Origin of the sequence: Sphingomonas sp. 3P27F8, from assembly GCF_005502745.1 — a bacterium.
In the GTDB taxonomy this organism is placed as follows: domain Bacteria; phylum Pseudomonadota; class Alphaproteobacteria; order Sphingomonadales; family Sphingomonadaceae; genus Sphingomonas.
This window is the reverse complement of record NZ_SCNL01000008.1, coordinates 1-180,794: the sequence shown is the minus strand read 5'-3', so window position 1 is coordinate 180,794 and position 180,794 is coordinate 1. Positions and strand designations below refer to the sequence as shown.

Annotated in this window: 170 protein-coding genes, 2 tRNA genes and 3 pseudogenes; 108 read left to right on the top strand and 67 right to left on the bottom strand. The window is 65.4% G+C overall.

Annotated features, from left to right (window positions below; translation table 11 throughout):
* The 5 genes from FFS35_RS11610 to FFS35_RS11590 form a co-directional block, all read left to right on the top strand.
* Nucleotides 1-538 (top strand): SufD family Fe-S cluster assembly protein (locus FFS35_RS11610; protein WP_171007604.1); only part of this gene is annotated, 538 nt, incomplete at its 5' end.
* A complete protein-coding gene (locus FFS35_RS11605; RefSeq protein ID WP_137787245.1) occupies nt 535-1,746 on the top strand; it encodes a cysteine desulfurase in 1,212 nt (403 codons plus the stop codon). The genes FFS35_RS11610 and FFS35_RS11605, both read left to right, overlap by 4 nt.
* Nucleotides 1,743-2,201: an SUF system Fe-S cluster assembly protein gene (locus FFS35_RS11600; protein WP_137787244.1), complete on the top strand. Its 459-nt coding sequence runs from the start codon at nt 1,743-1,745 to the stop codon at nt 2,199-2,201. The genes FFS35_RS11605 and FFS35_RS11600 overlap by 4 nt, the downstream gene beginning before the upstream one ends.
* Nucleotides 2,201-2,557 (top strand): iron-sulfur cluster assembly accessory protein, encoded by a 357-nt coding sequence (locus FFS35_RS11595; protein ID WP_137787243.1) that lies wholly within the window; start codon nt 2,201-2,203, stop codon nt 2,555-2,557. The genes FFS35_RS11600 and FFS35_RS11595 overlap by 1 nt, the downstream gene beginning before the upstream one ends.
* 46 nt (nt 2,558-2,603) lie before the next feature.
* Nucleotides 2,604-4,223 (top strand): alpha-D-glucose phosphate-specific phosphoglucomutase, encoded by a 1,620-nt coding sequence (locus FFS35_RS11590; RefSeq protein WP_137787242.1) that lies wholly within the window; start codon nt 2,604-2,606, stop codon nt 4,221-4,223.
* Here FFS35_RS11590 and glpK read toward each other — a convergent pair.
* Nucleotides 4,216-5,703, bottom strand: a complete 1,488-nt coding sequence (gene glpK, locus FFS35_RS11585; RefSeq protein ID WP_137787241.1) for a glycerol kinase GlpK — start codon at nt 5,701-5,703, stop codon at nt 4,216-4,218. The two genes, FFS35_RS11590 and glpK, sit on opposite strands and share 8 nt — an antisense overlap.
* Nucleotides 5,704-5,779: 76 nt before the next feature.
* Here glpK and FFS35_RS11580 point away from each other — a divergent pair, with 76 nt between their 5' ends.
* Entirely contained in the window at nt 5,780-7,279 is a 1,500-nt protein-coding gene (locus tag FFS35_RS11580; RefSeq protein ID WP_137787240.1) for a glycerol-3-phosphate dehydrogenase, read from the top strand.
* Between the two features lie 40 nt (nt 7,280-7,319).
* Nucleotides 7,320-8,462 carry an aminotransferase class I/II-fold pyridoxal phosphate-dependent enzyme gene (locus FFS35_RS11575; RefSeq protein ID WP_137787239.1) on the top strand — a complete coding sequence of 381 codons (1,143 nt, stop codon included), beginning with the start codon at nt 7,320-7,322 and terminating at the stop codon, nt 8,460-8,462.
* Nucleotides 8,463-8,482: 20 nt separating this feature from the next.
* Here the strand turns inward: FFS35_RS11575 and FFS35_RS11570 are convergent, their stop codons facing one another.
* From FFS35_RS11570 to FFS35_RS11545, 6 genes are all read right to left on the bottom strand, one after another.
* Entirely contained in the window at nt 8,483-9,283 is an 801-nt protein-coding gene (locus FFS35_RS11570) for a universal stress protein (RefSeq protein WP_137787238.1), read from the bottom strand.
* A gap of 356 nt (nt 9,284-9,639) precedes the next feature.
* Entirely contained in the window at nt 9,640-10,842 is a 1,203-nt protein-coding gene (locus FFS35_RS11565; protein ID WP_137787237.1) for a GIY-YIG nuclease family protein, read from the bottom strand.
* Nucleotides 10,835-12,919, bottom strand: a complete 2,085-nt coding sequence (locus FFS35_RS11560; protein WP_137787236.1) for a DEAD/DEAH box helicase — start codon at nt 12,917-12,919, stop codon at nt 10,835-10,837. The genes FFS35_RS11565 and FFS35_RS11560 overlap by 8 nt, the downstream gene beginning before the upstream one ends.
* A gap of 100 nt (nt 12,920-13,019) precedes the next feature.
* Nucleotides 13,020-13,622, bottom strand: coding sequence for a DUF3800 domain-containing protein (locus FFS35_RS11555; RefSeq protein WP_171007603.1), 603 nt, complete (start codon nt 13,620-13,622; stop codon nt 13,020-13,022).
* A complete protein-coding gene (locus tag FFS35_RS11550) occupies nt 13,576-13,773 on the bottom strand; it encodes a DUF3800 domain-containing protein (protein ID WP_137787234.1) in 198 nt (65 codons plus the stop codon). The genes FFS35_RS11555 and FFS35_RS11550 overlap by 47 nt, the downstream gene beginning before the upstream one ends.
* Complete coding sequence (locus FFS35_RS11545) at nt 13,773-16,601, bottom strand: DNA methyltransferase (protein WP_137787233.1); 2,829 nt, start codon at nt 16,599-16,601, stop codon at nt 13,773-13,775. Before FFS35_RS11545 ends, FFS35_RS11550 begins: the two co-directional genes overlap by 1 nt.
* Before the next feature lie 241 nt (nt 16,602-16,842).
* On the opposite strand from FFS35_RS11545, the gene FFS35_RS11540 reads away from it, so the two are divergent.
* From FFS35_RS11540 to FFS35_RS11490, 11 genes are all read left to right on the top strand, one after another.
* The gene (locus tag FFS35_RS11540) at nt 16,843-17,160 is read left to right on the top strand and encodes a hypothetical protein (protein ID WP_137787232.1); all 318 of its coding nucleotides are present in this window, start codon (nt 16,843-16,845) and stop codon (nt 17,158-17,160) included.
* Nucleotides 17,151-17,224, top strand: a tRNA-Gly gene (locus FFS35_RS11535). Before FFS35_RS11540 ends, FFS35_RS11535 begins: the two co-directional genes overlap by 10 nt.
* A 368-nt stretch (nt 17,225-17,592) precedes the next feature.
* Nucleotides 17,593-18,024 (top strand): DUF983 domain-containing protein, encoded by a 432-nt coding sequence (locus FFS35_RS11530; RefSeq protein WP_137787231.1) that lies wholly within the window; start codon nt 17,593-17,595, stop codon nt 18,022-18,024.
* 53 nt (nt 18,025-18,077) lie between these two features.
* The gene (locus tag FFS35_RS11525) at nt 18,078-19,463 is read left to right on the top strand and encodes a PLP-dependent aminotransferase family protein (protein ID WP_137787230.1); all 1,386 of its coding nucleotides are present in this window, start codon (nt 18,078-18,080) and stop codon (nt 19,461-19,463) included.
* On the top strand, nt 19,460-19,699 hold the full coding sequence (locus FFS35_RS11520) for a hypothetical protein (RefSeq protein ID WP_137787229.1): 240 nt from the start codon (nt 19,460-19,462) through the stop codon (nt 19,697-19,699). Before FFS35_RS11525 ends, FFS35_RS11520 begins: the two co-directional genes overlap by 4 nt.
* Nucleotides 19,700-19,708: 9 nt before the next feature.
* Entirely contained in the window at nt 19,709-21,109 is a 1,401-nt protein-coding gene (locus FFS35_RS11515; protein ID WP_137787228.1) for a cytochrome ubiquinol oxidase subunit I, read from the top strand.
* The gene (cydB, locus tag FFS35_RS11510; RefSeq protein ID WP_171007602.1) at nt 21,106-22,113 is read left to right on the top strand and encodes a cytochrome d ubiquinol oxidase subunit II; all 1,008 of its coding nucleotides are present in this window, start codon (nt 21,106-21,108) and stop codon (nt 22,111-22,113) included. Before FFS35_RS11515 ends, cydB begins: the two co-directional genes overlap by 4 nt.
* Nucleotides 22,113-22,235 (top strand): DUF2474 domain-containing protein, encoded by a 123-nt coding sequence (locus tag FFS35_RS11505; protein ID WP_137787227.1) that lies wholly within the window; start codon nt 22,113-22,115, stop codon nt 22,233-22,235. Before cydB ends, FFS35_RS11505 begins: the two co-directional genes overlap by 1 nt.
* Nucleotides 22,236-22,307: 72 nt before the next feature.
* A complete protein-coding gene (locus FFS35_RS11500; RefSeq protein ID WP_137787226.1) occupies nt 22,308-23,243 on the top strand; it encodes a carbon-nitrogen hydrolase family protein in 936 nt (311 codons plus the stop codon).
* A 478-nt stretch (nt 23,244-23,721) separates the two neighbouring features.
* Nucleotides 23,722-24,357, top strand: coding sequence for a methyltransferase domain-containing protein (locus FFS35_RS11495; RefSeq protein ID WP_249341588.1), 636 nt, complete (start codon nt 23,722-23,724; stop codon nt 24,355-24,357).
* Entirely contained in the window at nt 24,354-24,998 is a 645-nt protein-coding gene (locus tag FFS35_RS11490) for a hypothetical protein (protein ID WP_249341587.1), read from the top strand. Before FFS35_RS11495 ends, FFS35_RS11490 begins: the two co-directional genes overlap by 4 nt.
* Before the next feature lie 8 nt (nt 24,999-25,006).
* Here FFS35_RS11490 and FFS35_RS11485 read toward each other — a convergent pair whose 3' ends face one another.
* Entirely contained in the window at nt 25,007-26,665 is a 1,659-nt protein-coding gene (locus FFS35_RS11485) for an aminotransferase class III-fold pyridoxal phosphate-dependent enzyme (RefSeq protein ID WP_249341586.1), read from the bottom strand.
* Between the two features lie 35 nt (nt 26,666-26,700).
* Between FFS35_RS11485 and asd the strand changes: the two genes are divergently transcribed.
* The gene (gene asd, locus FFS35_RS11480) at nt 26,701-27,564 is read left to right on the top strand and encodes an archaetidylserine decarboxylase (protein WP_137787223.1); all 864 of its coding nucleotides are present in this window, start codon (nt 26,701-26,703) and stop codon (nt 27,562-27,564) included.
* Nucleotides 27,565-27,703: 139 nt separating this feature from the next.
* A complete protein-coding gene (locus tag FFS35_RS11475) occupies nt 27,704-30,028 on the top strand; it encodes a TonB-dependent receptor (protein ID WP_137787222.1) in 2,325 nt (774 codons plus the stop codon).
* A gap of 138 nt (nt 30,029-30,166) precedes the next feature.
* On the opposite strand, the gene FFS35_RS11470 is transcribed toward FFS35_RS11475, so the two are convergent.
* From FFS35_RS11470 to FFS35_RS11410, 13 genes are all read right to left on the bottom strand, one after another.
* Nucleotides 30,167-30,913, bottom strand: a complete 747-nt coding sequence (locus FFS35_RS11470; RefSeq protein ID WP_249341585.1) for a gamma-glutamyl-gamma-aminobutyrate hydrolase family protein — start codon at nt 30,911-30,913, stop codon at nt 30,167-30,169.
* A complete protein-coding gene (gene epsC, locus FFS35_RS11465) occupies nt 30,913-31,839 on the bottom strand; it encodes a serine O-acetyltransferase EpsC (RefSeq protein ID WP_249341584.1) in 927 nt (308 codons plus the stop codon). Before epsC ends, FFS35_RS11470 begins: the two co-directional genes overlap by 1 nt.
* 135 nt (nt 31,840-31,974) lie before the next feature.
* Nucleotides 31,975-33,000, bottom strand: coding sequence for a tRNA preQ1(34) S-adenosylmethionine ribosyltransferase-isomerase QueA (queA, locus tag FFS35_RS11460; protein ID WP_137787221.1), 1,026 nt, complete (start codon nt 32,998-33,000; stop codon nt 31,975-31,977).
* A 26-nt stretch (nt 33,001-33,026) separates the two neighbouring features.
* The gene (locus tag FFS35_RS11455; protein WP_137787220.1) at nt 33,027-33,740 is read right to left on the bottom strand and encodes a peptidylprolyl isomerase; all 714 of its coding nucleotides are present in this window, start codon (nt 33,738-33,740) and stop codon (nt 33,027-33,029) included.
* 87 nt (nt 33,741-33,827) lie between these two features.
* Entirely contained in the window at nt 33,828-34,334 is a 507-nt protein-coding gene (gene coaD, locus FFS35_RS11450) for a pantetheine-phosphate adenylyltransferase (RefSeq protein WP_137787219.1), read from the bottom strand.
* Between the two features lie 4 nt (nt 34,335-34,338).
* Entirely contained in the window at nt 34,339-35,235 is an 897-nt protein-coding gene (locus tag FFS35_RS11445) for a polyprenyl synthetase family protein (protein ID WP_137787218.1), read from the bottom strand.
* Nucleotides 35,232-35,483, bottom strand: coding sequence for an exodeoxyribonuclease VII small subunit (locus FFS35_RS11440; RefSeq protein ID WP_137787217.1), 252 nt, complete (start codon nt 35,481-35,483; stop codon nt 35,232-35,234). The genes FFS35_RS11445 and FFS35_RS11440 overlap by 4 nt, the downstream gene beginning before the upstream one ends.
* A gap of 85 nt (nt 35,484-35,568) precedes the next feature.
* Complete coding sequence (locus FFS35_RS11435) at nt 35,569-35,766, bottom strand: hypothetical protein (protein WP_137787216.1); 198 nt, start codon at nt 35,764-35,766, stop codon at nt 35,569-35,571.
* 39 nt (nt 35,767-35,805) lie between these two features.
* The gene (locus tag FFS35_RS11430) at nt 35,806-37,326 is read right to left on the bottom strand and encodes a diguanylate cyclase (protein WP_249341582.1); all 1,521 of its coding nucleotides are present in this window, start codon (nt 37,324-37,326) and stop codon (nt 35,806-35,808) included.
* Nucleotides 37,327-37,537: 211 nt separating this feature from the next.
* Nucleotides 37,538-38,536: a GGDEF domain-containing protein gene (locus tag FFS35_RS11425; protein ID WP_137787214.1), complete on the bottom strand. Its 999-nt coding sequence runs from the start codon at nt 38,534-38,536 to the stop codon at nt 37,538-37,540.
* Between the two features lie 82 nt (nt 38,537-38,618).
* Entirely contained in the window at nt 38,619-39,821 is a 1,203-nt protein-coding gene (locus FFS35_RS11420) for a hypothetical protein (protein WP_249341581.1), read from the bottom strand.
* A 164-nt stretch (nt 39,822-39,985) separates the two neighbouring features.
* Nucleotides 39,986-42,301, bottom strand: a complete 2,316-nt coding sequence (clpA, locus tag FFS35_RS11415) for an ATP-dependent Clp protease ATP-binding subunit ClpA (protein WP_137787213.1) — start codon at nt 42,299-42,301, stop codon at nt 39,986-39,988.
* Between the two features lie 127 nt (nt 42,302-42,428).
* Nucleotides 42,429-42,626: a DUF1192 domain-containing protein gene (locus tag FFS35_RS11410; RefSeq protein ID WP_137787212.1), complete on the bottom strand. Its 198-nt coding sequence runs from the start codon at nt 42,624-42,626 to the stop codon at nt 42,429-42,431.
* Between the two features lie 70 nt (nt 42,627-42,696).
* Here FFS35_RS11410 and FFS35_RS11405 point away from each other — a divergent pair, with 70 nt between their 5' ends.
* Nucleotides 42,697-43,698, top strand: coding sequence for an NAD(P)H-quinone oxidoreductase (locus FFS35_RS11405; RefSeq protein ID WP_171007600.1), 1,002 nt, complete (start codon nt 42,697-42,699; stop codon nt 43,696-43,698).
* Nucleotides 43,699-43,712: 14 nt separating this feature from the next.
* On the opposite strand, the gene FFS35_RS11400 is transcribed toward FFS35_RS11405, so the two are convergent.
* Nucleotides 43,713-45,317 carry a DUF6311 domain-containing protein gene (locus FFS35_RS11400; protein WP_137787211.1) on the bottom strand — a complete coding sequence of 535 codons (1,605 nt, stop codon included), beginning with the start codon at nt 45,315-45,317 and terminating at the stop codon, nt 43,713-43,715.
* Nucleotides 45,318-45,461: 144 nt separating this feature from the next.
* Between FFS35_RS11400 and FFS35_RS11395 the strand changes: the two genes are divergently transcribed.
* From FFS35_RS11395 to FFS35_RS11365, 7 genes are all read left to right on the top strand, one after another.
* Nucleotides 45,462-46,343, top strand: a complete 882-nt coding sequence (locus tag FFS35_RS11395) for a UDP-2,3-diacylglucosamine diphosphatase (protein WP_137787210.1) — start codon at nt 45,462-45,464, stop codon at nt 46,341-46,343.
* A gap of 1 nt (nt 46,344) precedes the next feature.
* Nucleotides 46,345-47,361 (top strand): glycosyltransferase family 1 protein, encoded by a 1,017-nt coding sequence (locus FFS35_RS11390; RefSeq protein WP_137787209.1) that lies wholly within the window; start codon nt 46,345-46,347, stop codon nt 47,359-47,361.
* Between the two features lie 96 nt (nt 47,362-47,457).
* Nucleotides 47,458-48,138: a DUF1013 domain-containing protein gene (locus FFS35_RS11385; RefSeq protein WP_137787208.1), complete on the top strand. Its 681-nt coding sequence runs from the start codon at nt 47,458-47,460 to the stop codon at nt 48,136-48,138.
* A 340-nt stretch (nt 48,139-48,478) separates the two neighbouring features.
* Nucleotides 48,479-49,588: an MBL fold metallo-hydrolase gene (locus FFS35_RS11380; RefSeq protein WP_349290324.1), complete on the top strand. Its 1,110-nt coding sequence runs from the start codon at nt 48,479-48,481 to the stop codon at nt 49,586-49,588.
* A 74-nt stretch (nt 49,589-49,662) separates the two neighbouring features.
* A complete protein-coding gene (locus FFS35_RS11375; protein ID WP_137787207.1) occupies nt 49,663-50,544 on the top strand; it encodes a dienelactone hydrolase family protein in 882 nt (293 codons plus the stop codon).
* Between the two features lie 135 nt (nt 50,545-50,679).
* Complete coding sequence (locus FFS35_RS11370) at nt 50,680-51,804, top strand: DUF47 family protein (protein ID WP_137787206.1); 1,125 nt, start codon at nt 50,680-50,682, stop codon at nt 51,802-51,804.
* Nucleotides 51,805-51,811: 7 nt separating this feature from the next.
* Entirely contained in the window at nt 51,812-52,825 is a 1,014-nt protein-coding gene (locus tag FFS35_RS11365) for an inorganic phosphate transporter (protein WP_137787205.1), read from the top strand.
* Between the two features lie 26 nt (nt 52,826-52,851).
* Here FFS35_RS11365 and FFS35_RS11360 read toward each other — a convergent pair whose 3' ends face one another.
* Both FFS35_RS11360 and FFS35_RS11355 read right to left on the bottom strand, forming a co-directional pair.
* Nucleotides 52,852-55,506 carry a TonB-dependent receptor gene (locus tag FFS35_RS11360; protein ID WP_137787204.1) on the bottom strand — a complete coding sequence of 885 codons (2,655 nt, stop codon included), beginning with the start codon at nt 55,504-55,506 and terminating at the stop codon, nt 52,852-52,854.
* A 50-nt stretch (nt 55,507-55,556) separates the two neighbouring features.
* The gene (locus FFS35_RS11355; RefSeq protein ID WP_171007599.1) at nt 55,557-56,366 is read right to left on the bottom strand and encodes an EF-hand domain-containing protein; all 810 of its coding nucleotides are present in this window, start codon (nt 56,364-56,366) and stop codon (nt 55,557-55,559) included.
* Nucleotides 56,367-56,524: 158 nt separating this feature from the next.
* Between FFS35_RS11355 and FFS35_RS11350 the strand changes: the two genes are divergently transcribed.
* On the top strand, nt 56,525-57,562 hold the full coding sequence (locus tag FFS35_RS11350) for a quinone-dependent dihydroorotate dehydrogenase (protein WP_137787202.1): 1,038 nt from the start codon (nt 56,525-56,527) through the stop codon (nt 57,560-57,562).
* A gap of 63 nt (nt 57,563-57,625) precedes the next feature.
* Entirely contained in the window at nt 57,626-58,150 is a 525-nt protein-coding gene (locus FFS35_RS11345) for a DUF1993 domain-containing protein (RefSeq protein WP_137787201.1), read from the top strand.
* A 59-nt stretch (nt 58,151-58,209) separates the two neighbouring features.
* Here FFS35_RS11345 and FFS35_RS11340 read toward each other — a convergent pair whose 3' ends face one another.
* A complete protein-coding gene (locus tag FFS35_RS11340; RefSeq protein ID WP_137787200.1) occupies nt 58,210-59,319 on the bottom strand; it encodes a CaiB/BaiF CoA-transferase family protein in 1,110 nt (369 codons plus the stop codon).
* Nucleotides 59,320-59,443: 124 nt separating this feature from the next.
* Here FFS35_RS11340 and FFS35_RS11335 point away from each other — a divergent pair, with 124 nt between their 5' ends.
* Nucleotides 59,444-60,157 (top strand): DUF4163 domain-containing protein, encoded by a 714-nt coding sequence (locus FFS35_RS11335; RefSeq protein WP_249341579.1) that lies wholly within the window; start codon nt 59,444-59,446, stop codon nt 60,155-60,157.
* A gap of 43 nt (nt 60,158-60,200) precedes the next feature.
* The gene (locus FFS35_RS11330) at nt 60,201-61,589 is read left to right on the top strand and encodes a hypothetical protein (RefSeq protein WP_249341578.1); all 1,389 of its coding nucleotides are present in this window, start codon (nt 60,201-60,203) and stop codon (nt 61,587-61,589) included.
* A gap of 88 nt (nt 61,590-61,677) precedes the next feature.
* On the opposite strand, the gene nusG is transcribed toward FFS35_RS11330, so the two are convergent.
* Together nusG and secE are read right to left on the bottom strand one after the other, a co-directional pair.
* Nucleotides 61,678-62,214 carry a transcription termination/antitermination protein NusG gene (gene nusG, locus FFS35_RS11325; protein ID WP_137787199.1) on the bottom strand — a complete coding sequence of 179 codons (537 nt, stop codon included), beginning with the start codon at nt 62,212-62,214 and terminating at the stop codon, nt 61,678-61,680.
* 20 nt (nt 62,215-62,234) lie between these two features.
* Nucleotides 62,235-62,432 carry a preprotein translocase subunit SecE gene (gene secE / locus FFS35_RS11320; RefSeq protein ID WP_137787198.1) on the bottom strand — a complete coding sequence of 66 codons (198 nt, stop codon included), beginning with the start codon at nt 62,430-62,432 and terminating at the stop codon, nt 62,235-62,237.
* 209 nt (nt 62,433-62,641) lie between these two features.
* Between secE and FFS35_RS11315 the strand changes: the two genes are divergently transcribed.
* From FFS35_RS11315 to FFS35_RS11275, 10 genes and pseudogenes are all read left to right on the top strand, one after another.
* The gene (locus tag FFS35_RS11315; RefSeq protein WP_137787197.1) at nt 62,642-64,231 is read left to right on the top strand and encodes a sulfotransferase; all 1,590 of its coding nucleotides are present in this window, start codon (nt 62,642-62,644) and stop codon (nt 64,229-64,231) included.
* Nucleotides 64,228-65,517: a divalent metal cation transporter gene (locus tag FFS35_RS11310; RefSeq protein WP_137787196.1), complete on the top strand. Its 1,290-nt coding sequence runs from the start codon at nt 64,228-64,230 to the stop codon at nt 65,515-65,517. The genes FFS35_RS11315 and FFS35_RS11310 overlap by 4 nt, the downstream gene beginning before the upstream one ends.
* Before the next feature lie 135 nt (nt 65,518-65,652).
* A complete protein-coding gene (locus FFS35_RS11305) occupies nt 65,653-68,247 on the top strand; it encodes a TonB-dependent receptor (RefSeq protein WP_349290323.1) in 2,595 nt (864 codons plus the stop codon).
* A gap of 182 nt (nt 68,248-68,429) precedes the next feature.
* Nucleotides 68,430-69,676 (top strand): annotated as a pseudogene (locus FFS35_RS11300) (putative DNA modification/repair radical SAM protein).
* 10 nt (nt 69,677-69,686) lie between these two features.
* The gene (locus FFS35_RS11295) at nt 69,687-71,087 is read left to right on the top strand and encodes a UdgX family uracil-DNA binding protein (RefSeq protein WP_137787195.1); all 1,401 of its coding nucleotides are present in this window, start codon (nt 69,687-69,689) and stop codon (nt 71,085-71,087) included.
* 163 nt (nt 71,088-71,250) lie between these two features.
* The gene (locus tag FFS35_RS11290; protein ID WP_137787194.1) at nt 71,251-72,381 is read left to right on the top strand and encodes a DUF2252 family protein; all 1,131 of its coding nucleotides are present in this window, start codon (nt 71,251-71,253) and stop codon (nt 72,379-72,381) included.
* An 87-nt stretch (nt 72,382-72,468) separates the two neighbouring features.
* Complete coding sequence (locus FFS35_RS11285; RefSeq protein ID WP_137787193.1) at nt 72,469-72,966, top strand: pyridoxamine 5'-phosphate oxidase family protein; 498 nt, start codon at nt 72,469-72,471, stop codon at nt 72,964-72,966.
* 211 nt (nt 72,967-73,177) lie between these two features.
* Entirely contained in the window at nt 73,178-73,312 is a 135-nt protein-coding gene (locus FFS35_RS20505) for a hypothetical protein (RefSeq protein WP_283214570.1), read from the top strand.
* Nucleotides 73,296-74,306 carry a ligase-associated DNA damage response exonuclease gene (locus FFS35_RS11280; protein ID WP_137787192.1) on the top strand — a complete coding sequence of 337 codons (1,011 nt, stop codon included), beginning with the start codon at nt 73,296-73,298 and terminating at the stop codon, nt 74,304-74,306. The genes FFS35_RS20505 and FFS35_RS11280 overlap by 17 nt, the downstream gene beginning before the upstream one ends.
* A gap of 1 nt (nt 74,307) precedes the next feature.
* Nucleotides 74,308-75,915 (top strand): cisplatin damage response ATP-dependent DNA ligase, encoded by a 1,608-nt coding sequence (locus FFS35_RS11275; protein ID WP_137787191.1) that lies wholly within the window; start codon nt 74,308-74,310, stop codon nt 75,913-75,915.
* 192 nt (nt 75,916-76,107) lie between these two features.
* Here FFS35_RS11275 and FFS35_RS11270 read toward each other — a convergent pair.
* From FFS35_RS11270 to FFS35_RS11260, 3 genes are all read right to left on the bottom strand, one after another.
* Nucleotides 76,108-76,184 (bottom strand) — tRNA-Trp (locus FFS35_RS11270).
* An 88-nt stretch (nt 76,185-76,272) separates the two neighbouring features.
* Entirely contained in the window at nt 76,273-78,633 is a 2,361-nt protein-coding gene (locus FFS35_RS11265; protein WP_249341577.1) for an EAL domain-containing protein, read from the bottom strand.
* 60 nt (nt 78,634-78,693) lie between these two features.
* Nucleotides 78,694-80,421 (bottom strand): fatty acyl-AMP ligase, encoded by a 1,728-nt coding sequence (locus tag FFS35_RS11260; RefSeq protein ID WP_171007598.1) that lies wholly within the window; start codon nt 80,419-80,421, stop codon nt 78,694-78,696.
* 104 nt (nt 80,422-80,525) lie between these two features.
* On the opposite strand from FFS35_RS11260, the gene FFS35_RS11255 reads away from it, so the two are divergent.
* The 5 genes and pseudogenes from FFS35_RS11255 to FFS35_RS20565 form a co-directional block, all read left to right on the top strand.
* The gene (locus FFS35_RS11255) at nt 80,526-81,056 is read left to right on the top strand and encodes a RecX family transcriptional regulator (protein ID WP_137787188.1); all 531 of its coding nucleotides are present in this window, start codon (nt 80,526-80,528) and stop codon (nt 81,054-81,056) included.
* A gap of 80 nt (nt 81,057-81,136) precedes the next feature.
* Complete coding sequence (locus FFS35_RS11250; protein ID WP_249341576.1) at nt 81,137-81,709, top strand: cold shock protein; 573 nt, start codon at nt 81,137-81,139, stop codon at nt 81,707-81,709.
* A gap of 1 nt (nt 81,710) precedes the next feature.
* Nucleotides 81,711-82,211 (top strand): DUF192 domain-containing protein, encoded by a 501-nt coding sequence (locus FFS35_RS11245; RefSeq protein ID WP_137787187.1) that lies wholly within the window; start codon nt 81,711-81,713, stop codon nt 82,209-82,211.
* A gap of 62 nt (nt 82,212-82,273) precedes the next feature.
* Nucleotides 82,274-82,666, top strand: a complete 393-nt coding sequence (locus tag FFS35_RS11240) for an NADH:ubiquinone oxidoreductase subunit NDUFA12 (RefSeq protein WP_137787186.1) — start codon at nt 82,274-82,276, stop codon at nt 82,664-82,666.
* Nucleotides 82,648-83,106: pseudogene (locus tag FFS35_RS20565) on the top strand (DUF2155 domain-containing protein); the annotation flags it as partial. The gene FFS35_RS11240 and the pseudogene FFS35_RS20565, both read left to right, overlap by 19 nt.
* 35 nt (nt 83,107-83,141) lie before the next feature.
* Here the strand turns inward: FFS35_RS20565 and aat are convergent.
* The 4 genes from aat to FFS35_RS11215 form a co-directional block, all read right to left on the bottom strand.
* A complete protein-coding gene (gene aat, locus FFS35_RS11230; protein ID WP_137787185.1) occupies nt 83,142-83,879 on the bottom strand; it encodes a leucyl/phenylalanyl-tRNA--protein transferase in 738 nt (245 codons plus the stop codon).
* Nucleotides 83,876-84,586: a ParA family protein gene (locus tag FFS35_RS11225; protein ID WP_137787253.1), complete on the bottom strand. Its 711-nt coding sequence runs from the start codon at nt 84,584-84,586 to the stop codon at nt 83,876-83,878. Before FFS35_RS11225 ends, aat begins: the two co-directional genes overlap by 4 nt.
* Before the next feature lie 105 nt (nt 84,587-84,691).
* Nucleotides 84,692-85,078, bottom strand: a complete 387-nt coding sequence (locus tag FFS35_RS11220; protein WP_137787184.1) for a hypothetical protein — start codon at nt 85,076-85,078, stop codon at nt 84,692-84,694.
* Nucleotides 85,079-85,165: 87 nt separating this feature from the next.
* Nucleotides 85,166-85,654, bottom strand: a complete 489-nt coding sequence (locus tag FFS35_RS11215) for a DNA-deoxyinosine glycosylase (RefSeq protein ID WP_137787183.1) — start codon at nt 85,652-85,654, stop codon at nt 85,166-85,168.
* A gap of 109 nt (nt 85,655-85,763) precedes the next feature.
* Here FFS35_RS11215 and FFS35_RS11210 point away from each other — a divergent pair, with 109 nt between their 5' ends.
* From FFS35_RS11210 to FFS35_RS11110, 22 genes are all read left to right on the top strand, one after another.
* Complete coding sequence (locus FFS35_RS11210) at nt 85,764-86,747, top strand: cysteine synthase A (RefSeq protein ID WP_137787182.1); 984 nt, start codon at nt 85,764-85,766, stop codon at nt 86,745-86,747.
* Between the two features lie 43 nt (nt 86,748-86,790).
* The gene (locus tag FFS35_RS11205) at nt 86,791-87,078 is read left to right on the top strand and encodes a hypothetical protein (protein WP_137787181.1); all 288 of its coding nucleotides are present in this window, start codon (nt 86,791-86,793) and stop codon (nt 87,076-87,078) included.
* 326 nt (nt 87,079-87,404) lie between these two features.
* Nucleotides 87,405-87,905, top strand: a complete 501-nt coding sequence (locus FFS35_RS11200) for a division/cell wall cluster transcriptional repressor MraZ (RefSeq protein ID WP_137787180.1) — start codon at nt 87,405-87,407, stop codon at nt 87,903-87,905.
* On the top strand, nt 87,902-88,861 hold the full coding sequence (gene rsmH, locus FFS35_RS11195) for a 16S rRNA (cytosine(1402)-N(4))-methyltransferase RsmH (RefSeq protein WP_249341575.1): 960 nt from the start codon (nt 87,902-87,904) through the stop codon (nt 88,859-88,861). Before FFS35_RS11200 ends, rsmH begins: the two co-directional genes overlap by 4 nt.
* Before the next feature lie 2 nt (nt 88,862-88,863).
* The gene (locus FFS35_RS11190) at nt 88,864-89,502 is read left to right on the top strand and encodes a hypothetical protein (RefSeq protein ID WP_137787179.1); all 639 of its coding nucleotides are present in this window, start codon (nt 88,864-88,866) and stop codon (nt 89,500-89,502) included.
* The gene (locus tag FFS35_RS11185; RefSeq protein WP_137787178.1) at nt 89,499-91,220 is read left to right on the top strand and encodes a penicillin-binding protein 2; all 1,722 of its coding nucleotides are present in this window, start codon (nt 89,499-89,501) and stop codon (nt 91,218-91,220) included. The genes FFS35_RS11190 and FFS35_RS11185 overlap by 4 nt, the downstream gene beginning before the upstream one ends.
* Nucleotides 91,217-92,629 (top strand): UDP-N-acetylmuramoyl-L-alanyl-D-glutamate--2,6-diaminopimelate ligase, encoded by a 1,413-nt coding sequence (locus tag FFS35_RS11180; RefSeq protein WP_137787177.1) that lies wholly within the window; start codon nt 91,217-91,219, stop codon nt 92,627-92,629. The genes FFS35_RS11185 and FFS35_RS11180 overlap by 4 nt, the downstream gene beginning before the upstream one ends.
* The gene (locus FFS35_RS20500) at nt 92,626-92,757 is read left to right on the top strand and encodes a hypothetical protein (RefSeq protein ID WP_283214569.1); all 132 of its coding nucleotides are present in this window, start codon (nt 92,626-92,628) and stop codon (nt 92,755-92,757) included. The genes FFS35_RS11180 and FFS35_RS20500 overlap by 4 nt, the downstream gene beginning before the upstream one ends.
* 27 nt (nt 92,758-92,784) lie before the next feature.
* On the top strand, nt 92,785-94,152 hold the full coding sequence (gene murF, locus FFS35_RS11175; protein ID WP_137787176.1) for a UDP-N-acetylmuramoyl-tripeptide--D-alanyl-D-alanine ligase: 1,368 nt from the start codon (nt 92,785-92,787) through the stop codon (nt 94,150-94,152).
* Nucleotides 94,152-95,222, top strand: a complete 1,071-nt coding sequence (mraY, locus tag FFS35_RS11170) for a phospho-N-acetylmuramoyl-pentapeptide-transferase (RefSeq protein ID WP_137787175.1) — start codon at nt 94,152-94,154, stop codon at nt 95,220-95,222. The genes murF and mraY overlap by 1 nt, the downstream gene beginning before the upstream one ends.
* Nucleotides 95,219-96,502 (top strand): UDP-N-acetylmuramoyl-L-alanine--D-glutamate ligase, encoded by a 1,284-nt coding sequence (gene murD, locus FFS35_RS11165; protein ID WP_137787174.1) that lies wholly within the window; start codon nt 95,219-95,221, stop codon nt 96,500-96,502. The genes mraY and murD overlap by 4 nt, the downstream gene beginning before the upstream one ends.
* On the top strand, nt 96,499-97,731 hold the full coding sequence (locus tag FFS35_RS11160; RefSeq protein ID WP_137787173.1) for a putative peptidoglycan glycosyltransferase FtsW: 1,233 nt from the start codon (nt 96,499-96,501) through the stop codon (nt 97,729-97,731). Before murD ends, FFS35_RS11160 begins: the two co-directional genes overlap by 4 nt.
* Nucleotides 97,728-98,873 carry an undecaprenyldiphospho-muramoylpentapeptide beta-N-acetylglucosaminyltransferase gene (gene murG, locus FFS35_RS11155; protein WP_137787172.1) on the top strand — a complete coding sequence of 382 codons (1,146 nt, stop codon included), beginning with the start codon at nt 97,728-97,730 and terminating at the stop codon, nt 98,871-98,873. The genes FFS35_RS11160 and murG overlap by 4 nt, the downstream gene beginning before the upstream one ends.
* A complete protein-coding gene (murC, locus tag FFS35_RS11150) occupies nt 98,870-100,285 on the top strand; it encodes a UDP-N-acetylmuramate--L-alanine ligase (protein WP_137787171.1) in 1,416 nt (471 codons plus the stop codon). The genes murG and murC overlap by 4 nt, the downstream gene beginning before the upstream one ends.
* Nucleotides 100,282-100,482, top strand: coding sequence for a hypothetical protein (locus FFS35_RS11145; protein WP_249341574.1), 201 nt, complete (start codon nt 100,282-100,284; stop codon nt 100,480-100,482). Before murC ends, FFS35_RS11145 begins: the two co-directional genes overlap by 4 nt.
* 47 nt (nt 100,483-100,529) lie before the next feature.
* Complete coding sequence (gene murB / locus FFS35_RS11140) at nt 100,530-101,432, top strand: UDP-N-acetylmuramate dehydrogenase (RefSeq protein ID WP_249341591.1); 903 nt, start codon at nt 100,530-100,532, stop codon at nt 101,430-101,432.
* 51 nt (nt 101,433-101,483) lie between these two features.
* On the top strand, nt 101,484-102,437 hold the full coding sequence (locus FFS35_RS11135; protein WP_283214566.1) for a D-alanine--D-alanine ligase: 954 nt from the start codon (nt 101,484-101,486) through the stop codon (nt 102,435-102,437).
* On the top strand, nt 102,434-103,372 hold the full coding sequence (locus FFS35_RS11130) for a cell division protein FtsQ/DivIB (protein WP_137787168.1): 939 nt from the start codon (nt 102,434-102,436) through the stop codon (nt 103,370-103,372). The genes FFS35_RS11135 and FFS35_RS11130 overlap by 4 nt, the downstream gene beginning before the upstream one ends.
* A 17-nt stretch (nt 103,373-103,389) precedes the next feature.
* Nucleotides 103,390-104,652 carry a cell division protein FtsA gene (ftsA, locus tag FFS35_RS11125; protein ID WP_137787167.1) on the top strand — a complete coding sequence of 421 codons (1,263 nt, stop codon included), beginning with the start codon at nt 103,390-103,392 and terminating at the stop codon, nt 104,650-104,652.
* Nucleotides 104,653-104,758: 106 nt separating this feature from the next.
* A complete protein-coding gene (gene ftsZ, locus FFS35_RS11120) occupies nt 104,759-106,240 on the top strand; it encodes a cell division protein FtsZ (protein ID WP_137787166.1) in 1,482 nt (493 codons plus the stop codon).
* A gap of 226 nt (nt 106,241-106,466) precedes the next feature.
* Entirely contained in the window at nt 106,467-108,398 is a 1,932-nt protein-coding gene (locus tag FFS35_RS11115) for an SPOR domain-containing protein (RefSeq protein WP_137787165.1), read from the top strand.
* On the top strand, nt 108,395-109,564 hold the full coding sequence (locus FFS35_RS11110; protein ID WP_137787164.1) for a deoxyguanosinetriphosphate triphosphohydrolase: 1,170 nt from the start codon (nt 108,395-108,397) through the stop codon (nt 109,562-109,564). The genes FFS35_RS11115 and FFS35_RS11110 overlap by 4 nt, the downstream gene beginning before the upstream one ends.
* Here FFS35_RS11110 and FFS35_RS11105 read toward each other — a convergent pair.
* Together FFS35_RS11105 and FFS35_RS11100 are read right to left on the bottom strand one after the other, a co-directional pair.
* Nucleotides 109,561-109,884, bottom strand: a complete 324-nt coding sequence (locus FFS35_RS11105) for a DUF3147 family protein (protein WP_137787163.1) — start codon at nt 109,882-109,884, stop codon at nt 109,561-109,563. The genes FFS35_RS11110 and FFS35_RS11105 overlap by 4 nt on opposite strands.
* Nucleotides 109,885-109,887: 3 nt before the next feature.
* Complete coding sequence (locus FFS35_RS11100; protein WP_137787162.1) at nt 109,888-110,742, bottom strand: ABC transporter permease; 855 nt, start codon at nt 110,740-110,742, stop codon at nt 109,888-109,890.
* A 62-nt stretch (nt 110,743-110,804) separates the two neighbouring features.
* Here FFS35_RS11100 and FFS35_RS11095 point away from each other — a divergent pair, with 62 nt between their 5' ends.
* The 10 genes from FFS35_RS11095 (at nt 110,805) to queE (ending at nt 120,970) form a co-directional block, all read left to right on the top strand.
* On the top strand, nt 110,805-111,506 hold the full coding sequence (locus FFS35_RS11095; RefSeq protein ID WP_137787161.1) for a GcrA family cell cycle regulator: 702 nt from the start codon (nt 110,805-110,807) through the stop codon (nt 111,504-111,506).
* Between the two features lie 132 nt (nt 111,507-111,638).
* On the top strand, nt 111,639-112,070 hold the full coding sequence (locus FFS35_RS11090) for a TadE/TadG family type IV pilus assembly protein (protein ID WP_137787160.1): 432 nt from the start codon (nt 111,639-111,641) through the stop codon (nt 112,068-112,070).
* Nucleotides 112,067-113,719, top strand: a complete 1,653-nt coding sequence (locus tag FFS35_RS11085; protein WP_137787159.1) for a pilus assembly protein TadG-related protein — start codon at nt 112,067-112,069, stop codon at nt 113,717-113,719. The genes FFS35_RS11090 and FFS35_RS11085 overlap by 4 nt, the downstream gene beginning before the upstream one ends.
* A 39-nt stretch (nt 113,720-113,758) precedes the next feature.
* Nucleotides 113,759-115,738 carry a DNA topoisomerase IV subunit B gene (gene parE / locus FFS35_RS11080; RefSeq protein ID WP_137787158.1) on the top strand — a complete coding sequence of 660 codons (1,980 nt, stop codon included), beginning with the start codon at nt 113,759-113,761 and terminating at the stop codon, nt 115,736-115,738.
* Nucleotides 115,739-115,823: 85 nt separating this feature from the next.
* Nucleotides 115,824-117,014, top strand: coding sequence for an aspartate aminotransferase family protein (locus tag FFS35_RS11075; protein WP_137787157.1), 1,191 nt, complete (start codon nt 115,824-115,826; stop codon nt 117,012-117,014).
* A 61-nt stretch (nt 117,015-117,075) separates the two neighbouring features.
* Nucleotides 117,076-117,999: an ornithine carbamoyltransferase gene (argF, locus tag FFS35_RS11070; RefSeq protein WP_137787156.1), complete on the top strand. Its 924-nt coding sequence runs from the start codon at nt 117,076-117,078 to the stop codon at nt 117,997-117,999.
* Between the two features lie 114 nt (nt 118,000-118,113).
* The gene (locus FFS35_RS11065; RefSeq protein WP_137787155.1) at nt 118,114-119,022 is read left to right on the top strand and encodes an Hsp33 family molecular chaperone HslO; all 909 of its coding nucleotides are present in this window, start codon (nt 118,114-118,116) and stop codon (nt 119,020-119,022) included.
* 48 nt (nt 119,023-119,070) lie between these two features.
* Nucleotides 119,071-119,469, top strand: coding sequence for a hypothetical protein (locus FFS35_RS11060; protein WP_137787154.1), 399 nt, complete (start codon nt 119,071-119,073; stop codon nt 119,467-119,469).
* A 170-nt stretch (nt 119,470-119,639) separates the two neighbouring features.
* The gene (gene queC, locus FFS35_RS11055) at nt 119,640-120,338 is read left to right on the top strand and encodes a 7-cyano-7-deazaguanine synthase QueC (protein WP_137787153.1); all 699 of its coding nucleotides are present in this window, start codon (nt 119,640-119,642) and stop codon (nt 120,336-120,338) included.
* Nucleotides 120,338-120,970 (top strand): 7-carboxy-7-deazaguanine synthase, encoded by a 633-nt coding sequence (gene queE / locus FFS35_RS11050; protein WP_137787152.1) that lies wholly within the window; start codon nt 120,338-120,340, stop codon nt 120,968-120,970. The genes queC and queE overlap by 1 nt, the downstream gene beginning before the upstream one ends.
* Before the next feature lie 6 nt (nt 120,971-120,976).
* On the opposite strand, the gene FFS35_RS11045 is transcribed toward queE, so the two are convergent.
* The 3 genes from FFS35_RS11045 to lipB form a co-directional block, all read right to left on the bottom strand.
* Nucleotides 120,977-121,666 (bottom strand): hypothetical protein, encoded by a 690-nt coding sequence (locus tag FFS35_RS11045; protein WP_137787151.1) that lies wholly within the window; start codon nt 121,664-121,666, stop codon nt 120,977-120,979.
* Nucleotides 121,667-121,871: 205 nt separating this feature from the next.
* Nucleotides 121,872-122,120, bottom strand: a complete 249-nt coding sequence (locus FFS35_RS11040) for a hypothetical protein (protein ID WP_137787150.1) — start codon at nt 122,118-122,120, stop codon at nt 121,872-121,874.
* An 88-nt stretch (nt 122,121-122,208) separates the two neighbouring features.
* The gene (gene lipB / locus FFS35_RS11035) at nt 122,209-122,910 is read right to left on the bottom strand and encodes a lipoyl(octanoyl) transferase LipB (RefSeq protein ID WP_249341573.1); all 702 of its coding nucleotides are present in this window, start codon (nt 122,908-122,910) and stop codon (nt 122,209-122,211) included.
* A 46-nt stretch (nt 122,911-122,956) separates the two neighbouring features.
* On the opposite strand from lipB, the gene FFS35_RS11030 reads away from it, so the two are divergent.
* Nucleotides 122,957-123,775, top strand: a complete 819-nt coding sequence (locus FFS35_RS11030) for a hypothetical protein (RefSeq protein ID WP_171007594.1) — start codon at nt 122,957-122,959, stop codon at nt 123,773-123,775.
* Entirely contained in the window at nt 123,772-124,518 is a 747-nt protein-coding gene (locus FFS35_RS11025) for a hypothetical protein (RefSeq protein ID WP_137787148.1), read from the top strand. The genes FFS35_RS11030 and FFS35_RS11025 overlap by 4 nt, the downstream gene beginning before the upstream one ends.
* On the opposite strand, the gene FFS35_RS11020 is transcribed toward FFS35_RS11025, so the two are convergent.
* Together FFS35_RS11020 and hemF are read right to left on the bottom strand one after the other, a co-directional pair.
* Nucleotides 124,488-125,081: a GNAT family N-acetyltransferase gene (locus tag FFS35_RS11020; RefSeq protein ID WP_137787147.1), complete on the bottom strand. Its 594-nt coding sequence runs from the start codon at nt 125,079-125,081 to the stop codon at nt 124,488-124,490. The genes FFS35_RS11025 and FFS35_RS11020 overlap by 31 nt on opposite strands.
* Before the next feature lie 5 nt (nt 125,082-125,086).
* The gene (hemF, locus tag FFS35_RS11015; RefSeq protein WP_137787249.1) at nt 125,087-125,929 is read right to left on the bottom strand and encodes an oxygen-dependent coproporphyrinogen oxidase; all 843 of its coding nucleotides are present in this window, start codon (nt 125,927-125,929) and stop codon (nt 125,087-125,089) included.
* 96 nt (nt 125,930-126,025) lie between these two features.
* Between hemF and FFS35_RS11010 the strand changes: the two genes are divergently transcribed.
* Entirely contained in the window at nt 126,026-126,364 is a 339-nt protein-coding gene (locus tag FFS35_RS11010) for a hypothetical protein (RefSeq protein ID WP_137787146.1), read from the top strand.
* An 89-nt stretch (nt 126,365-126,453) separates the two neighbouring features.
* Nucleotides 126,454-127,848, top strand: coding sequence for an amino acid permease (locus FFS35_RS11005; protein WP_137787145.1), 1,395 nt, complete (start codon nt 126,454-126,456; stop codon nt 127,846-127,848).
* 68 nt (nt 127,849-127,916) lie between these two features.
* Here the strand turns inward: FFS35_RS11005 and FFS35_RS11000 are convergent, their stop codons facing one another.
* The 3 genes from FFS35_RS11000 to FFS35_RS10990 all read right to left on the bottom strand — a co-directional run bounded on the left by FFS35_RS11000 (nt 127,917) and on the right by FFS35_RS10990 (nt 133,693).
* Nucleotides 127,917-129,215 carry an NF038122 family metalloprotease gene (locus tag FFS35_RS11000; protein WP_137787144.1) on the bottom strand — a complete coding sequence of 433 codons (1,299 nt, stop codon included), beginning with the start codon at nt 129,213-129,215 and terminating at the stop codon, nt 127,917-127,919.
* 236 nt (nt 129,216-129,451) lie between these two features.
* Complete coding sequence (acnA, locus tag FFS35_RS10995) at nt 129,452-132,139, bottom strand: aconitate hydratase AcnA (protein WP_137787143.1); 2,688 nt, start codon at nt 132,137-132,139, stop codon at nt 129,452-129,454.
* A 231-nt stretch (nt 132,140-132,370) separates the two neighbouring features.
* On the bottom strand, nt 132,371-133,693 hold the full coding sequence (locus FFS35_RS10990) for an MFS transporter (RefSeq protein WP_137787142.1): 1,323 nt from the start codon (nt 133,691-133,693) through the stop codon (nt 132,371-132,373).
* 196 nt (nt 133,694-133,889) lie between these two features.
* Here FFS35_RS10990 and cyoA point away from each other — a divergent pair, with 196 nt between their 5' ends.
* From cyoA to FFS35_RS10950, 8 genes are all read left to right on the top strand, one after another.
* On the top strand, nt 133,890-134,852 hold the full coding sequence (gene cyoA / locus FFS35_RS10985; RefSeq protein WP_249341590.1) for a ubiquinol oxidase subunit II: 963 nt from the start codon (nt 133,890-133,892) through the stop codon (nt 134,850-134,852).
* Nucleotides 134,853-134,856: 4 nt separating this feature from the next.
* A complete protein-coding gene (gene cyoB, locus FFS35_RS10980; protein ID WP_137787140.1) occupies nt 134,857-136,863 on the top strand; it encodes a cytochrome o ubiquinol oxidase subunit I in 2,007 nt (668 codons plus the stop codon).
* A gap of 3 nt (nt 136,864-136,866) precedes the next feature.
* The gene (cyoC, locus tag FFS35_RS10975; protein WP_137787139.1) at nt 136,867-137,499 is read left to right on the top strand and encodes a cytochrome o ubiquinol oxidase subunit III; all 633 of its coding nucleotides are present in this window, start codon (nt 136,867-136,869) and stop codon (nt 137,497-137,499) included.
* The gene (cyoD, locus tag FFS35_RS10970) at nt 137,496-137,897 is read left to right on the top strand and encodes a cytochrome o ubiquinol oxidase subunit IV (protein WP_137787138.1); all 402 of its coding nucleotides are present in this window, start codon (nt 137,496-137,498) and stop codon (nt 137,895-137,897) included. The genes cyoC and cyoD overlap by 4 nt, the downstream gene beginning before the upstream one ends.
* 64 nt (nt 137,898-137,961) lie before the next feature.
* Nucleotides 137,962-138,630, top strand: coding sequence for an SURF1 family protein (locus FFS35_RS10965; protein WP_137787137.1), 669 nt, complete (start codon nt 137,962-137,964; stop codon nt 138,628-138,630).
* Complete coding sequence (locus FFS35_RS10960) at nt 138,627-139,910, top strand: ATP-binding protein (protein ID WP_349290322.1); 1,284 nt, start codon at nt 138,627-138,629, stop codon at nt 139,908-139,910. Before FFS35_RS10965 ends, FFS35_RS10960 begins: the two co-directional genes overlap by 4 nt.
* Nucleotides 139,907-140,437 (top strand): response regulator transcription factor, encoded by a 531-nt coding sequence (locus FFS35_RS10955; protein ID WP_137787136.1) that lies wholly within the window; start codon nt 139,907-139,909, stop codon nt 140,435-140,437. The genes FFS35_RS10960 and FFS35_RS10955 overlap by 4 nt, the downstream gene beginning before the upstream one ends.
* Nucleotides 140,438-140,567: 130 nt before the next feature.
* Nucleotides 140,568-141,242, top strand: a complete 675-nt coding sequence (locus FFS35_RS10950) for an OmpW family outer membrane protein (protein WP_137787135.1) — start codon at nt 140,568-140,570, stop codon at nt 141,240-141,242.
* 42 nt (nt 141,243-141,284) lie between these two features.
* Here FFS35_RS10950 and FFS35_RS10945 read toward each other — a convergent pair whose 3' ends face one another.
* The 4 genes from FFS35_RS10945 to FFS35_RS10930 all read right to left on the bottom strand — a co-directional run bounded on the left by FFS35_RS10945 (nt 141,285) and on the right by FFS35_RS10930 (nt 144,552).
* A complete protein-coding gene (locus FFS35_RS10945) occupies nt 141,285-142,469 on the bottom strand; it encodes an acyl-CoA dehydrogenase (protein WP_137787134.1) in 1,185 nt (394 codons plus the stop codon).
* 122 nt (nt 142,470-142,591) lie between these two features.
* Nucleotides 142,592-143,110, bottom strand: coding sequence for an FxDxF family PEP-CTERM protein (locus FFS35_RS10940; RefSeq protein ID WP_137787133.1), 519 nt, complete (start codon nt 143,108-143,110; stop codon nt 142,592-142,594).
* A gap of 105 nt (nt 143,111-143,215) precedes the next feature.
* Nucleotides 143,216-143,563, bottom strand: coding sequence for a DUF6285 domain-containing protein (locus FFS35_RS10935; RefSeq protein ID WP_137787132.1), 348 nt, complete (start codon nt 143,561-143,563; stop codon nt 143,216-143,218).
* Nucleotides 143,560-144,552, bottom strand: a complete 993-nt coding sequence (locus FFS35_RS10930; protein ID WP_137787131.1) for a phosphotransferase family protein — start codon at nt 144,550-144,552, stop codon at nt 143,560-143,562. The genes FFS35_RS10935 and FFS35_RS10930 overlap by 4 nt, the downstream gene beginning before the upstream one ends.
* 66 nt (nt 144,553-144,618) lie before the next feature.
* Here FFS35_RS10930 and FFS35_RS10925 point away from each other — a divergent pair, with 66 nt between their 5' ends.
* Both FFS35_RS10925 and FFS35_RS10920 read left to right on the top strand, forming a co-directional pair.
* Complete coding sequence (locus FFS35_RS10925; RefSeq protein WP_137787130.1) at nt 144,619-145,992, top strand: acyl-CoA dehydrogenase family protein; 1,374 nt, start codon at nt 144,619-144,621, stop codon at nt 145,990-145,992.
* A gap of 114 nt (nt 145,993-146,106) precedes the next feature.
* The gene (locus FFS35_RS10920; protein ID WP_137787129.1) at nt 146,107-147,105 is read left to right on the top strand and encodes a nitronate monooxygenase family protein; all 999 of its coding nucleotides are present in this window, start codon (nt 146,107-146,109) and stop codon (nt 147,103-147,105) included.
* 35 nt (nt 147,106-147,140) lie between these two features.
* Here FFS35_RS10920 and FFS35_RS10915 read toward each other — a convergent pair whose 3' ends face one another.
* A complete protein-coding gene (locus tag FFS35_RS10915) occupies nt 147,141-147,590 on the bottom strand; it encodes a tRNA (cytidine(34)-2'-O)-methyltransferase (protein ID WP_137787128.1) in 450 nt (149 codons plus the stop codon).
* A 206-nt stretch (nt 147,591-147,796) separates the two neighbouring features.
* Here FFS35_RS10915 and petA point away from each other — a divergent pair, with 206 nt between their 5' ends.
* The 5 genes from petA to FFS35_RS10890 all read left to right on the top strand — a co-directional run bounded on the left by petA (nt 147,797) and on the right by FFS35_RS10890 (nt 151,806).
* On the top strand, nt 147,797-148,381 hold the full coding sequence (gene petA, locus FFS35_RS10910; RefSeq protein WP_137787127.1) for a ubiquinol-cytochrome c reductase iron-sulfur subunit: 585 nt from the start codon (nt 147,797-147,799) through the stop codon (nt 148,379-148,381).
* 11 nt (nt 148,382-148,392) lie between these two features.
* On the top strand, nt 148,393-149,682 hold the full coding sequence (locus FFS35_RS10905) for a cytochrome b N-terminal domain-containing protein (RefSeq protein WP_137787126.1): 1,290 nt from the start codon (nt 148,393-148,395) through the stop codon (nt 149,680-149,682).
* A gap of 24 nt (nt 149,683-149,706) precedes the next feature.
* Nucleotides 149,707-150,549 (top strand): cytochrome c1, encoded by an 843-nt coding sequence (locus FFS35_RS10900; RefSeq protein WP_137787125.1) that lies wholly within the window; start codon nt 149,707-149,709, stop codon nt 150,547-150,549.
* A gap of 126 nt (nt 150,550-150,675) precedes the next feature.
* Nucleotides 150,676-151,212, top strand: coding sequence for an adenine phosphoribosyltransferase (locus tag FFS35_RS10895; protein WP_171007597.1), 537 nt, complete (start codon nt 150,676-150,678; stop codon nt 151,210-151,212).
* A gap of 183 nt (nt 151,213-151,395) precedes the next feature.
* Nucleotides 151,396-151,806, top strand: coding sequence for a hypothetical protein (locus FFS35_RS10890; protein WP_137787123.1), 411 nt, complete (start codon nt 151,396-151,398; stop codon nt 151,804-151,806).
* Nucleotides 151,807-151,897: 91 nt separating this feature from the next.
* Here the strand turns inward: FFS35_RS10890 and FFS35_RS10885 are convergent, their stop codons facing one another.
* The 8 genes from FFS35_RS10885 to FFS35_RS10850 all read right to left on the bottom strand — a co-directional run bounded on the left by FFS35_RS10885 (nt 151,898) and on the right by FFS35_RS10850 (nt 159,585).
* Nucleotides 151,898-152,347, bottom strand: a complete 450-nt coding sequence (locus FFS35_RS10885; protein WP_137787122.1) for a MaoC family dehydratase — start codon at nt 152,345-152,347, stop codon at nt 151,898-151,900.
* A 14-nt stretch (nt 152,348-152,361) separates the two neighbouring features.
* On the bottom strand, nt 152,362-153,663 hold the full coding sequence (locus FFS35_RS10880; protein WP_137787121.1) for an ectonucleotide pyrophosphatase/phosphodiesterase: 1,302 nt from the start codon (nt 153,661-153,663) through the stop codon (nt 152,362-152,364).
* A 122-nt stretch (nt 153,664-153,785) separates the two neighbouring features.
* Nucleotides 153,786-154,886 (bottom strand): redox-regulated ATPase YchF, encoded by a 1,101-nt coding sequence (gene ychF, locus FFS35_RS10875; RefSeq protein WP_137787120.1) that lies wholly within the window; start codon nt 154,884-154,886, stop codon nt 153,786-153,788.
* 73 nt (nt 154,887-154,959) lie between these two features.
* Complete coding sequence (locus FFS35_RS10870) at nt 154,960-156,603, bottom strand: hypothetical protein (protein ID WP_137787119.1); 1,644 nt, start codon at nt 156,601-156,603, stop codon at nt 154,960-154,962.
* A 107-nt stretch (nt 156,604-156,710) separates the two neighbouring features.
* Nucleotides 156,711-157,292, bottom strand: a complete 582-nt coding sequence (locus tag FFS35_RS10865) for a TIGR02466 family protein (protein WP_137787118.1) — start codon at nt 157,290-157,292, stop codon at nt 156,711-156,713.
* Between the two features lie 3 nt (nt 157,293-157,295).
* The gene (gene pth, locus FFS35_RS10860; RefSeq protein ID WP_137787117.1) at nt 157,296-157,865 is read right to left on the bottom strand and encodes an aminoacyl-tRNA hydrolase; all 570 of its coding nucleotides are present in this window, start codon (nt 157,863-157,865) and stop codon (nt 157,296-157,298) included.
* A gap of 84 nt (nt 157,866-157,949) precedes the next feature.
* Entirely contained in the window at nt 157,950-158,576 is a 627-nt protein-coding gene (locus FFS35_RS10855) for a 50S ribosomal protein L25/general stress protein Ctc (protein WP_137787116.1), read from the bottom strand.
* 112 nt (nt 158,577-158,688) lie between these two features.
* On the bottom strand, nt 158,689-159,585 hold the full coding sequence (locus FFS35_RS10850; protein WP_249341572.1) for a TraB/GumN family protein: 897 nt from the start codon (nt 159,583-159,585) through the stop codon (nt 158,689-158,691).
* A 126-nt stretch (nt 159,586-159,711) separates the two neighbouring features.
* On the opposite strand from FFS35_RS10850, the gene FFS35_RS10845 reads away from it, so the two are divergent.
* The 5 genes from FFS35_RS10845 to FFS35_RS10825 all read left to right on the top strand — a co-directional run bounded on the left by FFS35_RS10845 (nt 159,712) and on the right by FFS35_RS10825 (nt 166,511).
* Nucleotides 159,712-160,581 (top strand): glycine--tRNA ligase subunit alpha, encoded by an 870-nt coding sequence (locus tag FFS35_RS10845; RefSeq protein WP_137787114.1) that lies wholly within the window; start codon nt 159,712-159,714, stop codon nt 160,579-160,581.
* Nucleotides 160,578-162,659, top strand: coding sequence for a glycine--tRNA ligase subunit beta (glyS, locus tag FFS35_RS10840; RefSeq protein ID WP_137787113.1), 2,082 nt, complete (start codon nt 160,578-160,580; stop codon nt 162,657-162,659). Before FFS35_RS10845 ends, glyS begins: the two co-directional genes overlap by 4 nt.
* 75 nt (nt 162,660-162,734) lie before the next feature.
* Complete coding sequence (gene ppdK / locus FFS35_RS10835) at nt 162,735-165,407, top strand: pyruvate, phosphate dikinase (RefSeq protein ID WP_137787112.1); 2,673 nt, start codon at nt 162,735-162,737, stop codon at nt 165,405-165,407.
* A 10-nt stretch (nt 165,408-165,417) separates the two neighbouring features.
* On the top strand, nt 165,418-165,987 hold the full coding sequence (locus FFS35_RS10830; protein ID WP_137787111.1) for a DUF1214 domain-containing protein: 570 nt from the start codon (nt 165,418-165,420) through the stop codon (nt 165,985-165,987).
* Entirely contained in the window at nt 165,984-166,511 is a 528-nt protein-coding gene (locus FFS35_RS10825; RefSeq protein ID WP_171007596.1) for a DUF1254 domain-containing protein, read from the top strand. The genes FFS35_RS10830 and FFS35_RS10825 overlap by 4 nt, the downstream gene beginning before the upstream one ends.
* A 1-nt stretch (nt 166,512) precedes the next feature.
* Here FFS35_RS10825 and FFS35_RS10820 read toward each other — a convergent pair whose 3' ends face one another.
* Nucleotides 166,513-167,403 carry a prephenate dehydratase gene (locus tag FFS35_RS10820; RefSeq protein WP_137787109.1) on the bottom strand — a complete coding sequence of 297 codons (891 nt, stop codon included), beginning with the start codon at nt 167,401-167,403 and terminating at the stop codon, nt 166,513-166,515.
* 110 nt (nt 167,404-167,513) lie between these two features.
* On the opposite strand from FFS35_RS10820, the gene FFS35_RS10815 reads away from it, so the two are divergent.
* Nucleotides 167,514-168,158, top strand: a complete 645-nt coding sequence (locus FFS35_RS10815; protein ID WP_137787247.1) for a cytochrome c family protein — start codon at nt 167,514-167,516, stop codon at nt 168,156-168,158.
* 111 nt (nt 168,159-168,269) lie between these two features.
* Here FFS35_RS10815 and FFS35_RS10810 read toward each other — a convergent pair whose 3' ends face one another.
* Both FFS35_RS10810 and FFS35_RS10805 read right to left on the bottom strand, forming a co-directional pair.
* Nucleotides 168,270-169,139: an LOG family protein gene (locus FFS35_RS10810; RefSeq protein WP_137787108.1), complete on the bottom strand. Its 870-nt coding sequence runs from the start codon at nt 169,137-169,139 to the stop codon at nt 168,270-168,272.
* Nucleotides 169,140-169,148: 9 nt separating this feature from the next.
* Nucleotides 169,149-169,790, bottom strand: a complete 642-nt coding sequence (locus FFS35_RS10805) for an extensin family protein (RefSeq protein ID WP_249341570.1) — start codon at nt 169,788-169,790, stop codon at nt 169,149-169,151.
* Between the two features lie 205 nt (nt 169,791-169,995).
* Between FFS35_RS10805 and FFS35_RS10800 the strand changes: the two genes are divergently transcribed.
* From FFS35_RS10800 to FFS35_RS10785, 4 genes are all read left to right on the top strand, one after another.
* Entirely contained in the window at nt 169,996-171,159 is a 1,164-nt protein-coding gene (locus FFS35_RS10800; protein ID WP_137787107.1) for a phosphoserine transaminase, read from the top strand.
* 97 nt (nt 171,160-171,256) lie between these two features.
* The gene (gene serA / locus FFS35_RS10795; RefSeq protein ID WP_137787106.1) at nt 171,257-172,834 is read left to right on the top strand and encodes a phosphoglycerate dehydrogenase; all 1,578 of its coding nucleotides are present in this window, start codon (nt 171,257-171,259) and stop codon (nt 172,832-172,834) included.
* A gap of 95 nt (nt 172,835-172,929) precedes the next feature.
* Complete coding sequence (locus FFS35_RS10790) at nt 172,930-174,024, top strand: ATP phosphoribosyltransferase regulatory subunit (RefSeq protein WP_137787105.1); 1,095 nt, start codon at nt 172,930-172,932, stop codon at nt 174,022-174,024.
* Between the two features lie 108 nt (nt 174,025-174,132).
* On the top strand, nt 174,133-175,422 hold the full coding sequence (locus FFS35_RS10785) for an adenylosuccinate synthase (protein WP_137787104.1): 1,290 nt from the start codon (nt 174,133-174,135) through the stop codon (nt 175,420-175,422).
* A gap of 66 nt (nt 175,423-175,488) precedes the next feature.
* Here FFS35_RS10785 and FFS35_RS20000 read toward each other — a convergent pair whose 3' ends face one another.
* The 7 genes and pseudogenes from FFS35_RS20000 to FFS35_RS10750 form a co-directional block, all read right to left on the bottom strand.
* Nucleotides 175,489-175,779: a hypothetical protein gene (locus FFS35_RS20000; protein WP_171007595.1), complete on the bottom strand. Its 291-nt coding sequence runs from the start codon at nt 175,777-175,779 to the stop codon at nt 175,489-175,491.
* A 216-nt stretch (nt 175,780-175,995) separates the two neighbouring features.
* Nucleotides 175,996-177,066, bottom strand: coding sequence for a chorismate synthase (aroC, locus tag FFS35_RS10775; protein WP_137787103.1), 1,071 nt, complete (start codon nt 177,064-177,066; stop codon nt 175,996-175,998).
* On the bottom strand, nt 177,063-177,587 hold the full coding sequence (locus FFS35_RS10770) for an N-acetyltransferase (RefSeq protein WP_137787102.1): 525 nt from the start codon (nt 177,585-177,587) through the stop codon (nt 177,063-177,065). The genes aroC and FFS35_RS10770 overlap by 4 nt, the downstream gene beginning before the upstream one ends.
* Before the next feature lie 3 nt (nt 177,588-177,590).
* Nucleotides 177,591-178,394: an enoyl-ACP reductase FabI gene (gene fabI / locus FFS35_RS10765; protein WP_137787101.1), complete on the bottom strand. Its 804-nt coding sequence runs from the start codon at nt 178,392-178,394 to the stop codon at nt 177,591-177,593.
* Nucleotides 178,395-178,431: 37 nt separating this feature from the next.
* Nucleotides 178,432-179,358 (bottom strand): YihY/virulence factor BrkB family protein, encoded by a 927-nt coding sequence (locus FFS35_RS10760; RefSeq protein ID WP_137787100.1) that lies wholly within the window; start codon nt 179,356-179,358, stop codon nt 178,432-178,434.
* 30 nt (nt 179,359-179,388) lie between these two features.
* Nucleotides 179,389-180,330 carry a DnaJ C-terminal domain-containing protein gene (locus FFS35_RS10755; protein ID WP_137787099.1) on the bottom strand — a complete coding sequence of 314 codons (942 nt, stop codon included), beginning with the start codon at nt 180,328-180,330 and terminating at the stop codon, nt 179,389-179,391.
* A gap of 64 nt (nt 180,331-180,394) precedes the next feature.
* Nucleotides 180,395-180,794 (bottom strand): annotated as a pseudogene (locus tag FFS35_RS10750) (hypothetical protein); the annotation flags it as partial.

The following is a 180,794-nucleotide window of genomic DNA, read 5'->3' as shown; positions in this document are numbered from 1 at the left end:
ATCGACATGCGCGCCCTCACCAGCGAGCCGCATCGACGCCGAGTTGCGGCTCGCTGGTGAGGGCGCGCATGTCGATTATGGCGGCGCACTGCTGACGCGGAACGAGCAGAAGCAGGAATGCGCCGTCGCGGTGCATCATGCCGCCCCGGACGGCACCAGCAATCAGACATGGCGCGCAGTAGCCGCCGATCGCTCGCAGGCCAGCCTTGCCGCCCGCGTCGAAGTGGCGCGTCACGCGCAGAAGACCGACGGGGAGCAGAGCCTGCGCGGCCTTTTGCTCGATCGCACCGCCACGGTGAACCTCAAGCCGGAGCTGGAGATTTTCGCTGACGACGTGAAATGCGCGCATGGCGCGACGGTGGGTGAGCTGGATCGTCGCGCGCTGTTCTACCTCGAAAGCCGGGGCATTCCGCCGGCGCGGGCGGAAGCGCTGATGACGCGCGCCTTCGTCGCCGATGCGATCGCCCGGATCGGTCATGAGGGGATTCGCGAGGCGTTCGAGGCGGATGCCGATGCGTGGCTGGAGGCGGCGCTGTGAGCATCGCCACCGCCGAACGTGCGCTCGATGTGCTTGCGGATTTCCCCGCGATCCCGGCCGGGTGGGCATATCTGGATACGGCCGCCACCGCGCAGAAGCCGCGCCCGGTGATCGATGCGATCGCGCGTGCCTATGGCGAAACCTATGCCACGGTGCATCGCGGTGTCTATCAGCGCTCTGCCGACATGACGCTTGCATATGAGGCGGCGCGGCGGCGCGTGGCGCAGTTCATCGGCGGCAAGCCCGACGAATGCGTGTTCGTGCGCGGCGCGACGGAGGGGATCAATCTTGTCGCGCAATGCTGGGCCGGAACGCAGCTCAAGGCCGGTGACCGCATCCTGCTGAGCCAGCTTGAGCATCATTCGAACATCGTGCCGTGGCAGATGGTAGCCGAGCGCGTCGGCGCGGCGATCGACGTGATCCCGCTTACCGCCGATCATTGCATCGATCTGGACGCGATGGCGGCGATGCTGCGGCCGGAGCACAAGCTGGTCGCGCTGGCGCATGTTTCGAACGTGCTGGGCTCGGTGCTCGACGTGCGGCGCGCGGCTGACCTGGCGCACGGCGTCGGCGCGAAGCTGCTTGTCGACGGATGCCAGGCTGTGCCGCGCATGGCAGTGGATGTCTCCGCGCTCGGGTGCGACTTCTACGTGTTTTCCGGTCACAAGCTTTATGGCCCCACCGGGATCGGCGTGCTGTGGGCGCGCGCGGAGCTGCTGGATACGATGCCGCCCTACCAGGGCGGCGGATCGATGATCGATCGCGTGACGTTCGCGCGCACCACCTATGCCCCGCCGCCGACCCGGTTCGAGGCCGGGACGCCCCATATCGTCGGCGTGATCGGGCTTCACGCGGCGATCGACTACGCAGCGGGAATCGGCCTCGATCGCATCCACGCGCACGAAACCGCGCTGGTGGCGAATGCACGCGAACGGCTTTCCACGCTCAATTCGGTGCGGCTGTTCGGGCCGGATGATTCGGCCGGGATTGTCTCTTTCGAGGTCGTCGGGGTGCACCCGCACGATGTCGGCACCATATTGGACGAGGCGGGCGTGGCGATCCGCGCCGGCCACCATTGCGCGCAACCGCTGATGGATGTGCTTGGCGTCGAGGCGACCGCGCGCGCCAGCTTCGGCGTGTATAACAATTCGGCTGATATCGACGCGCTGGTGAACGGTATCGAGCGAGTGACGAGGATTTTCGGATGAGCGACCCGATCCGCATCGAAGAAGTAGAGGCTGTGCCTGCCCCGCCCAAGGCGCGGGTGGAGGATGCGCGCGACACGTTCGAGCGCAAGCGCGACTATCTCTCCGGTTTTCTAGCGCAGCAGCCGCAAACGGATGCCGCCGGCGCGCCGGGCGGGGCGCTGTACGAAGCGGTGATCGACGCGCTGAAGGAAATCTACGATCCCGAGATCCCGGTGAATATCTACGATCTCGGGCTGATCTATGGCGTCGAGGTTGGCGATGATGGCCACGCCGTCGTGACGATGACGCTGACCACGCCGCATTGCCCGGTCGCCGAATCGATGCCCGGAGAGGTTGAGATGCGGGTTTCGGCGGTGCCCGGCGTTGCGTTCACCGACGTGAATCTCGTCTGGGATCCGCCGTGGGATCCGGCCAAGATGTCCGACGAGGCGCGGCTCGAACTGGGGATGTTGTGATGACGGACGTAAAGGCCCGTGCCCGTCCAGCCGCGCTGATACTGACCGCCGGCGCGGAGGCGCGCATCGCCGATCTGATGGCGAAGGCGCCGGATGGGGCGATCGGCGTCAAGCTCTCCACCCCGCGCCGTGGCTGCTCGGGCCTTGCCTATTCGGTCGATTACGTCACCGAGGCGAAGCCGTTCGACGAGAAGATCGAGACGACGGGCGGAACGCTCTATGTCGATGGCGGGTCGATCCTCTATCTGATCGGCTCGACGATGGACTGGGTAGAGGATGATTTCACCGCCGGCTTCGTCTTCAATAACCCCAATGCCAAGGGCGCGTGCGGCTGCGGAGAGAGCTTTACCGTCTGACATCTGAGGCGCTTGCCCGGTGCAAGGGCGCGTGCTTGATGGCGCGATGATCGAGACCATCGCCACCACACCCTATCCGGATCAAAAGCCGGGCACCTCAGGCCTGCGCAAGAAAGTGCGCATTTTTCGGCAGCCGCATTATGCCGAGAATTTCATTCAGTCGGTCTTCGACGTTGTTCAGGACAAGCAGGGCGCCACGCTGGTGATCGGCGGGGACGGGCGGTTCCTCAATCGCGAGGTTATCGGCACAGCCATCCGCATGGCGGCGGCCAACGGCTTCGATCGCGTCGTGGTTGGGCAGGGCGGCATTCTCTCCACCCCGGCCGCGTCGCATCTGATCCGCAAGCGCGGGGCGATCGGCGGGCTGATCCTGTCGGCCAGCCACAATCCCGGCGGCCCGGACGCGGATTTCGGCATAAAGTACAATGTCGCCAATGGTGGCCCGGCGCCCGAGAAAATCACCGATGCGATCTTCGCGCGCACGAAGGCGATCGATGCGTTTCGTATCGTTCGCACTACCGCTGTCGACATTGATGCGCCGGGTGTCTCGAGCGTTGCGGGGATGGCGCTCGAGGTCGTCGATCCCGTCGCCGATTACGCCGATCTGATGGAGACATTGTTCGATTTCCCCGCGATTCGTGCCGCCGCGCTGACGATGAAGTTCGATGCGATGAGCGCGGTCACCGGGCCATATGCGATCGAGTTGCTCGAAAGGCGGCTAGGCTTCGCGCCGGGCACCGTGATGAACGGCACGCCGCTGGAGGATTTCGGCGGGCATCATCCGGATCCCAACCTCGTACACGCCCGCGCGCTTTACGACGCGATGATGGCTCCGGGTGCGGCTGATTTCGGCGCGGCCTCCGACGGTGACGGTGATCGCAACCTCATCATCGGCCGCGGCATGTTCATTACCCCGTCGGACAGCCTGGCGATGCTTGCGGCGAACGCGCATCTCGCGCCTGGCTATCGGGCTGGGCTCAGGGGCGTGGCGCGCTCTATGCCGACGAGCGCAGCGGCGGATCGCGTTGCCGAGACTTTGGGCATTCCCGCGTTCGAAACGCCGACCGGCTGGAAATTCTTCGGGAATTTGCTCGATGCCGGGATGGCGACGATCTGCGGGGAGGAAAGCGCGGGCACCGGGTCCGACCACGTCCGCGAGAAGGATGGGTTGTGGGCGGTTTTGTTGTGGCTCAATATAATAGCAGCCACTGGCAAATCGGTGGCGGAGATCGCGCGCGAGCACTGGGCGCGTTTCGGGCGCAATTATTACGCGCGGCACGATTATGAGGGCATCGAAACCGCGCAGGCCGACGCGCTGATGACAGCGCTGCGCAGTGCGCTCGGCGACCTGCCGGGCCGGGCGATCGGCGCCCTTCGCGTCGCGGCCGCGGACGATTTCGCCTACCACGATCCGGTAGATGGCTCGACGAGCGCGCAACAGGGCGTGCGGGTGTTGTTCGACGGCGGCAGCCGCGTGGTTTTTCGGCTGTCGGGCACTGGCACCAGCGGCGCCACCTTGCGCGTCTATCTGGAACGCTATGAGCCGGCGGATGGAACGCTCGACGCCGCGACGCAGGACATGCTCGCCGAACTCGTCGCGGCGGCGGAGGAGATCGCCGGCATCGCCCGCCATACGGGGCGGACCGCGCCGGATGTGATCACCTGAGCAGCGTCCGCCGCAGCGCATCATGCCAGCCGGCGATCAGCGGCGCCCGGGCCGCCGCCGTCATCAACGGCGCGAAGCTAGCCTCGCGCGACCAGAGCGCGGCGATCTCCTCCAGCCCCGACCATAGCCCCACGGCAAGCCCGGCGTGGAAAGCGGCGCCGCGCGCGGTTGTTTCCAGATCGTCGGGGCGCTCGACCGGCACTTCGAGCAGATCGGCGAGGAACTGGCACAGCCAGTCGTTCGCGGCCATCCCGCCATCGACGCGCAGCATCGCCGGCCGCGCGCTGCCGTCCTCCACCATCGTCGTCACCAGATCGAGCGTCTGATAGGCGACCGCCTCCAGCGCGGCACGCGCCAGATGCGCCTGCGTGGAGCCGAGCGTCAGCCCATGGATCGCGCCGCGCGCCGCCGGATCCCAATGCGGCGCGCCCAGCCCCACGAACGCGGGGACCATATAGACCCCGCCATTGTCCGCCAGCCGGGTCGCCATGTCATCGGTGTCGCTGGCGTGGGTGATGACGCCGATCCCGTCGCGCAGCCATTTGATCGCCGCACCCGCGACGAAGATCGATCCCTCCAGCGCATATGTGGTGCGGCCGTCGATGCGATAGGCGGGTGTGGTGAGCAGCCGATGCTCGGAGAGAATCGCTTCCTCCCCGGTATTGAGCAGCATGAAGCAGCCGGTGCCGTAGGTCGCCTTGGCGCTGCCGCGCGTGAAGCAGGTCTGGCCGAAGAGCGCGGCCTGCTGATCCCCCGCGATGCCGGCTACCGGAATTTCCGCGTCGAACAGGCCGGGCGCGGTTGTGCCATAGATATGGGCATTGTCGTGCACCTCGGGCAGCAGCGCGCGCGGCACATCGAACAGGCGGCACATCTCCTCGTCCCAGCGCCCTTCATGGATGTTCCACAGCGAGGTGCGCGATGCGTTGGTGACGTCCGTCGCGTGCACCTTCCCGCCGGTCAGCCGCCACAACAGGAAGCAGTCGATCGTGCCGAAGGCCAGCTCGCCGCGCTCGGCGCGGTCGCGCGCGCCCGCGACGTTATCGAGTATCCAGCCGATCTTGGTGGCGGAGAAATAGGGATCCACCAGCAGACCCGTGCGCGCACGCACGCCGCGCTCGGCGCCGTCGGCCTTCAACTGCTGGCAACGCTCCACCGTGCGGCGATCCTGCCACACGATCGCGTGGTGGATCGGCGTGCCGGTGGCGCGTTCCCACACCAGCGTGGTCTCGCGCTGATTGGTGATGCCGATCGCGGCGATGCCCGCCGCGCCGACGCCGCTTTTCGCCATCGCCTCCCGCGCGGTGGCGAGCGTGTCGCGCCAGATGTCCTCCGGATCATGCTCGACCCAGCCGGCCACGGGATAATGCTGCGCGAACTCGACCTGCGCGGTAGCTATTCGATGGGCGTTGCGATCGAAAACGACGCTGCGAGTGGAGGTGGTGCCCTGGTCGATCGCAAGGATATGCGTTTTCCCCACCCACTCTCTCCGCTTTGCCTGTTCGTGGACGCTCGAGCATTTCCCGATTCAGGTCAACGCATGCTAGCCTTTGCCGATGCGTGAGGATTTCGATCTGCTGATCGTGGGGGGCGGCGTGAATGGCGCGGGGATCGCGCGCGATGCCGCCGGGCGCGGACTTTCCGTGCTGCTGGTGGAGCAGGACGATCTGGCGAGCCACACCTCGTCCGCCTCGACCAAGCTGATCCACGGCGGCCTGCGATATCTGGAATATGGCGAGTTCCGGCTGGTGCGCGAGGCGCTGATCGAGCGCGAGCGGCTGTGGGGGATGGCGCCGCATATCATCTGGCCCGCGCGCTTCGTATTGCCGCAGACGCATTCGCCGCGCCCGGCATGGATGGTCCGGCTGGGGCTGTTCATCTACGATCACCTCGGCGGGCGGAAGAAGCTGGCGGGCACCGAAACTATCCGGCTGGATCGCAGCCCATATGGCGCGGGGCTCGCCGACCCGCGCGGGACGGCATTCGTCTATTCCGATTGCCGCGTCGATGACAGCCGGCTGGTGGTGCTCAACGTGCGCGATGCGGCGGATCGCGGGGCGGATATCCGCACCCGCACGCGGCTGATCGCCGCGCGGCGCGAGGGTGAATGCTGGCGCGCGACGATCGCCGACGCGCATGGCGAGACGAGCGTGCGCGCGCGGATCCTGGTCAACGCCGCCGGCCCGTGGGTGGCGGACGTGCTGGGGCGCGTGCCCGATGCGCGGGTCGATCGCGGCGTGCGGCTCATCAAGGGGAGCCACATCGTCGTCCCGCGGCTGTACGAGGGCGATCACGCCTTCATGCTTCAGAACGCCGATCGCCGGATCGTCTTCACCTTGCCCTATGAAGGTACGTTCACGCTGATCGGCACCACGGACGAGCCGTGGCAAGGCGCGCCCGGCCATGCCGAGATCAGCGCGGACGAAACGCGCTATCTGCTCGACACCGCCAACGCCTATTTCCCGCATCGGCTGACCGACCGCGATATCGTGTGGAGCTATGCCGGCATCCGCCCGCTCTATGACGACAAGGCGGGCAACGCCTCCGCCGTGACGCGTGATTATGTCCTCGATCTTGACGCCGGCGAGGGCAGGGCGCCGATGCTCAGCATCTTCGGCGGCAAGATCACCACCTATCGCAAGCTGGCCGAGCATGCGATGACGCAGCTCGCCCCGTACCTGCCACGCGGCGAACGGGCGTGGACAGCCGGAGCGCCGTTGCCGGGAGGCGACATGCCGGATCGCGATTTCGAGGGGTTTCTCGCCGGGGTGGAGCAAGCGCGGCCGGGCCTGCCCGCGGCGCTCCTGCGGCGGCTTGCCCGCGCCTATGGCACGCGGATCGATGCCGTGCTGGGCGATGCGGCGACGGCCCGCGATCTCGGCGAGGATTTCGGCGGCGGCCTCACCGCGCGCGAGGTGGATTATCTCGTGGCGCGGGAATGGGCGCGCACGGCGGATGACGTGCTCTGGCGGCGCAGCAAGATCGGGCTTCACGCGCCGCCCGGCGCCGCGACACGGCTGGACGCCTATCTGGAGCGCGCGCGCCCGTCCGCCTGACCCGTTTGTTTCCCGCGCCAACCCGGGTAAGCGATCCCATATGTCCGCGCATATCGATCCGTTTCACGCCATCGCCATCAGCCGCGCCGCCCATCGCCTGGCGGCCGAGGGGCGTTCGGTGATCCACATGGAGTTCGGCCAGCCATCCACCGGCGCGCCGAGGGCCGCGATCGCGGCGGCCCATCAGGTGCTCGATACCGATGGCATGGGTTACTGGGAGAGTGGCGCGCTGAAGGCGCGGATCGCGCGCCACTATGCCGAAAGCCATGGCGTGGCGATCGATCCCGAACAGGTGATCCTCACCTGTGGCGCATCGCCGGCGTTCGTGCTGGCGCTCTCCTGCCTGTTCGCGCCGGGGGACCGGGTGGCGTTCGCGCGCCCGGGCTATGTCGCGTATCGCAACACGGTGAAGGCGCTGCATCTCGATCCGGTCGAAATCGCGTGCGGCGAAGCGGAGCGGTTTCAGATCACCGCTGCCGCGATCGAGCGGCTCGATCCCGCGCCGCACGGGCTGATCCTCGCCAGCCCCGCCAACCCGACCGGCACGATCATCGCGCCCGGCGAGATGGCGGCGATCGTCGCGACCTGCCGCGCACGCGGCATCCGTATCGTGTCGGACGAAATCTACCACGGCCTGAGCTATGTCGGCCCCGCGCGATCGGTATTGCAGGACGAGCCCGACGCGCTGATCGTCAACAGCTTCTCAAAGTATTTCAGCATGGCCGGCTGGCGGCTCGGCTGGCTGGTGGTGCCGCCCGCGCTGATCGACGCGGCGCGGGCGCGGATGGGCAATCTGTTCCTGACCCCGCCGTCGCTGGCGCAGCACGCCGGGCTCGTCGCGTTCGACGAGCGCGAGGAGCTGGAGCGCCACGTCAGCGCCTATGCCCGCAACCGCGGCCTGCTGCTCGAAGCGCTGCCGGCGCTCGGGCTGCGCAGCATCGCGCCGCCGGATGGCGCTTTCTACATCTACGCCGATATCGGCCACCTGACCGACGACAGCATGGATTTCTGCATGCGCCTGTTGCTCGACACGGGCGTCGCCACCGCGCCGGGCGTCGATTTCGATCCGGTCGACGGCCACCGCTTCATGCGCATCAGCTTCGCGGTGTCGACCGATCGGGTGGAGGAGGCGCTGCGCCGCCTCGCGCCGTGGTTCGCCGCGCAGGGCGCGGTCGCCGCATAGCCGGCACCGGCGCCCGGCGCCTAGTGCCCCAGCACCATCGGCAGGCTGCACGCGGACAGCATCGCGCGGGTCACACCGCCGAACAGCGCCTCGCGGAGCGGATGATGGCTATAGGCGCCCATCACCAGATAGCGCGCGCCGAACTTTTCCGCCGCCAGCCGGATCGTCACCGCGATGCTGCCCTCGTCCGCCACCGTGGCCACGCCGGCGTGGATGCCATGCCGCGACAGATAGGTGGCAACGTCCTCCAGCGGGATCGCCTCCTCGCTGATCTGGCCGACCTGGATGATCCGAACCTCCCCGGCGAGCGCCAGCAGCGGCACCGCGCGCTGCACCGTCGCCATCGCGCGGGCCGAACCGTCCCATGCGATCAGCGCAGTTCCGGCCGCGTCGAAGCCGTCGGCACTGTCGCTCACCGCGACGACCAGCGCGCGGGTATGCGAGAGCACGTTGCTGGCGAAATAGCGCATGTCTGTGGGATCTGGCCGGTCCAGCCGCCGGTTGAGCACGATCACGTCCGCCGTTCGCGCCGCATCGATCAGGCAGGTCGGCAGATAGCCCAGCGCCTCCACCCAGTTCCAGCTCACCCCCTCCGCCTTCAGGCGCGGCTCGAGCCGGCTCCGGTTGGCCGCCTCCTGCGCCCGTTCGGCCTCCACCAGCACTGCCACGCCTTCGCCGCCCGCCGGGCCGACGACGACGGGCATCGGCATGGCGTCAAGACAATCAAGGTGTCCGTCGAGTGCGCGGGTCAGATCGAGCGCGGCCTGAAAGCGCGCCTCCTGCCCCGCGTCGTCATGGACCAGCAACAGAATGTTCTTCATCACGTGTCTCCCTAGCGAAGCAGGGCGGCGCGGCCTGCCTGGTCGCGCGCGCCGTGATGACCGTGATATCGGCGCGCCGGGCGCGAGGCGCATTGCGCGGTATCAAACCGCGGCTTGATGCGGATCAAAACGCGGGATGGGTTTGGGCAAATTGGCCCCGCGCTGTCGGTTATGACGAAAGCGACGCTCGATCAGCGCGTGGGGGGTGTAGCTCAATGGCTGAGCGGAAGCTTCCCAGGAAGGGGCGAAAAACTGCCGTTTCTGCTGTAAACCGGCTTAGATCTCACGCGGTGAAATCAAGAACCTGGCAAGGGGCCTGCAAGCCGATTTTGGCACCCCTAGATCGGCCAGCTGCATCATTTCGCCGGGATTAGAGCGACGGACTGGGGATCATAGATCATCCCCGCCAACGTCCCGTCCGCGATGCGCGCGACGATCTCGTCGATGATCGGCAGCGGCACAAGGAACCATTCGCGCGGGCGCACCGGCTTGCCGAACCGGTCGGGGATTTCGGCTTCGAACCGGACCTTGTTCAGCACGCGATGAATAAGCGCCTCAAGGCGGGTGCGGTGAACGTCATAGAGCTTGTACGTCGCCACGACATCGACCTCGGCGAGCAGATAGGTCGCGTCATCCGCAGCACCGGCGACCCGAGCCTCGACCGATCCGCCGGTGATGCCGATCTTGTGGATCAGATCACGATGTGCGGCGATCGTCGAGTGGGTCGAGCGGCTGCGCAGGACGTAGAGCGTGCCGGTTGGCAGCATTTCGGGCTCCGCCTCGGCCGGCGCTGCCGCGTCGAATAGCGGCCCGACGGTCGGTTCGGTGATGCGGCGGCCGCCCTCGTCCTTGTAGAGTGCGCGCTGAAGCGAGCGGAGCAGCAGGTCGCTCTCGGTGCCGTTGGAATAGACGACGCGCAGGCGAGCGTCTGTCTCTCCATTGGGCGCCTCGATCGGCTCGCCCATACTCGCGACATAGGCGACCTGCCCGCCGACGATGAAGAACTCGCCCTGCTTGATGTCGGCCTTCGACATGCCGAGGTCACGCACGAACGGCCGGGTCGTCCGGACGCCTGCCTCAAGATCCGCCTGCACGTGATCGAACAGCGGCTTGAAGGTCGCGAAGTTCTCGCAGCGCTTGGCGCTGGCGACCTCCTCGGCGGCCTTCCGGTCGGCGTTCGAACGGACGTTACGAAGTTGAGTTATGTCGTTCGTCGCTTGGTCGATACCTAACTCGGCCAGCAGCGCGGTGTCGTCCAGATCGTCGATTGCGTCGGTATCGGTCGCGCCGTCCAATAGCCCGTGCGCGTCCACGGCCGCCAGCAACTCGCGGCAGTCCGCCTGCGCGCGGAGCCGGTCGAGGCGCACGGCATAGAGCCGCTCGAAGATATCGCGGCCCTCGCCATGTTGTGGGATACGCCCGTGTTCGTCACGGAAGCGGACGATATCCTCGAACCCGGCGATGATCCGTTCCTCGCGCGGCGTGCGGGCACGGACCTTCTTGGGCGTGAGGTCGACGCCGAGTTCGGCAAGGATATCGTCGTCGGTCATGTCAGCCATTGGCCGCAGCCCCCGCGGCCTGGGCTTTCGCGCGGAAGCGGGCGAAGGCGGCGACGCCCTCCGCCAGCTGGCGCTCCCACGGATCCTGCGACGTGGCCTCGGGCGCGCGGCCGCGTTCGCGCTTCCACTGGACCGCGCGGATCGCGAAGGCACGAGCCTCGTCCTCGGTCAGCGTGGTCTTGCGTGCCGAGATCGCCGCCTGCACCTGGCGCAGCGTGCCCTCGTTCATCGCCTTGGCGAGGATCGCACAGGCGGCCTCGAACGGGTTGATCCGGTCGATCAGGTCGATGTCGAGCTCGCGCACGTTCATGAACTTGCGCACGCCATCGACGAACGAGGTGTTTGCCTTCAGCTCGCCTGTACCGTCGTCGGTCGCTGTCTCGGTGACGATCTTCGCCGCCTGCTGGGTGATGTTGAGCGCGGCGATCGCGTGCTGCCGGATCGCCTCCTGGTCGGTTTCGCTGAGGTCGGGATAGCGGTCGCGGACGATCTTGCCCATTCGGACCTGGGTCAGTTCCTCCGGGACCACCTCGGGGTCGAACAGGCCGCGTTCGATCGCCTGCTTGTCCTGGATGAAGCTGGTGATGACCTCGTTGATGTCCTCGGCGCAGATGCGCCTGCCCTCGGTCGAGCTGGGCAGCAGCAGGTCCTTCAACTCGAAGTGGAACTGGCCGCGCTCCTCGTTGAAGCCGACATTGGTGCGGCCTTCCTGATAACCATCGGGACCATAGTCGAAGCCCGGCTTCTCCCCGGCGTCCTTCGGCGTGAACTCGAAGCGCGGGGCCAGCACCTGCTCCATCAGCAGGCTGGCGGCGATCGCCTTCAGCGTGTCGTTGACCGCCTCGGCCACCACGTCATCGGCGGCGGCGGGTTCGGCGATCAGGTTGGTGAAGCGCGCGACCGTCTTGCCCGGCGCGTCGCGAGTGGCGCGGCCGATGATCTGGATGATCTCGGTCAGGCTGGAGCGGTAACCGACGGTCAGGGCGTGTTCGCACCAGATCCAGTCGAACCCTTCCTTCGCCATGCCCAGCGCGATGATGACGTCGACATGGTCGCGGTCGCTGCGCGCCTCCGGGCTTTTCAAGGCCGCCGCCACGCGGTCGCGCTTGGCGGGATCGTCGTCGACCAGATCGGCGACCCTGATCGTCGCGCCCGCCGCCGTTTCGATCAGGTGGAAGCCGGTTTGCGCATCGGTGCCCTTCCACGTGCCGAGATGATCCATGATCTCCTCGACCTCGCGATGCTTGTCCTTGGTGCTCTCGCGGCTGTTGACGCTGGGGATATGAACGATCGTCTTGACGGCCGGATCGAGCAACGTGTTGATCTTGTCGACATAGCGCCCGGTGTAGAAGCTGTACGCGATGTCGAGCGTCTTCAGGTAGCGATAGCCATTGAGCTGCTCGTAATAGGTATAGGTGACGGTGGTGAACTTGGCCTCGTCCTCCGCCGACAGCACCGCGACCGCATCGCCGCGGAAATAGCTGCCGGTCATCGCGACCAGATGGGCCTTGTCGCGCGCGATCAGCTGGCCCAGCTGCGCGCCCAGCCGGTTCTCCGGGTTGGCCGAGACGTGGTGGAACTCGTCCACCGCGATCAGCCGGCCGTCGAACGCCGCGATCCCCAGTTCGTCGATCGCGAAGCGGAAGGTGGCGTGGGTGCAGACCAGCACCGTGTCATCGCTGGCCAGGAATTCGCCGACCGCCTTCACTTTCGACCTGGCCACCTTCACGTCGTCGGCGCCGGGCGTGTTGCACAGGTTCCAGTGCGGCTTCACCGTCCAGTCGGCCCAGAAGCCGTGCGCCGACAGCGGCTCGTCGGCGAAGCTGCCGCCGATCGAGCGCTCCGGCACGACGATAATCGCCTGTTTCACGCCCTGGTTGTGCAGCTTGTCGAGCGCGACGAACATCAGCGCGCGGGACTTGCCGGAGGCGGGCGGCGACTTGATCAGCAGATACTGTTCGCCCCGATGCGCATAGGCGCGTGCCTGCATCGGCCGCATGCCGAGCTCGTTGGCGCTGGACGAGGCGCCGGTCTGGCCGGTGACGAGGCGGACGGCGGGGATGGTGTTGCTGGTCATGAGATGCGTCTACCGTTGAATTGCACGGCCGACACGCCTATATCGCACTCGCGCCGTGACTGCGTCGTTCTGCAGGATTGAGGGCAACCTCGACACGGCGTCACCCCCCTCTCTTCGGAAAATCGATCAGGCCATAGCCTTGGATCTGCCCAGCTTCGGATTTGCGGAGCGTGGTCTCTATCTGCGCGAGGAAACGGTTGTCGGCCGATTTCCGGCTACGCAATACCGCCCCCGCCACCATGTCCGCAAACTGCACGCCCACGCTGAGGTGTGAGGGGGCGATGAACAGGCCCTCCACCAGATTTTTGTAATTGGAGTGGGCGTCGTGATGCCCCTCGGGCAATCGGGCATGGAGTTCCTGGAGGCGACGATCATCGTCGGGGCCGCGGTGATCGCAGACGATGATCCCGTTGATTGGCTGGCCTGCAATCCGAGTGATGTCCTGCAGATAATATTGGAAACGCTCGGTCATCGACTTGTACGCATACCAGTAGAGGTCATCAGGCCCGGTGATGTAGGGGAGCCGGTACGCTGCCTCGCTATCCACGATCACCGCCATCGTCTTGATCGACTTGTACTTGCGGATGATGGCGAACAGCCGGCTGCGCAGGGTTTCCTTGTGCGCACCGTCGAGATGGCTAATCGAATGCGCCTTTTTATGATGTGGAGCGAAGAAGCGCCATTTGATCTCCCCCCCCCACACCAAAATCCCGCTTGGCTAGATCGAGATCCGCCTTCACCTGATGCCAAAACCGATCCGGGATGATAATGCCGCCAAGCACGAACAAGGGCGATCCCGCGACCTTATCGACCGGGGGCGGTGTGCCGGACTCATCGATGAACAGCATTTGCATCAGTTAGCGGCTTTCTTGCCCTTCTTCGGTTTCGGCTGGTTCGCCGTCATCTTCGTGTAGAGGTCGAACAGCTTTTCCAGCCGTTCGGTATCGTTGCGGAAGCGGCGGCCGATATAGATGCGCTCCAGCACCTCGTCATTTTCGTCATGCGCGCGACGCAGGTCGTCCGGCATCGCCTCGGGATCGTAGAGATCGGCGATGGTCGCGGGGAAATGCGCCTCGCGCGCGAGCAGGATGTTCTCGGCGGTGCGGGTGAGGTCGGCCTTGTCCTGTTCAGTGAGTTTCGGGACGGGGAAGGTGTTCCAGCCGAGGGTGTTGGAGTAGGAGAAATCGGTGCGCATGCGGACACAAACAGTGCCTATCCACACCCAATGTAAGCGAGAGGCGATTAGGGCCATGTTCCAAAGTGGTGCGTCAAACAGGCCGAAATTTTTATTTGATATGATCGCACCGTGGCCCAATAGGTCACACGGAAGGTATGGTCGATTTTCTGAAGAAACGCCAGGCACGGCAATAGTTCTGTATGTTGCAGCGCCTGCTCGCTGCACAAATCGATGAGGGGCCGAAGCGAATTTTCGTGTGGATTCGGCTTTACTTAACGCCCGCTCGCGCGACACGCTGTCCAACCGATCGCGTATAGCATCAATCGAAGCTGCCTCATCTGCTTCCCAGTCCTCAATCCACAAGCAATAACGCGCGGCACCGTCGATGAGTTCTTGCGATCCTATGTACGGCCGAACAAAGCGCTTGCCCGCTTTCGGGAGCCGCTCGACTTCGTCACGATCCAAGATGAGGTTGCCCCCATCTCGGGGCATGTTCCCAAAGACCATATTCTGAAGGCCGGAGATCGAGCTTGATTCACCAACGACTATGGCTGTCTGATTAGGAACGAGGAAGCAGCCAATCTTGGCAACATATCGAACCTGTGATCCGTCAAATAGGCGGCAATCGGCGGTCCAGTGTGAAGCCATGCCTATGACAACGACAGTAACCCCAGCGTTGTTAGCTGCAAGATTTTGCCACTTAAAGGACTGATGTGCGAAGGATATTGCAATTCCACTGGCGAACAGCGGTGCCCACATATCTCCCGCTTGCTGCCCTTGCACAACGCTATTCGTAGCCACGAACGCAGCCTGTGCGCGCCGATCTACCAGCAAATAAGCCTGCGCTTTTGCAAACCATCCTGTGACATAGTCAGTGGTTTTCGCGAGCTGCGGATAAGATGACCAGGCAGCGGCCAAATCACTCTTCTGCTGCTCATCCTGCCACTTGCTACCTTTATATGGCGGGTTTCCGCAGATGTACGTCTCCACCTCTGCTGCATCGACAAGCCCGTTACTGGCCAGCAACAACCGCCCTGTTGGCCCGCCGAGGTCATGCTCTTCCGCCAGCGTTGCCGCCACCGGCAAACAAACCTCCAGCCAATCCAACCGCAACGCATTCCCAACCGTAATCTGCCCCGTCTTGTGCAGCGGCAGCACCATCGCGCGCGCTTCCTGCTGACTAAGGTACAGGCAGTCCGCCTGGAACTCGGCGATCAGCAGCGCGAGGCGGGCGATCTCGGCGGCGAAGCCCTTGATCTCGATGCCGTAGAAGTTGCTCAGGGGGATGACGCTGCGCCGCTCGTCCAGCTTCAGGCTGGCCTCGCCGCCCAGCCGCTCGACGATCACCGCCTCGATCGCGCGCATCTCCTTGTACGCGATGACCAAGAAATTGCCCGATCCGCAGGCAGGGTCGAACACGCGGATGTTCGCCAGCCGCCGCCGCAGGTTGCGCAGCTTCTGGCGGCTGTCACCCGCCGCGTCCAGCTGCTCGCGCAAGCCGTCGAGGAACAGCGGGTTCAGCACCTTCAGGATGTTGGGCACGCTGGTATAGTGCATGCCCAGCTCGCCGCGCTCGCCATCGTCGGCGACCGCCTGGATCATCGATCCGAAGATGTCCGGGTTGATCTCCTTCCAGTCCAGCTCGCCGGCGCGCAACAGATAGGCGCGAGCGGTACGGCTGAAGCGCGGGCAGTCGGTCGCGCCGGTGAACAGGCCGCCGTTCACATAGGGAAAGACGTCGGCATAGGGCCGGATGCCCGCCGCGCGGCGATAGCGATCGTCGAGATTGCCCTCATGCGTGACCGGCGTGTCCATCGCGCGGAACAGCTCGGTCAGCACCTCGTGCGTGTTGCCCCATTGCTCGTCGCCGCTGCCGTGCCCGGCATGGCTCATCTGGGTGATGGTGGCGGTGAACTGGTTCTCGCGGAAGATGCCGGTATCCTCGGCGAAGAAGCAGAAGATCAGCCGCGCCATGAACTGGTTCAGCTCGTGGCGACGCTCCTCGGTCGCCCAGTCCGGATTGTCCTTCAGCAGCTCGACATACAGCTTGTTGAGCCGCCCGGTCGCCTTGACGTCGATGGGGTTGTTCTTGATCTCCTTGACCGTCGAGATGCCCGCCAGCGGCAGGAACGTCGCGAAGTGGCGCGGCAGATCGGCATAGGCACAGGCGATGACGTCGCCGCCGACCAGATCCTCGGCCTCCACCGTCTCGCCATCGGTGGCGAGGATGAACTTGGCCTTGGCGCTGGCGGTCTTGGGGCTGGCGCGCAAGGTGGCGAGCGTCGCGCCGACCTGCCCCGCGGGCGCGATGCCGATATGGATGTTGTTGCGCTGCAGGACGCCGCCGACATCGGACTGGTTGGTGCCGTTCTTCGTCGCGCGCAGGCGGTCGACGGTCGCCTTCCTGGCGCCGAACGCGGTGATGAACTGGAACGGGAATTCGGCGGCGTCAAACGGCTCTTGGACCAGGTCGGATACGGCTTCTTCGATTTCGACGGCGTTCATCAGGTGCGACGGGTCCGGTGCTGCATGACCCGTATCGGCGGGCCTTCGATCATCAGATCAAGGATAGGCAATCTGTGGCCCACTGTCATGGGCCTACCTCTCGCGGTTCGGAATAATGGCGCATTTTCAGGCCCTCGTTTGGCGCGGCGCCGGCCCGCGCCAAGCGTCCGTATGGCTTTCGGCGGCTTCATTCACCGGTCGGATTCGATCTACGGTGACACGCCGGCCGATCGCATCCGGCATGTTCCTCGCGCTCGTTGAGCCCGGCAGTTACCATGGGGGGCATGCTCCCCGCATCCGTAACAAGGACCGTCGCGATATTCGCGGCACCTTCACCACGCGACGGATGACCACGAGCGACCCGATCGACGAGGAGATCGCCGACATCATGGGCTGGTCGCCCGGCGAGGTCCGGCGGATCCGGACGATCTACGTTGACGACCAAGCCGGGAATGTGGCACTCGGCCGTCGGATCGCACGCGGGTCGGTAAACCGGGATTGTAGGCCGGAGCCCCGCGAGCGGTCAGATCAGCGCCAAGTCGTTGATATGCGGGTGTAGCTCAATGGTAGAGCAGAAGCTTCCCAAGCTTACGACGAGGGTTCGATTCCCTTCACCCGCTCCACCTTTGCGGTAAGTGCCTCCGGCGGCGCGCGCAGTGTTGCGCGTGCGACGATGCCGGCGGGACGGCGCTCGACTTTTCGACTCAGGCATCGACGCCGGCAGCGCGGTTCGCGGAGCGGACTTTGCGTCGTCGGCAATGGCTTGACCCGCGCGGATGGGGTTACCGCGCAATCGAACATCCGCATATCCGGCGTGACACCGGGGGGCGCCATCGCGGCGACCTGCGCGCAGCGGCGATGTCCTGGCGGTCTGGAAGATCCCTTCAGATGGAGCGGGGCCAGGAACGAAATTCTTGATCGTGCCGCAGAGACCTCTCGACATTCCATGCATATCATCCTATGTATGCCATACATAACCCGGACATAAACGATGGCATCGCAGCTCTTCTCGGAAACGTTCAGGCGGATCATCAGGCTCGGCTGGAATGGCCTGTGCCCCCGCTGTGAGCAGGGCCGAATGTTCCGGTCGTGGCTCAAGGTGGTCGATCGCTGCGAGCATTGCGGCCTGAATTACCGGTTTGCTGCCCCCGACGATGGCCCGGCATTCTTCTCGCTTTGCATCGTGGCGTTTCCGCTCGCGTTCCTCATCGTATGGATCGAGGTGCATTTCGAGCCGCCCTGGTGGGTGCACCTGTTCACGTCGGTGCCGGTCATGGTCGCGGGCTGTCTGCTCCCGCTCCGGCCGATCAAGGGCTGGCTCGTGGCGTCCCAATACATCAACCGTGCCCAGGAACATGGCACTCGCGGGCTGTGGAATCAGCTGCAGGGCCATGACAAGAATGCCGATACCTTCGATAGCTGATGTGGCATGCCGTGTCCGACAATCGGTTGCCGGTCGCTAGCCAAGGAGATCCGATGCAACAGTGGAAGCCCGACATCGCGGGGGCGGAAGGGCCCAAGTATCTCGCCATCGCCGCCGCGCTCACGCGCGACATCGACGCGGGCGTGCTGCAAGCGGGCGCGCGCCTCCCGACGCAACGTGTGCTGGCAAAGGCATTGGGCGTCGATCTGACCACCGTCACGCGGGCGTTCGGGGAGGCGCATCGGCTGGGACTGGTCGAGGGCGACGGGCGGCGCGGCAGCTTCGTGCGGGCTCCGCGATCCGACGCACCCGCGATCATCTATTCGGAACCGGCCGATGTCGGCATGAACGCACCGCCCGAGGCGCCCGGCGGCCAGCTCGCCGCCGCGTTCCGCCGCTCGGCCGAACGTCTGCTCGGCGGAGATCACGGCCCGGCTCCGTTCCAGTATCAGCCGAGCGGAGGGCTGACGCTCGCGCGCGAGGCGGGCGTAAAGGTGCTTTCCCGGCGCGGCATCCCATGTAGCGACGACACCGTCATTGTCGCGGCAGGGGGGCAGCATGCGCTGCACGCGGTCGTGAGCGCCGCTCTGCAACCCGGAGACGCCGTGGCACTCGGTAGCTATGCCTATCCGGGCATGCTGGCGCTGGCGCGACGCTACGGGTTGAAGCTCGTGCCCGTCGCGGCCGACGAGCATGGTCTTGATCCCGACGCGCTGAACGCCGCCTGCCATGTCAGCCCGATCAGGGCCGTCTATGTCGTGCCGACCAACGACAATCCCACGACCACGACGATGGACGTGGAACGGCGCCATGCCATCGCTCGTGTCGCCCGCGCGCACGACCTGGCCCTCATCGAGGACGATGCTTACGGCCTTCTGCGCGAGCAGCCGCTGGAGCCGCTGGCGGCGATCGCGCCCGAACTGACCTGGCACATCTCCAGCGTGTCCAAGATCCTGTCGCCCGGCTTGCGGGTCGCCTGGCTCGCCGCGCCGGACATCGGCAAGGCATGGCGCCTGGCAGCGGATTTATACGAGACGGCGGTCATGGCCCCTCCGCTCAATGCCGCAATTGTCGCCGATTGGGTCGCCAGCGACAGGTTCGCCGCCCTGACCGGCGCGGTCCGCGAGGAGGCGCTCGCGCGGCAGGGCATCGCCACGGAAGAGCTTCGCCCGGGCAGCTTCCGGGCCCAGCCGGAGGGTTATCACCTCTGGGTGCCGCTCGATCCAGGAATGTCTTCGGGCGACATTGCGGGTGCGCTGCGGTCGCGGGGGCTTTCCGTCGTGCCGTCAGACAGTTTCGCGGTGCAGCGTGGCGACGCGGCCCCCGCGCTGCGCGTGTCGATCGGCGGGATGATCTCTCGCGAAGACCTGCGGCGCGGGTTGGGGTTTCTCGCGGCGCTGATCGCGCCGGACGCGGTGCATAAGGTGACGCTCGTGTGAGCCGGATCGACGCCTTCATCGCCTGCCGGGCGGTCGTTGCGCCGGAAGCGGCGCCCCGGCGGCTCGCCGTGCCGGTCATGGATCCTGCGCCGAAGTCCCGTGCGATCCGGATGACCCCCGGCGCGATCGACCTGCACCCCGTCCGCCATGACGCGCTCCGCCGCGATATGCCCGCCCGCCGCTTCTGCGGCATCCCCCAAACGCTCGCCGCCCAGGCGGTTTTCCACGACCGATAGGACTATGCCATGGGAGATCAAGCGCTCCTCCTCGCCCGCATGCAGTTCGCGTTCACCGTTTCCTTCCACTTCATCTTTCCGGCCTTCTCGATCGGGCTGGCGAGCTTCCTGATGGTGCTGGAGGGCCTGTGGCTGCGGACCGGGCGCGGTGTCTACGCCAACCTCTACCGTTACTGGCTCAAGATTTTTGCGGTGGCGTTCGGGATGGGCGTCGTGTCCGGGATCGTCATGTCGTACCAGTTCGGCACCAACTGGTCGGTCTTCTCCGACAAGGCCGGGCCGGTGATCGGCCCGTTGATGGCGTACGAAGTGCTGACAGCCTTCTTCCTCGAGGCCGGCTTCCTCGGCGTAATGCTGTTCGGCATCAACAAGGTGGGGCGCGGGCTCCACTTCTTCTCGACGTGCATGGTCGCGCTCGGCACCTTCATCTCGGCCACCTGGATCGTCAGCACCAACAGCTGGATGCAGACGCCTGCCGGCTTCGCGATCAACGCGCAGGGACAGTTCGTGCCGGCAGGCTCGTGGCTGCCGATAATCTTCAACCCGAGCTTCCCGTACCGGCTGACCCATGTGGTGCTCGCGGCCTATCTCACCACCTCGCTGGTGGTAGGGGCGGTGGGCGCGTTCCACCTCCTGCGCGATCGAGCAAATCCGGGCGCGCGCAAGATGTTCTCGATGGCGATGTGGATGGTGACGATCGCAGCACCGCTGCAGATCCTCGCTGGCGACGCCCACGGGCTGAATACCCTGGAACACCAGACGCCAAAGGTGCTGGCGATGGAAGGCGATTTCGATCGCAGCCCGGCCGGTGCGCCGCTGATCCTGTTCGGTATCCCGAGCCAGGCCGAGGGCCGCATCAAATACAAGGTGGAGGTGCCGAAACTCGGCTCACTCATCCTCAAGCACGATCTGAACGCCCCGCTGCCGGGCCTGTCGGATTATCCGCGTAGCCTCTGGCCGCCGGTGCCGATCGTGTTCTGGTCCTTCCGGGTGATGGTCGCACTCGGCATGGCCATGCTCGGGCTGGGGTTGTTCAGCCTTACGGCGCGCGCGCGGGGGAGGCTCTACGATTGGCAGTGGCTGCATCGTGCCGCGATACTGCTCGGCCCGGCTGGCTTCGTTGCGGTGATCGCGGGCTGGGTGACAACGGAGGTCGGCCGGCAGCCCTTCACCGTCTATGGTCATCTTCTCACCGCTCAGTCGCATTCGCCGCTGCGGGCGGAAGCTGTGGCGACGTCGCTGCTGACCTTCGTCATCGTTTACTTCATCGTGTTCGGCGCCGGCACCTACTATCTCCTCCGCCTGATGGCGAATCCGCCCGAAGCGCATGAGAGCGAACCGGCTCCGATTCCTCAGCGCGCGAGCGGCATCACGCCCGCTCCCGCGCTCGCCACGAAGGACGCGCGATGATCTACAACGCCGATCTCACGACGGTCTGGGCGGTCATCATCGCCGCCGCCATTTTCGCCTACGTCGTCATGGACGGCTTCGATCTCGGCATCGGCATACTCTTCCCCACGCTTGCCGTCGGAGACGAGCGAGATCAGGCGATGAACTCGATCGCTCCGGTATGGGACGGAAACGAGACCTGGCTGGTGCTGGGCGGCGGGGGGCTGATGGCGGCATTTCCACTGGCCTATGCGGTGATCCTCCCGGCGACCTACCCGCTCGTTATCGCCATGCTGCTCGGCCTCGTGTTCCGCGGCGTTGCGTTCGAGTATCGCTGGCGCGATCCGCGGCACCGCGCCTTCTGGGACTTGGCTTTCTCCATCGGTTCGGTTGTGGCGACGTTGGCGCAGGGCATCATGCTCGGCGCTGTCCTGCAGGGCATCAAGGTTTCCGGGCGTGCCTATGCCGGCGGCCTTCTCGACTGGCTCTCGCCCTTCAGCCTGTTGACCGGGGCGGCGCTGCTGATCGGATACGCCCTGCTGGGCGCGACATGGCTGGTGGGCAAGTGCCACGGTTCGGCGCAGGAGCATGCGCGCCGCATGGCACTACGCTTCGCCATCGGCATGCTGACGGCGATGGCGGCGGTCAGCCTTGCCACGCCGTTCCTGTCGATCGACTATTACCAGCGATGGTTCGCGATGCCCGGGGTGCTGTTCACCGCACAGGTGCCGCTCGCAACGATCGTGTGTGGCTTTCTGCTGTTCTGGAGCCTTCGTCGCGGTCGCGAGCGCCTGCCCTTCATCGTCAGCCTGGGCTTGTTCGCGTTGGGCTTCATCGGCCTGGGGATCAGCATGTTCCCCTATATCGTCCCCCGCGCACTCACGATCTGGGACGCGGCCGCGCCCGAGAAGAGCCAGATCTTCATGCTGGTCGGCGTCGTATTCATTCTGCCGCTGATCGTCGCCTACACCGGCTGGGCCTATTACGTGTTCCGCGGCAAAAGCGGCAAGGACGGCTACCATTGATGGCGAACCCCGCCCCCGGCCCCCTGTGGCGTCGCCTAGGCTGGATGCTGGCCATCTGGCTGGCGAGCGTCCTCTCGTTGGGCGCGGTCGCCGGCGTCATCCGCTGGTGGCTGCATCACTGACCGGGCCCGCCCACGCATCCGCGCCAACCCCCGAGGCTTCTCCGGTCAGGGGCCGCCGAGTAGAAGGTTTTCATGAACAAGGTCACTGTCGCCGCCCTCCAGATCGGGTCCGATTACGCGGGCAAAGCCGCCACCCTCCGCAACATCCTCGCGTTCGAGGAGCGCATCGCCGCGGCGGGCGCGCAGCTGGTCGTGATGCCGGAAGCGTTGCTGGGCGGCTATCCCAAGGGCGAGCAGTTCGGCACGCGGCTCGGCTTCCGGATGCCGGAGGGGCGGGAGGCCTTCGCGCGCTATTACGATAATGCGGTCGACATCGATGGCCCGGAGCTGGCCGAACTGGCTGGTCTGAGCGCGCGAACCGGCGCCACGCTGGTCCTGGGCGTGATCGAGCGTGCGGGTTCATCGCTGTTCTGCACCGCCGTCTTCATCACGGCGGAGGGCGGCATCGTCGCAAAGCACCGCAAGCTGATGCCCACCGGCACCGAACGGCTGATCTGGTCTCAGGGCGACGGCTCGACCATGCCGGTGGTGGAAACCCCGGCGGGAAAGCTCGGGGCGGCGATCTGCTGGGAGAACCACATGCCGCTGTTCCGCACCGCAATGTATGCCAAGGGCGTCGAAATCTGGTGTGCGCCCACGGTGGACGAACGTGACATATGGCTCATCTCAATGCGTCACATCGCGCACGAGGGCCGCTGCTTTGTCATCAGCGCGTGCCAGGTCCAGCCATCGCCCGCCGATCTCGGCACGGCCGTCGAGCACTGGGACGCGGATCGGCCCCTGATCGGCGGCGGCAGCATGATCGTGGGTCCGCTGGGCGAGGTGCTGGCAGGCCCGTTCGAGCGCGAGACCGGGCTCGTCACCGCTGCGATCGATACCGCCGAGCTGATCCGCGCCCGCTATGATTTCGACGTCGTGGGCCACTACTCACGCCCGGATGTGTTCAGCCTCCACGTCGATGAACGAGCGCGCAGGGGAACAGTATTTGGCGGACCCTTGAGCGATTAAGCCTGCCCGGAAACGGCCCCCCCCCCGATCACGGAGAAACGGAAAAGCCGCAAGCGTCCATATTTGCTTCGGGCGGCATGGCATCTTGCCGGATCGCAACAGTCTCCGGGCGGGGAAGCTCATCCTGTCACATGGTCCATGCGCCCTCTGTCGCGATGGAAACCCGATTCCCGTCGAGATCGCGCCACCAGCTTCGGCGAGTTGCGGATCGAGGGTGATCGGGCCGATCGCGGGGCCACAGCGCGGCGACCCCGGCGATGGCGGCGTCGCGCCGGGCGCGTTGCCGGGCGGTCGTGGGCGCGCGATCGCTGGTCCCGCCCGCGACCTGCATCCGGTCGACGGTTCGCGGAACTGGGGAGTGCGCATGATGAAACCGTGCGCGCTGTCTTGGTGCTGCAATAGTTGCTTAGCATAAGCGTGGTGGAACCGGGGCCCGGGGCGGTCCCGACCAGGGGTATGCCGCAATATGACCGCTGTAATGACCACCGACGGCGTAGCGACCGCCTACGATCGCTGGGCGCCATTCTACGATCTCGTTTTCGGCGCCGTTTTTCGACAGGGGCGCCTCGCCGCGATCCGGGCGGCGGAGCATGTCGGCGCGCGCATCCTCGAGGTGGGCGTCGGCACCGGCATCTCGCTGCCGCACTATGGCGCCGGAAGCCGGATCACCGGCATCGACATTTCAGAGGACATGCTGGCGAAGGCGCGCGACCGCGTGGAGCGGTACGGCCTGCGCAATATCGAGGCGATCCGGGTCGGCGATGCCGAGGCGCTCGATATCGCCACCGCATCCTATGACGCGGTGGTGGCGCAATATGTCGTCAGCGCGGTGCCCAATCCGATGCACGCGCTGGACGAGTTCGCGCGGGTCTGCCGCCCGGGCGGCGAGATCATCATCACCACGCGGGTGAGCGCGGAGGATGGCATGCGGGGCGCGATCGAGAAGGGCCTGATGCCGATCACCAGCCGGCTCGGCTTCCGCACGCAATTCCCCTTCAGCCTCTACACGGACTGGATCGCGACGCGCCGCGATGTCGAACTGATCGAAAACCGGCCGATCCCGCCGTTCGGTCATTTTTCGCTGGTGCGGATCGCCAAACGGGAGGTTGCATGATGCCGAATATCCGCAAGCTGCGTTTCGAGGACGAACAGGGCAACGCCGGTTTCCGCGCGCAACTCGCCGAGCAGCGCTGGGACGATCATCGCTTCTATCACCACAGCCTGGTCAACCAGAGCCTGCACTTCGTTTCCGCCTGCACCTTCATGGTCGCCTATGCCATGCTGTTCGTTGATGCGGCGCTGGCCAGCCTGCTTGCCTGGGGCGTGGCGATGACGAGCCGGCAGGCGGGCCATTTCTTTTTCGAGCCGAAAGGCTTCGATCACGAGAACGGCGTGAGCCACGATTACAAGGAAGAGGTGAAGATCGGCTATAATCTCGCCCGCAAATGGGTGTTGATGACAAGCTGGCTGGCGATCCCGGTCGTGCTGTGGCTCCAGCCGTCACTGTTCGGCCTGCTGGCGACGCCGGAAAGCTTCATCGGCTTCCTGCGGCATGTCGGCTTTGGCTGGCTGTTCCTGGGCATCGGCGCGATCGTGCTGCGCGTTCTTCAGCTCTGGGTGCAGCGTGATCTGGAAACGGGCCTCGTATGGGCAACGAAGATCGTCACCGATCCTTTCAGTGACTTCCGGCTGTATCGCTCGGCACCGAAGCGTTTGCTGAAGGGCGAGCGCGGAGACCCGCACGCGGCCGCGTGAGCCATCGCTCAGCCGGCCGCGCGCCCGAGCCTCCTGGCGATCGTTTCCCGCAGCACCGCGCGCCGCAGCTCCCTGTCGGTCGCCTCGGGACCGTCCCACCAGCCATCGCCGCGCATCGCGAGCCCTGCGCGGACGACGCGCTGCACGATCTCTTCGAACAGCGCGTCGTCGATGTCGAAACTGAAGATGAGCCGCCCCGTGCCGACCCAGCTGAGCGCCAGCCCTTCGGCGCGGAGATAATATTGCAGCATCCAGTTGTAACGCGACGGCCGCGTGTAGAACATTGTCCAGATGCTGGAGAGATGAGCGACGCGCACCGGCAGGCCGGCGAAGGCGAGCGCCTCGTTCATCCTTGCCGCCCGGGCATCCCAGCGTTCGTCCAGCCCGTCGTAGAGCGCCACGATCTCCGGCGTTTCCATGCGCCGCAGAAAGGCGTTCATCGCGCTCATCACATAGGGATGCGCGTTGAACGTGCCGCGCGCGAAGCAGATGTCGACCGGGCGATCGTCGCGCCAGCGCTTCATCAGATCGGCGCGCCCGGTGAGCACCCCGACCGGCAGCCCCCCGCCGAGCGATTTGCCCCAGGTTATCATGTCCGGCTGGATCCCGAGGCGTCGCGCGAAGCTGCCGGGGGCAAGCCGGAAGCCGAGGAACACCTCGTCGAGGATCAGCACGATGCCGTTCTCGCGGCACACCGCCGCGAGCCGGCGCAGCCACGCGGCATAGGCATCGAGGTCGGTGCCCGCGCGGCGGCTGGAATCGATCAGTTGCCCGTCCGATGGCGCGGCGGCATTCGGGTGCAGCGCCTGCAACGGATTGACCAGCACACAGGCGATGTCGCGCCGCCGCGCCAGCACGCGCAGCGACTGTTCGGAGAGGTCGGCCAGCGTGAGCGTGCGATCGGCGGGGACGGGGTTGCCGATCCCCGGCTGAACCTCGCCCCACCAGCCGTGATAGGCGCCGGCGAACCGCACCAGGCGGGGCCGTCGCGTGTGATAGCGCGCCAGCCGCACCGCCTGCATCACCGCCTCGGTGCCGGACATGTGGAAGGATACCTCCTCCAGCCCCGACAGCGCGCGCAGCCGCGCGACATTGTCGGCGACCACCGGGTGATAGGAGCCGAGCACCGCGCCGAGGGGTTCGGCCAGCGCCAGCGCCTCGCGCATCATCGCCTTGTATGCATCGTTGCCGAGCAGGTTGACGCCATAGGAGCCGGTCAGATCGATCAGGCGGTTGCCATCCAGATCGATCAGCCACGGCCCCTCCGACCGCGCAAGGAATGCGCCGGATCCCAGGCTGCGCCGCACGCGCTCGCTGAACTGGAACGGTACGCGATAACGGCCGGTGAACTGGAGGTCGGAGAGGCCCTCGCGCGCCGTCGCGGTCAGCGCCAGCGTCTGGCGGAAGCGATCCGCATACAGGATCGCCAGGCGATCGAACGACGCGCGGCGCCGCGCGCCCACCTGTTCATCGGCGCCGTCCGCCGTGAAGAAACGCTGATCGCCATAGCTGTAGAACGGTATCTGCCCGGCGATGCGCTTCGCCATCCGCACATGGCCGCCGAGCGAGCGATGTTTGGCGCGCGACAGCGCCAGTCGCGCGCGCGCCTTCGGGGCGACAAATGCTCCGGCAGCGGTCGCGCCGAGCAACGCAGCGATGAACTTCACCATAAGGCCACACAGCGCAACGAGGTGACGCGGTAATGACAATGCGCGAAAAGCTGCTCGGGGTGCTGTTGCAGGAAGACCTCAATTTCCTGCTGACCAATCGCATTCCGCGCCGGTTCGCGACGCGGCTGGTGGCGCGGATCGCGCGGATCGAACATCCGGTCGTGGCACGACCGGCGCTGGCGGCGTGGCGCTTTTTCGCGAACGTCGATCTCAGCGATGCCGAGACGCAGCGCTTCCGTTCGCTGCGCGAGGGCTTCATCCGACGGCTGAAGGATGGCGCGCGCGCGCCCGATCCCGATCCGGCCGCGATCGTCAGCCCATGCGACGCGATCGTCGGCGCGCACGGGCGGATCGAGGACGACCGGCTGTTCCAGATCAAGGGCTATCCCTATCGCCTCGGCGAACTCGTCCCCGATCCAGCGCTCGTGGACAGCTATCGCGACGGATCGTTCGTCACGCTGCGGCTGACGGCCGGCATGTACCATCGCTTCCACGCGCCATGCGACATGACGGTGGAGGGCGTGACGCACCTTTCGGGCGATTGCTGGAACGTGAACCCGATCGCGCTCAAGCGGGTGGAGCGACTGTTCTGCCGGAACGAACGCGCGGTGATCGAGGGGCGGCTCCCGAATGGCGTGCCTATCCTGCTGGTGCCGGTGGCCGCCATTCTGGTCGCGAGCATCCGGCTGCCGTTTCTGGGCGATGGCGAGGCGCTCCGGGATCGGACGGGCGCCCGAATCCCCTGTACGAAGCGCTTCGCCAGGGGCGCGGAAATGGGCTGGTTCGAGCACGGCTCAACGATCGTGCTGTTCTTGCCACCCGGCATCCCGCTGGCGGCTATCGGAGAAGGCGATCCGATCCGCGCCGGGCAGCGACTGGCGCTGTTGCCAGGCTGAGTGTTGACCGATCGGCGCTGTCTCAGAACCGTCTCCGTTCTGACACCGTTATGAAAGCATATTGTCGCCGGATTGCAAGGATCGCCCGCTAGGCCGCCCGTCAAGACGGGGCCAGTTGTCCCCGCAAAAGGGGACATTCATGACGCGCAAGTCCGTGATCGCAACGCTGTTGCTCGCCTCCGTCGCATGGCCGTCGCTCGCCGCGGCCGAAGCGCCCGCCGATGCAACGGCCGCGGTTGCCGCCGCCGACACGTCGGCCAGCGACGATATCGTGGTGATCGGGCGCGGCGAGACGCGCCAGGTGCAGGAAATCAGCACGCGCGATTTCGATCTGATCGTGCCGGCGACCAGCCCGCTGAAGGCGATCAGCAAGCTGCCCGGCGTCAATTTCCAGTCGGCGGACGCGTTCGGCAACTACGAATGGTCGGAGCGTGTCTCGATCCGCGGCTTCAACCAGAACCAGCTCGGCTTCACGCTGGACGGCATCCCGCTGGGCGACGGCAGCTATGGCAACACCAACGGCCTGCACATCAGCCGCGCGATCAGCTCGGAAAACATCGCCACGGTCCGTGTCGCGCAGGGCTCCGGCGCGATCGGAACGCAGGCGACCAACAACCTCGGCGGCACGATCGAATTCATCTCCTCCGATCCGAAGCACGAATTCGGCGCCACGCTCAACGGCACCTATGGCAGCAACAACACCTGGCATGGTTTCTTCCGGCTCGACACCGGCGACCTGGGCGAGAACGGGCCGAGTGCGTATGTTTCCTACGGCCATTTCACCACCGACAAGTGGAAGGGATACGGCGTACAGCGGCAGAATCAGGTCAATGCAAAGGCGGTCGCGCCGCTCGGTGACAGCGGGCTTCGGCTGGTCGGCACCTTTGACTTCTCGGATCGGCGCGAGAACGACTATCAGGATATGTCGCTCGATATGATCCGGCGGCTGGGATATCGCTGGGACAATATCTCGAACAATTATCCGCTGGCGATCCTGGTATCGCAGGTAGGGGCGAACACCGGCTATACCGGGGTGACGCCGACCAATCCGGCGGCGGGCACGACCTATCCCGCGCCCTTCGCCAACCCCGACGACGCTTATTACGACGCCGCCGGTCTGCGGCAGGATTATCTCGCCTCGGTCGGGATCGAAACCGCCAAGGATGCGAAGATCCACGGCGAGCTGCGCGCTTATTATCATGACAATCACGGGCGCGGGATCTGGTTCACCCCCTATGTCGCCTCGCCCTCGGGCGTGCCGATGTCGGTGCGGACCACGGAATACGACATCCGCCGAAAGGGCATTTTCGGATCGCTCGGCACGTCGCTGGGCGGGTTCGGCGACATAACCGTCGGTGGCTGGTATGAACGGAACGATTTCCGGCAGGCGCGCCGCTTCTACGGGCTGGACAGCCTGACCGTGGCGACGCGCAACAGCCTCGATTTCCCGACGATGCCGTTCTTCACGCAATGGGATTATCGCTACCAGACGGATACGTTCCAATATTACGTCAGTGACAAGCTCACGTTCGGCGACCTTACCGTTGATCTGGGGTGGAAGGGCTATGACGTACGCGTCACGGCCACGCCGCTGACCGCCGGCTCGCTCGCCTCCGGCAAGATCAAGACGACCGACTGGTTCCAGCCGCGCGCGGGCCTCACCTATCGTCTCGGCGCCAACGCGGAACTGTTCGGTGGCTTCAGCCAGGTGACGCGCGCGTTCACCGGCTCCGCCACCAGCGGCCCGTTCGCGACGACACAGGCCGGTTTCAACGCGCTGGGCAATCTCAAGCCGGAACAGTCCGACACATATGAGGCGGGCGCGCGTTTCCGCAGCGGCATCTTTACCGGATCGATCGCGGGCTATTACGTCGATTTCCGCAACCGCCTGCTCGCCTATGCGGTCGGCTCGGGCATCCAGGGCAATCCGCCGGTGTTGCAGAACGTCGGCGGGGTGCGCTCCTACGGGATCGAGGCGACCGGCCAGATCAAGCTGCCCGACGGGTTCGGCGCGTTTGGCTCTTACGCGTACAACGACTCGCGTTATCGCGATAACGTCTATGTGATCGACGCGGTGACGCAGCAGAAGGTTTTGCTGGGCGGTGTCGCGATCAAGGACAAGACGGTGGTGGATGCGCCGCGCCATATCGCCTCGGGCGAAATCACCTATGACAGCGACATGTTCTTCGGCCGCATCGGCGCGAATTACATGAGCAAGCGCTATTTCACCTACAGCAACGACCAGTCCGTGCCGGGACGTGTCTTGTTCGACGCCTCCGTCGGGGTGCGCCTCGCCATCGCCGGCGATCGCAAGGTGGAACTGCAGCTTTCAGGCACCAACCTGCTCGACAAGCAGTATATCGCGACGATCGGCTCGAACGGCTTTGGCCAGAAGGGCGACAACCAGACGCTGCTGATCGGCGCGCCGCGGCAGGTGTTTGTCTCGCTCAAGACGGGCTTCTGACGCGACCGGACAGGTCAATCCGGCGCGTTACCGCTTTCGGTTCAAGGAAACGGTGACGCGCCACTTTCAACCCCGCTGGCGCGTCGCATCAGGCGAGCGTGCGCGATTTCAGCCTTCGACACCGTTGGCACGCGGCCGCTAGTGGCGAACGCTGACGGTGGCGCGTAGCGATTCGCCGAGCAGAGCGAAAAACGCCTGGCTGGCGGTGCAACGCGCGACATCCCACTCAGGATGCCATTGCACCGCGAGCAGATCCGCGCCGCAATCGGGCGCGCGGATCGCCTCGATCAGCCCGTCGTCGCACGACACCGCCTCGATCGCCAGCCCCCCGCCGAGGCGCGCGATTCCCTGCTGATGGACCGAATTGACGTTCAGCCTTTGGCACCCTGCCGCCTGAGCCAGAACGCCGCCATCGACAAGATCGACCGCATGGCGATGCTCGAACAGGCTGGCATATTCCTCGTCCCACGACCCGCGATGATGCCGGCCGGCATGGGCCGGCGGGGCGAGCGTGCCGCCGAACAGCACGTTGATTTCCTGCAGGCCCCGACAGATGCCATAGACCGGCTTGCGGCGATCGATCATGCGCCCCGCGAGCTCAAGCGCCACCGCATCGCGTTCCGCGTCGATCACCCCGGAGTCGCCGTTCTCTTCTCCGCCGTAGCGCGCCGGGGAGACATGCGAGCGGGCACCCGTCAGGAGAAGGCCGTCAAGGACTCCGGCCACCGCCTGCGCATCGACGGCGTTGCTTACAGCAGGCACCAGCAGAACCGTCGCGCCGCATAAATGCGTCACCGGCGCGATGAAGCGCGTCGCAACTGATTGAACGGGGCGTCCCGACACTTCGTTGCCGCACATGATGCCCAGCACAGGTCGCCGGCCCATCATGCCGACTCAAGCTCGTGCCGTAATGTTATGCCGGCGCTGGTGGGCAGCCGGCGGGCCTCGGGCTGCACGATCACGCTGTCTGCCGGCACATCGGTCAAGAGCCACACATTGCCGCCGATGACCGACCGCGCGCCGATCGAAATGCGTCCCAGGATCGTTGCCCCGGCATAGATCACCACGTCGTCCTCCACCACCGGATGGCGGGCGAGCGCGGTGCCCGTCCGCCGATCCGTCGCGCCGAGCGGGCTGCGCGCGCCCAGCGTGACATGCTGATAAAGCCGCACGCGATCACCGATGATCGCGGTCTCGCCGATGACGACGCCGGTGCCGTGATCGATGAAGAACTGGCGGCCGATCGTTGCGCCGGGGTGAATATCGATCCCGGTCCGTTCATTGGCCAGTTCTGAAATCAGTCGCGCGACGATCGGCGCGCCCAGTATGTGCAGTTGGTGGGCAAGCCGGTGGTGCAGGCCCGCGATCGCGCCGGGGTAGCATAACAGGATTTCGTCCACGCTCCGCGCGGCGGGATCGGCCAGAAACGCCGCTTCCACATCGCCATCCACCAATGCGCGAACCTCGCCTAACGCAGCGCCGAACAGCCGGACGATCGTGATTGCTTGATCCGCCGGGAAATCCGCACGCGCCTCTTTCTGCCAATAGCCCAGCTCGGCGGCGATCTCTCGCTCCAGCTCGGCGAAGGCCGCGATCAGTTTCGCGGCGACGAAGCCGTCCTCCTCGTCGCCCGCCACGCCCCGAAAACGGCCCAGCCGGCGCGGATACAGCGCGGCGGCCAGCATATCGACGATCGTCGCGATGGCATTGCGGGACGGGAAACTCGCGACGTCCAGCGCCTCGTCCTGCCGCGCGCGCCACGTATCGCGGGCGATGCGCAGCGCCGCTACCGTATCCGCCAACACGGTCACCGTGTTAGCGCTCCGCCGATTCCGAAAAGGTCGAATACCATGCGCGCCTCCAAGACGCACATCATATCCCACTGCATAGATCGGATATGGAATAAATGCTATCCGGGCGGCAAGCCGGGCTTGTCGAGCCCTTTGCTAGGGCAGCAGCAGCGAAGCGTCGCCATAGGAATAGAAACGATAGCCATTCGCGATCGCGTGCGCATATGCTGCCTGCATCCGATCCAGCCCCATCAGCGCCGATACCAGCATGAATAATGTCGATCGGGGCAGGTGGAAGTTGGTGACAAGCCCGTCGACCCCCCGGAAACGATAGCCCGGGGTGATAAAGATTGCGGTATCCCCCTCGAAGGGATGCACCAGGCCGGTTTCATCGGTGGCGCTTTCGATCAGCCGAAGTGGCGTCGTGCCAACGGAAATGATGCGCCCGCCCGCTGCGCGGGTGGCGTTCAGTCGATCGGCAGTGGGAGGGTCGATGCGCCCCCATTCGGCGTGCATCACATGATCCCTGGTATCCTCGGCCTTCACCGGCAGGAACGTGCCCGCGCCAACATGCAGCGTCAGTGTAGTATGGCCGATCCCGGCTGCCTCCAGCGCGGCGATAAGGGCGGGAGTGAAATGCAGCGCAGCGGTCGGCGCGGCGACGGCGCCCGCCTCGCGCGCAAACATCGTCTGGTAATCCTCGGCATCGCGCGCGTCGGTGGGCCGTTTGGCGGCGATATAGGGGGGCAGGGGCATCCGCCCGGCGCGCTCCAGCAACAGCTCGATCGGCTCTTCGCCCGCGAAATCGAGTGCGATGCTGCCGTCCGCCCCGCGCTCGGCGGCGATCGCGCTCACCCCGGCGCCGAAATCGATCGTATCGCCGTCGCGCACGCGCTTCGCGTTGCGCACGAAAGCGCGCCAGCGGCGCGGTCCCTCGCGTTTGTGCAGCGTCGCGCCGATCCGCGCGGCGCCGCGCGTACCCTCCAGTTGCGCGGGGATCACCCGCGTATCGTTGAATACGAGCAGATCGCCGGCGCGCAGTTCACCCGGAAGATCCGCAACCGTGCGATCGTGCAGCCCGTCGCTGCGCGCAACGAGCATCCGCGCCGCCTCACGCGGAACGGCGGGGCGGAGCGCGATGCGTTCCGGCGGCAGCGTGAAATCGAACAGATCGACATCCATCGGCGTGTGTCCCCGGTGCGCGGGGCTTACTGCTTCCTGGGCTTCGCAGTCGTCTGGGGAGCCTTGCTCGCGCCGGGCAGCGTGACTGGCCCGAGTATCGCGCCGGCGTTCACCTGTGTCGGCGCGGCGGCCTGATAGGCGGGCGGATTGTCGCTCGCGATATAGGCGTGAACGACGCGCGTCGGGTTCGCGGGCGGCTCGCCGCGCTCGATCGCGTCGACATATTGCATGCCGTCAATCACCCGGCCGAAAACCGTGTATTTCCGGTCGAGCGACAGCTTCGGCTGGAAGATGATATAGAATTGGCTGTTGGCGCTGTCTTCAGATTGCGACCGCGCCGCGGCGACTGCGCCGCGCACGTGCGGCAGGAAATTGAACTCCGCCTTCAGGTCCGGCAGCGAGGAGCCGCCGGTGCCGTCGCCTTTCGGATCGCCGCCCTGCGCCATGAAGCCGTCAATCACGCGGTGAAACGCGAGGCCATCATAGAAATGCTGGCGAGTCAGCGTCTTGATCCGCTCCACCGTCTGCGGTGCGGCATCCGGACGCAGCGCGATCGTCACGCGGCCGCCATCCGAAAGATCGAGAAGCCACTGATTGGTCTTGTCGTCCAGCGCCGGCGGCGTCGCGCGTACGGCGATCGTCTGGGCCTCAACGACCGTGTCCTTCTTTTCCTTCTTCTTGGCGAGGGCCGGCGTTGCCGTCAGCGCGCCAATGATCGCAACCACACAGAAGAAACGCATCAATCCGACTTTCCAGCTTTGCTTCCGCGCGCCCACGCGCAGGCATCGCGCCCTAAAGCATAGCGCGGCTTGCGCCAAACTGAACCTTCACACACCGCGCCGGCCAAGCACCTGCACCCGCCCCATCACTTCCTCGCGCACGTGCGGCGTCACGAACTTCCCGATCTCACCGCCGAAGATCGCGATTTCCTTCACCAGGCGCGACGCGATCGGTTGCAACGCGACATCGGCCATCAGGAAAACCGTCTCGATCCGATCATTGATCTGCTGGTTCATGCCGGCCATCTGATATTCGTACTCGAAATCAGCCACTGCGCGCAGCCCGCGTACGATCACGCCTGCGCCCTCGCGCTCGGCAAAATCCATGAGCAGCGAATCGAAGCTCACCACACGAATATCGGCCTCGATCGTCGCCACCTCGCGCTCGACGATCGCCATTCGCTCCGGCAGCGAGAACATCGGGGATTTGGACGGATTGGTCGTCACGCCGATTACCAGCCGGTCCACCAGCTTGGCGCCGCGACGGATGATGTCCATATGGCCGAGCGTGATCGGATCGAATGTGCCGGGATAAACGCCGATACGGGTGCTCATAGCTTCAATGATCCCTTTCCAGCACGTAGCGCGCGATGTCGCGCAGCAAATCCGCCTCGCGCCCATAATGCCTGAGATGGGCGAGCGCCTGGTCGATCAGCAGCCGGCATCGCTCACGCGCCGGCTCGATGCCGAGCAGCGACACGAAGGTCTCCTTGCCCGCCCCGGCATCCTTGCGCAGCTTCTTGCCGACGGTCGCCTCGTCGCCCTCGACGTCGATCAGGTCATCGACGATCTGAAAGGCAAGCCCGACATCGCGCGCATAGCCGCGCAACCCGATGCGACCTTCCGGCGCGACGCGACCGAGGATCGCCCCGGCCTCCACCGCGCAGGAAATGAGTGCGCCGGTCTTCATCGCCTGCAAGCGACCGACGGTAGCCAGATCGAAGCTGGAGCGTTCCGCCTCAAGGTCCATCGCCTGGCCGCCCGCCATACCGGCCGGTCCGGCCGCGCGGGCAAATTCCAGCATCAATTCGGCGCGGACGAACGGGTCGGGATGCGTGGCAGGCTCTGCCAGTATCTCGAAGGCGAGCGCGTGGAGCGAGTCGCCAGCCAGAATGGCCATTGCTTCGTCAAACGCCTTGTGGACGGTCGGCTTGCCACGCCGCATGTCGTCATCGTCCATCGCGGGCAGATCATCGTGGATCAGCGAATAGACGTGGATCGCCTCGATCGCAGTGCCGATGCGTGCGATCTGATCGCGGTCGCAACCGAATATCTGGCCGGTGGCGAGAACCAGCAAGGGCCGCAGCCGCTTGCCGCCACCGATCGCTGCGTGGCGCATCGCGCGATAAAGGTCTGCGCGGGCATCGTCGGGAACGGTCAGCAGCAGATCGAAGCGCGCGTCGATCTCGTGCGCGGTTTCGGTCAGTGCCGCCTGAAGCGCGGGGGAGGGGTTCATCCGGCGTCAAACGGCGTGGTGCTGACGCGCCCTTCCGCATCCAGACGGATAGCCTCGATCCTCGTCTGTGCCGCATCGAGCCGCTCGGCGCAGCGGGCGCGCAGTGCGCTACCGCGCTCGTAAAGATCGATCGCCTCCGCCAGCGGCGTTTCGCCGGATTCCAGCTTGTGAACGATCGCTTCAAGTTCGCGCAGCGCTGCCTCGAACGTCATGGTCGTTATTGCATTCTCGTCGGGTACGGAAGCCATGGGCGGGCTATGCGGCAGGCGTTGGCCGGGGGTCAAGGTTGCTGGTGATCGCGATGTATCCGGCACGCGGATACTGTGCGGTCTTTCAGCGGCCGCCCTGCAACCGCACGAGAACCGACAACCCGAACATGCCCAGTTCGACCGTCGCCTGAGCAGCCGAGGGCGCGGTAATCGCCGAATCACCCTGGGGGAAGCTCAACGCAAGAAGCGGCCGCCGCTCGCCTAGCGCGGCAATGAGCAGCGCGGCGGCGATGAACAAGGCGGCGCGACGACGGCGTTCCATACCCTTGTATTGCTCTATTTGCAGGCGCGTGAAAAGGGCTCAGGCGGCGAATGCAGACGGAGCGTGACGCACGCGATCGCGGCCAGCCGCCTTTGCAGCGAACAGCGCCTGATCGGCGCGCCGATAGAGCGCCTTCCATCCGGCCTCGTCGTTGATCGGGCCGGCGCTGGTGCCAAGCGAGATCGTCACGGCCATATCGAACGGCATCCGTTCCTCGCGAACGCGGGTGAGCACCTCGTTCGCCAGGTCGTGGCCGTAATCCGGCATCAGCATCGCGAACTCCTCGCCGCCAAGCCGGGCGATCAGCGTGTCGGGCGGCGCAGCGGCGCGCAGCGCCCGGGCGATTATCCGCAAAACCTCGTCGCCGCCGTCATGGCCAAGCGTTTCGTTCACTGCCTTGAAGTGATCGATGTCCGCCAGCACAAGCAGATGCGGCAGATCGCGGCCGATCGCCGCATGCAGGAAGCCGCGCCGATTGAGCAGGCCGGTCAGCGGATCGGCGTCAGCGAGCAGGCGCGCGGCAATGGCCCGTTCGCGCGCCTCATCCCGTTCCGCCGCGATCAGGCGAAAGCGATACGCGATCGCCACGCTGGAGATCAGCGCCTCCAGCGCCATCGCCATGATCGTCGAATTGTCGAGCAGGAAGTGCCACCCAAACAGATGGAAATTCTGCGCCACGCGCACCCCGGCAAATACCACCGGCGCCGCCCAGGAAATGGAAAACAGCCAAAGATAGTTGCTGCGCGTCCGCCACGCGTTCCACAGGATGAATGGCACCAGCGCGATGAGCAGCAGGAAAGTGCTGGCGTAGATTCCGTCGAACAGGCGAATGTGCCAGGGCGCGAGCAGAATGACGCCGAACGGCGCAGCTAGCAGCGCAGCGGTAACGATCGATGCGGCGCGAGCGAGCCAACCCTGAAAGACTTCGCGTTCGAAGAAGCTTCGCGCGAAGGCCAGCGCGCTGGCGGCGGATGCTGCCAGCAGAATATAGTTGATGCGAAGCCGGTCGTTGTTTTCGAACGCCGGAAATACCCATGCCACGGCGCCTGAAGATGTGAAGGTGTAGAGCAGCAGGCCCGCCACCATCGCGCAATAGGCGAGCTGGAACTGGTGCCGCAGCGCAGCCCACAGCGCGAGATTATAAACCAGCAGCGCGAGGCAAAGCCCGGCGAAAGCGCCGTAGAGGGTGCCCAGGATCAGGTCCGATCGTGCGCTGTCTTTCACCGTCGCGAGCGCCGGACTTACCACGATACCGCGCAGATTGGCCGAGCCACGAACGTGCCACAGCATGCGCGTGACAGGAGCAGCACGCGGCGGAATCGCCATTTCAAAGATCGCCCCCAGCCGAAGCGCCCGCGAGGCTGCGTGGCCATCCATGTGCCGGGTAAGGATCACGCCATCGGCGTATAAAATGTGCAGGGTCGCTTCGTCCTGCCAGACGCTTGACGTGCGGACATAGGCGGCACGGCTCGAAAGCGGGCCGGAGCGCACCCAATAGTTGCCGGAGCCGAACGATGTCTGCGCCTTCGTGCAGTCGTATCGGTCTGTTGCGCGTAGCATGGTGGCCGCCACGTCTCCGGGGCGCGCCGGCGCCACGCAAACGGCGATCGGCGTCCCGACAACGCCGCTCTGCGCCGCAGCGGGAATAGCCGCGCACAGCGTGAGCAAGGTGAGGAGCGACCCGAATATTGCCCTTAAAGCCGTGGAACCCGACATACGGCTTACCGTAGTGTGCGCATCCGAAGATATCGTAAATGCCGCTAAACTGTGTCTAAGCGCCGGCGCCCTCATCGGTGACGACGCAATCACGCCCGCGATTCTTCGCCTGATATAGGAGAGCATCGGCGCGCTCCATCGCACTGTCGATGTGCTGTTTGTCGGCCGGCAGCGCCGTCAGCCCGGCGGAGAAGGTGATTCGGCCCAGCGGCTCGTCCGTTTCGCGCAGACGGAAATGGCGCTCACCCAGCGCGCGCCGCGCATCGTCCACCGTTTCCTGCGCCGTCGCGATGTCGCTGCGAATGACGAGCAGGAACTCCTCGCCGCCCCAGCGCCCGACGAAATTTTCGCCAAGAGACTCCAGCAGGCTCGACGCGACCGTGCGAAGGACGCGATCGCCGACGGCATGGCCATAGCGATCGTTATAGGATTTGAAGCGGTCGATATCGCACATCGCGATCACATGCGGATCGTTATTGCCGCAGGTGCGCGCAAGGTGGGTCTCGATCCCGCGCCGGTTGGGCAGACCCGTGAGCGCATCACGCTCCGCGTCGCCGACCGCGATCTCCAGCTTGCTGCGCAGTTGCTCAACCTGTTCTGTCGTAGCGGCAAGCTCGCGCTCGGAGCGCTGCGACTGCGCGAGGGTTGCGATCAGTAACTCGCGCAGCGTCGGCAGATCGGCGACGGCAAAATCGCCCAGCGTGAAGGCAAGTTCACGGTTGAATTCACCCGTGGTGGCCTGCGCCGCTGCAGCGAGATCGGCGAGGCGCAGCGTCTGGTGGCGCAGCGCGTCAGGCCCCACCTCGGCGCCGCCCTCGGCCGAGACCTCCACCTGGCTCATCGCGCTTGTCACGAAACGTGAATACAGCTCGTCCGCCTGCTGCTGGGAAATGCGCACGCGTCCGTCGATGATTTCCCGAACGGCTGCATTCAGCGCCGGAAGCGTTCCTCCAAGAAAGAAGAAGCCCAGCGCATAGTTGCGCGGCGTGGGCGCAAGGAACTGCTCCTGTAGAAACGAAACAGCGCGCTCGCTAAGGGCCCTGGTAGCTTTCATGCCGGCTATTTAACGGATGATAGTTAACAGATCGGTGACGGTTCTGCCGAAATGGAGCGATCGTGGTATCGCGCCCGTAATTTCAGCAGGTCTTGCCGCCAAGCATCCCGCCAAGCATCGCGCCCAGCCCAGGCTTACAGCGCTTCTTGTTCGGCTGGCCGGGCTGGCTATCTTGCTCGCTTCTTCCTTCCATTGCGCCGCCCATGGCGGACATGCCGGGCATAAGCATCGTCATCGAACGGTATCGCACCTTCGCTGTCCAGTCCGGGTGCCATGGTGCCCGCGGATCGGCCGGGCGAGGCGGATAGGCGAAATTCTGTTCGGGGCCATACGCATAGAGGAAGCTCATCAGCATTCCGCCCGATGCTTCCTTCACCTGTTGCGGGATCGCGCAACTCGTCTGCGAGGGCGGCATCACGATCTTCTGACCGATCAGCCGGGAAACGGTAGCGGGGGAAAGCCAGTCCGAGAGGCCCCCGCCGAATTCCCTGGCGCCGGCGGAGGTCCACCACACCATGTCGGCATTGTCCTGCCCCATGGATTTTCCGCCCATCGCCCAGGCGTAATAGCCGGTCGCGCCGGCGATCGAGCCCCAGCTAACCGTGGTCGCACCGCCGGGCAGCGGGGTGGAGCGCGCCGCGAGCGCCGGCATGAAATCCTGCGTCAGCGCGAATTTGATCTCTGGCGCGTAATTGCCGGCGATACGGTGATCGCCGAGGATCGACCCAACGCGGTCGCCCGACTTGCGATCCTTCGCATTGGGCCAGTCACCATAGGTTCGGCTGTTGCCAGGCAGCGGGCCGCGTTCGTTCGGCACGGACGCGCTGAACAGGCCGGGCGGGAACTGCCCCGGCGCCACTTTGGCGAAATCGATCACCACTGGCTGGCCCGGCCCCGCCTGCGCCCCGCAGCCCCAGAAAATCAGCAGCCGTCCCTTCGGACGCCGGAATTCGCCCGGCGTTTCGTCGCCGGTTGTCCGCTCGGGTGAGACGAGCCTCACGGATGCGCCGAGATTGGCGGCCGGCGGCATGAAATGATCCACGACCGGCGCGCCGCCATCCGCCGCAAGCGTGGAACCGAGGCGCAAGCGGAGGCTATGCCGCGTGGAGCTGCCCCCGCGTCCCATCATCGCCGCCATCGGGTTGCCCATCATCCCGCCATCGGTGGAAACGTCCATCACGTAGCGCGCCTTGGGCGCGGTGGCGGACTGCGCCTCGCCGCCCTGATGAACCGCAAGCGCCGCGATACATGCAGCGCTCCCCGCAATGGCCAATATCCCCCGCATCGCACCGTTCCCCTGTCGCCGCGTTGTCCGGCATTTTCATCGCGGGGGGCGTGACGAGATAGGATAAAAGCGACATGGCGGGAAATGATGCGCAGCCGAAATAAGCAAACGGGGCGGAAAGCATCGCCTTCCGCCCCGCAGGATCCATTTCGTTACTAAGCGTATCAGGCCTTTACCTTCTCCTTTGGGCCACCCTTCTTGCGCGGCTTCTTAGGTGCGGCCGCGACGATCTCGAACGACAGCGCATTGTCCTTGAGCTTGACGGTCACCTCGCCGCCGTGGACGAGTTTGCCGAACAGCAATTCCTCTGCGAGTGGCTGCTTGATCTTCTCCTGGATCAGACGACTCATCGGCCGCGCGCCATAGAGCTTGTCGTAGCCCTTGTCGGTCAGCCACTGGCGCGCCTCATCGCTCAGCTTGATGTGCACGTCGCGATCGGCGAGCTGCAGTTCGAGCTGGAGAATGAACTTGTCCACCACCCGCGCGACCACGTCCGTCGGGAGATAGCTGAACGGCACGATCGCATCGAGCCGGTTGCGGAATTCCGGCGTGAACATGCGTTGCACTGCCTGCTCATCCTCGCCCTCGCGGGTGAGATTGCCGAAACCGACCGTCTCGCGCGCCATGTCGCTCGCGCCTGCATTCGTCGTCATGATGAGGATGATATTGCGGAAATCGACCGTCTTGCCGTGGTGATCGGTGAGCTTGCCGTTGTCCATCACCTGCAACAGGATGTTGTACAGATCCGGATGAGCCTTCTCGATCTCGTCGAGCAGCAGCACGCAATGCGGGTTTTGATCGACCGCGTCGGTCAGCAGGCCGCCCTGATCGTAACCGACATAGCCCGGGGGCGCGCCGATCAGACGGCTGACCGAGTGACGCTCCATATATTCGGACATGTCAAAACGCTGGAGCGGTATGCCCATGATCGAGGCGAGCTGCTTCGCCACCTCCGTCTTGCCGACGCCGGTGGGGCCGGTGAACAAATAGCAGCCGATCGGCTTTTCCGGATCGCGCAGGCCGGCGCGGGAAAGCTTGATCGCCGACGACAGGTTCTCGATCGCCCTGTTCTGGCCGAACACGACACGCTTCAGATCGGTGTCGAGCGTCTCCAGCACCTTCTTGTCGTCGCTGCTCACCGTTTTCGGCGGGATGCGCGCCATCGTGGCGATGACCGCCTCGATCTCCCTGGGAGTGATCGTCTTCTTGCGCTTCGACGGCGCCACCAGCATCTGCATGGCGCCGACCTCGTCGATCACGTCGATCGCCTTGTCGGGCAGCTTGCGATCATTGATGTAGCGCGCCGACAGCTCCACCGCCGACTTGATCGCGTCGGGCGTGTATTTGACGCTGTGATGGCTCTCGAACGCGGAGCGCAGCCCGGCGAGGATCTTGATCGTATCCTCGATCGTCGGCTCGTTGACGTCGATCTTCTGGAACCGGCGCAGCAGCGCGCGATCCTTTTCGAAATGGTTGCGGAATTCCTTGTAGGTCGTGGAGCCGATGCAGCGGATCGTGCCGCCGGACAGCGCCGGCTTGAGCAGATTGGACGCATCCATCGCCCCGCCGCTGGTCGCGCCGGCGCCGATGACGGTGTGGATCTCGTCGATGAAAAGCACCGCGTCGGGCAGCTTCTCCAGCTCGTTCACGACCTGCTTCAGCCGCTCCTCGAAATCGCCGCGATAGCGGGTGCCGGCGAGCAGCGCGCCCATGTCGAGCGAATAGATCACGGCCGGCTTCAGCACGTCGGGCACGTCGCCCTCCACGATCTTGCGCGCCAGCCCTTCCGCGATGGCCGTCTTGCCGACGCCGGGATCGCCCACGTAGAGCGGGTTGTTCTTGCTGCGGCGGCACAGGATCTGCACCGTGCGATCCACTTCCGGCCCGCGCCCGATCAGCGGATCGACCTTGCCGTTGCGCGCCTTTTCATTGAGATCGACGGTGAACTGCTTGAGTGCGCTTTCGCCCTTCTGCTTCGGGTCCGCCTTTTCCTTCTTCTCTTCCTCCACGCCCTTGGGCGGCGTGGCTTCGTTCGCGGCGGCGCCCTTGCCGACGCCGTGGCTGATGAAGCTTACCGCATCGAGCCGGCTCATATCCTGCTGCTGGAGGAAATAGACCGCGTAGCTCTCGCGCTCGGAGAACAGCGCCACCAGCACGTTCGCGCCGGTCACTTCGTCGCGGCCCGAGGACTGAACGTGCAGGATCGCGCGCTGGACGACGCGCTGGAAGCCGCTGGTGGGCGAGGGGTCGGTCGCGTTTTCCACCTTGAGCGCGCCCAGCTCGGTGTCGAGATAATGCGCCACGGTGGTCTTGAGTTCGCCAAGATCGACGCCGCACGCCGACATCACCTGGCTGGCGTGCTCGTCGTCGATCAGCGCGAGCAGCAGATGCTCGAGCGTCGCATATTCGTGGCGGCGGGAGGATGCGGCCTCAAGCGCCTTGTGCAGGGTGGTTTCCAGTGCGCTGGCAAAGGATGGCATTACGATACTCCTGACAGGCCGCGAGACATGCGCGGCCCCTTTTCCACTATGTCGGAAGTGAAGGGCCCCGCATCAAGCGCTGGGGCTTCCGCACCGGGAGCATTGAGCCGACCCAGTGCGCCAGCGTTCACTTTCTGAATAACGCGTCGGCGCTTGCGCGATGGTTAACGGCGTATTCGATTTTCCGCCGGCAGCGCGCGATCTCGCCATCCAGCGCGGCGACGCGCGCTTCCAGCTCGGCTACCGACAGGCGATCGAGATCCTCGCGCAGCAGCGCGTTCAACGGATCATCGGGCCGCGGGCCGAGGATGTCATCCAGATCCATGCACCAAGCGTTGACCGGCGCCGGAGCGAAGTCAATAAGCGGCGCGAGATTTGGGGTAAGGGCGCAATCGATGACCGCGATTCCGACGACGATGCTGGCGATCGATCCCGACGCGCCCGGCGGGCCGGAGGTGCTGGTGCCGGTCGGGCGGCCGGTGCCGAGCCCCGGCGCGGGCGAGGTGCTGATCCGAGTCGCCGCCGCAGGCGTGAACCGGCCGGACGTGGTGCAGCGGATGGGCGCCTATCCGCCACCGCCGGGCGCACCCTCGATCCTGGGGCTGGAGCTTTCCGGCACGGTGGTGGCCACCGGCGCGGGCGCGGACGAGGCGCTGCTGGGCCGGAAGGTCTGCGCGCTGATCGGGGGCGGGGCCTATGCCGAATATGCCGTCGCGCCGGCCGGCACCTGCCTGCCGGTGCCCGAGGTCGTGACGATGATCGAGGCGGCGGCGATCCCGGAAACCTTGTTCACCGTGTGGACCAACCTGTTCGAGCGCGCCTTCGCGGTGGAGGGCGATACCGTGCTGGTGCATGGCGGCACCAGCGGGATCGGTACGATGGCGATCGCACTCGCCAATATCTTCGGGCTGGAGATCATCGTGACTGCCGGCTCCGATGAAAAGGTGGCGGCGGCGCGGAAGCTCGGCGCGGATCACGCGATCAACTATCGCACCGAGGATTTCGTCGAGCGCGTGAGGGAAATCACCGACGGCAAGGGCGTCGCGGCGGTGCTCGACATGGTCGGCGGCGATTACGTGCCGCGCAACCTGAAGTGCCTGGGCGAGGATGGCCGCCACGTATCGATCGCGGTGCAGGGCGGGGCGAGCGCGACGATCCCGATCTTCGACATCATGCGCCGCCGCCTGACACTGACGGGATCGACGCTGCGCCCGCGCGATACCGGCTTCAAGTCGCTGGTGGCGGAAGAGCTGCAGCGCATCGTGTGGCCGCATGTCGAGGCGGGGCGGTTGCGCCCGGTGATCGATCGCACCTATCCGCTGGCCGAAGCGGCGGCGGCGCATCGCCGGATGGAGGCGGGCGACCATGTCGGGAAGATCGTGCTGACGATGGGGTGAGCGGCGATCGATGCTCAGCGCGTCATCCGCTGCGGCACGATCACCGTGACGCCGTCGAGGTGCAGGGTGCGCGCCCGCGCCTGCGCCGGGATGCGGGTCGGCCCGGTCAACACGTAAAGGCGGTCGGGCGCGAGGCGTCCTGCGTAAAAGTCCGCTGATTCCGCCGCCAGTCGTGCTTCGGTCGCGGGGGATTTGCGCGCGGCATAGACCAATCGCATCGGTCTGCCGTGATCGATCGCGCGCCACGCGACCTCCTGAAACAGCGCGAGATCCGCCTCGGCGCGCGCGGGCACGAACGTGATGTCCTGCGCCGCCGCGATCGCGCGGCCCCAGCGTGGATCGATCGTGCGCGCGTACGTCACCCGTCGCGCCGCCTCGGCGCTCGTCGATCGCGCCGCCGCGGCGATCCCGGCGGTGTCCGCCACCTGGATCGCGAGCGCCGCGCCCAGCACCAATGGCGCGCGGCCATGCGGAATACGGAAGGCGAGCAGCACCAGCGCGAATATCAGCGTATAGGTCGCCGGCCAGAACAACCTTCCCGACGCGCGAACGAGGTCGAGAGCGGGCGCGAAAACGGTCGGCAAGGCGAAACGCGCAACCGGCGACCCGGCGAAATCGGGGAAATTGCTGATCGCGACGAGCGTGAGCACCGCCAATGCCGGCAGCAGCCAGCCGAGGCGGCGCGGAACGCCGTCAACGCCGTATTTTATCGCAGCGACCGTCCCGACCGGGATGAGCAGCAATATCCCGAGGCCGAGATACTGGAATCCTTCCAGCCCGCGCCCCTCGCGTTGCGGGATTGCGGGTAGCAACGTCCCATATCCCGGGTTCGCCGGATTCCACAGCGCGTCGAGCGGCATCGCGAAATAGCCGTAGGTGCCGGTCGGAGCGAAGCGGCCCCCCGCGCCAAGCCAGAATTCGACCAGCGCCAGCATGGCCAGCGTGAGGACGGCGCCCGATGCAATCGCGAGCCGCTCGGTCGGCGCCCGCGCCTGCCAGCAGATCATCATCATCGCGCTGGCCCAGACGGCGGCGACCATCACCAGCAGGTAGCTATGGACCAGCGCGGCGACCGCTAGCAGAAGTGCCCAATGCGCCAGGGAGCGTGTGCGGCGGGGGTCTGTAAACAGCCACAGCGCCCACAGGATCAGCCAATGCGCGAAGAGATTGGCATGGATATACCGGTTCATCAGCGTGGGCGTCGCGGCAAGGAGCGCCACGCCGCACCACAGGCTGATCGCATCGGGCGCGTGCCGCCGCAGCAACAGCCATGCGAACAGGATCTGCAGGAACGCGCAAAGCAGCAGCCACGGCCCGACCAGTTGCGTATCGGCGGGCAGCAATGCCGCCAGCGGCTTTGCCGCAAGGGTGACGAGCGGGTTCGAATCCGTGAACAATATTGGCACCCCGTCGGGGGCGTTGAGTATGCCGGTGCGCCCGCTCCATCGCGCGGCGGGATCATGCAGATAGGCATGCGTGCCGAGTGCGTTTTCGCCATTGTCGCTTCCCCGGATCAGCCAGCCGACATTGCCGATCTCGAGCGTCGCGGGGTCGAACAACGCCAGGAACAGCGCGATCGGCAGCAGGAGCAGCGGCAATCGGGCGGCGAGCGCGGACATTGCCCGTCCCTAGGGCCGGATGGTTAATATCGGCCAAATCGCTGTCGGCCATCACGTGAAAGATCGAGTTTTCTTCAAACGGTAACGGCGGCGTGACGTGGGCGTAACACGCGGCGGGCATGGAAGCGGCAGGGAGGGCCGCCCATGCCGACGACCGTTCTACCGATCGCTGCGACAGCCGGCGATGTTGCCGATTTCACCGACTTCGCCAACAGCCATCCGCATCAGCCCGAGCGCGCCGAAACGGCGCGGCGGCGTTATCGCACGATCTGGATCAGCGATATCCACCTGGGCACCCGCGGCTGCAACGCCCAGATGCTGATCGATTTCCTGGATCATGTGGACAGCCAGACGATGTATCTGGTCGGTGACATCATCGACGGCTGGCAGCTTCGCAAGCGCTTCTTCTGGCCGGCCGCGCACAATGATGTGATCTGGCGGCTGATGAAACGCGCGCGGCGCGGCACGCGGATGATCTACATCCCCGGCAACCACGACGAGATGTTCCGTCAGTTCGCCGGCCTCGATTTCGGCGGCATCCAGATACGGCGCAAGGCGATCCACGAAACCGCCGACGGACGCCGCCTGCTGGTGCTGCATGGCGACGAGTTCGACGCGATCACGCTGTCGCACCGCTGGCTCGCTCATGTCGGTGACGCGGCATACAACGTGCTGATGACGCTCAACCGCTGGGTGAGCGCGGTCCGTCGCCGGTTCGGCATGCCGTATTGGTCGCTCAGCAAGCACGCCAAGGCGAAGGTGAAGAACGCGGTCGCGTTCATATCCCGCTTCGAGGAGATCGTGGCAGAGGCGGCGGGCAGCCGCGGCGTGGATGGCGTGGTGTGCGGCCATATCCACACCGCCGAGATGCGCGAGATCGCCGGGATCGCCTATTACAACGACGGCGACTGGGTGGAGGGCTGCACGGCGCTGGTCGAGCATTTCGACGGGCGGATGGAGGTGATCCACTGGGCCGACGAGATCGCCGCCCGCGCCTGCGACACCGTCGTCGCGCTGGCGGCCTGAGATGCGGATCGCGATCGTCACGGACGCCTGGGCGCCGCAGGTCAACGGCGTGGTCCGCTCGCTGGAGGCCGTGACCGGCGAACTGCGCGCGATGGGGCACCAGGTGCTGGTGATCGCGCCGGATACGTTCCGGTCGCTGCCATGCCCGACCTATCCCGAAATCCGCCTCGCGCTGGCGGGCGTGCGCGCGGTGGGCGACCGGATCGCGGCATTCGCGGCGGAAGCGGTGCATATCGCGACCGAAGGGCCGCTGGGCGTCGCCGCGCGGCGCTGGTGCGTGGCGCGCGGCCGCCCGTTCACCACCGCCTATCACACGCAATTCCCGGATTATGTGGCGGCGCGCACGGGCATGAATCCCGAATGGGTGTGGCGCTATATCCGCTGGTTCCACGCGCCGGCGCACGGCATCCTGGCCTCCACCCCGACGATCGAGGCGACGCTGGCGGCGCATGGGCTGCCGCATGCACGCCGGTGGGGGCGCGGTGTCGCCGCCGAGTTTCATGCGGACGGCGCGCTCGATGCGGCGATCGCCGCGCTGCCGCGCCCGATCATGCTGTATGTCGGGCGGGTCGCGGTGGAAAAGAACATCGCCGCGCTCCTCTCGCTCGATCGCCCGGGCAGCAAGATCGTCGTCGGCGACGGCCCGGCGCGCGCCGAGCTGGAGGCGCGGTTTCCGGAAGCGCATTTCCTCGGCGGCCGCTTCGGCGAGGCGCTGGGCGCGGCCTATCGCTCAGCGGACGTGCTGGTGTTTCCCAGCCGCACCGACACGTTTGGGCTGGTGATGATCGAGGCGCTGGCGTGCGGCACGCCTGTCGCCGCCTATCCGGTGACCGGGCCAATCGACGTGCTGACGCCGGAAAGCGGCGCGATGGACGAGGATCTGTCCGCCGCCGTCGATCGCGCGCTGCTGCTCGATCCGCGGCGCTGCGCGGAATTCGGCGCGCGGCACACGTGGCGGGCGAGCGCGGAACAGTTTCTGGCCGCGCTCGCGCCGGTCCCGGTCGCTTACGCCGCCTGACGGCTTGCCCTAATGAGCGGGGCGCACTAAGTCGTCTGGCGTGCACGGCCGCTCCGGTAAGGGGCGGCCCTATTTGTTTCCGACGGAGTTCTAGCCGTGGCCCAGCCGCTCATGCCTCATGCGACCGCCTCCTGGCTGGTCGACAATACCTCGCTCAGTTTCGAGCAGATCGCCGATTTCTGCGGTCTTCACATCCTGGAGGTCCAGGCGATCGCCGACGATACCGCCCAGACGAAGCTCACCGGCCGCGATCCGGTACGCGCGCACGAGCTGACGGTGGACGAGATCGAGAAGGGGCAGGCCAACCCCGATTATCGCCTTCAGATGATCAAGGGCCCCGAGCAGGTCCGCCGTACCAAGGGCCCGCGCTATACGCCGGTTTCCAAGCGTCAGGACAAGCCGGACGGCATCGCCTGGATCATCCGCAACCACCCGGAAATCAGCGACGGCACGATCTCCACGCTGATCGGCACGACCCGCACGACGATCGCCGCGATACGCGAGCGTAGCCATTGGAACATCGCCAATATCACCCCGAAGGATCCAGTGACGCTGGGCCTCACCTCGCAGCGCGAACTGGACGCCGCGGTGGCCAAGGCGGCCAAGGCGTCCGGTGTCGAGCAGGCGCCGACCGACCACCGGCTCGAGGGCGATCGCGAGGCGCTGATCGAGCAGCTTCGCGCCGAGCGCCTCCAGGCCGCGCGCGATGCCGCCTCGGCGGGTGAGGACGCGGCGACCCCCGGCGACGGCGGCTTCGTGGACCCGTTCCGCCGCTGAGCCGATAGGGTACGGCGGATGGATCGATCGCGCGGCGCCCTGCGTCGTCGCGGTCGGCGGGGATCGATCCGAAATGAACCGGGATTGATTGGCGCCACCCCCGTCGCTTCTGGCACTCCGCCGTCGCGGAGGGCTTATGGTCACATTGTTTCGGCGGCTCGGTGGCTGGCTGCGCAACAAGCGATCGTCGCGCACGGATTGCGAGGATTGCGGGGCAACATTGTCGCGCGACGAAGTGCAGGTATGCGGTCGCTGCCTATGGGATGCGCGGCAATGGTAGTCGCGATCCTTGCAGGCGTTGCGGGAAATTAAGCCGATCGCTTGAGAAAAGCGCCCGGTGGTGGCACCCTCGTTCGCGATGGCAACACATTTCCAGCGCACCCTAATCGGCGACGAGGGGCTGACTCCGACCAGCCACGCCGGCCTCACCTTCCCTTTTGGCGAGCGCGGGCCGCAGCCGGGCGAACTCCTGACGCTGGCAGACGGGATCCGCTGGTGGCGAGTGCCGATGAGCGGGCCGCTCAAACACGTCAACGGCCTGATCCTCGATGACGGCGCGGGCGAGGCGCTCGCGGTCGATACCGGCACCGCCTCGCCGCGCTCGACCGAGGCGTGGAACGCGATCCTTGGCGGCCCGCTGGAAGGCACGCGGATCAGCCGCGTGCTGGGCACGCATATGCATCCGGATCATATCGGGCTTGCCGGCTGGCTTTCGCGCCGCTTCGAGGATGCGCCGCTGGTGATGACGCGCACCGAGTGGCTCATGGCGCGGATGCTGGCTGCCGACGCGCGGCCCGAAGTGCCGCCCGAGCAGCTCGATTTCTGGCGGGGCGCGGGGTGGGACGAGGCGCAGATCGCGCGCGGCGCCGGCGTCGGCTGGTCCAATTTCGCGAAGATGATTTCGCGGCTGCCGATCACCTATACCCGCATCCGCGACGGCGAGGTGATGCGGATCGGCGGGGCGGACTGGCATGTCGTCACCGGGAGCGGTCACAGCCCGGAACATGCCTGTCTGATCGATTATGACCGCCGCATCCTGATCGCGGGCGATCAGGTGTTGCCCAAGATCAGCTCGAACGTCTCGATCCACGTCAGCCAGAGCAACGAGGATCCGCTCGGCGACTGGCTGGAGTCGATCGCCAGATTCCGCCAGTTGCCCGATGACCTCTTGGTGCTGCCCGGCCACGGCGACCCGTTCTACGGCCTTCACGCCCGCCTCGATGCGCTGGATCGCGAACATCGTGACCGGCTCGACGCGCTGGTCGAACTGATGACGAACGCGCCGATTTCCGCCGTCGATTGTTTTTCCACGCTGTTCCGCCGGCCGATCGGGCCGGATGTGATCGGCATGGCGACAGGCGAGGCGCTCGCCCATCTGCGGCGGCTTGAGGTCGAGGGGCGGGCCGTGCGCGAGGTGACGGACGGCGTCTGGCGGTTCCGCCGCACGTGACGCGACACCAGGCTTCCCCCGCGGCGATTGCGGGCTATGATCGCGGCACGCCGGGGGGCGAACACGAGGTTCACATGACCGATCCGTCGCTGCGCGACCGTGCCGTCCGCGTCTATGACGCTTTCACCCACGACCATCGCGACCGGCGGACGTTGCTGCGCGAGATGACCGCGCTCGCCGGATCGGTCGCGCTGGCCGAAGGGCTGATCGCGGCGATCGGCGCATCGCCCGCCCGCGCGTCGATCACCGCGCCGGGAGACGCGCGCCTGCTGACCCAGACAGTGAGCTCAACTGTCGCTGGCAAACCGGCGACCGTCTATCTCGCGCGGCCGAAGGCGGGCGGACGAAAGCTTGGCACGGTGATGGTCATCCACGAGAATCGCGGCCTCAACGACCATATCCGCGATGTGGCGCGGCGCGTCGCCCTGGCAGGGTTTCGTGCCGTCGCACCCGATTTCCTCGCGCCATGGGGCGGCACGCCGGCGGATGAGGACAAGGCGCGCGACATGATCGCCAAGGCCGATTATGACGTGATCGTCGCGCAGGGGCTGGCGATCCTCGCCGATGCGAAGCGCGGCGCTGGCACGAGCGGCAAGGTCGGCATGGTCGGTTTCTGCTGGGGCGGGGCGTTGGTGGATCGGCTCGCGGTGGCGGCCGGCGCGGCAATCGATGCCGGGGTCGCATATTACGGCCCTGCGCCCGCGCCCGAACAGGCGGTGAAGGTCGGGGCGCCGCTGATGCTCCACTACGCCGGCAAGGATGCGCGTGTCGCACAGACCGGGGAGCCGTGGGTCGCTGCGCTCAAGGCCGCGGGCAAGAAGGTCGAGGCGTTCACCTATCCCGGCGTCGATCACGCCTTCAACAACGACACGTCGGCCGAACGCTATGACAAGCCCGCCGCTGAACTCGCCTGGGGGCGGACGATCGCGTTTCTGCACAAATATCTCGACGGTTGAGACCGCGCCGGGGCGAGCGGTCCGCGATGAATACCCCGTTTCATCACCGCACGCCCACCGAGGTGGTGAAGTTACGATGACATTCCGGCCGGCACCGGATAATGGGCGGCTCGAATCAGCCAGAAGAGACAGGTCATTCGCCAGATCGCCGCGCTGCCCTATCGTATCGAAGGATCGTCGCGGGACAGCGAAGTCAAGGTTCTGCTTGTCACCTCGCGCGGGACGGGGCGCTGGGTCGTGCCCAAGGGCAATATAGCCTCCGGCGCCTCGCTTCACGCGGCGGCGGCGAAAGAGGCGGAAGAAGAGGCGGGGGTCGCGGGCGCGCTGTGCCCGGTGCCGCTCGGCGCCTATCGCTATCGCAAACGTCGCGCGAGCGGCGCCTCGCTGATGGTGGACGTGGATCTTTTCCCGCTGGCGGTGACGCGCGAACTGTCGACCTGGAAGGAACAGGCGGAGCGCGATCGCCGCTGGTTCACGCTCTCCGATGCGGCGCATGCGGTCGATGAGCCTGACCTGCGCGAACTGATCCGGTCCTTCGCCCCGTCGCAGTTCGAGGTGGCGGTGCGGCGGCGACCGTCCTTCATCGGCCAACAACCCATTTCCGGAGTTCGTTCAATGTTCGCCTGGTTCCAGCGTCTGCTGCCCAAGACCGGCAATTTCTTCGAGTTGTTCGAGGCGCATGCCGCAACGGTATTGGCCGGGGCGGAGGCCACCGCGCGCCTGCTGGAAGGAGGACCGGAATCGCGCGAGCATATCCGCGAGATCATCGAGCGCGAGCACGATGCCGACCAGATCACCCGCGAGGTGCTGACAACCGTCCGTACCACCTTCCTGACGCCGTTCGACCGTGCCGCGATCACCGCGCTGATCGGCGCGCTGGATGACACGATCGACGAGATGCAGGCCGCCGCGAACGCGATCGACCTCTACAAGGTATCGGAATTCGCCCCGGAGATGCGCGACATGGCCGGCATCATCCTGGATGCCGCGCGCGTTGCCGCCGAGGCGATGCCGCTGCTGCGCGACGTCTCCCGCAACGGGAAGCGCCTGCACGAGTTGACCGAGCGGCTGGTGCGGATCGAGGGCCATGCCGACGAAATCCATGCGGCCGGGCTCAAGCGCTCGCTGGAAGCATATGGCGCCAGCGACACGCTGCGCTTCGTGGTGGAGCGCGAACTCTACAAGCATCTGGAGCGGATCGTGGATGCGTTCGAGGATGTCGCCGACGAGATCGACGGCATCGTGATCGATCACGCCTGATCCGACGATGCACCAACTCGCCTTTCCGCTGCTCGTCGGGCTGATCCTGGTCGCGCTCGCGTTCGATTATCTCAACGGCCTTCACGATGCCGCCAATTCGATCGCCACGGTGGTGGCGACGCGGCTGCTGTCGCCGGTGAAGGCAGTGGTGTTCGCCGCCTTCTTCAATTTCGCCGCCTATTTTCTCACCATCGCCTTCCCCAGCCTCCACGCCGTCGCCGAGACGATCGGCAAGGGGCTGGTGGACAAGGATATCGTGACGCCGGCGGTCATCTTCGGTGCGCTCGGCGGGGCGATGTCATGGAACGTCATCACGTGGCTGCGCGGCATCCCCTCCTCATCGAGCCACGCGCTGGTCGGCGGCCTGATCGGCGCCGGCGTGGCGCATGGCGGGATGGCGGCGGTGAAATGGGCCGGGCTCAACAAGACCCTGCTCGCGATCGTCCTGTCTCCGTTGCTCGGGATGATGCTGGCAATGCTCATCATGCTGGTCAGCAGCTGGGCGCTGCATCGCGCGACGACATTCCAGGCCGAGCGATCGTTTCGCGTGCTGCATCTGATCTCGTCCGCCACCTATTCGCTGAGCCACGGGCTCAACGATGCGCAGAAGACGATGGGGGTCATCACCGTGCTGCTCTATTCGACCGGCTATCTCACCGGCCCGTTCGAAGTGCCGCACTGGGTGGCCGTGAGCTGCTATATTGCGATCGCGCTGGGCACGGTGACGGGCGGGTGGAAGATCATCGAGACGATGGGCTCGCGTATCACCAAGCTGTCGCAGCATCAGGGGTTCAGCGCGTCGCTCGCTGGGTCGATCGTGCTTTTCGGTGCCTCCATGCTTGGTATTCCGGTTTCGACGACGCACACCATCACCGGCGCCATCGTCGGCGCGGGGACGGCGCGGCGGGCATCCTCCGTGCGGTGGGGGGTGGCGAGCAACGTCGTGGTGGCATGGATCATCACCATCCCCGCATCCGCCGCGATCGGCGCACTATTCTATCTGGTGACGCGGATTTTCTGATGTGATGGGGTGGCGGCCCGCCGCCGTCAGAACATCTTCCGCAGCGACAGGCTGATCGTGCGGCCCAGCGGATCGAGATAACCCGGCTGATAGGCGAGCGGCGTCGCCCCTGTCGCATCCGTCACCCGCTGGCGGCTGTTGAAGATATTGTCGATGCCCAGCGACACCCGCAGCCCGCGTGCCCAGCTTTCATGCGGGACGCGGTTCTGGATATTCGCGAACAGCCGCAGGTTGAATGTCGCCAGCGACGAGAAGCGCAGATCGCCGATCGCCGGGGTGGCGGATGTTCTGGTGGTCGCCGCGCCCTTGAAGTTGCCGCTCAGCCGCAGCCCGATGCCATTATCCACAACGCCGGCGTTGAACGAGATCTGATGGCGGGGCTGCGTGATCGCACCGATCGTATCGCCCGCGAGCAGATCGAGCGGCTGGGTGCCGTCACGCAGGATCAGCGTGTCGCGGATCGACCATGTATGCCAGATCGACAGCTGTAGCCGCGCCTCGTTGCCGCCGCCGCCGCGGAAGCCGCCGCGCCCGCCGCCGAACCCGCCACGGCCACCCGGACCGCCGAAACCGCCAGGCCCATTGGGCGGCCCGAAGCCCCCGGGCGGTGGCCCACCTGGCGGCGGCCCTGCGTCTTCAGGTGGAGGCGGCGGCGGCGGGTTGCCCGCGTCGCCATTGGGGCGTTGCCCGTTGACCACCACATCGTTCGCCGCATCCGGCGGCGGCGGCGGCGCACCGTCCGCGCCGGGCTGGGGCGGCGGCCCGCCTTCGGTGCCCGGCCGCGCGAACTGACCGCCCCCCTCGCCGCGCTGGCGATTGCGGAACGCGGCCCAACCACCGGGTGGCGGGGCAGGGCGGGTGGCCGCGCGCAGCACCTTCGAGAAGACGATGCACCAGCGCAATTGCTCCTTGTCCTCGCGCGCGAAATTCAGCGGCCGCGCATCGATGGTTTCCAGGTCGCCGGTCTCGGGATCGCGGAAGAAGCGATCCGGGAAGGCGCTCTGCGCGACCAGGCTTGCGCCGCTGAGGCTGCCGATCGGGTTGTTCACCCGGCTGCTGAGGTAATTGGCGTTGATCGTCAGATCGAGCTTCGACACCGGCTTCAGCGAGAAGCCAAGCTTGAACACGTGCCGGTCGTCGGCCTTCAGATCGGGATTGCCGCCGGTGATCTGCGATACCTGCACCGTCTGCCCGGTGGTGAAATCGAAAATGCGGACATTGGGAGTGATGAGCAACGGGCCGCGAAGCTGCTGCAGCGTGGGAGCGACGCGATCCTCGTTGACCGAAGCGATCACGGTGATCCCGGTGCGCGGCGTCCAGTTCAGCCCATAGCCGAATGTGCCGAGCGTGCCGTAATCCGAAAGCTGGTTCACCGCGCCGTTGACGTTTGCCGTAAGCGTGCCGATCGCGCTGCCGAAGCCGGTCTTGGTGCTCGTGATCGGGATGTCGAAGCTTAGCTGCGCATTGCCGGTCGATCGGGTGACCGCGTTGGCCATCGCAGCGCTCCCCAGCCGATCCGTGGTGGACGTGAGCTGGCTCGCGTTGCCGCCGATCTGGAACGAGGTGCGCACCTTGCCGCCCGGCAACGAGAACAGCGGGCCGGAGGCAAGCAGGGAAGCGCCCGCCGTGTTGCTGATCGCCACGGCATGCTGATCGCGCACGAAAGGATTCTGGAAACGGTCATTGTCGCTGCGCGTATCGCTGTGATCGTACGTGCCGGTGAAAGACAGCTTCCAGCTCGTCGACAGATCGTAGTTCAGCGTGACGCCCGCGTGCGCGGTGAAACTGTCGCTGTCCTGCCGAAGCGCGGCGATCTCGTTCGGATCGAGCGCGCCCGATAGCGGCGCGCCGCCTGTCAGCCCGCGGCTCGTCTGATAGCCGGCGGTGCCGTTCAAGGACGCGGTGAGCTTGGGCGAGATCTGATAGGCGTAGGTGCCGTTGACCGAATAATCCCGCGTCGATGGCTGGAGCGTGCGATACGCCGGATCGCTGGCGAAGGGGTTGGCCGGATCGCTCGCGGCCGGATCGGGGATGATGCCGCGCTGGCTTTCGAGCAGCGAGGCGCTGGTCTTGGCACGCGCGGTGACGTTGACGCGCTGGCTGTCGTGGATGCGGGTGATGCCTAACTCGCCGTTGGTATTGCCGCCGCCGCCATCGGTCGCCGCGCCCCCCCCCGCGCTCACGGTATGCGCGCGGAAGCGCCGGCGCAGGATGATGTTCACCACCTTCTGCGTCGCGCTGTAGCCGTATTTCAGCGCCACCTCTTCCGGCAGGATATCGACGCGCGCAATCGTCTCGGTCGGCAGATCGCCGATCTCGTTGATGCCGGAGATGCGCTTGCCGTTGACCAGCACCACCGGGCCGCTGCTCCCGCGCCCCTGGATGCTGCTGGTCTGGTCCGAAATCTGATCGAGCAGATCGCTGACCGAATCGACCCCGTAAGCGGCGATATCGGCGGGGGTCAGCCGGTTCTCCGCCGGAATGTCGCCGACCACCGAGCCGGGCAGGGCCTGGCCGGTCACGACGATATCTTCCTGCTGCGTCGCATCGGTTTCGGCCGCGGGGGCGCTTGGCTGCCTCGCCTCCTGCGCCGTTGCGGCGGGTGCGTAGGTGAGCGCGCAAAGCACGAGGGCGATCGAGGAATGCAACGAACGGCGAGAGGCAAAAGATGAGGTGGACATGATTTCCCGGTGATGACCCAGCCAAGATGAATGCAGGCTTGTTGCGTGGGTTAGTTCGTTTCTCGGCCCGGCGGCGGAGCGCGGTCCTCGTCGCGGTCATCCTGCTGTTGCGGCGGCCGGTGGAACGGATGATCGCCGCGCGGGCCGCCGTATCCGCCGCGCACGTGGGTGTCGATGGCGGGAAGCTCGCTTTCGGTAATGAAGCCATCGCCGTTGCGATCGAGCAGGATGAAGCGCTGATCGGCCGCCTGCATGAATTCGCCAGGATCGATCCCGCGATTGAAATTGGTGTCCGCCGCCGTCACCGGCTCGGGCAGCGACAGGTAGCTCCAGCGTGCGGCGCCTTGCCGGTCCTCGCGCGCGGGCCGGGGCGCGGTCCCGCCGGATGCTTCCCCGCCCTCGCCGCCGAATCCACCGCCGCGGCGCCCGCCACCGCCACCGCGACCGCCGCCATGGCCGCCTCCGCTGCGCCCGCCCGCAGGGGCCGTGCCACGCGCAGCGCCGGCGTCGCGCACGCGGATTTCCGGCACCATTCGGGTTTCGTAGATATCGATTTCGTCGGGATCGATCTCGCCATCGGCGTTGCGATCCAGCACCTTGAAGAAGCGCATCGCATCGGCGCGGAATTCGGCGCGATCGATCCGCCCGTCGTGATTGGCGTCGGCCGCGTCGAACCACGCCTTTTCGGGGTGCGCGACCCGGAATGGTTCGCCCATCGGGCTGATGAAAAGATAGTGCGGCTGGCCATCTCCGTTCGGGCGGTGATGGCCGGGGCCACCGTCGTGGCGGGGAGGCGGCGGGCGATCGGTGGCGCAGGCGCCAAGCATCAACGTCGCGGTCAGAATCGAAATGCGGAACATGCGGCACCCCCGGTTGCTGTCGTCCGCGCTTGTCAGGGGCGATCGTCTCGGCGGTATTGCAGCGCTGCAATGATTGTCGTGGCGGTGCAATGCACGGCCCTTGCGCCCCGGCGAGCGAGCGCGGATAGCGCGCGGCACATTCATCCGCCGGAGCGCCCGTGCCGACCGCCTACGACCTGATCCGCCCCGCGATCTTCCGCCTCGATCCGGAGAGGGCGCACAGCCTGACGATCGCCGCGCTGCGCCTGATGCCGCGTCGCGCCTTGCCGGCCGCCGATCCGGCGCTGGCGGTGGAGGTGGCGGGGCTGCGCTTTCCCAATCCGCTCGGGATGGCAGCGGGGTTCGACAAGGATGCGCAGGTGGCGGACGCGCTGCTAGGGCTTGGTTTCGGCTTCGCGGAAGTCGGCACGATCACCCCGCTGCCCCAGCCCGGCAACCCGCGCCCGCGCCTGTTCCGGCTGGCCGAGGATCGCGCCGTCATCAACCGTTTCGGCTTCAACAGCGCGGGCGGCGAGGCGGCGGCGCAGCGGCTTGCGGCACGGGCCGGCCGGGCCGGGATCGTCGGCGTGAACATCGGCGCAAACAAGGATTCGGCCGATCGCATCGCCGACTATGTCACGATGGCGCAGCTGATGACGCCTTACGCGAGCTATCTCACGCTCAACATTTCCAGCCCGAATACGCCGGGCTTGCGCGCGTTGCAGGATGTCGGCGCGCTGCACGATCTGCTCGATCGCGTGCTCGCGGTGGTGGCGGGCGCGGTGCCCGTATTCCTGAAGGTGGCGCCCGACCTCCAGCCCGCCGATGTGGACGCGATCGCCCGCGCCGCGCTCGACCGGCGGCTCGGCGCGCTGATGGTGAGCAACACGACGATCACGCGTCCGCCGCTGCGCTCGGCCAATGCCGGGGAGGCGGGCGGTCTTTCCGGCGCGCCGCTGCGCCTGCTGGCGTTGCAACGGCTGCGTGATTTCCGCACGGCGACCGGGGCGGCACTGCCCTTGGTGGCGATCGGCGGCATCGCCACGGCGGATCACGCGTGGGAGAGCCTCCGCGCTGGCGCGAGCCTCGTCCAGCTTTATAGCGCGATGGTTTACGAGGGGCCGGGGATTGCGCGGCGGATCGTGCGCGGGCTGCGCGAGCGGATGCGGCGTGAGGGGGTGAAGTCGATCGCGGAAGTGACCGCCGCCGAGTTTTGATTGCGGGTCGACCGCGATCAGGAATAGACTGGCATCGTCACCCGGAAAGTCAGATGTAAATCAATGTCTTACGCGCGCTTCGCATTGACAACCTTTGCAAATATGCTGGGTACGCTTGATCACCTTCTCGGCAAGGCGCAGCAGGCCGGGCTGACGGACGACGTGCTCTCCGTGAAACTATCCGACGATATGTTTCCGCTCGAGCTGCAGTTCCGTGTCGCGCTCAATCAGATATTGCTGGCGATTGCGCAGGTCGGCGGCGAGGCGATCCCGCTCGAAGAAACGCCATATCGGTCGTTCGCTGAAATTCGCGAACGGATCGCGGCGGTCCTGTCGCACATCGATCGATCCGACCCGGGCGGATGGGCGGATCCCGACGCGATCGTGGACCTCACATTGCCCAATGGCGTGCGTTTCGCGATGTCGGCGGAAGATGACATTCGCGACTGGATCATGCCGAACTTCTATTTCCATGTGACGATGGTCTATGCGCTCTTTCGCCAGGCGGGGCTTTCGATCGGCAAGATGGACTATTTGCCGCATATGGCACGGCACATCGTTACGGAGGCGCGCCAGAACGCCACGTGAGGTTCGAGCGCGGCGTGGCCATGCCTCGGCTCAGGCGCTCCACCGTGCTCGTGCCCTCATTACCCCGCCCGGCGCGGTGAGGCCTTTCCCGCGACCATCCGTTCGCCATCGATCACGATCGGCCCCGCCACGCCCGGCACGCCATCGAGCGCCAGGCGCATCCCGCGCGCGATTACCTGCGGGTCGGCGAACACCTCGTCGACGTTGTTGATCGGCCCTGCCGGCACGCCCGCCGCCTCCAGCGCCTCGGCGAGCGCCGCTTTGTTCCAGTCGAGGATGGTGCGCGTCAGGATCGGGATCAGCGCATCGCGGTTTGCCAGCCGCGCCGGGTTGGTGGCGAAGCGCGGGTCATCCGCCAGCGGGAGGCCCAGCACGGAGCACAGTTTGGCGAACTGACCGTCATTGCCCACCGCGACGATCAACTCGCCATCCGCGCAGGCGAACGCCTGATAGGGGGTGAGGTTGGCATGGCCGTTGCCCATGCGGTGCGGCACCTTGCCGCTCGCCATCCAGTTGAGTGCCTGATTGGCGAGCACGGCCACCTGCGTATCGAGCAGCGCCATGTCGATATGCGCGCCATCGCCGCTCACGTCGCGGCGGCGCAGCGCGGCAAGGATCGCCACCGCCGAATAGACGCCGGTGAAGATGTCGGCATAGGCGATACCGGTCTTCTGCGGCGGACCATCCGGTTCGCCCGTGAGCGACATGATGCCGCCGATCCCCTGGATGATGAAATCATAACCGGCGCGATGCGCGTAGGGCCCCGTCTGGCCGAAGCCAGTGATCGAGCAGACGATCAGGCGCGGGTTGGCCGCGCGCAGCGTCGCGGCGTCCAGCCCGTATTTGGCGAGGCCGCCGACCTTGTAGTTCTCGATCACCACATCCGCGCCGGCGATCAGCCGCTTCACCGCCGCCTGACCCTCCGGCGTCGCGATGTCGATCGCCACGCCGGTCTTGCCGCGATTGGTGGAGTGATAATAAGCCGCGTCCAGCGATTTGCCCTCGGCATCGTGCAGGAACGGCGGCCCCCAGTGGCGCGTATCGTCGCCCGCGCCGGGGCGTTCCACCTTGGTCACGTCCGCGCCGAGATCGGCCAGCAGCTGGCCGCACCACGGCCCGGCGAGGATGCGCGCAAGCTCCACGACGCGAATGCCTTCCAGCGGCTTCATGCACCTACCTCCACCTGACTTTCCTCGCTGCCTAAGCGCGATACGGCTTGCTTTCCAGCCCGCAGGCGGAACAATCGCCATGGGCCGCGCGTCTCGCGGAGCGGCAATGGCGGGAGGAGAGCCGATGCGGATTCTGATGAGTGCGGCGATCGTGCTGACGGTGGCGACGGGCGCGGTGGCGCAGCAGCGCGCCGCCACGCAGGACTATAAATTCACCTACAGCTATCCCGCCGAAGCCGCCCGCATTCCGGCGCTGCGCGGCTGGCTGGAGGCGGACAAGGCGAAGCTGCGCGCAAGCATCGCTACCGACGCCGCGGAGGGGCGGCGCGCGGCGCGCAAGGGGGGCTATCCATTCAACGCCTATGAAGCACAGAAAACGTGGAAAGTGGTGACGGACACCCCGCGCTTCCTGAGCCTGTCCGGCGATGTCTACAGCTTTACCGGCGGCGCGCATGGCAATCCGGGATCGCTGACGCTGGTGTGGGACAAGAGCGCTGGCCGCCCCCTGGACCCCAAGGCGATATTCTTATCCTCGGCGGCGCTGCAGGCGGCGGTCTCCCAGCCCTATTGCGCGAAGCTGGATGCCGAGCGCACCGCGCGACGCGGCGCGCGCCCGGCGGGTGACGATATGTTCAGCCAGTGCCCCAAGGTCGGCGACCTGACCGTTCTGCTTGGATCGTCGAACCGCAAGCGGATCGATCGCATCGGCCTCATCGCGGATCCCTATGTCGCCGGGCCTTATGCAGAGGGCGCGTATGAGGTGACCCTGCCTGTGACCCCGGCGGTGCTGCGCGCGGTGAAGCCGGCCTATCGCGCCGCCTTCTCGATCGGGCGATAGGCGGGCAGTTTCCATTTCGCGCGCGGCGACCTACGCCTGGCGTATGGAGCGTGATTCCCCGCCGTCTGCCCTTCCCGCGATCGCGCGGGCATTGCTTCCGCTGACGATCGGGTGCGTGGGATCGCTCGCCTATTGGGCCGGCCTCGTCACATGGGATTCGCTGCGGCAATACGATCAGGCGCTGAGCGGCGAATTCGACGATTGGCACCCGCCGGCGATGGAATGGGTGTGGCGGCAGCTGTTGCCGCTCGCGCATGGCCCCGCGCCGATGCTGGCGCTGCAGCTAGGGCTGTATGCGCTTGGTTTCGTCCTGCTGATCGTCGCTACGGTGCGTGCGGGGCGGGGCAGGCGGGCGCTGGCGATCGGGTGCGTTGCGTTGCTGCCGCTGTCGGCCGCGCTGATGGCGACGATCATCAAGGACAGCCTGATGGCGGGGGCCTTGTTGTCCGCCGTCGGGCTGTGCGCGCTGGCAGACCAGCGCGCGCGCGGGCAGCGAGCGCTGCGAGTGGCGGCGTTCCTGCTGCTGCTGTTCGCCTCCATGCTCCGCTTCAACGCGGTGTTCGCCACGCTGCCGCTGGCCTTGTGGACGCTGCCGCCGGCGTGGCGGCAGCGGCCGTGGCGGCTGGTGGCGGGCGGCGCGGTGATGCTCGCGCTGCTGGCGGGGGCCATGCCGCTGGCGAATCGGCTAACCGGCGCCAAGCCGAGCGGCGTGGAACTGTCACTCATCATCTTCGATCTCGGCGGGATAACGCGCTTTTCCGGCGAGGATCAGTTCCCCCCGCTTGGCATGGCGGATGCCGTGGCGGTGAACCGGCGCTGCTATAATCCCGTCAAGTGGGACAGCTATGCCTGGTGGGTCGATACGCCATGCCCGATCGGTTTCGAGCGGGTGCGCGGCGCCTTCGCGCGCCAGCATATCGAGCCGCATATGTTCTGGCTGGCCGCGATCCTGCGTCATCCGTTCGCCTATGCCGAACACCGCCTGGCGCACTGGAATATCGAGACGCGGCTGCTGGCGCACGATTCGGTCGATCGCCCGGTGCAGGTGGTCGCGCCACCGAACGAGTGGGGTTTCGCGGTGAGGCCGAACGCGATCGTCCGTGCCGTGGACTGGCTTGCGTGCCGAAGCGGGGAAACGCCGCTCGGCTGGCCCTGCGTGTGGATCGCGCTGCTCATCGGGCTGCTGTGGGCGGGCGCCACCGGCTTTGCCGCGCGGGTGCTGGCGTGGTCCGGGTTGCTTTACGCGCTCGGCTATGCGCCGCTCGGCGTGGCGGCGGAACTGCGCTATTACCTCTGGACGACGATCGCGGCCGCGCTCGCGCTGGTGCTGGGGACGGCGGGGTGGGGCGCGGTGCGCGGCAAATGGGCACGACTGGCCGGGCCGCCGGTTATCGTGGCGGCGGCAGCGACCGGGTTTCGCTTGCTTAGTTGATAGCCAGACAAAACGCAGACGTGCCGGCGACGCGACGCGCTGGCCGGCGTTTCGCGGATAGCCCTGCTACCCGCGTGCCGCCCGCGGGTTACTTGCTGCGCTCGACCTGCTCGAAATCCAGCTCGACTGGCGTGGCGCGGCCGAAGATCGAAACGGAGACCTTGACCTTCGACTTGTCGAAATCGAGTTCCTCGACGGTGCCGTTGAAGCTCGCGAACGGGCCATCGAGCACTTTCACGGAATCGCCGATCTCGTAATCGACCTTCACCTGATGCTTGGGCGCGGCGGCGGCCTCGTCCTTCGAATTCAGCATCCGGGCGGCTTCGGCATCACTGATCGCCTGCGGCTTGCCGGAGGAGCCGAGAAAGCCCGTCACGCGCGGCGTATTCTTGACCAGATGATAGACGTCGTCGTTCATCGCCAGCTTGGCGAGGACGTAGCCGGGCATGAACTTGCGCTCGACCGCCACCTTCTTGCCGCGGCGCGCCTCGGTGACGGTTTCGGTCGGCACCTCGATCTGCTCGACGAGTTGCGAAAGGCCGAGCCGCTCCGCCTCGGTGATGATCGTATCGCGGACCTTGCCCTCGAAACCGGAATAAGCGTGGATGATGTACCAGCGCGCCATGTGCGTGAAACCCTGTCCCTTTACTTTGCGAGGTGCAACAGGCCCTTCACGACCTGATCGAAGACCGTATCAACGCCGAGAAAGAACAGCGCGAGGATCGTCGTCATGATCAGCACCATCACCGCGGTCATCACGGTTTCGCGCCGTGACGGCCAGACGACCTTGCGGGTTTCAGCCTGAACCTGACGGATGAATTCGATCGGGGACGTCTTCGCCACTGTAGCGCCTTCGCAAACGTGCCGAGCGAGGCATAGGCCCGCCACCGCTTCCCTGTCATCAGGGAAACGGTGAAGCCCGTCCTCGCTGTCGGATGGGCTGTGGAAATAGCGGCGGCGGCGCGCGAAGGCAAGGGGTGCGGGCCGAGCGAGCGGCGGGTGGCGCTCAAGCAGCTTGCGTCGGCGTGCGCTTCGCATCATCGTCGCGCTCGATGGCGACCGTTGCAGCCAATTCCTATCCGCCGATTTTGCTCGATGCCGCGCTGGCGCTGCACGATGGGCATCTTCATATCGCCGAGCCGCTGCTCAAGCGATATCTGAAGGACGATCCGTTCGATGCGCGCGCGATTCGGATGCTGGCGGAGCTGGCGGGGCGGATCGGGCGCAATCGGGATGCGGAGAGCCTGCTGCGTCGCGCGCTGGAACTGGCGCCGGCTTTCACCGCGGCGCGCGCCAATCTCGCGCTGGTGCTCTATCGCCAGAACCGCGCGCCCGAGGCGCTGATCGAGCTGGACGAACTGCTTGCGACCGAGCCGGAGCATATCGGCCACGCCAATCTGAAAGCCGCTGCGCTGGGGCGGCTCGGCGGGTTCGAGGAGGCGATCGCGCTGTACGAGCGCGTCCTCGCCGCCGCGCCGCAACAGCCGAAGGTGTGGATGAGCTATGGCCACATGCTCAAAACACTCGGGCGTCAGCGCGATGGCGTCGCTGCATATCGTCGCGCAATCGACCTGCAGCCCGCGCTGGGCGAGGCGTGGTGGAGCCTCGCCAATCTCAAGACCGTCCGCTTCAGCGATGCGGACATTGCCGCGATGACGCAGGCCCGGCAGCAAGACGGGCTGGATATCGAGGATGCCTTCCACCTCGATTTTGCGCTCGGCAAGGCGCTGGAGGATCGCGGCGAGGCCGATCGCGCGTTCGCGCATTATGCGGCCGGCAACGCCGCGCGTCGGGCGCAGCTCGGCTATGATTCCGCGGCGATCACCAGGATGGTGGATGCGCTGTCGACGATGCTTACGCCTGATTTCTTTGCGGCACGCGCAGGCTGGGGTTGCGCCTCGCCCGAGCCGATCTTCGTTCTCGGCATGCCGCGCGCCGGATCGACGCTGATCGAGCAGATATTGTCGAGCCACAGCGAAGTGGAGGGGACGACCGAACTGCCCGATATGCCGGCGATGGCGCGCTGCGTGGCGGATTATCCGCGCGGGCTCGCCACTCTCACGCGCGAGCAGGCGCACACGCTCGGCGAGGAATATCTGCGGCGTGCATCGGTGCAGCGACGGACCGGGCGGCCATTCTTCATCGACAAGCTGCCGAACAACTGGCTGCATGTGCCGTTGATCCGGTTGATCCTGCCCAATGCGCGGATCATCGACGCGCGCCGTGATCCGCTCGCCTGCTGCTTTTCCAATTTCAAACAGCATTTCGCGCGCGGGCAGGGGTTCAGCTACGGGCTGGAGGACATGGGGCGTTATTATCGCGATTATGTCCGCCTGATGGCGCGGATGGACGCGGCTCAACCGGGCGCGGTTCAGCGCGTGATCCACGAGCAATTGGTCGATGCGCCGGTGGCCGGCATCAAGGCGCTGCTCGACGCGCTCGGCCTGTCGTTCGAGCCGGCGTGCCTGTCGTTTCACGAAACCGAGCGGGCGGTGCGCACCGCCAGTTCGGAACAGGTGCGCCAGCCGATTTTCCGGGGCGGTGACAAGGCGTGGCAGCCGTTCGCCACGCATCTCGGGCAGCTGGAGGCCGCATTGGGCGACGTGATCGATCTATACCCCAGCGTCCCCAGCTTCGCGTGACGGCCGAAGCGGGCCCGCCAGCCGAGACACGGCCCGCGCGGCGCGGCCTGCTGGCGCCGCTTCGGCGGCTTGGCCCCGGGCTGATAACCGGGGTGGCGGACGACGACCCCAGCGGCATCGCGACCTACTCGCAGGCCGGCGCGCAATATGGCTTCGACATGCTGTGGACGATGCCGCTCGCCTATCCGCTCATGTCGGCGGTGCAGGTGATGTGCGCGCGGCTCGGCCGGGTGACGGGCAGGGGCCTTTCGGCGAACATCAAGCGCGCATTCTCGCCGGCGTTGCTGCGGGCGCTGGTGGCGTTGCTGTTGATCGCAAACGTGCTCAACATCGCGGCGGACGTGGCCGCGATGGGCGAGGCCGCGGAACTGGTGACGGGCGTCGCGCGGCACGTGATGACGGTGGTGTTCGTGCTCGTCACGCTGGGGCTGCAGATATTCGTGCCCTATCACCGCTACGTCAAATTCCTGAAATGGCTGACGATATCGCTACTTGCCTATGCGGCGGTGCTGTTCACCGTCCATGTACCCTGGGGTGAGGTGCTGGCGCATACGGTTTGGCCGCGCTTCAAGCTGAACGGCGATGCGGCGACGCTGGTGGTGGGCGTGTTCGGCACCACGATCAGCCCGTATCTGTTCTTCTGGCAGGCATCCGAGGAGGTGGAGGATCTGCGCGATGCGCCCGCACTGATCGACGCACCGGCTGAAGCGGCGGCGGAGCTTTCCCGCATATCGTGGGATACGTGGACCGGGATGGGATACTCCAATATCACCGCCTATTTCATCATCCTGGCGACGGCGGTGACGCTCCACGCCAGCGGGGTGACGACGATCGAGACGGCGGCGCAGGCGGCCAGCGCGCTGCGGCCGATCGCCGGGGACTTCGCGTTTCTGCTGTTCGCGATCGGCATCCTGGGTGTCGGCCTGATCGGCGTGCCGGTGCTGGCCGGATCGGCCGCCTATGCCATGGCGGAGGCGATGGGCTGGAAGACCGGGCTGGAGCGCAAGGCGGCGGATGCGCGCGGCTTCTATGCGGTGATCGCGATCAGCGTGCTGGCGGCGCTGATGATCCAGTATTCCCCGATCAACCCGATGCGCGCCTTGTTCTGGAGCGCGGTTATCAACGGGGTGGTGGCAGTGCCGCTGATGATCGTGCTGCTGCTGCTCGTCTCGCGCCGCAGCGTGATGGGCGATTTCGTCGCGCCGCGCCCGATCCGCTGGCTCGGCTGGGCGGCGACGGCGCTGATGGGCGGGGCGGCGGTGGTGATGATCGCCGCAATGCTGTGAGGCGCGGCGTCGTTTCGGCGTCGTTGTAAATCTGCCACGCTCTCCCGGCATTGTCGCGCGTGCGGAAACTCCCCGATTGACCCGAACGCAAAGCAGCAACAGTCTGGCAACAAATTAGTCATCGAGGGGCAACAGGTGGCAAGTTTCAAGAACCGCGTGCTGGTTTCGCTGCTGGTTTCGACCGGCCTGTCCGTTCCGGCCATGGCGCAGACAACCGATCCAGCCCCCGCCCGCCCTGCCTCTAACGACGCGATGAGCGACATCATCGTCACCGCGCAGAAGCGTGACGAGAATATCCAGACGGTGCCGATCTCGATCCAGGCGCTGTCGACGCGCAAGCTCGATCAGCTCAACATCTCGAACTTCAACGAATATACCCAGCTTCTCCCCTCGGTCGCGTTCCAGACCTCGCAGCCCGGCGTGACGACCGTGTACATGCGCGGCGTCGCATCGGGCGGCGACGGCAACCATTCCGGCTCGTTGCCATCGGTCGGCAGCTATCTCGACGAGCAGCCCGTCACGACGATCGGGGGCACGCTCGATATCCATATCTACGATGTCGCCCGCATCGAGAGCCTCTCCGGGCCGCAGGGTACGCTCTACGGCGCGTCGAGCGAGGCCGGCACGATCCGCATCATCACAAACAAGCCGGACACGGCCGGCTTCTACGGCCGTGTCGATGGCGAGGTGAACACCGTCAACAATGGCGGGATCGGCGGCAAGCTGGAGGGGATGATAAACGCCCCGTTCTCGGAGAACGTCGCCCTGCGCGTGGTCGGCTTCTATCAGAAGGACGCCGGCTATATCGACAATGTGGCCGGCACGCGCACCTTCTGCGGGCCGTCGACGGAAGCCAATCCGTGCGGGCCGGGCGGCATCAGCGTCAACAACAACGCCTTCGTGAAGAAGAACTATAACGATACCGAGACATGGGGCGGACGCGCGGCGCTGAAGGTCGATCTGGACAACAACTGGACGGTTACGCCGACGGTTCTCTATCAGGAGCAGCGCAGCCACGGCAGCTATGGCTATGATCCGTCGGTCGGCGACCTTCAGGTCCAGCATTTCTTCCCGGAATATCGTCGCGACCGCTTCATCCAGGGGGCGCTGACGATCGAGGGCAAGCTCGGCAACTGGGACGTCACCTATGCCGGTGCCTACCTCGACCGGCGGGACACGCAGTCGAGCGATTATACCGACTACGCCGAGGCCTATGATTCGCTCTATCAATCGCAGGGCGGCCTCGCGAATTACTTCGCGTACAAGGATGCCCTTGGCAATACGATCGATCCGCGCCAGCGCGTGATCGGCACCGATCATTTCAAGAAGACCAGCCAGGAAATCCGTGTCGCCTCACCAAGCACGGAGCGCTTCCGGCTGGTCGCAGGGGCTTTCTACCAGCGCCAGTCGAACCTGATTCATCAGGATTACCGGGTCGAAGGCCTCGCGCCTGATCTCTCGGTCAACGGCTTCCCGGGCACGTTATGGCTCACCCAGCAACATCGCGTGGACAAGGATTATGCGATGTTCGGGGAGGCAAGCTTCGACATCCTGCCCAAGCTAACCGCGACCGCCGGCGCGCGCGCGTTTATCTATGATAACTCGCTGATCGGTTTCTTTGGCTTCGGTCGCAATCCGGGCGCGGGGGACAGCGGCGTTCCATATACCGCATCTCCTTATAACGGCTCAGAAAGTTCCAAAACCGGCGTTGTTTCCTGCTATCTCACCAATGGCCAGACGCTCGGCCAGATGGTCAATGGCGATAACCCGCAAACGCCGGCGCCCTTCCTTCCCCCGGCGGTCGCCGGAGGGCCATGCACCAATCTCGCCGCCGTTTCCGGCACCGGCCTCATCCCGAAGCGAACCCAGGGGCAGGGCGTAACGTACAAATTCAACCTGACGTGGAAGCCGAGCGATCAGCTGATGCTCTACGCCACCTGGTCGCGCGGGTTCCGCCCCGGCGGCATTAACCGGCGCACCGACGTGAGCGACTATCGGCCGGACTTCCTCACCAATTACGAGCTGGGCTGGAAGACGACGCTGCTCGATGGCCGGCTGCGGATAAACGGTGCGGTCTATCAGCAGGACTGGGATAGCTTCCAGTTTGCGTTCCTGGGCGCGAACAGCTTCACCGTGATCCAGAATGGCCCGAACGCGCGCATTCGCGGCATCGAGATGGATGCAAACATCAACGCCGGTCCGCTCGCGCTGACGGTGGCCGGCGCCTACACCGATGCCAAGACGCGGCAGAACCTGTGCCTGCAAGCCGATCCGACATTCCAGTGCACCGGCACCCTCGACAGCGGCAATCCTAATATCGTATCCGCCCCAGCGGGCACTCGCCTGCCGATCACGCCGCAGTTCAAGATCAACGGCACGGCACGCTATACGGCGGCGGTTGGCACCGCATCGAAGGTCTATGTGCAGGCGCTGGTGGCATACCAAAGCTCCGCGTCGTCCGATGTCCGCACGGCTGTTTACGAAACGGGCACCAACGCGATCGTCAATCCGGCGGCACTGCTCGGGCGGCTCCAAGCCTATACCACCGGCAATCTCGCAGTCGGCGCCGAGATCGGCAGCAATTACACGATCGAATTATTTGCAACGAACCTGTGGGACGAGCGCGGCCAGATTTCCCGGTTCCTGGAATGCGGATCCTGTTATCAGCGCCCATATATCGTCCCGATCACACCGCGCACGATCGGCATCCGCGCGGGCGCGAAGTTCTAGGGGAGGAACCTGCCGCGCCTAGCCGCGCGGAGGTTTCAGGGGGAGGACGGGGTGGAGACGCCCCGTCCTTTTCCGTTGCGCTGCTATGCGATCGGATCGGGCGGGATCCGCTGCATCATGATCCGCGAACGGACCATCTCACGAATGATGACAGACGCGCGAAAAGAACATATAACGAACATATGAGTAAACTCGATACGCGTCAGAAACTAGCCATCTCGCTGATGCGGCGAAATACGATGCATCATGCGCATCGTCCGGTTCGGTGAAACGCACCTCGCGCGACGGCAAGGGGCTGGGCTCCACCGATCAGGGCATGGGCATCTGTCACAGCTATGCGCCCGACGGTCGCTGTATTTCCCTGTTAAAGATTTTGCTGACCAACAGCTGCGTTTTCGACTGCCATTATTGCATCAATCGCAAGAGCTCGAATGTCAGGCGCGCAAGGTTCACCACCAAGGAAGTGGTCGACCTGACGCTGTCCTTTTACCGGCGTAACTACATCGAGGGATTGTTCCTCTCCTCCGGGATCATACAATCGCCCGATTATACGATGGAGCAGATCGTCGAGGTGGCGCGCTCGTTGCGCGAGGATCATCAGTTTCGCGGCTATATCCATCTCAAGACGATCCCGGACGCCGATCCGGCATTGATCCATCGCGCCGGGCTTCATGCCGATCGCATATCGATCAATGTCGAGTTGCCGACCGATGCCGGATTGCGGCGCCTCGCCCCCGAAAAGCAGACGGCCCAGATCGAAGGCGCGATGGATGGCATGAAGCGTGATATCATTGATACTGGCGATGCCAGGCGACGATATCGGCACGCGCCGCGCTTTGCTCCGGCAGGGCAGTCGACACAGATGATTGTCGGCGCCGATGCGGCTACCGACCGCGATATCGTAACGCGCGCCGCCGGCCTCTACGACCGGTTCGCGCTAAAGCGTGTTTATTATTCGGCCTTTTCTCCCATCCCGGATGCCAGCGCAGTTCTACCGCTGAAGCGACCCCCGCTTGAGCGAGAGCATCGTCTCTATCAGTCCGACTGGCTGATGCGATTCTATGGATTTGGCCCGGGTGAAGTGGCCGCTGCCGCCGATGATGTCACAGGCATGATGCCGCTGGACATCGATCCCAAACTAGCCTGGGCACTGAAGTTTCGCGGAACCTTTCCGGTCGACGTGAATGGTGCGCCGCGTAATCTGTTACTGCGCGTGCCGGGGCTTGGAGCGCGGACCGTCGACCGGATTCTGACTGCGCGACGCTGGCGCCGACTTGGGCTTGCGGATATCGCGCGGCTGAAAGTGCCGATGGCGAAGGTGCGGCCGTTCCTGATCGCAAGCGACTGGCGGCCGGTGATGCTTTCGGATCGGGAAGATATAACGACGCTGGTGAAGCCTGCCCCGCGGCAGATGGAATTGTTCGGGTGAGATCACCGACATGCACCGCGTGACACTTACAAGCGAGGATGATTTTGATGGCTGGCGCGAAGCCGTGCGCAAGCTGGTCGCCGCGGACGTGCCGCCCGAACAGGTCGTGTGGGTAGTCGGCTCCGAAACCGGCGAGTTGTTTGGCGAGGAAAACGTGGTTTCGGCCGCCGAGCCGGTCAAACTGTCCGTGCCGCGTGCATTCATGGATCTTGCCCGCTTTGCCATCCTGAATGGCGATCGCGAGCGGTTCGCATTGCTCCATGCATTGTTGTGGCGGCTAGCGCGAAAGTCGATCGGCATCGGGGACCGAACCGATCCTTTGATCGGGCGGATCGAGGGTCTGGCCACCGCGGTGAGGCGAGATATCCACAAGATGCGCGCGTTTCTCCGTTTTCGCGAGGTGGAGGATCATGGCGGCGTTCGCCATGTCGCCTGGCATGAGCCGGAGCACCATATCGTTCGGGCAAATGCTGCCTTTTTCGTCGATCGATTCGCGGCGATGCGCTGGTCGATCCTTACCCCACGGCTGTCCATCCACTGGGATGGCACGAGGCTTTTCGAAGGTCCGGCCGCGCGGCGCGCCGATGCGCCCAGCGCCGATCAGGCCGAGGAGATGTGGAAAACCTATTATGCCTCAATCTTCAATCCGGCGCGGGTGAAGATCGGTGCGATGCTAAACGAAATGCCGCGCAAATACTGGAAGAACATGCCCGAAACCGCTCTGATCCCTGAGTTGATCGCCGGCGCGCAGGCGCGGGAGGCGACGATGGTGACGAACGCGCGGAGCAAGCCGGTGGCCGATCCGGCGGCTACCTGGGCAAAACTGCGTGACGAGGCGGCCGATTGCCGCCGATGTGATCTGCACCGATGCGCGAGCCGGACGGTTTTCGGCGAGGGGCCGTCGGACGCGGCGATGATGTTCGTCGGCGAGCAGCCCGGCGATCAGGAGGATCTGGCGGGCCGGCCGTTTGTCGGCCCCGCCGGTCAGATATTCGATCGCGCCCTTGCGGAGAGCGGTATCGATCGCACCGCCGCTTATGTGACCAACGCTGTGAAGCATTTCAAATTCGAATTGCGCGGGAAGCGACGGATTCACGAACGGCCCAATGCTGGAGAGATTGCCGCATGCCGCTGGTGGATCGAGCAGGAACTGGCGCTGGTTCGCCCACGCATCACCGTCGCGCTGGGGGCGACGGCAGCGCGATCGCTGTTCGGCACCGCAGTGACGGTGAGCAGCGCGCGCGGGGCGTTGCGTCAGCTGCCCGATGGCGGCGCTGCGGTCGTCACCGTGCACCCCAGCTTCCTGCTGCGCTTGCCCGACGAAGCGCGCCGGATCGAGGAATATGACAAATTCGTCGCTGATCTGCGGAACGCAGCGTGCGCAATGAAAGCGCTACCGGCTTCAACGTGACGAATTTGTAACGGAACCAGCACGACCAGGCCGGGCTTTGTCCGTCGATCGGTGCATAGGGGATGCTTGAACAAATGATCGTCATAAATCCGCGCTGGCGGCAGCGTTGAGCGTATCGCCGAACGAGCGCGCCGCTGTTCTCGAGCGCACTCGCGCGTTAAAGATGGCGCGTTCCGTGCACGCGTATGTGCGTGGGAACACGGCACAATTCTATCGCTGGTTGGAAGAATCGACCGTTGCGAAGCTGATCCCGGCAGGTCCGCCGATCTGGATTTGCGGAGATTGCCACCTCGGCAATCTCGGGCCGCTCGCGGATGCTGACGGCCGCGTCGATATCCAGATCCGTGATCTCGATCAGACGGTAATCGGCAATCCTGCCCATGATCTGATCCGTCTTGGCCTGTCATTGCAGACGGCAGCGCGCAGCTCGGATCTGCCCGGCGTCACCACCGCGCAGATGATCGAGGCGATGATAAGGGGTTACACGCGGGCGCTCGCCAAAGACGCCGGGGCCGATCCGATGGAGCCGGACGTGGTCCGCTCGGTCCGCCGCGAGGCGATCGGGCGCGGCTGGCACCGCCTCGCCAAAGAGCGGCTCAAGGACATCGAACCGGAAATTCCGCTGGGCAAACGCTTCTGGGAGCTGACTGATCGGGAGCGGGACGCGATCACGGCACTATTCGAGCAGCCGGCAATTGTGGATCGGGCGCTTGAGCTCGCCAATCTCGGCAAAGGCACGATTCGCGTTGTCGACGCGGCATATTGGCGAAAAGGGTGCAGCTCGCTGGGCAAGCTGCGCTACGCCGTGCTGCTTGGGGTTTCCCGCAAGCGCAGCAGGCGAGAACGGTTCGCCCTGGTTGATATCAAGGAAGCAGTGCCGGCCGTTGTTCCCACAGCGGCCGAATCCGAGATGCCAGGCGATGCCGCTGAGGGGGTGGTTGCTGGCGCCAAAGCGCTGGCGCCCAATCTGGGCGAGCGGATGATCCCTGCGCGGTTGATGTCAAGGCCGGTTGTGATGCGCCAGTTGGCGCCGCAGGATCTGAAGATCGAGGTCGAACAATTCTCGCGTAAGGAAGCGATCGCCGCGGCCGAATATCTGGCCTATATCGTGGGCCTGGCCCATTCACGGCAATTATCCCCGTCGCAGCGGCGCCTGTGGCGGAACAAGTTGATTCACCAGGCGCATGAGAGGCTCGCCGCGCCATCATGGTTATGGCGCAGCGTGATGGTGCTCGCGAGTGAGCACGAAGCCGGATACCTCGATCACTGCCGAAGGTTTGCGCTGACCGCTTGAGCGCACGACTAAAAACTTCGCTACATTCGGCAATGAACCAACGCCCTCGTTCCTCGTTCTTCGGATTAACCGAGAGGAGCAGAGTGCATGACTGATACCCAAAACGACGCGAAGAAGTTGAAGAGCGATCTGTGGAAGAAGCTGTCGGAAAGCCCGTTCCTGATGGTCGGCCAGGCGGATGGCAGTACGCATAGCGAGCCGCTGACGGCGCAGCTCGACGAGGATCAGGTGGACACGTTGTTCTTCTTCATCGGGCGCGACAATCGCGTTGCAGACGGCGGCGCGTTGATGCTCCAGTTCGTGTCAAAGGGGCACGATTTCTTCGCCTGCCTGCACGGCAATGCCAGGGTGGATAACGACCGGGCCCAGATTGACAAGCTGTGGAACAAGCAGGTTGAGGCATGGTTTCCGGGCGGCAAGGATGATGCGAACCTCGCGTTGTTGCGTGTGGACATCGACAATGCGGAATTGTGGGAAACCGATTTGTCCATCGCGGGCAAGGTGAAGATGCTGTTCGGCGGCACGATCCGATCGGACGAGGAAGGGCACCACGCGAAGGTCAATACGACCGCAGAATCCGCTTGATAATCATTGTTGAAACCCGGCCACGTGCGGGTGAAAGCGTTATGAGCGGTGAGATAAAGAAGGCGGCTCGCTACAGCGAGCCGCCTTTTAGTTTCTGTGGATTGGGTCCGCTGCCTGAACCACAGACATCACGAAGAGTTCCCTTTGGCGAACAATCGACTGCGCGTGCGGGGACCGGCCAATGGGCTGGTTGACGAAAAAGCGACAGACAATGACGCGCGCGACGTTTTCTTCGCGTGCGCGCTCAGCACTTAACTACGACAAGATCGAAAAGCTGATGCGGCTGCCAGCGGTGTTTTTAAGCCGCACCATGCCGCCAGAGCCTGCCGGTGCCGCGCGTGCGTAACGGTAGCTGGGTCAGGCCCGGCGAGGCGGGGTTGTACGTCGCGCCTGCGGATTGCTGGATCGATCCGGGCATGCCCGTAGCGCGGGCGCTTGTGACTCACGGACATGGCGATCATGCGCGCGGCGGCCATGCGCGCGTTTTCGCCACCCCGGAAACGCTGGCCATCATGGCGCTGCGTTATGGCGAGGCGGGTAAATCGGTGCCGGTGCCTTACGGCGAGACCGTGGAGTTGCCCGGCGGTGTGACGGCGACGTTCGTGCCGGCGGGCCACGTGCTTGGATCCGCGCAGATATTGCTGCAATGTGCGGGTGAAAGGATCGTTATCACCGGCGATTACAAGCGCCGGGCCGACCCAACCTGCGCACCATTCGTGCCGGTGCCGTGCGATGTGCTGGTCACCGAGGCGACGTTTGGTCTGCCGGTGTTCCTCCACCCGCCGATCGAGCGGGAGATCGCCCATCTGCTCGAAGCGCGTGCGCTCAATCCGGAGCGCTGCATCCTCATCGGCGCTTATGCGCTCGGCAAGGCGCAGCGCGTTATCGCCGAGCTGCGTCGCGCCGCGTATCACGATACGATCTACCTTCATGGCGCGATGGCGCAGATGTGCGCGCTTTATGAGGAACATGGCGTGGCGTTGGGGCCGCTGGCACTGGTGATGGATACGCCCAGAGAGGCGATGAAAGGCAGGATGGTGCTGTGCCCGCCTGGCGCGTTAAACGATCGCTGGGCCCGACGACTGCCCGAGCCAATGACGGCGATGGCATCCGGCTGGATGCGCGTGCGGCAACGCGCGCGGCAGCGCAATGTCGAGCTGCCGCTGGTGATCTCCGACCATGCCGACTGGAACGAATTGACGCAGACAATCGCGGAGGTGGATCCGGCGGAAACCTGGATCACGCACGGCAGGGAAGATGGGCTGCTGCGCTGGTGCGAGCTTCATCAGCGATCGGCGCGCGCGCTTTCGGTAGTCGGCCTATATGACGAGGAGGATTAATTTGGAGGCGTTCGCGGCCTTGCTCGACGCGCTCACCTATACGCGCTCGCGCAACGGAAAGCTGGCGCTGATCGCCGCTTATCTGCGCGAGACACCCGATCCCGATCGAGGCTGGGCACTGGCTGCGCTTACCAACGAATTGGAATTTCCCGCCGTAAAATCAGGTATAGTGCGCCAGCTAGTTGCGGAACGCGTCGATCCCATATTGTTCGGCCTGTCGCGCGATTATGTGGGCGATACGGCCGAAACCGTCAGTCTGCTTTGGCCGGAACCGACTGAGCATCCGCTGCCGCCCACCCTTAGCGAGGCGGTGGAACTGTTGCGCGCGATGACGCGCGCGACAGTGCGGCACGATTTGCCCGCGCTGCTCGATCGGCTCGATGCGAACGGGCGTTATGCGTTGCTCAAGCTCGCAACCGGCGCGATGCGTAACGGCGTTTCGGCGCGGCTGGCAAAAGTCGCATTCGCGCAAGCGTTTGACGTGGCGGTCGCGGACGTGGAAGAATATTGGCACGGGCAGCGCGCGCCCTATGCCGAATTGTTCGATTGGGCGGCCGGTAGTGGGCCGCCGCCTGTCACTGCCGGCGCGCCGCTGTTCCGACCATTCATGCTCGCCAACCCGCTCGGCGAAACGGTCGTCGATCTCGAACAATATGTGGTCGAATGGAAATGGGACGGTATTCGGGTGCAGATCGTGCACGGTACGGAAACCCGCATATACTCGCGTTCCGGCGACGATATCACGCAGAGTTTCCCTGAACTGCTCGGCTTACTGACGGAGCCGGTCGTTCTCGACGGCGAATTGCTGGTGCGTGGTGTTTTCCAAGGCGGCGAGCAGGGTGGTGCGGCCAGCTTCAACGCCTTGCAGCAGCGACTCAATCGCAAGGCCGTCTCGCGTAAGATGCTGGAACAATTCACCGCTTTCGTTCGCCTGTTCGACGTTTTGCTGGTGGGTGAAGAGGATCTGCGGCCGTTGTCGTGGGACAAGCGACGCATGAGGCTCGAGCGACTCGCAGCAGGACTTGATCCGATGCGATTCGATCTGAGCGCGATCGTACCCGCCACCTCGATCGAAGCGCTCGGCGCGATCCGAGATGGCGCGCGCGACCAGGCAATCGAGGGCGTGATGCTCAAGCGCCGCGACAGCCCGTACGTTGCCGGTCGCCCGACCGGCCTGTGGTATAAATGGAAACGCAACCCGCTGCTGGTCGATTGCGTGCTCATGTACGCACAGCGCGGCAATGGGCGGCGATCCTCCTATTATTCCGACTACACATTTGGTTGCTGGAACGGCGATCCCGAGGCAGGCGCTGAACTGTTGCCCGTCGGCAAATCCTATTCCGGCTTTACCGATGCCGAGCTGAAATGGCTCGACCACCATGTCCGAACGCACACCGTGAACCGTTTCGGGCCGGTCCGGGAGCTCGACCGCTCGCTGGTGCTGGAAATTGCGTTCGATTCGATCCACGAGAGCAGACGGCACAAGTCCGGGCTCGCAATGCGCTTCCCGCGCATCAATCGTATTCGCGCTGACAAGCCGGTGCGCGAAGCTGACCGGATTGAAACGCTACGGGGCCTTGTCGCACCCGAGGAGCGGATAGCCGTCTGACGTGCTGCTGATCCGTGCGATACGATTGCCCGAACGATGACCGCTCAAGTTGCCGTGGCTATGTTTCGCGATCGCTAAATAGCCGTGGCCAGCTACAAATGACGCCCTGCTTGTGCGCGGTTAGAAGGCAAGCGGGAATGTTCCCACGGGCGCGATCCCGGCAACGCCATGTTCTCGGCGATAAAGTGAAAGTGGCAGGGGAGCTCGGATTCGAACCGAGGGCCTTCGGTTTTGGAGACCGACGCTCTAACCAGCTGAGCTACACCCCTACGTGGGATCGCCCCTAACGCGACGCGGCGGCGGCGGCAATAGGGGAGACGTCGTTAGGCGAACCAGGGCCGGTGCTCCCGGATTGTCTTAAGCCGCAACGTAGGCGTCGGGGCGATGGCGCCTGGCAAGCGCGCGTGCCTCCTCCACGGGCAGTGGGCGTCCGAAATAGAAGCCCTGGATCTTGGAGCAGCCGAGTTCCCGAATCATGTTGAGTTCGGCCTCGGTTTCCACGCCCTCGGCGGTCGTTGCCATGCCAAGGCTGCGGGCGAGCGCGACCACCGCGCAGATGATTGCGAGCGCCTCCGGCACACCGCGTGACGCGCCTTGCACGAAGCTGCGATCGATCTTGATCGAGGAGAAACGAGTCCGGCTGAGATAACCAAGCGAGGAATAACCAGTGCCGAAATCGTCAAGGCTGAGCCGGACGCCCATATCGAGAATGCGCTCGAGCACCTTCACCGCGCCGGTGCCTTCGCGCATGAAGACGCTCTCGGTCACTTCCAGCTCGAGCCGGCTGGGCGCGATCCCCGATGTTGAAAGCGCCTGGGCGACGACAGTGACGAAATTGGGATTGTGCAATTGCTCCGGAGAGACGTTGACAGCGACGCGCACGTCGTCCGGCCAGCGCGCGGCCTCGGCGCATGCGGTGCGGACGACCCATTCGCCGATCGGACCGATCAGCCGGGCTTCCTCGGCGAGCGGTACGAACTTGGCTGGGCTGACGATGCCGAATTCCGGGCTATGCCAGCGCAACAGCGCCTCGAAGCCAGTGAGATGACCACTCGTGGCTTCCACAACTGGCTGATACTGGAGATGTAGCTCGCCGCGATCGAGGGCGTTGCGCAGCGCGATCTCCAGCACGCGGCGCTCCTCCGCATTGACGTGAAGTTGCGGATCGTAGGTGTGGAACGATCCGCCGCCGGCATCTTTGGAGCGGTAGAGCGCGAGGTCTGCCGAGCGGATCAGGTTTTCCGCTGTTCGTCCATCGCGTGGAGAAGTGGCGACACCCACAGACGCGCCTATCCACAAGGTGTGCTGATCCACCTCATAGGGGCGCGAGAGCGTTTCGATGATCGTATGCGCGAGTCGTTCGACCCGCTCGGTGTCGGTCGCGTCGCGCACTACCACGGCGAATTCATCGCCGCCGAGCCTGCCGACCGTCTCGTTGTCCGTGACAAGTTGCGCCAGCCGTTCCGATACGCGGCCGAGCAACCGGTCTCCGATAGGGTGGCCGAGCGTATCGTTGACCGCCTTGAAGCGATCGAGGTCGATCATCATGAAGGCACAGCGCGAACCCCATTTCTCCGCGTCGGCCAACGCCCGGCTCAGCGCCTCGTTCACCAGAAGGCGATTGGGCAGGCCAGTCAGCGCGTCATATCGGGCCATGCGGCTGATCTTGTCGGCGGTGGTGCGTTGCTCGGTCACGTCGGAGCCGACGCCGCGGAAACCGACGAAATCGCCGCGGTCATCGTAGCGCGGGCTGGCGGCGATTTCCCACCAGCGCTGGCTTCCTTCAACGGTTACCGGCAAGACGAGATCGCGGAAGCTTTCGCGGTTCTTGAGCTTTTCCGCCAGTTGGCGAAGCGCCGGTGAAAAATTGCCCGAGTCCCAAGACGGGCCGGCGAGCGCCTTGAGAAGCGGCATCCCCTCGATTGCGCTGGGGGTAAGGCCAAGGGCTACCGCGAAACGCGACGAGCCCTTGATGATGCGACGCTGGGCATCGGTTTCCCATAGCCAGTCTGCGCCGCTATCCTCGAATTCGCGCAGCAGCAGGCTGACGGTTTCGTCTCGATCGGTAAGCGTGAGTTCCGAACCGCGCAGCAGCACCAGCGCCTGCGCGCGCGAAACACATCCTACGATCAGGATCGCGGCGAACAATAGCGATCCCGCCGCGGCAATATAGATATGGCTGAAGACGAACGTGGCGGCGACGGCCAGCGCGACCCCGCCGATGAAGCCCAGCCCCGCCAGAACCAGCGGCGCGAGCGCGATCGCGGCCGCTGACATCAGAATCGACAGCACCATCCACAGCGCCAGTGCGGCCTCCGAATCGCCGTGTCGCCCGAACAGCAGTACGGGAACGCTCCACACCACCGCGAGCGCCACGCCTTCGATACCGGTTCGCCTGAGATCGGCGACGGACGCGAGCGCATCGGACTGCGGGCTCGTCTGCAGGCGCCGGATGGCGACGAAGGCGGAAACGAGCGCAACCGCGGCGCCCCATATTCCGAGCCAGGAATGCGGCACATCCCGGGCGAACAGCATCACCACCACAGCCGCGCCGACGACGTTCACGCCCAGCATGAACAATGCGAGTTGACGACCGGCGTGAAGCGTCGCGCCGCGGATGCGCGCCCATGCGGCGGCATCGTCCCCCTCGGAAAGACCGAGCAGCGGCCCGATCGGAACCTTCGAATGACGAACGGCGGGGGGCTGGTTGGTACTCACACCCCGCCGCATACGCCAACAGGGTTGACTAATCGTTTCCGCCCGGCTCCGCCGACAGCGTCAGGCGGCGATGGCGTAAGGCTTGATCTCGCCCGATAGATACAGGTTGCGTGCCTTCGCCCGACTGAGCTTGCCTGAGCTTGTGCGCGGGAGCGTGCGCGGGGGGATAAGCTCGACGACGCAATTCATGCCTGTCACGGCGCGAACCCGATCGCGAATTTCATCGCGCAGGCGGGTGCGCTCGATATCGTCGGACGTGCGGCATTGCACGAGCACCGCCGGAGTCTCCTCGCCGCCCGGCGTGGTGATGGCGAAGGCGGCGATGTCTCCCTGCTTGAAGCCGGGAAGCTGCTCGACCGCCCATTCGATATCCTGCGGCCAGTGATTGCGGCCGTTGACGATGATCATGTCCTTGGCGCGGCCGACGATGTAGACGTAGCCGTCCGACAGATAACCCATATCGCCCGTATCGAGCCATCCATCCTTCATACAGGCGGCGGTGGCATCGTCGTCTCGGAAATAGCCGACCATCACCGATGGACCGGTGCACCAGAGCTTGCCGATCGCGCGCTCGGGCAGTGGCGTTCCGTCCTCCTCGCGGATCTCGACGGTCATGTCGCGCACCGGCTTGCCGCAATTGACGATCGCGCGATACCGCTGCGGGCGATCCTCGCCGGCTTTGACGCCGGAAAGCTGCGTTTCCTCGACCAGTTCGACGCGAATGCCCTCGCCCGGCGGCATGATCGATACGGCCAGAGTTGCCTCCGCCAGGCCATAGCTGGGCAGGAATGCGCTGGCCTTGAAGCCGGCATCGGCAAAGGCATCGACGAAGCCCTGCATCACGTCCGGCCGGATCATGTCCGCGCCATTGCCCGCAAGCCGCCAGCGTGACAGATCGAAGCGATCCGAAGCGCGCGTCTGGCTGGAAATGCGGCGCGAGCAAATATCGTAGCCGAACGTAGGGGAATAGCTGATCGAGGTGCCGCCGTTGCGGCTTATCATGTCCAGCCAGGCGAGCGGCCGGCGCGCGAAATCCTCGGTCTTGAGATAATCGGTCGATACCTGATTTGCGATTGGCGACAGGAAGCAGCCAACCAGCCCCATATCGTGATACCACGGCAACCACGAAATGCAGCGATCACTGTCAACCAGTCGCATGCCATGGGAATGTGCGGCAAGATTGTTGAGCAGCGCGTGATGCGTGATCGCCACCCCATGCGGGAAACGGGTCGAGCCGCTGGAATATTGGAGATAGGCGATATCCCCGCCCTGTGCGGACGGAAGCGCGACGGGCACCGGCTCGGCCGCGAGCAGCTCGGACCAATCGACGCCGCGTACGTCGCGCGCTTCCGCCGCGGCGCCGGCCATCGCCGCCAGCTCCGGCGGGAAAATCAGCATCTTTGGATCGCAGCTCGAAAGCTGGACACTAAGCTGATCGATATAGGATTCCTTGCCGCCGAACGAGGTGGGCAGCGGCAGCGGCACCGGCCAGGCGCCGGCGTAGACCGCGCCGAAAAACAGCGCGGCGAATTCGGCCCCGGTTTCGGCAACCAGCGCGACGCGATCGCCCGGCGCAATCCCGTCGGCGATCAGCCGCCATGCCGCCGCCTGCGCGTCTTTGCGCAGTTCAGCGAACGAATAGGCGCGGGTCAGCGCGCCGCGCGCATCGTGGAAATTCAGCCCGCGCGTTCCCTGCGCCGCGTAATCAAGCGCCTCGCCCAGCGTTGCGAAATCCGCGAAGCGGCGCGGCAGCGCATCCTGCGTGGGAGTGGGATCGAGGGTAGTCATTCCGTCCATAAACCTTTCGCGCGCCCCGGCGGGTCGCAAGCTTGCTCCATGGCAGCATTTGCGCGCCCCGCGCGTTTAAATTCGTTCGTCAGTGTGGCAACAACATGGCCGTGCCTCGCCAACCACGTTCTCCGCGTCCCCTGAACGCCGCTGCGCTCGATCAACTGGCACTGAGATATGTCGAGCGTTTCGCGACGACGCGGGGGAAACTAGCCGATTATCTGCGCCGCAAAATTCGTGAGCGCGGCTGGGAAGGCGCGCCAGTTGAGCCTGCTAACGTGGCCGATCGCATGGCGGCACTGGGCTATGTCGATGATCGCGCCTTTGCCGAGATGCGCGCCGCAGTGCTGGCGCGACGCGGCTACGGCGATCGCCGCGTCGCGCAGGCATTGCGGGCGGCGCACGTGGAGGAGGCGGATGCGGCAGTCGCGCTGGAGCCAATAGCGGAGCGCCCGCTGGATGCCGCGCTGGCGTTCGCGCGCCGGCGGCGGTTCGGCCCCTGGGCGCAGGTCGCGCCCGACGATCGGCAGCGCGAGCGCCAGATCGGGGCGATGGTGCGTGCCGGTCACGCGCCGTCGCTGGCGCGGCGGATCGTTGTCTCGCCGCCCGGTGTGCCATTTGAGAGCGATGAATGATAGGAAGCTAATGGTTTCGCTGTTGTGCGCGACGACAACCATGCTAGCGTCCTGAGACACCCGGGGGGGAATTCGTAAACGTGCATAGCGAAATATCTCGCGATGCGGATGACCGCGAACGGCAAGCCGGTGCGGCCGATGCGAAGGGCGTCCACGTCGTCGGCACGCTCAAATGGTTCGACGTGACGCGCGGTTTCGGTTTTCTCGTGCCCGATTCGGGCGATTTCGGCGATATCCTGATCCATTTCAGCGTGCTCCAGTCGCTTGGCCGGCGCAGCCTGCCCGAACGATCGCGAGTGGAGGCGATCGCGGTGAAGCGCGAGCGTGGCTTTCAGGCGGTGGAGATCCTGTCGATCGACACCTCGCAGGCGGTGGAGCATGGCCCGGTGCGCGATCCCGCGCGGATCGATCCGATCGCTCTCATCGATGATGCCGGCGAATGGGAGCCGGTGCTGGTGAAGTGGTTCAACCGCCTGAAAGGCTATGGTTTCCTCGTGCGACCGGGCGGGGAGCAGGATATATTTGTGCATATGGAAACGCTGCGCCGCGCTGCGATCCACGATGTCGAGCCGGATCAGCCACTCCGCGCCCGCGTTGTCGAGGGGCGCAAAGGGCCGCTTGCGGTGGTGGTGGACGTCGTCTCGGAGGAATAAGATGTTTCGTATCCTTGCCGTCGCGATGATCGCTCTGCTTGCGCCGGGCTGTTCGCCTGGCAGTGCCGGCGCGGCGGGCGAAGGAAACGCAGCTGGTGCGGTCGATGCGGACGGCGTTAGGCAGGTCGCGCTGACTATCGCCGGGCCGAAGGGCGCGCATGGATTCCGGGTCGAGGTCGCTGCCACGGCAGCGCAGCAGGAGCGAGGCCTGATGTTCCGCACCGATATTCCCAAGGACGGCGGCATGCTGTTCGCGCCTTATCCGCCGGATGGCGGCGCGCCGAAGATCGCGAACTTCTGGATGAAGAACACGCCCAGCTCGCTCGACATATTGTTCATCCGGCCCGATCATACGATCGCCCGGATCGCCGAGAATACCGTTCCCTTCTCCGAGACGCCGATCCCGTCCGGGGAGCCAGTCGTGGCGGTGCTGGAGCTCAACGGCGGGCGCGCTGGCGAACTCGGCATCGACGAGGGCGACAAGGTGACATGGGGCCGATGAGCAGCGAGCGGGCGGGCGCGACGGCTGTTGAAGCGCGCGGCCTTCGGGGGTAAGCGCGGGACATGGGCATCAATCTGAACCCGTTCACCTGGTGGAACGGCGCGACCATCGGCACTTGGTTTGGCCTTCGCGGCAAGGCGCGGGCGGGCGAGGATTCGCTCGGCAACGTTTATTATGAGGGCGGTATAGATACCGGCGGCCGGCCACGCCGTTGGGTGATCTACCAGGGCGCGAATGACGCCAGCCGCGTCCCGCCCGAATGGTTCAGCTGGCTGCACCATCAGGTTGACCAGGTGCCAGATCGCGCGCTGCCGGCGCCGCGCCGGTGGGAGAAGCCGCCAGTGCCGAACATGACGGGGACCGCACTCGCCTACCGCCCGCCGGGCGCGCTGGAAAAAGGCGGCATGCGCGCTGCGGCGACCGGCGATTACGAGGCATGGAGCCCCGAGGCGTGAGACGCGCGCTGGCGGCGGGCGCGCTCGTCGCCGGGATCGTCGGCATTGGCCTTTGGCAAGGGCGGCACTGGCTGGCCGATGCGGCGCCAGCGCCGAAACCCGTCGCGCCCGCCGCCTCACAAACGGTGCCTGCGCCGCGCGCCGCTCCCGACGGGGTGACTGCGATTGAGGGCAGCGACCAGCCGAGTGATGCCGGAACCACCCCGATGGCAGAGCGCGTTGCGGTGGTCGGTATCCTCAACAAGCGCAATGGCGTCAGCCGGGAATTGACGATGAAGCCGGGACAGGCGCTGCGTGTCGGCGACACGATAGTGCGCCTGCGCGCCTGCGAGCGGACCGCGCCGTGGGAGCAGGAGCAGCTAACCGGCGCGTTTGTCCAGGTGGACGTGAAGGGCGTGGACAAGCTGTGGCGGCGTGTGTTTTCTGGCTGGCTCTACAAAGAGCGCCCGGCGCTCAACGTCGTGCAGCATCCAGTTTATGATGTCTGGACCAAGAGCTGCACGATGTCTTTCCCCGCAAACGGGGCTGATACCGATGTCATCGCGGCCTCCACCGCGAAGAAGTCGGCGGCAGCTGCGTCGCCCGACGATTCTAGCGACGGCACCGATGACGCGCCGGTCGCTGAAACCAATCCGGCGAGCGCATCGCCCAATAACACCATGTAGTCCGAGCGATCGATCTCCACCGCACCAAGCGAGGCGAGGTGTTCGGTCATGAACTGGCAGTCGAGCAGGGTGAAGCCACCCGCGCGCAATCGCGCCACCAGCGCCGCGAGGGCGATCTTCGAGGCGTCGGTCACGCGGCTCACCATGCTCTCGCCAAAAAAGGCGCGGCCGAGCGCGAGACCGTAGAGGCCGCCGACAAGTCGATCCTCATCCCAGCATTCGATCGAATGGGCGTGGCCGCTTTCGTGCAGCTTCAGGAACGCCTGTTCGATGGATTGATTGATCCAGGTTTCCGGCCGATCGCTCGCCATCTCCGCGCATAACTGAATGATCGCAGGGAAGGCGCGGTCGACCGTCACGCGCAGCCGATCCGCCAGCAGCGTCTTGCGCAGTGAGCGGGAGAGGTGGAAGCGATCGAGCGGTATCACGGCGCGGCGGCGCGGCTCAACCCAGTAGACGCCTGGCGCGTCGCGCCCGTCGGCCATCGGAAACACGCCGACCGAATAGGCGCCGAGCACGATTGCTGGATCCAGCGGCTCGAATTTCATGAAGCGAGACGTCGCTCGATCCTTTGCCAGACCTCCTGAAACGACTTCGCCGCCGCTGACTGCGGCGCCACATCGCCCACGGCACGATGAGTGGCGGACGATGCCTCCACTGCACTCGCCATGGGGATGACCGGCCAGTCCGGCTGCGCAGCGACCGCGTCGAGATGCATTCGGCGTCGGCGATCGACCATCACGTGTACGGGAAGCGTCGGTGTGCGGCCGCCGAGATGCCGCTCAATCTCTTCATAGGCGCGCTGCGCGAGCGGGGAGGGAACGACGGGGATGACGATCAGGTCGGCGGCGCGCGTCACCTGCTCCGCAGTCTCGGTGAGGCCGGGCGGGCAATCGAGGATCACGCGATCATAATCGCCCAGCCCGGCAATCAATTTGCTCAGCCGCTTCTTCTTGTCCATCTCGCGCAGGAGGTGGTCCAGTTCGCGCAGCGAGGCGTCGGCCGGGAGCAGGTCAAGTCGTTCGTTATCAGTGGGGCGGATCAGCTTGCGCGGATCGACATCACGCGAAAACGCCGCCTGTGCGCGATCATGCTTCGATTCGCGGCCTAGTATCCAGCTCGCCGCTGCCTGTGGATCAAGGTCCCACAGCAAGGTGCGTCGTGCGGATCGTGTCGCCGCGCACCAGGCAAGATTTACCGCGAGGGTCGTTTTCCCGACCCCGCCCTTCAGGCTATAAACCGCGATTGTCGCCATGTACGGAAGGTGGCGCGCTACGGCGCGCATGGCAAGCCACAGCACCAACTAAAATGGCCGGCGCACTTGGTGCACCGGCCCGATGATTGTGAAATTGCTGGCCCGTCAGGCCTTGCAGGTAAGCTCGCCCTTGCCCGGCTGGGTCAGCGTGATGTGCGTGGTGTCGCCCGTCAGCTTCCAGCCGCCATCGGCGACAAGCGTATCGCCGGCCTTCTCGGCCTTCAGCGTGGTGGGGGTCCCGTCTTTCTTGGACTTCACGAACACCTGCTTGTCGCCTTGGAAGAAGGTGACATAGACGAGGCTGTTGTCCTTGCAACGGAACGTCTTTTCCGCCTTGATCGCCGGTGGCAGCTCGACAGTGCCCTTGTTGGCAAGCTCGGCAGCCATCGGATCGGGGTTGATATCGAGCACTTCCGGCTTTTCAGGCTTGGAATTGCAAGCGGAAAGCACGGTCAGCGCGAGGGCGGCAGGGAGGAGAAGGGGGCTCTTCATAGCAGCGCGACGCCATACCCCCGGCCACGCCTCCGTCAAGGGCGGTATGCAATTTTATATCCTCTGCGGGCCACCTGTCGCGTGCGATCAGGCGATAAATGCGACGAGCGCATCCCATGCAGGCTGTTTTGCCGCGATCCCGATCGTGTGCAGCGCGCTTGACGAGGGCAGTGCCACCATTGCCAGCTCGTACCCGGTGAGCAGCGGCTTGCCGATACGCAAGGCCGTGGCGCCGTTGAACGCGACCGCCCGAAGTTCGGCAAGCGAGCCGACCAGCGCGGGCAGATCATTGGCGGCATAATCGCGGATCGCGCTATCGTTACTTCCCGAGCGCCGGGCCGAAGCGACGACATCCCACAAGCCGATCCGCGCCTCCAGCAGCGCGGCCAGGCGTGGCTCATACCCTAGCCCGCCGAGGTTTACGCCGATTGCGTGGCCCAGCAACGACCAGAACTGGTTCCGGGGATGGGCGTAATACTGGCCTTCGGCAAGGCTGCGTTCGCCCGGCAGGCTACCCAGAATGAGAAGCCGGGTGCGGCCGTCTGCCATGGGCGCGAAGGAGGATTTGCGACTCATGATCGTTGCCTGGGCGTAATGGGCGACGACACCGGTATCAATCGCGCTTTCGTTGATTAAAGGCCAAGCGTGGTTGTCGCGCCCGGCAAGCGGGGGCATCTAGAGCGGCATGCATACGGCCTCTGACACTCTCGCGCTTATCGGCAACACTCCGCTCGTCCGGCTCAAGGGGCCGAGCGAGGAGACGGGGTGCGATATCTATGCCAAATGCGAGTTCGCCAACCCCGGTGCCAGTATAAAGGATCGCGCGGCGCTCTTCATCGTCGAAGACGCCGAGGCGCGGGGACAATTGGAGCCGGGGGGCACGATCGTCGAGGGTACGGCGGGCAATACCGGGATCGGCCTTGCGCTCGTCGCCAATGCCAAGGGCTATCGCGCGATCATCGTAATGCCTGACACGCAGTCAAAGGAGAAGATGGATACGCTCCGCGCGCTAGGTGCTGAGTTGGTGACTGTGCCCGCAGCGGCCTATTCCAGCCAGTACCATTTCGTGCACACCTCGCGCCGTATCGCCGAGGAAACGCCTGGGGCGATCTGGGCCAATCAGTTTGACAATATCGCGAACCGCAAAGCGCATATTGCTGGCACGGCGGAGGAAATCTGGGCGCAGATGGACGGACGCGTCGACGGCTTCACCTGCGCGGTCGGGACCGGGGGGACGCTCGCCGGAGTGGCGATGGGGCTCAAGGCGAAGGATGAACGTGTGACGATCGCGCTCAGCGATCCGCACGGCGCCGCACTGTACGAATATTATGCCTGCGGAGAACTGAGAGCGGAGGGCAGCTCGGTCGCCGAAGGGATCGGACAGGGGCGGATCACCGCCAATCTCGAAGGTGCGCCGATCGATACGCAATATCGCATCGGGGATCAGGAGGGGCTCGACTGGGTCGAACGGCTATTGCGCGAGGAAGGGCTTTGCCTGGGTCTCTCATCAGGCATCAACGTTGCCGGCGCGGTGCGGTTGGCGCGCGATCTGGGGCCGGGAAAGCGCATCGCAACGATATTGTGCGATACGGGTTTCCGTTACCTGTCAACGCTCTACAATCCCGAATGGCTTGCTGCGAAGGGATTGGAACGGCGGCATAAAGTGTAAGAATTCGACATCGGTGAGATATAGCGTTATTCTCGCGCGACGGATGACTACCGAAACACCCACATCGAGCCAGACGGCACAGCGCCTGCGGGTTGGCCTTGTCGGCCTCGCTGCGGTGGTGCTGCTCATCGGCATAGCCAGCGCTATATTCAGCGCCGCCAGCCGCGAGCGGCCTGTCGCGACTGCCGACGCGCCTAAGCCGGAAGCGATCGCAAATATGACGCTCGCTAATGGCAGTGTGCCCGCCACCGCGCCAAATGAACCGCTTGCGGAGCTAGGCGTCGCGCCCGCCACCGCAAATGGCACGGCTCCGGCCGCGCCGAGACGCTGAATCTCCGCATGAGCACCATGGATCCACGGGGAAATTCGGGGATGTGGCAGTGATTCCCCGTCTCACCCCCGTTTACAGGCGAGCGTTGAGGGGAACGAAAACGGAACTCGCGCGGTCCCACCCGTCCGCAAGCGGGAAAAAGCCGCCAGCCTAGTTTCATTTCCCCGATTTTCCCCACATTTCCCTTCCCATCCCCGAATGGCGCTGGTATCTATCAGCGCTAGCAGAGGGGCGGACTCGCTGTTTTTTGTCTTCGCGATTGCCGGGGCGGCCGGAGGGGCTGTTTTCCGGGCCGGAGAGGCGCGTCCGTCGCAGGCGAGGTGGGCGTGGCTGACAGGGTGGACTATCAGGGAAAGGGGATCGCGCTTGTCGATGACAAGTCTCGCGTCGCCATTCCTAATACTCTACGCGCCATGCTCGCGAAGAACTCGCCCCGTGAAGACGGGAAGGATGGCGGCACGGTCATCGTGGCGCCCCACCCCGAGCATCGCTGCCTGATCGCCTATGACCCGCGCTTTGTCCCGTTCTGGAAAGAGCGGCTGGAGATGCTCGACGCCGCCCAGTTCGAGAAATCCGGTCGTACCGATTATAATATCCTCGATCGCGCCGGCGGTGCCGAGCCGTTGCCGTTCGATGGCAGCGGCCGTTTCATCATGCCGGCGTTCGAGCGAAAATATGCGCGGATTGGCAACGCCGCGTTCTTCCACGGCTCGTTCGACTGGATCACCATCTGGAGCCCGCAGATATTGATCGAGACGCCGGGTATCGATCCCTTCCTCAAGGAATACGTTGAGTTCACCTGCGAGGAAAAGGGGTATGCGCTGTGATCGCGCGCGTGGAACCCCATGTTCCAGTGCTGCTCGACGAAGTGCTCGCCGCGCTGACCCCCCGGCGTGGCGAGACCGTCGTGGATGGTACGTTCGGCGCCGGCGGTTACACTCGTGCGCTGCTGGCAACCGGCGCGCGCGTCTTCGCGTTCGATCGCGACCCCGACGCGATCCGTGACGGCGCGCCGCTGGTGGCGGCGCATGACAATCTCATCCTGGTCCCGGCAGAGTTTTCGGCAATGGCCGGCGAGCTGGAGGCGCGGGATGCCGTGCCCGTCGATGGCGTGGTGCTGGATATCGGCGTGTCTTCAATGCAACTCGATCAGCCGGAGCGGGGCTTTTCGTTCCAGGGCGACGGGCCGCTCGACATGCGGATGTCCAAGGCCGGTCCGTCGGCGGCGGATTTCCTGAACACTGCCGACGAAACGCTGATTGCCGACGTGCTGTGGCGCTACGGCGAGGAGCCGCGCTCGCGCCGGGTGGCAAAGGCGATCGTCGCGGCGCGCCCGCTTACTACGACAGGCCAACTGGCGCAGGTAGTGCGCCGCGCGCTGGGGCATCGACCGCACGACAAGAAGGATCCGGCGACACGCGCTTTCCAGGCGATCCGCATCCATGTGAATCGCGAACTGGAGGAGTTGGCGCAGGGCCTCGCGGCCGCCGAGCGCGTGCTTGCGCCGGGCGGTCGGCTCGCGGTTGTCACCTTTCACAGCCTGGAGGACCGGCTGGTGAAACGATTTCTGCGCGAGCGGAGCGGGTCGATGCCTGCCGGGTCGCGTCATCGCCCCGATGCGCGTGAGGCGCGCGAGCCGAGTTTCGATCCAGCGGCCAAGGCGGTGCGCCCGAGTGCTGCCGAGGTTGCGCGTAATCCGAGGGCGCGTTCGGCGACGCTGCGCACCGCGGTGCGCACCGGTGCGGCGGCCTGGGTCGGCGGCGTTGAGTTAGTGGAGGCGTGATGATGGCGGCGACGTATCGGTTGAAAGGTTTGGGCTGGTTCGGCGGCGTGGTGATCGTGTCGCTGGGCTTTTATCTTATCTCGCTTCAGGTCGCAGCCGAGCGCAAGCGGCTGGAGCAGCTTAACGGGCGCATCGGCTTGGCGCAGCGCGATATCCGTGCGCTCGAAACGGAGTTCGATGTTCGATCGAACCTGACGCAGCTCGAGCGCTGGAATGGCGACACACTGGCGCTGGCATCGCCCACCGCCGGGCAGTTTGTGCGCGATGAAGGGCAACTCGCTTCGATCAGCTTCGATCGCGGCGCGCCGATGCTAGCGCAGCAGCAGGGCGCGATTCGTACTGCCGCGCTGGTGGTGCCATCGCTGCCCTCGCCCGCCCGCGTCGCGCCAACTCCGGTGATCGACGAAGCGCCTGCGATCGCGCGGCCTGCAGCGCTGGTGAAGGTTGCGGTGCATCCTGCTGTTTCGAGCGCGCCGAAGCTCACGGCGGCGGTGGTGTTGCGCACGGCGGTCGCGGAACCGGCCCCGGCTGCGTCCCGGAAGGGCAGGGCGGTCGCGATGCTCGACAAGTCGCTGCTCAGTGACACGACGCTCGGTGATTTGGCTAGCGGAGCCCGCGTCGAGGCACGGCGGTTGCGTTGACTACCCTGGTCGCGCGCCCTGCCCGATCGATAAAGGCCACCGAGCAGCGCCATGTGCTGCTTGCGACGCAGCACATGCGTCTGATGATGCTGATGCTGCTGTTTGCCGCCGCAGTGACGGTGGTGGCCGCGCGGCTCTCGTGGCTGGCGATCGAGGGTAGGCCAGCGCGCGCCTCGATTCTCGGCGCCGCGCCGCGTGGCGATATCATCGATCGCAACGGCGAACCGCTTGCGCGCACGATCGACGCCTGGGCAATTGGCGTCCATCCCGATCGTCTATTGGGCGATCGCGGCGCGATCGCGCAGCGGCTGGCCGATCTGATGCCCGATACCGGCGATCAGCCGTGGTTCTATGCGCAACTTACGAAGAAAGTGTCGTTCACGTACCTGAACCGGCGCGCCAGCCCAGCCTTGGTTGAGGCGATAAACGCCATCGGCGAGCCGGGAATAGTGTTCGAGCGGCAGACCCAGCGGCTCTATCCACAATCGACGCTTGCTGCGCATGCGCTCGGCTACCTTTCCACCGACGGCAGGGGGATGGGCGGGATGGAGCGCGCGCTGGAGGCGCGGCTCATCGATCCGGCACAGAGCGGCGCCCCGGTGGCGCTGTCGATCGACAGTCGCGTGCAGGCCGCGATGGAAAGCGAACTCGGCCGCGCGATGGGCGAGATGCAGGCGAAAGGCGCAGCCGGCATCGTCATGGACGTGCACACCGGGGAAGTGATCGCGATGGTCTCGCTGCCGCTTTTCAATCCGAACCGTGTCGGCATGGCGGGCACCGAGGAACTGCGCAACAACGTGACGCAATCGGTGTATGAACTCGGCTCAACGTTCAAGCCGATCGCGATGGCGGCCGCGATCGATTATGGCGTGGTCACCGACATGAGCCGCCGTTTCGACGCGACGGTGCCGCTCAAGGTCGGCGGATTCACGATCCATGATGATCGCGGGCACGAACAGAAGCGCTGGCTCAACATCCCCGAAACGCTGATCTACTCCTCAAACATCGCCACCGCGCGGATCGCCGACATGGTCGGCGCGGCGCGGATGCAGGATATGTTCCGCAAGCTGGGCTTCGATCGCAAGCCGGATGTTGAACTGGTCGAGAAGGCGCGGCCGCTTTGGCCTGGTTTCTGGGCGCGCACAACCGTGATGACGACTGCTTACGGTCACGGTATCGCGGTTACGCCGCTGCACCTTGCGACTGCTTACGCCGCGATGGTCAACGGCGGAATCTGGCACCCGGCTACCCTGCTCAAGATCCCGCAAGGGGCCGAGCCGAAGGGCCGCCGCGTGCTTCAGCAATCGACCAGCGATCGGATGCGCCAGCTCCTGCGGCTTGTCGTGCTCGACGGCACCGGTCGTAAGGGCGAGGCGCCGGGCTATCGCATCGGCGGCAAAACCGGTACGGCCGAGGTCGCGCAACGCGGCGGTTATGCCAAGAACGCGAACGTCTCCACCTTCGCCTCCGCCTTTCCGATGGATGCGCCACGTTACGTGGTGATCGCGATGATGGACTCGCCAAAGCGCGTACAGGCGAATTCCTTCCAGACCACGGCGGCCTACACCGTCGCGCCGGTGGTAAGCAGGGTGGTCAGCCGCACCGGGGCGCTGCTTGGCGTGATCCCGGACGATCGCCACGATATCGATCTAAGCGATCTCAACCCGCTGCTGTGGAAAGCGCCGGGGAAGAAGGAAGACAAGGGAATCGCCGAATGAGGCTCTGCCAGCTCACCGGCGGAACCGAGGCCACACAGGTGACCGGCTTTGCGATCGATCACCGCAAGGTCGCGCCGGGCACGATATTCGGTGCGTTCGAAGGCCAGCGCGTCAACGGAGAGGATTACATCCCCGCCGCGATTGCCGCCGGTGCGATCGCGGTCGTCGCCCGGCCGGAGGCGATTGTGGCTGGCGCGGTGCATATCGCCGCCGCCAACCCGCGCCAGACCTTCGCCGAGCTGGCCGCGAGATTCTTTGCCCCGTTCCCGGAAATCGCCGTCGCGGTGACCGGGACCAACGGCAAGACCTCCACCGTGGAGATGACGCGGCAATTGTGGCGGATGGCCGGGCACCATGCGGCCTCGATCGGCACGCTCGGCGTCTCCACCGCCGACGACCGCGTGACGACCGGCCTCACTACACCCGACGTGGTGACGTTCCTTTCCAACGTCGGCGGTCTGGCGCGCGAGGGTGTGACGCATCTCGCGTTCGAGGCGTCCAGCCACGGGCTGAGCCAGTATCGTACCGAGGGCGTGCCGGTGATGGCGGCCGCCTTCACCAACCTGAGCCGCGACCACCTCGACTACCACGGCGATATGGCGGCCTATTTCACCGCCAAACTGAGGCTGTTCTCGGAAGTGCTGGGTGATGATGGCACGATGGTGGTGTGGGTCGACGATCCGCAATCGGAGCGCGTGGTGGATCTCGCCCATGCGCGCCGTACCAAGCTGATTACCGTTGGAGAACATGGCGATACATTGCGGCTCGTGTCACGCGACACGACGCTGTTGGGGCAGGGACTCGTCATCGCCGCCGACGGACGTGAGCATAATGTGACGCTGCCGCTGATCGGCGCCTATCAGGCCGCCAACGCGCTAATCGCCGCCGGGCTGGTGATCGCGGCAGGGGGCGATGTCGCTGCGACGATCGCCAATCTCGCGCGGCTCCAGCCGGTGCGTGGGCGGCTGGAGCGCGCCGTCATCACCGCCTCGGGCGCGCCGGTATATGTCGATTACGCGCATACGCCTGATGCGCTGGAGGCGGCGATCGCCGCGCTGCGTCCGCACGTAACGGGGCGGCTGATCCTGGTCTTTGGCGCAGGCGGCGATCGCGATCGCGGCAAGCGGGAACCGATGGGGCAGATTGCCGCCGCGCAGTCGGACGTGGTGATCGTCGCGGATGATAATCCGCGCAGCGAGGATGCCGCTTCAATCCGCGCCGAGATACTGAAAGGTGCACCGGACGCGATCGAGATTGGCGATCGCCGGGCGGCAATCGCCCATGCCGTCGGTATGGCTGGCGGCGATGACATCGTGTTGATCGCTGGCAAGGGGCACGAGCAAGGCCAGATCGTCGGTGATCTCGTCCTGCCGTTCGACGACGTCACTGTAGCAAGGGAGGTAGCGTGAAAAGGAAGATCAATGTTCCCGCCCGTCCGTTCGCCCACGCCGATGGCGAGAAGCGACCGCGCGAGCGACGCAAGCTCGGCGTGCGATATGAACTGGTCAGCGGCGATGCAGTCAGTGGGCTGCGTTGACTCGGCCATCCCTGTTATAGGCCTGTGATGAGCCTCTGGACCTCCGCAGAAATCGCGGCCGCAACCAGCGGAACCGCGTCCGGCGACTTTGCGGTTAATGGTGTCGCCTTCGACAGCCGGGAGATTGGCGCGGGCGATCTGTTCGTTGCGATGAAAGGCGAGGAAACGGATGGCCACCGCTTTCTGGATAGTGCATTCGCGCGTGGCGCGGCGGGTGCGCTGGTATCGGAAGCAAGCGCGCACCCTTGTGTTCGCATCGCGGACAGCTTTGCTGCGCTGGAGGATCTGGGCCGTGCCGCCCGCGCTCGGATCGACGGCAAGGTCATCGGCGTAACCGGATCGGTCGGCAAGACATCCACCAAGGAGGCGCTGTTCGCCGCGCTCGATCGCGGCGCGCCGGGTGTGGTGCACCGTTCGGTCAAGAGCTACAACAACCACACCGGCGTGCCGCTCAGCCTGGCAAGGATGCCGCGCGGGACGCGCTTCGGCGTGTTCGAGATGGGAATGAATCACGCTGGTGAACTGGCGCATCTGACCACGCTCGTCCGCCCGCACATCGCGATTGTAACCGCAATCGCACCCGCGCACACCGAGTTCTTCGCGGACGAAAGCGCGATCGCCGACGCCAAGGGCGAGATCTTTCGCGGGCTGGAGCCCGGCGGCATCGCGATCGTCCCGCATGACAGTCCGCATCGCAAGCGGCTGATCGACGCCGCATCGCCATATGCGGCGCGGATCGTGACATTCGGGCTAGACAAGGCGGCGGACGTTCACCCGATCGAGACCATGCGACTAGATATCGGCACGTTCGTGACCGCGAAAGTGGGCGAGCGCGAATTGAGCTTCACCGTATCGCAGCCCGGGCAGCATTGGGTTTCGAATGCGCTGGCGGTGGTCGCCGCGGTCGATGCGGCGGGTGGGGACCTTGGGCTGGCTGGACTTGCGCTTGGCGAACTTGGCGGGCTGACTGGGCGCGGTGATCGCTTTGCGGCGCGGGTGGCGGATGGCGAGGTGCTGGTGATCGACGAAAGCTACAACGCCAATCCCGCCTCGATGGCGGCCACACTGGAGGTGCTGTCGAACGAATCCGGGCGGCACGTCGCAGTTCTTGGCGAAATGAGAGAATTGGGCGCCGGCAGTGATGCCTATCATGCCGCGCTCGCCGGGCCGATACTGGCCGCGCGCGTTCAAGCGGCGCTGCTCGTCGGTGAAAAGATGGCTGCGTTGGCGCAGGCTCTTGAGGGGAAGGTCGATTTCGTCCATGTGCCCGATGCCGCGAGCGCGCTTGATCGCCTGAAACAGGTGATCGCGCCGGGCGACGTGGTGCTCGTAAAGGGATCGAACGGAGTCGGGCTGTCGCGGATCGTCGCGGCTCTCGCCGGGGGCGTTGCATAGTGCTGTATCTGATCGCGGAGAGCCTCGGCTTCCCGAGTGTCCTCAATCTGATCCGCTACCTGTCGTTCCGCACCGGCGGTGCGATCGCGACCGCCTTGTTCATCGGCCTCATCATCGGGCCTAAGTTCATCGGCTGGCTGCGCGTGCGCCAGGGGAAGGGCCAGCCGATCCGCGCGGACGGGCCGCAGACGCATCTCGCCAAGCGCGGCACGCCAACGATGGGCGGGCTGATGATCCTGACGAGCCTAAGCCTCGCGATCCTGATCTGGATGGACCTGCGCAATCCGTTCGTGTGGGCGAGCCTGTTCGTCACGCTGGGATTTGGCGCGATCGGCTTCATGGACGATTACGACAAGGTCACGAAGGCGACCACCGCCGGAATCCCTGGCCGGGTGCGCCTGTTGCTCGAGTTCGTGATCGCTGGCGTGGCGGCGTGGATCATCAGCCAGGAGAATGGCACCGGCCTTTTTCTGCCATTCACCAACCGTTACTATCTCGAACTGGGCTATCTCTACCCGTTATTCGCCGCCTTCACGATCGTCTCGTTCGGCAATGCTGTGAATCTGACGGACGGGCTGGATGGCTTGGCGACGATGCCGGTCATCATTGCGGCAGTGGCGTTCATGATAATCGTCTACCTCGTCGGGAACGTGAAGTTCGCGGATTATCTCGGGCTGCCGCATGTGCCGCGCGCGGGCGATCTGGCGATCTTCTGCGGGGCAATGGTCGGCGCGGGGCTTGCCTTCTTGTGGTACAACGCCCCGCCGGCGGCGGTATTCATGGGCGATACCGGAAGCCTTGCACTGGGAGGCGCGCTCGGAACTATCGCCGTCATCGCGCATCACGAGATCGTGCTGGGAATCATCGGCGGTCTGTTCGTGGTCGAGGCGCTCTCGGTTATCATCCAGGTCGCGGTTTACAAGCGCACTGGCAAGCGGGTGTTCCGCATGGCGCCCATCCACCACCATTTCGAGCAGCTCGGCTGGAGTGAGCCGACTGTTGTTATTCGCTTCTGGATAATAGCACTCGTGCTGGCACTCGCCGGCCTTTCCACGCTGAAGCTGAGGTGATCGTCTCCCCGCTCTGGCGCGGCAGACGCTACGCGGTGCTCGGGCTGGCGCGATCCGGCGCGGCGGCGGCGCGCGCGCTGATCGCGGGCGGCGCGACCGTGGTGGCATGGGACAGCGATGCCGCGCGGCGCGAGGGCATTCAAGGCGCGCAGATCGCCGACCTCGACACGATCGACCTCGCAGGCTTCGACGCATTGCTCGTCTCCCCCGGCGTGCCGCTCAACACGCACCCGCTGGCAGCGAAAGCGCGCGCCGCAGGCGTGGCGATCACGGGCGACATCGAGCTCTTCGCCGAGGCGCGCCCCGCACTGCCCGCGCACAAGGTGGTCGGCATCACCGGCACCAACGGCAAATCCACCACGACCGCCCTCGTCACGCACATCCTGAAGGCCGCAGGGATGCCCGCCCTGATGGGCGGCAATATCGGGCTACCGATCCTGGCGCAGGCGCCGCTGCCGGCCGGGGGCGTCTATGTACTGGAGCTGTCGAGCTACCAGATCGACCTGACACGCAGCCTCGATTGCGACGTGGCGGTGCTGCTCAACATCACGCCGGACCATCTCGATCGCTACGACGGGTTCGATGGCTATGTTGCGTCCAAGGCGCGGCTGTTCGCGATGCAGGCGCCGGAGCATGAGGCGGTGATCGGGATCGGCGACGCGCCATCCGCCACGATCGCCCGATCACTTTCGGCGCGCGCCGAGCATCTGACGAAGATCGCGCCCGGCGTGTGCCTCGACCAGACGCGCTGGCCGAGCCTGCAAGGTCCGCACAACGCCCAGAACGCGCTCGCCGCGATCGCGGTCGCGAGGGCGCTCGACGTGAGCGAAGCTGATATCGATCGCGGGCTTGAGACATTCGCGGGCCTGCCGCATCGCATGGAAAAGGTGCGGGAGGTCGCCGGTGTCGCCTATGTCGATGACAGCAAGGCGACCAACCCGGAAAGCACCGCGCCCGCGCTCGGCGCGTTTCCGCGCGTTCACTGGATCGTCGGCGGCCGGGCGAAGGGCGACGATCTGGACGCGTGCCGCCCCTATTTCGATCACGTCGTGCGAGCCTATACGATCGGCGAGGCGGGGCCGCGCTTCGCGGCGATCCTGCAGGACGAGATGGCGGTGGAGGAGGCGGGAACGCTCGCGGCCGCCGTGTCCAGCGCCGCAAGCCGCGCAGCGCCGGGCGATACCGTGCTGCTGTCGCCGGCGGCGGCGTCCTTCGATCAGTTCCGCGATTACGAGCATCGCGGCGAGGCATTTCGCGACGCGGTGGGGGCGCTGGCATGAGCGAAGAAAAGGTCGAGATCGTCAGCGACGCGGGGCTGCGCGCGCGCCTGAAGGGGCGGGGCGGGCGTGGTGATCGTTCGCCGCTCGGCACCTGGTTCTGGGATACCGATCGGGTGCTGCTGGTGCTCACGCTGGGCCTGATCGCGATCGGGCTGATCGCGGTCGCCGCCGCCAGCCCGGCCAGCGCGGTGCGCTATTCCGGCGAGCATCTGAAATTCCCGCCGCTTTATTATTTCTGGCGGCAGTTGATGTGGGTGGCCGTTTCGCTGCCGGTGCTGTTCATCACCTCGATGCTGCCGGTGAATACCGCGCGGCGGCTGGCGGTGGTCGGTTTCTGCGTGTTCGGCGTGCTCCTCGCGCTCACCCCGGTGGTGGGCGTGACGGTGAACGGTGCGCGTCGCTGGATCGGCTTCGGGCTGGCGCAGTTCCAGCCGTCGGAGTTCCTCAAGCCATGCTTCATCGTCACCGTCGCGTGGCTGCTCTCGCTGCGCGCACGTGACGAATCGCTGCCGGTGACGACGATCACCTTCGTGATGACGGGGCTGGTGGCGGCGATGTTGATGATGCAGCCCGATCTGGGGCAGACGATCATCTTCTGCTCGGTATGGCTGGCGCTGCTGATGATCGCCGGGACGCCATGGCGCGTGATCGCATCGTTCGTGGCGATGGCGCCGGCGGCGCTGATCGCAGCCTATGTGTTCTATGGCACGGCGCGCACCCGTATCGACGCCTTCCTGTTCCCCGATGCGGAAGGGGCTGGCGCGAGCGACCATTTCCAGACCAATGCGGCGCACGCCACGCTAACCGCCGGCGGCTGGACGGGGACCGGGCCAGGTGGCGGCCGCGTGAAATTCGGGCTTCCCGAAGCGCATACGGACTATATCTTCTCGGTCATCGGAGAGGAGTTCGGGTTGATTGCGTGCATGGTGATCGCGGTTATGTTTCTGGCGATCGTGGTGCGCGTCTTCGTCAAGCTGCTCGACGAACAGGATAATTTCAAATTGCTCGCGGCCGGTGGGCTTGCCACGCAGTTCGGCGCGCAGGCGCTGGTCTCGATGGCGGTCAATACCGGCCTCGCGCCGTCCAAGGGCATGACGTTGCCGTTCATCAGCTATGGCGGCTCATCGATGATCGCGCTGTCGATCGGGATGGGCCTGCTTCTCACCTTCACCCGCCGCAATCCTTTCCTGCTGCGCAGCCCCTATGTCACCCGCTGGGGGGCGCTGTGACGCGCCCGCGGCATTTCGTGCTCGCCGCCGGGGGAACGGGCGGCCACATGATCCCCGCCGCCGCGCTGGCGGAGGAGCTGATCCGGCGCGGGCATCGCGTGGCGCTGGTTTCGGACGAGCGCGGCGTGCGCTTTCCCGGCCTGTTCGACGGCGTGCAGACGCATGTGCTTCCGGCCGGGCGGCTGAGCGGCGGCCCGCTCGGCTGGGCAAAGGCGGCGCGCGAGATGTGGCGCGGCCGGGCGATGGCGCGGGAGCTTTACCGTACCTTTCAGCCGGCGGCGGTGATCGGCTTCGGCGGCTACCCCGCCTTCCCCGCGCTGGCGGCGGCCTTTGCCGACAAGATCCCCACCGCGATCCATGAGCAGAACGCCGTGCTCGGCCGCGTCAACCGGCTGGTCGCGCGGCGGGTGGATGCGATCGCCACGTCCTATGCCGATACCGAGCGGCTCAAGCCGGCTCATCAGATGAAGGCGAATTGCGTCGGCAATCCGGTGCGCGACAGCGTGATCGCGTTGCGCGCCAAGCCCTATCCGCTGCTGGAGGAAGACGGCATATTCCGTGTGCTGGTCACCGGCGGATCGCAGGGTGCGAGCGTGCTCAGCAAGGTGGTGCCGGATGGGCTCGCGATGCTGCCCGTCGCCTTCCGTCGCCGCTTGCAGGTGACGCATCAGGCGCGGATCGAGGATATCGATGCCGCGCGCGCCAAATATGCCGAGCTGGATATCGCCGCCGATCTCGCGACCTATCTGCCCGATCTGCCCGAGCATCTGGGCTGGGCGCATGTGGTGATCGCACGCGCGGGCGCCTCGACCATCGCCGAACTGACGGTGGCGGGGCGGCCCGCGATCCTCGTTCCGCTGCCCACCGCCACCGACGACCACCAGACCGCCAACGCGCGGGAGATCACGCGTGCCGGCGGGGCGCGGACGATCCCGCAAAGCCAGTTCACGCCATCCGAACTGGCCAAGCAGATGCAGAAGCTCGGCCTCGATCCCGAGGGGCTGGAGAATGCCGCTGCCCGCGCCCGCGCCTGCGGCCGGCCCGATGCGGCGCGCGATCTCGCGGATCTGGTGGAAAGCCTGGATGCGCCGCGTTCGGCGCTGCCGGTCGGCCCGGTGATCCAGAAGGAAGCGTTTGCGTGAAGGGCGTCCCCACCAACATCGGCACGATCCATTTCGTCGGCATCGGCGGGATCGGCATGTCCGGCATCGCCGAGGTGATGCACAACCTGGGCTACAGGGTGCAGGGGTCGGACGTGGCGGAAGGCTATGTCGTCGAGGGGTTGCGCGCGCGCGGCATTCCGGTCTCGATCGGCCACAAGGCGGACAATCTGGGCGAGGCGGCGGTGGTCGTCGCTTCCACCGCGATCAAGCGCGGGAACCCGGAGGTGGAGGCCGCGCTCGAACGGCGCGTGCCGGTGGTGCGCCGCGCCGAGATGCTGGCCGAACTGATGCGCCTCAAGTCCACCGTGGCGGTGGCGGGGACGCATGGGAAGACGACGACCACCTCGATGGTCGCCGCGCTGCTCGATGCGGGCGGGGTGGATCCCACGGTCATCAACGGCGGCATCATCAACAGCTACGGCAGCAACGCCCGGCTGGGCGACAGCGACTGGATGGTCGTGGAGGCGGACGAGAGCGACGGCAGCTTCCTGCGGCTGGACGGCACGATCGCTGTCGTGACGAACATCGATCCCGAGCATCTCGATCACTACGGCGATTTCGAGCGCGCCAAGGAAGCCTATGTCGAGTTCGTCGAGAACGTACCCTTCTATGGCGCGGCGCTGCTCTGCCTGGATCACCCGGAGGTGCAGGCGCTGATCCCGCGGGTGCGCGACCGGCGGATCGTGACGTACGGTTTCGCGGCATCCGCCGATGTGCGCGGCGTGAACGTGACGCCCTATCCCGGCGGCAACCGCTTCGAGGCGATCATCCGCGCGCGCGATGGCGCGACGCGATCGATCGAGCATATCGACCTGCCGATGCCGGGCCGCCACAATGTGCAGAACGCGCTCGCGGCGATCGGCGTCGCGCTGGAGCTGGGCATCGACGATGCGACGATCCAGAAAGGCTTCGAGAAGTTTGGCGGGGTCAAGCGGCGCTTTACCAAGGTGGGCGAGGTCAGCGCGGAGGGTGGCATCGCGACCATCATCGATGATTACGGCCATCACCCGGTAGAGATACGCGCGGTGCTGTCGGCGGCGCGGGAAAGCGCGCAGGGCCGCGTGATCGCGGTCGTGCAGCCGCATCGCTATTCGCGGCTCGGCAACCTGATGGATGATTTCCAAAGCGCGTTCAACGATGCGGACATGGTTTACGTCACGCCCGTCTATGCGGCGGGCGAAACGCCCGTGGAAGGCGTCGATGCCGAGGCTTTGGTGGAGGGGCTGAAGCGGCGCGGCCATCGCGCGGCGGCGACCGTCGCGGATGCCGACACGCTCGCAACCACGCTCGCCGCAGTCGTGCGGGGTGGCGATCAGGTGGTGTGCCTTGGCGCGGGCGACATCACGAAATGGGCCGCGGGCCTGGCGGCGGCGATCGGAGCGAAGCGATGACCGACTGGCTTTCCCAATCGCTGAAGTTCCAGCAGCAGATGCTCGATGCGCAGCAACGCGTGCTCGATGTGGGCAGCCAGATGCAGGCTGCGAGCAAAGCGGTTCTTGACGCGCAACAGGCGGCAAAGCGCGCGGCGGACGCGAATCTCGCGGCGTATCAGGCATGGTTGCGTCTGTGGGGAATGGGGCCGTGGTGACGACGGTGCCACTGATCGAGCGCAGACCGGGCGCGCTCGATGTGACGCTGGCCGCCGGCTCGTTCAGCGTCAGCGACCCTGACGGGCGGCTGAGCCCGGGTGCATCGCTTGCGCCGCTCACATGGTTCAAGACCGGAGGGCCCGCGGAGCTGCTGTTCGAACCGGCTTCGGTCGCGGGGCTTTCAGCCTTCGTCGCGGATCTGCCCGGCTGGGTGCCGATCATGACGCTTGGGCTGGGATCAAACATGATCGTGCGCGATGGTGGCGTGCCCGGGGTGGTCATTCGGCTGGGCAAGCCGTTCGCCAAGGTCGAGCGGCTCGACGCTACTACGATCCGTTGTGGCGGGGGCGCGAGCGGCATATTGGTTTCATCGACTGCGCGCGATGCGGGGATCGCGGGAATAGAATTCCTCCGCTCGATCCCCGGCACGGTCGGCGGCTTCGTGCGGATGAACGGCGGGGCATATGGTCGCGAGACGGCCGACGTGCTGGTCGAATGCGAGGTGGTGCTGCGTTCCGGTGAACGCCGCGTGCTCGCAACCGCAGACCTGGGCTACAGCTATCGCCATTCCGAGCTGCCGGACGGGGCCGTCGTGGTCAGCGCGACGTTTCGGGGCGAACCGGGCGATCCGCTCGCGATCCAGGCGGAGATGGATCGAATCGCCGCCTCCCGCGAGGCCTCGCAGCCGCTGCGTTCCAGGACGGGCGGATCGACGTTCAAGAACCCGCCTGGCGAGAAGGCGTGGGCGCTGATCGACGCAGCTGGCTGTCGCGGGCTGCGCATCGGTGACGCGCAGGTGAGCGAGAAGCATACCAATTTCCTCCTCAATCTAGGCAGCGCCACCAGTGCCCAGATCGAAGCTCTGGGCGAGGAAGTGCGTGTCCGCGTGCAAGCGGCGAGCGGGGTGGCGCTCGAATGGGAAATCGAGCGCATCGGGGTGGCGAAGTGATGTATGCCCGGTTCGCCCCGAAGGTTTCGTTCGTGTCGCAAGGAGTAGCGCGTGCCTGATCGTCGTCCTCTTCACATCGCGGTGCTGATGGGCGGCTGGTCGGCGGAGCGCGAGGTCTCGCTTTCATCGGGGGCGGGGATCGCCGACGCGCTCGAGGCGCTCGGCCATCGCGTCACGCGGATCGACATGGCGCGCGACGTGGCGGCGCGGCTGGCGGCCGCGAAGCCGGATGTGGTGTTCAACGCGCTGCACGGCTCCCCCGGCGAGGACGGCACGGTGCAGGGACTGATGGACCTGCTTGGCCTGACCTACACCCATTCGGGCCTCGCGACGTCGGTGATCGCGATCGACAAGGTGCTGACCAAGAACCAGCTCGTTCCCCACGGCATTCCGATGCCGGGCGGGCGGATCGTGCGATCCGCGGAGCTGTTCGCGGGCGACCCGCTGGCGCGCCCGTACGTGCTGAAGCCGGTCAACGAAGGATCGTCAGTGGGGATCGCGATCGTCACGGAAAACGGCAATTACGGCGTGCCGATCGGTCGCGACGTGGAGGGGCCGTGGCAGCGGTTCGACGAACTGCTCGCGGAACCCTATGTACGGGGGCGCGAACTTACGACGGCGGTGCTGGGCGGCCCAGATGGCCCGCGCGCGCTGGGCGTCACCGAGCTGCGACCCAAGAGCGGCTTCTACGATTACGATGCCAAATACACCGAGGGGATGACCGATCATCTCTTCCCGGCGCCAATCCCCGACGAGATCACCGAGGCGTGCATGTCGATCGCGCTGCAGGCGCACCGGCTGCTCGGCTGCAAGGGGTGCAGCCGGGCGGACTTCCGCTGGGATGACGAGCGCGGCGTCGACGGCCTGTTCCTGCTCGAGGTGAACACCCAGCCGGGGATGACGCCGCTCAGCCTTGTTCCAGAACAGGCGCGTCACACCGGCATGAGCTATCCCGAGCTGGTGCAGGCGATCGTCGACGAAGCGCTGCGGGAGGCTGGCGCATGAGCCGACAGTCCGTTTCCGTCCGCCGCTCGCCGCCGCGCCGCCCCGGCGCGCCGAAGCGCCGCAAGGCATCGATCGGGGATCGCCTGATCGCCAAGCTGCCCGTGAGCCACGATACGTTGCGCCGTGTGGTGACGTGGACCTTCCTTGGTATCGGCGGCGCGATCGCGGTGACGGCGGCGAGCTGGCTGGGCGTGCCGGGGATGATCGGCGACGCGGTGGCCGAAGGTGCCGGGCGCGCGGGGCTGCGCGTGGAACAGGTCGACATCACCGGGCAGAAGCGCATGGATCGCGAGACGATCTATGCCATCGCGCTGGAAAACCAGTCGGCGGACCGCCCGTTGCTGGCGGTCGATCTGCAGGCGGTGCGCAAGCGGCTGCTGGCCTATGGCTGGATCGCGGATGCCTATGTATCGCGGCGTTTCCCCGACCGGTTGCTGATCCACGTGGTTGAGCGCGAGCCGGCGGCGATCTGGCAGAACGAAGGGCAGCTTACGCTGATCGACGCGACCGGCACCTTGCTCGATCCGATCGATGCGGGCCACATGCCGGCCGGCCTGCCGCTGGTGATCGGCCCTGGCGCGGCGCAACAGGAGGCGGGGTATCAGAGGCTGCTTGCCGCCGCCCCGGCGCTTCGCCCACGCGTGAAGGCGGCGACGTGGGTGGGCAATCGCCGCTGGGATCTGACGTTCGACACCGGCGAGACGCTTCTTCTGCCGCAGGAGGGCGCCGATCGCGCGCTGGTGAAATTTGCCGAGATGGAGGGCGCCCGCCCGTTGCTCGGCAAGGGATGGGTACGCTTCGACATGCGCGATCCGACCAAAATGGTCGCGCGCAAGCCGGGGCCTGAAAGCAATCGCGCGGATGCCGACAAGGGGGAAAATGGCGGCACCACCACGACCACCGAAACGCGCGTCGCGCGTGTCGGCGACGTCTGACCAAGGGGGAATGGCATATGGCGAAGGCAGCACCTGACGGCCTGATAACCGCGCTGGATATCGGCACCTCCAAGGTGTCGGCGATGATCGCGCAGAAAGGCGACGGCGGCGAACTTATCGTGCTGGGCACGGGCCAGCGCGAATCGAAAGGCGTGAAACGCGGCTATATCGCCGACATGGCCGCGACCGAAGTGGCGGTGCGCGAGGCGGTCGAGCAGGCGGAGCGGATCGCGGGGATCAATATCGAGAACGTCTGGGCCGGCTTTTCCGCCGGCGGGCTCGTCTCCGACGAGGCGTTCATCGAATCCGAGCTGAACGGCCATCGCATCGAACAGTCCGATATCGATGCCCTGTTGCAGGAGGGCCGGCAATCGATCGATCCGCAGGGCCGGATGGTGCTTCATGCGCAGCCGGCGCTGTACACGATCGACGGGCTGGAAGGCGTCAAGAAGCCGCTTGGCCTCCATGCCGACCGGCTCGGCGTGCATATCCATGTGATCGCGGCCGATGGCTCGCCGGTGCGCAACCTCGATCTGTGCGTTCGCTCGGCGCATCTGGAGGTCAAGTCGATCATCGCCTCGCCGGTCGCCACCGGCTTCGCATGTCTGTCCCAGGAGGAGCGCGATCTGGGTGTCGCGCTGGTGGAAATCGGCGCGGGCATTACGAATGTTTCGCTGTTCGCGGGCGAGATGCTGGTCGGGCTGAAATCCATCCCGATCGGATCGGCGGACATCACGGACGATATCGCCTCCGCCTTCGGCACCACGCGGGGGCAGGCCGAGCGGATGAAATGCTTCCACGGCTCCGCCAACGCCTCCCCGCGCGACAATCACGAGATGATAACGATCCGCACACCGGCGCATGAAGAGGACGGCGAGGGCCTGCAGATAACCAAGGCGGCGCTGATCGCGGTGATCCGTACACGGCTGGAGCAGTTGGTCGGCGAGGTGCAGGCGGCGCTCAAGGAGCTGAAGTTCGAGGGGCCGATCAACCGCCAGGTAGTGCTGACCGGCGGAGGCGCGGAGCTTAAGGGCATCGCCGATTATGCACAGCAGGTGCTGGGTCGTTCCGTGCGCATCGGCCGACCGCGCGGATTGACCGGATTGCCCGAGGCGCATTCCGGGCCGGGATTCGCGGCACTGGCGGGGCTGGCCTTTTTCGCGGCGAACGATCCGATCGATCTGCGTGGGCTGGCGCCGCAACAGCAGCAGCAGGTTTACCGGCCAAAGGGGATCAGCGCGCTCAAGCGCCTCTTCCAGACGGTGAAGGCCAATTATTAGGTGCTGCACGATGGTTTTCGGCTGGTGTGGCCGGGCGCTATGTTGCAGGAAGGTTAATCGACACGTCCGGTGAGGGGAACAGCCGGACAGGCGGAGTAAGTAGGCGATGGGAATCGAATTCATCACCCCGGAAACGGATGAGCTGACCCCGCGCATTGCGGTGATCGGCGTGGGCGGCGCGGGCGGCAACGCGATCGCGAACATGATGCGTGCCGACGTCCAGGGGGTGGACTTCCTGGTCGCCAATACCGACGCGCAGGCGCTGAAGCAGTCGACGGCGCCGGAGAAGATCCAGCTCGGCGCGAAGATCACGCAGGGCCTGGGCGCGGGCAGCCGGCCGGAGATCGGCCGGGCCGCCGCCGAAGAGACGATCGAGGATCTCACCAAGCGCCTCGAGGGCGCACACATGTGCTTCATCGCCGCCGGCATGGGTGGCGGCACTGGCACCGGCGCGGCGCCCGTCATCGCCAAGGCGGCGCGCGACATGGGCATCCTGACGGTGGGCGTGGTGACCAAGCCGTTCGCGTTCGAGGGCAATCGCCGTTCCAAGTCCGCGGAGAGCGGGATCGAGGAACTGCAGAAATATGTCGATACGCTGATCGTCATCCCGAACCAGAACCTGTTCCTGATCGCCAACGCCAACACCACCTTCAAGCAGGCCTTTGAAATGGCCGACGAGGTGCTCCAGCAGGGCGTGCGCGGTATCACCGACCTGATGGTGATGCCGGGCCTCATCAACCTCGATTTCGCCGACGTTCGCTCGGTGATGCAGGAAATGGGCAAGGCGATGATGGGCACCGGCGAGGCCGAGGGCGACGACCGGGCGCTCGTCGCTGCGCAGAAGGCGATCGCCAACCCGCTGCTCGACGGCGTGTCGATGCAGGGCGCAAAGGGGGTCATCATCTCGATCACCGGCGGCGAAGACATGCGCCTGCTGGAAGTGGACGAGGCGGCAAACCACATCCGCGAGCTGGTCGATCCCGACGCGAACATCATCTGGGGTTCTGCCTTCAATCCAGAACTGGAGGGCAAGATCCGGGTTTCCGTCGTGGCGACCGGCATCGAGGCGGAGCCGCGCGCCGATGCGCCTGTGGCGGAACCTGCCCGTGCGTTCAGCTTCTCCGCTCCGCGTCGCGCCGATCCTGCGCCCGCGCCCACCGCTGCTGCCGCGTCGTCGGCTCCGGATGTCGCTCCTGCGGCGGAACAGGTGGCCGCGGATCCGATCGCGCAGCAACCGGAAATCGAGCTGACCGATGCGATCGCGCCGCCCGAACCAGCGGCGCCGGCGGAGGAGGAGTTGCTGCTCGGCTCCGAAACCATCGTGCCCGAATCCCCGGCTGCGCCGGCGGAGGAGGCCGCCCCCAAGGTGTTTGATGACGAGGCGCCCGCGCCGGCCGGACGCCGCCGTTGGCTGTCCTCCGGTGCCGAAGCCGGCGAGGAAGCCGCGCCCGCGCCGCGCGTGAAGCTGGGCGGCACCCTCTTCGAGCGCATGCAGAATGCCTCGCGCGGTACACAGCGCGGCGACGAGGGCGGCGAAAAGGACGCGCTTGATATCCCGCGTTTCCTGCATCGCCAGAACAACCAGTGATCGAGCCTGCCGGTGCGGAGTTTCCGCGCCGGCACTCGGGCCTGACGGGTGGATCGGGATTCGCCGCTCCCTGACCCCGGATCGGCGCGAGACAGTTACAGACGAGGCGGCGTGGTGCCATATCGGCGCAGGGCGATTGCGAAGGGCGGGGTAAGCTGTTCCTGCCGAGCATGCCTCGTTAGTCGGGTCGGCATTCCGCCGGCCGATAAGAGATAGTTCATACGCGATGAATCGCACGTTTTCCCTTGGGCTGCTGCTGCTCGCATCGGTTGCGGCGATTCCGGCCGCCGGCGCGGCGCAGACCGTTCAGCCATTGCCGCAGGGCGGCTCCGATGCCGATCAGCTTGCGGCTGCGATGCGCACCGTCGGTGCGAATCCGCGAGACCTGGGTGCCTTGATCAACGCGGGCGAGCTCTCGCTCCGGCTCGGGGACGCCAGCGGCGCTGCGGCGCTGTTCAAGCGCGCCGATGAGATCGACCCGATGAATGGCCGCGTGAAGGCAGGTATGGCGCGCATCCTGGTGCAGCAGGAGCGCCCGGGAGAAGCATTGCGCTATTTCGATCAGGCGGCGGGCTACGGCCTTGATCCACGCAGTTTCGCGGGGGATCGCGGTCTTGCCTATGACCTGATCGGCGAGCAGGAGCGCGCGCAGCGCGATTATCGCCTGGTCCTGAAGGGCGGCGTGCAGGAAGAGGTGCAGCGGCGTTACGCGCTATCGCTCGCGATCTCGGGGCGGCAGGAAGAAGCGCTGAAGCAGATCGATCCATTATTGCGGGGCGGTGATCGTGGCGCATGGCGCGCACGCGCATTCATCCTCGCCATGGGCGGCGATGTCCCGGGGGCGGAGAAGATCGCCACCACGATGATGCCGTCGGGAATGGCCGGAGGGCTGGCGCCGTTCTTCCAACGGCTGCCGACACTCGCGCCGGTCGACAAGGCGTTTGCGGTCCATTTCGGCGAAGTGCGCGCCGGCGCCGCGCGGCTCGCCGACGCGCGGCTGGCGCCCTCGCTTCCGCCGCTGGGGCCAGACGATAGCGCCCCCGTTCGTATCGTGGCCGCGCCGCCGCCACCGACATTCGCGCCGTCGAAACAACCGGCGCGTGATCGCCGCCGCGGCAAGGCGGCTGCGCCGGTCGTGGCGGCAGCCACTCCCGCTCCCGCTTCGCAACAGACCGCCGAAAGCACCTTGCCGGCGCCACCGCGCTTTCCCGGCAACGGCGTGGTCTTTGCCGCTCCGCGGGAAGTCACGCAAAAGCTGCCGCCGCGCGCGCCGGTGCAGATCGCGCGAGCCACCCCGGCGCCGCAGCCGCCACCCGTCGCTGAAACAGTCAGCGTCCCGGCCTCCCTGCCACCGCCGGTTGCTGCGCCGCTGCGTTCAGCCCCGACCCGCGCCGTCGCGTCCACCAAGCCGGTCCCGCCGAAGATGAGCGAGGATTCGATCCTCGCGAAAATCATCGCGGGCATTTCGGTGCCCGAATCAGAACTGGCCGCGGCGGAGCCGCCTGCCCCGCGCGTGCGGCGTGAAGCGGCCCCGGCCCCGGCCCCGGCCGTCGAAGTCGCCGCGCAGGATCGGAAGGCATCGGCGAAAAACGTGGCGGGGATGGAAGTCGCCAGCGCTCCGACGAGATCGACGCGAGGACGCAGGCGGGACGCCGCCAGGGCGGAGGAGGTCGACGCCGGTGCAGACGCCGCAATCGTCAATTCCCGGCGCGGCCGTGGCAAGGCAGCCGCAAAAGCGGAGGAGCAACTTGCCGCCGCCGATGACGCGAAGCCGAAGAAGCTGACGGCCGCGCAGAAGCGGGCCGAGGAGGCGAAGAAGCTCGCCGCCGCGAAGAAAGCAGAAGAAGCCCGCGCTGCGGCCGAAGAACGCAAGGCGGAGAAGAAACAGCCGGCGCGTATCTGGGTGCAGGTGGCGGGCGGCGCCAACGAAAGCGATCTGCCCAAGGCATGGTCCGCGGTGAAGGGCAAAAGCGCGACGCTCGGCGGGAAGGCCGCTTATACAACGAAGCTGCGGGCCACCAACCGCGTCGTCACAGGGCCATTCAAGACCGAGGCGGAGGCGCGCGCGATGGTGAACAAGCTCGCGAAGGAAGGTGTGTCGGCTTTCACCTTCACCAGTAGTGCCGGCCAGAAAATGACCAAGATCGAGGGCAAGTGAGCGCAGCGCTCGCGCCGTGGGCGTCCGATCCTGCGGCGGGACGCGGCCGGCTGCATCAGGAGGGAACCGGCGCGCCACGCGGGCCACGGGACGACTATCAGCGCGATCGCGACCGTATCGTGCACTCGATCGCCTTTCGCCGGTTGCGCCACAAGACGCAGGTTTTCATCGCACCCGATGGCGATCATTTCCGCGTCCGGCTGACGCATAGCCTGGAGGTCGCGCAGATCGGGCGGACGATCGCGCGGGCGATGGGCCTGAATGAAGACCTTACCGAGGCGGTGTGCCTTGCGCACGACATAGGCCACCCACCCTTTGGCCACGCGGGGGAGGACGCGCTGAAGGCGGCGACGATCGCGGCGGGCGGATTCGATCACAATGGCCACGCGCTGCGCACGCTGATGCGGATCGAACGCTCCTATCCGCGCTTCGACGGCCTTAACCTGACCTGGGAAACGCTGGAGGGACTGGCCAAGCACAACGGCCCGGTTCGTCATCCCGGCTGGGCACTGGCGGAAGCGGATGCGGACGCGCTGCTGGAACTTGAAACCTGGCCAAGTCTGGAGGCGCAGATCGCGGCGATCGCGGACGATATCGCCTACGATAATCACGATATCGACGATGGCCTGCGGGCGGGGCTGTTGACGCCCGAGCAGTTGCAGGAGGTGCCGCTCGTCGCGCGCGGATGGGCGGCGGCCCGCACGCGGTTCCCGGATATCTCGGATCGTCGCCTGTCGCGCGAGCTGGTGCGGCAACAGATCGGGACGATGGTGCTCGATCTGATCGGTGAGACACGCCGCCGGATCGCCGAGGCTGGCGTGCGCGATGTGACGGACGTGCGCGCGGCCGGACGGGCGCTAGTGGCCTTTTCGGATGCGATGCGCGTGGAGGAACGTGATCTGAAGCGGTTCATGTACGCGAACCTCTATCACCACGAGCGTCAGCTGGAGGCGGCGGCGGCGGCGCGAGACGTGGTTGCGGGGTTGTTCGCGACGTTCCACGAGAAGCCCGCGCTGCTGCCGGAAGAATGGCGCGCGGACCTGCCAGCGGGGGAGCCTGCGCTCAGTCGTCACATCGCCGATTATATCGCCGGGATGACCGATCGGTTCGCGATCAGGGAGTATGAACGGGTGATCGGCCCGGCGAAAATGCCGGAGGGATTCTAGCTCAAAGCGACAGGCGCGAAGCGCGGGCCAAGCCAGATCGTGAGCGCGTACAGGGCAATCGTAAGGAAGCAACCGGCGACCAGCGCCGGGATCAGCAGGAACATCGGGAGCGAGGGGAGGACATACCAGAATGTCGCTCCGGCATGGGCGGCCATATTCTCGGCGTCGGGCTTGTCGTGCCACAGCCAGATCATACCAAGCAGCGATACAAGCGGCAGCGACGCGATCAGCGCGCCAAAGCCCGGGTAACGCTTTGCCATGGTGGAAGCGATCGCAATCAACACGCCCGAGACGACAGCCTTCAGCGCCAGACAAGGCATCGGTCAGTTCTTCAGTTTCCACCCGCTACGCAGCAGCATGTAACACAGCGCGCCCAGCACCACGTCGATCGCGAGGATAACGATGCTGCCGATCAGCACTGGCGAATCGGCGGTACCCAGAAAGCCGTACCTGAAGCCCGAGATGATATAGAAGAACGGGTTCGCATGGCTGAACGCACGGAAAGCGGGCGCGAGGCGATCAACCGAATAGAAAGTGCCGGACAGCAACGATAGCGGCGCGATCACGAAATTGGTGACGGCGGCGGCGTGATCGAACTTCTCCGCCCAGATCGAGGTCAGCACACCCAGGAGCGACAGGAACGCAGCGCCGAGGAAACCGAACCACAGCACCGCGATCGGGTGCACCGGTGTTACGTGGACACCCGGATACAGCGCCATCGCCAGCCAGCAGATCGTACCGACCAGGAACGCCCGCGTCATCGCGCCGCCGACGAGCGCGGCGAGCAGCTCTGCGCTGGACAACGGCGGCTGGAGATAATCGACGATCGTGCCCTGAATCTTGCCCACCAGCAGCGAGAAGCTCGCGTTGGCGAACGCGGGCCCCATCATGCCCTGGCTGATGATAAGCCCCGGCGCGATGAAATCGGCGAAAGCGACATCGATATTCCCGACGTGCACCGGCCGCTTGGCACCCGTGGCGATCGTGAAAACGATGAGAAACAACAATGTCGTGGCGGCCGGCGCCCACACAGTCTGGAGCTGCACCTTGAAGAAACGGCGCACCTCCTTCACATAGAGGGTCTTGAGGCCGCCCCAGTTGATGTTCCGGATCACCGGGACACCGGGGGCGTTTCTGATTGCCGAGGGAATTTGGCCGATTGGGGGATGGCTGCTCATTATGCCTGCGGGTAAACCCTGCGGCGAGCGCCTGCAACCCGGCCGCCAGCGAAGGAAGAAAGATGTCCTGGACCGAGGAGCGTATCCACACGCTCAAGACCATGTGGGAAGGCGGCCAGACCGCAAGCCAGATCGCCGAGGCGCTGGGCGGGGTGAGCCGCAATGCCGTGATCGGGAAGGCGCATCGCCTGGGGCTGCAGTCGCGCCCTTCCCCGGTCGTGGCCAAGGAGGCAGTCGCCAAGGCCGAAGCGAAGGTCGAAGCGATGGCGGAGACAAAGCCGCCGGCTCCCGCCGCACCTCCCCCGCCGCCAACGCCGATCGCGACGGCGCCATCCCAGCCGCCGGCATCCACGGTGGTGACGCATGTGTCGGAGCCGAAGCCGATCACGATCACCACCGATCTAACACCGCGCCAGCCGCTTGAGGGGCAGCCGGTGCTGCGCTCGGTCGGCCCTGGCGGCTTCGTCCGTCAGTCGCCCGGCGAACAGCAGCCGCCGATCACGCCTGCCCCGCCGCGCCGCCTAGTTCCCGCCCGCCCATCGCCGGAGATCGCGGGCAAGACTTCGCTGCTCGATCTCAGCGACAAGGTGTGCAAATGGCCGCTCGGTCATCCCGGCGAGCCGGATTTCCATTTCTGTGGCGACAAGGTGAATCCCGGTTTCCCTTATTGTGTCGCGCATTGCGGCCACGCCTATCAGGCGCAATTGCCGCGTCGCGATCGGCGCGCGCCCCCGATCCCGTTCGGCGGCCCGCGCGTGCGCTGATTTTACGCGGAATCGCGCCATAACGGTGCGATTCCGCGATCTTGCGGCCTACATCCACATCTGTGCTTTGCGTAATCGCGCGCGAAGCGTCGCGAGCGATCGGTAAATCCGAGCGTTCTACGCTGCGCCACCATGAAGCTGGACCAGCGCCGTATCCTTCGCCCGTTCCTGCCCGATTCGCGGGGCGCGGCGATCGTTGAATTCGCGCTGCTCGCCCCGGTGTTGATTGCGATCCTGCTGGGGATCCTCGGTTACGGCCAATATTTTCTGCTCGCCCACAGCGCGCAGCAACTCGCCAACGATTCGGCCCGCGCCACCATTGCCGGCATGAACGCGGCGGAGCGGGCCACGCTCGCCAATGCCACAATGGCACGTGAACTGGCGCGTCTGCCAGAAATCCGCCCCGGCACCGCCTCGCTCAGCGTCGATGAGGCGCCGCCGATGGTGACGGTGCGGGTGCGGGTCGACGCATCGGGTATCGCCCTGTTCGGCGTGAAGCTGCTCCCGATGCCCGATCCGCTGATCGAGCGCAGCGCGGTGATCCAGCAGGGCGGAGTGTTGTGAACCGGCTGGCGGCGGATCGACGCGGCGGTGCCGGGATGCTCGTCGCAGCGGCGATGCCGGTGCTGATCGGCCTTGCGGCCTTTGCCGTCGATGTCGGGGCGATACAGCTCGATGCGCGGCGGCTTCAGGGGATGGCGGATGCGGCTGCGCTTGCGGCGGCGTCAGGCGATCCAGGCAATGGGCAGAATGTGGCGGAGATGTCTGTCGCCGCGGCGCGCTTTCCCCGCCCGGTCATCACGCGTGTCACGGGGGGCAATTATCGCCCCGATCCTGCGCTGGCGCCCGGCGCGCGCTTCACGCCCAGCAGCGCGAGCGGCGGTGCCGACGCGGTACGGGTCGAGCTGGAATCTACCTCCCCAACCTTCCTTGCCGCGATCTTCGGCCGGCAAAGCGTGACAATCGGCCGCGGGGCGACCGCTGCGCGGCAGCGTTACGCGGGCTTTTCGATCGGCTCGCGGCTGGCGAGCCTCGATGGCGGCTTGCTGAACGCCTATCTGTCCGCGCTGACGGGCAGCAACGTTTCGTTGTCGGTCATGGACTATCGCGCGCTGGCGGGCGCGGATGTCGATCTGTTGCGGTATCTGCCGCTGCTGCGCACCACGGCGGGGTTGCAGGCCGCGACCTTCGGCGATGTCCTCAAAAGCAACGTTTCCACGCCGCAGGCGCTGGACGCACTTGCCTCGGCACTCTCCGCCGACGGGCAACCGCAGGCGTCCAACGCGATAAGGCGCCTGCTCAATATCAACGGCAGCCGTTCGATCTCGCTCGCCGCGCTGATCGATGCGGGGCCGCTGGCGTCGCAGAGCGAGGGCGGCACTGGCGTCGTCAAAGCCGATGCGCTGGCACTGGCGACCGCGTTGTTGCAGCTCGGTTCACCGCAGCGGCAGGTGTCGCTCGATCTTGGCGCCAGCGTGCCAGGCCTTGCCTCCACCCGCGTCTCGCTGGCGATCGGAGAGCGCGAGGCGCAGTCGCCGTGGATATCGATCACCGACAAGGGGACGCCGATCATCCGCACGGCGCAGGCCCGGCTCTATGTCCGCAGCCGCGTGGCGCCGGCCGCGCTGGCGGGATTGCCGGGGCTGATTTCGATCGACCTGCCGGTCTTCGTCGAACTGGCGGGAGCGCAGGCACGCCTCAACGCGATCAATTGCGCCAGCGAAGCCTCCCGCAGTGTCACGCTGGAGGCGAAGACCGATCTCGTCCGCGCGACGATCGGCACTGTCGATGAAACCCGCATGGGCGATTTCAGCACGGCGCTGACCCCGAGCCCGGCGCGGCTGGTTGATACGTTGCTGGTCGACGTGATCGGCAGCAGCACTATCTCGCTTGGCGCGGCGGAGCCTTGGCAGAAAGCGACGTTCGACTGGGCCGCGATCCAGGCAGGGACGCGCAAGACGATCCGCGCCACCGCGCCGGTGGATGGGCTGGCGACATCTCTCGCCAGCCAGGCGTCGTTGAAGGTCGAGCTGATCGGCCTGCCAATTCCGATCGATCCGCTGCTCCGCTCGGTCGGCGGATTGCTCCAGCTTGTGTCACCTGCGCTCGATACCCTGCTGATGACGACGACGGGAATGCTGGGCGTCGGGATCGGCGAGGCCGACCTTCGCGCGACCGGCATGCGATGCGGCGTGGCCGTGCTCGTCGGGTAAGGGATTTGCGGGGGCGGCGCGCCCCGATATAGCCGTGCCATGTCCGATCTGTTCGCGCCGCCCTCCGCCGCCCCGACCAATAATTATGACGCTTCATCGATCGAGGTGCTGGAGGGGCTGGAGCCGGTGCGGCGTCGCCCCGGCATGTATATCGGCGGCACGGATGAGCGTGCGCTTCACCATCTCGCCGCCGAGGTGCTCGACAATGCGATGGACGAGGCTGTCGCCGGCCATGCTACGCGGATCGAGGTGACGCTGGCGGCCGGCAACCGGCTGACCGTGGTCGATAACGGACGCGGCATCCCGGTCGATCCGCACCCGAAGTTACCCGACAAGAGCGCGCTGGAAGTGATCCTCTCCACGCTGCATTCCGGCGGCAAGTTCACCGGCAAGGCCTATGCGACGTCCGGCGGTCTGCACGGCGTGGGCGTCTCGGTCGTCAATGCTCTTTCGTCGGACACGGTGGTGGAAGTGGCGCGCGACCGGCAGCTATATCGCCAGCGTTTCGCGCGCGGGCAGACACTGGGCCCGCTGGAGAATGCCGGCGCGGCACCCAATCGGCGCGGCACGTCCGTCACCTTTACGCCTGACGAGGAAATTTTCGGGGGCGAGCTGCATTTCAAGCCGGCGCGGCTCTATCGCCTCGCCCGCTCCAAGGCGTATCTGTTCGCCGGCGTCGAAATACGCTGGAAGTGCGCCCCCGAGCTGATCTCCGACGATACGCCGGCGGAGGCGGTGTTCCAGTTTCCGGGCGGGCTTGCCGATCACCTGCGCGAACAGATCGACGGCCGCGAATGTGCGACCGCCGATTTCTTCGCCGGCATGCAGGAATTTCCCGGCGAACAGGGGCGCGTCGAATGGGCGGTTGCGTGGCCCTTATGGTCGGATGGCAGCTATAGCTGGTACTGCAACACGATCCCGACACCCGACGGGGGCACGCATGAGCAGGGGCTGCGCCAGGCGCTGGTCCGCGGGCTGCGCGCGTTCGGCGATCTGGTGGGCAACAAGCGCGCCAAGGATCTGAACGCGGACGACGTGATGGTCGGCTCGGAACTGATGCTTTCCGTGTTCATCCGCGAGCCGCAGTTCCAGTCGCAGACGAAGGACAGGCTGACCTCGCCGGAGGCGGCAGGGCTGGTCGAGAAGGCGGTTCGCGACCATTTCGATCATTACCTCAGCCACAATATGGATCGCGGCAAGGCGCTGCTTTCCTATGTGCTGGAACGGATGGACGATCGCCTGCGCCGCAAGCAGGAGCGCGAGGTGAAGCGCAAGACGGCCACTTCCGGCCGCAAGCTGCGCCTGCCCGGCAAGCTCACGGACTGTTCCGCCGACAGCCCGGAGGGAACCGAGCTGTTCATCGTGGAAGGCGACTCGGCCGGCGGCTCCGCCAAGCAGGCGCGCGATCGCAAGACGCAGGCGATCCTGCCGATCCGGGGCAAGATCCTCAACGTCGCCTCCGCCACCTCGGCCAAGATCGTCGCCAATCAGGAGATCGCGGACCTGATCCAGGCGCTTGGCTGCGGCACGCGCAAGGATTGCCAGGCGGAGAGCCTGCGCTACGAACGCATCGTCATCATGACCGACGCCGACGTGGACGGCGCGCATATCGCGACGCTGCTGATGACGTTCTTCTTCCAGGAGATGCCGGATATCGTGCGGCGCGGGCACCTCTATCTCGCGCAGCCGCCGCTTTATCGGCTCACCGCCGGCAGCAAGTCGCTCTACGCCCGCGACGACGCGCACCGTGCCGAGATCGAGGCGGGGCCGTTCAGGGGCAAGAAGGTCGAGGTCGCCCGCTTCAAGGGCCTCGGCGAGATGAACCCGGCCCAGCTTCGCGAAACCACGATGGATCCCAGGACCCGGGGCATGATCCGCATCACCCTGCCGCAGGAATATGAGGAACGCGCTGGCGTGAAGGATCTGGTTGATCGGTTGATGGGCACAAACCCGGCGCACCGCTTCGCTTTCATCCAGGAGAACGCCGCGCGGATCGACGAGGAAGCGATCGACGCGTGATGTTGACGCTCGGCCCAAGCCGCCGGTATTAGCGTGATCCGGGCGACCGCTTTGGTCGCCCTTGCTCTTTTTCAGGAGATGCCCCGTGACCATCACCGCACTGATGCCCGTCTACCCGCGTTGCGGAGTGCGGCCGGTGCGAGGCGAGGGCGCGTATCTCTATGGCGAGCGAGGCGAGAAGTACCTCGATTTCGCCAGCGGCATCGCGGTCAACTGCCTCGGCCACGGCCATCCCAGGCTCGTGAAGGCGATCGCGGATCAGGCCGCGACGCTGATGCACGTCAGCAATCTTTACGGCAGCCCGCAGGGCGAGCATTTCGCGCAGCGGCTGATCGACGCGACATTCGCCGACACGGTGTTTTTCACCAATTCGGGCGCCGAGGCGGTGGAATGCGCGATCAAGACGGCGCGGCGCTACCATTTCGCCAACGGCCATCCCGAGCGGCATGATCTCATCACCTTCGACACCGCCTTCCACGGGCGGACGCTCGGCACGATCTCCGCCACAAATCAGCCGAAGATGCGCGATGGGTTCGAGCCGCTGCTGCCAGGCTTCAAATATGCGAAATTCAATGAGCTCGCCGGCGCGCTCGCGCTGATTGATGAGCATACGGCGGGCTTTCTGGTCGAGCCGATTCAGGGCGAGGGCGGTATCCGGCCGGCCAGCGAAGAGTTTCTCCAGGGTCTGCGCAAGGCATGCGACGAGCATGGCCTGTTGCTGGTGCTGGACGAGGTGCAGGCTGGCTATGGCCGGACCGGCAAGCTCTTTGCGCACGAGCTTTACGGCATCACCCCGGATATCATGGCGGTGGCGAAGGGCATCGGCGGCGGCTTCCCGCTCGGGGCGTGCCTCGCTACGGAAGAGGCCGCGAAGGGCATGGTGATCGGCACCCACGGCTCGACCTATGGCGGCAACCCGCTCGCGATGGCGGCGGGCGAGGCCGTGCTGGACGTGCTGCTGGAGGACGGCTTTCTCGATAATGTGGCCAAGACGGGCAATCGCCTGCGCCAGGCGCTGGAGCAGTTGATCCCCAACCACGACCACCTGTTCGACAGCGTACGCGGTCATGGGCTGATGCTCGGCCTCAAGCTCAAGAGCGACAGCCGGGCGTTTGTTGCGCACGCGCGCGATAATCATGGCCTGCTGCTGGTTTCGGCCGGCGACAACGTCGTGCGTATCCTGCCGCCGCTCAATATCGACGAGAGCCATATCGCGGAATGTGTCGAGCGGCTGAGCGAAGCGGCGCGAGCGTACACGCCCGTCAACGACGATTGATGACCCGCCGCCCGCGCCGATCCGGTCGGCGCGGGCGGCCGATCTCCGGGGGGAGATTTCCATGAGTGTCCGTCATTTCCTCAACCTAAGCGATGCGGGCGCCGACGGAGTCGCGGCGATCCTTGCTGATGCGATCGATCGGAAGGCCGCGCGCGTCGGCCTGCCAAAGGGCGCGCCGGATGCCGATGCACCGCTCGCCGGCCGCGTGCTCGCGATGGTGTTCGAGAAGAATTCCACCCGCACCCGCTTCAGCTTCGACATGGCGGTCCGCCAGCTCGGGGGAACCTCTATCGTCGCCGATGCCGGCACGATGCAGATCGGGCGCGGCGAGACCATCGCGGATACAGCGCGCGTGTTATCCGGGTATGTGGACGCGATCATGATCCGCACCGACGATCATGCCAAGATCGAGGAGATGGCGGCGCATGCCAGCGTGCCGGTCATCAACGGCCTTACCGATGCGTCCCACCCCTGCCAGATCGTTGCCGATCTCCAGACTATCCTAGAGCATGGCAAGGCGCTGCCCGGCTTGAAGGTGGCATGGCTGGGAGACGGCAACAACGTGCTCGCCTCGCTCATGGAAGCGGCCGGACTGCTGCATTTCGATGTGATCGCTGCCTGCCCGCAGGGGTTCATGCCAAGTGACGGCGATGTCGCACTCGGCAAGGGCCGCGCGCGCGTGGTGGCCAGTCCAGCGGAAGCGGCGGCAGGGGCGGATGTGATCGTCACCGATACCTGGGTGTCGATGGGGCAGGCGCATGCCGATACAAAGCTTCGCGCGATGGCCCCCTATCAGGTGGATGCCGGGCTGATGGCCAAGGCAAAGCCCGATGCCGTGTTCATGCACTGTCTGCCCGCGCATCGCGGCGAAGAAGTGACGGCCGATGTTATCGATGGCCCGCAATCGCTGATCTGGAACGAGGCGGAGAACCGGCTTCACGCGCAGAAGGCGATCCTGCGCTGGTGCTTCGGCCAGATCGGTTGATCGCCGGCCGATCGTCCCCACTTATGCTCTCGATCCGGTGAGCGCCGGCTGACGACAGACAGGGATTGCCTCGCGGCGCGAGGCCTCCGCCACGGGCGGGGTGAGGGATATATGATGGCAGACCTTCCCGGGCGTGATCTCGATCGCGCGCTTGGCTTCACGATTCCGGAATTCAACGCGCGCGGACGCGTGCTGCGGCTCGGGCCGGTAATGGATGAGATCCTTTCCGCCCATGCCTACCCGCCCGCGATCGAAGGCCTGCTCGCCGAGGCGCTCGTCATCGCGGCGCTGATCGGCTCGACGCTGAAGGATGACGCGGGTCAACTCACGCTTCAGGCGCAGACCCGGAACGGCGTGGTGCGGCTGCTGGTGGTCGATTATCGCGATGGTGAGCTGCGAGGCTATGTCGATTACGATGCGGAGCGGCTCGCCGAAGGGCCGGCCGAGCCGACGCTGTTCGCGCTATTCGGGCAGGGATATCTGGCGATCACCTTCGATCTCGCCACCACGGGCGAACGCTATCAGGGCATCGTCCCGCTCGACGGCGCGTCACTGGCGGAGGTGGCGGAGCAATATTTCATCCAGTCGGAGCAGATCCCCAGCCTGTTGCGTGTCGGCGTGCGCCGCCGCGACGGCCAGATCGTCGGCGGCGGCCTTTTCCTCCAGCATCTTCCGCCGGGCGAAGTGGGACGCGAGCGGCTGCACGTAAGTCACGACCATCCGGAGTGGGAGCATGTCGCCACGCTCGGTGCAACGATGGGTGTCGATGAGCTTGTCGATGTCGCGGTGCCGCTCGAAACGCTGATCTGGCGATTGTTCAACGAGGCGCGCGAAGTGCGTGTGCTTGGCGACACCCGGCTGACACGCGGCTGCCGCTGCAATCCGGAGCATATCCGCTCGGTCATCTCGAAGTTTCCGCCGGAGGAGCAGCGCGAGATGGCGGACGCGAATGGCGTGATCTCGGTCGATTGCAATTTCTGCTCGACCGTTTTCCCGGTTCGGATAGAGACATCAGCGGCGTGAGCGGCAGGATGGGCTTGATTTGCGGTGAATCGTGATATGATTACGGTCGTGAAAAGAGTCGCATCATTCCGTCTGGCCGCCATACTGGTCGCCGCTGTAGCCACTGGCGCGATCGCGCAGGAGGCGCGGATGGTCGCGCTCGGCGGGGTCGAGCGCGGGGCATGGTCGCTGCATGAGATCGGCAATGCCAACGCGCAGCGCGAAATCTGCGTCCGCGATCCCCGAATGCTCCTGCAACTGGTGCACGGCCCGGCGCAATGTCAGCAATTCGTCATCGAAGATCAGCCTAATCGCGTTACGGTTCAATATCGTTGTCCCGGACAGGGATATGGCCGCACCACGATCAAGGTGGAGGACCGCCATCTGATCCGTTTGCAGACGCAGGGGTTGATGAAAGGCGCACCGTTCGACTTCGATTACGAGGCACGTCACATCGGCAGATGCTGACCGCCGCGTTATCGGCGCGTTAACGTAATGGGCGTAATCGGGACGAGTGCTTTTTCTTGGGCACGCTTTCTCCCTGATCCGGCCGGAACCGGTCGATCAACTTTCGGGTCGCCTTCGGGCGGCCCTTTTTCTTGCGCCGCGCGCGGTGAGAGCCTAGCTGGTGTCAGCTTATGACAAGCCAATCTCCGCTTGCGGTCGTCCTTGTTTCGGGCGGCCTTGATTCGATGGTTTCCGCCGCCCTCGCGGCTGAAGCAGGGTTTCGCGTGCTCGCGCTCTCGGTCGATTATAACCAGCGCCACCAGGTAGAGTTGGCGGCTGCCCGCCGCATCGCGCGACTGCTGGGGGCAGAGCGCCATGTCGTGCTGCCGCTCGACCTGCGCGCGTTCGGCGGATCGGCGCTTACCGACGATATCGCGGTGCCCAAGGATGGCGTGGGCGAGGGGATACCGATCACTTATGTGCCCGCGCGCAACACGATCTTCCTGAGCCTCGCTCTCGGCTGGGCCGAGGCGAGCGGCGCGCGAGACATCTATGTCGGGGTCAACGCGCTCGATTATTCCGGCTATCCCGATTGCCGCCCCGAATTCATCGCCGGATTCGAGACTCTGGCCGAACTGGCGACCAAGGCGGGCGTCGAAGGCGCACCCTTCCGCATCCTTGCCCCGCTCCAGATGATGACCAAGGCCGATATCGTGCGCGAAGGCGCGCGTTTGGGGCTGGATATGGGTGTCAGCTGGTCATGCTACGATCCCGCGCCTGGTGGCCTGCACTGCGGGCTGTGCGATAGCTGCCGCTTGCGGCACAAGGGGTTCGAGGACGCCGGGGTGCTCGATCCGACAACATATGCGGTGAGCCCGCCGGCGCCGTGATGAGCTACGCGGTCAAGGAAATGTTCCTGACGCTCCAGGGCGAGGGCGTACAGGCCGGGCGGCGCGCGGTGTTTGTGCGGTTTGCCGGGTGCAATCTCTGGTCAGGCCGCGAGGAGGATCGCGCGACTGCGATCTGCCGCTTCTGCGACACCGATTTCGTCGGCATGGACGGGCTGGGTGGCGGCCGCTTTCCCGATGCCGCCGCACTGGCGAGCGCGGTCGTGGCGATGTGGGACGGCGATACCGCCGAGCGCTTCGTGGTGTTAACCGGCGGGGAGCCGATGCTTCAGGTGGACGACGCCATCGTCGCTGCGCTGCACGCCGAAGGATTTTTCATAGCGATCGAGAGCAACGGAACTCTTCCCGTGCACCCCGGCATCGACTGGGTGTGCATCAGTCCCAAAGCTGGCAGCGAGACGGTGCAGCGGTCAGGGGACGAGTTGAAGTTGGTCTGGCCCCAACCCGGCAGCGATATCGAAGCGATCGAGCAATGGGATTTCACCCATTTCCTGCTTCAACCGATGGACGATCCCGCCGCCGAGACAAATCGCGATGCGGCGGTGGCGCTGGTCATGCAGCGGCCGCGCTGGCGCCTGACGCTGCAGACGCACAAGCTGCTCGGGCTACGCTGACGACCGTCAGCGCTGCGCCACGCCAACACCGGCGGGCGGGAAATTCTGCGCGCCGCATTTCTTGACCTGCCAGTCGCCGTTCTTCCAGCAGATATCGTCGAGACGCGGCAGTGTGGTCTGCGGATAAATGAAGCGCGGGAAACGCTGTTCACCCCATGGCTTGAGGCTATTGCGAAGCAAGCGAATGCGCTGCAGCGCGACCGTGCCGAAACCGCCGCGCGGCGCGAATACCACCTCGCGACCCACGTCGTTGGCGGACATGCAGAAATTATATTGTGCGGCGACGGTGGTGAAGCTGGAATAGGTACGCGTGCCGAACTGATCCAGCGCGTTTTGCGCTGCTTTCGGTGCCTTGTTCATACGCGCGAAATATTTGCTGAGCGTATCCCAGGATTGCTTCAGCTCGGTCTTGTGATCCACCAGCATCGCATTGTAGTTGCTCACCGCCGTCAGCGTTGGTTCGAACTGGCATTGCAATGCCGCGACGTTGAGCGCTGCGCGCACGTTCCAGATCACGGCAGCTTTCTGTTCTTCGAGCGTGGCGCCCGGCAGGTCCGGCCCGAGACCCGGCTCGTTACCGACAACCGCAGTACCCGAAAGATCCTTGGACTGCATGAAGAATTGAGCCGCAGCGGGTGTACCGGCGAATAACGCACCTGCCCCCAGGCCTGCTATAACGATACGCCCCAACGCCATTTCAACTTCTCCCACGCGACGCGCGGGATTCTAGGGCTTTCGTGCGGTTAACCCAAGGGTATTCATCACGTTCGTGACTCAGCCCGCCGCATTGCGCTTGTAAGCGTGGAAAGCGTCACACCCGCCGGGCGTTGCGAAGTAATGAAAAAGGGGTCGCCCGTTTCCCGGACGACCCCTTTTTCGCAATGTGATTGCCGTGCGGCGATCAGTTCGCGTTGGCGGGCATCGCTGCGTTCGCGTCCATCGCGCCCGCATCGTTCGCCATCATGCCCGAATTCATCGAGCTGTCGACCGCCGTCATGTTGTCAGTCGTCGTGTCCATGCCTTCGGTGGCGTTCATGTCGGTGATGGTGGTGTTCTCGGTGGTAGTCTCGGTCTTCGAGCCGCAAGCCGAAACGGCCAGAGCCGCCGCCGCAATGGCCGTACCGGTCAGGATCTTGGAAATAGCACGCATGTAGAGCTCCCTAGACAGTAGATTTGGACGCCGTATGGCCATTTAATCCCCAAATCGCAGGGGACATTAATCGCATCGGCCTATGCTCTCAAGCCTCGTTTTCGCGAGCGTCCGATAGAGTTTCGAGGAATTGGCTGCGCGTGAACGCAAGAGCGGCGTCGAAAGTTGCAAGATCATGCGGCGCGCCCAGCGCTTTTGTACTCGTCACAGCATATTCGGCGAGACCGCACGGCACGATTCCGCCGAAATGCCCGAGATCGGGCGAGAGATTCACCGAAAAACCGTGGAACGTCACCCAGCGCCGTACCCGCACGCCGATCGCACCGATTTTTGCTTCACGCCCGTCGCGATCGATCGTCCAGATGCCGATCCGCCCGGGCGCGCGGAACCCGGCTATGCCCAGCTCTGCCAGTGCTGCGATCACCCAGCCTTCGAGCGCGTGGACGAAAAGCCGGACATCGCGTCCGCGCGGGGCAAGGTCGAGCATCAGATAGCCGACGCGCTGCCCCGGCCCGTGATAGGTGTAACGCCCACCGCGCCCGGCGTTCACCACCGGAAAGCGCGGATCGATCAGTTCGGCAGGGTCCGCGCTGGTGCCGGCAGTATAGACCGGCGGATGTTCAAGCAGCCAGATCAGCTCGCGATCGTCATGCGCCGCGATCCGCGCAGCGCGCGCTTCCATCTCGGCAAGCGAGGCGGCATAATCGGTCAGGCCGGGCGATATGCGCCATTCGATATCGGCATCATTGGTCACGGCGGTGCAGATGCGGTCGATACGTTCGATTGGCAAGCGGGGGCGCGATAGGCTAGGTCTTTCGCCGCTGACAGGAGGCCCTATGATACGGATTGGCACGGTTTGGGATCGGACGACCGAGGTGATCGCCGGCCGCGCCGGATTGCTCGCGTGGCTTGCTGGAGTTTTCCTGTTCGCCCCCGGCATGCTGCAGGCGGTGTTGCGCGTCTTTGCCATGACCACCCCCGGTGCGAGTTTCAAGCTGTTGGCGGGGCTGGTCGGGCTGGCGGTTGCGGTGCTCGCCTTGTGGGGAACGCTGGCGATGACCGCGATGGCCAGCGATCCAGCGGTCGGTCGGCATGACGCGATCGCGATCGGGCGACGCCGTCTGCCGGCGGCGATCGCGGTGCTGCTGGTGGTGATGGTGGTGACGTTCGTCGTTGTGCTTGCGCCGGTGGCGTACGTGGTCGCGGGCAGCATCGATATGGCGCAACTGGAACAAGGGATGCCGATGCCGGCATTGGACGGTGCGCGTGTCGCCGCGCTTACGCCGGCGCTGTTCGTGCTTTCGCTGGTGGCATTGTGGGCCGGGGCCCGGCTGTTGCCGCTGTTCGCGGTCGTCACCAACGAGCGTCGCGGGCTGGGCGCATTCGCACGCAGCTTCGCGCTGACACGTGGCAGCACGATGAAGCTGATCGGGCTGATGCTGCTATACGCGATCGTGGCGATTGTGCTGCTTACCGCCGTGACCTGGGTGCTGGGCAGCGTGGCGCAGCTGATCTTCGGCGATGAAGGGCAGGTGTGGACTATCCTGCTGCTCGCGACCGCGACCGGGATCGTCACCGCCGGCCTCGGCGTGTTGCAGACAACCTTCAGTGCGCAATTCTATCTCGCCGCGCGCGAACGTCTCGACCACGCATGATGCTCACCCTTGGCCGCGTCCTGGCAGACGCGTGGGCGATCCTGCGTCGCGAGGGCGATCTGGTGCTGCGTGTCGCTGGTCCGTTCATCTTCTTGCCCGCGTTTGCGGTGCAGCTGCTCGTGGCGTCTCCGCTCGCGCTGCCGCAGACGCCGCGCGATCAGCCGGCGATGCAGGCATGGCTGGAGCAGCTTTCGTTATGGGGGCAGGCGAACGCTGGCTGGTATCTGCTCGCCGATCTGGTCGGCATTTATGGCGTCGCGGTGCTGGCGATCCTGCTGGTCCACCCGGCGCGGCCGGATGTGAAGACCGCGCTGGTGACGGCTGCGCGTCGTTTCGGGCGGTTTCTGCTGGCCGATCTGCTGGTGTCGATCCCGATCGGGTTGGGGCTGTGGCTGTTCGTGCTGCCGGGGCTCTACATGCAGGCGCGCCTGATCGCGACGGTCCCTGCGCTGATCGTCGAAGCGCCAGTGGGGGCGGCGCGAGCGGTTGGGCGCAGCTGGCGGCTGACGGGGGGCAATTGGTGGGGCGTGCTGGCAGCGATCGTTACGCTGTTCCTCGCGCAATATCTCGTGCTGGCGCCGTTGATCGGGGCGGACGAGGTGTTGCGCTCCCCCGGCCGGCAGAATCCGATCATCCTTGCGCTTGCCGATGCCGGCATGGCCTTGGCCGCCTCCGCTTATCACATCGGCATTCTGGCGATCGGGCTCGCGGTCTATCGCCGGCTGGCAAGCAGGGGGATGTGAGGTGCGACGTCATCTGGCAATAGCCCGAGAACGCGTGGATCGGGAAAGGTTTCCACCGTCCGCCTGACTGGGAGGAACCCCTGCGCCCGATAGAAATTAAGCGCAGAAGGATGATCGAGCGTGCAGGTGTGGACCCAGACGCGCGATACGTTCGCCCGCCACGCGCGCGTCAGCGCTTCCGCCATCAGCCAGCGTCCGTGACCCTGCCCGGCAAGCTCCGGGACCAGCCCGAAATAGGATAGCTCACACGTGCCGGCGTGGCGGTGATCGAGTTCGAGCATCCCCACCTCGATCCCGGTGCGATCGATCGCGGCGAACACCGAAATGCCCGGATCGTGAACGATGCCCGCGAGCGTCGCATCCTCCATCGTGAGGCGGGAATACCAGAGCCACGGCCCGCCGACCCGGCGGAACAGCGCACGGTACTTGTCCAGATCGGGCCGGTCCCACTGGATAAGGCGCAGCGGCGTCGGCGGTGTCGGGCGCAGCGGGGGGCGGCGCGTCATCTCCAGCGTCGTCACGACGGTCGCGAGCTGGTCGTTCGGCACCGGCGTCAGGCCCATCGCGATCAGCTCCAGGTGGCGAGCGGGGGAAGGCTCATCAGGATCGCATCGATATTGCCGCCAGTCTTGAGCCCGAAGAGCGTGCCGCGGTCGTACACGAGGTTGAATTCCGCGTAACGGCCGCGCCATTCGCGCTGCGCCGCCACGTCGGCATCCTCGTATGGCTGGTGCATCCGACGCCGCACGATACGTGGGAACACCGCGAGAAAGGCGCGGCCAACATCCTGCGTGAACATGAAATCGCGCGCGAAATCTCCCTCGAGATGATCGTAGAAGATGCCGCCGACGCCGCGATGCACCTTGCGATGCGGAATGTAGAAATAATCGTCCGCCCATTTGCTGAAGCGCGGATAGTGGCCGGTATCATGCGCGTCGCATGCCGCTTTCAGCGTGGCGTGGAAATCGGCGGTGTCCTCTTCCACGGGAAGCGGCGGGTTGAGATCCGCGCCGCCGCCGAACCAGCGCTTCGTTGTCACCAGGAAACGCGTGTTCATGTGCACGGCGGGAACATGCGGGTTCGCCATGTGTGCAACCAGGCTGATCCCGGTCGCGAAAAAGCGCGGATCGTCATCAGCGCCATGGATCGTCTTGCCGAACTCGCCTTCGAATGTGCCGCCGACGGTGGAGACGTTGACGCCCACCTTCTCGAATACGCGCCCCTTCATCACGCCGCGCACGCCGCCGCCGCCTGGCGCGCCGGACGGGTCGGCACGCTCCCAAGCGATATAATCGAATGCGGCATCCGATCCGGCCTCGCGCTCGATCGCCTCGAACTCGGCGCAGATCAGGTCGCGCAATTGCTCGAACCAGGCGCGGGCGGCGGATTGCTGATCATCAAGCGGCTGCATCGTGGCGGCGGTAAGCAACGGTTGCCGGGCTGGCAACACCTGCGACGAATTGCGTTGCACCTGCCTGGTGCCGGGTGCATCGTTGGGGCCGCGATGATGATCCTGCTGCTTATGCTCGAAGGAACCGCCGACAGCGCGATGACGCATTATCACGCGCTTACCGCGGCAGAGAAACGCTGCGTCATGGATGCTTCCCGTACCGATGTAACGGTATGCGGCCTGCGCGGTGCCGATCGCTTCCGCGTGCCGTTCATCGCGCGCGAGCCGGGCGACCCCGCGATTCAGGACGTGCCGCAGGAACGCGGCCGGCTGATCGCCCGGCGCTCGCCGCTGGAGGATCTCAGCCCCTTTCTCGTCGGCGGCGGGATGGTCGGCGTGCATTTTACCACCCGCAGCGGGCTAGGGGTAGGCGAGGCGCGCAAGCCGGCGCCCTGAAGAGGAATACGGCGGTCGCTGCGCGTTTGCGCCAATCGTAGCATCTGTTACTTGCCACTCCTTGGGGTTTCGCCACGGAAGGGGAGTGGATGTCCAGCCTGTTACGCCGCAAGACGATTATCGAGCAGCCGCCAGAACGTGCACTGGCCCGCACCCTCTCGTGGCCGCATCTCGTCGCGCTGGGTGTCGGCGCAATCGTCGGCACCGGCATTCTCACGTTGATTGGCGTAGGCGCGGATCGCGCCGGGCCGGCCGTGATCCTGTCGTTTGTCATCGCGGGCGCGATCTGCGCCTGCGCAGCGCTGGCCTATGCCGAGATGGCGACGATGATCCCGGCTTCGGGAAGCGCCTATACCTATAGCTACGCGGTGCTGGGGGAGATCATCGCCTGGGTGATCGGCTGGTCGCTGATCCTCGAATATTCGCTTGTCGTCTCTACCGTTGCGGTCGGCTGGTCGGGCTATGCGACACCGTTGCTGACGCCATTTGGGTTTCCCGTCGCGCTGGCGAACGGCCCGGCGCTCGGCGGAATCGTCAACCTGCCGGCGGTGTTCATCATCGCGGTCGTTGCCGGGCTGCTGATGATCGGCACCCGCGAGAGCGCGACGCTCAACGCGGCACTGGTGGTGGTGAAGATGATCGCGCTGGCGGTGTTCGTCGCGATCGCGCTGCCGCATTTCAACGCCGCCAACCTCGAGCCGTTCATGCCGTTCGGCTTCGCCAAGCATGTAACAGACGCTGGCGCCGAGCGCGGGGTGATGGCGGCGGCGGCAATCATCTTCTTCGCCTTCTACGGCTTCGATGCGATCTCCACGGCGGCAGAGGAAACCCGCAATCCCGGACGCGATCTGGCGATCGGCATCGTCGGATCGATGGTGGCGTGCATCGCGATCTACATGCTGGTCGCGGTGGCGGCGGTCGGCGCGCTCTCGTTCACCCGCTTCGCCGACAGCCCGGAGCCACTGGCGCTGATCCTGCGCGAGATCGGAAAGCCGGGCTTCGCGACATTCCTTGCGGTAAGCGCGGTGGTGGCGCTGCCAACGGTGCTGCTGGGGTTTTTGTTTGGGCAGAGTCGTATCTTCTTTGTGATGGCGCGCGACGGGTTGCTGCCGGAAGCATTGGCGAAGGTGTCGCGTCGCGGCGCGCCGGTGCGGATCACCGCGCTGACGGCGGTGCTGGTGGCGATCATCGCCGGGCTGATGCCACTGGATGCGATCGCGGCGCTGGCCAATGCCGGCACGCTCGCCGCCTTTGTGGCCGTCTGCGTTTGCATGCTGGTGATGCGCCATCGCGCGCCGGATGCGCCGCGCACGTTTCGTACGCCGCTCGCGCCGGTCGTCGGTACGATCGGCGTCCTTGGCTGCATCTATCTGTTCTTCAGCCTTCCGCACCGCACGCAGGAGTATTTCCTGATGTGGAACGTGGTCGGCCTTATCGTCTATTTCGCCTACGGCCGTCGCCGCGCTAACGCCGGGATCGCCTGAACCGGGGCAAGAAAAAGGGCGGTCCGTCAAAAGACGGGCCGCCCCATTTCTGTTAGCGACGTCTTTGCTCAGGCAGCGAAGCGTACGCTCGTCTTGCGATTGCGGGTGCGCATCGCGCCACCGATAAAACCGAAGCCGAGGATCATCATCGCCCAGCTCGACGGCTCGGGCACGCTGGCGAGGCCAAGCAGGCCGAAGATGTCCGAAGAGGTGAATTCATATCCCTTGTTCTTCAGGATATCGAAGTTCAGGTTGTAACCGATCGCATCGAACGCGGCGAGATCGTTCGAGGTGACGATGCCAAGCTGGCAATAGCCCGATGTCGGATCCATGATGCCCACCTGCGCCGGCGACGGTACGAAGCAGTTGTTCTGGTCGAAATAGCCCGTGCCTTCCTTCCAGTGAGATGCCTGGTTGCCATCACCGTTGTAGCGGCCGGTTGCGAATTGCGAATAGGTGCCGTCGCCATTGAACGGGTTCACCCCGTCGATCGTGAACATCGCGCCGCGATTCGGATCGAGCTGGATGTAACGCTCGCCGGTCGCCGGATCGAATCCAGACGCGCCACCATTCGAGGAACGGCGGAACAGATCGAGGATCGACAGCACGGATTCGTCATCCCAGGTGATGCCGGGGATGCTCGCGCCGGGACCGGCGCCGCCGTAGACGTCGTAGTAATCGGCGCCGCTGACGAAGCCGAGCGCATGGCCCAGTTCATGCGCTGCGACCGCAGTGAAATCCTCGGTGCCGTTCGAGATGCCGTCCGTCGGATTGAAATCGAACGCGAAGTTCGAGTTGAACGTGATTTGCGCGTCAACCGCCGACTGGCCGATATTGTAGCCCAACGCCTTGAGATTGGCGCCGTTCGCATAGAGGTAGCGATTGTTGTAGCTATCGTTATTGTCGAAGACGCTGCCAGTCGTGATGTTCAGCCCCTCGCCGGTCAGCGAGCCGTCCAGGGCAGGTGCGCGGCGATAGCCGACGCCGCCGTTGGCGGTCAGCGGGACAAGGCTGGCTACCGCCGACGCATCGAGCGCGGTGGCGGAATTCGCGGCCAGGCGGTTGTAGACCGACGATGCGCGCACGTCATAGCGCGTGCTTGCGGCCTGACCGATCACGTTCGGATCGGCCAGCGACGCGAACGAGATGTTGATGTTGATCGTCTGCATGTTGTTGGCGCCGCTAAGCGTCTGATTCCAGTAATTAGCGGCCTTGCGGAACGCGTATAGCGCTTCAGCCCCATTCGGTGCGCTGGTGAACGTGGCGTCCGGGTGCAGCACGATATTGATCGCTTCCGCCGGCGTGCCTGCGACGGCGATCCCGGTTAGCGCGGACGCGACAAGTAGTGCGTTTTTCAACGTCTTCATTTGCTTCCCCTCGTCATTCTATCCGGCAGGTCCCCGCCCGCCGCATATGATTAATACTTCGTTAATTTTACGAGCCCGTCAATTCGTTTTGCGTCGCAATAAGCATCGTTTCAAAATGGGACATAAGTTGTTGCGACTTCGCAATTAATATTGCTGGCGTGATCGGTGCGTACGGAAAGAAAAGGGCGCCGCCGCTTTCGCGGGGCGCCCTCGTCGATGCCGGTACGGGTCGTGGATCAGGCGGCGAGCTTGCGCAGCACGTATTGCAGGATCCCGCCGTTGAGGAAATATTCCAGCTCGTTGACGGTGTCGATGCGACAGCGCGTGGAGAAGGTTTCGCTGCTGCCGTCGGCGCGGGTGACGGTGACTTCGACATCCTGACGCGGACGCAGTCCGGCAACGCTGTGGATGGTGAACGTCTCGGTGCCGTCCAGATTCAGCGACTTGCGGTCAATGCCCTCCGCGAATTGGAGCGGCAGCACACCCATGCCAACGAGGTTCGAGCGGTGGATACGCTCGAAGCTTTCCGCGATCACCGCGCGCACGCCGAGCAGGTTGGTGCCTTTCGCTGCCCAGTCACGCGACGAGCCGGTGCCATATTCCTTGCCGGCGATGACAACCAGCGGCGTGCCGTCAGCCTTGTGCCGCATCGCCGCATCGTAGATCGACATCACCTCGCCATTGTACTGCGACATGCCGCCCTCGACGCCCGGCACCATCTCGTTCTTGATGCGGATATTGGCGAAAGTGCCGCGCACCATCACCTGATCATTTCCGCGCCGCGCGCCATAGCTGTTGAAGTCGGCTTTCGACACCTGCCGCTCCTGCAACCACTTGCCCGCCGGGCTATCCGCCTTGATCGATCCGGCCGGGGAGATGTGATCGGTGGTGATCGAATCTCCCAGAATTGCCAGCGGCTTCGCCTCGATGATGTCGGTAACCGGCTTGGGCGTCATTTCCATCCCGTCGAAATAGGGTGGATTGGCGACATAGGTGGAGCCGGCCCGCCAATTGTAGGTGTCGCTGCCCTCGACTTCGATCGCGCGCCATTTGGCGTCCCCGGCATAGACATTGCCATAACGCGCACGGAACATCGCGTCGTTGATGTTGGCGTTCATCAACGAGTTCACCTCGTCGTTGCTCGGCCAGATATCCTTCAGATAGACGTCGGTGCCGTCCGATCCCTTGCCGATCGGGGTGGTGACCATATCCTCGGTCACGGTGCCCTTGAGCGCATAAGCGACGACCAGCGGCGGCGAGGCGAGGAAGTTTGCGCGCACATCCGGGCTGACGCGGCCCTCGAAGTTGCGATTGCCCGACAACACGCTCGCGGCGACCAGATCGTTGCCGTTGATCGCGGCGGAGATCGGCGCGGCCAGCGGGCCGGAATTGCCGATGCAGGTGGTGCAGCCGTAGCCGACCAGATTGAACCCGATCGCATCGAGATCCTCGGAAAGCCCGGCCTTGTCGAGATAATCGGTGACGACCTGCGATCCCGGCGCGAGCGACGTCTTCACCCACGGCTTCGGCTTCAGCCCCTTCGCGCGGGCCTTGCGCGCGACCAGACCGGCGGCAACCAGCACCGACGGATTGGAGGTGTTGGTGCAGGAGGTGATCGCGGCGATCACCACGTCACCGTCGCCGATATCGTGATCACCGCCCTCGACCGGCACGCGGACCGGGCTTTGCTTGTTGTAGAGCTTGGCCAGGTCGCCGTTGAACACATCATCGACCGAATCGAGCGCCACCTTGTCCTGCGGGCGCTTCGGGCCGGCGAGCGACGGAACGACGGTGGACATGTCCAGTTCGAGCGTGTCGGTGAACAACGGGTCCGCCGCGCCTTCGTCACGCCACATGCCCTGCGCCTTGGCATAGGCTTCGGTAAGCGCGACAGTCTCGTCCGGACGGCCGGTGAGGCGCATATATTCCAGCGTGCGGTCATCGACCGGGAAGAAGCCGCAGGTCGCGCCATATTCCGGGGCCATGTTCGCGATCGTCGCCCGGTCGGCAAGGCTCATCGAGGCGAGGCCGGGGCCGTAGAATTCCACGAAGCGGCCGACCACGCCCTTCGCGCGCAGCATTTGCGTAACGGTGAGCACCAGATCGGTTGCCGTGATGCCTTCGCGCAGCGCGCCGGTAAGCTTGAATCCGACGACCTCGGGAATCAGCATCGATACCGGCTGACCGAGCATCGCCGCTTCCGCCTCGATCCCGCCGACGCCCCAGCCGAGCACGCCCAGCCCGTTTACCATCGTGGTATGGCTGTCGGTGCCGACGAGCGTATCCGGGTAAGCGATCGTCGCGCCGCCCTTCGCGTGGTCCCCGCTTTCCGTGGACGACCACACGGCCTGGCCGATATATTCCAGATTGACCTGATGGCAGATGCCAGTGCCCGGGGGCACGACCTGGAAGTTGTCCAGCGCCTTGGATCCCCACTTTAGGAACTCGTAACGCTCGCCGTTGCGGGCGTATTCAAGATCGACGTTATCGCCGAATGCCTTTGGCGTGCCGAATTCGTCCACCATCACCGAATGATCGATGACGAGATGCACCGGCACCTGCGGATTGATCTTGGCCGCGTCACCGCCCAATTTGGTGATCGCATCGCGCATTGCGGCGAGATCGACCACGCAGGGAACCCCGGTGAAATCCTGCATCAGCACGCGCGCGGGGCGATACTGAATCTCGCGATCGGAGCGGCGCTCCTTCTGCCAGTCGACGATCGCCTGGACGTCCTCCGGCGTTACGGTCACGCCGTCCTCGAAGCGCAGCATGTTCTCCAGCAGCACCTTCATCGAGAAGGGCAGGCGCGAAATATCCCCGAATTTCTCGGCCGCCTTGGCGAGCGAGAAATAATCGTAGGCCTTGCCGCCCACGTCGAGCGTGGAGCGTGCGCCGAGCGTATCGTGGCCGATGGCGGTCATGCTGGTCCTTTCCCAGGGTTCGGCCAGCCTGTGCGCGGCGGGGAGGCGGCGGCCGCGACGGATGCCGGGCCGCCGCGCGAGCGCGCCCGGGCGGGCGTGTGAAGCGACGTAATCGCGACGGCCGATAGCAGCGGGTGCCGCAAGGGGAAAGGGCGATGCGGCACTCGCACGCGATAGTTTTCGTGTCCCGCGGGGAAGGCGCGGATCGGCCTTCCCCTTGAGGCGCCCGCCTCAGTCGAGCCGGCGGGCAAGTTCGGAGTTGAGCGCGAGTGCGACGAGTGTGCCGATCGCGCCGGACAACAAATAGCCGCCGGCGGCGAGCAGGCCGAAATCCTTCGCCAGCACCAGCGCGGCGAACGGCGCGAAACCCGCACCGAACAGCCAGGCGAGATCTGAAGTCAGCGCCGCGCCGGTATAGCGCGCGCGCTTCGGGAAGTTGTTCGTCACCGCGCCGGACGACTGCCCGAACGACAGTCCGAGCAGGATGAAGCCCAGCACCATGAAGGCCGTCTCGCCCAGGCCACCGGCATCCAGCAACTGCGGCGCAAAGCCGGAGAAGGCCGCGATGGCGGCTGCGGTATAGCCCAGCAGCGAGCGTCGCCCGATCCGATCCGCCAGCAGGCCAGAGGCCACGATAGCCACGACGCCGACCGCCGCGCCGACCATCTCGATCAGCAGAAACCGGGTGATGCTCTCTTTCGTAAAAAGTGCGACCCAGGAGAGCGGGAATACCGTGACCATGTGGAACAGCGCGAAACTGGCCAGCGGGGCGAAGGCGCCGATCACGATGTTGCGCCACTGGGCCTTCACCGTTGCGAGCACGGGGGAGGGGGTCAGTTCGCGGCTTTTGAACGATTCGGTATATTGTGGCGTCACGACCATGCGCAGCCGCGCGAACAGTGCCACCACGTTGATAGCGAAGGCGACGAAGAACGGGTATCGCCAGCCCCAGCTCAGGAAGTCATCGAAACCCAGCGTGCCGATGAAGAAGGCGAAGAGGCCGCTGGCCACGATCAGACCGAGCGGCGCGCCTAGCTGTGGCACCATCGCATACCAGCCGCGCTTGTTCGCCGGCGCGTTAAGGGCGAGCAGCGAGGCGAGCCCGTCCCACGCGCCGCCCAGAGCGATGCCCTGCCCGATGCGCAGGATCGCGAGGATGATCGCCGCGCTGATGCCGGCCGATTCGTAGCTGGGCAGAAAGCCGACCGACACGGTCGCGGTGCCGAGCAGGAACAAGGCGATCGTCAGCTTCGTTCCGCGCCCGTGGCGACGGTCGATAACCATGAATATCTGGGTGCCGATCGGCCGCGCGAGAAAGGCGAGCGGAAATAAAGCGAACGAGTATAAGGTGCCCGTCACCCGATCGACGAACGGGAAGATGAGCTGGGGAAAAACCAGCACCGACGCGATCGCGTATACGAAGAAGTCGAAGAATTCCGAGGTACGGCCGATGATGACGCCGATCGCGATCTCTCCAGGGTGGACGGTTTCCCCGGCGTGCTGCGCGCGCGCGTCTCGCTCAAGGGCTCCGGAATTCGCAGTCGCTTCGGCCATGTCTGGTAAACTCTCGAACGAAAATCACGCTCCCTTAGGCTTGCCGTCCGGGGGCGGGGATAGGACAAATTGTCCTATTTCGCAGTTGCACAATCCGATCTAGCCGGGAGCCATCATGCACACAAAGGCTCGAAACTGGAAGTGGCACCGCGCGCTGCTGGCGGCCCCGCTGGCGGCGGGGCTGAGTGGCTGCGACATGGTCGTCATGAACCCATCCGGCGACGTGGCGCGCCAGCAGGCCGATCTGATCCTCTGGTCGACCGGATTGATGCTGCTCATCGTCGTGCCGGTGATGATATTGATCGCGCTGTTCGCCTGGCGCTATCGCGCCTCCAATCCCGACAGTGAATACAAGCCGGATTGGGATCATTCCACCGGGCTGGAACTGGTGATCTGGTCGGCGCCGCTGCTCATCATCATCGCGCTGGGCGCGCTGACGTGGCTCGCGACCCACACGCTCGATCCCTATCGCCCGCTCGACCGGATCGCGCCTGGCCAAAAATTCCATGCCGCCGAGCGGGCGCTGGAAGTGCAGGTCGTGGCGCTCGACTGGAAATGGCTGTTCATCTATCCCGAACAGGGTGTTGCGACGGTGAACGAACTTGTCGTTCCGGTGAACCGCCAGGTGCGATTCCGCCTGACCTCGGCGGGCGTGATGAACACCTTCTACGTGCCCGCGATGGCGGGCATGGTCTATACCATGGCCGGGATGGAGACGAAGCTCCACGCCGTACTCAACAAGCCCGGCGACTTCGCCGGAATGTCCGCCAACTACAGCGGCGCGGGGTTCTCCGGTATGAATTTCCGCACCCATGCGGTGGACGATGCGGCGTTCGCGCGATGGGTGGCCAAGGTGAAGGCGAGCGGCGGGACGACGCTTGACGGCGCGACCTATCTCAAGCTCGAGCAGCCGAGCGAGCGCGCGCCGGTGACCTATTTCGCCAGCGTCCAGCGTGGGCTCTTCGATCGCGCGGTGAACTTGTGCGTCAAGCCCGGCACGCCGTGCATGAGCGAATCGATGCACGCCCATCCCGCGGCCGTTCCGGCGGAGGCGGTCGTGCAGCCGCAACCGGGTGCGCAGCCCGCCGCAGCGCCGCCCGCCAACTCTCGTCAATCTCACCAATCGCACGGTGCGCACGCGCCGGCGACAGGGGCCTGAGGCCATGTCTGACGCCTTGACCAAGTTCATCTTCGGCCGGCTCACGCTGGATGCGATCCCGTATCACGAGCCGATCCTGATCGGCACTTTCGCGATGGTGGCGGTGGGCGGCATCGCGCTGCTCGGCGCGCTCACCTATTTCAAGCTGTGGCGCTATCTGTGGGCGGAGTGGTTCACCACCGTGGATCACAAGCGGATCGGCATCATGTACATGGTGCTGGGGATCGTGATGCTGCTGCGCGGGTTCGCGGATGCGATCATGATGCGGTTACAGCAGGCGATGGCGTTCGGCGGCAGCGAAGGCTATCTCAACGCGCATCACTACGATCAGGTTTTCACCGCGCACGGGGTCATCATGATCTTCTTCGTGGCGATGCCGCTGGTGACCGGGCTGATGAACTATATCGTCCCGCTTCAGATCGGCGCGCGTGACGTGTCGTTCCCGTTCCTCAACAACTTCAGCTTCTGGATGACGACCGCCGGCGCGGCGCTGGTGATGGCCAGCCTGTTCATCGGCGAGTTCGCGCGTACTGGCTGGCTGGCGATGGCGCCGCTTTCAGGGCTGGATTTCTCGCCCGATGTGGGTGTCGATTATTACATCTGGGCCCTGCAGATAGCCGGCGTCGGGACATTGCTGTCCGGCGTCAATCTGATCGCGACGATCGTGAAGATGCGGGCGCCGGGCATGAGCCTCATGAAGATGCCGATCTTCACCTGGTCCGCGCTCGTCACCAACGTGCTGATCGTTGCGGCGTTTCCGGTGCTGACCGCCGTGCTCGCGCTGCTCAGTCTCGACCGCTACGTCGATACGCATTTCTTCACGAACACGCTGGGCGGCAACCCGATGATGTACGTGAACATGATCTGGATCTGGGGCCACCCGGAGGTCTATATTCTCGTGCTGCCGGCTTTCGGCGTGTTCAGCGAAGTCGTCTCGACATTCTCGGGCAAGCGAATCTTCGGCTACACCTCGATGGTCTATGCGCTGATCGTGATCTGTATCCTGTCCTATCTGGTCTGGCTGCATCACTTCTTCACGATGGGATCCGGGGCGACCGTCAACAGCTTCTTCGGGATCACGACGATGATCATCTCGATCCCGACGGGCGCGAAAATCTTCAATTGGCTGTTCACGATGTACAAGGGTCGCATTCGTTACGAACTGCCGATGATGTGGGCGGTCGCCTTCATGCTGACGTTCACGATCGGCGGGATGACCGGCGTGCTGCTCGCCGTGCCGCCAGCGGATTTCGTATTGCACAACTCGCTGTTCCTGATCGCGCACTTCCATAATGTCATCATCGGCGGGGTGGTTTTCGCGATGTTCGCCGGGATCAACTACTGGTGGCCGAAAGCGTTCGGCTTCAAGCTCGATCGCAAATGGGGGCTGGTGAGCTTCTGGAGCTGGGTGATCGGCTTCTGGGTCGCGTTCACGCCGCTCTACGTGCTGGGGCTGATGGGCGTCACCCGGCGGCTGCGCACGTTCGACGATCCGTCGTTCCAGATCTGGTTCATCATCGCCGGGATCGGCGCGGCGATCATCGCGGTGGGCATCGCGGCGTTCCTGATCCAGATCTTCGTCAGCATTCGCCATCGCGAAGCGCTGGCCGACGTGACGGGCGATCCATGGAATGGTCGCTCGCTGGAATGGTCCACCTCATCGCCCCCGCCGGACTATAATTTCGCTTTCACGCCGGTGATCCACGATCTCGACGCCTGGGCGCACATGAAGCAGCAGAAGGCGTTCGCGCCGGAGCAGGGCTGGATGGACATCCACATGCCCAGGAACACCGGCGCCGGCGTGATCCTGGCCGGCCTGTCCGCCGCCGCCGGCTTCGGCATGATCTGGCATATCTGGTGGCTGGCCGGGCTGGGTATGCTGGGGGTGATCGGCTATGCGATCTTCCACAGCTTCAATTACGACCGCGATTACTACATTCCCGCCAGCGAGGTCGCGGCGACCGAAACCGCGCGCCTGCACGTGCTGGCGGCAGCGAAGGCGGGGGCCTGAGTCATGGCGCATACCAACCTGACCGCCGCCGCAGACGGCGCGCCCGTCTATTGGGAAACCGAGCCGCATCATCACGAGAGCGGATCCAGCACGATGCTGGGTTTCTGGCTCTATCTGATGAGCGACTGCCTGATTTTCGCGATGCTGTTCGCGTCTTGGGGCGTTTACGGGCGCAACTTCGCGGGCGGCCCGACCAGCCACGAACTGTTCGACCTGAAGCTGGTGGCATTGAACACCGCGCTGCTCTTGTTTTCGTCGATCACCTACGGCTTCGCCATGATCGCGGCCCATGAGCAGCGAAAGGCAGCGGCGCTGCGCTGGCTGTTGGTCACCTTGCTGTTCGGCCTTGGGTTTCTGGGGATCGAGCTGTTCGAATTCCACCATCTGATCCACGAAGGCGCCGGGCCATCGCGTTCGGCGTTTCTCTCCAGCTTCTTCGCGCTGGTCGGCACACACGGGCTGCACGTCTTCTTCGGCTCGATCTGGCTGGTTGTGCTGATGGTGCAGGTTACACGCAAGGGCCTGATTCCGGCGAACGTGCGGCGGCTGGAATGCCTGTCGATGTTCTGGCACTTCCTCGACGTCGTGTGGATCGGCGTCTTCACCTTCGTCTATCTGCTGGGGTCGATGGCATGAGCGCGCATCATCACGAAGCCGACGAGCATGGCGCGGGCGGCGGCGCGCACGGCACAAGGCGCGACTACGTTACCGGCTTCCTCCTGTCCCTTGTGCTCACGGCCATCCCGTTTGCGCTCGTAATGAGCGGGGCGATCGCGGACAAGACGATCACGGCCGGGATCATCATGGTGTTCGCGGTGGTGCAGATCGTCGTTCACATGATCTACTTCCTCCACATGAACGCGAAGTCGGAGAACGGCTGGACGCTGATGGCGCTGATCTTCACGATCATCATCGTGGTGATCGCGCTGGCGGGCTCGCTGTGGGTGATGATAAACATGAATCACTATATGATGCCGCCGATGCCGACCGAGTCGCATGGCGCGCCGCATTCGATGGACATGAGCGGGATGTGAGAAGGGCGCGGCCCGCAGCATTCTTCCGGCCCGGGTCGCCGTTATCGCGGCGCGGGCGAGCGTCATGAAGTCGCTTCTCGTCCGGCTGCTCACGGTGGCCGCTATCCTCGGCTTTGTCGCGCTCGGCGTGTGGCAGCTCGATCGGCTGCAATGGAAGCTGGCGCTGATCCGGCAGGTGGACGCGAAGCTCGCCGCCGCGCCGGTGCCCGCGCCATCCGCCACTTATCGCGCCACTGCTGCGGATACCTATACCCGCGTCGTCGCGCAGGGTCGCTGGCTACCCGCGCGTGACAGCTATGTTCAGGCGATCACGGTGCTGGGCGCGGGGTACTGGGTGATGACCCCCCTCGAAACGGCCCGCGGCCGAATCCTGGTCAATCGCGGTTTCGTGCCAACGGATATGCGCGGCCATGCCCCGGCCGCGAGCGGCGTTGCACGCGTGACGGGGCTGCTGCGCCTCGATGAGCCAGGCGGCGGCTTCCTTCGCACCAACGATCCGGTTGCCGATCGCTGGTATTCGCGCGACGTTAACGCGATCGCCGCGGCGAAGCGGCTTGGGCCGGTGGCAGGCTGGTTCATCGACGCCGGGCGGAATGGCGAGCGCTGGCCGCGCGGCGGGCTGACCGTCATCGCCTTCCGCAACAGCCATCTAAGCTATGCGCTAACCTGGTTTGCTATGGCCGCGCTGCTCACGGTGCTGGCCGCGCGCGCCTGGCGGAGTGAGGCGCGGTGATCGGCGCCCCACGTCCGGACGAGGCCGCGCGCCGCAATCTTCTTCTGCTGATTTTGCTGCGCTGGCTGGCGGTGGGCGGTCAACTCGCGACGATCCTGTTCGTTGATTTCGGGATGGGCATCCGCCTGCCGCTGGCGCCGATGCTGACAACGCTTGCCGGGCTGGTCGCGCTCAACCTCGCTCAATTCGCGACCTCTCGATTCCTCGTCACCAACGCGGAACTGCTTGGCGCGCTGCTGATCGACGTGACTGCGCTGAGTGTCCAGCTCGCGTTTTCGGGCGGGGCCACCAATCCGTTTGTCACCCTGTTCCTGTTGCAAGTGGTGCTCGGCGCCGTGCTGCTGGAAGTATGGTCGGCGTGGCTGCTCGTCGCGGTGACGAGCGCGGCGTTCGCGCTGCTTGCGGTCGTTAACCGGCCACTGCCGCTGCCGCCCGAATATGCCAGCAGCCTGTCCGCGCCATATCTGGTCGGAAGCTGGTTCAACTTCACGCTCGCCGCGGTGCTCGCGGTGCTGTTCGTGACGCGCGGCTCGCGTAACCTGCGCCATCGCGACGCGCATCTCGCCGCGATGCGCCAGCGCGCGGCCGAACAGGAACAGATCGTGCGCATGGGGTTGCTCGCGAGCGGCGCGGCGCACGAACTCGGCACGCCGCTCTCCACCCTGTCGGTCACACTGGGGGACTGGCGCGAAGAGGCGCAGGCGCGAGGCTTCACGCGCCTGACCGGCGAGATCGCGGACCTCGAGGCGGAAGTCGCGCGGTGCAAGCAGATTCTCGCCGGTATCCTGTTCGCCGCCGGTGAAGTGACGGGGGAAGCGCCCGCGCGCACCACGCTGCGCCGCTTCATCGGCCGGATCGTCGAGGATTGGGGGCGACCGGAACTGGTGAGACTTGACGATTGCCTGTGGCGCGATCCGCCGATCGTCGCTGATCGCGCGCTGGCGCAGGCGCTTGTCAACCTGCTCGATAACGCAGTCGAGGCTGGTGCGGCGCGCATCACGCTTACGCTCGCGCTGGACGAGAATGCGGATCGCGAGGAGGAAATCGTGATCGCGGCGCACGACGACGGGCGCGGTTTCCCTACCGAATTCCTCGACAGCATCGGTCGGCCCTACCAGAGCAGCAAGGATCGGCGCGGCGCTGGACTTGGACTGTTTCTTGCCAGCAATGTGCTGCGAACCCTCGGCGGATCGCTGGCGGCGCGGAACGATGCGCGCGCTGGTGCGGTGGTGACGTTGCGGCTGCCGCTCGCGGCGTTGTCGCTGGAGAAACGGGCATGAACACCGGCCGATTGCTGATCGTGGAGGACGATGTGGTGTTCGCCCGCACGCTGGGGCGCTCGTTCGAGCGACGCGGCTATGCCGTGGAGGTGCTCAACGGCCCGGAGCGGCTGGAGGAAGTGGCGCGCCGCTTTGCCCCCGATCATGCTGTGATCGATCTCAGGCTCGGCGGCGGCGCATCGGGGCTCACATGTGTGCAGGCACTCAGCACGATCGATCCCGCGATGCGGATCGTGGTGCTGACCGGGTTCGCCAGCATCGCCACCGCGGTGGAGGCGATAAAGCTCGGCGCGACCAACTATCTCACCAAGCCCGCCAATACCGATGATATCGAGGCGGCGTTTGCGCGGGTCGAGGGCGATCCGGAAGCCGGAATCACGACGCGCACGACCAGCATCAAGACGCTGGAGTGGGAGCATATTCACCAGACCCTCGTGGATACCGATTTCAACATCTCAGAGGCCGCGCGCCGGCTCGGCCTCCATCGGCGCACGCTCGCCCGGAAACTGGAAAAGCGGCACATCTGACGCTCCCGCGATGACGCATTCCGGGCCAGTTATCACCGTTTGACCCGAGTCAAGCCGCGGCTTGATCGAGCGCAATGCCCTTCCTCCGGCCGCAACGGATAGCGGTATCGGCAAGCAACGGAGGAACAGGATGAAGGGAATGATCGGGGCGGCGCTGGTGGCCGGCATGCTACTCGCAGCACCGGCGATGGCGCAGGATCGGCAGGGGATCGCCGCCGGCGACGTGTTGGTGCGGCTGCGCGCGATCACCGTGATGCCGAACGAGAAGTCGAGTGGAATCACCCCTGCGTTCCCGAACGAGAGGGTCGCGGTGGGCAATGCGGTGATGCCGGAAATCGATCTTACGTATATGGCGACCGACCATATCGGTTTCGAGCTGATCGCTTCGACCACGAAGCACAATGTATCGGGCACTGGCGGCGCGACTGGCGCGATCGGCAAGCTTGCCTCAAGTTGGGTGTTGCCGCCAACGCTGACTGCGCAATATCATTTCGATCCGAAGGGCGCGGTGCGGCCCTATGTCGGCGCGGGGATCAATTATTCTATCTTCTGGAATTCCAGCGCATCGGATGAGTTGCAGGCGGCGGTGGGCACCACGAAGGTGCGCATGAGCGACAGCTTTGGCTGGGCTGCGCAGGTGGGCGTTGACGTGGACATTTCGAGGAAGATGTTCGTCAATCTAGATGTCAAATATATCGATATGCATACGAACGCGCGACTCGATACCACCGCGATCGGGCGGCAGAGCGTACACGCGGACATCAACCCGCTGGTGTTTGGCGCCGGCGTCGGCGTGCGCTTCTGATCCGAAAGGCGCGAAGGCGGCGCTGGCCGGCGCCGCCCTTGTTCAGAACGCCGCGATGCCGCTGATCGCGCGGCCCAGGATCAGCGCATGCACGTCATGCGCACCCTCATAGGTGTTGACCGTTTCGAGGTTCATCAGGTGGCGCATCACCTGATACTCGCCGGAAATGCCGTTTCCGCCATGCATGTCGCGCGCGGCACGGGCGATATCCAGCGCCTTGCCGACATTGTTGCGCTTGACGATCGACACCATTTCCGGGGCGAACCGCCCTTCGTCCATCAGCCGCCCGACGCGTAGCGAGGCTTGCAAGCCCAGCGCGATCTCGGTTTCCATGTCGGCCAGTTTCTTCTGGAAGAGCTGCGTTCCGGCGAGCGGGCGCCCGAACTGATGACGATCAAGGCCGTATTGGCGCGCGGCGTGGAAGCAGAATTCGGCCGCGCCCAGCGCGCCCCATGAAATGCCGTAGCGCGCGCGATTCAGGCAGCCGAACGGGCCCTTCAGCCCCTGAACCTCGGGCAGCAACGCGTCCTCGCCGACCTCCACGTCATCCATCATGATCATGCCGGTGATCGACGCGCGTAGCGATAGCTTGCCTTCGATCTTCGGAGCCGTGAGTCCCTTCATGCCCTTTTCAAGCACGAAGCCGCGAATACCGCCGCCATGCGCATCGGATTTTGCCCAGACCACGAATACATCCGCGATCGGCGCGTTGCTGATCCACGTCTTGCTGCCGGAGATACGATAGCCGTCGGCGGTCTTGACCGCGCGGGTCTTCATCCCGCCCGGATCGGAGCCTGCGTCCGGCTCGGTCAGGCCGAAACAGCCGATCCATTCGCCGCTGGCGAGCCTGGGCAGATATTTGCGCCGCTGCTCTTCCGATCCATAAGCGTTGATCGGATACATCACGAGGCTCGACTGCACGCTCATCATCGAGCGATAGCCCGAATCGATCCGCTCCACCTCACGCGCGATCAGACCATAGGCGACATAGGACGCGCCGACGCCGCCATATTCCTCCGGCACGGTCGGCCCAAGCAGCCCGAGCGCGCCCATCTCGCGGAAGATCGCCGGATCGGTATGCTCGTGCGCGAAGGCATCGATGATGCGCGGTGCGAGCTTTTCCTGAGCATAGGCGCGCGCCGTATCGCGCACCATCCGCTCGTCCTCGCTCAACTGCTCATCGAGCAGAAACGGATCGGACCAATCGAACGCGCCCATCCCGGCCATCATCGTCTCCATCTGTCGTCGCGAGCCACTTCGCGGCAAAGGACGTGAATGTCCAGAGGGCAAGAAAAAGGAGCCGCCCGCGCATGATGCGGACGGCCCGTATTCTCAGTCCGGCTGCGCGATCAGGCGAAGCGGACGGTCGCGGAAGTGCGACGGCGATAGCGCATCGCGCCGGCGACCGCGCCCATGCCCAGGATCATCATCGCCCAGGTCGCCGGTTCCGGCACCGCGCCATTTGCGGTGAAAGTGACGAAGCCGCCGTAATTGGAGAACGCCTGCGCGTTCTTGTAGCCGATCGACAGCGTCTGGAGGCCGGCGACAACCGGCAGGCTGATCGTGCGATTCTCGATGATGCCAGTGCTGTTGATGTCGAAATCGACGCCGTTCAGCGTGACCTTGGTGAAATCGAGGTTGCTGAGCGTGATGCGCAGGCCGACCGACCCGACGAAGCCGAACACATCACCTGCCGTGGGAACGGTGAAGTGATAGACGTCCGTGCCCGAGCCGCGCGGGTGCAGGTTGCCGAATGCGCCGCTGAGCGTGCCGAGAACGGGGACGAGATGAATCGTCGTCGCCGCCGACGCGGGAACCGAGACGAGCGCGGCGGCAGCGGCCGCGGTAGCGAATGCGAGCTTCTTCATGGGTTGGACCTCCTGTTTGACAGGATGGTCTGTGCGTGGCGGCCTGAGATAATAAAAGGTTAAGATCAGTAGGATGGCGTCCCGCCGCGGGACTGATGGGACAGTTCAGTCCAGCTCGTGAGCGTATTTCGGCTGGTCGATCGCGAGCGCGTCGATTGCGCACGCATGCAAGTGGGCGATGAGCCGCTCGTCCTCCGGTGCGATCCGGCCTGTGCGCAGCGCCTCCACCAGCATGCGATCGAGCGCGTCGCGGTCTGTTCCTTCCTGGTCAAGCAGCGCGCCCAGGCGCGTCGCCGCACGTGCATCCGCCGCCGGGCCCAGCGCCATATCGCGCGCGGCAATTTCCAGCGCGTTGCGCGCAACGCGTAGTGTGAACCCGCTCGCGCTGCCATCTAGGGGCAGCCAGCGGGCAACGCCCTCCACGAGCGCCTGTGCGGTGGGATGCGTAATCATGCGGCGCTCCGTTCGATGATGGCGACGATATCCGCCTCGGTTTCCGACAGGCGCCGCCCGATCACGGCGCGTTCCGGGCCGGCGGCGGGGTCGGCGGCCCAGCGCGCGTGCATCAGCGTCGTCATCACCCCCCATTTGAGGCTGCCGACCATCTGCCAGAAATCGACCCGCTCGGGCGAGATCCGGGTGCCCCCGGCGGCTTCGTACCCCGCCAGCAGATCGCCCAGATCCCCGAACCCGCCGACACGGTGCCGCGGCTGCCCGAATCGCCAGCTATTCGTGCATATCCAACCGAGATCCTCCGCCGGATCGCCGATGTGCGCCAGTTCCCAGTCCAGCACGGCGGCAAGACCACGTTCGGGGTCGACCATCAGATTGCCGTTGCGGAAATCGCCGTGCACCAGCGTCAGCTGGGTGCTTTCGGGCACGCGCCGCTCAAGCCAGCGGAAAGCCGCCTCGATCGTTGGGCGGATCAGGCCCGAGGCACGCCATGTCTCCTCATAATTGGTCAGGGTGGTGCGGCTGTCGAGCGCGGCCAGCCCCTCGATCGGCGGGGTCGCGTGGATGCGCGCGAGCGCTGCGCCGCACTGGCGCGCCAGAACCGCACGGGCGGGCGCAAAGGCAGGATCGGTCGCGATCCGCTTACCCAGTGTCTCCCCCGAGATGCGGCGCATGATATAAGCTTCACCAAGCCCGTCTGCCTGGTCGCAGATGTGAACGACTTGCGGCGCGGGCACGCCGTGGGCGATGGCGGCGGCGATCAGCTCCGCCTCGATCCTGAGCGGCGGCTTGTTGCCGGGATGACTTGCCAGCGCCGAGCTGCCGCGCCGCAGGATCAGCGGCTGCGCCGTGCCCGCCGCGTCGGAAACCGAAAAGGCCCAGGTCTCCATGCTCGCGCCGCCGGTGAGCAACGACAGATCGGCGATATGCGCGCCCGGCCCGGCCAGTTTTGCAGCCAGCGCAGTCAATCTTTCGGCAACGTCACCCATTTTTCGCTTGTCGTCCTGCCATCGTCTCGGTCACTAAAACACTAGACTTAGATCGGAGAGGATCAAATGGATTTCGCGCTTCCCCAGGAACTGGTGGACTATCTGGCCGAACTGGACGCGTTCATCGAGGCCGAAATCAAGCCGCTGGAAGAGGCAGATGACAATGTCCGCTTCTTCGATCACCGCCGTGAATGGGCGCGTACCGACTTCGAGAACGGCGGCCTGCCGCGTCACGAGTGGGAGGAGCTGCTGCGTGAGGCGAAGCGCCGCGCCGACAAGGCCGGGCATTTCCGCTTCGCGATGGAGCCGGAGTTTGGCGGGAAGGGCGGCAACAACCTGTGGATGTGTGTGATCCGCGAGTATCTGGCGGCCAAGGGGCTTGGCCTGCACAACGATCTGCAGAACGAGCATTCGATCGTCGCCAACAATCCCTATGCCAAGATGTTCAAGAAATTCGGCACCGATGCGCAGCGGGAGGAATTCATCAAGGGCACGCTGGATGGGACGCGCCGCGTCGCCTTCGGCCTGACCGAGCCGTATCACGGCTCGGATGCAACCCATATGGAGACGCGCGGCGTACCGGAGGTGCGCGATGGCGTGCCGGGCTATCGCATCAACGGTGAAAAGATGTGGATCACCGGCATGCATGTGGCGACGCATTGCGCGCTCTATGTGCGCACCAGCGGCGAGGATGGCGCGGCGCGCGGCATCACCTGTTTCCTCGTGCCAACCGACGACCCCGGTGTTGTCGTCGAGGAATATCTCTGGACGTTCAACATGCCGACCGATCATCCGCGGATGTCGATCAGGGACGTGTGGGTGCCCGAGACGGCGATCTTCGGCGAGAAGGAGAACGGCCTGCCGATCGCGCAGGCATTCGTGCACGAGAATCGCATCCGCCAGGCGGCCTCATCGCTCGGCGCCGCGACTTACTGTATCGAGGAGGCGATCCGCTACGCCCGCCAGCGCAAGCCGTTTGGCGAGGATCTCGCGAAAAACCAGGCGATCCAGTTTCCGCTGGTCGAACTGGCCACGCAGGCCGAGATGCTGCGGTTGCTGATCCGCAAGACCGCGTGGGAGATGGATCAGATGCCGCACCATGAGGTGGAAATCCGCCTTTCGGACAAGGTGAGCATGTGCAACTATTGGGGAAATCGCCTCTGCTGCGAGGCGGCCGACCGTGCGATGCAGGTGCATGGCGGCATCGGCTATTCGCGGCACAAGCCGTTCGAGCACATCTATCGCCATCACCGTCGCTACCGTATCACCGAGGGCGCGGAAGAAATCCAGATGCGCAAGGTCGCCGCGTTCCTGTTCGGCTATCTCGGCCCGCGCCGCGCAGAGTTCAAGGAACTGGGCTGGGAGGATGTTGACTATCGTAGCGAGAGCCAGATCCGTCCGCGGTCCGGCTGGCAGGCGATCGGCGCACCAAATTGGTGATGCGCGCTTGATGGCGAGTGCGCCGCAGGCTGCAAGGGGCTTGCGACCGCTCTGCGATTAAGCGTAACATATGTTACGGCAGCGCCCGCGAAGGGCGGCGATGTGGAGAGGGATATGCTGAAGACGCGGTTCACCGAGGCGTTCGGGGTCGAGTATCCGATCGCGCAGGGCGGGATGCAATGGGTGGGCAAGGCGCAGCTGGTCGCCGCTGTCGCGAACGCCGGCGCGCTCGGCTTCATCACCGCGCTGACCCAGCCGTCGCCCGAGGAACTGGCCAGGGAGATCCAGCGGACCAAGGATCTCACCGACAAGCCGTTCGGGGTGAATCTCACCGTCTTTCCGACGATCAATGCGCCTGATTACAATGCCTATGCGCAGGTCATCATCGATGCCGGGATCAAGATCGTCGAAACCGCCGGCACACCTGCGGTCGCGGAACAATGGGCGATGTTCAAGGCGGCGGGCGTCAAGATCGTGCATAAATGCACCAGCGTTCGCCACGCATTGTCGGCGGAGCGCAAGGGTGTCGATGCGATCTCGATCGATGGCTTCGAATGCGCCGGCCACCCCGGCGAGGATGATATTCCCGGCCTGATCCTGATCCCGGCGGCGGCGAGCAAGCTGAAGATCCCGATGCTGGCGAGCGGCGGCTTCGCGGACGGGCGCGGGCTGGTCGCCGCGCTTGCGCTCGGGGCGGACGGCATCAACATGGGCACGCGCTTCTGCGTGACGCAGGAGGCGCAGATCCACGACAGCTTCAAGCAGAAGATGGTCGAGAATGACGAGCGCGCGACCAACCTCATCTTCCGCACGCTTCACAATACTGCGCGTGTCATGAAGAACGCCGTCTCCGACGAGGTGGTGAAGATCGAGCGCGCGGGCGGGGCGCAGTTCAGCGACATCCAGCATCTCGTCGCCGGCAAGCGCGGGCAGGATGCGATGCAGCACGGCGACACCGATGGCGGCATCTGGTCCGCCGGGATGGTGCAGGGGCTGATCGATGATGTTCCGACGGTCAAGGAGCTGGTCGATCGGATCGTCGCCGAGGCCGAGGAGATCATCGACGGCCGGCTGGCGGCGATGGTCAGCCGCTACGCCGAGGCGGCACAATAATCAGCGGGTGCGAATCGGGCCGGCGGCCGGCGGCGTTATCCCGCCCAGCCGCCGGTCTGGCGCAGCGCCTCGCCCAGCACGATCGCGGCCGATACCGCGACGTTGAGCGAGCGGAATCCCGGCCGCATCGGCACCCGCACCCGCACGTCCGCACGATCATGGACATTGTCGGGTACGCCGGCACCCTCCGAACCGAACAGCAGCACATCCGCTGCGTCGAACCGCACCTCCGGCAGCGGTGTTGCCGCCTTCGTGGTGGCAAGCACGATCCGGGCGCTGGTCTGCGCCAGAAATGCGCTCCAGTCAGCGTGGCGTTTCACTTCGACGGCGGCGGCATAGTCCATGCCCGCCCGCGCCAGCGCGCGATCGCTCCAGGGAAAGCCCATCGGCTCGATCAGATCGACCTCTGCGCCCATGCAAGCGGCGAGCCGCAGGATCGTGCCGACGTTCCCCGCGATATCGGGCTGGTAGAGAGCGATGCGCATGGCCGGGCGATTACCGCGCGACCGTTTCTTGCGGAAGAGCGCGGCGACAAGCTTCGTGTTATTGCATAAAATGCTGTTGGCAGGCGCGGGGGGCGCGGCTATCAGGCCCCGGAACTCCGTGGGGACGGGGGTGAAGAAAGGCGGGCGTGGGGGATTTCGATCCGAAACCGTGCACCCGTCCTGAAGGAAGGGACAAGGGTTAGCGAATGGCGACGGTCGAAGACACGATTCCCCCGGGTGAGAACCCAGCCCCCTACCTCGAGGAAGGCCACGACCCCCGCCGCCGCGACTTCATCAATATCGCCGCGGTAGCCTGGGCGGGTGTCGGCGCGGGCGTGATCGTCCTGCCGCTCATCAACCAGATGAATCCCTCCGCCGACGTGCTTGCGCAGGCGACCACCGAGGTCGATCTTTCCAAGATCGCGCCGGGGCAGGCGATCAAGACGATCTTCCGCAAGCAGCCGCTGTTCGTGCGCAACCTGACGCCGAAGGAAATCGCGGAGGCGGACGCCGTGCCCGTCAGCGCTCTGCGTGATCCGCAGACGCTGGAGCAGCGCACCAAGCCGGGCAAGAAGAACTGGCTCATCACGCTCGGCGTGTGCACCCATCTCGGCTGCGTGCCGCTGGGCGCGGGCGAGGGCGAGAATCGTGGGCCGTTCGGCGGCTATTTCTGCCCGTGCCACGGCTCCGCCTACGACACCGCCGCACGCATCCGCCAGGGACCGGCGCCGCTCAACCTGCACGTTCCCGATTACACCTTCACGTCTGACACGGCCGTAACGGTCGGTTGAGGTAGCGCACGATGAGCTTTCCCTGGGCCAAACATTATGAGCCGAAGCAGCCGCTGATGCGGTGGCTCGACGAGAAGCTGCCGCTGCCGCGCCTCGTCTACAATTCGATCGGCGCCGGCTATCCTGTGCCGCGCAACCTTAATTACTGGTGGAATTTCGGCGTGCTCGCCGGAGTTGCGCTCGTGTGCCAGATCATCACCGGCGTGGTGCTGGCGATGCATTATGCGCCGAACGCCCTCGTCGCTTTCGGCTCGACCGAGCACATCATGCGTGACGTGAACGGCGGCTGGTTCCTGCGTTATGCGCATGCCAACGGCGCCTCGATGTTCCTCGCGGTGGTCTATGTCCACATCGGTCGCGGACTCTATTACGGTTCGTACAAGGCGCCGCGCGAGATGGTGTGGCTGCTCGGCGTCGTCATCTTCCTGCTGATGATGGCGACCGCGTTCATGGGCTATGTGTTGCCATGGGGTCAGATGAGCTTCTGGGGCGCCCAGGTCATCACCGGATTTTTCTCGGCGATACCGGGCGTGGGCGAGACGGTGCGTATCTGGCTGCTGGGCGGATTCGCGCCGGACAACGCTGCGCTCAACCGTTTCTTCTCGCTCCATTATCTCCTGCCGTTCGTGATCGCGGGCGTCATCATCCTGCACATCTGGGCGCTGCACATCCCGGGCTCTAACAACCCGACCGGCGTGGACGTGAAGGGCGAGCAGGATACGGTGCCGTTCCATCCCTATTATACCGCGAAGGACGGCGTCGGCGTCGGCGTGTTCTTCCTGGTTTTCGCGCTGCTGGTGTTCTTCGCGCCGAATCTGCTCGGCCACCCGGACAATTATATCGAGGCGAACCCGCTCTCGACCCCGGCGCACATTGTGCCCGAATGGTACTTCCTGCCGTTCTACGCGATCCTGAAGTCGTTCACCTTCAACTTCCTGTGGATTCCGGCGAAGCTGTGGGGCGTGCTGGCGATGTTCGGCTCGATCCTGCTGCTGTTCTTCCTGCCATGGCTGGATTCGTCGCCGGTGCGCTCGGCCAAGTATCGCCCTACGTATCGCTGGTTTCTGGCAGTGCTGCTCGTAGACGTGCTGGTGCTCGGCTATGTGGGCGGGGCGGAGCCGATCGCGCGCAACGTGATTCTCGGGCAGATCGCGTCGATCTATTACTTCGCGCACTTCCTCATTGTGTTGCCGTGGGTGTCGCGTTCTGAGCGTCCGCGCCCGCTGCCCACCTCAATCACCGCAGCCGTGCTGGGGAAGCACGGGGAAACCGACCACGCCGCACCGGCGCTGGCGCATTGAGCCGAACAGGGGACTGAAAAGACAATGGTTCGTACCATCGCACTCCTGATCGGCGCGGCATTCGTGGCGGCGCTCGGCTTCGCGCTGTTCGGCACGGTAAAGACCGCGATCACCGATCCAGCGCCGGAATCGGCCGAGCATGTGTTCCGCATTCATCCGGAAAGCGCCGGGCTGAAATCGGCCGGCGTGTTCGGCACCTTCGATCGCCAGCAGGTCCAGCGCGGGTTGCAGGTTTACAAGGAAGTCTGCTCCGCATGCCACTCGCTGAAGTATGTTCACTTCCGTGACCTCACCAAGATCGGCTATTCCGACGGGCAGGTTAAGGCGATCGCGCAGGGCTGGGCGATCGAACAGCCGACGATCAACCCCGACACCGGCGAACCCGCCACCCGCAAGAACGTGCCGGCCGATCCGTTCCCGTCGCCGTTCGCCAACGAAATCGCAGCCCGCGCTGCGAACAACAATGCCTTGCCACCCGATCTCTCGCTGATCGCCAAGGCGCGCGAGGATGGGCCGAACTATGTCCATGCGCTGCTGCTCGGCTATCGCGATCAGCCCGCGGAGCTGGTGAAGAAATTCCCTGGATCGGTGACGCCCAAGGGGCTGCATTACAATCCGGTGTTCCCGAACCTGAACATCGCGATGCCGCCGCCGCTCACGCAGGATGGCCAGGTCACCTATGCCGACGGAACCAAGGCGACGAAGGACCAGATGGCGCGCGACGTAGCCGCCTTCCTGAGCTGGACCGCCGAGCCAAATCTCGAATCGCGCCATGGCGCGGGTTTCGCGACGGTCGTGTTCCTGCTGATCTTCGTGTTCCTGGCGTGGGGCGCGTATCAGAACGTGTGGCGCGACATTAAGCATTGAGGATGACCCGTCCCTTCGCGGCGCGGAGGGCGGGCTTGGATGAAGCGGCGGTCGTGGTGCGAACCCCGGCCGCCGTCTCGCGTTAGAAAGCTTATGTGTTGATATGGCGCACACGCTTCGTTGGAGATGCAGGTGAATGACGATCTCAGGGCGCTGATCCGCACGATCCCGAATTTTCCGAAGCCGGGTATCCAGTTCCGTGACATCACCACGCTGTTGCTCTCTCCGACCGGTCTGGCCGCATGTGTTGAGCGGATGGCGGCGGCGACCGATGGCGCGGTCGATCTGGTTGCCGGAATCGAGGCGCGCGGTTTCCTGTTCGCCGCCGCCCTTGCCGTGCCGCTCAAGGCCGGCGTGCTGCTGATCCGCAAGGATGGGAAGCTGCCGGGCGCAACGATCGCGGAAGATTATGCGCTGGAATATGGCCACGATCGCATCGCAATGCATGAGGATGCGCTCGTGCCCGGGCAGCGGGTGCTGCTCGTCGACGATCTGATCGCCACCGGCGGCACCGCACGCGCCGCGATCCGCTTGCTCCGCAAGGCCGGCGCGAACGTCAGCCAAGCGCAATTCCTGATCGACCTGCCGGACCTGGGTGGCGCCGCGGCGCTCGCTGCCGACGGGGTGAAGGTTGATGCGCTGGTTGCATTTCCGGGCCACTAACTGGCTGCTGTGGCGCCGATCCTGAACGGGAGAGAACACTTCAGTTCAGCGCGGCTTCAGCGCGGCGGGAGCAAAACCCGTTCACGCGGATTGAAGCGTGTGAAAAGCTTCATACGCAGTCTGTCATTCGACCGTGAACCGGCGCTGCTTGATAGCGATTCGACCGCGGTTTGGAGAACGAAAATGGATCGGAGCAGGATCGCTTTATTGGCCGTGATCGGCGCCGCTGGCGTCGCTGTGGCCGGCTGTACCGATGGCTACGGATACTCGGGCGTCTCGATGGGGTATGGCGCGCCCTATTATGGCGCGAATTATTATGACGGCTACGGCCCGGGATACTGGGGCTGGTATGGCGACTATTATTACCCCGGCACCGGCGTCTACGTCTACGATCGCGGGCGGCGGCCGTACCGCTGGAATGACGATCAGCGGCGATATTGGCAGGGCCGCGGTGATGGATATTGGCGCGGCCGCACTGGAAACGGCCAGGGGCAAGGCGTGCGACCCAGTCCTCGCCCGAACTGGCACGACTTCCGCGGCGGTCCGCGCGGCGGAAATTCCGGCGGTCGCGGAGGGCGGGGGCCGCGAGGTTAGTTCGGGACCGTACTAAACTCCGCGCCGCTGCCGTTCGCGACTGCGACCTAGTTATGTGACAAGGCGCGCCGCCTTATGGCGGCCGTGCTTGTCATCCTTCCTGACGCGTGCGGATCAGGCCATTCGAGATCATCGTCATTACCGGCTCGTCGTGCTGATTGAACACCGTCATCCGGCTCTTGAAAATGCCCATTTCGGGGCGGCTTTGCGATTGTCGCTTTTCCAGTATTTCGGTTTCGCAGCGCAGCGTGTCGCCGGGATAAACCGGTTTCCGCCAGCGAAGTTCATCCACGCCGGGTGAGCCGAGCCCTGCCTGCTGATGATTCTTGAAGTTCTCCACAATCATCGACATCACCATGGCGCAGGTATGCCAGCCGCTGGCCGAAAGCCGCCCGAAATGCGTCTGCGCGGCGGCCTCGTCGGAAAGGTGAAAGGGCTGGGGATCGTATTTCCCGGCGAACTCGATCACTTCCTCGCGCGTTACCTGATAATTGCCGAAGCTCGCCTTCGTGCCGACTGCGATATCCTCGAAATACTGCATTCGCCGCCCTCTGCTCATCGTTTGTCGAGCACCTCATGGAATGGCGCATCGTTTCCGTCCAGCCCGGCGCCGGCTGGAAGGTGGAGCAGATCGCGCAGCAAGGGGGCAACATCGACGTTGTCGAAAGACGGCAGCTTACGGCCACGGGCGAAGGCCGGGCCATTGGCAATGAACAGCGCGCGCATGTCGGCCTGGTCGTTGTCATAGCCGTGCTCGCCTTTTGAAAAGGCCTCTTTCGGGCCCGTCTTCGCTGTCAGCCAGCCATCGTCGGCAAGGCAGAAGTACGGTGGAACGCGCACGTTTGCGCCGTAATGAAAACGCGCCGGAATATCGCTCTTGCGCCAGCACGTGAGGTGCGCATGCGGCTTGAGGAGCGCGGCTTCCACGGCGCGTTCGCGGCCCGGCACCGGCTCGAAAGTGGCGTAGGGCCCGGCTTCGACGATACGCGCATCGTCCACGCTGATGAGCTTGTCGAGCGCGATCACGCGCTCGCTGGAAGTTGGCGCCATTCCGTGGTCCGAGACGATCACTAGGTTGGCGGGCTGATCTAGCTGCACCAACCCACCGATCAGATCGCCGATCCAGCGATCCACCTCGCCCACCGCCTGGGTCACCTTGTCGCTTGCGGGGCCAAATTGGTGCCCGGCGGTATCCACCGTGTCAAAATAGAGCGTCACGAAGCCGGGGCGCGTCGCGGCGGGGCGACGCAGCCAGTCGATCACTGCCTGCACGCGGTTCTCGCCCGGCATCTGCTGGGTAAACTGCTGCCAGTCATCAGGGCGCATTCCGTTGCGCACCGTGTTTGGCCATTCGCTGTCGCGGGTGCCGCCCCAGGCGACGTTCGCGCCGGGCCAGAACATCGCGGCACTATGGATACCCGCCTTCTGCGCGGTCACCCAGATCGGCTCTGCAACATTCCACCAGAACGGATCGTCCGTCGCCATGGTGAACTTTTCGCCGGGGCGGCCCGGGTCCTCCATGTTGTTGGCGACGATGCCGTGACGATCGGGGCGCAATCCGGTGACGAGCGTCCAGTGATTTGGATATGTCTTGGACGGAAATGACGGGCGCATCGCTGCTGACACCCCTGTCGCGGCCAGACGCGACAGGGTCGGCGTCACGCCGCGATCGAGATAGTCGGGGCGGAAGCCATCGATCGAGATCAGGATAGTGACGGGCGCGCGCTGCGCGACCGCCGCGGCAGCAACGGTGCCACGCGCCGGCTGATTTGCGGGCGGCAAGGCGCGCGGCGTATTGGGATAAGCGCAGCCGGCAAGGGCGGCGAGCGCTGCGAGCACAACGGAGCGACCGATCATGCCATAGCGCTTACGCCCGCCACGTTACGGGCGGAAGGCGCAATTGCCGATGTCGGCGCGGTTTGACGCATTCCGATCAGCCGCCGCCCGATCATGCCAACCGGCAATCGTCCGTGGCAACTTCAGACGTTGAAGCGGAACAGCATCACGTCGCCATCATGGACGACATATTCCTTGCCCTCCTGCCGCAGCTTGCCCGCCTCGCGCGCGCCAGCCTCTCCGCCGAGCGCGACATAATCGTCATAGGCGATCGTTTCGGCGCGAATGAAGCCGCGTTCGAAATCGGTGTGAATCTCGCCGGCCGCGCGCGGCGCCTTCGATCCGGCCGGGACGGTCCAGGCACGAGCCTCCTTTGGCCCTACCGTAAAAAACGTGAGCAGGTGGAGCAGCTTGTAGCCGGCCTGGATCACACGGGCGAGGCCGGTTTCGGCCAAGCCCAACTCGGACAGGAACTCGCCGCGATCCTCCGGTGGCATCGTCGCGATCTCCGCCTCGATCGCGGCGGAAACGACAACGGCCTCCGCGCCCTCAGCTGCGGCCTTATCGAATACGCGCGCGGAATGGGCGTTGCCGGTCGCGGCATTCTCCTCCTCCACGTTGCAGACATAGAGGATCGGCTTTGCGGTGAGCAGTTGCGCCTGCGCGAAGACGCGTTCCTCCTCCACGTCACTCGGCGCAGTCAGGCGCGCGGGCTTGCCCTCGCGCAGCAGCGCGAGCGCCTGACCAAGCACGCTCGCGCCGATCTTCGCTTCCTTGTCGCCGGACTGGCCCTTCTTGATGAGGGCAGGCACGCGCTTTTCGAGGCTTTCCAGGTCCGCCAGCATCAGCTCGGTCTCGACGGTTTCGGCATCGGCGATCGGATCGACCTTGCCCTCGACGTGGGTCACATCGCCGTTTTCAAAACAGCGCAGGACATGGACGATCGCATCCACCTCGCGGATGTTGCCGAGGAACTGGTTGCCGAGCCCCTCGCCCTTCGATGCCCCGCGCACCAGGCCGGCAATATCGACGAAGGCCAGCTGCGTCTCGATGATCTTGGCCGATCCCGCGATTGCCGCCAGTTTAGACAGCCGCTGATCGGGGACGCCGACATTGCCGACATTTGGCTCGATCGTGCAGAACGGATAGTTCGCGGCCTGCGCAGCTGCCGTTTCGGTCAGCGCGTTGAAAAGGGTGGACTTGCCCACGTTGGGCAGGCCCACGATGCCGCAGCGGAAACCCATGTTCGTACCTCAAGATGTGGGAATGCGGGCGGCCCTACAGCGTCCGCCCGCATCGCGCCACCCCGGAGCGCGTTCAGCGGTGGTCGTGTTCCCGCTCCGGGCCGCGTTGCGGTGGTGCTGCCGGGCGTGTCGGGCGCTCCGCCTGCGCCGGTGGACGGGGCGGTTCCGGCGCCCGCGCAACCGGTTGCACACGCGTCTCGGCCGCGCGCAACTGCTGCGCCCGCATTTGCGACTGGGCACGTTGCGCTGTCTCAGCGGCGCGCATCTGCTGTTGCTGCTGCGCGCGCGCCTGCATCTGCTCGGCGCGCGCGGCGTTCGCCTGTTCGCGACGCGCATTGTCCGCAATCCGCGCCTGCTGCTGCTCGACCCGCACAGTCTGCTGTTGCTGTCGGTGCTGCGCCATCTCGGTCATGCGCAAGCGCTGATGGTGGGCCTGCATGTTCCGCTGCTGCTGTTGCTGCTGCCGCTGCGTCATCTCCGTCGCAAGCACGTGATTCTGGTCCGCGCGGATCGATTGTGGCTGACGTCGCGCCTGCAACCGCTGTTGGTTCATCTCGTTCGCCCGTGCCTGTCGCTGTTGCTCCACCCGGGCGGCCAGTTGTTGACGCTGCTGTGTCAACTGGGCGTTCCCGGCCTGCTGCTGGGCAATCATCTGCTGATGCTGTTGCTGCGCCCGCGCCTGCATCTGCTCCTCTCGGGTGCGATTTGCGTCTGCGAGTAGCGCCTGCTCGTTTCGCGCCGCCACGGCATGCTGGCGTTGGGCGATGGCCGCGCCGACCGCTACCGCACCGCCCGCGACTGCGGCTGCGGGCGCGAAACGGCTGGCATCCCGTGCCCACGGTGCCTGCTGCCAATGCGCGGGGATCGCGCGCGGCGGCGGGGCCGCGTGATAGCTGTCGGCCTGCCAATCCGCGAACCGACGGGCGTCGGCCTGTCGGCGGATCTGTTCCGCCTGCCAGTGATTTTGCGCAACGGCGTCCTGCCGAGCGTAGTTCGCCCACGCGGGCTGGCGCATCCGCACATCGCCCCATCGCTGTCGGGTTTCGAACCAGGTCGTTCTTTGGCTCGTCCAGCTTTCCGCGCTGATCGCGATGCGCTGCGCGCGCGATGCACGCCACAGATCGCGCCCGCGCGACAGATAGCGTGAGGCATAGACGAGCTGCGGCCCATAATCCGCCCACGGGACGACCGCGCCATCCGGCGCATAGACAACCGCTAGTTGCCCATCGTCATAACCGTAGGAATAATAAGGATCGCGGACGAAATACGGCTGTTCCGCGCCCGGACGGTAATAATAGGTGCGGTAGCCACCGGAGACCGGTTCGGCGAAGACGACCGAATCGTCATAGCCCTGCCATGCCCATGGCTCCACGCCCTGATAGTCGAAGCCGTAATCGGGAGGCGCATCGCCCAGCGCGTCGTTGAAGCGATACGCTGCGTCGGCATAGGCATATTCGGCGCCGCGCCCGCTATCGCGCACCCGAACGGTGCGGATCGGGCGGGCTTCGGGCAGCGCCGCCGCGCGCGGTGCGGTCGTGATTGGCGTAGCGGGTGCGTCCGTCATCGGCAGTGTCGCGGGGAGGTCTGGAAGCGGGGCCGCGGCGCTCTGGTTGGCGAGCAGCGCCTGGCTGTCGTTCGGCGTACGGTTGCAGCCGGTGAGAGCGAAAGCGAGCAGCGCCGCCGAGGCGCTGAAGCGGGAAAAGCGTGATCCTGCCATCACTAGGTAACTCCATCCATCTCCCGGAACTTCCGTTGCGTAACGCGCAACGGATGAATGGGTTCTGGGCGAGCGGTTCATATGGCAGCAGGCTTGCCCCCATCAGTTCAGCTATAGTTGAAGCTAATGCTGATCCGGTCATCCTTCGCATCGCTCGGCATGACCTCGTGGCGGAGCCAGCTTTCCCACAGAAACACGGCGCCGCGCGCGGGCTGCGCATAGACGAAGGTATCCGGCCGCAGCGGCGCGGCCATCAGCATCGGCAGGCGCGGATCTTCCAGCTTGAGCGCGCCTGCCCCGGCCGGCACCGCGATATAGCAGGTGCCGGAGACGACGCTGTGCGGATGGATGTGCCCGCTATGAGTTGCATGCCGCTTCATGACATTCACCCACAGGCTGTCGAGCCGCAGCCGGCGACCACCGAGATCGAGTTGCAAGTCGCGAGCAAAGGTGGCGACATGCTTGTCGAGCCGCCGCTTGAGCGCAGCGAAGGCGGGATCGCGCCCGGGCAGGTCATCGAGCGAGGCATAGCTGGTGTAGCCGCGATAGCCGTTCGCGCGTGACCAGGCCCGGCCGGCTCCATCCTCCTGCGCCAGGGTGAGCGCGGAATATTCAAGATCTGCTACCAGCGTCTCGTCATCGATCCGGCCTTCGTAGAACAGGGTTGGAAACAGGGTGCGGGTCGACACGGTTCAATCCCCTTGGCGCAGCGCGATATCGTTCATGAAGCGCACGTCGTCGCCCTCCGCCAGCTTCGGCGCCTCCGCCGCAAGTGCGCCGAGCAGGTCGGCCAGCGGATCGATCTCGCTCTTGGCGTAATTGCCGAGCACATATCCGGTTACGCGATCTTTGTGGCCGGGATGGCCGATGCCGATCCGCACGCGGCGGAAATCGGGGCCAAGGTGCTGGTCAACCGAGCGTAGCCCGTTATGCCCCGCCGTGCCGCCACCGTTCTTCACCTTCACCTTGAACGGCGGCAGATCGAGCTCGTCATGAAACACGGTGAGCGCATCCGGCGCGAGCTTGTAGAACCGCAGCGCCTCGCCGACGCTGCGGCCGCTTTCGTTCATGAAGGTCGCTGGTTTGAGCAGAAGGATCCTCTGGCTGCCGAGCCTTCCTTCCTGCACCCAGCCCTGAAATTTCTTCGCCACCGGGCCGAAATCGTGCACTTCTGCGATAGCGTCCAGCGCCATGAAGCCCACATTGTGCCGCTGCATCGCATATTGCGGCCCCGGATTGCCGAGCCCTACCCAAAGCTGCACGCTTCGTCCCCTTTCGAAAATGAAACGGGCGGGGGGACGTCGCCGTCACCCCGCCCGAAACGGCTTACCGGAAAACAAGTCAGATTACTCGGCCTTGTCACCTTCCTCGGCTGCGTCGCCTGCTTCAGCATCGGCCTCGTCCTCGGCCGACTTCAGCGCGGACGGCGCGACGATGGTCGCGATGGTGAAGTCGCGGTCGTCGATCGCGGACTCGGTGCCCTTCGGCAGCGTGATCGCCGAGATGTGGAGAGAATCGCCGACTTCGAGGCCCTTGAGCGAAACCAAGATCTCGCTGGGTATTTCCGCCGCGTCGCACACCAGCTCCAGCTCGTGGCGAACGATATTGAGCACGCCGCCCTTCTTCAGGCCAGGCGATTCCTCCTCGTCCTGGAACACGACCGGCACCGCGACGGTGACCTGAGCGTGCGCCGAGATGCGCAGGAAGTCGACGTGGACCGGACGGTCGGTGACCGGGTGGAAGTGCACGTCCTTCGGCAGCGTGCGCTCGCCGTTGACCATGATGACCGAATTCATGAAGTGCCCGGTGCCGAGCGCCTTCACCAGCGCCTTCTCCTCAAGGTGAATCGAGGCGGGCTTTTTGTTCTGGCCGTAGATCACGGCGGGTACGCGGCCTAGACGACGCAGATCGCGGGAGGCTCCCTTGCCAACCCGATCACGCGTCTCGGCTGCGAGCGTCAGCGTGTCGCTCATTACAGTATCTCCGAAACGATATTTGGTTCGTCTCCCGCCACGCCTCCAGGGATGACCATGACGGGAAGCCGGCGCGCCTAGCGGAAGATGCGCGAAAAGGCAATGGCGCGGCTCAGTAGCGGATTCGCACCGCCTTCAGCTTGTAGCGCAGCAATTGCTCCTGCACGCTGCCCTTGCCCGCCAGATGCCCCGCACCGACCGCGATGAATACGGTGCCCGGGGTGCGCATCCGCTCCGCGATCCACCCCGCCCACTGCTTGTTGCGATTGAGCAGCAACATCTGGGCCACCTCGGGCGAATCGTCCAGCGACGCATTCATGTCCTTGGCCAGTTCGTCGGGCCGGCCGGCCGCCCAGTCGGCGACCATCTTGTCCATATTCTCGCGCGCTTTGGGCAGTTCGTCGATCGTCGACGATAGCAGGTCGATCTGCCCTTTCTGCGAAATCCGGTCGAACACGGATAGCTGCCCCTCGAACGTTTCCAGTCCGATCACCGGCTTGTTCTGCGCCTTTGCCGCTCGCGTCAGAATGCCTTCGGGGCCGTTGGCCGGATCATAGCCGATCTTCTCAAGCGGCAGGATCGACAGGCTGATCGCGGCGAACCAAGGCCGCATCCGATCATATTGAGAGAGGGAAAATCCGTTCTCGGTCAGCGCCTTCGCCAGTGCCTCGCGCTTCCCCGCCGGAAGCTGTTCCGACAGGGTCGGGCCGGTGGGGGCAAATGCTTTCGACAGCACCACTTTCTGCTGTGTCGCCTGATCCGGCTCCACCATCTCCAGCACCAACGTGCCGGACCGGTCGAACGCCTTCTTAACCGCCTGGTCGAACCAGGAGAGGCCCGGTTGCAGCACATGGATCGTGCCGAACAGGTAGATCGTGGTGTCTTTGTCCTTCACCACCCACAAGGCAGGATCGGCATCCTTCGTCGCGACCGGGGCCGGCTGAGCGCAGGCGGGAAGGGCAAAGGCGAGACCGATGGCGACGAACGAAGCGGAAATGGAACGGTACAAGCGGCGACCTCGTGTCAGAGTGGCAGGGGCAGATTTACTCATGCCCTTGCCTGTTGGCGAGCCATCCGTCATTGCCCGCGCGCGATGAACAACAGGTCAACAGAAGCGCCACTGAGCTTCCAGGACATGATCCTGCGCCTCCACCAATATTGGAGCGAGCGTGGCTGCGTGATCCTTCAGCCGTATGACATGCGGATGGGGGCGGGCACGTTCCACCCCGCTACTACGCTGCGTGCGCTGGGGCCGGAAACGTGGAATGCCGCCTTCGTCCAGCCGTGCCGCCGCCCGACCGATGGCCGCTATGGCGAAAATCCCAACCGGCTCCAGCATTATTACCAGTATCAGGTGATCCTGAAACCCAGTCCGCCGGACCTGCAGCAGCTTTATCTCGGCAGCCTCGCCGCGATCGGGGTGGACATGAGCCTGCATGACATCCGCTTCGTCGAGGATGATTGGGAAAGCCCGACGCTGGGGGCCTGGGGCCTCGGCTGGGAAGTGTGGTGCGACGGGATGGAGGTGACGCAGTTCACCTATTTCCAGCAAATGGGCGGCTATGACTGCAAGCCCGTGGCCGGTGAGTTGACCTACGGTCTCGAGCGGCTGGCGATGTATATCCAGAACAAGGACAGCATCTACGACCTCGCGTTCAATAGCGAGGGCGTTACCTATGGCGACGTGTTCCTTGAGAACGAGCGGCAGATGTCGAAATACAATTTCGAGGTCGCCGATACGGAAACGTTGTTCGAGGGTTTCCGCAAGGCTGTGGCCGAATGCGAAAATTGCCTGGCGAACAATATCCCCGTTGCCGCGTATGAGCAGGCGATCGAGGCGAGCCACCTGTTCAATCTGTTGCAGGCGCGCGGCGTGATCTCGGTGGCGGAGCGCCAGGCCTATATCGGCCGGGTCCGCGATCTGACAAAGAATAGCTGCGCGTCGTGGATCGCGGAAAACACGCCCGCATGGCAGGCGAAATACCCCGATTGGAGCGCGGCGTGACCGATTTCCTGCTCGAACTACGCTCGGAGGAAATCCCCGCGCGCATGCAGGCGAAGGCGCGCGAGGATCTGGCCCGGCTGTTTGCCGCCGAGCTGGCGCAATCCGGCATCGCGGCGGCGGAAACAGTGACCTACGCCACGCCGCGCCGCCTCGCGCTGATCCTGCGCGGCCTGCCTGACGCGACCGAGGCGGTGCGCGAGGAAGTCAAAGGTCCGCGCAGTGCAGCGCCGCCGCAGGCGCTGGAAGGCTTCCTGCGCAAGACCGGCCTGACGCGCGAACAGCTTGAAGAGCGGGACGGCGTGTTCTTTGCCGTGACCGAGCGCCCCGGCCGCGCGACCGCCGAGGTGCTGGCCGCTGCGATCCCCGCGGTGATCCGGGCCTTTCCCTGGCCCAAATCGATGCGCTGGGGCGCCACCTCGCGCTCGACCGAAAGCCAGCGCTGGGTGCGCCCGTTGCACGGCATCGTCGCGCTGTTCGGCGGCGGGATCGTCCCCGTTACCGTCGCGGGGGTGGAGAGCGGCGCGGCGACGCTTGGCCATCGCTTCCACCATCCGGGCGCGATCACGATCGGCTCTGCGGCGGATTATGTCGAGAAGCTGCGCGCCGCGCATGTCATCGTCGATCAGGACGAGCGGATGGCGCTGATCCGCGATCGCGCCACTGCGCTGGCGCGCGAGGCCGGGTTTGAGCTGATCGAGGATGAGGGGCTGGTCGCGGAGAATGCCGGGCTCACCGAATGGCCGGTGCCGCTGCTCGGTCGCTTCGACGCCGCGTTCCTTGAGGTGCCGCCGGAGGTGATCCAGCTCACCGCGCGGGTGAACCAGAAATATTTCGTCTGCCGGGATGGCGCGGGCAAGCTCGCCAACGCGTTTGTCTGCACCGCGAACATCGCTGCGACGGATGGCGGCGCCAAGATCGTCGAGGGCAACCGCAAGGTGCTCGCCGCGCGCCTTTCGGATGCGCGCTTCTTCTACCAGACGGATCTCAGGGTGCCGCTGGAGGAGCAGGCGAAGAAGCTGGAGAAGATCGTCTTCCACGAAAAGCTCGGCACCGTCGCCGACAAGGTGGAGCGCGTCGCGAAGCTGGCGGAATGGCTGGCGAGCGAAAAGATCGTCCCGAACTGCGATCCAAAGCTGGCGCGTCGCGCGGCGGAATTATGCAAGGCCGATCTCGTCACCGGCATGGTCGGCGAGTTCCCCGAGTTACAGGGCTTGATGGGCGGATATTACGCCGCCGCACAAGGCGAACCGCGCGAAGTCGCCGAAGCGATCCGCGATCACTACAAGCCGGTCGGGCAGGGCGATGAGGTGCCGACCGCGCCGGTCACGGTGGCGGTGTCGCTGGCGGATAAGCTGGATACGTTGGCGATGTTCTTCTGGGCCAACGAGATGCCGTCGGGGTCTCGTGATCCCTTCGCTTTGCGACGCGCTGTATTAGCGATCGCGAGGCAAATTCAGCAGAATGAACTTCGCCTGCCCCTAACGCGCACGTTTGACCGTGTGATTTCATTCAGCTTCATCGACGAGTTTGATCGATTCGAAGATGATGCGTCACGTGCGTTTATTCCCGTCCTCCTCGGCTTCTGCGCCGACCGCCTCAAGGTCCAGCAACGCGAGGCGGGTGTCCGGCACGACCTGATCGATGCGGTGTTCGCGCTCGGGGGAGAGGACGATCTCGTCCGGCTGCTCGCGCGCGTCCATGCGCTGCAATCGTTCGTCGGCACCGATGACGGCGCGAACCTGCTCGCCGGATACAAGCGCGCGGCGAACATCCTCAAGAAGGAGGGTGTCGAGAGCGCCGAGTGGACGCCACTCGACTATGCGCCCGAGCCCGCCGAGGCGGCGCTGATCGCAGCGCTGGACGCCGCCGAGCCCGCCGCCGCGCGCGCCGTCGCCAACGAGGATTTCGAGGCGGCGATGGCCGCGCTCGCCACGCTCCGCGCGCCAATCGACGCATTCTTCGAGGCGGTCACGGTCAACGATGCCGATCCGGCAAAGCGCGATGCGCGGCTCGCGCTGCTTGCGCGGGTTCGTGCTGCGGTGCACAGCGTGGCCGATTTCTCGCGGATCGAGGGATAATAGTCCCGCGTTCGGCATTATCTGCATTCTCTTCTTTCGCGTTCCCCGGCGAATTCACACACTTAGGGATTGAACATGACGCAATACGTGTATCGGTTCGGCGGCGGTGTTTCGGATGGAGGCAAGGGCGACAAGTTCCTGCTCGGCGGCAAGGGCGCGAACCTGGCCGAAATGGCCTCGATTGGCCTGCCGGTGCCACCGGGTTTCACCATCTCGACCGAGATGTGCACGCGCTATTACGACGATGGCGAGCAATTCCCGGAATCGCTCCGCGCCGAAGTGGCGCAGGGTATCGCGCATATCGAGGGCGCGACGGGCAAGAAATTCGGCGATGCCTCCGCGAGCGGGGCGGGGCCGCTGCTCGTCTCGGTCCGTTCGGGCGCGCGCGTTTCGATGCCGGGCATGATGGATACGGTGCTCAACCTGGGCCTCAATGATGCGACCGTAGAGGGGCTGGCGACGGTTTCCGGCGACGAGCGCTTCGCGTGGGACAGCTATCGCCGCTTCATCCAGATGTATTCGGATGTCGTGCTGGAACTCGATCACGGCGCGTTCGAGGAAGCGCTGGAAATCGCCAAGGAGGACAAGGGCTTCACGCTCGATACCGAGATGTCGGCGGCGGACTGGAAGGCCCTGGTCGCGGAATACAAGGCGCTGGTGGAGAAGGAATGGGGCAAGCCTTTCCCGCAGGATGTGCACGATCAGCTGTGGGGCGCGGTGGGCGCGGTCTTCGGCTCATGGCAATCGGAACGCGCGAAGGTCTATCGCCGGCTCAACGACATTCCGGGTGACTGGGGCACGGCTGTGAACGTGCAGGCGATGGTATTCGGCAACATGGGCGATACGTCGGCGACCGGCGTCGCCTTCACGCGCGATCCGTCGACCGGCGAGAACGCCTATTACGGTGAGTTTCTCATCAACGCGCAGGGCGAGGATGTCGTCGCGGGCATCCGCACCCCGCAATATCTGACGAAGGCTGCGCGCGAGACGGCGGGCGCCAAGGCCGCCTCGATGGAAGAGGCGATGCCGGAGGTTTATGGTGAGCTGGCGGCGGTGTTCGATCGGCTCGAGAACCATTATCGCGACATGCAGGACATCGAATTCACCGTCGAGGCGGGGAAGCTGTGGATGCTCCAGACCCGCTCGGGCAAGCGCACTGCCAAGGCCGCGCTGAAGATCGCGGTGGAGATGGCGGACGCGGGGCTCATCACCCGCGAGGAGGCGATCTTGCGAGTCGATCCGCAGGCGCTCGATCAGCTGCTCCATCCGACGCTGGATCCAGATGCAACGCGCGACGTGCTGACCAAGGGCTTGCCCGCATCGCCGGGCGCGGCCAGCGGCGCTGCCGTGTTCGACGCTGACACGGCCGAGCGCTGGGCCGCGGATGGTCGGGCGACGATCCTGATCCGCACCGAGACCTCGCCGGAGGACATCCACGGCATGCACGCGGCCAAGGGCATTCTCACGGCGCGCGGCGGCATGACGAGCCACGCGGCGGTGGTGGCGCGCGGCATGGGTCGTCCCTGCGTGTCCGGCGCGGGCGCGCTCTCGATCGATGCGAAGGCGAAGGTCGCGCGGATCGGCGCGCGGGAGGTACGCGAGGGCGAGATCGTCACCATCGACGGCACCACCGGCGAAGTGATGGCGGGCGAGGTCGCGACCATCCAGCCGGAGCTGGCCGGTGATTTCGGCACGCTGATGGAATGGGCCGATGCGGTGCGTCGCCTGAAGGTGCGCGCCAATGCGGAAACGCCGCTCGATTGCCGCACCGCGCGCGAATTCGGCGCGGAGGGCGTTGGGCTGTGCCGCACCGAGCATATGTTCTTCGATGCAGCGCGGATCACGGCAGTGCGCCAGATGATCCTCGCCGCCGATGAGGCCGGGCGGCGTGTGGCGCTGGACAAGCTGTTGCCGGAACAGCGCCGGGATTTCGTGGAGATCCTGGAGGTGATGGCCGGCCTGCCGGTGACGATCCGTCTGCTCGATCCGCCGCTGCACGAATTCCTGCCGCATGAGGAAGCGGAGTTCGCGGAGGTCGCGGCGGCTGCCGGTGTGGACGTGGACGTGCTGAAGCGCCGCGCGGCGGAATTGCACGAATTCAACCCGATGCTCGGGCATCGCGGGTGTCGCCTCGGTGTCACCTATCCCGAGATTTACGAGATGCAGGCGCGCGCGATTTTCGAGGCGGCGCTCGATGTCGCGGACAAGTCCGGCGAGGCGCCAATCCCCGAGGTGATGATCCCGCTCGTCGCCACCAAACGCGAACTGGAACTGATGAAGGCCGTTGTTGATCGCACCGCCGAAGCGGTGTTCGCCGAGCGCGGGAAGCGCGTTGACTATCTCGTCGGCACGATGATCGAACTGCCGCGCGCCGCGCTGCGCGCCGCCGAGATTGCCGAGGCTGGCGAGTTCTTCTCCTTCGGCACCAACGATCTCACGCAGACGACGCTCGGCGTCAGCCGGGATGACGCCGCGCGCTTCCTTACATCCTATGTGGAGAAGGGAATCTACGCGAAGGATCCGTTCGTGAGCCTCGACGTGGAGGGCGTGGGCGAACTGGTGCGGATGGCGGCCGAGCGCGGTCGTTCGACGCGGCCGGATATCAAGCTCGGGATTTGCGGCGAGCATGGCGGCGATCCGGCCTCGATCGCCTTTTGCGAGGCGGTGGGTCTGGATTACGTCTCGGCCTCGCCTTATCGTGTGCCGATCGCGCGGCTGGCGGCAGCACAGGCGGCACTGAACAAATAGGAGCGCGCGCGTGAAGCCATGGGCCCGCTATCTGATCCTTGGGGTGGCGGGCGTCGTGGCCGGGTTTGGCAGCGCGATCTACACGGTGCGCGCCGGTGCGCTAGGATCTAACGTAATGATCGGGCCATGGGCGACCGGCGTGGATTTCGGCTCTGCGGATCAAAGCGCGCGCACCCGTGCGGTGGTCGCGCGGCGCGGGCTCCTCGCGTTGCCGGCACGGGAAGCGCGCTATTATTCCTCCGCCACAGACGACGCCGGCCGCCCGCTCGATGGACGCTGCAGCTATCGGATCACGGGCGGCGCGTTACCCGGCCGGTGGTGGAGTCTGACGCTGTACGATGGGGACGGCTATCTTGCGGGAGACGGCCCCTATTCGGTCGAGAGCGCGGCTATCCGAGCTGGCGAGCAAGGGCGCTGGACGATGTTGGTATCGCCTGACCGGCAGGCCGGCCACTGGTTGCCTACTGCTCGTCTCGATCATTTCGAACTCACGCTACGCACCTATTTGCCATCCGATGCCGGCACAACCAGCCCGGCGCGCGATCAATTGCCCAGCATCCGGCGGGAGGCATGCAAATGATCCGGCGGTGGGCCGGGCCGATCGGGTTGGCAGTATTATTGGCGGTCGTGACGTGGTTCGTCACGCTTTCACGCACGCCGGAAACGCTAATGGCGACGGCCGTTTCGCGGTTGGGCAAAGCAGGGATGAACAGCTTTGCGCACTCACCGCTTGCCACCAGCAAGTCGCGAGCAATCGTGCGGCCCAGCCCTGATCTCGCTTATTCTTCCTGCCCGTTCGATCTTTCGAGAGGGGCACTTGTGGTGACGGTCGAGCCAGTCCCGGCGCTCTATTGGTCGCTGTCGGTGTTTCAGGCGAACACCGATGTCGCGTTAGTGCGCAACAACGTCGAGACGCACGGCAGGCCGATCACGGTGGTGGTAGCGCAGGAAGGGCAGGTAGCGCCAGCTGGTGCTGAAGTTGTGCGGGTCAAAGGTGCCCGCGGCGTCGCGTTGATCCGCGTTCTGGTGGACGATCGCGCGCATTTTCCGGCTATCGACGCGGCGCGGCACAGATCGACCTGTCGCGTATTAGCGACAGGCTAGATCAGCCGCGTGTCCGCGCCTGTTTATAGGTGCCCAGCACGCGGACCCATTTTGAGTGAAAGCCTAGTTCCTCCATCGCGCGATCAAACGGCGCATCGCCGGGTCGCCCCTCTACATCCGCGAAGAATTCGGTCGCAGCGAAGCTGCCGGCGCGCTGATAGCTCTCCAGCTTTGTCATGTTGACGCCGTTGGTCGCGAAGCCGCCCATCGCCTTGTAAAGCGCCGCCGGAATGTTCTTCACCTCGAATATGAAGGTTGTTATCCACGGGCCCTCTCCCGCAGACGGGCGGCCGCCCCGTGCAAGCATCACGAAGCGGGTAGTGTTGTGATCAGCGTCTGCGATGTCGTTCGCCAGTAGTTTCAACCCATAGATTTCAGCGGCTGGGGGCGGCGCGAGCGCGGCCGTTTGCGTGTCACCAACCTCCGCTACCATCGCAGCGGCGCCTGCGGTGTCCGGATAGGCGACCGGCTGAATATCGTGCGCCTTCAGCCAGTGGCGGCACTGACCAAGCGCCTGCGGATGGCTCATCGCCTGGCGCACCTCGTCCCGCGTGCCTAAGCCCATCAGAGCGTATCGGATCGCGAGGAAATGCTCGCCAGTGATGACAAGGCCGGATTCGGGCAGCAGAAAATGAATATCGGCCACGCGTCCATGAAGCGAATTTTCGATTGGTATCATCGCTAGCGCGGCGCGCCCGTCCTTTACCGCATCGATCGCATCCTCGAACGAAAAGCATGGCAGCGGCAAACAATCCGGAAACGCTTCCAGCGCGGCGACATGGCTGTTAGCTCCGGGCGCGCCTTGAAACGAAACCGCTCGCTCCGGCTCGGCGGAGGCGGCGGCGACCATCTGTGCGACGATCGGTCTGGCGGGGGCGGCAAAGTTCTCCATGTCGGTATCGGCCGTTAGCCGCGATCGGCGAGCATGCAAAGCGCCGCTTGCGGTACGATCCCGGCTTTCCTATGGGGTTCGGCATAAAGTCTCAGGGGCGGTTTCTGGATATGGACGATCGGAACAACACCATTGCGGGTTGGGTGCTTGCGGCATGTGGCGCGGCGTTGGGGTTGTCGATCGCGGGCGGCATGATTTTCCACTCCGGTCACAGCGAAAAATTCGGCTACCCGGTTGAGGCCGCGGACGATGCCGGTGGCGGCGGCGCGGCGGCGGCTGTGCCGATCGCGTCGCTCCTGCCAAAGGCGGATGCGGCAAAGGGTGCCGAAGTGTTCAAGAAGTGCGCGGCCTGCCACACGATCAATCAGGGCGGTGCAAACGGGGTCGGGCCGAACCTGTACGCTACGCTTGGCGATGAAATCGCGCAGGGCAAGGGCGGTTTCGCCTTCTCCGATGGACTGAAAGCCATCGGCGGCAAGTGGGATTTCGACAAGATGAACGCGTGGCTCACCAGCCCGCGTAAATTTGCCAATGGCACCAAGATGACCTTCGCGGGCCTGTCGAACCCGCAGGATCGCGCCGATGTGATTCTCTATCTCAACCAGCAGGGGTCGAATTTGCCGCTGCCGGCCGCACCGGCCCCTGATGCCAAGCCCGAAGCGAAGGCTGAGGGCGCGACCGCCAATGCGGCCTCTCCTGCAGACGCGTCCGCGAATGGCACGGCGCCTGCCGCTGGGGCAATCGCCAAGAAGTAGGTAGCCGACCGGCATTCTTTCGAATTACGCTGGTCGAGTACTCCAGATATTTGAGCGCGCCGGTAGGTTGGTCACTACCGGCGCGTTTGTTTTGTGTGCCATGATCCAGAGTCAGCCGCCCGACTGTTCCTGATAGAAGCGCTGGACGACAGCCCAGCCCTCGGCCGCGGTTTCGACATAGGAAAAGATCTCCAGGTCGCGCTCGGAAACGACGCCCTCTTCGACCAGCGCGTCGAAATTCACCACTTTCTCCCAGAAGTCGCGGCCGAATAGCAGCACCGGGATCGGCGCGATCTTGCCCGTCTGGATCAGCGTGAGCAGTTCGAACAGCTCATCGAATGTACCGAACCCGCCTGGAAACGCTGCAAGTGCGCGCGCGTGGAGCAGGAAGTGCATCTTCCTGAGCGCGAAATAGTGGAACTGCATGCTGAATGCGGGTGTGACATAAGGGTTAGGGGCCTGTTCATGCGGCAGCACGATATTTAGGCCGATGGAATCGGCATGAACGTCATGCGCGCCGCGATTCGCCGCCTCCATGATCGAGGGACCGCCGCCGGAGCAGACGACGAAATGGCGCTTGCCCTGCTCGTCGCGCGGGAAGTTGCTGGCGAGCCGCGCCAGTTCGCGTGCCATCTCGTAATAATGTGATTTGGCAACGAGTCGCTCGGCGATACGACGACTCTTCTCGTCTTTGGCGGCATCGAGCAGTGCTTGTGCTTTCTCCGGCTCGGGAATCCGCGCCGAGCCATAGAAAACGAAGGTCGAGCCGATATGCGCCTCGTCGATCAGCAATTGCGGTTTCAGCAATTCAAGCTGGAATCGCACCGGGCGCAGATCCTCACGCAACAGGAAATCCATGTCCTGGAATGCGAGGCGATAAGCGGGGTTTTCGGTCTGCGGAGTCGAAATGCCCGTTTTGGCGGTTTCGGCATCCTGTTTCGCGCGCGGGAAGACGCGGCTTGGTACGCGGGTTTCGGTCATCGAAAGTGATTAGCGGCAAAAACCGGCGCGGTCATCCTCCAGATGCAAATGGTCCCGGTGCGCTGTATTGTAATCGGGGGACAACACTGTTCCGAAGCGTTTGCACGCCGATTGGTGCACGACGCGCAGAAAGTACCGCACATTCTGATCGGGCGAGTTCCAGTCGCTGAGCACGGTGATGCGGCGGCCGTCTTTCAACACGAATGCGCTGATATCGATCGCGTTGGCGATTGAATGGCCTGATCGGCGCTTAGTGCCCGCGACATTGCGGCATGAATAACTCCCCATGCTGTCGATTCGCGCGAGCTCGCTACCGAGAATCTGATACGCCGCAGGGCCTACGGCATTGCGCGCCCAGCCCGCATAAGCGCGCGCCTCGCCACAGCGCACTGCGCCGAGATTGGCGGTCGGCACGCCGATATCAAGCAGTTTCACCGTGCCGAGGATCGCGCAACCCGGGCCAAGCTGACGGTCGGGCAGCGGCTGATAATCGACGCCAAGCCTCTGCAAGTCGGCTAGACACTGCCCCGTCTCAAGCGCTGATGGACCCGCAACGGGCTGGCCGCTGCGCGGCGGTGTGGACGGATGCTCGACCCGACCGCAGCCGGCGAGCGCCAGCGCAATCATCGCCGCGCCGTCCGCTCGGCACACGCCTCTTCCCACGCCAACCACACGCACGCATCTGGCGCAGCGCGGATTCAGCGACAAGCGAACGATGACGAAGCGGGTCAGCGACGCGACTATCCGATCGTACGTGGCCAAATCTTCGCGATTGCCAGGGCGGGTGCGCGCCGCTAGAGCCGTCGACGGGCCACGCGGTCCCAACGCCGCGCGTGCTCTCTGTGAGGAGAGTTACATGACTGATACCACGCTCGTTACCGGCGCTCTCATTGCGCCTGTCAAGCCCGCTGCGAAGCCGGCTCGCCCCTATTTCTCTTCCGGTCCGTGCGCCAAGCCTCCCGGCTGGGATGCGGCAAGATTGAACGCCGATGTGCTCGGCCGCTCGCACCGCTCGAAGCTCGGCAAGCAGCGGTTGCAATATTGCATCGACCTTATGCGTGAAATGCTCGCGCTGCCGTACACGCACCGGATCGGTATCGTGCCAGGTTCGGATACCGGCGCCTTCGAGATGGCGATGTGGACGATGCTTGGCGAGCGCGCCGTGACCACGCTGGCCTGGGAAAGCTTCGGTGAAGGTTGGGTCACCGATGCGGTGAAACAGCTGCGCCTCGAGCCGGAGGTGATCCGCGCCGATTACGGTCAGCTTCCGGATCTCGCCCGGGTTGATTGGTCCAGCGACGTGTTGTTCACCTGGAATGGCACGACTAGCGGCGTCCGGGTGCCGGATGGCGAATGGATCGCCGATGATCGGGAGGGCCTTACCTTCGCAGACGCCACCAGCGCGGTGTTTGCCTATGATCTCCCGTGGAACAAGATCGATGTTGCCACCTTCTCCTGGCAGAAGGTGCTGGGCGGGGAGGGCGCGCACGGTGTGCTGATCCTTGGCCCGCGTGCTGTCGAGCGGCTGGAGAACTACACGCCGACATGGCCACTGCCCAAGGTGTTCCGTCTCGTTTCGAAAGGGAAGCTCGCCGAAGGTGTGTTCAAGGGCGAGACGATCAACACCCCATCGATGCTCGCGGTGGAAGATGCGATCTTCGCGCTTGAATGGGCAAAGTCTATCGGAGGTGCAAAGGGCCTGATCGCGCGCTCCGACGCCAATTCTGCCGCGCTCGACAAGATCGTCGGAGCGCGAGACTGGCTCGGCCATCTCGCGGTGGACGAGGATATCCGTTCGCGCACCAGCGTATGCCTCACGGTTGAGGGCGCCGACGAGGCGTTCATCAAGGCCATGGCTGGCCTTCTCGAGAAAGAAGGCGCAGCGTTCGACGTCGCCGGTTACCGCGATGCCCCGGCCGGTCTGCGCATCTGGTGCGGTGCGACCGTCGATACCGCCGATATCGAGGCGCTTGGGCCGTGGCTCGACTGGGCCTATGCGACCGTGAAGGCTTCCAAATAAGACCCACCACCCGGCGGAAGTCGGGTCTTTCTCCGCATCGAGTGTGCTTGCCGCACCCGACCCCGGTCTTTGCCGGGACGACGAAAGTAACAGAAACATGCCCAAGGTACTCATCAGCGACAAAATGGACCCCAAAGCTGCGCAAATCTTCCGCGAGCGCGGTGTGGAAGTAGAGGAGGTGAGTGGGAGGACGGCGGAAGAGCTAATAGCAGTCATCGGGCAGTTTGACGGCCTCGCGATCCGTTCCTCGACCAAGGTGACCAGGGAAATCCTGGACGCCGCGACCAATCTGAAGGTGGTCGGCCGCGCCGGCATCGGCGTCGACAACGTCGACATCCCGGCGGCCAGCGCCAAGGGCGTGGTGGTGATGAACACGCCGTTCGGCAATTCGATCACCACCGCCGAACACGCCATCGCACTGATGTTCGCGCTCGCCCGCCAGTTGCCGGAGGCCGACGCCTCCACCCAGGCGGGCAAATGGGAGAAGAACCGCTTCATGGGCGTCGAGCTGACGAGCAAGACGCTCGGTCTGATCGGCGCCGGCAATATCGGCTCGATCGTCGCGGATCGCGCGCATGGCCTGAAGATGAAGGTGGTCGCCTATGACCCCTTCCTGACGCCGGAGCGCGCGCTTGAGACGGGCATGGAGAAGGTGACGCTGGACGAGCTGCTCGCCCGCGCCGATTTCATCACCCTGCACACCCCGCTGACCGACCAGACCCGCAACATCCTGTCGGCGGAGAACCTCGCCAAGACGAAGAAGGGCGTGCGGATCATCAATTGCGCGCGCGGCGGCCTGATCGACGAGGCGGCGCTGAAGGAGGGGCTGGATTCGGGCCATATCGCGGGCGCCGCGCTCGACGTGTTCGTCACCGAGCCGGCGACCGACAGCCCGTTGTTCGGCACGCCCAATTTCATCTCCACCCCGCATCTGGGCGCATCCACCACCGAGGCGCAGGTGAACGTCGCGATCCAGGTGGCGGAGCAGATGGCCGACTATCTCGTCACCGGCGGCGTCACCAACGCGCTCAACGTGCCGAGCCTCAGCGCCGAGGAAGCGCCGAAGCTGAAGCCCTACATGGCGCTGGCGGAAAAGCTCGGCAGCCTCGTCGGGCAGCTCAGCCACGGCGTGATCCCGCGCATCTCGATCCACACCGAAGGCGCCGCGGCCGAACTCAATCCGAAGCCGATCGTATCGGCGGTGCTCGCCGGCTTCCTGCGCACGCAGACCGATACGGTGAACATGGTCAACGCCCCGTTCCTCGCCCGCGAACGCGGCATCGAGGTGCGCGAGATCCGCACCGAGCGGGAGGGCGATTACCACACGCTGGTGCGCGTTTCGGTCAAGACCGACACGGGCGAGCGATCCGTCGTCGGCACGCTGTTCGGCGATGCGGCGCCGCGCCTCGTGGAACTCTTCGGCATCAAGGTGGAGGCCGATCTGGTCGGCCATATGCTGTATGTCGTGAACGAGGACGCGCCCGGCTTCATCGGGCGCATCGGAACCCTGCTGGGCGAAGCGGGCGTCAACATCGGCACCTTCCACCTCGGCCGGCGTCAGGCGGGGGGCGAGGCGGTGCTGCTGCTATCGGTCGATGACGAAGTGAGTGCCGATCTGCTCGCGAAGGTCCGGGCGCTTCCGGGCGTGCGAACCGCGACCGGGCTGGCGTTCTGACCGCACGATAGAGCGGAGCCTGCCGGGGGCTGTCCTTTCGCGCAAGGAAAGGGCAGGGCTTCCGGCAGGTTCAGCTCGAACGGATACGTTTCCCAATGGCCGCTTTGCTCCCCGAAGGTTTTCGCGATTCGCTGCCGCCGTTCGCCGATGCGGCGGCGCTGGTGGAGGCGCGTGTGTTGGCGGCGGCGGCAAGCCACGGTTACGAGCGGGCCGATCCGCCGCTGGCCGAATTCGCCGAGGGGCTTGGCTCGCGGCTCAAGGACGGCGGGCTGCGCAATGCGGTGCGCTTCGTGGACCCTGTGTCGCAGCGGACGCTTGCGATCCGGCCGGACCTGACGGCGCAGATCGCGCGGATCGCGGCAACGCGCATGGCGCATCACCCGCGCCCGGTGCGGCTGAGTTATGCGGGGCCGGTGCTCAAGCTGCGTGGCGACGCGCTCAATCCCGCGCGCGAGGTGCGCCAGATCGGCGCGGAGCTGATCGGCCTCGATTCGGTTGCCGCCGCGCGTGAGGTGGTGACGGTCGCGGTCGATGCGCTGGAAGCGGCGGGCGCGACCGGCATCTCGATCGATTTCACCCTGCCCGATCTGGTCGATACGATGGCCGGCGCGCTGCCGGTGGCGGACGTGGACGCGCTGCGCGAGCGGCTGGATGCCAAGGACGCCGGCGGCGTCGCGGCGCTGGCGCCCGCCTATCTCCCGCTGATCGCGGCTGCCGGGCCGTTCCCTGACGCGCTGGAGCGGCTGCGCGCGTTCGATACCGCCGGCATCCTCGCCTCGCGGATCGCGGGGCTGGGGGATATTGTCGCCGCGCTGGGCGATCGCGTGCAACTGACGCTGGATCCGACCGAGCGGCACGGCTTCGAATATCAGTCCTGGCTGGGCTTCTCGCTGTTTGTGAACGGCGTGGCGCGTGAGGTGGGGCGCGGGGGCACCTATCGCATCATGCGTGAGGACGGCGCGGAGGAGGCTGCCACCGGCTTCTCGCTCTTCGCCGACGCGCTGGTGGGCACCGCCCCGCCCGAGCGGCGCCGGCTGTTCCTGCCTCATGGCACCGCGGCTGCGGAGGGCGCGGCGATGCGGGCCGCGGGCTGGGTCACGGTCGCGGCGCTCGAGCCCGGCGACACGCCCGAGGCGCAGCTTTGCACGCACATTCTCGACCGTGGCGCGGCGCATCCGCTGGGCGGTTGATGACCACGCCGCGCGCGGCTACCCGCCCGGCGAAAATTCGGAACGTCCGCATGCCGAGTCCTGTCGAAGGGCGCGCGGACATCACCCGGCAGGGGGAGTTCTGTATCCATGGCGAACGTAGCGGTGATCGGCGCCCAATGGGGCGACGAGGGCAAGGGCAAGATCGTCGACTGGCTTGCCGAGCGCGCCGACATGGTGGTGCGATTCCAGGGCGGCCATAATGCCGGGCACACGCTCGTCGTGGGCGACACGACCTACAAGCTGTCGCTGCTTCCCTCCGGCATCGTGCGCGGCACGCCGTCGGTGATCGGCAATGGCGTGGTGCTCGATCCCTGGGCGCTGCGCGACGAGATCGCGCGGCTCGGCGAGCAGGGGGTGCGCGCGACGCCGGAGACGCTGCGCATCGCGGACAATTGCGCGCTGATCCTGCCGTTCCACCGCGATCTCGATGCGCTGCGCGAGGATGCGAGCGGCGCGGGCAAGATCGGCACCACGCGGCGCGGCATCGGCCCGGCCTATGAGGACAAGGTCGGTCGCCGCGCGATCCGCGTGTGCGATCTGGCGCACCTGGACGATCTGGGCGCGCAGCTCGATCGCCTCACCGCGCATCACGACGCGCTGCGGGCGGGCTTCGGCGAGCCGCCGATCGATCGCGAGCGGTTGCTGGGCGAATTGCGCGAGATCGCCGGCTTCGTCCTTCCCTTTGCCAAGCCGGTGTGGCGCGATCTCAACGACGCGCGCGCGGCCGGGCAGCGGATCCTGTTCGAGGGCGCGCAGGGGGTGCTGCTCGATGTCGATCACGGAACCTATCCCTTCGTCACCTCCTCGAACACGATCGCGGGGCAGGCGGCGGGCGGCTCCGGCATCGGGCCGGGCGGGGTCGGCTTCGTGCTCGGGATCGCCAAGGCGTACACCACGCGCGTCGGCTCCGGCCCGTTCCCGACCGAGCTGGAGAACGAAACCGGCGAGCGGCTCGGCACGCGCGGGCGCGAATTCGGCACGGTCACCGGGCGCAAGCGGCGCTGCGGCTGGTTCGACGCGGTGCTGGTGCGCCAGTCGGCGGCTGTCAGCGGCATCACCGGAATCGCGCTGACCAAGCTCGACGTGCTCGATGGATTCGACGAGGTGAAGATCTGCACCGGCTATCGACTGCGCGGTGACATGCTCGATTACTTCCCGTCCCATGCGGCCGACCAGGCGGAGGTCGAGCCGGTGTATGAGACGATCGAAGGCTGGGCCGGCTCCACCGCCGGGGCGCGGAGCTGGGCCGATCTGCCCGCGCAGGCGATCAAATATATCCGCCGTGTCGAGGAGCTGATCCGCTGCCCCGTGGCGCTGGTCTCGACCAGCCCGGAGCGCGAGGACACGATCCTCGTCCGCGATCCGTTCGCTGACTGATCGCGGACGTTGAAAGGCCCGGCGAACCTTCATTCGCCGGGCCTTTCGGGACCATTCGCGTAATCGTTAGCCGCGCGGCGGCGTCGTCGGCGCCGTGGTCGGACCGGCCGGGTCGGTCGCCGGCGGCGGTGCTACCGTCGAGTCAGCCGGCGGCGTGGTCGTGGCCGGCGCGGTCGAGGACGACGGCGTGGTCGTGGTGTCGCTCGGCGCCGCATCCGGTGCGGTTGCCGTATCGTGATGCTTCTTGCCCTTCTTCGCCTTCGCCGAGGTCGTGGGCTGATCGCCCGGCGCCATCTGCGCGACCGCAACAGTCGGGAGGATAAGGGCGCCAGCGGCGATGATGTGAACAAACTTCATGAATTCTTCTCCTGGTCTTCCCCGTTGGCTAACAATATAGGGATAAAACCGGCGCAGTATCGTCGCCCTGCCGCGATACACAAACGCTTCATCCCGGCATTACCGACATGAAATATTATCGAAAAGATGAGCCGTTGCTTGACGAAGACGATCCGATTGTGAATATCTGTTCAGATAAGTGATTCGTTACTTTCGCAACGCGCGATATTGTGTGGCTCAGCCGCACTGCCCGCGATGCAGCAGCGCCTGATCCGCGAGCACCAGCGCCACCATCGCCTCGACCACCGGCACGCCGCGGATACCGACGCAGGGATCGTGCCTGCCCCTGGTCGCGATCTCCGCCGCTTCCCCGCCGCGCGTGATCGTCTCCACCGGCGTCAGGATCGAACTGGTCGGCTTGAACGCCACACGCAGGCGGATCGGCTGGCCGGTCGCGATGCCGCCGGCGATCCCGCCCGCGTGATTGGCGAGGAACGACGGCTTGCCATCGGAGCCCGGCCGCATCGCATCGGCATTCTGCTCGCCGGACAATGCCGCGGCGGCGAAACCGTCGCCGATCTCGAACCCCTTCACCGCGTTGATCGACATGCAGGCGGCGGCCAGCTCGCTGTCGAGCTTGGCGTAGAGCGGTGCGCCCCAGCCCGCCGGAACGCCGCTCGCCTCGCAGGCGACGACCGCGCCGAGCGACGAGCCAGCCTTGCGCGCGGCGTCAACCATCGCCTCCCAGCGCCGCGCCGCGACGGCGTCGGGGCAGAAGAAGGCATTGCGATCGATTTCCGCGTCGTCGAACGCATGGGGATCGATGGCATCACCGCCGATCGATTCCACCCACGCCCGGATGCGTACCTGCGGCACCACAAGCCGCGCCACCGCCCCCGCCGCCACGCGCGCCGCCGTCTCGCGCGCGGAGGATCGGCCGCCGCCGCGATAATCACGGAAGCCGTATTTCGCGTCATAGGCATAATCGGCGTGGCCGGGGCGATAGGCCTGGGCGACTTCTGAATAATCCTTCGAGCGCTGGTCGACATTCTCGATCATCAGGCTGATCGGCGTGCCGGTCGTGCGCCCTTCGAACGTGCCGGACAGGATACGCACGGCATCCGGCTCGCGCCGCTGCGTGGTGAAGCGCGACTGGCCGGGGCGCCGCTTGTCGAGCCACGGCTGTATATCGTCCTGCGACAGCGATATCCCCGGCGGGCATCCATCGACCACCGCGCCCAGCGCCGGGCCATGGCTTTCACCCCAGGTGGTGAAACGGAATATGCGGCCGAAGGTGTTGAAGCTCATCCCGTCCCCAATCTAGCGAAAGCCGGCGCATGGCGCGCCTCTTCGCGCATGCCGCACGGCAGCAGGCCGCCCTGCAGCGGCAGCGCCATGAAATGGCGGCCGGCATAGGGCGAGGCGAAGTTGCGCGCCACCGCCGCATCATAACCGAAGCGCGCGTAATATCCGGGTTCGCCCAGCACGAAGCTGAGGACCACGCCCTCCGCCTCCAGGCGATCGTGGGCGGCGCGCACCAGCGCCTCCGCCACGCCGCGCCGTCGATAGGGCGCCGACACCGCGAGCGGGGCGAGCGCCACGGCCGGCACCGGCTTTCCGCCGACCGTCACCGCCATCCTGCTGAACGCGATCATGCCCGCGAGCACATCCCCAACCTCGTCATGGGCGACCAGCGCCAGCACCATGTCGCCCTCGGCGCACAGATCGCGCACCAGCGTCGCCTCGTCCGGGGCGGGAAAGCTGGCGCGCAGCAACGCGTCGATCGCGGCGACATCGCCGGCGCGGGCCGGGCGGACGGTGATCGTCATCCGTCAGGCCAGCGCGATATCCGGCGCATCCTCCGCCTTCATCCCGATCACGTTGTAACCCGCATCGACATGGTGGATTTCGCCGGTCACGCCGCTCGCGAGATCCGAGAGCATGTAGAGGCCCGCGCCGCCGACATCCTCGATCGTCACGGTGCGGCGCATCGGCGAATTCAGCTCGTTCCACTTCAGGATATAGTTGAAATCGCCGATCCCGCGCGCCGCCAGCGTCTGGATCGGCCCGGCGGAAATGGCATTGATGCGGATGTTTTCCGGCCCGAGATCGACCGCGAGATACTTGACGCTCGTCTCCAGCGCGGACTTCGCGACGCCCATCACGTTATAATGCGGGATGACCTTTTCCGCGCCATAATAAGTGAGCGTCAGGATCGCGCCGCCTTCGGGCATCATCTCACGCGCGCGCTTGGCCACCGCGACCAGCGAATAGGCCGAGATGTTCATCGTCATCAGGAAATTGTCGAGCGAGGTATCGTAATAGCGGCCGCGAAGCTGGGACTTGTCGGAGAAGCCGATCGCATGGACGACGAAATCGATCGTCGGCCATTCCCGCGCCAGCGCCGCAAAGGTCGCGTCGAGCGCGTCCATGTCGCTGACGTCGCAATCGAACAGCCGCGCCACGCCGAGCTGCTCGGCCAGCGGCCGCACGCGCTTCGCCATCGCTTCGCCCTGATAGCTGAATGCGAGTTCGGCGCCCGCCTCGCTCAGCTTCTTCGCAATTCCCCATGCCAGCGACTTGTCGTTCGCCAGGCCCATAATCAGCCCGCGCTTTCCGGCCATCAATCCGCTCACGGTCCCGCCTTTTCCTTCTGTTCCGTCGTGGCGTCCTCTAGCGCCGTTTCCGGCGTTCCGCCAGTGCCGCGTTGAGATGCGCGCCGAATACGAGGCCGAGGCCGATCAGGTAGAAGAACAATAGCGTCACCACCACGCCCGCGAGGCTGCCGTAGGTGAGGCTGTATCCACCGAGCTGCCCGAGGACGAACGGGAGCACCACCGTCATCCCCGTCCACCACGCCGTCGTGAACAGCGCGCCGGGCCATTTCCGGCTCTTCGTGTAGCGATATTTCGATGGCGTGACGCAATAGAACAGCGCGAACAGCGCGCCGAACATCACCACGCCGGGAATCGCGCGGCTGATCCCGATCCAGCCCGCGACATGCTTCGCCCATGGCAGCAGGTGATAGACGAACTGTTCGGCGGCAGTGAGCAGACCCTGCGCCAACAGCGACAGAAGAGTGAGGATCACGGAAGCAACGATGCCGAGCGACAGGCCGAGCCGCGCGCGCCAGATCGGCTGGGTGCTGACCGTGCCATACGCCTGCCGGAAAATCTCGCGGATCGTCTCGACGAAGCTGCTGACCGTCCACAGGCCGACCAGCGCGCCCAGCCACAGCAGCGATCCGGTGCGCGCGGTCAGCACGTCATGGATCGGCTTGCGGAGCAGATCGGATACGTCGGGCGGCAGGACATGCAGGAAGGAGGCGACCGCCAGCTGGATACGGTCATCACCCCCGAAAACGGACAACACCGCCGCGGTCACGATGAAAAACGGAAACAGCGTCATCAACGCGAGGTAGGCGAGGTTGCCGGCGTGCATGAAACCGACGGTGTACACGCCGATCACGGTGCGCTTGACCACCTCGAAAGCATAACCGCCGGGCGAGAGGCTTGCGAGCTGCAGATCAAAGCGCGCCCGCGCCGTGCCCGCTCGTTCCGCGCGATCCTCTGGCGTCAGCGCATTGGCGACATCGCTCAAGCTTCAATCCCCTCGGCTATATATCGGGAATCAGACGCCCATCGCCTCGCGCGGGTTCCCTCCGCCGTGCCAGCTTTCCACGAATTGCTGAAGCGCCGCATCGCCCGCCGGCACATCCACCATCAGCGTGACGAGCTGATCGCCGCGCCCGCCGCCCTTCCGGTGAAAGCCCTTGCCCTTCAGCCGCAGCACCTTGCCCGAGGTGGATCCGGCGGGAATTGTGAGCATCACCGGCTTTTCCACCGTCGGCACCTTCACCGGGCCGCCCTTCACCGCCTCCACCAGCGTGACGGGCAGGTCGAGCCGGACATCGTCGCCCTCGCGGACGAAAAACCGGTGCGGCACGATTTCTATCGTCACGATCGCATCGCCGGCGCCGCCCTGGCCCGCTTCACCCTTCCCGGAAAGGCGCATCTGCGTGCCGTCCTCGACGCCGGGCGACAGCTTGAGATCGATCGTCTTGCCGTCGCCCAGCGTGATGCGCTGCGGGACGAGTGCGGCGGCATCCACGAACGGCACGCGCAGGCGATAGGCGACGTTGGCGCCCCGGGGGGGAGGCTGACGCCGGCCGAACCCGCTGGCGAACCCGCCGCCGCCGCCGCCGCGCCCGCCGAACAGCCCCTCGAAAATGTCCGACATGTCGACGCCGTCGCCGCCCACATCGAAGCCCTGCGAGCGGAACCCGCCCGCGCCGCCGCCACCGCCGCCGCCGCGCGCACCACCGAAGCCGGCGCCGAACGGGGAAGTGGGGTTGCCATCCGCATCGATCTCGCCGCGATCGAAGCGCGCGCGCTTTTCCTTGTCGGTCAGCAGATCATAGGCGCCGGTCACCTGGCTGAACCGCTCGGCGGCCTTCGGATTATCCTTGTTGCGATCGGGATGGAGCTCTTTCGCGAGCTTGCGATACGCCTTCTTGATGTCCGCTTCGGAAGCGCCGCGCGCGACGCCCAGCGTCGAATATGGATCGGCCATCGATTCCCCGTTGGTGTGTTACGAAGCTATGTGGGGCGGCGCCCCCGCGAAGGCAATGCGGACGCTATAGCCTGCCGAACACCGCCTCGAAACCGGCGCGGTCGCCGGCGGCGAGGAAGCGCGCCTGCTCGATCCAGCGGTCGCGGTTCATGCGCCCGGTGAACGGCCCGAGCCGGGCATCGAGGGCCTCCGCCTCGGCGGTGTCGAGCGCGGCGAGCTGGCCTACCGTCGTGATGCCGAGTGCGGCGAGCCGCTCCGCGAGCTTCGGCCCCAGCCCCTTGAGCTGGGTGATCGGCCCATCGGCGGCGGCGGGGCCATCGGGCGCGGCCGGCGGTTCGGGTGTCGATGCGGCCTCGGTCGCGGGGGCGGCATCGAGCGGCGCTGCGGTGGCGATCGGCACGTCGGCGAGCGGCATGGCATCAAGCGCGGCAGGCTCGTCCGTCGCCCGGTCCGCGATCACGGGC

Bases quoted from the DNA above. Each gene is read 5' to 3' on its own strand.
- FFS35_RS11600 (WP_137787244.1), top strand. From the start codon at position 1,743: ATGAGCGACCCGATCCGCATCGAAGAAGTAGAGGCTGTGCCTGCCCCG.
- FFS35_RS11595 (WP_137787243.1), top strand. From the start codon at position 2,201: ATGACGGACGTAAAGGCCCGTGCCCGTCCAGCCGCGCTGATACTGACC.
- FFS35_RS11590 (WP_137787242.1), top strand. From the start codon at position 2,604: ATGATCGAGACCATCGCCACCACACCCTATCCGGATCAAAAGCCGGGC.
- FFS35_RS11580 (WP_137787240.1), top strand. From the start codon at position 5,780: ATGCGTGAGGATTTCGATCTGCTGATCGTGGGGGGCGGCGTGAATGGC.
- FFS35_RS11575 (WP_137787239.1), top strand. From the start codon at position 7,320: ATGTCCGCGCATATCGATCCGTTTCACGCCATCGCCATCAGCCGCGCC.
- FFS35_RS11570 (WP_137787238.1), bottom strand. From the start codon at position 9,283: ATGAAGAACATTCTGTTGCTGGTCCATGACGACGCGGGGCAGGAGGCG.
- FFS35_RS11565 (WP_137787237.1), bottom strand. From the start codon at position 10,842: ATGGCTGACATGACCGACGACGATATCCTTGCCGAACTCGGCGTCGAC.
- FFS35_RS11560 (WP_137787236.1), bottom strand. From the start codon at position 12,919: ATGACCAGCAACACCATCCCCGCCGTCCGCCTCGTCACCGGCCAGACC.
- FFS35_RS11550 (WP_137787234.1), bottom strand. From the start codon at position 13,773: ATGCAAATGCTGTTCATCGATGAGTCCGGCACACCGCCCCCGGTCGAT.
- FFS35_RS11545 (WP_137787233.1), bottom strand. From the start codon at position 16,601: ATGAACGCCGTCGAAATCGAAGAAGCCGTATCCGACCTGGTCCAAGAG.
- FFS35_RS11540 (WP_137787232.1), top strand. From the start codon at position 16,843: ATGTTCCTCGCGCTCGTTGAGCCCGGCAGTTACCATGGGGGGCATGCT.
- FFS35_RS11530 (WP_137787231.1), top strand. From the start codon at position 17,593: ATGGCATCGCAGCTCTTCTCGGAAACGTTCAGGCGGATCATCAGGCTC.
- FFS35_RS11525 (WP_137787230.1), top strand. From the start codon at position 18,078: ATGCAACAGTGGAAGCCCGACATCGCGGGGGCGGAAGGGCCCAAGTAT.
- FFS35_RS11515 (WP_137787228.1), top strand. From the start codon at position 19,709: ATGGGAGATCAAGCGCTCCTCCTCGCCCGCATGCAGTTCGCGTTCACC.
- cydB (WP_171007602.1), top strand. From the start codon at position 21,106: ATGATCTACAACGCCGATCTCACGACGGTCTGGGCGGTCATCATCGCC.
- FFS35_RS11505 (WP_137787227.1), top strand. From the start codon at position 22,113: ATGGCGAACCCCGCCCCCGGCCCCCTGTGGCGTCGCCTAGGCTGGATG.
- FFS35_RS11500 (WP_137787226.1), top strand. From the start codon at position 22,308: ATGAACAAGGTCACTGTCGCCGCCCTCCAGATCGGGTCCGATTACGCG.
- FFS35_RS11495 (WP_249341588.1), top strand. From the start codon at position 23,722: ATGACCACCGACGGCGTAGCGACCGCCTACGATCGCTGGGCGCCATTC.
- FFS35_RS11490 (WP_249341587.1), top strand. From the start codon at position 24,354: ATGATGCCGAATATCCGCAAGCTGCGTTTCGAGGACGAACAGGGCAAC.
- asd (WP_137787223.1), top strand. From the start codon at position 26,701: ATGACAATGCGCGAAAAGCTGCTCGGGGTGCTGTTGCAGGAAGACCTC.
- FFS35_RS11475 (WP_137787222.1), top strand. From the start codon at position 27,704: ATGACGCGCAAGTCCGTGATCGCAACGCTGTTGCTCGCCTCCGTCGCA.
- FFS35_RS11470 (WP_249341585.1), bottom strand. From the start codon at position 30,913: ATGGGCCGGCGACCTGTGCTGGGCATCATGTGCGGCAACGAAGTGTCG.
- queA (WP_137787221.1), bottom strand. From the start codon at position 33,000: ATGGATGTCGATCTGTTCGATTTCACGCTGCCGCCGGAACGCATCGCG.
- FFS35_RS11455 (WP_137787220.1), bottom strand. From the start codon at position 33,740: ATGCGTTTCTTCTGTGTGGTTGCGATCATTGGCGCGCTGACGGCAACG.
- coaD (WP_137787219.1), bottom strand. From the start codon at position 34,334: ATGAGCACCCGTATCGGCGTTTATCCCGGCACATTCGATCCGATCACG.
- FFS35_RS11445 (WP_137787218.1), bottom strand. From the start codon at position 35,235: ATGAACCCCTCCCCCGCGCTTCAGGCGGCACTGACCGAAACCGCGCAC.
- FFS35_RS11440 (WP_137787217.1), bottom strand. From the start codon at position 35,483: ATGGCTTCCGTACCCGACGAGAATGCAATAACGACCATGACGTTCGAG.
- FFS35_RS11435 (WP_137787216.1), bottom strand. From the start codon at position 35,766: ATGGAACGCCGTCGTCGCGCCGCCTTGTTCATCGCCGCCGCGCTGCTC.
- FFS35_RS11430 (WP_249341582.1), bottom strand. From the start codon at position 37,326: ATGCTACGCGCAACAGACCGATACGACTGCACGAAGGCGCAGACATCG.
- FFS35_RS11425 (WP_137787214.1), bottom strand. From the start codon at position 38,536: ATGAAAGCTACCAGGGCCCTTAGCGAGCGCGCTGTTTCGTTTCTACAG.
- FFS35_RS11420 (WP_249341581.1), bottom strand. From the start codon at position 39,821: ATGCGGGGGATATTGGCCATTGCGGGGAGCGCTGCATGTATCGCGGCG.
- clpA (WP_137787213.1), bottom strand. From the start codon at position 42,301: ATGCCATCCTTTGCCAGCGCACTGGAAACCACCCTGCACAAGGCGCTT.
- FFS35_RS11410 (WP_137787212.1), bottom strand. From the start codon at position 42,626: ATGGATCTGGATGACATCCTCGGCCCGCGGCCCGATGATCCGTTGAAC.
- FFS35_RS11405 (WP_171007600.1), top strand. From the start codon at position 42,697: ATGACCGCGATTCCGACGACGATGCTGGCGATCGATCCCGACGCGCCC.
- FFS35_RS11400 (WP_137787211.1), bottom strand. From the start codon at position 45,317: ATGTCCGCGCTCGCCGCCCGATTGCCGCTGCTCCTGCTGCCGATCGCG.
- FFS35_RS11395 (WP_137787210.1), top strand. From the start codon at position 45,462: ATGCCGACGACCGTTCTACCGATCGCTGCGACAGCCGGCGATGTTGCC.
- FFS35_RS11390 (WP_137787209.1), top strand. From the start codon at position 46,345: ATGCGGATCGCGATCGTCACGGACGCCTGGGCGCCGCAGGTCAACGGC.
- FFS35_RS11375 (WP_137787207.1), top strand. From the start codon at position 49,663: ATGACCGATCCGTCGCTGCGCGACCGTGCCGTCCGCGTCTATGACGCT.
- FFS35_RS11365 (WP_137787205.1), top strand. From the start codon at position 51,812: ATGCACCAACTCGCCTTTCCGCTGCTCGTCGGGCTGATCCTGGTCGCG.
- FFS35_RS11360 (WP_137787204.1), bottom strand. From the start codon at position 55,506: ATGTCCACCTCATCTTTTGCCTCTCGCCGTTCGTTGCATTCCTCGATC.
- FFS35_RS11355 (WP_171007599.1), bottom strand. From the start codon at position 56,366: ATGTTCCGCATTTCGATTCTGACCGCGACGTTGATGCTTGGCGCCTGC.
- FFS35_RS11345 (WP_137787201.1), top strand. From the start codon at position 57,626: ATGTCTTACGCGCGCTTCGCATTGACAACCTTTGCAAATATGCTGGGT.
- FFS35_RS11340 (WP_137787200.1), bottom strand. From the start codon at position 59,319: ATGAAGCCGCTGGAAGGCATTCGCGTCGTGGAGCTTGCGCGCATCCTC.
- FFS35_RS11335 (WP_249341579.1), top strand. From the start codon at position 59,444: ATGCGGATTCTGATGAGTGCGGCGATCGTGCTGACGGTGGCGACGGGC.
- FFS35_RS11330 (WP_249341578.1), top strand. From the start codon at position 60,201: ATGGAGCGTGATTCCCCGCCGTCTGCCCTTCCCGCGATCGCGCGGGCA.
- nusG (WP_137787199.1), bottom strand. From the start codon at position 62,214: ATGGCGCGCTGGTACATCATCCACGCTTATTCCGGTTTCGAGGGCAAG.
- FFS35_RS11315 (WP_137787197.1), top strand. From the start codon at position 62,642: ATGGCGACCGTTGCAGCCAATTCCTATCCGCCGATTTTGCTCGATGCC.
- FFS35_RS11295 (WP_137787195.1), top strand. From the start codon at position 69,687: ATGCACCGCGTGACACTTACAAGCGAGGATGATTTTGATGGCTGGCGC.
- FFS35_RS11290 (WP_137787194.1), top strand. From the start codon at position 71,251: ATGGCGCGTTCCGTGCACGCGTATGTGCGTGGGAACACGGCACAATTC.
- FFS35_RS11285 (WP_137787193.1), top strand. From the start codon at position 72,469: ATGACTGATACCCAAAACGACGCGAAGAAGTTGAAGAGCGATCTGTGG.
- FFS35_RS20505 (WP_283214570.1), top strand. From the start codon at position 73,178: ATGACGCGCGCGACGTTTTCTTCGCGTGCGCGCTCAGCACTTAACTAC.
- FFS35_RS11260 (WP_171007598.1), bottom strand. From the start codon at position 80,421: ATGACTACCCTCGATCCCACTCCCACGCAGGATGCGCTGCCGCGCCGC.
- FFS35_RS11255 (WP_137787188.1), top strand. From the start codon at position 80,526: ATGGCCGTGCCTCGCCAACCACGTTCTCCGCGTCCCCTGAACGCCGCT.
- FFS35_RS11245 (WP_137787187.1), top strand. From the start codon at position 81,711: ATGTTTCGTATCCTTGCCGTCGCGATGATCGCTCTGCTTGCGCCGGGC.
- FFS35_RS11240 (WP_137787186.1), top strand. From the start codon at position 82,274: ATGGGCATCAATCTGAACCCGTTCACCTGGTGGAACGGCGCGACCATC.
- aat (WP_137787185.1), bottom strand. From the start codon at position 83,879: ATGAAATTCGAGCCGCTGGATCCAGCAATCGTGCTCGGCGCCTATTCG.
- FFS35_RS11225 (WP_137787253.1), bottom strand. From the start codon at position 84,586: ATGGCGACAATCGCGGTTTATAGCCTGAAGGGCGGGGTCGGGAAAACG.
- FFS35_RS11220 (WP_137787184.1), bottom strand. From the start codon at position 85,078: ATGAAGAGCCCCCTTCTCCTCCCTGCCGCCCTCGCGCTGACCGTGCTT.
- FFS35_RS11215 (WP_137787183.1), bottom strand. From the start codon at position 85,654: ATGAGTCGCAAATCCTCCTTCGCGCCCATGGCAGACGGCCGCACCCGG.
- FFS35_RS11210 (WP_137787182.1), top strand. From the start codon at position 85,764: ATGCATACGGCCTCTGACACTCTCGCGCTTATCGGCAACACTCCGCTC.
- FFS35_RS11205 (WP_137787181.1), top strand. From the start codon at position 86,791: ATGACTACCGAAACACCCACATCGAGCCAGACGGCACAGCGCCTGCGG.
- FFS35_RS11190 (WP_137787179.1), top strand. From the start codon at position 88,864: ATGGCGGCGACGTATCGGTTGAAAGGTTTGGGCTGGTTCGGCGGCGTG.
- FFS35_RS11180 (WP_137787177.1), top strand. From the start codon at position 91,217: ATGAGGCTCTGCCAGCTCACCGGCGGAACCGAGGCCACACAGGTGACC.
- murF (WP_137787176.1), top strand. From the start codon at position 92,785: ATGAGCCTCTGGACCTCCGCAGAAATCGCGGCCGCAACCAGCGGAACC.
- FFS35_RS11160 (WP_137787173.1), top strand. From the start codon at position 96,499: ATGAGCGAAGAAAAGGTCGAGATCGTCAGCGACGCGGGGCTGCGCGCG.
- FFS35_RS11145 (WP_249341574.1), top strand. From the start codon at position 100,282: ATGACCGACTGGCTTTCCCAATCGCTGAAGTTCCAGCAGCAGATGCTC.
- FFS35_RS11130 (WP_137787168.1), top strand. From the start codon at position 102,434: ATGAGCCGACAGTCCGTTTCCGTCCGCCGCTCGCCGCCGCGCCGCCCC.
- ftsA (WP_137787167.1), top strand. From the start codon at position 103,390: ATGGCGAAGGCAGCACCTGACGGCCTGATAACCGCGCTGGATATCGGC.
- ftsZ (WP_137787166.1), top strand. From the start codon at position 104,759: ATGGGAATCGAATTCATCACCCCGGAAACGGATGAGCTGACCCCGCGC.
- FFS35_RS11115 (WP_137787165.1), top strand. From the start codon at position 106,467: ATGAATCGCACGTTTTCCCTTGGGCTGCTGCTGCTCGCATCGGTTGCG.
- FFS35_RS11105 (WP_137787163.1), bottom strand. From the start codon at position 109,884: ATGCCTTGTCTGGCGCTGAAGGCTGTCGTCTCGGGCGTGTTGATTGCG.
- FFS35_RS11100 (WP_137787162.1), bottom strand. From the start codon at position 110,742: ATGAGCAGCCATCCCCCAATCGGCCAAATTCCCTCGGCAATCAGAAAC.
- FFS35_RS11095 (WP_137787161.1), top strand. From the start codon at position 110,805: ATGTCCTGGACCGAGGAGCGTATCCACACGCTCAAGACCATGTGGGAA.
- FFS35_RS11090 (WP_137787160.1), top strand. From the start codon at position 111,639: ATGAAGCTGGACCAGCGCCGTATCCTTCGCCCGTTCCTGCCCGATTCG.
- parE (WP_137787158.1), top strand. From the start codon at position 113,759: ATGTCCGATCTGTTCGCGCCGCCCTCCGCCGCCCCGACCAATAATTAT.
- argF (WP_137787156.1), top strand. From the start codon at position 117,076: ATGAGTGTCCGTCATTTCCTCAACCTAAGCGATGCGGGCGCCGACGGA.
- FFS35_RS11065 (WP_137787155.1), top strand. From the start codon at position 118,114: ATGGCAGACCTTCCCGGGCGTGATCTCGATCGCGCGCTTGGCTTCACG.
- queC (WP_137787153.1), top strand. From the start codon at position 119,640: ATGACAAGCCAATCTCCGCTTGCGGTCGTCCTTGTTTCGGGCGGCCTT.
- queE (WP_137787152.1), top strand. From the start codon at position 120,338: ATGAGCTACGCGGTCAAGGAAATGTTCCTGACGCTCCAGGGCGAGGGC.
- FFS35_RS11045 (WP_137787151.1), bottom strand. From the start codon at position 121,666: ATGGCGTTGGGGCGTATCGTTATAGCAGGCCTGGGGGCAGGTGCGTTA.
- FFS35_RS11040 (WP_137787150.1), bottom strand. From the start codon at position 122,120: ATGCGTGCTATTTCCAAGATCCTGACCGGTACGGCCATTGCGGCGGCG.
- FFS35_RS11030 (WP_171007594.1), top strand. From the start codon at position 122,957: ATGATACGGATTGGCACGGTTTGGGATCGGACGACCGAGGTGATCGCC.
- FFS35_RS11025 (WP_137787148.1), top strand. From the start codon at position 123,772: ATGATGCTCACCCTTGGCCGCGTCCTGGCAGACGCGTGGGCGATCCTG.
- FFS35_RS11020 (WP_137787147.1), bottom strand. From the start codon at position 125,081: ATGGGCCTGACGCCGGTGCCGAACGACCAGCTCGCGACCGTCGTGACG.
- hemF (WP_137787249.1), bottom strand. From the start codon at position 125,929: ATGCAGCCGCTTGATGATCAGCAATCCGCCGCCCGCGCCTGGTTCGAG.
- FFS35_RS11010 (WP_137787146.1), top strand. From the start codon at position 126,026: ATGATCCTGCTGCTTATGCTCGAAGGAACCGCCGACAGCGCGATGACG.
- FFS35_RS11005 (WP_137787145.1), top strand. From the start codon at position 126,454: ATGTCCAGCCTGTTACGCCGCAAGACGATTATCGAGCAGCCGCCAGAA.
- FFS35_RS11000 (WP_137787144.1), bottom strand. From the start codon at position 129,215: ATGAAGACGTTGAAAAACGCACTACTTGTCGCGTCCGCGCTAACCGGG.
- acnA (WP_137787143.1), bottom strand. From the start codon at position 132,139: ATGACCGCCATCGGCCACGATACGCTCGGCGCACGCTCCACGCTCGAC.
- FFS35_RS10990 (WP_137787142.1), bottom strand. From the start codon at position 133,693: ATGGCCGAAGCGACTGCGAATTCCGGAGCCCTTGAGCGAGACGCGCGC.
- cyoA (WP_249341590.1), top strand. From the start codon at position 133,890: ATGGTCGTCATGAACCCATCCGGCGACGTGGCGCGCCAGCAGGCCGAT.
- cyoB (WP_137787140.1), top strand. From the start codon at position 134,857: ATGTCTGACGCCTTGACCAAGTTCATCTTCGGCCGGCTCACGCTGGAT.
- cyoC (WP_137787139.1), top strand. From the start codon at position 136,867: ATGGCGCATACCAACCTGACCGCCGCCGCAGACGGCGCGCCCGTCTAT.
- cyoD (WP_137787138.1), top strand. From the start codon at position 137,496: ATGAGCGCGCATCATCACGAAGCCGACGAGCATGGCGCGGGCGGCGGC.
- FFS35_RS10965 (WP_137787137.1), top strand. From the start codon at position 137,962: ATGAAGTCGCTTCTCGTCCGGCTGCTCACGGTGGCCGCTATCCTCGGC.
- FFS35_RS10955 (WP_137787136.1), top strand. From the start codon at position 139,907: ATGAACACCGGCCGATTGCTGATCGTGGAGGACGATGTGGTGTTCGCC.
- FFS35_RS10950 (WP_137787135.1), top strand. From the start codon at position 140,568: ATGAAGGGAATGATCGGGGCGGCGCTGGTGGCCGGCATGCTACTCGCA.
- FFS35_RS10945 (WP_137787134.1), bottom strand. From the start codon at position 142,469: ATGGCCGGGATGGGCGCGTTCGATTGGTCCGATCCGTTTCTGCTCGAT.
- FFS35_RS10940 (WP_137787133.1), bottom strand. From the start codon at position 143,110: ATGAAGAAGCTCGCATTCGCTACCGCGGCCGCTGCCGCCGCGCTCGTC.
- FFS35_RS10935 (WP_137787132.1), bottom strand. From the start codon at position 143,563: ATGATTACGCATCCCACCGCACAGGCGCTCGTGGAGGGCGTTGCCCGC.
- FFS35_RS10930 (WP_137787131.1), bottom strand. From the start codon at position 144,552: ATGGGTGACGTTGCCGAAAGATTGACTGCGCTGGCTGCAAAACTGGCC.
- FFS35_RS10925 (WP_137787130.1), top strand. From the start codon at position 144,619: ATGGATTTCGCGCTTCCCCAGGAACTGGTGGACTATCTGGCCGAACTG.
- FFS35_RS10920 (WP_137787129.1), top strand. From the start codon at position 146,107: ATGCTGAAGACGCGGTTCACCGAGGCGTTCGGGGTCGAGTATCCGATC.
- FFS35_RS10915 (WP_137787128.1), bottom strand. From the start codon at position 147,590: ATGCGCATCGCTCTCTACCAGCCCGATATCGCGGGGAACGTCGGCACG.
- petA (WP_137787127.1), top strand. From the start codon at position 147,797: ATGGCGACGGTCGAAGACACGATTCCCCCGGGTGAGAACCCAGCCCCC.
- FFS35_RS10905 (WP_137787126.1), top strand. From the start codon at position 148,393: ATGAGCTTTCCCTGGGCCAAACATTATGAGCCGAAGCAGCCGCTGATG.
- FFS35_RS10900 (WP_137787125.1), top strand. From the start codon at position 149,707: ATGGTTCGTACCATCGCACTCCTGATCGGCGCGGCATTCGTGGCGGCG.
- FFS35_RS10895 (WP_171007597.1), top strand. From the start codon at position 150,676: ATGCAGGTGAATGACGATCTCAGGGCGCTGATCCGCACGATCCCGAAT.
- FFS35_RS10890 (WP_137787123.1), top strand. From the start codon at position 151,396: ATGGATCGGAGCAGGATCGCTTTATTGGCCGTGATCGGCGCCGCTGGC.
- FFS35_RS10885 (WP_137787122.1), bottom strand. From the start codon at position 152,347: ATGCAGTATTTCGAGGATATCGCAGTCGGCACGAAGGCGAGCTTCGGC.
- FFS35_RS10880 (WP_137787121.1), bottom strand. From the start codon at position 153,663: ATGATCGGTCGCTCCGTTGTGCTCGCAGCGCTCGCCGCCCTTGCCGGC.
- ychF (WP_137787120.1), bottom strand. From the start codon at position 154,886: ATGGGTTTCCGCTGCGGCATCGTGGGCCTGCCCAACGTGGGCAAGTCC.
- FFS35_RS10870 (WP_137787119.1), bottom strand. From the start codon at position 156,603: ATGGCAGGATCACGCTTTTCCCGCTTCAGCGCCTCGGCGGCGCTGCTC.
- FFS35_RS10855 (WP_137787116.1), bottom strand. From the start codon at position 158,576: ATGAGCGACACGCTGACGCTCGCAGCCGAGACGCGTGATCGGGTTGGC.
- FFS35_RS10845 (WP_137787114.1), top strand. From the start codon at position 159,712: ATGATCCTGCGCCTCCACCAATATTGGAGCGAGCGTGGCTGCGTGATC.
- ppdK (WP_137787112.1), top strand. From the start codon at position 162,735: ATGACGCAATACGTGTATCGGTTCGGCGGCGGTGTTTCGGATGGAGGC.
- FFS35_RS10825 (WP_171007596.1), top strand. From the start codon at position 165,984: ATGATCCGGCGGTGGGCCGGGCCGATCGGGTTGGCAGTATTATTGGCG.
- FFS35_RS10820 (WP_137787109.1), bottom strand. From the start codon at position 167,403: ATGGAGAACTTTGCCGCCCCCGCCAGACCGATCGTCGCACAGATGGTC.
- FFS35_RS10815 (WP_137787247.1), top strand. From the start codon at position 167,514: ATGGACGATCGGAACAACACCATTGCGGGTTGGGTGCTTGCGGCATGT.
- FFS35_RS10810 (WP_137787108.1), bottom strand. From the start codon at position 169,139: ATGACCGAAACCCGCGTACCAAGCCGCGTCTTCCCGCGCGCGAAACAG.
- FFS35_RS10800 (WP_137787107.1), top strand. From the start codon at position 169,996: ATGACTGATACCACGCTCGTTACCGGCGCTCTCATTGCGCCTGTCAAG.
- serA (WP_137787106.1), top strand. From the start codon at position 171,257: ATGCCCAAGGTACTCATCAGCGACAAAATGGACCCCAAAGCTGCGCAA.
- FFS35_RS10790 (WP_137787105.1), top strand. From the start codon at position 172,930: ATGGCCGCTTTGCTCCCCGAAGGTTTTCGCGATTCGCTGCCGCCGTTC.
- FFS35_RS10785 (WP_137787104.1), top strand. From the start codon at position 174,133: ATGGCGAACGTAGCGGTGATCGGCGCCCAATGGGGCGACGAGGGCAAG.
- FFS35_RS20000 (WP_171007595.1), bottom strand. From the start codon at position 175,779: ATGAAGTTTGTTCACATCATCGCCGCTGGCGCCCTTATCCTCCCGACT.
- aroC (WP_137787103.1), bottom strand. From the start codon at position 177,066: ATGAGCTTCAACACCTTCGGCCGCATATTCCGTTTCACCACCTGGGGT.
- FFS35_RS10770 (WP_137787102.1), bottom strand. From the start codon at position 177,587: ATGACGATCACCGTCCGCCCGGCCCGCGCCGGCGATGTCGCCGCGATC.
- FFS35_RS10755 (WP_137787099.1), bottom strand. From the start codon at position 180,330: ATGGCCGATCCATATTCGACGCTGGGCGTCGCGCGCGGCGCTTCCGAA.